We start from the raw sequence: 184682 nt of genomic DNA, 5'->3' as shown, positions 1-184682 counted from the left end.
TCACCAGAATCACCAGCAAACCGAATCACCACCCGGTCCAGCTTGACGGGTGGGACAGCGGTTGGTTCAGCTCCGGCGCTCACCGCCCCAGTCTGGCCGCGGTCGAGCTAGCTCCGGACGAGGACCGCTGGAGTCACCCTGAGGCCCGCCCACCGGTGCCGCCTGCCATCCAGTGATCTCGCGGATGACCCTGACCAGCAGAACACCAGCCACGACGACCAGCACGGTGCTGATCGTCGAGTAGATCGCCTGGGTCTTGATCGAGCCGAGGGTCACCTCGCTGCTCCTGGACTGGATCCGGTGCAGGTACTGCACCGCGTAGTCCACGACGACGGCGAGCCACCAGGCGCGGACGAGCGGGCTCTGCGGCAGGGACTCGGCGGCGTAGTGGTTGGGCGGCACGTCGGGGCGGCTGGCGCGCCAGATGTCGTCCATGATCCGCCGGGGGAACCACAGGTTCACCACCGGGCAGAACCAGGCACCGATGGTCCAGCCCCTGGACAGGCGGTGCTGGACGTTCGACATGGCTTCGGAGTTCACCCGGGCCCGCCACAGCCAGGTCAGAAACACCGCCACCGACGCGACGATGGCGATCAGGTTCACCCAGAGCGCGGCGAGCGCGGTGTCGTCGACGGCGAGCAGCTCGTCCTCGCCGACACCGGGCAGGCCCGCGAGATAGTCCGCGGCGACCGAGTGCGTGTTCCACGCGGCCCACGTGGCGAAGAGGTTCGCGGCGCAGACGACCAGGACGAGCACCGAGGCTGCGGTCGCCAGGGTGCGGACGGGTCTACGCAGGGGGGCGTGCAACAGGGCCTCCGGAACGCGATGGGGACGGACATCCGCCTATCGCGCCCTGTGGATCACCCGTTTCACCACCGCCGCATTTCGTGACCCGTTCGGGACCCGGCCCGCCACCCGCTACGCCTGACCCCGCTTCACCGACTCCAGCAGCATCTGAGAGACGTCCCGCACCTGTACGTCGGTGCCCCTGTCCTCGCTCTGCCGCTGGACCAGACCGTCGGTGATCATCACGCGGCAGAACGGGCACCCGGTGACGACCTCCTTGGCGTTGGTGTCCAGCGCCTCGTCGACCCGCTCCAGGTTGATCCGCTTGCCGATGTGCTCCTCCATCCACATCCGCGCGCCGCCCGCGCCGCAGCACAGGGAGCGGTCGGCGTGGCGGGGCATTTCGGTGAGGGTGGCGCCGGCGGCGCCGACCAGCTCGCGCGGCGGCTCGTACACCTTGTTGTGCCGGCCCAGGTAGCACGGGTCGTGGTAGGTGACCGGGGCGCCGCCGTCGGCGGGCTTGACCGGGGTCAGCTTGCCCTCGCGCACCAGCCGGTTGAGCACCTGCGTGTGGTGCAGCACCTCGTAGTGGCCGTGGGTGCCGCCGAAGGACGGGATCATGCCCTCCAGCTGCGGGTACTCCCGACCGAGCGTGTTCATGCAGTGCGGGCAGGTCGTGATGATCTTGCGGCGGACCGGCTCGCGGCCCTCGAAGACGCTGTTCAGCATCTCGGCGGTCTGCTGGGCCATCATCTGGAACAGGAACTCGTTGCCCGCCCGGCGTGCCGGGTCGCCGGTGCAGCTCTCCTCGTTGCCCAGCACCACGTACTTCACGCCGGCGATGTGCAGCAGCTCGGCCGTGGCCCGCACGGTCTTCTTCGCGTTGTCGTCGAACGAGCCGGCGCAGCCGATCCAGTAGAGGTACTCGACGTCCTCGGCCAGCTCGCCGTCGAACACCGGCACCTCGAAGTCCAGTCCCTTCGCCCAGTCCATCCGCTCGGAGTTGTTCTGGCCCCAGGGGTTGCCCTTGTTCTCCAGGTTGCGGAACAGCGTCCCCAGCTCGCTGGGGAACTCGGACTCGATCATCACCTGGTAGCGGCGCATGTCGACGATGTGGTCGACGTGCTCGATGTCCACCGGGCACTGCTCGACGCAGGCACCGCAGGTCGTGCACGACCAGAGCACGTCCGGGTCGATGACCCCGCCGACCTCGGCCGACCCGACCAGCGGGCGCACCGCCTGCTCCGGCCCGGTACCGGGCACCCGCTCGTAGCCGGACTCCGGCACGTGGTGGCCGTTCTTGCCCGCCAGCTCGAGCACGTCGATGTCGCTGTGGTCCGGAACCGTCTGGCCGCCGATGATGTAGGGCGCCTTCGCGAACAGGTGGTCGCGAAGGTTCATGATCACGAGCTTGGGCGACAGCGGCTTGCCGGTGTTCCACGCCGGGCACTGGCTCTGACAACGCCCGCACTCGGTGCAGGTGGTGAAGTCGAGCATGCCCTTCCAGGTGAAGTCCTCGATCTTGCCCCGGCCGAACACGTCGTCGTCGCCCGGGTCCTCGAAGTCCACCGGCTCTCCGCGCGACTCCATCGGCAGCAGCGGGCCGAGGCCGTCCGGCAGCCGCTTGGTCGAGACGTTGATCGGCGCGACGAAGATGTGCAGGTGCTTGGAGTAGAGCACGATGATCAGGAACGAGAGCATCACGCCGATGTGCGCGAGCAGCCCGATCGACTCGATCCACTCGTTCGCGGTGTGGCCGAACGGCTCGAGCAGCTCCCCCACGCCGAGCGAGACCCAGGCACCGGACTCGTAGGGGAAGTTCCCGACCGCCGCCGAGGCGCCGCGGAACAGGAACATCGTCCAGACCACGTTGAAGATCATGAACAGGATCAGCCAGGCGCCGCCGGTGTGCGAGCCGTAGAAGCGCGAGGCGCGCTGGCGGCGCTCCGGGGCCTGGCGCAGCCGGATGATCGCGAACGCGGCCAGCGAGAGCAGCACCATGACCCCGATGAAGTCCTGGGCGAAGCCCAGTACCGCCCAACGCCCGATGATCGGGATGTGGAAGTCGTAGTCGAACAGGGCGCCGTAGGCCTCGAGGTAGACCGAGGCGAGGATGACGAAGCCCCAGAACGTGAACAGGTGCGCCACGCCGGGGATCGACCACTTCAGCAGCTTGCGCTGGCCGAACACCTCCCGCACCTGCGCCCACAGCCGGCTGCCCAGGTGGTCGAACCGGTCGACCGGCTGCCCGGCCTTGATCAGGTCGAACAGGAACTTGGCGCGCCGGGCGGCCACGGCGAGCACCACCAGGGTGATCAGCACGCCCAGGATCATTCGAACGACCACGAACGCCTCCGCATCCGGCGACCTTGACGGTTGTCAGCCATATGTTACTCGCCAGTATCTCGAACCCCGCCGCACCGCGCGCAACCGGGTTGTGACGCAGCCCGCTAGCGGCCCGGTCTGCTCAGTGCCCGGTCGTCGTCGCGCCGACTGAGCGCATAGGCAAGCAAACCCGCAGGTACGAAGCTCAATATTCCGTAGACGGCCGGTGGTACGGCCATCTCCGGACTGTCGAGCAACGCCGGGCTCAGCGCGATTGTGATGGCCAGGGTGCTGTTGTGCACGCCGATCTCGAAGGAGGAGGCGACGGCCTGGCCGCGCGGCACCGCGAACGCGCGGGGCACCAGGTACCCGACGGCGAGGCTCGCGACGCAGAGCAGGAGCGCGACCAACCCGACCGCGCGGACGTAGTCGAGGACGTTGTCCCGTTCCTGGTACACCGCGACCGCGATCACCGACACGAGCACGACCACCGAGGCGATCTTGACCGGCCGGTTGAGCCGCTCGGCGAGCGCGGGTGCCCGGTTCCGCAGGAGCATGCCGAGCGCGACCGGGACGAGCACGATCGCGAACACCTGGACCAGCTTGTCCGGCTGCAACCCGATCGCGTCGCCGCCGTCGAGGAACCCGTCGATGGCGAGGTTGACCACGACCGGCAGCGTGATGACCGCGAGCACCGAGTTGACGGCGGTCAGCGTGACGTTGAGCGCCACGTCGCCGCCGGCGAGGTGGCTGAACAGGTTGGCCGTGGTCCCGCCGGGCGAGGCCGCGAGCAGCATCATGCCCACGGCCAGGGTTGGCTGGAGGTCGAACAGCAGCACGAGCCCGAGGCAGAGCGCGGGCAGCACGAGGATCTGGCACCCCAGCGCGACGGCGGCGGCCCGCGGGTACCGGAGCACCCTGCCGAAGTCGGCGACCGTGAGCGACAGCCCGAGGCCGAGCATGATCACCCCGAGGGCGATCGGCAGGAACACGGTTGTCGCGGTCGACGAGTTCACCCGCGGACAGTCGCAACAAACGCCGCCGGTGGCAATAGCCCGAATGTCCGATCCGACCAGTTCTCCGCCGGGGTGGGACCGACACCCGGGTCAGCGGCCGGCGCCGATCATGGCCTCGACCCCGTCGAGGAGCCGGGCCAGGCCGAAGCGGAAGCCGTGCTCGGGGTCGTAGGCGGACTGGTAGGTCTCGCCGGCCTTCGCGCCGACGCGGGCGGCGGTCGGGTACTTCTCGGGGTCGAAGACCTTCTCCAGCAGGGGGGCGTAGGCCTCCCACCACTCCTGATCGGACACCCCGGTACTCCGCTCGCTTCCCGCCGCCTCGATCGCGGTGTGCGCCGCGCCCTGGACGTACACGTAGAGCATGGTGACCACCGAGTCCATCTCGAGGTCGGACAGCCCGATGCCCTCGATGGCCCGCAGGTCGTTGTCGTAGTTGGCGATGCCGTTGGGTCCGAGCGGGGGCCGCGAGTTCGCCATCACCGCCAGCAGCCAGGGGTGGCGGCGGTAGTTCTCCAGGTAGGCCCGGGCGATCAGCTCGAGCCGCTCGCGCCAGCCGGGCGCCCACTCCGGCGCCACCTCGCCGCAGACCGTGTCGTACATGACGTCGATCAGCTCGGCCTTGGCCGGCACGTAGGTGTAGAGCGACATCGTCCCGACCCCGAGCCGCTCCGCGACCTTGCGCATGGACAGCGCCGCAAGCCCCTCCGCGTCGGCGATCTCGATGGCCGCGGCGACGATCCGGTCCACGTCGAGGGCCGGGCGCGGGCCACGCCCGCGAGCGGGCGGCTCGGCCTCGCGCCAGAGCAGCGCCATGCTGCGAGCCGGGTCGCCACGGCCGCCGTAGTGCTTGTCCTCAGGTTTTTTCGTCATACGGGTTACATCCTAGGCTCTCCGTACGATGTACGGTATTGTTCGGTGAAACTCCGTACGACGTACGACTGGAGGACCAGGGGTGAGACCCACGATCGTCACCGAGGGGTTGCGCAAGCGCTTCGGTGAACGCACCGCGCTCGACGGGGTGGACCTGTCCGTGGCCGCGGGCTCCGTGCTCGGGCTGCTCGGACCCAACGGCGCGGGCAAGACGACGGCCGTGCGCATCCTGACCACGCTGCTGCGGCCGGACTCGGGGCACGCCGAGGTGGCCGGGTTCGACGTGCTCCGCGAGCCACACCGGGTGCGCGCGGCGATCGGCCTCGTCGGCCAGAACGCCGCTGTGGACGAGGCGCTCTCCGCCCGGCAGAACCTGGAGCTGTTCGGCCGGCTGTACCACCTGTCCCCCGCCGCCGCTCGGGCCAGGGCCGGCGAGCTGCTCGACCGGTTCGACCTGGCCGACACCGGCACCAAGAGCGTCAAGGCGTTCTCCGGCGGCATGCGCAGGCGCCTCGACCTGGCGGCGAGCCTGATCCTGGCGCCGACCGTGCTGTTCCTCGACGAGCCGACGACGGGCCTGGACCCGCGCGGCCGGAACGAGGTCTGGAGCGCGATCCGGGACCTGGTCGCCGGCGGCACCACGGTGCTGCTGACCACCCAGTACCTCGACGAGGCCGACCAGCTCGCCGACCGGATCGCGGTCATCGACAGCGGGCGGCTGATCGCCGAGGGCAGCCCGGAGCGGCTCAAGTCCGAGCTCGGGGGCGACCGGATGGACGTCGTGCTGCGTGACGGGGCCGACCTGACGCGCGCGGCGGCGGTCGTGGAGCGGGTCGCGGCGGGGCCGCCCGAGCTCGACCCGGACGCCCGGCGGGTGAGCGCGGCGGTGAGCGACCGTGTGGTCGCGCTGACCGAGTCGGTCCGTGCGCTGCAGGAGACCGGCATCGAGGTGGAGGACGTCGCCCTGCGTCGCCCGACCCTCGACGAGGTCTTCCTGCACCTGACCGGTCACCACGCGGACGAGGAGGTGATGGCATGACGGGGCGGTTGCGCTGGGCGGTCGCCGACGGGTGGACCGTCACCCGCCGGGACCTGATGCACTGGGCCCGCGAACCGGCCCCGGTTGTCGTCGGCCTGCTGTTCCCGGTGCTGCTCGTGCTGATGTTCGCCTTCCTGTTCGGCGGGGCGATGGTGGTCCCGGGCGGGGCGGACTACACGGAGTTCCTGCTGCCCGGGATGTTCGCCATGACCATGGTCTTCGGCATGGAGGCCACGATGATCGCGGTCAGCACCGACGCCGCGCGGGGCGTCACCGACCGCTTCCGGTCGATGCCGATGGCGCCGTCGGCGGTCGTGGTCGGCCGGTGCGGCGCGGACATGCTCAACTCGGCCGCGGCGCTGGCCGTGATCATCGTCAGCGGGCTCCTCGTGGGCTGGCGTGCCCACGGTTCGCTCGGCGCCACGGCGGGCGCTGTCGGGCTGCTCCTGCTGCTGCGCTTCGCGATGCTGTGGGTCGGGATCTACCTCGGGCTCGTGCTCCGCAACCCGGAGGCGGTCGGCATGGTGCAGATCCTCATCTGGCCGATCGGCTTCCTGGCGAACACGTTCGTCCCGCCGGCGACCATGCCGGGCTGGCTGGGCACGATCGCCGACTGGAACCCGCTGTCGGCCACGGCGGCTGCGGCGCGGGAGCTGTTCGGCAACCCCGGCTGGGGTGGCGAGTCGTGGGTCGCCCAGCATTCGGTCCTGATGGCGCTGATCTGGCCGCTCGTACTGGTGGCGGTCTTCTTCCCGCTCTCGGTGCGCCGGTACCAGCGGATGAGTGTCTGAGGAGGACTGAGCAGGTGCCGCTGACCCCGGCGGACCTGCGGGGGTGGGCCGCGGGCATCGCGCCGGCGGACCCGCCCCGGCAGGGCCATGTCGTGTTCACCGACCGGGACCGGACCATCCGGCTCCCCATCGCCGAGGCGCTGCCGCTGCTGCTGCACGCCCTACCCGGCGACCCGTCCATGGCGGCCTGGTCCGCCGCGGCGCACACCGCGCTGCGGCTGGTGGCCCAGGGCCGCCTGCTGCCCACGGTCACCCCTGCCGGCCACGACGCCTGGCGGGTATGTCCACTTGAGCCGTCCGAACTGGAGCAGCCGTTGCTGGAGCAGCCGTTGCTGGACGCGGTCGCGGACGTACTGACCAGGGTGGACGACGGCCCGGCCTTCGCCGGCGCCGCCGTCCACCAGGTGCCGGAGCTGCGGGCCTGGGCCGAGGCACTGGCCCTGGAGCGGGTGTCGCTGCGCGTCGAGGTACCCGGAGGGGACCTCTCCGCCGGACCGTTCACCGTCGTGGTGCAGGTGCACACCGGCGCCACCCTCGCCGACCTCGTCGAGCGCTGGGGCCACGACCCGGAGGCCGTGCTCGCGCTGCGCCGGGCCGCCGGGGTGTGGCCGCCACTGCACCGGCTGCTCGACCTGGCCGTCCCCGACCGGCTCGTGCTCGACGACGCCGAGGTGCTCGACCTGCTCGGGGCCGGCGGCGCACGGCTCGCCGAGGCGGGCATCGACGTGCACTGGCCGCGTGAGCTGTCCCGGGACCTGGCGGCCCGGGTCGCGGTGCGCGGCGGGGACGACGAGCGCGCCGCCTTCGGCCCTGGCGAGCTGTTCGAGCTCAGCTGGCAGTTGAGCGCCGGCGGCGAGCCGCTGACCGAGCGGGAGCTGGACGAGCTGGCGCGGGCCCACCGGCCGGTGGTGCGGTTGCGGGGCGGCTGGGCGCTGGCCGCCCCGGATTTCGTGCGCAAGGCTCGCGAGCGGGTTCTGCCGCCGCTGCCCGCGATCGACGCGCTCGGCGCGGCGCTCACCGGCGCGGTCCGCATCGACGGCGAGTGGGTGCCGGTCGCGCCGGGCAGACCGTGGGAGCGACTGCGTGAGCGGCTGGCGGAGGAGCCGGTCGACCAGCCGCCGGCGCTCGCCGCGACACTGCGCGACTACCAGCTGCACGGCCTGCGCTGGCTCGCCCGGATGACCGCGCTTGGCCTCGGCGGCTGCCTCGCCGACGACATGGGGCTCGGCAAGACCGTGACGCTGATCGCGCTGCACCTGCACCGCATGGCCGGCCCGACGCTGGTCGTCTCCCCCGCGTCGCTGCTGGGCACCTGGGAACGCGAGATCCGCCGCTTCGCACCGGGCATCCCGGTCACCCGCTTCCACGGGGCGGACCGGGCGCTTCCCCCGGCCGCCGGCACCCCGGGCTTCGTGCTCACCACCTACGGCACGATGCGCACCGACGCCGACCGCCTCGCCACCGGCGGTTGGGACCTCGTCGTCGCCGACGAGGCACAGCACGTGAAGAACCCCGGCTCGGAGACGGCGCGAGCGCTGCGGCGCATCCCCGCCGCGGCGCGGGTCGCGCTGACCGGCACCCCGGTGGAGAACGACCTGACCGAGCTGTGGGCGATCCTGGACTGGACCACGCCCGGCCTGCTCGGCTCCCTCGGCTCGTTCCGCTCCCGGTGGGCCGGGCCGGTGGCCGCGGGCGACGGCCCCGCCGCCGACCGGCTCTCCCGGCTGGTCCGGCCGTTCCTGCTGCGGCGCCGCAAGAGCGACCCGGGCATCGCGCCCGAGCTGCCGCCCAAAACCGAGACCGACCGGCCGGTCCGGCTGACCGCCGAGCAGGCGGGGCTCTACCGGGCCGTGGTGGCGGAGACCATGGCCCAGATCCGGAGCGCGGGCGGGATGCAACGCCGCGGGCTGGTGCTGGCGCTGCTGACCGCGCTCAAACAGATCTGCAACCACCCCGCCCAGTACCTGGGCGAGACGGGCCCGCTGGCCGGGCGTTCCGGCAAGCTCGAGCTGCTCGACGAGCTGGTGGGCACCGTACGGGCGGAGGGCGGGGCCCTGCTCGTGTTCACCCAGTACGTTGCGATGGCGCGGCTGCTCGCAACGCATCTGGGCCGGTGCAACGTGCCGGTCCAGCTGTTGCACGGGGGTACCCCGGTAGCGCAACGCGACGAGTTGGTCCGGCGTTTCCAGGACTCGGCCGACCCCCCGGTGTTCCTGCTCTCGCTCCGGGCCGCCGGGACCGGGCTGACCCTCACCCGCGCGGACCACGTCGTGCACTACGACCGCTGGTGGAACCCCGCCGTCGAGGCCCAGGCCACCGACCGCGCGTACCGGATCGGGCAACAGCGGCCGGTCCAGGTGCACCGCCTGATCGCGGAGGGCACCGTGGAGGACCGGATCGCGGAGCTGCTGGAGGCCAAGAAGGACCTCGCATCGGCCGTGCTGGACCCGGCGGAGACGGACGGCGCGGAGCTGACCGAGCTGTCCGACGCCGAGTTGGCCGCGCTGGTGGAACTGCGGGGTGGGTGGTGAGCGAGGCCGTCGGCTTTCCCGCGTTCCCGGCCGGCCGGCGGCGGCCGGCCCGCACCTGGTGGGGTCGATCCTGGGTCCAGGCCGTGACCGACACCGCGCTGGGCCAGGAGCCGCTGCGGCGCGGACGGCTGCACGCCGGCGCCGGCCGGGTCGGCCCGATCACGGTCAGCCCGGGACGGATCACCGCGCAGGTCTCCGACGTGGACGAGGTCCACGACACGGCCGTCGTGGTCGACCCGCTCGGCGCGGACGAGTGGAGCCGGTTCCTCGACGAGGTCGCCGGTAAGGCCGGGCACCTCGCCGCGCTGCTCGACCGGGACATGCCACGGGACCTCGTCGAGGCGGCTGCCGACGCCGAGGTCCGACTGCTGCCGGGGATTGGTGACCTGCGTGCGGAGTGTGACTGCCCGGACTGGGAGCTCTGCCAGCACGCCGCGGCCATCTGCTTCCAGGTGGCGTGGCTGCTCGACGGCGACCCGTTCGTGCTCCTGCTCCTGCGCGGCCGGGAACGCCGGGAACTGACCGAGCAGCTGCGGATCCGCGCGGCGCGAAGCACAACGGGGGCGGCGCCGCCCGCACCGGAGCCCGCGCCGGCGGTGCCCCTCCTGCGGGTTCCGCCGGCGCCGGGGGTGGACCCGGAGGCGGTGGCTCGCGCCGCCGAACGAGCCGTCCGGCGCGCCCGTGAGCTACTCGACCGGCGTAGGACGGACACGGACGGTGACCGCGAAGAGCGGGTGCCGCCCCCTCACGGCACCCCCGGACGGGGACTGCCCGTGAGCACCCGGCCGCACACCGTAGAAATCGGCAATACCGGGAACACTGGGAAAAACAGTTAATCGCCTTTGCAAACCGGGCGCCCACCTGGTATGGCACCCCAGCCGGTGCCGCCGGGCGGGATCGACCCTGCGCCGTCCGGCTGGTGTGGCACCCGGCGTACTGTCAGGATTTCGAGGTCGGGATCCCCCCGGCGAGGTGCCGGTGGGGCCACGGAGGGCCGTCGTCGCCCACCAGCACTCGGCGATGACGCTGCCACGCAGTGCTCGCCGAACCGCCGGTGAGCCAACCAGAAAGGTTCCGCATGACCTGGGCAAGACACGCCAGCCCGACGATCGAGCAGGGACGCTTCGCCGAAGCACGGGCGAGCGAGAAGATCCACTACGCGGTGCAGAACCGCAAGGCCGCGCAGACCGTCGCGTACCACTCCAGCGACCCGCAGGACTGCGCGAACCTGCTCGCGATGCTCGGGCTCGACCGGCTGGACCGGCCCGTTGGCGAGTCCACTGAGGACTGATCTGGAACTTCCCCTTACCCGATCGAGTACTCGGTCACACCGTCTACTGTGGAAGCCCGGAGTTCGCCGCGTGCCACCAGCAGGTCGAGGTGCGCGGCGGTCTCACCGGCCGCCAGCGTCTGGTTGAACAGGTCGAGGTCGGCGAACCGTCGCTGCCGACGCGTCCAGCCCAGCCGCAGCGCGGCCTCGTAGGCGGTGGCCGCGCCGTTCCGAACGGCGTCCAGGGTGGCGGCGAGGCGCTCCTCGTGGTGGTCGAGCAGCTCGTCGACCCGGGCGTGCACGCTCGGCGCGACCGGCCCGTGCGCGGGCAGCAGCCGCAGGTCGGGGTAGGAGCGCACCAGCTGGAGGCTGTCGAGGTAGTCGCGCAGCGCCAGCGGCTCGACCTCGGGCTCGAAGCCGATCGACGGCGTGATGTGGGGCAGCACGTGGTCCCCGGCGAACAACACCCCCGCCTGCTCGTCGACGAACACGACGTGCCCCTGGGTGTGGCCGGGCGTCGGCAGGGCGACCAGCGTCCGCTCGCCGAGGTCGATCTTGGTGGTGCCGTCCAGCCATTCGTCCGGGTTCTCGTAGACCGACTGGGAGCGCGCCGCGTCGCGGCCGCCGAACTCCTCGGTCCACCTGCGCATGAGCTCACCCGCTCCCCAGCGCACCATCGCCCGGGCCTGCCCGTCCATCCGGCCGGACATGATCCGCTCGAGCGACGGCTGCTCCCCGATCCCCAGGGCCACCTTCGCACCGAACAGCCTGCGCAGGGTGATCGCGAGCGTGTAGTGGTCGCGGTGGGCGTGGGTGACCAGGAACCGGGTGATGTCGGCCAGGTCGTACCCGATCGAGCCAAGCGACTGCTCGAGCTGGGTCCGCGCCACGTCGAGGGCCCAGCCGGAGTCCACGAGGACCAGGCCGCTACCCGTGCGCAGGGCGTACACGTTCACCGCCCGCAGGCCGTCGGTGGGCAACGGCAGCGGGATGCGCCACACCCCCTCGCCGACCTCGAAGGCGCCAGGCTCGGTCCAGGCCTGTGACATGCGGAGACCCCCGTCCTCGTTAGTTCGCTGAACTTAGCAAGAACGCCCGGCCGGTGGGCGGGGACCACCGACGAGGCGGGTTACGGTGCGCCATGCTCATCGCGCGCTCGCTCGTCCTGTTCCTGCTGGCCGCCGTGGCCGAGATCGGCGGCGCCTGGCTGGTCTGGCAGGGGGTACGGGAGCACCGCGGGTTGCTCTGGGTGGCGGCCGGAGTGCTCGCCCTGGGTGCCTACGGCTTCGTCGCCGCCTTCCAGCCGCAGGCCCACTTCGGGCGGATCCTCGCCGCCTACGGGGGCGTCTTCGTCGCTGGCTCGCTCGCCTGGGGCGTTCTGGTGGACGGCTTCCGCCCGGACCGGTTCGACCTGCTCGGCGCCGGCCTGTGCCTGCTCGGGGTGGCGGTCATCATGTACGCGCCCCGTCCGGCCTGAGCCCGAGGCGGAGCAGCTGGTCCAGACCTCTTGACGTTACGTGGTCTAGACCACATAGTGGGAATCGGATCTCCCGCGCTGGCCCCCTGCACCCACGAGGAGAACGATGACCGGGAAAACATGGCGCCTACCGGTGTTGATGACGGCCGTACTGGCCCTCGTCCTCGGCACGGCCGTCAGCCCCGCACAGGGCGCGAGCCCGCAGCCAGACACCCAGGCCACTCCCGCCGCCGCCAGCGGCAAGGCGAGGGCGGCGAAGAAGAACCTCGGCTACTTCGTCCAGTGGGGCGTGTACGGCCGCAACTACCACGTGAAGAACATCCACACGAGCGGGTCGGCGGCGAAGCTGACCCACATCAACTACGCCTTCGGCAATGTGACCAACGGCCAGTGCCAGATCGGCGACGCCTACGCCGACTATGACCGGTTCTACGACGCCGCCTCCAGTGTGGACGGTGTGGCCGACACCTGGGACGCCGGAGCACTGCGCGGCAACTTCAACCAGCTGCGCAAGCTCAAGCGGATGTACCCCGGGCTGAAGGTGCTGTTCTCCTTCGGCGGTTGGTCCTGGTCGGGCGGCTTCGGCGCCGCGGCGCAGAACCCCGCCGCGTTCGCCGAGTCGTGCTACCGGCTGGTGGAGGACCCGCGCTGGGCCGACGTGTTCGACGGGATCGACATCGACTGGGAGTACCCCAACGCGTGCGGTCTCACCTGTGACACCAGCGGGTTCGCCTCGTTCCGCAACCTGATGAGCGCGGTGCGCGCTCGCTTCGGCTCGGACAACCTCGTGACCGCGGCCATCACCGCCGACGGCTCGAACGGTGGCAAGATCGACGCGGCGGACTACGGCGGTGCCGCGCAGTACCTCAACTGGTACAACGTGATGACCTACGACTACTTCGGCGCCTTCGACGCCGACGGTCCCACCGCCCCACACTCGCCGCTGCGGGCCTACCCCGGTATCCCCGCCGACGGGTTCAACTCCGACGCCGCCATCCAGAAGCTGCGCGGCAAGGGTGTCCCGGCGGAGAAGTTGTTGCTGGGGATCGGTTTCTACGGTCGCGGGTGGACCGGTGTCACCCAGAGCGCGCCGGGCGGCTCGGCGACCGGTGCCGCTCCGGGCACCTACGAGGCGGGCATCGAGGACTACAAGGTCCTCAAGACCCGGTGCCCGGCGACCGGAACGGTGGGCGGCACGGCGTACGCGCACTGCGGGAACCAGTGGTGGAGCTACGACACCCCCGCGACGATCAGCGGAAAGATGAGCTACGCGAACCAACAGGGACTCGGCGGAGCGTTCTTCTGGGAGCTGTCCGGTGACACGGCGAACGGCGAGCTGATCACCGCCATGCGCAACGGCCTGAGGCGGTAGGACCGACGACGAGCCTCGTCTCCCGCTCAGCGGGAGGCGAGGCTCTTCACCGCGTCGACGAACGCTGACACGTCCACCGCGAGCACCGGGCCGGTCGGGTTCTTGCTGTCCCGCACCGCGCCGTCGTAGGCGAGCTCGACGCACGACCCGTTGGCCACAGACGTGGAGCTCTTCCGCCATTTGTTCTCGGTGTTCATTCTTTCCCCTGTGTGTGCGATTATTCCTTGAGGGTGGAGATTACACGGGCGATCATGTCCGCGGAGCTTTCGGTATCCAGGGACATTCGCCAGACGCGATCGTATATGCGGTCGGCTCTATCCACCTCCGCATGGTCATCCTGGAGAATGAAGGACATCGGGTTCTCCGTGAAGACGACCTCGGGTTGGGGACCGCCAGGACCGGGCAGGGTGAGCACGCTGAAGTTGCAGCCCACGGCCGAGTGGCCGCCCGCGGTGAACGGCAGGACCCGCACGGCGATGGTGGGCTCGTCGACCAGGTCCAGCACGTGCCGCAGCTGCTCGCGTAACACCGAAACACCACCCACCTGGGTGTACAACGCGCCTTCCACCAGGACAACGCGCAACGCCAGCGGGTCCTCGCCGAGCAACCGCTGCTGGCGGTCCATGCGCAGGGCCAGGTACTTGTCGACCTCGGCCGGAGCGACGATCTCGCCGGCACTGCGGATCAGGGCGCGGGCGTACTCCTCGGTCTGCAGCAGGCCGTGCACGATGTCGCTCTGGAAGCAGGCCAGCTCGACGGCCTCGTTCTCCAGGTCCAGGTACTCGGCGAACGGGCGGGAGACGAAGTCGTGGTACGGCCGGCGCAGCACCCCGCGGCGGCGGCGCTGCTTGGCCGCCTCGATCATCTCCAGGACCAGGTCGGTCGGTGCGCCGTACAGCTCGAGCGCCGCCTTGACGCGCAGCGGTTCGGCGCTCGCGCCCGTCTCCATGCGGGAGATCGTCCCGGCACCGCAGAGCAGCTCGGCGGCGGCTCGCTCGACCGAGTACCCGGACTGCTCGCGCCACCGGCGTAGCGTTCGGGCCAGCCGCCTGCTCTGCACGGGGCTCACCATGCCGTTCAAAATCCACCTCCCGCTGACGGAAGTTCAGTATTCCGGTGAATCTCGGATTGAAGAATTCCACGATCGGGCGATATCGGAATGGAAGCCTTCCAACTATCTTGCTTTCCATGGAGAGCATCAACCCGGTCATCGGGTCATGGGTGGCGGTCACCGCCGGGTGCCCGATGAGCTACCGGATTGACAGCCGGGGCGATGCGTGCATCGCCATGGGAAACGGACCTTACGACTTCGAGTTCGCGCTCGACGCCGGGGCCCTGCGTCAACTGATCGAGGTCAGCTCCGCCGCCCTCGCAGAGATCGAGAGCCGTCGGGTGAGCAGACGCTAGACGCGTGACGCGCCGGAGCACGAGGAGGCGCCGATTGAGTTCGCTGTAGACAGTCAGTACCGCGGTGCGGAGCGCCGCGAAGGATCTGGGACGGCGCGGTCAAGCAGAGGCCGCTGACCGTCCATATGGAACATATCTACGCTGCCGGTTGCGGCGAGTGGTGCCGCCCGGTCGGGATGACCAGCGGGGTGCCGCTCACCGGGTCGCTGGCGATCTGGCACCGAACGTCGAACACCTCGGACACCACCTCGGGCGAGATCACCTCCGCCGGGGCGCCCTGGGTGACGATCCGGCCCGCCTTCATCGCGATCATGTGGTCGGCGTAGCGGCAGGCCTGGTTGAGGTCGTGCAGCACCATCACCACCGTCCGGTCCTCCCGCCGGTTGAGGTCGACGACAAGGTCGAGCACGTCGATCTGGTGGGCGAGGTCGAGGAACGTCGTCGGCTCGTCGAGCAGGAGGATCGGGGTCTCCTGGGCAATCGCCATGGCGATCCAGGCCCGCTGGCGCTGGCCCCCGGAGAGCTCGTCGACGGGCCGGTCGGCCAGCTCGGTGAGACCGGTGGCCCGCAACGCCTCGCCCACGGCGGTCTCGTCGGTGGCCGACCACTGCCGCCACCAGCTCTGGTGCGGGGACCGGCCGCGGGTGACCAAGTCGATCACGGTCAGGCCCTCCGGCGCCACCGGGGACTGCGGGAGGATGCCCAGCTGCCGGGCCACCTGGCGGGTGGGCATCCCGTGCACCGAGCGCCCGTCCAGGAGCACCGCACCCGAGCGCGGGGTCAGCAGCCGCGCCATCGCCCGCAGCAGCGTCGACTTGCCGCAGGCGTTGGGGCCGACGACGACGGTGATCCGGCCCGGCGGGACCAGCACCGACAGGTCGTCCACGACGACCCGGTCCTCGTAGGCCAGGCGCAGGTGCTCGGCGCGCAACTCGCTCACATCACCCTCCGGAGCCGACTCGGTTGGCCCTGGTCAGCAGCCAGAGCAGGAACGGGGCGCCCAGCACGCCGGTGACGACGCCGACCGGCAGCTGGGTCTCGGGCACCAGAGTCCTGGCGACCAGGTCACTGCCGAGCACGACCACCGCGCCGGTGAGCGCCGAGGCGAGCAGCGGCGGGGTGGGCTGGCCGACCAGGCGCCGGGCGATCTGCGGTGCGGCGAGCGCGACGAAGGCCACCGGCCCCGCGGCCGCCGTCCCGAACGTGATGAGGCCGACCCCCAGCAGCAGCAGGACGAGCCTGGCCAGCTGTACCGGCGTGCCGAGGCCGATGGCGACGTCGTCGCCGAGGCTCAGCGTGCGCAGCCAACCGGCGAGCACCAGCGCGGTCGGCACGAGCACCGCCGTCGGCCCGAGCAGCGGCACCGCATGGCTCCAGGTGACGTCGTTGAGGTTGCCGACCAGCCAGCCGGCGGCCGCCTGCGCGTCGTGCAGCTGCGCCCTGGCCAGCAGGTAGCTGGTCGCCGAGGTGCACATCCAGCTGATCCCGATCCCCACGAGCACGATGCGGTACCCGGTCGTGCCGCGCCGCCAGGCGAGCAGGTAGATCAGCAGCGCCGAGCCGAGGCCGCCGACCAGCCCCAGAGTCTGGGTGCCGAGTCCGGCGCCGATGCCGAGCACGATCCCGCCGACCACCGCCACGGTTGCGCCGGCCGAGATGCCGATGACGTCGGGGCTCGCCAGCGGGTTGCGGGTGATGGTCTGGAACAGGGCCCCGGACATGCCGAACGCGACGCCGACCAGCAGGCCCACCAACGCGCGCGGCATGCGCCAGTCGTAGACCACCACCTGGTCGTAGTAGTCGCCCCGGCTCACCAGCGCCGCCGCGACCTCGCCCAGGCTCAGCCGGTAGTCGCCGATCGTCATGCCCAGGCAGAACAGGAGGAACCCGGCGCCGAGCAGCACCAGGCAGACCGCGATCCCGCGCGGTCGCAGCACGCCGGAGACCGGCGGCACGGCCAGTCGGAAGGTGGCTCTTCGCAGGGTGGGCGTGGGCACTAGAGCTCCGCCAGCCGGCGCCGGCGGACCAGCGCGACGAAGAACGGGGCACCGACGAAGGCGACGACGATGCCCACCTCGGTCTCCCCCGGGCGGGCGATGACCCGGCCCACGAGGTCGGCCGCCAGCAGCAGGACCGGCGCGAGCACCATCGCGAACGGCATCAGCCAGCGCTGGTCGGGACCGCTGATCGCCCGGGCCAGGTGCGGCACCACCATCCCCAGGAACACGATCGGCCCGACCACCGCCACCGCGGCGCCGGTGAGCAGGGTGATCGTCACGACGCCCTGCGCCCGGACCAGCCCGATCCGGCGGCCGAGTGCGACGGCCACCTCGTCGCCGAGCGCGATGCTGTTCAGCGCGCCGGCCGAGGCCAGCGCGAGCACCACCCCGACCAGCACGAACGGCAGCACCCGCCAGAACACCCCGGCGTCCTGACCGGCCAGCGACCCGGCCGCCCAGAAGCGGTAGCGGTTGAGCGCCTCGGGGTGGACCAGGGTCAGTCCGGAGGTGAGCGAGGACAGCATCGCCGTGACGGCCACCCCGGCAAGGGCGAGCTTGACCGGCGTGGCACCGCCGCGCCCGGCGCTGCCGAGCGCGTAGACCACGGCACTGGCGACCAGCGCCCCGACGAGCGCGGCACCGAGGTAGCCGTAGAACGAGCTGACCCCCGTTGCGATCACCGCGATCACGATGCCGAACGCCGCTCCCCCGCTGATCCCGAGCAGACCCGGGTCGCCGAGCGGGTTGCGGGTCAGCGCCTGCATGACCGCGCCGGCGAGCCCGAGCGAGACCCCCACCAGCAACGCGACCAGCGTCCTGGGCAGCCGAGCCCCCCAGACCAGCGCCTCGACATCCGGTGCGCCGTCGCCGAACAACGCCGCGAGGATCTCTGCCGGCGGCACGTCGCGGGTACCGATCGCCAGCGACAACACGCACAGCACGAGCAGCACGCCGAGGGAGACCACCAGCAGCAGCCGTCGCCGCAGCGCCGGGGTGCGGCGCGGGCGCGCGGGAGTAGCCGCGGAGGTCTCGACCATGCGGCTCACCCTACTCGGCCAACTTAGGATAGGTATACCTCATAGCCGCCACGTGCGGTAAGGTTCGCCTAACTTAAAGTTCCACCGGTGCGACCGATCGAGGGAGTCATGTCTCTGCTGCGCACGCTCTGTCCGCTCGTCCTGGTGCTGTTACTCGCCGGCTGCGGGGTGGACGAGGCCGCGAAGGACCCGTCGCCGAGCGGCAGTCGGACCGAGGAGGGCGCGGCGTTCCCGGTCTCGATCGAGCACAAGTACGGCAGCACCGAGATCACCGAGGAGCCGGCGAAGGTCGTCACGCTGGGACTGTCCGATCAGGACGCCGTGCTGGCACTGGGGGTCAAGCCGGTCGGTGCCGTGGACTGGTTCAAGGAGCGGCCCTACGGCCTCTGGCCGTGGACCAAGGACCTGTGGGGTGCGAACACCCCGGAGATCGTCGGCGAGCGGGACGACTTCAACCTGGAGAAGATCCTCGGCCTCCAGCCGGACCTGATCCTCGCGCTCTACTCGGGGATGACCCAGGAGCAGTACGACGAGCTGTCCAAGATCGCGCCGGTCGTCGGGCAGCCCAAGGACTTCGCGGACTACGGCGCCCCCTGGCAGGAGATGACCAGGATGACCGGGCGCGCGCTGGGCAAGGCCGACGAGGCCGAGCGGCTGATCGACGAGATCGACGGCAGGTTCGCGGCCGTGCGCGAGGAGCACCCGGACTGGGAGGGCAGGACGGTCGCCGTGGCCGACCCCTACCAGGCGGGCAAGTACGCGATCTTCCAGAAGACCGACCCGAAGGCGGCCTTCATGATTGAGATGGGCTTCGTGGTGCCGGACGCCATCAACGAGGCCGCCGGTGTGAGCAACGCCGCGGACGTCTCCAGCGAACGCGGCGACCTGATCGACACCGACCTGCTGCTGTTCCTGGCCGCCGACCCCACCGCCGAGGCACGGGTCAAGGCCGACCCCGTCTTCCAGGGCCTGGCGGTGGCCAAGGAGAACCGGGCCGTCTTCCTGCCCTACTCGGACCCGCCGATCGGCGCCGCACTGTCGTTCAACACCGTGCTGAGCATCCCCTACGCCATCGACGAGCTCGTGCCGCTGCTCGACCGGTCGTGATGGGGCTGCCGCTCACCGGCGCACAGGCCGGCGTCTGGTACGCACAGCAGATCGAGCCCGACACGACGGCGTTCAACATCGCCGCCTACATCGAGCTCCGGGGGCCGCTCGACCTCCACCGGCTCCGCTCCGCGGTCGAGGCCGCCCTGGCCGAGGCCGAGTGCCTGCACGTGCGGTTCGAGGTGCGCGAGGGCGCACCGGTACAGGTTCCCGTGCCACCGCGGGCGGTCCCGGTCGACGTCCTGGATCTGCGCGAGGAGCCCGACCCGGCCGCCGCGGCGATGGAGTGGATGCTCGCCGACCGAGCGCGGCCGATGGACCTGGCCGCCGGCCCTCTCCACCGGCACGCGCTCCTCCGGCTCGGCCCGGACCGCGTCTGGTGGTACCAGCGCTACCACCACATCGTGATCGACGCCGTCGGTATCGCCCTGCTCACCAAGCGGGTCGCCGCCGTCTGCACCGGCACCGTCCCGTCCGATGTGGACTGGGGGTTGGCGGGGCTGGTCGGGGCCGAGCAGGACTACCGCGCCGGCGAGCCCTACGCCGAGGACCGCGCCTGGTGGCTCGACCGCCTCGCGAACGGGACGGAGCCGGCGCGCCTGCTGGACGCCGCGACCGAGCCGCCCACCCGGATCGAGCGGCGCCGGGTCGTGCTCGACACCACCCGCGCGGCGGGAGTACGGGAGTTCGCGAAGCGCGCGGAGGTGCGGCCCTCCCGGGTGATGGTCGCCGCCGTCGCCGGCTACGTCTCGCGGACGACCGGCGCCGGCGAGGTCGTGCTCGGGCTGCCGATGACCGGGCGCGTCGACGCGGTCAGCCGGGGCGTGCCCGGCATGGCCTCGAACGTGCTGCCGCTGCACGTGCGTGCCTCGGCCAGGGAACCGTTGACCGCGCTGCTCGCCACCGTCGCCGGTGAGGTGCGCGAAGTCCTGCCGCACAGCCGTTTCCGCGCCGAGGAGCTGGCCCGCGAAGGCGGTGTGGGCGACGAGCAGGGACGGCTGGTCGGACCCACGGTGAACGTCGTCGGGTTCGCGGCCGACCTCGACTTCGGGTCCGCGACCGCGACCTACTGCGACGTGTGGCCAGGTCCGGTGACCGACCTCACGGTCAACGTCTTCGACCAGCCGGGCGGGACGACCTACCTCGACCTGATCGCGGACGCGAGCGTGTGCGGGCAGGCCGAGCTGGCCGTGCACGAGCAGGGCCTGCTCGCCGTCCTGGACGCTCTTGTGTCCACACCGGACATCACGCTCGGCGATGTCCAGCTCGTGCCGGCCGCCGAGCTGGCCAGGCTGGCCTCGTTCGGCGAGGACCCGCTCGAGGTCGACGAGGTGACCTGGCCCGAGGCGTTCGCCCGGCAGGTCCGCCGCACGCCGGACGCGGTGGCGCTGGTCTGCGAGTCGACCTCGCTGCGCTACGCGGAGCTGGACGCCGCGGCGAACCGGCTGGCGCACCTGCTGATCGCCAACGGCGTCGGGGCCGAGGACGTCGTGGCCGTCGCGCTGCCCCGGACACCGGACCTGGTCGTCGCGCTGCTCGCCGTGCTCAAGGCCGGTGCGGCGTACCTGCCGCTCGATCCGGACCACCCGGGCGACCGCCTGGCGTACATGGTGTCCGACGCGCGGGCCCGTCTCGTGCTCACCACCTCCGAGCTTGCCGGCGAGGTCCCCGGCCCCGCCCTGCTGCTCGACCGGGTCGACAGCTCCGCCCACCCGTCGTCCGACCCGCGTCGGCAGGTCCCGCTCGACGCGGCGGCGTACGTGATCTACACGTCCGGGTCCACCGGTCGCCCCAAGGGCGTCGTGGTCACCCACGAGGGGGTCGGCAGCCTGATCGCGACGGCGGTGCGACGTCTCGGGGTCTTTGCGTCGAGCCGGGTCGCCCAGTTCGCCTCGGTCGGTTTCGACGTGGCCGTCTGGGACCTGTGCATGTCGCTCGGCACCGGGGCACGGGTCGTGCTCGTGCCGGAGCAGCGCCGGGTCGCCGGTCCGGAGCTCACCGACTACCTGCGCGAGCACGGCGTCACACACATGATCCTGCCGCCGTCGCTGGTGGCCGCGCTGCCGCCGGCCTGCCGACTGCCCGACGGGGCCGTGCTGGTCGTCGGCACCGAGTCGGTACCGGCCGAGCTGGTCGCGCGCTGGACGCCGGCGCTGCGGGTCGTGGTGGCCTACGGGCTGACCGAGGCGACGGTGAACTCCACGCTCTGGCTCGCCGAGCCGGACTGGACCGGCCCGGTGCCGATCGGCGGGCCCGACCCGAACACCCGCCTGTACGTGCTGGACTCCTCGCTGCGCCGGGTGGGGGTGGGCGTGGTCGGCGAGCTGTACGTCGGCGGCCGCGGCCTGGCCAGGGGTTATCGCGGCCGGCACGCTCTGACCGCGCAGCGGTTCGTCGCCGACCCGTTCGGCCCGCCGGGCGCCCGGATGTACCGCACCGGTGACCGGGTGCGGTGGCGCACGGACGGCAACCTCGAGTTCCTCGGCCGCACCGACAGCCAGGTCAAGATCCGCGGCCACCGCGTCGAGCCCGGCGAGGTGGAGAGCGCGCTGCTGCGCCGGCCCGAGGTCGCGCAGGCGGCCGTACTGGCTCGACCAGACCAACGCGGTGGGCTGCGGCTGGTCGCGTACGTGACGGCCACCGACGGCTCCACGGTGGACCCGGCGGCGGTCCGCGCCCGGATCGCCGAGGAGCTGCCGGAGTACCTGGTACCCGCGGCGGTCGTCGCCGTGCCGGACCGGCTCCCGTTGACACCCAACGGAAAGCTCGACACCCGGGCACTACCCGAGCCGGACTGGGCGGCGCTGACCGGGGACGCCGCGCCGACCTCCGAGGCGGAGCGGGTGCTCGCCGAGGTCTTCGCCGAGGTGCTGGGGCTGCCCTCGGTCGGCGTGCTGGACAGCTTCTTCGAACTCGGTGGCGACAGCATTGTCGCGATCCAGCTCGTTGGCCGGGCTCGCGCGGCGGGTCTGGTGGTCACGCCGCGGGACGTGTTCCGCCACCGCACGGTCGCCGCCCTGGCCGCGGTCGCCGGGCGGCGCGACGGCGCACGGCCGGCGACGCACGACCTCGGCGTCGGGAGCGCGCCCCCGACGCCGATCATCCGGTGGCTGCGCGAGCTCGGCTCCCCGGTCGACGCGTTCCACCAGTCGGTCCTGCTGCGGGTACCAGCGGACCTGGACGGCGACCGGCTCGAGTCGGTGCTGCAACGGCTGGTGGACCACCACGACCTCCTCCGTGCCCGACTGGGTCCCGAGTGGACGCTCGAGATCCCCCCGGTGGGAACCGTGCCGGCGGCCGGGTTGGTCGAGCGGGGCGACACCGGCGCGGACCCGCTCGAGCAGACCCGGCTGGCCGCCGCCCGTCTCGCACCGCGCGAGGGACGGATGCTGCGCGCGGTGTGGTTCCCCACCGACCGACGGCTCCTGCTCGTCGCACACCACCTGGTCGTGGACGGCGTCTCGTGGCGGGTGATGCTCGAGGACCTGGCCGCGATCGCTGCCGGCCGGCCGCCCAGGCCCGTCCCGACCTCGTTCCGGACCTGGGCGGAGCGACTGGCCACCGTCGACCGGGCGGCGGAGCTCCCGCTGTGGCGGGAACAGCTCGCCGCCGACGTCCGTCCACTGGGGAACCGGGCGCTGGATCCCCGTACCGACACCGCGGCCACCGCCGCCACGCTCACGGTGACGCTGCCGCCCGAGCTCACCGTGCCGCTGCTGACCACCCGCCCGGCCGCGTACCACGGCTCGGTCAACGACATCCTCCTCGCCGGGCTGGCGACCGCGGTCATCCGGTGGCGCGGCGGCAGCGAGGCCCTGGTCGAGCTGGAGGGCCACGGGCGGGAGGAGCAGGTGGTGCCGGACACCGACCTGTCCCGCACCGTCGGCTGGTTCACCAGCACCTTCCCGGTCCGCCTGCGGCCGGTGGCCGGCGATCCGGACGGCACGGTCAAGGCCGTCAAGGAAGGGCTGCGTGCCCTGCCGGACAACGGGATCGGCTACGGCCTGGTCCGGGGGCGGATCGGCGCGCCGGCACCGGAGCTGCTGTTCAACTACCTCGGCCGGTTCGCCGCCGGGGACGGCGCCGACTGGGCGCCCGACCCCGCGGCTGACGTACTCGGCGCGGCGAAGGACCCGCGCATGCCGTTCGACCACCTGCTCGAGGTCGACGCGCTCGTCCGCGACGGGACCGACGGACCGGTCCTGACCGCGACGATCACCTGGCCCTCCGGGGCAATCGAGGAGGCGCAGGTGCGCCGGTTCGCGTCGCTGTGGCGCGAGTCCCTGCGGGAGCTGGCCACCGTCGAGGGCGGCGGACACACCCCGTCCGACTTCCCGCTGGTGCCGATGGACCAGGCGCAGGTCGACGAGCTCGGCTCGGGGGTCGCCGACGTGCTGCCGGCCGGACCGCTGCAGGAGGGCTTCTTCTTCCACGCCCAGTTCGACGAGCACGACAGCTACGTCGTCCAGCAGACCGTCGAGCTGCGCGGCGAGGTCGACCCGGCAGCGCTGCGCCGGGCCGTCCAGGCCGTCCTCGACCGGCACGCGCCGCTGCGGGCGTCGTTCCGCCAGCTCCCCGACGGCCGTACGGTCCAGGTGGTCGCCGAGCGCGTGGCGCTGCCCTGGCGCGAGGTCGGCGGCGAGGCGGAGCGGGTGGCCGCCGAGGAGCGTGCGGCGGGAGTCGACCTCGCGCGGCCGCCGATGCTGCGGGCCGCGCTGGTGCGCGGTACCGGGCGGAGCTGGCTGGTGCTCACCCTGCACCACATCGCCACCGACGGGTGGTCGGCACCGCTGACCGTGCACGAGGTCCTCGCCCACTACACACCCGGCGGCGAGCTCCCCCAGCTGCCGCCGGTCACCTCCTATCGCGAGTACCACGAGTGGCTCGCCACCCGCGACCACGAGCAGGCGCGCGAGGTATGGCGAGCCGCCTTGTCCGATGTGGAGGAGCCGACGCTGCTACCGGGCACGGCACCCGCCACTCGTCCCCGCCCGGCGCACCTCGAGCTCGTGCTCGCCGAGGACGTCACGGCCCGCCTGGCCACCCGCGCCCGGGAACGCGACCTCACGCTGAGCACCGTCGTCCAGGGCGCATGGGGTCTGCTGCTGGGCCGGCTGACCGGACGCCAGGACGTGGTGTTCGGCACAACGACGTCCGGGCGGTCCTCCGATGTAGACGGTGTGGCAGGCATGATCGGCCTGTTCGCCAACACCCTGCCGGTGCGCATGCGGTGGCGGCCGGACCAGCCGGTGGCCGACGCGCTGGCGGCCCTGCAGGACAGCCAGGCCGAGCTGCTCGCCCACGACACCGTGCGGCTGCCCGAGCTGCACCGGATGGCCGGCCTGCCCGAGCTGTTCGACACGCTCGTGGTGTTCGAGAACTACCCGGTCGACGCCCGCCGCACCGATCCCGCCGGGACGGTCGAGGTGGCCGGGGTGACCGGGTTCGGCACCGCGCACTACCCGCTCTCGCTGATCGTGCTGCCCGGCGCGCGCCTGCGGGTCCACCTCGAGTACGACAGCGCCCGACTGGGCGAGGCCGAGGTCGGGCGGATCCGCGACTGGCTCGAGCACGTGCTCACCGGGCTGGCCAGCGACCCCGACCGGCCGGTGGCCCACCTCGACACCTACCCGGCCGACCCGGTGCTGGCCGGCCCGGTGCTCGAGCCGGCGGGCGAGACGGTCCTCGACCTGTTCGACGCGCAGGTCGCCCGCACCCCGGACGCGGTCGCGGTGATCGGCGCCGAGCGGCTCACCTACCGCGAGCTGCGGGACTGGGCACGGGCCCTCGCCGCGGCGTTGCCGGCCCGTCCGGGCGAGGTCGTCGCGGTCTCGGTGCCGCGCTCGGTCGAGCTGGTCGTGGCACTGCTCGGCGTGCTCGAGGCGGGCGCGGTGTACCTGCCGGTGGATGTGGACTACCCGGCCGCGCGGCGCGAGCTGATGGTGGCCGACGCGGGTGCGGTGACCGTGCTCACCGGGCCCGACGTGCTGGCCGCCCGGGGCGGAACGCCCTCGCCGCGGCGGGCGCGGGTGGACCGGGACGGCGCCGCGTACCTGATCTTCACCTCCGGCTCCACCGGCCGGCCCAAGGGTGTCCCGGTCCCGCACCGGGCACTGGTCAACCTGCTCACCTGGCTGCACGCCGAGTTCGGCCTCGGCCAGCGGGACCGACTGCTGCACCAGGTCTCGGTGAGCTTCGACCCCTCCATGGCCGAGTTGCTCTGGCCGCTGACCGTCGGCGGGGCGGTCGTCGTCGCCCCTCCCGACGCCCACCGCGATCCCGCCGAACTGGTCGCCCTGATTCGGGAGCACGGGGTCACGACGCTGATGACCGTGGCGTCGATGCTGCCCGCACTCCTCGACGCCGGCGTGCACGCCTCGGGCCTGCGCCGCGTGTTCAGCGGCGGCGAGGCCATGACCGGCGCCGTGGCCCGGCGCTGGGCGGCCACGGACGTGGCGCTGTACAACGTCTACGGTCCCACCGAGACTACGGTCCTGGTTTCCTGGTGGGAGTCCGGGCACGACGAGGACCAGGACGGAACCGTCCCGATCGGACACCCGGTAGCCAACACACGCCTCCACGTGCTGGACGGCTACCTGCGGCCGGTGCCGGTGGGACTGCCCGGCGAGCTGTACGTCGCCGGCGCGCAGCTGGCCCACGGCTACCACGGCCGGCCGGACCTGACCGCCGAGCGGTTCGTCGCCGACCCGTTCGGGCCCTCCGGCGAGCGCATGTACCGCACCGGCGACCTGGTGCGGCGGCTGGCGAACGGTGCGCTGGAGTACGTGGGCCGGGTGGACCGCCAGGTCAAGATCCGGGGCAACCGGGTGGAGCTCGGTGAGGTCGAGGCCCGGCTGGCCGCCCAGCCCGGGGTCACCGCCGCCGCCGCGCTCGCCCGTACCGACGGTCCCGGCGCCACCCGGTTGGTCGGCTACGTGACCCCGGCGACCGTGGACGCCGAGGCGGTGCTGGCCGCACTGGCCGCGACCGTGCCGGCCCCGCTGGTTCCCGACGCGCTCGTCCGGCTGGAGGCCATGCCGCTCACCCGCAGCGGGAAGGTCGACCGTGCGGCGCTCCCCGCCCCCGAGACCGGGCGCGCTCCCGTCCGCGACCCGCGTGACGAGCGGGAGCGCCTGCTCTGCGAGATCTTCGCCGAGGTGCTCAAAGTGGAGCGGGTCGGCGCGGACGAGGATTTCTTCACCCTCGGCGGCGACAGCATCCTCTCGATCACGGTCTCCGGACGGGCACGCGCGGCCGGTGTGGACGTCGGCCCCAAGGACGTGTTCACCCATCGGACCCCGGCCGCGCTCGCCGCACTGGCCGCGACGGCGGACCCCACCGCGGTGACGCCGGTCGCCGAGGGCGACCGGGACGGGGTCGGCGACATTCCGCTGCTGCCGATCGTGCACCATCTGCGCGAGCGGGGCGGCCCGATCGACCGGTTCACCCTCCCGATGCTCCTGCGGACCCCCGCGGGGGCCAGCGAGGAACGGCTGACCGCGGTGCTGCGCGCGGTCGTGGAGCGGCACGACGGCCTGCGCCTCAAGCTGACCAGGATCGCGCCGGTGCTCTGGTCGCTGGAGGCCCTGCCCGCGGTGTCCGTCGAACTGCGCCGGGTGGACGTGCGCGGGCTCTCCCCCGACGAGCTGCGCACCACGATCGCCGAAGCCGCCGAGACCGCCGCCGGCGAGCTCGCGCCCGAGGACGGCACGATGCTCCGGTTCGTGTGGTTCGACGCGGGCGAGCACCCGGGCCGGCTGCTGGTCGCGGCCCACCACCTCGTCGTCGACGGGGTGTCCTGGCGCATCCTGTTCACCGACCTCGCGACGGCCTGGGCCGGCGCCGAGCTCGACCCGGTGCCGACCTCGCTGCGCCGCTTCGCCCGCGACGTCGCCGAGCAGGCGCAGGCACCGCACCGGCTCACCGAGCTGGCCCACTGGACCGAGACCCTCGCGCCCGGCGCCGACCTGGTTCCCGGCGCCCGGCCCGGGCTCGTCCGGGACACCCGCCGGCACGTCCTCGAGCTGTCCACAAAAGACACCGAGCCGCTGCTGCGCGGCGGTGAGCCGCAGGAGGTGTTGCTGACGGCACTGCGGCTGGCGGTGACCCGCTGGCGCGGCGAGGGCGACCTGCTCGTCGACGTCGAGCGGCACGGCCGCGAGGGCGAGGCCGACCTGTCCCGCACGGTCGGCTGGTTCACCAGCGTCCAGCCGGTGCGGCTCCGGTCCACAGCGGATCCCTTGGCACAGCTCGACCTCGTGCGCGAGGCGCTGCGGGCCGCGCCCGACAACGGCATCGGCTACGGCATGCTGCGCTACCTCAACGCGCAGGCCGCGCCGCTGCTCGCCCAGCTGCCCCCGGCGCAGGTGCTGTTCAACTACTTCGGCCGCTTCCCGACCGACCGCGAGGAGGACTGGGCGCCGGCGCCGGAGAGCGCCGCGCTCGAGCTCCTGCCCGACCAGGACATGGGGATGTCCCACGTCCTGCAGCTGGACACCGTCTGCGCGGACACCCCGTCCGGGCCGCGGCTGCGGGCGACCTGGACCTGGTCCGACGACCGGCTCGGCGAGCACGACGTGCGGGCGGTCGCCGACCACTGGTCGGCCGCCGTGCGCGAGCTGGCGGAGGCGGCCGGCCGGCTCAGCGCCGCGAAGCTGGCACTGGTCCGGCTCGACCAGGCGGCCGTGGACCGGGTCGTCGAGCTGGCCGGCGGCGCGGTCGAGGACATCTGGCCGCTCTCGCCGCTCCAGGAGGGCCTGTACTTCCACGCCAGCTACGACACCGCCGAGCTGGACGTCTACACCGCGCAGAGCGCGATGGACTTCGACCACCGGCTCGACCTGGCCAGGCTGCGCGCCGCGACCAGCGCGCTGCTGGCCCGCAACCCGAGCCTGCGCGCGGGTTTCCTCAGCGACGGGGTCCCCGCTCCGGTGCAGTACATCGCCGCGACCCCCGAGCTGCCGGTCGACGAGGTCGACCTGCGCGAGCTGCCCGTGGAGCGCGCACTCGAGCGCGCCGAGGAGCTGGCGGAGGCCGACCGGAGCCACCGGTTCGACCTGTCCCGCTCGCCGCTGTGCCGGATGACCGTGGTCCGCCTGCCCGAGGGCGACCGGCTACTGACCACGCACCACATGATCCTGTGGGACGGCTGGTCCGACGGCCGGTTCACCGACCAGCTGTTGTCGCTCTACGAACGCGGCGGCGACGCCACCGGGCTACCCACCCCGGGCAGCTACCGCGACTACCTCGCCTGGCTGTCCGAACAGGACAACGAGGCGGCCAGGACGGCCTGGCGGGAGGCACTGACCGGGTTGGCCGAGCCGACCCTGGTCGGCCGCGCCGACGTGGCCATGCGCCCGGCCATCCCCCGCCGCCACCACGTCGAGCTCGACGCGGCACCGCTGCGGGAGGCCGGCCGCGCGGCCGGGGTCACGCTCAACACGCTGCTCAACGCGGCATGGGCGATGACGTTGGCCGCGTCGACCGGGCGCGACGACGTCGTGTTCGGCACGACTGTCGCGGGGCGCCCGACCGAGGTGCCGAACGTGGAGAGCGCGATCGGCCTGTTCCTCAACACGGTGCCGGTGCGGGTCTCGCTCGACCCGCGGGAGACAGTGGCCGGGCTGCTGCGCCGCATCCAGGACCGGCGGACCGCGCTGATGCCGCACGAGTACCTGGGGCTGGGTGAGCTCCAGCAGCTGGCCGGCCACCCGGTGCTGTTCGACACGCTGTACGTACTGCAGAACTTCGTCGACGCCGAGGGGTTCGCCGCGCTCGGCGAGCGGCACGGCATCACCGCCGCCAGCGGCGCGGACGCCACCCACTACCCGCTCACGCTGGTGGTCACGCCCGGCCCGGCGCTGCGGGTGAAGCTCGAGTACCGGCCGGACGTGTTCGACGACGACACCGCGGCGGCCTACCTCACCCGCTTCACCGCGTTGCTCGACCGCCTCGTTGCCGACCCGGACGCCCCGGTCGGCCGGCTCGACCTGCTGCTGCCCGACGAGCACGCGGCGCTGACCGCCGAGTGGGACGCGATCCGGCACCCGGTGCCGGATCTGACCGTCGCCGACCTGCTGGCCGAACAGGCCGCCCGCTCGCCGGAGGCCACCGCGCTGGTCTTCGGCGAGCGGGCACTGACCTACGCCGAGCTGGACGGCAGGATCAACCGGCTCGCGCGGCTGCTGCTGGCCCGCGGCGCCGCACCGGAGACCGTCGTGGCGCTGGCCCTCCCGCGCTCGGCCGAGATGGTCGTCGCGCTGTTCGCCGTGCTCCGCACCGGTGCCGCGTACCTGCCGCTGGACCTGGACCACCCGGTGGAGCGGCTGCGCCTGATGGTCACCGACACCGCACCGGTATGCCTACTCTCGATGTCCACAGTGGATCCCGCACTGTCCTCGGGCGCCGTCCTGCTGGACGACCCGGCGGTGCTGGCCGAGCTGGACGCGCTGAGCCCGACGGAGGTCACCGACGCCGAACGGCCCGCCTTCGCGCACGGCCTGCCCGACCGGCTCGACCACCCCGCCTACGTGATCTACACGTCCGGGTCCACCGGCCGGCCCAAGGGCGTGGTCACCCCCTACCGGGGGCTGACCAACATGCAGCTCAACCACCGGGCGGAGATCTTCGGTCCCACCGTCGCGGCGGCCGGCCGGCGGCTGCGCATCGCCCACACCGTGTCCTTCGCCTTCGACATGTCCTGGGAGGAGCTGCTCTGGCTGGTCGAGGGCCACGAGGTGCACGTGTGCGACGAGGAGCTGCGCAGGGACGCGAGCGCGCTGGTCGCCTACTGCGCGGCGCACCGGGTCGACGTCGTCAACGTCACGCCGACCTACGCCCAGCTGCTGTTCGAGGAGGGCCTGCTCGACGGACACGTGCCGCCGCTGGTGCTGCTCGGCGGCGAGGCCGTGCCGGACGCCGTCTGGCGGCGGCTGCGCGAGACCGACGGCACCTACGGCTACAACCTGTACGGGCCAACCGAGTACACGATCAACACGCTCGGCGCCTCCACTGTGGACTCCGAGACGCCCACCGTCGGCCGGCCGATCTGGAACACCCGCGGCTACGTGCTGGACACCCGGCTGCGGCCGGTGCCGCCGGGCGCGCCCGGCGAGCTGTACATCGCCGGGATCGGCCTCGCCCGCGGCTATCACGACCGGCCAGGGCTGACCGCCGACCGGTTCGTCGCCGACCCGTACGGCGAGCCCGGCTCACGCATGTACCGCACCGGTGACCTGGTCCGCCGGCGGCGGGACGGGAACCTGGACTTCCTCGGCCGCACCGACGACCAGGTGAAGATCCGCGGGTACCGGGTGGAGCTCGGCGAGATCGAGGCCGTGCTGGCGGGCCACCCCGACCTCACGCAGGCGGCCGTCGTCGCGGTCGACGCCGGTCCGGCCCGGCGACTGGTCGGCTACGTCGTCCCCGGCGGCGCCCCGAGCGCCGAAGGGCTGCGGGAGTACCTGCGGGAGCGGCTGCCCGACTACATGGTGCCGGCGGCGATCGTCCCGGTGGACCACCTGCCGCTCACCGTCAACGGCAAGCTCGACGTCAAGGCACTGCCCCAGCCCGAGCTCACCGCCGCTACGGGGCGAGCGCCGGCCACCGCGACCGAGCGGACCCTGTGCGCGTTGTTCGCCGAGGTGCTCGGCCTGCCCGAGGTGGGCGTCGACGACGGGTTCTTCGACCTGGGCGGGCACTCGCTGCTGGCCACCAGGCTGGCCAGCCGGGCGCGGGCGGCGCTGCGGGTCGACCTCGCGATCCGCGACCTGTTCGAGGCGCCTACGGTGGCCGAGCTGGCCAGACGGGTGGAGGGCGCCGGCGCCGGCGCCCGGCCGCCGCTGGTCGTCGCGCCGCGTCCGGAGCGGGTCCCGCTCTCCCACGCCCAGCAGCGGCTGTGGGTCATCCAGCAGCTGGAGGGCGTCTCGGCGGCGTACAACTTCCCGCTGGTGTTCCGCCTCCGCGGCACGCTGGACGTGGCCGCGTGGCGGGCCGCACTCGACGACGTCGCCGCCAGGCACGAGGCGTTGCGCACGGTCTTCCGCGAGCACGACGGCCGGCCCGAACAGCTGGTGGTGGCGGACGCGGAGGTGCCGGTCGAGTTGGTCGAGGTCGGCGAGGAGGAGGTGCCGGCCGTGGTCGAGGCGGCCGTCGCCCGCCCGTTCGACCTGGCCACCGAGCTGCCGCTGCGGGTGACGCTCGCCCGGGTCGCCGAGGACGACCACGTGGTCGTGGTCCTGCTACACCACATCACCACCGACGAGTGGTCCGACCGCCCGTTCCTGCGTGACCTGGCCACCGCCTACCGCGCCCGGCTCGCCGGCGCGGCGCCGGACTGGGAGCCTCTGCCGGTGCAGTACGCCGACTACACGCTCTGGCAGCGCCGCCTGCTCGGCGACGGGTCCGACCCGGACACCCTCGCCGGCCGCCAGCTCGCGTTCTGGGAGCGCACGCTGGCCGGGTCGCCCGAGGAGCTGGAGCTGCCGACGGACCGGCCCCGCCCGGCCCGGCCGTCCTTCCGCGGCGGCGAGGAGAACCTCGTACTGCCGGACGAGGTCGGCGCGGGCCTGCGTGCGCTGGCGGCGCGGACTGGCGCGAGCACGTTCATGCTCCTGCACGCCGCGGTCGCGGCACTGCTGTACCGCACCGGCGCGGGCGCCGACCTCCCGCTCGGCGCACCGATCGCCGGCCGTGGCGACGCCGCGCTGGACGAGCTGGTCGGGTTCTTCGTGAACACGCTGGTTCTGCGCACCAGCGTGTCGGGCACGACCTCGTTCGCCGAGCTGGTGGGGCAGGTGAAGGAGACCGACCTGGCCGCGTTCTCCAACGCCGACGTGCCGTTCGAGTCGGTCGTGGAGCGGATGAACCCCACTCGCTCCCTGTCCCGCAACCCGCTGTTCCAGGTGATGGTGGGCTACCACAACGTGGCCTGGGACGTCCCGGAGCTCGGCGGGCTCACGCTCGAGCCGGTGACGCTCGCCGGCACGACCGCCAAGTTCGACCTCGTGTTCAGCTTCGCCGAGCACGCGTCGAGCGGGCGGATCGAGTGCCGGCTGGAGTACGCGACCGACCTGTTCGACGCCGACACCGTTGCCGACCTCGGTGGCCGGCTGCAGCGGCTGCTCGCCGCCGTCGTCACCGACCCGGCCGCCCCGCTGTCCGACGTGGACCTGCGCACGGACACCGAGCGCCACCACGTGGTCGAGGGCTTCAACGTCACCGACCGTGCGGTGCCGGCCCTGACAATGCCGGAGCTGTTCGCCGGCGTGGTCGCGGTCAAACCGGACGCGGAGGCCGTCGTGGACGGCCGCACCACGTGGACCTACGCCGAGCTCGACGAGCGGTCCAACCGGATCGCACACCTGCTGCACCGCCACGGCGTCGGAGCCGAGGACGTGGTCGGCCTGGCGATGCCGCGCACGGCGGACATGGTCGCCGCGGTCCTGGCGGTGGTGAAGCTCGGTGCGGCCTACCTGCCGCTGGACCTCAGCCACCCGGCCGACAGGCTCGCCTTCATGCTCGACGACGCCCGCGCCCGCCTGGTCCTGACGACCGAGACGGTGACCGGCAAGGTGCCGGACACCGACGCGGCCAGGGTCCTGCTCGACGCGCCGGACGTGAGCGCCTCCCTCCGGTCCGCGCCGGCGTCACCCCCGGAAAACAGACCGTTTGGTTTGGATTCGGCGGCATACGTCATCTACACGTCCGGATCGACGGGCCGCCCCAAGGGCGTCGTGGTGCCGCACGACGGCATCGCCTCCCTTGCCGCGACGGCCGTGGACCGCATGCGGCTGCGGGAGGACAGCCGGGTCCTGCAGTACGCCTCGGTCGGCTTCGACGTCGCCGTGTTCGAGCTGACGATGGCACTGTGCGTGGGCGGGACGCTGGTTCTGGCCCCGGAGGAGGTCCGCACGGCCGGCCGTGAGCTGACCGATTTCCTCGCCCGCGAGCGGATCACGCACATGATCCTGCCGCCTTCGCTGGTGTCGGCACTCCCCGACGACTGCGTGCTGCCGGCCGACGCGACGGTCCTGGTCGGCACCGAGACCGTCCCACCGGACCTGGTCGGGCGTTGGGCCGGCCGGCTCAACGTGCTCGCCGCGTACGGGCTGACCGAGGCAACGGTCAACTCCACGCTCTGGTCGGCCGACCCGTCGTGGCGGGGCGCCGTCCCGATCGGCGTGCCCGACCCGAACACGCGGGTGTACGTGCTCGACGAGCGGCTGCGGCCGGTGCCGCCGGGAGTCATCGGTGAGCTGTACGTGGCCGGACGCGGCCTCGCCCGCGGCTACCTCGGTCGCCGGGGGCTGACCGCGCAACGGTTCGTCGCCTGCCCCTTCGGGCAGCCCGGGAGCCGGATGTACCGCACCGGCGACCGCGCGCGGTGGCGCCGCGACGGCGTGCTCGACTTCTTCGGCCGGGTGGACGACCAGGTGAAGATCCGCGGCTTCCGGATCGAGCTGGGCGAGATCGAGGCGACGATGGCCCGGCACCCCTCGGTCCGGCAATCGGCCGTGCTCGTCGACCGGTCGACCTTGGTCGCCCGCCTGGTCGGGTATGCGGTGCCGGCCGAGGATGCGGTGGACCCGGTGGAGCTGCGGAGCTACCTCGCGGAGTTCCTGCCCGAGCACATGGTGCCGGCCGCGATCGTGCCGTTGGAGCACACGCTTCCGTTGACCCCCAACGGGAAGCTGGATCGGGCCGCGCTCCCCGAGGTGGACTGGTCCGCCCTGACCGGCGCCGAGCGGCCGACCACGCCGACAGAGCACCGGCTGGCGGCGCTGTTCGCCGAGGTGCTGGAGCTGCCCCAGGTCGGCGTACACGACAACTTCTTCGGCCTCGGCGGTCACTCGATGGCCGCGATGCGCCTGTGCGGCCGGGTCCGCACGGCGTTCGACGTGGACCTGACGATCCGGGACGTCTTCGACGCGCCGACGGTCGCCACGCTCGCCGAACGGCTCGGCGACGCCGAGGCGGCACGTCCCGTGCTGGCCCCGCGAGCGGACGACGGCCCCGTCCGGCTGGCTCCCGTGCAGCGCAACCAGCTGGGGCACACAACGGCCGACCACGCCTTCGCCCTTCGCTGGTCCGATGTGGACGTCGAGGCGCTCGCAGCGGCAGTGCGGGACGTGGTGGAGCGGCACGAGCCGCTGCGCACGACCGTCGGGGAGCAGCTGACCCCGACCGACCCGCCGACGCTCGAGATCCTCGCCTCGGGGGAGGTGGCCGAGCTCGTCGCCGAGCCGATGGACCCGGCGGTGTCACCGCCGCTGCGCGCCCGCTGGCTGGCCGACTCCACCACCCTCCTGCTGACCATGCACTACGCCGGTGTCGACGAGTGGTCGGTGGTGCCGCTGCTGCGGGACCTGACCCAGGCCTACGAGGCCCGCCGGGCCGGCGACGCTCCCGTGTGGACGCCGCTGCCGGTCGGGTACGCCGACTACGCGGCCTGGTCCCGCGAGGTGCTGGCAGCGGTCGCGGACGACCAGGCCAGGTACTGGCGCGAGCGGCTGGCCGACCTGCCCCTGCTGTCGCTGCCCACCGACCGCGACCCGGTCCTCCCCGGCGACGCCGCCGGCACCGTGCCGCTGGTGCTCGACGAACGCCTGCACCACGGGATCGACGCGCTGGCGACGGCGTCGGGCACCAGCATGTTCATGGTGCTGCAGGCGGCGCTGGCCACGCTGCTGACCCGCCACGGCGCCGGTACCGACCTGCCGATCGGGACGCTGGTCGCCGGCCGGGCCGAGGACGCGCTGGCCCCCCTTGTCGGCTGCCTGTTCAACACGGTCGTGCTGCGCACCGACACCTCGGGCGATCCGGACTTCCCCGAGCTGCTGGCCAGGATCCGCGAGACGACCCTGGACGCCCTGGCCCACCAGGACATCCCGCTCGCCGACCTGCTCGACGCCCCGCCGCAGGTGATGCTGGTCCACCACGAGCAGGCGGACCTGCCGGCGTTGGCCGGTGGGAGCGCCGTGCCGACGGGCACGACGCGCTCCGACCTCACCCTGTCGTTCTACGAGCCGGTGGCCGACGGGCCGGTCCACTGCTACCTGCACTACCGAACCGGCCTGTTCACCCCGGCCAGGGCCCAGGCCCTGCTCCGGGAACTGCACGCGATCCTGGTCGACGCCACCACCACGCGGAAGGACCCCACATGACCAATCCGTTCGAGGACCCGGAAGGCACCTTCCACGTCCTGGTCAACGACGAGGAGCAGCACTCCCTGTGGCCTTCGTTCGCCCAGGTGCCCGCCGGTTGGCGCAGCGTCCACGGCCCGGCCGGCCGGGAGTCCTGCCTCGCCTACGTCGAGGAGCACTGGACCGACCTGCGGCCGAGGTCGCTGCGCGAGCGGATGTCCTCCTGACGCTCAGCGTTCCTCGCCCAGGACCGGCTTCACGTCGAGGATCGGGGTGCCGTCGAGGGCTTCCAGGTTCCTGACCAGGGCACGGGTTCCCTCCACCGCGACGAGGTGGACCCGGTGCAGGCCGATGGGGTTGGGCCGGTCGGAGGAGCGGGTGGAGAACACGCCGGTCTCCGGCCGGGAGCTGTCGTCGCGGGGGTGCACGGCCAGCACGTCCCGGCTGGCCCGGTCCAGCCAGGTCAGCACGAGCACCTCCTGGCCCGCGGCCAGCTCGCGCATGGCGCGGGCGTAGCGCTGGTGGAAGACGATCCACGCGTTCGGCGCGCCCTCGTCGCCCTGACGGGGCGCCATGCCCCGGTCGACGAGCGTGGACTCGACCCACCCGACCGGCCGTAGCACGATCTCCTGCACTCGCCCTCCCTCCGACAGGGTTGGGCAGCCTAACAGGCCACCCAACCCCATCACCCCCTGGCGAGAGCTCAGCCGACGACCGTGATCTCCGGGTAGCAGCGCGAGGGCCCGGCCATCAGCGGCTGCGGCCTGCCGCGCAGGTGCAGGTCGAGGAAGGCCCGGACGTAGGCCCGGGTGATGTCCGACGCGCGGTACGGGTCGATGGTCGCCCCGATGTCGACGCCGAAGGGATCGGCGAACATGCCGAGGTCGGTGAACGACGCGTGCGCGGTGCCGGTCGCCATGACCCAGCGCTTCCAGCCGGTCAACCGCTGCCAGTCGCGCTCCCAGTCGTCGTAGGGGCCGGGAGCACCGGGCGTGTAGTGGTCCATGGTGCCCATGAACATGAACGGCCGGGAGAGTCCGGGCTCGACGAGCGGGACGTGGACGCTGCCGTCGATGTTGATCCCTGCCCTGATGCGGGGTTCGGCGACCATGGCCTGACTCGTGCTCGCGCCGCCCGCCGAGTGACCCGCCATGGCGATCCGCGACCGGTCGATCAGCCGCGCGCCACGCCAGGCGGGATGCGCGCCGGTCAGCTCGTCGAGGACGAACGACACGTCGGCCGCCCGACCGGGCACCAGCTTCTGCCAGAACCCGTCGAGGTGGTCGAACTCGCAGGCGGCGCAGGCGGCCACCCGGCCACCGGGGAACTCGGTTGCCCGGTTCTCGTAGGTGTGGTCCACCACCGCGACCACGTACCCGTGGCTCGCCAGGTCCTCGGCCAGCGAGCTGAGCGTGGCGCGGGAGTTGGTGAAGCCCGGCGAGAGCACGACCAACGGCAGGCTGTGCTCCCGAGCCGCCGGCCGGGCATCGACGACCGCGTTCGTCTCGACCGTGCTCAGCGCGTCCAGCGGCACCCCGGGGAACTGCTGCGACTCGAGGTAGATCCGTGACTCCTCCGAGGTCATGTACTGCTTGCGCGGCCCGTTGGACGTGGTCGCCGGGTAGAAGACGGTGACCATCAGCTCCCTGCTGTCCTCGGTGGGCACCCACGGATCGGGTCGGGACGTGTCGTCCAGGTGCAGGGAGGTGGCGCCCACCGGATGCCGTCCGGTGGGCGCGGGCAGGGACAGCGCCGGTGCGGGCGGATCCGGCTCCGCGACCGCCGCTGGTGCGGCGGACAGGGCCAGGACGAGTGCGGTGACGAGTGCGACGCCGCGCATGAGGCTCCTTTCGTCGGGGACCATCGCGGCATACCGCGACCGTCTTAAAGTACTAGACTACTAGTATCTTAAGACACCCGATGAGCAGAAGCAAACATCGAAGCCCAAGGCTCCGACCGCCGGGGCGGCCGGAGGAGCGGAGCTACGCGGTGGGCCGGGAGGTCAGGTACCCGCCCATCGTCCGGAAGTAGTCGTTGGCGGCGAGCTCGGTGCCGTCGTCGAGGCGGACCCGGCGGACCAGCAGCGCGTGGTTGCGCCCGAACCGGGCATCCGCGCCGGCCACGATCGCCACCCCGTCGCCCTCCTTGATGAAGATGCGACCAGGGGTGCCGCCGTAGCGCCCCTGCGACACCGCCGCGGAGACCACCCGCAGGCGGGTGCCCCGGTGGTAGCAGAAGGCGTTCGGGTACGGGTCGGACTGGGCCCGCACCAGGCGCTCGAGGTGCTCGGCAGGCCAGGAGAAGTCCATCCGACTGTCCTCGATGGAGCGCTTGTGGAAGAAGCTCGCCCGGGATGCGTCCTGGGGGACGAAGTCGCGCCGGCCGGAGGCGATCAGCTCCAGGGAGTCGGCCACGATGGGACCGATCAGGTCGACGGTGCGGTGGAAGAGGTCCGTCGCGGTGTCGGTCGGACCGACCGGCACCGAGCGCTGCAGGACGATGTCGCCGGCGTCGAGGGTCTCGTTCATCATGTGCGCCGTCACGCCGACCTCGGACTCACCGTTGATCAGCGCCCAGATGACCGGCGCGAAGCCGGCATAGGCGGGCAGCAGCGAGTCGTGGACGTTCAGCGTCCCGTACCGGGGTAGGTCGAAGATGTCCGGCGGGATCCAGGTGCGCCAGTTGTTGGCCACGATGAGGTCGGGGTCGACCTCCTTCAGCGCCCGCACCACGTCCTCGTCCGGCCGGTTGCGCAGGATCACCGGAACCCCGTTGGCCTCGGCCAGCTCCGCTACCGAGTCGCTCCAGATCGACTCGTACGCGTGATCCGACGCCGGGTGCGTCACCGCCAGGGCCACCTCGTGCCCCGAGGCGAGCAACGCCTCGAGGGTGCGATACCCCCAGGTCTGGTACCCGAACAGGACCACGCGCATGACCACTCCCTCCGTTGCGGACCGCTCTCGGAGAGATGTCACCGAGGCGAAGCAAGCCTACCCTTACCGTAGTGAATTAGGTTAGGCTTACCTCCACGTGATCGAGGGAAGGACAGTAATGCCAGAGGAACCCGCCGACGCGAGACCTGTCCACGACGTACTCGGAGTCGGCTTCGGGCCGTCGAACCTGGCTCTGGCGATCGCGATCGCTGAGCACAACGCCGGTGACCGGGAGGACGAACAGCGCACCGAGCCGGTCAGCGCGCTGTTCCTCGAACGTCAGCCGCGGTTCGGCTGGCACCGGGGCATGCTCATCGACGACGCGACGATGCAGGTCTCCTTCCTCAAGGACCTGGTCACGATGCGGAACCCGACGAGCGAGTTCAGCTTCCTGTCCTATTTGCACAGTGCGGACCGGTTGGTGGACTTCATCAACCAGAAGTCCCTGTTCCCGCTGCGGATCGAGTTCCACGACTACCTGGAGTGGGCGGCGGCCCGGCTCGACGAGGTGGTCCGCTACGGCCGCGAGGTCATCGCCGTCGAGCCGGTGACCGAGGACGGGGTGGTCGTCTGCTTCGACGTCATCGCCAGGCACGGTGCGGACACCACGACCTACCGCGCGCGCAACGTGGTGTTCGGCCTCGGCCTCGAACCGCACCTGCCGGAGGGGGTGCGGTTGACCGAGCGGGTGTGGCACAACCGCGACCTGCTCACCCGGGTGGAACGGCTCGACACCTCGCCGCGCAGGGTCGCGGTCGTCGGCGCCGGCCAGAGCGCGGCCGAGGTCACCAAGTTCCTGCACGACCGGTTCCCCGAGGCGGAGGTGTGCGGGGTCTTCTCCCGCTACGGCTACAGCCCTTCCGACGACTCGCCGTTCGCGAACCGGGTCTTCGACCCGGAGGCGGTGGACCACTTCTACCTCGCCGCGGACCCGGTGAAGGAGATGATCCTCGGGTACCACGGCAACACGAACTACTCGGTCGTCGACATCGACCTCATCGAGGAGCTGTACCGGCGGACATACCAGGAGAAGGTGCTCGGCAGGCCGCGGCTTCGGCTGTTCAACGTCTCCCGCGTGGTGGAGACCGTGGAGGACGGCGAGAACGTGCGGACCACGGTCGAGTCGCTCGCCACCGGCGAGAAGACAGTGCTCGACTGCGACGTGGTCGTCTATGCCACCGGGTACCGGCCGGTCGACCCGCTGCGCCTGCTCGGCGACCTGGCCGCACTGTGCCACCGTGACGAGCGCGGCCGGCCGGTGGTGGCGCGGGACTACCGGGTGGACACCGACGAGGCACTGCGCGGCGGGGTGTACCTCCAGGGCAGCACCGAGCACAGCCACGGCATCTCCTCGTCGCTGCTGTCCACCACCGCCGTGCGGGTCGACCAGATCCTGCGGTCGATCACCGCGCGGCGCACCGCTCCCCTCGCCTTCAGCGGCTGGAGCGCTCCGTGAGCCAGGCCTACTCCCTGTTCCGGGCCGAGGTCGTCGGCGTCCGACAGCTGACCCCACACCTGCGGCGGATCACCCTCGGCGGACCGGCGCTCGCCGGCATCGCCAGCGCGGGGCTCGACCAGCGGATCAAGCTGTTCTTCCCGCTGCCCGGCCAGATCGACCCCGTGGTGCCCGAGGGGCCGGACTGGTACACCGAGTACCGGGCGATGCCCGAACACCGGCGGCCCTTCATGCGCACGTACACGATCCGGGCGTTCCGGCCGGAGCTGCTCGAGCTGGACGTCGACATCGTGCTGCACGGCGACACCGGCCCCGGCTCGACCTGGGCGGGTGCGGCGGCACCCGGCGACCGGGTCGCGATCCTGGCCCCGGACGCACGGCACAGCCCGATCCTCGGCTTCGAGTTCCGGCCGCCGGCCGACACCGAGTGGGTCCTGCTGGCGGGCGACGACACCGCTCTGCCCGCGATCGCCGCGATCATCGAGGCGCAGCCCGCCGGCCGCCTGGTCCTGGCCTTCGTCGAGGTGGGCTCGCCGGCGGAGATGCTGCCGGTCACCTCGGCCGCGGAGGTCCGGATGACCTGGCTCTCCCGTGCTGGACGGCCCCCGGCCGGCGTCGGTCTGCTGCGCGAGGCGATCCGCCGGACCGAGCTGCCGGCCGGCAAGCCCTACGTGTGGCTGGCCGGCGAGTCCAGCGCGATCACCGACCTGCGGCGGCACCTGGTCAACGACCGGGAGATCGACAAGGAACTGGTGTACTTCTCGGGTTACTGGCTGCTGGGCAGTGCTATCGAGTAACGCGGCGATCGAGTAAGCATGGGGTCGTGTACGACTACTCCACCCAGTACTCGAGCCTGCGCTTCGCCGACCTCGGCGACGGGGTCCTCGAGGTAGCCATGTCCGCGCCCGGCCGGCTCAACGCGGTCGGGCACCAGGGCCACCGCGAGCTGGCCGCCGTCTGGCAGACCATCGACCAGGACCCCGACGTGCGGGTGGCGATCATCCGCGGCGAGGACGGCGTCTTCTCCGCCGGCGGCGACCTCGACCTGGTCAGCGACATGGCCGACGACTTCGCCGTCCGCATCCGGGTCCTGCGCGAGGCCCGGGACCTGGTCTACAACGTCATCAACTGCGCCAAGCCGATCGTGTCCGCGATCGAGGGCCCCGCGGTGGGCGCGGGCCTGGTCGCCGGCCTGCTGGCCGACGTCTCGATCGCCGCGCGCGACGCCCGCATCATCGACGGGCACACGAAGCTCGGCGTCGCGGCGGGCGACCACGCCGCGATCGTCTGGCCGCTGCTGTGCGGGATGGCCAAGGCCAAGTACCACCTGCTGACCTGCGAGCCGCTGTCCGGGGAGGAGGCGGAGCGGATCGGCCTGGTGTCGCTGTGCGTCGACCAGTCCGAGCTGCACGACACGGCGCGGAGCGTGGCGCGCCGGCTGGCCAGGGGCTCCCAGTCCGCGCTCCGGTTCACCAAGTACGCGCTGAACAACTGGCTGCGCCAGGCGGGGCCGATCTTCGACGCCTCCCTTGGCCTGGAGTTCCTCGGCTTCGACGGTCCGGACCTGCGTGAGGGCGTCGCCGCGGTTCGGGAGAAGCGGCGCCCCGAGTTCTCCGGGCCCGCGGCCGAATGAGCGCCGGACGGAGCCGCACGGGGCCGGGCCTGGTCGGAGCCGCCATCCTCGGGCTGTTCACCCTGATCTGCCTGGTCATGGCCGTCGGCGCGCTGGTGCCGGCGGTGGGCGAGGTGATGGGCGTGCGGGACCACGGCGTCGGACCGATGTTCGGCTACCTCGCCGGGGCCGCGGTGTGGGGGCTGCTCGCACTGCTGGCGGTGTGGGCGCACCTGTCGTCCAGGCGGGAGCCGGCACCGCCGGAGGCTGCCTCATCCCCGACGGCGGACGAGGCAGCCGGGACAGACCGCGGCGCACGCCCCGCCGGGGGTGGTTTCGCCGCAGGCGCGGCGATGCCGCTGCCGGACGGTCCGGGGCTCGGCCCGCGTCGGCTGCTGGCCACCCCCCTGGCGCTGGTCGCGGCGGTGCTGCCGTGGTTCGGCGTCGCCGGGCTGCGGGCCTGGGAGACCGACTGGTTCGGCTACACCGCGGTCGCCGGCGACGAGGCGGCCCCGAGCTTCACGCAGCGGTGGCTCGAGCAGCTCGTCACCCCGTCACCGCTGATGGCCGTGCCCGCACTGGTGGCCCTCTACGTCCTGTTGCGCCGCGAGGCGGTGACCAGCTGGCCCCCGGCGTGTGCGCTGGGCGCGGGGATCGTGCTCCTGCCCACCGCGCTCCTGGCCGACGTGCCCGATTTCGGCCCCATCTCCGGCAAGGCCGTCTCCTACGCCCTCGCGCTCGCACTGGTCGGGACGAGCCACGTGTTCGCCAGGCTCGCCGTGGCGGCGCTCACCCGTCCCATCGCCGCCGACGTGGCCGACTCCGGGCTGGACGTCACGTTCCGCCTGCCCGGTCAGGGCCTGCTCCCGCCTCGTCCACGTCTGCTGGTGCGCCAGGACCGACTGGTGCTCAGTGGGATCGGAACCGGCCGCGACGACGTCGACGAGCGGGAGATGCCCTGGGCGAACGTGACGGAGGCACGGGTGGAGACCAGGCAGACGGCCGAGGAGTGGACGCCGGTCGCCGGGCAGGTCTGGACCGTCGCCGTGCCGGCCGGACCCGTGTTGCTGATCCGGGGCAGGGGTTCGGACTGGGTGCTGCCGTTCGACGACGAGGGCGAGGCACGCAGCGCGCTGGCCCTCATGACCGCACGAGCAGGACGACAGATGTAATAGGTCCCCCGCATGATGTAGTACATCTGCTATCGTTTGCCCAACAGGTGCGATAGGAGGTGGGGTGTGGACGTACTCCAGGTCCGCGATCTTCGGATGCGGTACGGGACGACCGACGTCCTCAAGGGCGTGAACTTCGTCGCGCGCCCGGGCGAGGTGGTCACGCTGCTGGGGCCGAACGGGGCGGGCAAGACGACGACGATCGAGATCCTCGAGGGGTTCCGGATGCGCTCGGCGGGCGAGGTGAGCGTGCTCGGCGTGGATCCCGCGCGGGGCGACGAGCACTGGCGCGCGCGGCTGGGCGTGGTGCTGCAGTCCTGGCGCGACCACGGTCAGTGGCGGGTCCGCGAGCTGCTCAACCACCTCGGCGAGTACTACCGCCCGTACTCGACCGATCAGCTCGCCCGGCCGTGGCCGGTCGACGAGCTGATCGAGGTCGTCGGGCTCACGCCGCACGCGGACAAGAAGATCCTGAAGCTCTCCGGTGGGCAGCGCCGTCGCCTCGACGTGGCGATCGGCATCGTGGGGCGTCCCGAGCTGCTGTTCCTCGACGAGCCGACCGCGGGGTTCGACCCCGAGGCCCGCCGGGAGTTCCACGACCTGGTCCACCGGCTGAGCGACGAGCGGACCACGATCCTGCTCACCACGCACGACCTGGACGAGGCGGAGAAGCTGGCCGACCGCATCCTGATCCTCGCCGGCGGCACGATCATCGCCGACGGCTCGGCCGACGAGCTGGCGCGGAGGATGTCCACCGAGGCCGAGGTGCGCTGGACCCTCGACGGGCAGCGGTTCGTGCACGCGACCCAGGACGCCACGGAGTTCGTGCGCAAGCTGTTCCGCGAGCACGACGACGCGATCGCCGACCTCGAGGTGCGGCGGGCCAGCCTGGAGGACGTCTACATGGCGATGGTGCGCCAGTTCGAGTCGGGCCAGCACGATGCCGCGGTCCGTGAGTTCGCGGAGGTGACGGGATGACCGAGGGGACGAACAGCTGGCTGCACGCGGCGCGGGTGGGCCTGCGGCGCGGCGGGCTGGAGATCCGGCACACCTTCACCAGCAGCCAGGACCTGTGGAACTACTTCTTCCCGTCGGCGATCCTGCTGGTGGTCATGTTCTTCATGCGCGGGGCGGCGGTGCCGGGAATCGACTTCTCCCTGGGCTCGAGGACACTGCCCGGGGTGCTCGGGATGAACATCGCCTTCGGCGGCATGGTCACGCTGATGATGGCGCTGGCGCTGGAGCGCGAGGACGGCACGCTGCTGCGGGCCAAGGCCGTTCCGAACGGGATGGTGGGGTACCTGATCGGCAAGATCGTGCTGATCATGGGGATGACCCTGACCAGCATGGCGATCGTGCTGGTGCCGAGCCTGTTCATGCTGGAGGGGCTGGCGCTGACCAGCGTCACGGCCTGGCTCACGCTGGCCTGGGTGATGGTGCTCGGGTTGATCGCGACCCTGCCGCTCGGCGCGATCTGCGGGTCGTTGTTCACCAACCCGCGCAACGCCGGCGTGATCATGCTGCCGGTGATGGGGCTCGTCGCGATCTCGGGGATCTTCTACCCGATCTCGTCGTTCCCCGAGTGGCTGCAGGGGGTGGCGCAGATCTTCCCGATCTACTGGCTGGGGCTGGGCATGCGTTCGGCGATGCTGCCCGACCAGCTGGCGGCGGTGGAGATCGGCGAGTCGTGGCGGCACCTGGAGACGGTCGGCGTGCTCTCGGCGTGGGCGGTGGCCGGGCTGGTGCTCGCCCCGTGGGTGCTGCGCAGAATGGCCAGGCGCGAGTCGGGGTCGAGCGTGGCCCAGCGCCGCGAGCGCGCGTTGCAGCGGACAACATGAGCGAGACCATCTACAACCGCATCGCGATGTTGCGGGTGGAGCGCGGGGTGTCTCGGCGAGAGCTCGCCGAGGCACTCGGCGTGCACTACCAGACGATCGGGTACCTGGAGCGGGGCGAGTACAGCCCGAGCCTGCACCTCGCGCTGCGGATCGCGGAGTACTTCGGCGTTCCGGTCGAGGTGGTGTTCTCCACCGCGCCGTTCCCCCGGATCGGTGGTTCGGAGCAGTCCGCCTGAGTCTGGCCGCGGGTGGGGTCGCGGGCTGTCGGGGGTCCCTCCCATACTGCTCGCTATGGCGGACAGCAGCGTGGCCGCGGGCGGCGGGCCGGTGGCGCCCGGCACCGTCGCCTTCGGCAGTGTTCCGACCGAGCTGGGCGACGTGCTCGCGGCGGTGACCGAGGACGGCCTGGCGGCGACGGCGTTCACCGACTCGCCAGCTGTCCGGGCCGCGATCGCGGCCCGGCTGGGCTTGGCGCAGGCACCAGACGCCGCCCCGGCCGCGGGGGTGCTGGCCCAGCTGCGGGAGTACTTCGCCGGGCGGCGCCGCGAGTTCGAGCTGGCGGTGGACTGGCGGCTGACCTCGCGGACGGCCCGCCGCGTGCTCGGGGCGCTCTACGAGACCGTGGGCTACGGCGAGGTCGTGACCTACGGCGAGCTGGCGCGGCGCAGCGGCACCGGGGTTCCGCCGCGCGGTATCGGCGCGATAATGGGGGGCAACCCGATTCCCATCGTGGTTCCCTGCCACCGGGTGGTGGCCGGGGACGGGCTGGGCGGGTTCAGCGGCGGCACCGGCGTGGAGTCCAAGCGCCAGCTGCTCACGCTCGAGGGCTATCTGTCGCCCGGGTTGTGGTGAGGTCCGCAACCTTTGCTCGGCTCGCGCGTTGTCCTTCGCGTGTCAGGCCTTCGATAGCGTGCATCTTGCACAAAGCAAGTCCTGCGTTCCGCAATGTCGCGAGGAAAGTGGGGGAACGTCCATGGGCGTGGTCGGACAGGGTGGCCCCCGTCCGGTGGTCAGCCGGCGCCGGGAGGTCAGCGGGGGCAGCGCCCGCTCGCTGCTGACCACGCTGCTCGGCGAGTACGTACTGCCCGCGGGCGAGCCCGTGTGGACCTCGACGCTCGTCGACGTCCTGGCGATGTTCGACGTCGAGGAGAAGGCGGCCCGGCAGGCACTGGCCAGGACCGCCGCCGAGGGCTGGCTGAGCCCGGACCGCGTTGGCCGGCGGGTGCGCTGGCAGCTGACCCCGCCCGGCCGGCGCCTGCTGGCCGAGGGCGCGGAGCGCATCTACGGCTTCGGCAGCGGCGACCGCCACTGGGACGGCCGGTGGCTGGTGCTGCTGGTGTCGGTGCCGGAGTCGATGCGCGACCTGCGGCACAAGCTCCGGACGAGGCTGAACTGGGCGGGCTTCGGCTCCCCGACGGCGGGGGTGTGGGTCACCCCCCACCCGGGCGCGGAGGCGGACGCCAAACTGATCCTGGACGAGCTGGACCTGTCCACACAGGCGATGTCGTTCCTGGCGAACTACGGTGCGCTGGGTCAGGAACGCGACATGGTCACGAGCGCGTGGAACCTGTCCGAGGTGGCCGACAGGTACGAGTCCTTCATCGACGAGTTCGCCGCGCTCGATCCCCGCACCCCGGACGCCATCCTGCGCGCGCAGACCCTGTTGGTTCACGAATGGCGCCGGTTCCCGTTCCTCGACCCCCAGCTACCCAACGAGCTGCTTCCGCCGAGATGGTCCGGCACCAGAGCGACGGCCGTGTTCAACGACAAGCACCTGCACTGGCGCGAACCGGCCCAACAACGGTGGACCGAGCTGGCGAGTTCGTAGGGCGGGTAGCCGTCCAGCAGACAGGCGGCCATCACCCCACCCGCGGCACCGACAGCGCGGGGTCGCCTGGCGCCTCGGTCACCGCGAGGCTCCCCAGCCACGGCACCGTGGGCCGACGCCCCACCGCGGCGGCTGGCGTCAACGTCGCGCACCGGGCTCAGGCCACGTCGCCCTCGGGGTGGTTCTGGGTGTTGTCATGCGTTCCGTCGGTCGAAGGGGCCTCCTGGGATTCGTCGGCCGCCCGGGCTCTGGCGGCCAGGTGGGCGAGTTTCGCGGCGTGGCGGGACCGCAGGCCGTGGCGGCGGTTGGCCTCGAAGGCGGCGCGGTCGGCAGCGGCGGCTGCCCTGCGTTCGCGCAGCTGCTCGAGGCGACGGCCGTCACCAGGGCTCGGCGGCACCGGCGAGGGCTCGGTCATCGAGCTCCTCCTCGTGCTGGGTCAACCGAGGATGTTGGGTTGGTCGATCGCCCATAACCAGGTGCCGTCCGGTTGGCGGTGGGCCACCTCGACCGTGACCGCGCCGTCGACCAGGCGGGTCGACGTGAGCGCGAGATCTCGGCTGATCATCGCGGCCCGCTGGGTGCCCGGCTCGAACGCCGGGCGCTCGGCCAGCACGGCCTTGTAGACCGTGCGGATCTCGGCGTGGCCGATGGCAGCGCCACCGGCCGGAAGGGCCAGTACGGCCTCGGGTTCGTACAGCGCGACCAGCCCCTCGACGTCACCGGCGTTGGCGCGCTCGACGAAGAACCGCCCCAGGTCGTCGGGGGTTGTCGCGGGCTGGTGTCGGGTCTGGTTCGGCATGGTCCGACATTCCCATGCGGGTCCGACAGAAAGCGGGAGTGCGGAAAACCGGTGGACGCGGCGGGTGAGCCACTGCTTGGGTGGCGGGCAACGCCACGCGTGCGGAAGGAGGTGAGGACATGTTCGCTCTCACGATCATGTGCTCCCGCCCCGCCGCCTCGGCGTTCCGGCGGGTCTGAGGAGCCTCTCGACCCGAGGAAGAACCATGACCGATCTGGTCGTACGCCCGCTCACCGCGGGCGAGGAAGACCTGTTCACCAACCTGGCCGACCCCGCGCTGGTCGGCGTCCAGTCCACCGGCCGCGACTACCGGACCCTGCTCGAGCGCGGCGAGTACCGGCCCGAATGGACCTGGATCGCCCAGCGCGACGGCCGGGTCGTCGCCCGCGCCGCCTGGCACGGCGGCCCCGCCGACCCTGCGCCGCTCACGCTCGACTGGCTGGACTTCGCCGACGGCGAGGACGACGCCGCCGTCGAGATCCTGCGGGCCGCCTCCGTCGACGCGGAGTACTGCCTGGTCCTTCCGGTCGGCTGGCGCGACAACCCGCCCGCCCGGGCGGCCGGCGAGGCCCGGATCGCGGTCGCCGAGCGGGCCGGCATGCGCCGGTTCGTGGAGCGGCTGCGCTACACCTGGACACCGGCCGCGGGCCTGCCCCCACGGCCGGGCCGGCTGCGGTTCGTCCCCGAACCCGACGACGACGCCGTCCGCGCAGTGCTGGGCCAGGTCGTCGAGGGCTCGCTGGACGCACACCACCGCAGGGCCATGGCCGAGGGCGGCCGGGAGGCCGCGGTGCGGGACGAGCTGGAGTTCCTACACTGGATGCCCTCTCCCCGCGAGTGGTGGCGGCTGGCGTACACGGCCGGCGGCGACCTGGTGGGCCTGACCGTGCCGGGCCGCAACTACGGTGGACCGGTGATCGGCATCATCGGCGTCGTACCCGCCCAGCGCGGACACGGGTACGCCTACGACCTCCTGGTCGAGGCGACGCACCTGCTCGTCACGGAGGGCGCGACGGAGATCATCGCGGAGACCGACACGACGAACGTCCCCATGGCGGCGACGTTCGCCCGTGCCGGCTACCCGATCAGCCAGGAAAGGGTCTACCTGAAGTGACGGACACGCTCGCCGCCGCGCGGTACGCGCGCCTGCGGTGGAACACCCCGCTGGCCGAGGAGCACGCCGACCTGCTGCTGGACCGGCTCGATCTCACCGCCGACACCACGCTCGTGGATCTCGGCTGCGGCTGGGGCGAGCTGATGCTGCGGGCCGTCGCGCGGACCTACAACCGGGCGGTCGGGGTCGACTCCGACCCGACGGCGCTGGACCGCGGGCGGCGAGCGGCGCGGGAGCGAGGGCTGGCCGACCGGGTGCAGTTCGTCGAGGAGAAGGCGGAGTCCTGGCGCGGCACGGCGGACCGGGCCATCTGCATCGGGGCCTCGCACGCCCTAGGCGGAACCCAGTCGATGCTGACCGCGCTGGCCGAGGTCGTCCCCTCCGGCCGGGTCCTGATCGGCGACGGCTGCTGGCCGTCGCCGCCGACGCCGGCGGCGTTGGACCTGTTCGGCAACGAGTTCCTCTCGCTCCCCGACCTGGTGACCGCGGCCAACGCGGCGGGCTGGCGGGTCCTCCACCTGAGCACCGCCGACCAGCGCGAATGGGATGACTTCGAGTCACGGCACCGGGCGGGCCAGCAGGAGTGGCTGATGGCCAACCCGGAGGACCCGCGGGTGCCCGAGGTGCGCGACTGGGTGGACAGCCGGGAACGGGTGTACCTGACGTCCTACCGCGGGGTGCTCGGCTTCGCCTACCTGGTGCTCGGCCGCTGAACGTGATCGGGGGCCGGCCTCCGGCCCCCGATCACCAGGGTACGCGCGGGGGCCGACAGTTTCGGGGCGCGCCGGTACGCATCAGCCGCCGAGCAGGGCGAGCACGGACGCACCGACCGGACCCAGCCATCGGCCCAGTCTGGTCAGCGGGTCCACCAACGCGGCGCCGGCCGACGCGAGGGCGCCGGTGTCGCGCAGTACCGCGGTGAAGCGGCGCAGGTGCTCGCCGGCCTTCCCACGGTCCGGGGTGCCGGCGGCGGCGCGGAAGGCCTCGAGTGCGGTGAGTGCCTCCGCCCGTTCGGCCTCGGTCAGGCGGAGGGTGGCCAGCGCGTCGGCCAGGGACTGGGTGTCCGAGGCCGGTGTCAGGACCAGGTCGCGGCCGGCGAACACGCCACCTCGGTTGTCCACCCGGCGGTCGACGTGGTCCCCGCCGACGTTGGTGTTGCCGGAGCCGATGTTGACCTGGCCCCCACCCGTTCTCAGGTCGCGGAACTCCATCAGTACCGCCGCCTCCGGTAGTGCGCGGCGCGGTCGTGGCGGCGCCGCGACGCCCTCGCCATCGCCCCGCCGGCCGAGGCGATGATCCCGCCGACCAGAGCCGCCCCGAAACCCACGAACATCAGCGGGATCTCGAGGACGGTGATCGACGTCGGATCGAACATGTGCTCGTCGGCCGTGAACCCCCGGAAGATCACGTACATGAACCCGCCGAAGCCGGCGAGCGCGATCAGCAACCCGACGACCGTGATCAGCCGGCCGACGCCGCGGCCGCTCGCGATGTCGTCGAACGGGTCGCCCTGGCTGTGCTGGATGTCGTAGTAGTCGCCGTCGCGGTAGTGCAGGTCCCGCTCCGCGTACATGCCGTGGTTGTGCACCTGCCGGTAGTCGCGGCCCGCATAGTGGCCGCCGCGGTTGTCGATCCGGCCGTCGATGTGGTCACGACCCACGTTCGTGTTGCCGTGACCGAAGTTCGCCTGTCCCCGACCGGCGCGATTGTGTCGGTAGTCGCTCATGAGCCGCTCCTTCACGTCGCCCCCGCAGGGGAGATCGCGACCGTGCCGCCCACCGTTAGGGCGCGTCCGCACAAGAATTTCGGCGCCCTAGTCGACCAGGTAGTACAGATCCGCGACCGACTGGTCGAAGTACGGGCTCAGCGAGTAGTCGAAGTCGATCCCCGCCCTTGTGGTCAGCGCGATGACGTAGCCGAGCGAGGCGGTGTAATCGTAGTCGTCCAGCCACGGTCCACCGCTGGCCCCACCGGTCATCGTGCAGTTGACGTAGACCCACGAGTCGGACGCGCTGCCGTCGTAGGTCGTGGCCTGGTCGCAGTAGTACGGGACGTCACCGGGGTAGCCGTCGTTGGCCGGGTAGCCCCAGACCACGACCGTCTGCCCGAAGGCGGAGTTGATCCGCAGCCCGTTCGCCCCGACCACGTCGACGACGTTCTGACCGTCGTCGCGCGGGAACAGGTTCACGAAGCCGTAGTCGTAGTCGTCGTCGGAGCTGTCGGTCCACGCCGACCAGACCGTCCACTGCTGGGCCCAGAAGATGCCGTGCGGCTGGGAGGTCCCGTGCAGCCCCGGCACGAAGAAGGCCTCGGTGAAGTGCCAGTTCCCGCCGGCGCCGCTGTGCAGGCAGTGCGCCGCCGTGTTGATCAGGTTCCGCGCCCCGCTGTTCACGACGGAGGCCGAGCACCACCCGGTGGACGACCCGTCGGCGTTGGCGATGTACATCCGACCGTGGGCGGCCGGCGCCGGAAGGTTCCGCGCGGCGGCTCCGGACGCGGCGGCCGGCTCGGCGATCACCTGCTCCGGCGCGGCCGGCTCCTCGACCTGGGGCGCCTCGGGCGCGTCGACGACCGGAGGCTCGATCGGCTTCGCGGTCCTGATGACCTCCTCGATGCGGGCCTGGGTCCAGCGCTCGTTCCGGGTGGCGACCAGGTCGGCCGAGGCCTTTCCGGTGACCGGGACCAGTTTTCCTTCCGCCGCCTGCCCGCCCGCCTCCGCCGCGGCCGGCAGGGCGAGGGCGACGGTGGACAGCGCGACGGTGGACAGCGCGACGGTGGACAGCGCAACGGTGACAGTGCTGAGCAGGGATCTTCCCCAGTGCACGACATTCCCCCAGGAGTCAGACCGTGTCGATGACGGAGCGCGGAAATTCCCCCGAGAACCCGCTTCCTGACGTCCAAGGCTAGGCGCGGGCCTCGTCGAGCACGTACCGCCGATCGGCGGTATTCCCCATGCGGCGACGGCCGACGATACTATTGGGAGCGCTCCCAAACCGACGGCCCAGGAGAGCGGATGCGGTCAACCGTGCTCGTCGTGACAGCGGTCGTGGCGTTGTTGCTGGCCGGTTGCGGGGGCGACGAACCGAGCGGAACCCAACCGGCCCACCGCAGCGACTCCGGTCACAGCCACCAGCACTCCCCCGAGGACGACCCGAACCTCGCGCCAGCAGGGGACTCCGGCACGCCCGCCCTGGGCCAACCGGTGGAGACGATGGCCGAACTGTCCACATGGGTGCGTGAGGTCACCGGGGAGTGCCACCCGGTGAACGCGGCCAGCCGAGCGGAGCTGGTCGAGTACCTGGGACCGGTTCGGGGCGAGTGGTACGCCCCCTTCGTCGCGCAGTGGGCGACCTGCGGGATCGAGCCGTTCGACGAGCTCGGGCTGGTGCTGTTCGAGCCCGGTCAGCAGCGGGCGCTGCAGGAGTTCTGGCGACGGGGCCTCGCCGAGGGGCGGATCGCGGACAACCCGGACTGGGCCTTCGGCAACGGCTTCGCGATCACTGCGGGCACCCTGGGGACCGAGCGCCTCGGCCTGCGTTACCTGTGGTGCGAGCCGGTCGCGGCCACGAAGGCCCGCACCGTGCCGGCCGACGTCGAGGGGTGCGTCTACGCCACGGCCGGCTGAGCGGCTCAGGCGCCGTACATCGCCTTGAGGCCGCGCACGTCGCCGGCGCCGAGGGTGCGGTGAACGGTGCTGCACGGCGGCATCTTCGGGGCCATGGCCTGCGAGGAGTGCGTCCGCTGGTCGACGTGGCCGAGGCCGGCGGTGTGGCCGCGCTCGTGGACGGCGACGGCCTGGAGGTCGAACTTGTTGCTGCAGCCCGCGGGGAGCTTGGTGAACCAGCTGTGGAGCTTGTTGTCGATCAGCATGTCCGAGGCGATCACGGTCTTGCTCGAGGTGCGGTAGTAGACGCAGGTGTAGGCGAGGGTCGTGGCGGGGAGGCTGCCCCAGCTGGTGACGCTCACGCCGTCGTTGCCGGTGCAGACACCCTTGGCGTTGACCTGGGCGGTCCGGGTCGAGCTGCCGGCGTAGACCTCGGTGGTCCGCAGGGTCGTGGTACCGCCGCAGCGGTAGCCGGCCTTGAACAGGGTGCTGGTTCCGCCGCGCAGCGCGGTGAGCGCCGTGGAGCGGACCGACGCGGGCGCGGCGGCGCCGTTGTAGTACCAGGAGAACTTGGCGGGCAGGCGCCACGCGGCGAGGGCGTAGGCGGCATCCCGGCAACCCGGAGCGGTCGCGGCGGCGGCGGCAGCGGTAGCGGCCTGACCACGGGCGGCCGCCTGCTCGAAACCGGTCGGAGCGAGGATCGCCTCCGCGACGACGGTCACGTCGTCCTCCGCCGGAGCGGAGACCGGGCGGTCGGCCACCCGAGTCGCGAACCCGGCCACCGAGGCGGCCAGGACAAGGGCCGCTGAGAGGAGGGTGGTGGCTTTGCGGGTCATCGTGGGTCCTTCCGGTGGTCTCCGTCTGGTACCTACGATCAGTCACCCCCGTTGCCGTTCGGTTCCCGTAACGAGTGCCGTTCGGGAGTACACGACCAGGCACGCTGTGACAGCTGTGACCGCGCCCACAACGACGTACCGAAGACGTGCCGAGGAAAAGGGCCGCCGCCATGATCGGGAGCGATTCGGCCGGGTTCGGCGTTGGTAGAGGTGTCGGGTCCTCTACCAGGGAGGCACTGCCGTGCCGCTGTTCGTGTTCCTGCTGCTCGTGTTGTTGGCCGAGATCGCGGTGGTGGTGGCGCTCGGGCAGGCCATCGGCGTGCTCACCACCGTCCTGCTGCTGGTCGCCGTGTCGGTCCTCGGTGTCGCGATGCTGCGCCGGCAGGGCAGTCGAACCCTGACCGCGCTCGGCGATGCGATGCGCAACCGGCGCGACCCGTCCCCGGAGATGGTGGACGGGATGCTGGTGGGGGCGGCCGCCGCCCTGGTGCTGTTCCCGGGGTTCGTCACCGACGCGCTCGCCCTGCTGCTGCTGTTCCCCCCGACGCGCGCTGTCGCCCGTCGCCGGGTGCTGCGCCGGGCCGAGCGGCGACGGCACACCCGTCCAGGGGTGTTCGTCGTGGACTCCGAGGTCGTCCATCCCGACCCCACCGCCCCGGGCCCGATCGTCATCGAGTCCTACCGCGAGGACCGGCGCGACTGAGCGGGACCGAGCAGCGCGACGAGCGCGTGGAGGTCCAGCTAGGGACGGTCTGCGACTGGCTGCCGACCGTCTGGCCGGCGCAGAACTTTCAGGCGCTGAACGCCGCCGTGCGTCGACGGCAGGAGTCCGCGTACGCGGCCGGCGTCTGACCGATGGCACGGGTGAAGTCGCGGATGAAGTGTGACTGGTCGAAGTAGCCGAGTTCGGCGGCGACCACGGCCCAGCTGGTCTCCGGCCCCTCGGCGAGGCGTGCGGCCGCCTCGTGCAGCCGGTACCGGCTCAGTACCCACTTCGGACTCACGCCGACATAGCGCTGGAACAGCCGCTGCAACGTCCTCGGCGGAATCCCGAAGCGGGCCGACACCTCCTCCACCCGCGTGATCGTGCGGTCGTGGAGCAGGTCGTGCACGATGCGGCCGATCTGGGCCACTGCCGGGTCCGGCTCCGGCCAGCGTGCCCGCAGGTGCCGTTCGGCCGTTGCCACGAGCGCCGCCAGGTCCGGCGCGGCCGACAGGTCCGCGGCCAGGACGGCGGCGGCCGGCCCCCAGAGACTCGCGAGCGGGCGGGTCTGGTCGGTCAGCTCCGACACGGCGCGCCCCAGGAACGGACGGAACGCCCCCGGCCGGAACTTCACCCCGAACACCCGGCCGGTCCCGCTGAAGGAGTAGGTGAACCGCGCGGTACCCACGCCGGCGACCGCCACCACGCCCCGGTCGTGCACGAGGTTGACGCACGGGTGCGGCAGCAGCGTCGCCGCGGCTCGCCGACCGGCGGGCAGGTCCCAGCTGACGAGCCAGTGTCGCTCCACGAGGTCGGCGAGGTCTGCCGAGGGCGGCACGCGCTCCAGCCGGAAGTCCTCCCCCCGCACGCCCAACACGCCGTACTCGCTGGCAGTGGCCTCGCTCATGGCCCAAGCATGGCGCACCCTCCCGACCGGACGTCCACGACGGTCGGCGGCCGGGCCGAGTCGTCAAGGATCTCCGAGATCCGTTCGCAGAGCGCACACGATTGACGAACCCGGAAGGTATGCAGTATCCCAGTTGGAGGAGGTCGCCATGGCCAACGAAGTCGATGGACGCACCACTGCCCCAACCCCCACCGAGTACCCGCTGGGGGTCAGCCGCCCCCCGCTGGGCGTCGCCGACCTACCTGAGCCGGAGGAGGTTTTCTCCGTCCGGCGCATCGGTGTCGTGCAGATCATCCAGTTCGTCATCGGGCCGAGCCTGATCGCCCTCGGCATCTCGATCGGCAGCGGCGAGTGGCTGCTCGGCCCGGATGCCGTGGGAGAGTTCGGTTTCGTCGGCGTCGGATGGGTCATCACGGTCTCCGCGATCCTCCAGACGTTCTACAACGTCGAGTGCTCCCGCTACGTCATGGCGACCGGCGAGGTGCCGATCGTCGGGTTCGGCCGCGTACCACCGGGCTGGAAGTTCTGGGTTCCGTTCTCCCTGGTCGCGTTCTACTTCGCCTTCATCTTCGGCGGGTGGGCAGCCGGGGCGGGGCAGGGCCTCTTCGCGCTGATCACCGGCAGGTTGCACGAGCCGGACGAGATCGAGTGGGTACGGCTGCTCGCGATCGGCCTGCTGCTCGTGGTCTTCCTGATCACCGCACTGGCCCGCAAGGTCTCCCGGGCGCTCGAGCTGACCAACTGGGTGCTCGTCGGCGTGCTGCTGGCCGTGCTGGTCGTCGTCTGCGTCGCGATCGTCCCGTGGTCGATCTGGTGGGAGGGAGTTCGCGGCCTCGTCACGCCGGCCAGGCCACCCGAGGGGATCACCGCGTCCGTACTCGGCGGGCTGGCCGGGTTCACGGCGCTGGCGTCCGGCCTGAACTGGTACGCGATGAACCACTACCGCGACAAGGGCTACGGCATGGGCTACCGCGTCGGCTTCATCTCCGGGATGCGCGGGGAGAAGCAGGAGCTGTTGCCGGTCGGTATGACCTTCCAGGACACTCCGGACAACCGTAGGCGCTGGCGGCGTTGGTATCGCCTCCTGCGGATTGACCTGTGGCTGGTCTTCTTCGGCGGAGCCATGATCGGCATGTTGCTGCCGACCATCCTCATGGCGCACGTGGTCGAGACCAGCGGCGAGACGCCGACCGAGGCCAACGTCCCGACGTTCACCGCCGAGCAGCTCGGCGCGCAGTACGGCAGCGGCATGTTCTACCTGCTACTGGTCGTCGGCGTCCTTGTGCTGTTCTCCACCCAGCTCGGCATCTTCGAGGCGCTGGTGCGCAACTTCACCGACGCCGCGCACGCGGTGAGCCCGAAGCTCCGGCGGATCCTCGAGGACGACCCGCGGAAGTTCTACTACCCGTACATGCTCGTGCTGATCGTCGTCATCGGGGCCGCGCTGCACCTGGCCCTGCCGACCGAGCTGGTCCGGATCTCGGCGAACATGTCGAACTTCGGCGCGCTGATGTTCCCGTTCGTGCTGATGTACCTGAACTCCAGGCTGCCACGGCCGGCACGGCCCCGGCCGTGGCACTACGTCATCCTCGTCCTCAACGTGCTGTTCTTCGGCTTCTTCTTCGTCAACTTCGCCTACGAGCTGATCGTCGGGGAGGCGCTGGTGAGGTTCTGACCGTCCCGACCGCTCAGCGCAACGGTGTCGGGTAGGCGACCGGACTGCGCCGCCCGGCGCGGTCCACCGCCCGCACCCCGAAGAAGACGTTGTCCTTGGACATGTCCACGGTGGCCTCGGTGACGTCGCCGACGCGGACCACGTCCGTCCACTCGGGAGCGGTCGTCTCCCGCCAGACGACCTCGTAGCCGATCAGATCGGACTCGGTTCCCCGCTCCCACACCAGGGTGGTGTCGTTGGTCAGCGCGTTGGTCCGGACACGGACCCCCTTCGGGGTGCCCGGCGCCGTCGCGAGCGACCAGAGCGTCGCGGCGTTCACCTTGGCCACCCGGTGCATGTAGTCGAAGTCGCAGAACTCGACCAGGTCCCCGTACTGTTTGCCGTCCTCGACCCGCACGTCCTGGTGCTGGTGGGCGTAGTCCTCGTGGGGTTCGGTGAACCGCGCGGCGGGGTAGCCCTGCTCCAGGAAGCCGATGTGGTCGCCGCCGCGCAGGTAGCGGTCCCGGCGGTAGATGACCCGGACGTCCATTCCGGTCGCCCGGTTGTCGGCCACCTGGCGCACGAAACGGGCCAGCTGACGCGCCGGGGAGTCGTTCTCACCGCCGACCGACCGGCGCACGGCCGCCTCCTCCGGCGTCTCCGCGGTCGGCACTCCCTCGGCGAACAGGCGGACCGTGTACGGGTCCCGGGTGCCGTCGTCGGCCCGGCTGCTGCCGACGATGTCGTTGGTGAACATGCCCTGCACGTCCGTACCCGCGGCCTTGAACTGCGCGGCCATGAACCGCGAGCCGTAGAGGTTCTGCTCCTCGCCAGCGACCGCGGCGAACACGATCGTGGCCTCGGGTCTCCGGGTGGCCATGACCCGAGCCAGCTCCATCACGACGGCGACCCCGGACGCGTCATCGTCGGCTCCCGGCGCGTCGGCGGTGAAGTTCATGACGTCGCTGACCCGCGAGTCGTAGTGGCCGGAGACCACGTACACCCGTTCCGGTGAGCTGGAGCCGCGCAGCGTCGCCAGCACGTTGGTGATGCGCGTGGGCACCGGGATGCGGCCGTCCGGCGGCTGGATGTAGGACTGCAGCTCGGCGGTCATCCGCCCACCGGAGCGCGCCGCGTACTCGGTGAGCTGGGCGAGGATCCAGTCGCGCGCGGCGCCGATCCCGCGCACCGGATCGTCCTGAGAGGACAGTGTGTGCCTGGTACCGAAGGACACCAGCTTGCGTACCGAGGCCTCGATGCGCCGCCGGTCCAGCTCGCGCAGGATGGCCAGCAGCTCCCGGCTCGGCTCCTGGGCCAGCGGTGGCCGACCGGAGCCGGGCCCACCGTCGGCGGCGGCGACACCGGGCACCCCGACCAGGGACACGCCGCCGGCGGCCACGGACGCGGAGAGGAAGGTCCGACGTGAGGGGGTCTGTGTCATCCTTCCTGCCTACACCGGCAAACCGGTGCGGTACAGCCTCTGTCAGTACCGAAGCTCGTCGAGGTAGGCGAAGCTGGTCCTGGCCGTCTCCAGCGGGGCCGGCTGGTCGTCGCGTTCCACCAGCCAGTAGCGCACCCCGGCGACCCGTGCCTTCTCGAAGATGCGGGGGAAGTCGACGACGCCCTGGCCGACATCGGTCCACGCGCCGGCGCCGTCGTGGTCCTTCACGTGCAGCACGGGGAACCGGTCCGGGTGGTCCTCGAACAGCCAGCGGCTGTCCGCGCCGGCCCGGTCCGCCCAGCCGATGTCCAGCTCGAAGTCCACGCAGCGCGGGTCGGTCTCGTGCAGGAGGATCTCGTACAGCGACCGACCGCCGATCACCCGGAACTCGGTGTCGTGGTTGTGGTGCAGCACGCCCATGCCAAGCTCCCGGGCTGCCCGGCCGGCCTCGGTGAGCTGGCGGGCGCCCAGCCGCATCCCCTCAACCGTGTACATCTCCCCGGGGAACGAGGAGAGCACGAGCCAGCGCACGCCGATCGTCCGAGCGTCGGCGAGCTTCGCCTCCCAGTTCCCGACCAGGTCGGCGTGACCGACGTGCAGGATCACCGGCTTGAGCCGGGCCTCGCGGCACAGGTCACGGATCTCGGCCGCCGGCCGGGGGAACGCGCTCACGCCGACGCACCGGTACCCGATCTCCCGCAGCGCCGTGAGGGTGCCCAACGGGTCGGCGGCGAGGATGTCGCGGACGGTGTAGAGGTGCATGCCGATGCCGGCGGCGGGGATACTGCCCCCGTGGCCGCCGGCCGTCTCGTGCTGCTCGGCCGTCGCGCCGCCGGGGAGCGCGGCGCCGGCCGTGCCGGCGAACGTCGCACCGCCGAGGAGTTGCAGTAGTCGTCGTCTCGTCTGGCCCATGAGATGTGCTCCTCGGTCGGCACCAGGACTCGATCTCTTCGGAAGTTACCCGAGAAAGCGCTTTCCTACCAGTCCGATGACGGCTTGACTCGTGGCCGGGTCCTGTGGTTCATTAGTGGAGTAATGAACCACAGGACCAGTGGAAGCAGTAGCCGTGTTCGACGACCGCAGTCCGATCTACCGGCAGATCGCCGAGCGGATCGAGGCAGACGTGCTGAACGGGACACTGCGCGCCGACGAGCAGGTCATGTCCACCACCCGGTACGCCGCCTTCCACCGGATCAACCCGGCGACCGTGGCCAAGGCGTTCCAGCAGCTGGTCGACGAGGGCGTGCTGTACAAGCGGCGCGGCATCGGGATGTTCGTCAGCCCGGACGCGCCGGAGACGCTGCGTGAGCGGCGCCGCAAGAGCTTCTTCACCGACGTGGTCGACCCGATGATCGCCCGGGCCAGAACCCTGGGCATCCCCGCGGCCGACCTCGTCGCGCGCATCAACGAGACCTTCGACGGAGAGGGACGATGAGCACGTTCATCGAGGCCGACGGCCTCACCCTGCGATACGACGACGTGACAGCCGTCGACGGGGTGAGTTTCACGTTGACCGGCGGCAAGATCTACGGCCTGCTGGGCCGCAACGGCTCGGGCAAGACCAGCCTGCTGTCGGTGCTCGCCGGCTACCGCAGACCCTCCGCCGGCGCGGTGACCGTCGGCGGGCGGCCGGTGTTCGAGAACGCCGAGGTCACCAGGCAGATCTGTCTGGTCCGCGGCTCCGGGGACGCCGCGGTCACCGGGCTCAAGGTGCGGGACGTCCTGGACTTCGCCGGCATCATGCGGGAGAGCTGGAACGCCGACTACGCGGCCGAGCTCGTCGAGCTGTTCGAGCTCCCGCTGAAGAAGAACGTCGGGGCGCTCTCGCACGGCCGCCGCTCCGCGCTCGGCATCGTCATCGGTCTCGCCTCGCGCACGCCGGTGACCATGTTCGACGAGTCCTACCTGGGGCTGGACGCGCCGTCGCGGTACAAGTTCTACGACGCGCTGCTCGCCGAGGCCATGGCCCACCCGCGCACGATGATCGTCTCCACGCACCTGATCGAGGAGGTCAGCGCGCTGTTCGAGGAGGTGCTCATCCTCGACGAGGGCCGGCTGGTGCTGCACGACGAGGCCGAGGTCCTGCGCGGGGCCGGGTCGGCGGTCACCGGGGACGCCGAGCTGGTGGACCGGTTCGTCGCCGGGATGCGGGTGCTCGGCGAGAAACGCCTGGGGCGGACCAAGTCCGCGATGGTCTACGGCGAGCTGGACGACGAGCGCCGCGCGCAGGCCAGCGCCGCAGGCCTCGACCTCGGCCCGCTGGCACTCCAGGACCTGTTCGTCCACCTCACCGAGCCGACGGGAGACCGCCGATGAGCACGACCGTCACGAGGCGCTGGCCGGTGCTGCGCGTCACGGCCACCTCCCACCTGCCGTTCATCGCCCTGCTGTGGGTGCCTTTCGTCGTCGTGACCCTGGCGGTCGCCGGGTTCATCGCCATGGGCGGCACGGTGTCGCACAGCGCCATCCACGTCGCCGCGACACAACTCCCCCGGTGGCTGATGTTCGGCCTCGGTCTGGACATGGTCTCCAACACCCTGCGGATGCACCTGGCCCACGGCCGTACCCGGCGGGAGTTCGTCGGACAGGGCCTGGTGCACGCCGTCCTCATGTCCGGTTTCGCCGCGGTCCTGATCGCGCTGGCATACCTGGTCGAGCGCGGGGTGTACGCGATGTTCGGCTGGCCGCAGGCGCTGAACCGGGAAGCCATGTTCGCCACCGCGGACGACTACCCGGTCATCCTCGGCACCTACTGGCTGCTGTTCCTCACGTGGACAATCGCCGGCCTGGTGATCGGACTCGGGTTCTTCCACTCGAACGGGCTCGGCCTGCTCACCATCCCGATCGGACTGGCGATCGCGCTGCCGACGGTGCTCTTCACCGGCAACAGCGGCTTCCCGGTGATCGGGGACGAACTGGTCGACCTCGACCTCTCCGAGGGACTGCTGCTGGCACTCAACGGCGGCCTGCTCGTCCTCGCGGTCGGGATCATCTGGGCAATCGCACGCCACGTCCCGATGAAGGCCAAGGCGCCGTAGCCGGTCCTTGTCAGGCCGTGACCTCGTGTGACAGGTTGGGTGACATGCGTATTCGCCCGCGTTCCCTGCTCACGCTGGCAACCGCGACAGCGTTGGCCCTCACCGTCCTCACCGCGCCCGCCCAGGCCGCGCCCGCTCCGCCCGCCGCCGGCAGGCTGTGGCACGAGGTGGACCCGCGGCCCACCAACGAGGAGGTCGCCCGCGAGCTCCGCCGGATCGCCCACCAGGCACGGGGGCGGGTCGACGTGCGCTCGATCGGCGCGACCAACGAGGGGCGGCCGGTGTGGGCGGCGAGGGTCGGCCACGGTCCGGTTCGGATCCAGTACATCACCCAGCAGCACGGCGACGAGCCGCTCGGCACACCGGCGGCCATCGAGTTCCTGCGGACTGTCGGTGTGGGAAACACCCTGTGGCACAAGTGGTTGCGCTCCCGCGTCACCGTCGACCTCGTGGTGCGCGCCAACCCCGACGGACACGTCCGGGACTGGCGGTACAACTACGACCCCACGGCCGATCCGGAGTACGGCGAACGGGGCAAGGGCTACGACATCAACCGGTACCACGACCCGGCCGTGGCGCCGGAGGACAACCCCGCGACCGAGGCCGGCCACATCCAGCGGGCGTACGCGGGGTTCCGGCCGCACATCACGATGGACTACCACATGCAGGGCCGCTACGTGGACGAGGACGGCCGGGAGATCACTGCCTCGCTGCTGTGGCCGACCCATCCCGGGGTGGCGCCGGCCGCGGTGAACGCCGCGAAACAGGTGGCGGTGGTGGCACAGCGGACCATCGACCTCGTCGGCGGCAACGTCAGCCAGTACCCCGGTGGCGACTACGAGGGCATCGCACGCAACGCCTACGGCCTGCGGGGCAGCGCGAGCGTGCTGCTGGAGCTGTCGGCGACGGGGCCGGAGTTCGAGCAGGCGCAGATCCGCTCCGCCTACGCCGCGATGCTCGCCGTCGCCCAGACCGCGGCCGACGGCTCGCTCCGCCGGGTCGACCCGGCCAGGGCCGACGCCATCCCGCCGCGCGGGGAACCGGTGGGCACCGAGATCGCGGCGGACCGGGCCGACTGACCGGTTCCCCTTCCGACACCGATGAGGCCGCGTTGGCTGCCCCATCGGACAGGGCCACCGCGGGACCCGTATCAGGCGCCGGACCCGGTGCTCTACTGAGGTGAACTCGCCACAGTGGAGGTGGGCCCGGTGGCCAAGAAGAAGGGGGCCAGGCACCGCCTGGTCGGACGCCCGAGGCAGGAGCTCTCGTCGACCGAGCCCGCGGCGGGACGGCGGCGCGGTCGCCACCGCGTGGTGCGCCCGGCGGCGGGCGGCATGCTCGCCGTCGGGGCCGCGCTGGTCGCGGCCTCGACAGCGTCGTCATCGGTGCCGACGGCCCTGCCGACCGTACCGGCGGTGGGAGCGAGCGAGCCGGTGGAGGCTCCGGCGTCCTCATCGCTGGGCGTCGGCGGGAACACGCCGCCCAGGGCCGCCTGGCCGATGCGGGTGCGGACCGACGACCGCTTCGTACACGCGGCGCCCGGCGCTCAGGGCACCGTCGGGATTCCCGCCACGGTGCTGGCCGCCTACCAGCGGGCGGCGGAGCGGACGAGCCTCGTCCAGCCCGGATGCCGCCTGCCGCTGGAGCTGCTGGCAGCGATCGGCAAGGTCGAGTCCGGCCACGCGCGGGGCGGCCGGGTGACCGCGGAGGGCCGGACCCTCGACCCGATCCTCGGCCCGGTGCTCGACGGCGCCGGACCGTTCGCGGCCATCGCCGACACCGACGGCGGCGAGCTGGACGGGAACGCGGTGTGGGACCGCGCAATGGGCCCGATGCAGTTCATCCCCGGCACCTGGGCGCGCTGGCAGGCGGACGGGAACGCCGACGGGCAGGCCGACCCGCACAACGTGTTCGACGCGAGCCTCGCGGCGGCCCGGTACCTGTGTGCCGCGAACCGCGATCTCGGCACGCCCGACGGCCTCGACGCGGCGATCCTGTCCTACAACCACTCGGTGAGCTACCTGGCGCTGGTCCGCTCGTGGATGCTCGTCTACCAGAACGGCGCGGTGTCGGTCGCCGACATCACCGGCGGGGACCCGGCCATGCTGGCCCTGGCCGCCGCGGACTGGGACCCGACGGCGCCACCGTCGGCGCCATCGTCCGCGCCACCGTCCGCCGAGGCCCCGGCGGAGCCGCCCGCGACGCGGCCACCGGGCGCGACGCCGCCGCCCCCGGTCGTGAACCCGCCAACCCAGACGCCCCCCGCGGAGACGCCCCCCAGCGAGACGCCGCCGCCGGAGCCCGCGCCCGAGACGCCACCCGGAGAGACTCCACCGCCCGAGACACCACCGGAGGAGCCGCCGGAGACACCGCCCGAGACACCGCCGGAGGAGCCGCCGTCAGCGGAGACACCACCGGAGGAGCCGCCGCAGGAGCCGTCGGGCTCGCTGGTCGGCGGGGTGTGCCAGCTGCTCGGCGGGCTGCTCAACCCGCTGCTGCCGGGTGAGGACCCCGACGAGAGCTGCTGACGTCCTCGAACGGTCTGTCGGTTCGCCTCCGGTCAGTAGCGGAACGTGGACACCAGGGTGCGCAGTTCCTCGGACGCCTTGCTGAGGGCGACCGAGGTTTCCCTGGTCGTCGTGGCGCCGCTGCTGGTGTCCCTGGCCGCATCGGCAACACCGGCGATGTTGGCAGCGATCTCGTTCGCACCGGCCGCCGTCTCGCCGACGTTGCGGGTCATCTCGGCGGTGGTCGCGGTCTGCTCCTCGATCGCGGCGGCGATGGTCGTCTGGGTGCTGTTGATCTGCCCGATGACGTGACCAATCTCCACGATCACCCGGATCGCGTCGTCGCTGCCCCGCCGGATCGCCTCGATGCTTGACGCGATGCGACCGGTCGCGGTGGCCGTCTGCTGGGCCAGGTCCTTGACCTCGCCGGCCACGACGGCGAAACCCTTGCCCATCTCACCCGCGCGTGCTGCCTCGATTGTCGCGTTCAGGGCGAGCAGATTGGTCTGCTCGGCGATCGCCGTGATCATCTTGACGATCGACTCGATCTCACCCGAGGCCTGGCCGAGGCTGCTCACGGTCGCGTTCGCCGACTCCGCCGACCGCACGCCCTCCTGCGCGACCTGTGTCGCCTGGTTCGCGTTCTGTGCGATGTCGCCGATCGCGGCGTTCATCTCCTCGGCGGAGGAGGCCATCGCCGACACGATCGCCGACACCTCCTCCGCGCGAGCGCGGACCACGTCGGCCTGCACGCTGGACTCCTCGGCGCCATCGGCCAGCTGCTCGCTCACCGGGCCGAGCTTGACCGCCGCTGTCGCCACCTGCTCGGCGCTCGCCGCCACGTCGGAGATCAGCCCCTGCAGCCGCGCCACGAACCGGTTGAACGTGGCGCCGACCTGCCCGATCTCGTCACGCCGGTCCTCGTCGACGCGTTGGGTCAGGTCACCGTCGCCGTCGGCGATCTCGTGCAACCGGTCGTTCAGCGCGGCCAGTGGGCGGGTGATCGACCGAGCGAGCGCCCAGCCGACGCCGATGCCCACGAGCACCGCGGCCAAGCCGACGAGGATCATCGTGAGACGGTCCGCGCTCGCCGTCGCGGTCGCCTCGGCCACCGCGCCCGTTGCGTGCTCCTTGACCGAGCTGACCAGCTCGTCGACGTTCGCCGCGATCTGGTTGAAGATGACGATCTCGTCCTCGGCGACCAACTTGTTCGCCCGCGCGACAGCCGCCGGCGAGCCGTCGCGATAGCCGGCGATCACCGCCGTGTCCAGCTCCATGAACTGGTCGAACAGGTCCCTGGTCTCGGCGATCACCGTGCGCTCGGCGTCGGTGACCCCGGCCGCGGCGAGCGCGTCCAGCTCATCGACGAACGACCTGCCCGACGCGAGGAACGCCGACCGGCCGGGCGCGGAGTCCGATGTGGCGTCCTCGAGGCCGCGGACCGCGTCGAAGGCGTACATGGTCTGCCAGCCGTTGAAGTCGGCCGAGCGGAACTTGACCTGCATGGCCAGCTCCGTGCTGGTGCGGTAGTCCGCGACCGTCCGCGTTCCCCGCTCCTGCTCGGTCATACCGGCGACCCCGACGAGCACGACGACGCCGAGCCCGACCAACGTCACCGCGAACCCACCAACCAAACGCGTGCGAAGCCGCACGTCCCCGATCTTGAACCGCATGCCACACTCCTCATCGGACGTCTGGCATAGGGTCGGCTGTCGACGCCACGACCTGAGATACTTTCAACGACTGGCCGGTGCTGGTCGGCGTCGGCTGCTCCCCGTTGGCACCGGCCACCGTCGCATGGGTGTACGGCCGGCGGGCTCCACTACTCGGTGCTCCGCAGGTCCCGCAGCAGTTCCCGGAACTCGACGCCGGCCGCCGCACCGCGCAACTCCTGCTCGAGCTCGGCGGCGACCATCAGGAGCGACAGGCGGCTCCGGCGGCGGCCGCCCAACGCCCGAACGCCCAGGGCCGAAGCCTCGTCGAGATCGCCCTGCCGCGCGGCGACGACGGCCAAGGTCAGCTCCGCCTCCGCCTGCCGCATCGGAGCGACGACCGTGCCGTCGGGGCCGACGCCGCGTCGGATCACCTCTTCGGCATTACGTCTGGCGAGCTCGTCCTCACCGACGATGCGGTAGGTGTCCATCGCGTAGAAGTCCCACTTGTCCGGATCGACCACGAAATGGTTGTCGGGTCTGTCCGGGTAAGGCAGTTCGTCCAACAGCACGCGGCCGTGTTCGAGCGCCTCGTGCACCTTCTCGGTCATCCCCATCCGCGCGTACGCCTTGGCCTGCTGTCCGTAGAGCTGCACGGCCACCGACCGCGATCCCGCGGCGGCGACTCCCGCGTCAGCCGTCGAGACGACCCCGCGAAGGTTGCCCGCGGTGAGTTGGAACCACGCGAGCATTTCCTGGGACCAGCCGACGATGCCGGGGTCACCGGCTTCCTTTCCGATGCTCATCGCCGTCCGGCGGGCCGCCTCGGCCGCGCGGATGGCGCCGAGGTCGTATTCCAGACATCCGACCAGCAGTGCGAGCATTCCTGCGTTGCGCAGGACGTCCCGATGCTGGGCCAGGGTCAGGCGGTTTTCCACCATCTCGGTCGCGCGACCCAGCCATGCCTTTCCGGTCGCGAGCAGCTCTCGGGCATCCGCGTGCGCGTACTCGCAACACAGCTGCTCGACCGTGATGGTGAGCGCCTCGACGGTCGCCGGATCAACCGCCGACGCCCGCAGCCGTCGCACCAACTCGAGCATGTCCATGCCGGCCGCGGCGGGCGGGAGGTCAGGGCTGGGCCGTCCGCCGCGGTCCAGCCGGCTCTGGCCGGGAAGGTCGAACCAGAGAAGGTGCTGCGGCAGGTGCAGAACACGCGCGTAGTTGCGGAGCGTCTGGAGGTTCTGCTCGGGCCTGCCGTTCTCGATCCTGCTCACCTGGGCCTGGGTGAGCCCGAGCCAGCGCCCGAGCAGCTCCTGGGTGAGCGCCGCGCCGAACGAACGCAGATGACGCGGGTGGTTCCGGTACACCCGGAAGACCTTCCCGATGTGCTGACTGGCGAAGGCCTCCCGGAACTCGGGCGTTTCGAAGAACTCATGCCGAAGCTCAGTGGGGGGCGTGCGGAGTTGGTCACGTTGCTCCCGGTGGCACCGGGCGCACAGGCGCGCGGTGTTGTCGGCCGCGAGCGGCATCCCACAACCAGGGCACCGTCGCGCGCCATGCCGCGGCGAACCGGACGCAGTCACGACGATCCTCCGGGTGGGCGGAGCCGGCTACTTTGCCAACCGTACCCGCGGGTCGAGGCCGCCACCATCGGGTGACGGGGGACCACGGGCAACGCCCGGAACTGGTGAACAGTCGCGCAGCGAATACCCATGCCAATCGGGACATGGAAACCCCGACTGCGGAACCCGACGCTGGGGACAGATCGGAACCACCAGGAGGATCGAGTGAACCTTTACGTGAACTCGTCGGTCGTGATCATGGATGGCTGCCCCATGGCGATATCCGTAGGTGGCGCCCACCACGCCCAGATCGTGTGCGGTTGGACCCCTCACCCTGTGCTCGATGTGGTCGTGGAGCGCGAGTCGCTGCGGGCGCTCGTCGAGTTGGGCACCGATGCGTTGGCCAGGATGACCTGTACCGAGGGCGAGTGACGGCGGTGACGCGTGCGGCCTCCGCCGGTACAGGTCAAGGGCCGGCACGTCGCCGGGCGCCGGCCCTTCGCCGTTCAGTTGTCGTTGGGGTTCTTCATCACCGGTGGGCCACCGTTGCCGTCCTGGGGCTTGGGGAGGACGCCGGCTTCGGCGATGGTGACGGCGCTGGCGGTGTCGCCGTCGGTGGTGGCGACGATCATGACCTCGTCGCCCTCGGCTATGTCCCCGGACATCTCAGTGTCCTCGTCGATGACGTAGGTGCGCTCGTAGCCGTCCTCGCTCTTTGCGGTGATGGAGTCGTCGCTGATCGCGGTGACCTCGCCGTTCTGGAACTCGCCGTGGGTGAGGTCGGACCTGGGGCCGGCCATCACCATGTTGCGGCCGGGACCGCCACCGCCGGGACCGGCGGTGGGGTCCTCGGTGGACCCACTCGCGGCGTAGATCGCGACGCCGCCGGCAGCGGCGATGCCGAGCGCGATCGCGATGGCGGCGATCGTTCGGCGGGTGGACCACCGGGGGCGGTGCTCGGGCGGCGGTGGGGGCGCACCCCAGCCGGCCTGGGACGGGGGCGGGGTGGCGGACGAGCCGGCGTCGGCATCGGGGCCGGCAGGGCCGGGGCCGGCAGTACCGGCAGGGCCGGAGTCGGCAGGGCCAGCGGGACCGGGAGTGGCGGAGCCAGCGGGGCCGGGGGTGGCGGTCGGTCCGGGTGGCGGGGACGAGGGCGAGGCGGGGTGGCGTTCGGTGTTCATGGCTTCCACCGTCGGGCAGGAAGCTGTGCGCGGGCTGTGTGCGATGTTGGCCCGCGCTGTGACCTTCTCACCCGTTCGGGTCCTCCACAGGGGATCCACAGGTTTCCCACAGGCGGCCCACACCCGCACCTCCCAGGATGTCCTCATGAAGAGCGAGCTGCGGCGTCCGGACGGACAGCCGGTTCGGGTGCTCGTCGTCGACGACGAGGCCACGCTGGCCGAGCTGGTGTCGATGGCGCTGCGCCTGGAGGGGTGGGACGTCCGCAGCGCGCTCGACGGCACCACCGCCGTCCGCACCGCGCGCGAGTTCCGCCCGGACGCGGTCGTCCTCGACGTCATGCTGCCCGACATCGACGGGCTCGAGGTGCTGCGCCGCATGCGGGCGGACGTACCCGCCCTGCCCGTGCTCTTCCTCACCGCGAAGGACGCGCTCGAGGACCGGATCGCCGGCCTCACCGCCGGCGGCGACGACTACGTCACCAAGCCCTTCAGCCTCGAGGAGGTCGCACTACGACTGCGTGCCCTCATGCGGCGCACGGGAATCACCGAGGCCTCGGCCGGTGCCACGCTCGTCGTGGGTGACCTGACCCTCGACGAGGACAGCCGCGAGGTGCACCGGGGCGGCGAGCCGGTCGACCTGACCGCGACCGAGTTCGAGCTGCTGCGCTACCTCATGCGCAACCCGCGCCGGGTGCTCTCCAAGGCCCAGATTCTCGACCGGGTGTGGAACTACGACTTCGGCGGGCAGGCCAACATCGTCGAGCTCTACATCTCCTACCTCCGCAAGAAGATCGACGCCGGACGAACTCCCATGATCCACACGATGCGGGGCGCTGGCTATGTCCTCAAACCAGCCGGCTGAGCGGCGCGGGCTGGAGGCCTGGCCGCTGCGGCGCCGGCTGATCGCCGAGCAGATCATCCTGCTGGCCATGGTCTGCGTCGTGATCGTGGCCGTCACCCTGCTCGCACTGCAGGCGTTCCTGCTCGACCAGCTCGACGACCGCCTCCGCACGGCCAGCGGGCGGGTGAGCACCGAGCAGCGCGAGCTGCCCAAGCCCGGGGGGACCCCGGTCCCGTTGCCGGACGCCAAGGTTCTCCAGCTGGAGGCCCCGAACACGCTCACCGCCGTGCTCGTCGGCGGGCAGGTGCGCGGAACCGCGCGGCGCGAGGAGGACGGCACCAACATCACCATCCCGTCCAGCACCTACTCCACCTTCGCGGCGCTGCCCGTCGACGGCGATCCCTACACCCGCGACCTCGGGTCGCTCGGCGACTACCGGCTCACCGCCCTGGCCGCCCCCGACGGCCGGGTCGTCATCACCGGCCTCCCCATGTCCGAAGTAGACAACACGTTGCTGTCCGCCGGGCTGATCCTGGGCGGCGTCGCACTGGCCGGACTGCTCGCCGCGGCCGGTGCGGGCGCGCTGATCGTGCGGCGCACGCTGCAACCCCTGCAGGTGGTCGCGATAACCGCGGCCAGGGTGACCGAGCTGCCGCTGGACCGGGGCGAGGTCGCGATCGTCGAGCGGGTACCGGCCAGGCACACCGACCCCCGCACCGAGATCGGCCAGCTGGGGCTCGCGCTGAACCGGATGCTCGGTCACGTCGACAACGCGCTCGCCGCCCGCCACGAGAGCGAGACCCGGGTCCGCCAGTTCGTCGCCGACGCCAGCCACGAGCTGCGCACCCCGCTGGCCGCCGTGCGCGGCTACGCGGAGCTGGTGCGGCGCAGCGGGGAGGCGACCCCGGAGGTGGCACACGCGATCGGCCGGGTCGAGTCGGAGTCGGCGCGGATGACCACCCTCGTCGAGGACCTGCTCCTGCTCGCCCGCCTCGACTCGGGCCGCCCCCTCGAGCACCTCCCGGTCGATCTCTCCCGGCTGGTCGTCGACGCGGTCAGCGACGCCAGGGTCGCCGGGCCGGAACACAGATGGCGCATCGAGCTGCCTGCCGAACCGGTGACCGTCGTCGGCGACGAGGCCCGGCTGCACCAGGTCCTGGCCAACCTGCTGTCGAACGCCCGCACACACACCCCACCGGGCACGACGGTCACTACCGCACTGTCTACCTCGGACTCCGAGGTCGAGCTCACGGTCACCGACGACGGCCCCGGCATCCCGGCCGGCCTGCTCCCGGACGTGTTCGAGCGCTTTGCCCGCGGTGACTCCTCCCGCTCCCGCGCGGCCGGCAGTACCGGTCTCGGCCTCGCCATCGTCGCCGCCGTGGTGCGGGCGCACGACGGCGAGGTCGACGTCGAGAGCGAACCCGGACGCACCGAGTTCGCCGTGTGGCTCCCGCACACAGGTGGCGCACAGCAACGGCCAAGCCGCCACCCAGGGGATCCCGAGACCGTGGAGGCATGACCACCCTCGCCCCTGTCCGGACCCGAACACGTGTCGGGCTCCCGGTCCTACTGCTGGGTACCGCCGTGCTGTACCTGTGGGGGCTCGGCGCCTCCGGTTGGGCCAACGCCTACTACTCCGCGGCCGCCCAGGCGGGTGCGATGGACTGGCAGGCGTTGCTGTTCGGCTCGACCGACCCCGCGAACTCCATCACCATCGACAAGACACCTGCCTCGGTCTGGGTGATGGGCCTGTCCGCGCGCCTGTTCGGGGTGAGCTCCTGGAGCATCCTGGTGCCACAGGCCCTGATGGGTGTCGCGGCCGTCTGGTTGCTGTACGCCGCGGTGCGACGGGTCGCCGGCGAGGCGGCGGGACTGCTGGCCGGCGTCGTCCTGGCGCTCACCCCGGTCGCGGTGCTGATGTTCCGGTTCAACAACCCCGACGCGCTGTTGGTGTTGCTGCTCGTGGCCGGTGCGTACGCGGTGACCAGGGCCACCGAGACGGCGAGCTGGCGCTGGCTCGCCCTGGCCGGCGTGTGCGTCGGCTTCGCCTTCCTCACCAAGATGCTGCAGGCGTTCCTGGTCCTGCCGGCGTTCGGCGCCGCGTACCTGCTGGCCGCACCGACCGCGCTGCGCTCCCGCCTCGCGCACCTGGCCGCGGCCGCCGGAGCGGTGGTCGTCTCCGGCGGCTGGTGGATCCTGCTGGTGGAGCTGTGGCCGGGTGAGCGCCCCTACATCGGTGGCTCCCAACAGGACAGTGTGCTCGAGCTTACCGTGGGCTACAACGGGCTTGGCCGCCTGACCGGCGAGGAGGTCGGAAGTGTCGGCCCCGGCAGCTGGGGCCGGACCGGCTGGTGGCGACTGCTCGGCGACGAGATGGGCGGTCAGGTCGCCTGGCTGCTGCCGGCCGCCGTGGTGCTCGGCACCGCGGCCGTGTGGCTGACCCGCGGGCAGCCGCGGACCGACCCCACCCGGGCCGCGCTGGTGCTGTGGGGAGGCTGGCTCCTGGTGACAGCGCTGGTGTTCAGCTACATGAACGGGATCATCCACGCCTACTACACCGTCGCGCTCGTGCCGGCGATCGGCGCCCTGGTCGGAGTGGGCGCGATGTCGTTGTGGCGCAGCAGGTTCGACCCGCTCGCCGGCGCCGTGCTGGCCGGTGCCGTCGCGATCTCCTCGATCCTGGCGTACGTCCTGCTGACCGACACCGCACTGCGCATCCTCGTGCTCGTCGGTGGCCTCGCGGCGGCGGCGCTGCTGTTGCCGACCGACCTTCCCGACCGGGCACGGAAGGGGGTTGCCGGGCTCGCCGCGGTCATGGTGCTGCTCGGTCCGGCCTCGTGGTCGGTGGCCACCGCCGCGACCCCGCACACCGGCGCCATCCCCGCGGCCGGGCCGGCCACGGCCGGCCCGGGCTCAGGTGGTCCGGGCGGCACCGCCGGACCGGGCGGCGGCATGGGCGGCCTGCTCGACGCGCCGACACCGGGCGCGGAGTTGGTCGCGCTGTTGCGGGACGACGACGGGTACACCTGGGCCGCCGCCACCGTCGGCTCCAACAACGCGGCCGGCTACCAGCTCGCCGGCGGTGCCGCGGTGATGGCCGTCGGCGGGTTCAACGGCACCGATCCCTCCCCCACGCTCACCGAGTTCCAGGCCCTCGTCCACTCCGGACGCATCCACTACTTCATCGGGGACGCCGGCATGTCCTCGACCTCCAGTGGCGGCAGCGACGCCGGCGCCCAGATCGCGGACTGGGTCGCGCAGACCTACCCGGCGGCCACGGTCGACGGCGTCACCGTCTACGACCTGGGCGCCTGATGCGCACAGCCTGCGCACAGCCGCCACACACGACCGGCCAAGCAGCGGGACCGATCGTGGAGCCCATGACGCTCACGCTGCCCAGCACCGGCCGAGGGCCGGTCGTGCCCGACGGCGACATTCCCGTCCTCGACGTCGTCGTCCCGGTGTACAACGAGGAGAACGACCTCGACCGCTGCGTGCGCCGGCTGCACGACGCGCTGTCTTCCTGGTTCCCGCACCGGTTCCGGATCACCGTCGCGGACAATGCGAGCACCGACGCCACCCTCGCGATCGCGCGTGGCCTCGCCGACGAGCTGCCCGAGGTGGCGGTGGTGCACCTGACCGAGAAGGGACGCGGCCGAGCGCTGCGGGCCGCGTGGTCCGCTTCGAACTCCCCAGTACTGGCCTATATGGACGTCGACCTGTCCACCGACCTCGCCGCGCTGCCGCCGCTCGTCGCGCCGCTGCTGTCCGGGCACTCCGACGTCGCCATCGGCAGCCGCCTGGCCCGCGGCGCGCGGGTCGTGCGGGGCCCCAAGCGAGAGCTGATCTCCCGGGGTTACAACCTCCTGCTCCGCGGGACGCTCGCCACCCGCTTCTCCGACGCGCAGTGCGGCTTCAAGGCGATCCGCGCCGACGTCGCCGAACGGCTGCTGCCGCACGTCGCCGACACCAGCTGGTTCTTCGACACCGAGCTGCTCGTGCTGGCCGAGCGGGCGGGGTTGCGCATCCACGAGGTGCCGGTCGACTGGGTGGACGACCCGGACAGCCGGGTCGACATCGTGGCCACCGCCCTCGCCGACCTGCGCGGCATCGCCCGCCTGGCCAGGACACTGACCACCGGCCGTGTCCCCATCGGAGCACTCCGCTCGCAGCTGGGCCGGGAGGCAGGCGTGCCGACGAGCCTGGTGCGTCAGCTCGCGAGCTTCGCCGTGGTCGGCGTGGTGAGCACGCTCGCCTACCTCGTGCTGTTCACGCTGCTGCGCACGGGAATGGGCGCACAGGGCGCGAACTTCCTCGCGCTGGGGGCGACAGCCGTGGCCAACACGGCGGCCAACCGCCGGTTCACCTTCGGCGTGCGCGGGCGCGAACGGGTGGCCCGCCACCAGTTCGAGGGCCTGCTGGTGTTCGCCCTCGGGCTGGCGCTGACCAGCGGCTCGCTCGCCGCGCTGCACAGCCTGACCGCGCCGGGGCGCGGGCTCGAGCTGGCGGTGCTGGTGGCCGCCAACCTCGCCGCCACCGTGCTGCGCTTCCTGCTGCTGCGGGGCTGGGTCTTCCACCCCGGGCGCCAGCGGGGAGCGCGGAGGTGACCTCGACCACGCCCGCCCACCGACCCCCGCGAACCCACCGGATCGAGGACCCCGTGACCGCCACGCTGAACCCCGCGACCCCCCATACCCACAGCCCTGACCGCGACGAGCCGGCCGCCGCCGGCCGTGCTCGACACCGGCCGCTGGTGTGGCTGATGCTCGCCGGGACCGCCGTGCTCTACCTGTGGAACCTCACCTCCTCCGGCTGGGCCAACAGCTACTACGCGGCCGCCACCCAGGCCGCCACCCAGAGCTGGCAGGCCTGGCTGTTCGGGTCGCTCGACGCCGGCAACGCCATCACCGTCGACAAGCCACCCGCCTCGCTGTGGCTCTCCGGGCTCTCCGGGAGGATCTTCGGCTTCTCCAGCTGGAGCGTCCTTGCGCCGCAGGCCCTCGCCGGCGTGGCCGCGGTGGGTGTGCTGTACCTCGCGGTGAAGCGGGTCGCGGGTCCGGGAGCCGGCCTGCTCGCCGGGACCGCGCTCGCCCTGACCCCCGTCGCGGCGCTGATGTTCCGCTACAACCTGCCCGACGCCCTGCTCACCCTGCTGCTCGTCGCCGGGGGGTACGCGGTGACCCGCGCCCTGGAGCGAGCGAGCTGGCGCTGGCTCGCGCTGGCGGGGGTGTTCGTCGGGTTCGCCTTCCTCACCAAGATGCTGCAGGCGTTCCTCGTGCTGCCCGGGTTCGCGCTCGCCTACCTCGTCGCCGCGCCGGCGACGCTGGGGAGGCGGTTCGCCCACCTTGGCGCGGCCGCGGTGTCGACAGTGGTCTCGGCCGGCTGGTACGTCGCGCTGGTCGACCTGTGGCCCGCGTCGAGCCGGCCGTACATCGCCGGGTCCACCAACGACAGCCTGCTCGAGCTGGCCCTGGGCTACAACGGACTCGGCCGGATCTTCGGCGAGGACGGCAACCCCGGTGGGGGCGGCGGGCGCGGCACCGCCTTCGGCGGCGCGACGGGGTTGGGCCGGATGTTCGGCGCGGCCTTCGGCGGTGAGGTGTCCTGGCTGCTGCCGGCGGCGCTCGTCGCGCTGGGCGCGGGCCTCTGGTTCACCCGGTACGCCCCCCGCACCGACCGCACCCGTGCGGCGCTGCTGCTGTGGGGTGGCTGGACGGCCGTGACAGCGTTGGTGTTCAGCCTGATGAGCGGGATCGTCCATCCCTACTACGCGGTCGCGCTCGCCCCCGCTGTGGTGGCCCTCGCCGCCATCGGCGCGGTGCAGCTGTGGCGGGGGCGCACCCACCGCCCGGCGGCGGTCACCCTCGCCGCGATGGTCGCGGTCACCGCGGTCTGGTCGTTCATCCTGCTCGATCGCACCCCGGGCTGGCTGCCGTGGCTGCGCTGGGTCCTCCTGGCCGGCGGTGTCGTGGTCGCGACGGTGCTCGCGGTCGGCACCCGGCCGGGTCGCTGGCTCGCCGTGGCCGCGGTCGTCGTCGCGCTGACCGGTAGCGGCGCCTACACGGTGGCGACCGCGGCGCAGGGCCACACCGGCTCGATCCCGATGTCCGGTCCGGCTGCCGAGCAACGGGACGGGAGGATGATGGACGGGCCAGACTCGGCCGGCGAGGAGCTCGGCGTGCTGCTCGCCGACACCGACACGACCTGGGCGGCAGCCACGGTCGGCGCCACCGCGGCGGCCGACCTGTCGCTGGCCAGCGGTCGTCCGGTGATCGCGATCGGCGGGTGGGACGGCGGCGACCCCGCACCCACGCTGGCCGAGTTCCAGCAGTACGTCGAGGAGGGACGGATCGCCTACCTCGTGACGACTGGCGACGCGAGTGGACCGGCCGGCGCGAACGAGATCGGACAGTGGGTCGCGGACAACTTCACGTCCACGACGGTCGGCGGGAGGACGGTGTACGACCTCCGATCGTGACCGGGCCGGTGTGGAGTGTGCGGGGTTTGGCACAGTAGCCCCGTGACGAGCACCGTGCTGCGGGACGACACGGAGTCCCCTACGCCCCCGGACGACACCTCCGAGCCCGCGCGGCGACCGGCCTGGCTGGTTGCCGCGCGCCGGTTCGCCGGCAGCCCGTGGCCGCCGCGGCTCGTCGCGCTGCTCGCGGCGCTCCCGGTCATCGCCACGCTGGTGGAGGTGAGCCGGGCCGGGCGCCTGCAGCACCTGGACTACCTGTACCAGATCACCCGGATCACCAACCGGGACGGCTCGATCAAGCCGTTCGATCTGCAGAACTACCTGTCCAACGAACACATCCTCGGTCTGCCGTCGCTGTTCTACTGGCTCAACATCCAGCTGTTCGCCGGTGACAACCGCACGCTCGGCGTGTTCGTCGTGGTCGTGGCGGCACTGACCGTGCTCGTGCTGGGGCGGGCCCTCCCGACGGGGCTGTCCCCGATGACGCGCGCCGGTCTGCTGGCCGCGGGCTCGGCGCTGGTGTTCAGCCTGCACGGACTGTGGAACTTCACCAGGGCGATGAGCGGTACGGCCTGGCTGACCGCGAACCTGCTCGTCGTGCTGTCCCTGCTGCTCGCCGTCCGGGGTCGGTGGTGGCCGGCCTGGTCCCTCGCCCTGCTTGGCAGTTTCACCTACGGCACCGTGTTCGCGCTCTGGCCGGTGCTCGCGCTGGTCGCGGTGCTGCGCCGGGAGGCCCTCTGGCGGCGGCTGCTGCCGCTGGCGGTCGGCGGGCTCATCGTCGGCGTCTGGCTGACCTACCGCCCCTCGGCTCCGCTGGCCGGTGAGCCGACCACCGACATCGGCAGCCTCGTCTACTTCTTCCTCGCCATGGTCGGCAAGATCTGGTCCTCCGACAGCGGTGCCCTCGCCGTCGTCGCCGGCGCCGTCCTGCTCGCGCTGTACGCGGCCCTGGCCTGCTCCCCGGTCGCCCGGGCGCGGCGGCTGTGGTTCTGGTGGGCGCTCGGCCTGCACGGCGTCCTCTGCGCCGGCATGATCGCGCTGGCGCGGGTCGACTACGGCGGCGAGATCGGCATGCACACCGCCCGCTACACCTCGATCTCGGTCCTGGTGTCGTTGCCGGCGCTCGTGCTGCTGGCCGCGGTGGTGCACGACCGGATCCGGGAGCGAGCCGGCGAGCCGGAGCGCGGACGGGTCGACCGGCAGGGCTACCGGATCGCCGCTGTGGCGCTCGTCGTCGGGCTGCTCGGCTACGCCCTCGGTGCCCCGGGCGCCGTCGTGGAGCGGACGGCGAACAAGATCCACCACGTCGAGGCGGTCGCCGTTCGGGGCGGGTTCAGCGACGCCTACCGGGTTTATCCACTGGCCAGCGAGCTCGCGCCGCGGCTGCGGGCGATGGGGCACTACCCGTTCACCGACGACTTCACCCTCGGCTGTGGCGGCCCGGAACTGGGCTCGCGGCTGGACCTGGCCGAGATGACCCCGCTGCTCCCGGCCAGGGGCAACAAGCGGCCACCGCACGCCGCCGGCAGGGTGGAACGGCTCGAGCCGCCCGACCCGGCGCCGTTCTTCGACGGCAAGCGGGTGCCGATCTTCCATGGCTGGGCGGCCGACGCCAAGGACCCGGTGCGCTGCGTCGTCGTCGTGGACGGATCCGGCACCATCGTCGGCGGCGGCGTGAGCGGGATCGTGCGCCCCGACGTGGCCCATCTCTACGCCGGCATCACGCCGAACGCGGGCTTCGTCGTCATCGGGCCGGTCGACACCGACAGCCGGATCGTCGTCCTCCACGAGAGCGGAACAACGCACTGGTTGCCGGCCGAGGTCACCCCCGGCCTCGACGGCGACTCCGCCGCTGGTCAGGGTGGCTGAGGAGCGGTCACGGCGGCAACGCACTCGATCGTTTCTTGAGCCGACTTGGAGACGGCCGGGCGAATCTCGGTTCAACGCCTAGCCCCAAGGAGGGTCGCCGTGACCGCTGCCGCCAACGCAGCCGTGACCGCAACCTCAGCCGATCCGGTCGAATGGGTGAGCTGCCGCCAGTGCCGCTCCCTGGTCTATGACAAGCGGTTGAGCCGCAGCCTCCGGGTCTGCCCGGACTGCGGGTACCACGGCCGGGTCGACGCCCGCCGGCGGGTCGAGCAGCTGCTGGACCCCGGGACCGTCCGGGTCCTGGACCTGCCGGTGCACTCGGCCGACCCGCTCGAGTTCACCGACTCCAAGCCCTACCCGCGCCGCCTCGCCGGTGCCCGCGCCAAGACCGGTCTGGACGAGGCCGTGGTGTGTGCGAGCGGCAGCATCGAGGGCCACCCGCTGATCGTCGCCGTGATGGACTTCGACTTCATGGGCGGCAGCCTCGGCGGCGCGGTCGGCGAGCTGATCACGCTGGCCGGGGAGATCGCGCTGGAGCGGCGGGTGCCGCTGCTCATCGTCACCGCGTCCGGCGGAGCCCGGATGCAGGAGGGCGCCGTCGCCCTCATGCAGATGGCCAAGACCAGCGCGATGCTCGGTCGGCTCGACGAGGCCGGGATCCTCACGATCACGCTGGTCACCGATCCGACGTTCGGCGGCGTCGCTGCCTCGTTCGCGACGCTGTCCGACGTGATCATCGCCGAGCCCGGCGCCCGGCTGGGGTTCGCCGGCCGGCGGGTGATCGAGCAGACCATCAAGCAGACCCTGCCACCGGACTTCCAGACCGCGGAGTTCCTGCTGGCCAACGGCCTGATCGACATGATCCGCGCGCGTCAGGAGCTGCGGCCGACGCTGGCCAGGCTACTTGCCATCGGGTCTCCGGGCCGGGTCACCCGCCTCGACGAGCCGGCCGCCGAAGTGCCGGTGCCGGCCGAGCCGGCCGCCACCGAGCGGGCCGGCGCCGACCGGCCCGACCCGTGGCAGGTCGTGCAGCGTGCCAGGGACCTGAACCGGCCGACCACGGCGGACTACGTCGGCCTGCTGCTCGACGACTTCGAGGAGCTGCGCGGGGACCGCCTCGGCGCCGACTGCCCCGCGATCATCGGCGGGCTGGGCCGGCTGGCCGGCCTGCCGGTGGTGGTGTTGGGCCACCAGAAGGGCCACACCGCCGTCGAGCTCGGCGCCCGCAACTTCGGCATGCCGACCCCGGCCGGCTACCGCAAGTCCGCGCGGCTGATGCGCCTGGCCGCCAAGCTCGGGCTGCCGATCATCTCGCTGATCGACACCCCCGGCGCCTACCCCGGCCGGGAGGCCGAGCAGCACGGCCAGGCCATCGCGATCGCGGAGAACATCCGGCTGATGGCGGGGCTGCCGGTGCCGGTCGTCAGCGTGGTCACCGGCGAGGGCGGCAGCGGCGGCGCGCTCGCCCTGGGGGTCGGCAACCACGTGCTGATCTGCGCCAACGCCGTGTACTCGGTGATCAGCCCGGAGGGCTGCGCGGCGATCCTGTGGAACGACCCGGCCGCCGCCCCACGCGCGGCCGAGGCACTCCGGATGACCTCCGCCGAGCTGCTCGAGCTCGGCATCGTCGACCGGGTGGTGCCCGAACCGGCCGGCGGTACCCAGGCGGACCACGTCACCGCCGGGCAGCACCTGCGCACCGCGCTCCTGGAGAGCCTGCGTGCGCTGCTGCCGCTCGACCAGACCCAGCTGATCGCCCAGCGCCGGGCCAGGTTCCGCGCGTTCGGATCCGGCAGCTGACCAGCCAGAGAACGGGAAAGGCAGGACGATGACCCACCGACTCCCCCGCGCCGTGCCCACCACCAACGGCGGCACGCCGGGATTCGACGAGCACGCGGAGGACCAGACCGTGGAGGACGTGCTGGCGGCGGTCCGCAACACCGCGGCCGAGCTGATCAGCCGGTCGGTCCAACCGCCGACCTCACTGAACGTGCGCGTCGGCGAGGTGGCCGTGGAGATGGCCTGGCAGCCAGCCGCCGTCACCGCCGCACCGGTCACGGTGGACGGGGCAGTGGTACCGATGCCGGTGGTCGCACCGGCGGTGGCACCGGCGCCCATCCCGGCCGGGCCGACGCTCAACGCGGCCACCGTCGGCACCTTCTACCGCGCGCCGGCCCCGGGCACCCCGCCGTTCGTCAGCGAGGGCGACCAGGTCTCACCCGGACAGCAGATCGCGATCATCGAGGCGATGAAGCTGATGCTGCCGGTGGAGGCCGAGCGCGGCGGCCGCATCGCCGAGGTGCTCGTCGGCGACGGCGAGGCCGTCGAGTACGGGCAGCCGCTGTTCCGCCTCGCCACCGACGACTCCGAGCTCGCGGCCTGAAGGGTGCACGATGTTCGACAAGATCCTGATCGCCAACCGCGGTGAGATCGCGGTGCGGGTCCTTCGGGCCTGCCGCGAGCTCGGCGTCCGCACGGTCGCCGTGTACTCGACCGAGGACGCCGACTCGGCGGTCGTGCGGATGGCCGACGAGTCCGTGCGCATCGGGCCGGCGCCGCCGAAGCAGAGCTATCTCAACGCGGCCGCGGTGATCGAGGCCGCCCGGCTCAGCGGCGCGGACGCCATCCACCCCGGCTACGGCTTCCTGTCCGAGGACTCCGACTTCGCCGAGGTGTGCCAGGCGGAGGGGATCACGTTCATCGGTCCGCCGCCGTCGGTCATGGCCCAGCTCGGCGACAAGACGTCGGCCCGAGCGGCCATGACCGCTGCCGGGCTGCCACTGCTGCCCGGCAGCGTCGAGCCGCTGACCGACCCCGAGTCGGCCCGGCGCCTCGCCGACGAGATCGGCTTCCCGGTGATCATCAAGGCCGCGGCCGGTGGGGGCGGGCGCGGTATGTCCATCGTGGACATCCCGGCGGAGTTCGCCAGGACCTACCAGACAACCAAGGCCACCGCGCTCCAGCTGTTCGGCGACGGCCGGGTCTACGTCGAGCGCTACCTTCCCTCGGCCCGGCACGTGGAGATCCAGGTGCTGGCCGACACCCACGGCAACGCCATCCATCTGGGTGAACGGGACTGCTCGGTCCAGCGGCGGCACCAGAAGCTCGTCGAGGAGACCCCGGCACCGGGCCTGCCGGCCGAGCTCACCGAGCGCATGGGCGCGGCCGCCGTGCGCGGGGCGCTCTTCACCGGATACGTCGGCGCCGGCACCTTCGAGTTCCTCGTGGACACGGAGAACCACTTCTACTTCATGGAGGTGAACTGCCGGATCCAGGTCGAGCACCCGGTTACCGAGGTCGTGACGGGCGTCGACCTGATCGCCGAGCAGCTGCACGTCGCGGCCGGCGAGCCGCTGCGGCTGCGGCAGGAGGACGTGGTGACCCGGGGTGCGGCGATCGAGTGCCGGGTCAACGTCGAGGACCCGAAGCGGAACTTCGCGCCAGCTCCGGGACTGCTCACGGAATTCACCCCTCCGGGTGGCCCCTTCGTCCGTGTCGATACCCACGGTTACACCGGCTACAAGGTTCCGGCGAACTACGACTCCCTGCTGGCCAAGGTGATCGCCTGGGCACCGGACCGCGAGCAGGCGATCGCCAGGATGAGGCGTGCTTTGGCCGAGTTCGCGATCGACGGACCGGGTGTTCACACGACCAGGGAATTCCTCGACCAGGTCCTGCGTGATCCCGAGTTCGTCGACGGCAAGCACGACACCTCGTTGGTCGCCAGACTGCTCGACGGCAGCTGACCTTCGTTGTCCCTCCGGTCGACCAGCCACTACATTGGGCCGGTACCGATTGGGGGTAGCGAGGATGGCGGGAACCGGCGCCGTCGCGCGACGCACGTACGGCGGCCGCTCCGCGGCCGACCGTCGGGCCGAGCGCAGAGAACGGCTGCTCGACGCAGGGTTGGACCTGTTCGGCACCTCGGGCTACGCGGCAGCGTCGATCGAGAAGCTGTGCACCCATGCCGGAGTGTCCACCCGGAACTTCTACGAGGAGTTCGCCAGCCGCGAGGACCTGCTGATGGCCCTGCACGACAGGATCGTCGAGCAGGCGTTCCAGGCGGTCGTCTCGGCGCTGTCGGAGGGGGCGGACGCCCCGCTGGCACGCCGTTTCGAGCTCGCCGTGCGGGCGTTCGTCACCACGACGGCGAGCGACCCGCGGTGGGCCCGGCTGGCCTACGTGGAGATCATCGGCGTCAGCAACACGGTCGAGAAACACCGGATCGCCTGGCGCGACCGGTGGGCGGAGTTCCTGGTGGCCGAGGCCAAGCGGGCGGTCAAGCGAGGCGAGGCCCCGCAGCGGGACTTCTGCCTCGGCGCGGTCGCGCTGATCGGCGCGGTGAACGAGCTCGTCCACCACTGGTCGGTCAGCGGCGGCCAGGGCTCGCTGGACGCCGTGATCGCCGAGATCGTGCGGATCGCCACGGCGGCGGTGACGGCGCCATGACACCCTCCGCGGAGACGAGCGCGTCGGAGCTGTTACGCCTGCTCGGCGTGGTGGCCTCGTCGTCCCGAGTGGCGGTGGCCGCCGCGGCCGAGCTGTTCGCCACCTGCGTGCGGGCGGACGGCGTGATCCAGGCCTTCGGCACCGGGCACTCCCAGGCGACGGCGCTGGAGCTCGCCGGCCGGGCCGGCGGGCTGATCCCGACCAACCGGATCGCGCTGAGCGACCTCGTGCAGTTCGGTGGCGAGGACCCGTCGGTGCTCGCCGACCCCATGCTGGAGCGGCGGGCCGACGTCGCCCGCCGGCTCTACGAGCTGGCGGCGCCGCGCCCGCAGGACCTGTTCGTGATCGCGTCCAGCTCCGGGGTGAACCCGTCGGTCGTGGAGATGGCGCACGTGGTCAAGGAGGGCGGGCACGCCCTGGTGGCGATCACCTCCGTGCAGCACAGCACGCGGGTGCCGGCCAAGCACAGCTCGGGCAAGCGCCTGGCCGACCTCGCCGACGTCACCCTGGACAACGGCGCCCCGTTCGGCGACACGCTCCTCGAGCTGCCGGACGGCACGTCGGCCGGCGCGGTCTCGTCGCTCTCGGCCGGCCTGCTGGTGCAGATGGTCGTCGCGGAGACCGTGCGGCTGCTGCTGGACAGCGGCACCACGCCGCCGGTCTACGTGTCCAACAACGTCCCCGGCGGGCTCGAGCGCAACCTGGAGCTGGAGGCCAAGTACCAGGGCCGCATCCGCCGCACGGCGAGTTGACTACCTGGTGATCACTCAACCATGTACTGGTCGTGTTTGGCGAAGAACTCCGCGCGCTCCTCGGGCGACAGCTCACGTCCGGAGTCGACCAGCTCGGCGAGCTCGATGAAGTACCGCTCGCGGGGCGGGGCCGGGGCGAACAGGATCAGCATCGAGGCCGCCTCGTCGGAGGTGTTGCCGAAGGCGTGCACGCCGCCCTTCGGCACGTAGAGGAAGTCGCCCTTGGTCGCGTCCACCCAGTTCGCGCCGTCGAACAGGCGCACGGTGCCGTCGAGGATGAAGAACGACTCCGAGAACGTGCGGTGGAAGTGCGGGGCCGGACCGCCGGCTTGGGGCGCCATGTCGTACTGGAACAGCCCGAACTCGCCGTTCGTCACGTCCCCGGTCGCCACGAACGCGTTTCGGACCTTCGGCCGCACCAGCACCTGGACCTCGTCGGTGGAGCGGTAGGTGGCGCTGCCGACCTCACCGCTGTCCCCGAGATACGACACGCCGCCTCCACCGCCCGTGGGATCATGGGCCTGCCATGACAACACGCCCGTATGTCCTGCTCAGCGCCGCCATGTCGATCGACGGCTACCTCGACGACGCTACCGATCAACGGCTCGTCCTGTCGAACGACCTCGACTGGGACCGGGTCGACGAGGTACGCGCCGGCTGCGACGCGATCCTGGTCGGCGCGAACACCGTGCGTCGGGACAACCCGCGGTTGGTGATCCGCTCGGCGGCCCGGCGGGAGCGACGGGTCGCCAGCGGACTGCCCGCCGACCCGATCAAGGTCGTGCTCAGCCGCAGCGGCGACCTCGACCCGGCGGCCGCGTTCTTCACCACCGGCGAGGGCGAGAAGCTCGTGCACGCCGACATCGACACGATGCTCGCCGACCTCGCCGCGCGTGGCGTGCGCCGACTGATGGTCGAGGGCGGAACGGGGACGCACACCTCGTTCCTCACCCGAGGGCTCGCCGACGAGCTACACCTCGTCGTCGCACCGTTCTTCGTCGGTGACGCCGCGGCGCCCCGGTTCGTCCACGACGGACGGTTCCCCTGGGACCGGGACCGCCGGGCCACCCTGGCCGAGGTGCGGAAGATCGGAAACGTGGTACTGCACCGGTACCTGCTGAGCGAGCGCGAGGTGGACCGGTACTGGCTCGAGCAGGCCGTCGAGCTGTCGCGGCGGTGCCCGCCCTCGGACACGGCCTTCGCGGTCGGCGCGGTCGTCGTCGACGCGCACGGGGAGGAGATCGCCCGCGGGTACTCCCGGGAGACCGACGACCGGGTGCACGCCGAGGAGGCGGCCCTGGCCCGGCTCGACCCCGCCGATCCCCGGCTCGCCACAGCGACCATCTACAGCTCGCTGGAGCCCTGCAGCCGGCGCCGGTCCCGGCCACGCACCTGTACCCGGCTGATCCTCGACGCCGGTCTCCCCCGGGTGGTGTTCGCCCTGCGCGAGCCGCCGACCTTCGTCGACGGCGAGGGCGCCGAGCTGCTGGCCGCCGCGGGCCGCGAGGTCGTCGAGCGGCCCGACCTCGCCGCCGGGGTGCGGGAGGTCAACCGGTCGTTGCTGCCAGCGTGAGGACGGTGTCGGTCAGCACGGGCGCGTCGTCCCGCTCGACGGCGGTGGCGGTGGCGACCAGCCGGTCGGCGTCCTCCCAGACGCGGACGCGGAGCGTCTCACCCGGGAAGACCACGCCGGCGAACCTCGTCGAGACGCCCTGGACACGCCTCACCTCGGCGTCCAGGTACGAGTCCACAACGGCTTTGCAGGCCATCCCGTAGGTGCACAGCCCGTGCAGGATCGGGCGGGCGAACCCGGCGAGCGCGGCGAACTCGGGATCGGCGTGCAGGGGGTTGCGGTCGCCGCACAGCCGGTACAGCAACGCCTGTTGCGGCAGGATCGGAACCTCGAGGACCCGGTCCGGCTCACGCTCGGGCACCACGGGCTGGGTGGCCGGCCCCCGATGCCCGCCGAAGCCTCCCTCACCCCGCACGAAGATGCTGGACCTTGCTGTCCATAGTGGAGACTCGTCCGCGCTGACCTCGGTCTCCTGCACGATCACCGCCGCCTTGCCCTTGTCCAGCACGTCGGCGATGCGGGAGCGGGCGATCGCCTGGCCTTCGCGCGGGATCGGTGCGTGCAGGGTTATCGACTGCATCCCGTGCAGTACCTTGCGCAGGTCGACGTCGATGCCCGGGAAGCGCACCGCGGGTGGTTCGAACGTGCGGAAACCCGGGGCCACCACGCCGAAGGTCGGCAGGACCTGGAGCCGGTCCTCGAGCACGTAGCGCAGCTCGCGCGGGTCGGTCGGCTCGGCGCCCGCGCCGAGCCCGAGGTGGTAGAGCAGGACGTCCGAGCTGGTCCAGGCGAACTCGGTGGTGCCGATGTCGGCACCGATCGCGACTGTCGGGTCGATGGGCACGGCGGAACCCCCTACTCGTAGCTGACCTCGACGGTCTCGGTCACCGGAACGGACTGGCAGGCGAGGATCACGCCGTCGGCGAGGTCCTCCTCCTCGAGCACGTCGTTGTTGAGCATTCGCACCTCCCCGGACAGCAGCCGGCACGCACAGGCACTGCACGCCCCCTCCCGGCACGAGTAGGGCGCGTCGAGGTCATTGTCCAGCAACAGGTCCAGCAGCTTGGTGCCGGCCGGCCAGTCCAGTCGGTGGACGACACCGTCCAGCGAGACCGACACGGTCGACGCCTTCCGCGGCTCGCCCGCCACCACCGGTTCGGCCCGCTCGAACGGGTTGGCACCGAGCGACTGGAAGCGTTCCAGGTGGACCCGCGTCCTCGGCACCTCCAAGGTGGACAGCGCGGAGCGCACCCCCGCCATGAACGGCTTGGGCCCGCACACGAACGCCTCCCGCCCGCGGTAGGGACGCGCCAGAGCGGCCAGCGCGGCCGGGGTGGGCAGACCCTGGAGGGACTCCAGCCAGTGCACGAGGACGAACCGCTCCGGATGCCGCGCCGCCAGCTCGGCGAGCACACCGGCGAAGATCACCGAGCCCTCGTCGCGGTTGGCGTACACCAGCGCCACCCGCCCTCTTCCCGCGGCCAGGGCGGACTTCGCGATCGAGACGACCGGGGTGATCCCGCTGCCCGCGGCGAACAGCAGCAGGTCCTCGTCGAGGGAGGCGGGGGTGAAGACGCCGGCCGGCGGCAGGCACTCCAGCTCGGCTCCGGCTCGGACCTCGTCGCAGATCCAGTTCGAGCCGTACCCGTCGGCGGTGCGCTTGACGGTGACCTGGAGGCGGTCGTCGGTGTGCGGGGAGCTGGACAGCGAGTAGCACCTGGCGACCGAGCCACAGCGGTCGCTGGGGATGCGCAGCGTGAGGAACTGGCCCGGCCGGTAGGCGAACCGGTCGACCAACCCGGAGTCCACCTCGAACACCAGCGAGACCGCGTCCGCGGTCTCCTCGACCACCTCGGCGACCCTGAGCCGGTACGAGAGCTGGCTAGGCACCCGGAACCACCACGGCGCCGGAGGCCACCGCATGCTCGATGGCTGTCCGCAGCATCGGGCAGGTGTCGATCCTGGCGCCCGGCTCGCCGGCGGCCACCCTCGCGGCAAAGGCCGGGCAGGTCGCCGCCGGGTCGGAGCGCCACTGCACGCTGGTCTGCACAGCGCTCGCCTTGCGGACGAGGACCTCGCTGGCACAGCCCCCGCAGTGGACCGGGGTGAGCCCGGACTCCAGGAAATCGCGCGCCTCGGCGGCGCTGCCCTCGGGGTCGCGGTAATCAGGCGCCTTCGCCCACAGGGAGCGCGCCGGCCCGCCGTCACCCGGTCGGCTCACGGCACCTCGGCCTTTCGGCGGGCGAGGTTGTCGGCCACCTCCTGCTCCCAGGCCTCGTTGGCCCTGGTCGTGTCCACCTCGAACTCGAACCGGTTGGTCATCTCCTCGGTGACGTCCTCCGCGTCCACGTAGAACTGCTCGTACCAGCGCCGCAGCTGGTACACCGGCCCGTCCTCCTCGCACAGCAGCGGGTTGTCGATGCGCGTCTTGTTGCGCCAGATCTCCACGTCCTGCAGGAAGCCGACGCCGAAGCTCTTGGCCAGCTTTCCGGCGACCTTGTCCGCCTTCTCCTTCGGCAGCCCCGGTAGCTTCTTCACGCTCACCCCCCACTGCAGGACGAACGAGTCCGCGGTGACCGGGTAGTGGCAGTTGATCAGCACGGTCTCGATGGTCGTGCCGCGGAAGTCCTGCCACAGGTCGTTGATCATGTATGAGGGCCCGTAGTAGGACGCCTCGGACCGCAGAGTGACGCCCTCGGCCGAGTAGCTCGAGCCGACCTCGACATCCGGCCGGGCTCGCGAGTGCAGGTACTGGGTGGCGACATGGCCCTCGAACACGTTCTTGAAGTAGGTCGGGAACGCGAAGTGGATGTAGAAGAAGTGGGCCATGTCGACCATGTTGTCGATGATCTCCCGGCAGTTGGATCCCTCGATCCGGACGGTGTCCCACGTCCAGTCGCTCCACTCCGGACCGGAGGCCCCCCGGGTCTCCGGGATCACCACGTGCTCCGGTGGTGGCTTGCCCTCCGGGTCGTTCCAGACGAACAGCTGGCGGTTGCGCTCGAGGGTGAGCCAGGACCTGGTCCTGGCCCGCATGGGGATCCGCTTGGCGTAGGGGATGCCGACGCACCTGCCGTTGCCGGCCCAGCGCCAGTCGTGGAAGGGGCAGGCGATCGCCTCGCCCTTGACGGTCCCCTGGGACAGGTCGCCACCCATGTGCCGGCAGTAGGCGTCCAGGACGTTCAGCGTGCCGTCCTCGGTGGCGAACACCACGAGCTTGGTGCCAAACGCCTCCACCGCGTGTGGCCGCCCGTCCCGGAAGGTGTCCGCGAGACCGAGGCAGTGCCAGCCGCGGGCGAACCTCGTCCGCGGTGTGCCGACGTCGATCGTGCGCACGCTACTGGTCATCGTCGCGCTCCAGAATGTGCTGTACCGCAAGGTATCCGAAGGTCATGGCCGGGCCGAGCGTCGCGCCGGGGCCGGCGTAGGTCCGGCCCATCACCGGCGCGCTCGCGTTGCCGGCGGCGTACAGGCCGGGGATCACCGACCCGTCCTCCCGCAGCACCCGCGCCACCGGGTCGGTGCGCAACCCGCCCTTGGTGCCGAGGTCGCCGGGCACGACGCGCACGGCGTAGTAGGGCGGCCGCGCGAGCGGCGCGAGGCAGGGGTTGGGTCTGTTGCGCGGGTCCCCGTAGTACCGGTCGTAGGCGCTCTCGCCCCGGCCGAAGTCCTTGTCCACACCAGAGGCCGCGAAGCCGTTGAAGCGGTCCACCGTCCGGCGCAGTGCCTCGACCGGAACCTCGATCCGCTCGGCCAGCCCCTCGACCGTGCTCGACCTGCGCACTGTGCCGAACTCGTACCAGTGGCGCGGGAACGGTTGCCTCGGGCCGAGCCCGGCGAACACGTAACGGTTGCGGTAGCGCTGGTCGGCGACCAGCCAGGCCGGGATGTGTGGCACCTCGTCGGTGTGGTTGTCGTACATCGCGTGCACGGCGTCCACGTAGGGCGCCGCCTCGTTGACGAACCGTTCCCCACCCTGGTTGACCAGGATGCACCCGGGCAGCGTCCGCTCGGCCAGGAAGAAGTACGGCCCGCGTGGCAGTTGGATCGTCGGCCCCCACCAGGAGTCGTCCATCACCGCCACGGCGGCGCCCAGACGCAGCCCAGCCTCGATCCCGTCGCCGGTGTTCTCCGCGGCGCCGACCGTCCACTCGGTACCAATCGGCGCGCGTTGGTACTCCTTGCGCATCCGCTCGTTGTGCTCGAAGCCTCCGGTGGTGAGGATGACGCCCCGGCGCGCGGTGACCGGGCCGTCCGGGGTGTCCACGCCGACAACCCGGCCGCGTTCCACCCTGAAACCGGTCAGCGGGGTGTTCAGCCGGACCGGGACGCCCGCCCGGCGCAGCCCGGCCCGCAACCCTCCCGCGAGCGCCTGGCCCATCGTCAGCAACCGGCGCCGGGTGAGCAGCGAGACCACCCGCCGGCCGGCGACCCGGCCGGTGCGCAGCAGACCGCGCGGGTGGCGGGCCATGAGGTTCATCCACCGGTAGTCGGCCTGGGTGACCGCCATCCCGGTCGGCGCGCGCAGGTACGGCGGAGCCAGCGTGGCGAGGTCCGCGCCGACGAGGCGGGCGTCCATCGGACTCGGCTCGATCGACCGGCCCTGTGGCAGGCCGCCCGGCGCCTCGGGGTAGTAGTCGGCGTAGCCCGGCACCCACCGCATCCGCAGCGGGGTGTTGGCGAGGACGAACGCGAGCATCGCCGGTCCGTTGTCCAGGAACGCGCGGCGCAGGTCCTCGTCGACCTCGCCGTCGGTGATGTGGGCGAGGTAGGCGTGCGCGGCGGCGGGGGTGTCGGGCACCCCGGCCGCCAGGATCACCTGGTTGTTGGGAACCCAGAGACCACCGCCGGAGCGCGCCGTCGACCCGCCGTAATGGGCGCCCTTCTCCACGAGCAGCGTGTCGAGGCCGTTGTGGGCGGCGGCGAGCGCGGCCGTCATGCCGGCCGCGCCGGCACCGACAACAACCACGTCGACAGTCCGCTCGCCCGTGCTCATGGAGCTCATACTAGAACAGGTTATAGTTTTTCTCATGGGTGCGCCCCCGGACTGGGACGAGCAGGCGGACGTCGTGGTCGTCGGGCTCGGGGCCGCCGGCGCGTGTGCCGCGGTCGAGGCGGCCCGGGCCGGCGCGGACGTCCTGGTCCTGGACAGGTTCACCGGCGGTGGCGCGACGGCGCTCTCCGGCGGTGTGGTGTACGCCGGCGGTGGCACGGCGGTGCAACGCGCGGCCGGCGTCACCGACACGGTCGAGGCGATGTACGACTACCTGCTCCAGGAGGTCGGGGACGCGGTGTCGCCGGCGACGCTGCACCGGTTCTGCGCCTCGAGCCCGGAGATGATCGACTGGCTGGCCGGCCTCGGCGTGCCCTTCGACCCCAGCCCGTGCCCGTTCAAGACGTCCTATCCGCCGAACGCGTTCTACCTGTACCACTCCGGCAGCGAGAACGCCTGGCCCTACCGGTCCACGGCCACACCGGCCCCGCGCGGCCACCGCGTGCACGCCCCGGGGACCTCCGGGCACGCGCTGTTCCAGGCCCTCGCCAAGGCCGTTGCCGACACCTGCCGGGTCCGCCAGCGCACCTCGGCCGTCCGGCTGGTGGTCGAGGCCGGCCGGGTGGCGGGGGTGGAGTGCCGCACGCTCGCCGAGGCGCCGGCTCGCGTGCGGCGCCGGTTCGACCGCCTGCACCGAGTGGCGGACAAGCCCGGCCTCTACGTCCCGGCGCTGGCCCGTCGCCTGGCCCGGCAGGTCAGCGCCATCGAGGCCCGCTGGTCGCGCCCGTACCGGGTAGCCGCCCGGCACGGCGTCGTGCTGGCCACCGGCGGCTTCGTCAACAACCGGGAGATGATGCGCGCCCACGCGCCGGCGTATCGGGGCGGCCTCCCGCTGGGCACCCAGGGCGACGACGGGAGCGGGATCCGCCTCGGTGTGGCCGCCGGCGGGCGGGCCGAGCGGCTTGGCGCGGTCTCCGCCTGGCGCTTCCTCACGCCGCCGAGCGCACTGCTGGGCGGGGTGCTGGTCGGCCAGGACGGACGGCGGTTCGTGGACGAGTCGAGCTACGGCGCCGCCATCGGCGCTCGGCTGGTGGCCGGTGGCGGTCGCGCCTGGCTGCTCGTCGACGAGCGGATCCGCACCGCCGCACTGGGCCAACTGCCCCGGGAGACGCTGTTGTTCCAGCGGCTCCAGGGTGAGTACCTGCTCCGCCGGCCCCGGCTGCGCGGCGCGACGATCGAGCAGGTGGCCCGCCGGGCGGGGATCGACCCCGGCGGCCTCGCCGAGACCGTGCGCGCCTACGGCGAGGATCCCGACGCGTTCGGCAAGCACTCGGACCTGGTGACCCCGCTGACCCGGCCGCCGTTCACGGCGATCGACGTCTCCTATGGGCCGCGCCTGGGCTACCCCTGCCCGGTGCTCACGCTGGGTGGCCTGGCCGTCGACGAGTGCACCGGCCAGGTACTCGGCCTCGACGGCGACCCGATCGCCGGTCTGTACGCGGCCGGGCGCGCGGCGGTGGGCATCTGCTCGAACTCCTACGTCAGCGGCCTGTCGCTCGCCGACTGCGTGTTCTCCGGCCGGCGGGCCGGCCGTGCCGCCGCGGTCGACATAAACGAGAACGTGTTCTAGTCTGGCCCGGTGACCGAGCAGGTGCTTGACAGCGTCCGGGAACTGCTCCCCGTCCTCCGCGAGCGTGCCCAGGCCACCGAGGACGCGAGGCGGGTGTCGGAGGAGTCGATCAAGACGCTGCGCCAGACCGGCTTCTTCCGGCTGTTGCAGCCGGTGCGCTACGGCGGCCTGGAGACCCACCCGAACCGCTTCTACCGCGCGGTCCGCCTCGTCTCCAGCGCCTGCGGCTCCACCGGCTGGGTGGCCTCGGTCCTGGGCTGCCACCCCTGGCAGCTGGCGCTGTTCGACGACCGCGCCCAGCGGGAGGTGTGGGGCGAGGACGAGGACATGCTGGTCTCCTCCTCCTACGCACCGATGGGTCGCGCCACGCCGGTCGACGGTGGGTTCGAGTTCTCCGGGCGCTGGTCGTTCTCCTCGGGCTGCGACCACGCCGGGTGGGTGTTCCTCGGGGGCCTCGTCCTCGGCGAGAACGGCGACCCGGTCGACTTCCGCACGTTCCTGCTGCCCCGCGCCGACTACGAGATCGAGGACGTCTGGGACACGATCGGGCTGCGCGGCACCGGGAGCAACGACGTCATCGTCGAGCGGGCCTTCGTGCCCGAGTACCGCACGCTGAGCTTCATGGACACCGGCCGCTGCCAGGGACCGGGCCAGGCGGTCAACACCGGCCCGCTCTACCGGCTGCCGTTCGCGTCGGTGTTCTCCTGCTCGATCGCGGTCCCGGTGGTGGGCATGGCCGAGGGCGCCTACGACGCCTACGTCACCCACACCCGCGAGCGCGTGCGTGCCTCGACCGGCGGCCGGGCCGCCGAGGACGCGTTCAACCAGCTGCGCATCGCCGAGGCGGCGAGCAAGCTCGACGCGGCAGTGCTCCAGGTGGAGCGGAACATCGACGAGGAGATGCGGTTGGCCTCCGCCGGCGAGAAGATCCCGTTCCCGCTTCGCGTCCGGACCCGACGCGACCAGGTCAACGCGACCAGCTCGGCGATCGCCGCGGTGGACCGGCTCTTCGAGAGCGCGGGCGGCCGGGCGCTGCGGGTGGGCACGCCGATCCAACGGTTCTGGCGCGACGCGCACGCCGGCCGGGTACACGCCATCAACGACCCGGAGAAGGCGCTCGCGATGTACGGCCAGGCACAACTCGGGTTGAAGGTGCAGGACGCGTGGATCTGACCGAGGGGCACGCCGACGTCGGCGGATTTCGGCTGCACTACTACGAACAGGGCGACGGCGAGTCCGTCGTCATGCTGCACGGCGGCGGCCCCGGCGCCTCGGCGTGGAGCAACTTCGGGCCCAACCTCCCGGTGTTCGCCAAGCGGTTCCGCACCCTGCTGGTCGACCAGCCGGGCTTCGGCGGCTCGGACCGGCCCCGGATCACCTCGCAGTTCTTCCGGTTCTCCGCCGACGCGCTGGCGCGCCTGCTCGACGACCGCGGCATCGAGCGCGCCCATGTCGTGGGCAACTCGCTCGGTGGCGGCACCGCCGTCCGCTTCGCGCTCGACCACCCCGACCGCGCGGGGCGGCTGGTGCTGATGGCGCCCGGCGGGCTCAACCTGTCGGTCTTCGCGCCGGACCCCACCGAGGGGATCAAGCGGCTCTACCAGTTCGCCGCGCCCCCGGGACCGAGTAAACAGAAGCTCGCCGCGTTCCTCCGCACGCTCGTCCACGACCAGGACATGGTCACCGACGAGCTCGTCGACGAGCGGTACGCCGCCGCGAGCGACCCGGACGCGGTGCGGGCCATGGCGGACATGGGCGCCTCCTTCGCCGCGGACCCGGAGGGCGGCATGCTCTGGCGCGAGGCCCACCGGCTGCGCCAGCGGGTGCTGCTGGTCTGGGGGCGGGAGGACAGGGTCAACCCGCTCGACGGCGCCCTCGTCGCCCTCAAGGTGATCCCGCGGGCCCAGCTGCACGTGTTCGGCCGGTGTGGACACTGGGCGCAGCTGGAGAAGTTCGCCGAGTTCAACCGCCTCACCATGGACTTCCTCGGAGGTGAGTGATGGGTATCCGATCCCTCGGCTACCTGCGTGTCGAGGCCACCGACGTGGCCGCCTGGCGCGTGTTCGGGCTCAAGGTCCTCGGCATGGTCGAGGGCAAGGGCACGAACCCCGACGCGCTCTACCTGAGAATGGACGACTTCCCGGCCCGGCTGGTGGTCCTGCCGGGAGAGAGCGACCGACTGGCCGCATCCGGCTGGGAGGTGGCGAACGTGGGCGAGCTGGGCGAGGTGTGCGGGCGACTCGAGGCGGCCGGCGTGCCGTACAAGGAGGGCACACCGGAGCAGCACCGGGACCGCCGGGTCGACCAGCTGATCACCTTCGAGGACCCGTCCGGCAACACGCTCGAGGTCTTCCACGGCGCGGCGCTCGAACACCGGCGCGTGGTCTCCCCGTACGGGCACCGGTTCGTCACCGGCGAGCAGGGCCTCGGCCATGTCGTCCTGTCCACACAGGACGACGCGGAGGCACTGCACTTCTACCGGGACGTGCTCGGCTTCCGGCTGCGCGACTCGATGCGCCTTCCGCCACAGCTGGTCGGCCGGCCGGCGGACGGCGAACCCGCCTGGCTGCGGTTCTTCGGCTGCAACCCGCGCCACCACAGCCTGGCCTTCCTGCCGATGCCCACACCGAGCGGGATCGTGCACCTCATGGTCGAGGTGGAGAACACCGACGACGTGGGCCTCTGCCACGACCGGGCGCTGCGCCGCGGGGTCCCGATGTCGGCCACTCTCGGCCGGCACGTCAACGACCTGATGCTGTCGTTCTACATGAAGACACCCGGCGGCTTCGACGTGGAGTTCGGCTGCGAGGGCCGCCAGGTCGAGGACGAGAGCTGGATCGCCCGGGAGAGCACCGCGGTCTCCCTGTGGGGACACGACTTCTCCATCGGCGCCCAGCCGTGACGGTCGGCTCGGTGGTCGACCCGGCGGCGTTCCGCGCGGCGCTCGGCCACTTCTGCACCGGCGTCACCGTGGTGACCTCCGTGGACAGTGGGGAACCGGTCGGCTTCGCCTGCCAGTCGTTCGCCGCGCTGTCGCTGGAGCCGCCGCTGGTGCTGTTCTGCCCGTCCCGGACGTCGCGGACCTGGCCGCTGATCGAGCAGCACGGCCGCTTCTGCGTCAACGTGCTCGGTCACGACCAGGCCGACCTCAGCCGACGGTTCGGCACCGCGGGCGCGGACAAGTTCGCCGGCGTGCCGTGGTCGCCGGCGCCGTCGGGGTCCCCGGTGCTCGAGGGCGTGCTCACCTGGATCGACTGCACCGTCGAGCAGGTCCACGACGGCGGGGACCACCACGTGGTGCTCGGCCGGGTCACCACGCTCGGCCCCCACCGGCCACACCGGCCGCTGCTGTTCTACCGCGGCGCCTATGCCGCGACCGAGCGCACGGAGCCGGCTCCGGGCATTCTCGACAACCTCATCACCTGGTCGCGTCACGACGACTGGATCTGAGACGCTGCACGGCGTGCACTTCGACGAGATCGTCATCGAGACCGACCGGCTCGACTTCCCCGCGCTCACCGCCGGCGAGGGACCGGTCGTCGTGTGCTGGCACGGGTTCCCGGACCACCCGGCGACCTTCGGTCCGCTCGCGGAGCACCTGGTCGCGGCCGGGCGGCGGGTCGTGGCGCCGTTCCTGCGCGGTCACCACCCCGCGACCGCCGACGCCATGCGCTTCGCCGACGGGCTGACGCTGGCCGCCGACGCCGCCGCCGTCGCCTCCGCGCTGGGCGGGCCGGTTGACGTCTTCGGCCACGACATCGGGGCGGGCATGGTGTACCGCCTGACCGCGCTCCGGCCGGAGTTGGTGCGACGCGCGGTGACCGCCGCGGTGCCGGCTCCGGCACGCATGCCGGCGCTGCTGACCGATCCCGCGCAGCAGCAGCGCTTGTTCTACCTGTGGTTGTTCCAGCTGCCCGGGCTGCCGGAGCAGCTGCTCGCCGGCGACCGCCGGCTGGTCGACTACCTGTGGTCGACCTGGTCCCCCGGCCTCGCCGACCTCGGCGCGCACCGCGAGCGGGTGCACGCGCTGTACGGCGACACGGCGCTGCTGGGCAACGCGCTGCGGATCTACCGCGGCAACTTCGACGCGGCCTTGCGGGATCCGGAGCTGCTGGCCCTGGCCGCCCGCAGCGAGCTGCCGGCCGAGAAGCCGATACTGCTGCTGGCCGGCGCGGACGACGGCTGCGTTGACGCGCGCTGGTTCACCGAGGAAGGGCTCGCTCCCGGCTCGCGGGTGGAGATCCTCCCCGACGCGGGTCACTTCCTGCATCTGGAGCGCCCCGTCGAGGTCGCCCGGCTCGCCCTGGACTGGTACGGCCAGCCGGTCAGTACGTGAAGACCCGAGCGAACCGGAACAGGTCCTCCACGCTCAGCGGAGGCGGGGTGTCGGGCTCGGTGGACTGGACCGTGACGTTGACGAACGTGCCGTCCGGGCGAAGCGAGCTCATCGTGTGTACCACCGCGCGGGACGCGGGGTCGGTGAAGACCACCACGTCGGCGCGCGTGCGGTCCGGGAACTGGCGGAAGGTGCAGTCCAGCTCGATCTCCGGGCAGGGGGTGTACCGGGTCATGTCCTCGTGGGACCGCCATCGCACGTCGATCGCGATCACCGCCGAACCCACCCCGAGATCGACGGTCGCGGACGCGAGGTACCCCTTGTCCAGTCCGCTGTACTCGTCGAGGTGGAACTCCAGCGGGAGGGGGAAGTCGCCGGCGCCCGGCGGGCGGTCGCCGGCGCCCGGCGGGCGGGGGACGGGGTGCAGGACCGTCGCGCCGGGCAGCACCCTGTCGAGCGCGGCGCGGAGCTGCCGGGTCAACTTGCGCGCCTGGTCGTCCACGATGATCGGCGGCAGCTCGACGTTCGGCGGCTGGTGCGGTCGACCCAGCGTGGGCGTCGCCGACACCACCACCAGTCCCTCGGGTTCGGCCTCCCCGCTCGACCCGGTCCGCAGGGTCACGGCCACCGCACCCGCGCCCACCAGCACCACGCCGGCGAGCACCGCCGCCAGCCAACGCCGCCGGGACCGCACCACGGGCCGGGTCGCGGCAAGGATCTCGGCCGTCCCGACGCCGAGCGGCGGGGCGGCCTCCGCGAGGACCCGCAGCCCGTCGGCGAGTACCGCCTCCGCGGCGCGCTCGCCCTCGACACCGTCCCCCGCGGTGAGCTGGGACGCGGCGGTGAGCTGGGCCGCGGCCGCGGTAACTCCGGCGAGGCCCTGCCCGGTCTCGGTGGCCACCACCCGCTCCGGGCCGTCCAGCACGGTCGCGACCTCCGCCACGGGAAGCCCCGCCCAGTACCGCAGCACAACCGCGGCCCGCTGACGGGGCGGCAGGGCCGCGAGCGCCAACCGCAGGTCCTCCAGGTCCGCCGCCAGCTCCTCGACGAAGCCGGGTTCGGCGGGGTTCGCCAGGAACCGCCGGACGAGGACCGTGGTCGCGTCCGTCCCCGGCCAACGCCGGCGCACCTCCGCCAGGCAGTCCAGAACCAGGCATTCGGGGTCTCCGGAGAGCAGATAGCCCAGCCGGGTGAGGTGGTCGACCGATCGCGCGGTGAACTCCTCGAACGTCTCCTCGTCCCCGCCCCCGCCTGGCACCATGACCCCATGGTGACCGAGGACGACGTACGACGGGTAGCCCTCTCGTTGCCGCACACGAGCGAGCGGCACTCGTACGGCACCCCGGGCTTCCGGGTCAAGGACAAGCTCTTCGCCCGGATTCGGGAGGAGGGCGACGTCCTCGCGCTGTTCGTGGCCGACGAGTCGGAGAAGCAGGGGCTCATCTCCGCCGATCCCGAGAAGTTCTTCACGACCCCGCACTACGACGGCTACCCGATGGTCCTCGTCCGGTTCGCCGCGGTCGACGTCGACGAGCTGACCGAGCTGGTCACCGAGGCCTGGCGGCTGCGGGCGCCCAAACGCGTCCTCGCCGAGCTAGAAACCCGCTAGCCGCGCCATCCGGTCGACGTGGGTGGCCGGCGCACCGAACAGGTGGGCCCCGGCGTGCGCCCGTTTGAGATACCGGTGCGCGTCGTGCTCCCAGGTGATCGCGATCCCGCCGTGCAGCTGGATCATCTCCCCCGCGACCTCGCTGGCCGCCTCGGCGCAGTGCGCCTTGGCCACCGCGGCCAGCAGTGGCAGCTCCGACGGCTCGGCCAGCGCCGCCGCCAGCGCGGCCGACTCGGCCGTCTCGACCAGCACGTGCATGTCGGCCATCCGGTGCTTCAGCGCCTGGAACGAGCCGATCGGCCGGCCGAACTGGGTGCGCCGCCCCGTGTACTCGACGGTCAGCTCGAGGCATCTGGCCGCCGTGCCGGCCAGCTCCGCGGCCAGGGCCACGCAGGCCACGTCGCGGACACGAGCCAGGTCGACCGGGCAGAGCGGCTCGGCCGGCGTGCCGGCGAAAGTGGCCGAGGCCAGGCCGCGGGTCTGGTCCATCGCCGGTGTCGGGGTGGTCCGCACCACCGCCGGGTCGACCAGGAACAGCGCGGGGCCGTCATCGGTTCGGGCGACCACCAGGAGGGTGGCCGCCGTGGCGCCGTCCAGCACATAGGCGGCCTCGCCGTCGAGGCACCACCCGTCGCCGTCGCGGCGCGCGGTGCCGCAGCCGTCCCACCGGCCGTCCGGGCCGGACCAGGCCAGGGCGACTGTCTCGCCGGCCACCACGGCGGGGAGCAGCCGCCGGCAGGCCGCGTCGTCACCGGTGGCCAGCAGCGCCGCCGAGGCCAGAACCGAGGACAGCGCCGGCACCGCCACCAGCGCCCGCCCGAGCTCCCGGTGCACGACGTGGACCTCGGCCAGCCCGGCGCCGAGGCCGCCGTACTCCTCGGGCACGGACAGCGCGGGGACGCCCACGCCGACCAGCTGTTCCCAGAGCTCGCCCCGGGCGTCCGCCAGCATTCGACGCACGGTGTCACGCAATGCCAGTTGGTCATCGGTCAAGCGCATACCGTAATCGAACCAAACGATTGCTTGGTCTGCCTAGTGCCCGCCCTAACGGGTGAGTTCGATATCCTCCCTACCGGGTCGGGCCGAAGCGAACGCACACGAGGAGTACCTGGTCATCGAGAAGGGTGCACTGATCGCCGGTCGCTACCGCCTGCAGGAGCAGGTCGGTAACGGCGCCATGGGCGTTGTCTGGAAGGCCAAGGACGAGCGGCTCGGCCGCGTCGTCGCCGTCAAACGCCTGCTGGTGCGGTACGCGCTGTCCGACTCCACGGCCGAGGAGACCCGGCGCCGGGCGATGCGGGAGGCGCGGATCGCCGCGCGCCTGCAACACCGCAACGCGATCGCCATGTTCGACGTCGCCGAGCACGACGGGGACCCGTGCCTGATCATGGAGTTCCTCCCGTCGCGGAGCCTGTCCGCGGTGCTCGCCGAGCGGGGCGCGCTCCCGCCCGAGGAGGTCGCCAAGATCGGGGCGCAGGCCGCAGCCGCGCTCGCCGCCGCCCACGCGGTCGGGATCGTCCACCGGGACATCAAGCCGGGCAACATCCTGCTCGCCGACAACGGCACGGTGAAGATCACCGACTTCGGCATCTCCCGGGCACTGGACGACAGCACGGTGACCACCCAGACCGGGATCGCCGGCACCCCCGCCTACCTCGCCCCGGAGATCGCCCGCGGTGAGGACCCCACCCGCGCCTCCGACGTGTTCTCCCTCGGCTCGACGCTCTACCACGCGGTCGAGGGCCGCCCGCCGTTCGGCACCAACTCCAACCCGCTGGCGCTGCTGCACGCGGTCGCCTCGGGCAACGTGCCGCCGCCGCGCAACGCGGGGCCGCTGGGCGGCACGCTCACCGCGCTCATGCGGACCGACCCGTCGACCCGGCCCACCATGCAGGAGGCGGTCACCGCGCTGGCCGCAGCGCCGGACACCGCCCCCCTGCCCGCGCCGACCGGACCGGTGACGCCGCCGCAGCCGGTGGCGGCGCTCTCCCAGCCGACCGCGCCGACGGCGGCCCTGCCGGCCACCCCGGCCGCACCCACCACCCCCGTCCGCGGCGCGGCACCCGCTCCGGTCCCGGTCAGGCCCGCGGACCCCCGGCGCAAACTCGTGCTGGTCGCGCTGGCCGCGGTGCTCGTGCTGTCCGGCGTGGTGACCACGATCCTGCTCCAGAACTCCCCCGGCGACGGCGGCGAGGGCACCAAGCAGGCAGGTTCGCAGCCGACCCTCACCAACCCGCCCGCGGAGAGCGAGACCGCACCGCCGTCCTCGACGTCCTCGTCCTCCTCGTCGGTGCAACCGATCGACCCGGGTGGCCCCATCGACTGGAGCGACGGCGGCGAGAAGGTGATCGACTACTTCGGCACCTTCGAGAACCCGACCGCCCGCTGGAACATGCTCTCCAGCAACGCGCAGGCGCAGTTCGGTGGCCAGGCGGCGTTCAACGAGTACTGGTCCAAGTTCACCGGGCTCAGCTCGCGGCAGGCGCAGATGGCGCGGGATAACGGCGACGGCTCGCTGACCTTCAGCGTGATCGTGACCTACACCAGAGGTGACGGCACCGAGGAGCATCAACGCGAGGTCCGGGTCACTCGGGAGAACGGCCAGATCGTCATCGACTCGCTGGCGCGGTGATCTGACTCGCTGGCGCGGTGATCTCCTCCAGCACCCGTGCCCGGTGCCAGGACTGGGTGCCCCAGGCCGAGCGCAACGCACGCACCTTGGTCAGCCACAGCCCCAGGTCGTGCTCGCGGGTGTAGCCGACGGCGCCGTGCACCTGCAACGCAACCCTCGCCGCCCGGTCGGCCGCCTCCGCCGCGGCCACGCGCGCCGCCGACACGTCCGCCGGCGTGCCGGTGACCGCCGCGCCGTGCACCAGCGGTCTGGCCAGCTCCAGCGCCACCAGCACGTCGGCCAGCTCGTGCTTGACCGCCTGGAAGGCTCCGACCGGCCGGCCGAACTGCCGGCGCGCGGTCGCGTGTACACAGGCCAGGTCGAGCAGGCCGCGGCCGAGCCCCAGCAGCTGGGCCGCCGCGCAGAGCACCCCGAGGTCGAACGCGGCATCCGCGTCGCCGAGCCGCTCGCCCGGCTCCGCCTCGAACAGCCGGCGGGCCGGGTCGACGGAGTCGTGGCGCCTGCCCGCGGTCGCGAGGTGGACGCCCCCGTCGACGACGGCGAACACGGTCGCCACGTCGGCGTCCAGGGCGAACGGTGTGTGCGGCGGCAGGGCCACCGTCGCCGGCTCACCCCCGGCCAGCCCGGGCAGCCACCGCTCCCCGGCCGGCAGCCCGGCGAGCAGCGCCGGCACGACCGCCACCGACTCCACCAGTGGACCCGGTACGGGATGGTGGCCGAGCTCGTCGAAGGCCACCACGAGCTCGACCGGGCCGGCACCCAGACCACCGAACCGCTCGGGAACGGCGAGCCCGGCCACGCCGACCTCGGCCAGCCTCGCGTACAGCGTCAGTCCCGGCTCCGGCTCACCGCCGGCCCAGGCCCGCGCCACCGAGGGCACGTCCGCCGAGGAGAGCAGGTCGTGCAGGGTCCTCGCGAGCTGACGGTGCTCGTCGCCCAGCGCGAACCTCACCGGTCCCCCCTCGGCAGGCCGAGCAGCCGCTCGGCGATCACGTCGCGCTGGATCTCGTTGGTACCGGCGTAGATCGGGCCGGCGAGGGAGAACAGGTAGCCGCCCAGCCAGTCCCCGGCCAACTCTCCCTCGGTGCCCAGCAGTTCGATAGCGGTCTCGTGCACGGCGATGTCCAGTTCGGACCAGAACACCTTGTTCACACTGGACTCCACGCCGAGCGAACCGCCTTCGGCGAGCCGACTGACCGTGCCAAGGGTGTACAGGTGGTAGGCCCTGGCGCCGATCCACGCGTCCACGACCCGGTCCCGGAGGGCCGGATCCGGCCGCTCTCGCCACAGCCCGACCAGGCGCCGCGCGGCGGCGAGGAACCGGCCGGGGCTGCGTAGGGTCAGCCCGCGCTCGTTGCTCGCGGTGCTCATCGCCACCCGCCAGCCATCCCCCGGCTCGCCGATCACGTCCTCGTCGGGCACGAACACGTCGTCGAGGAAGATCTCGGCGAAGCCCGGAACGCCGTCCAGCTGGGGTATGGGCCGTACCGTCACGCCCTCGGCACGCAGGTCGACCATCAGGTAGGTCAGCCCCCGGTGGCGGCGGGCCTCGGGATCGTTCCGGAACAGGCCGAACGCGCGGTCGGCGACCGCGGCCCGCGAGCTCCACGTCTTCTGTCCGTTGAGGACCCAGCCGCCGTCGACCCGGGACGCGCGGCTGCGCACGGCGGCGAGGTCGCTGCCGGCCTCCGGCTCGGACCAGGCCTGGGCCCAGATGTCGTCGGCCCGGGCCATCCTGGGCAGCACCCGCTCCTTCTGCTCCGCGGTGCCGTGGGCGAGCAGGGTCGAGCCCAGCAGGGCGATGCCGTTCGCGCTCACCCGGGCCGGCGCACCGGCCGCGTGGTACTCCTCCTCGAAGACCACCCACTCGAGCAGCGAGGCCTCGCGCCCGCCGTACTCACGCGGCCAGGTCACCGCCGAGAGCCGGGCGCCCGCGAGCACGCGTTCCCAGGCGCGGTGTTGTTCGGCGCCCTCCGGGGTGTCCATCGGCGGCAGCGGCTCGGCCGGCACCCGCTCGGCGAGCCAGGACCGCACCTCGTCCCGGAAGGCGAGCGCGTCCTCGTCCAGATCAAGATCCACTGGCGTCTCGCATCGACCGCGCGTCCATGCCGCCGAGCGAGTCGGTGGAGGTCTCGGCGTTGTGCGCGTGCGCGAAGTGGTGCAGGCCGAACACCGAGTCCATGCCGGTGCGCAGGCCCATCTGGTCCTCGGCCTGGTTGACCGCCCGCTTGGCGAGCGCCAGCCCGAACCTGGGCATCCTGGCGATCCGCTCGGCCATCGCCCGGGTCTCGCCCACCAGGTCGGAGCGGGGCACGACCCGGTTGACCATCCCCAGCTCGTAGGCCCGGCGGGCGTCGAACCGGTCGCCGGTGAACAGGACCTCCTTGGCCGCGCGGGGACCCAGCATCCAGGGGTGGGCGAAGTACTCCACGCCGGGAATGCCCATCCGCACGACGGGATCGGCGAAGAACGCGTCCTCGGCGGCCACGATCAGGTCGCACACCCAGGCCAGCATGAGCCCGCCGGCGATGCAGGCCCCGTGCACCATCGCGATCGTCGGCTTGGGGATCTCCCGCCAGCGCCGGCACATCCCGAGGTAGACCTCCATCTCCCGGGCGTAGCGCTGGTCGCCGCCCGGCTTGCCGACGTGGTCCCACCAGAGCACGGCCCGGCGCTGGAAGGTCGTGTCGACGTCGCGGCCCGGCGTGCCGATGTCGTGCCCGGCTGAGAAGTGGTCACCGGCGCCGGCGAGCACGATGACCTTGACCTCGTCGTCGTCCACGGCCCTGGCGAAGGCCGTGTCGAGCGCATAGGTCATGGCCGAGTTCTGCGCGTTGCGGTACTCGGGGCGGTTCATGGTCACCGTGGCGACCGGCCCCTCCCGCTCGTACCGGACAACCCCGTCGCTCACGACGAACACCTCCAAAGCAATTGCTTGGTAGGGTACACCGCATGGGCCTCCCGGAGTTCCGCGCGACGGTGCGCGAATGGCTGGCCGACGCCCTCTCCGGCGAGTTCGCGCCGCTGCGCGGCCTGGGGGGACCGGGTCGCGAGCACGAGGCGTTCGAGGAGCGGCTGGCCTGGGACCGGCACCTGGCGGCCGCCGGGTGGACCTGCCTCGGCTGGCCGGTCGAGCACGGCGGGCGCGGGCTGGACCTGGCCCACCGGGTGGTCTTCCACGAGGAGTACGCGCGGGCCGGCGCCCCGGCGCGGGTGAGCCACGTCGGCGAGGAGCTGCTGGGCCCGACGCTGATCGCGCTGGGCACCCCCGCCCAGTGCCAGCGCTTCCTGCCGCGGATCCGGGCCGTCGAGGAGCTCTGGTGTCAGGGCTACTCCGAGCCGGGCGCGGGGTCCGACCTGGCCGCCGTCGCCACCAGGGCGGTGCTCGACGGCGACCGGTGGGTGATCGACGGGCAGAAGGTCTGGACCTCGCTCGCGCACGTGGCCCACTGGTGCTTCCTGCTGGCCCGCACCACCCCGGGCTCGACCCGGCACGCGGGGTTGTCCTACCTGCTGGTGCCGATGGACCAGCCCGGCGTGACGGTCCGGCCCATCGAGCAGCTCACCGGCGGCTCGGAGTTCAACGAGGTCTTCCTGGACTGCGCGCACACCGCGGCCGACCTCGTCGTCGGCGCGCCGGGCGATGGCTGGTCGGTCGCCATGCGCACCTTGGGCTTCGAGCGGGGCGTGTCCACCCTGGGCCTGCAGGTCGGCTTCCGCCGGGAGCTGGACGCGCTGGTCGAGCTCGCCCGCGACAGCGGCGCGCTCGAGGACCCGCTGCTGCGCGAGCGGCTGGCCCGGGCGCGGATGGGCCTCGAGGTCATGCGCTCGCATGCCCTGCGCACGATCGGCGACGCCGGGTACGGAGCCTCGGTCACCAAGCTGGTCTGGGCCACCTGGCACCAGGGCCTCGGTGAGCTGGCGATGGCCGTGCTGGGCGCGGCCGGCATGGTGGCGCCCGAGGGTGAGCTCACCGAGTGGCAGCGGCTGTTCCTGTTCAGCCGCGCCGACACGATCTACGGCGGCTCCAACGAGATCCAGCGCAACGTCATCGCCGAGCGGGTGCTCGGTTTGCCCCGGGAGCCCCGCCCGTGATCCCCGCCGGTCCGCCCGGGCGCGACCTGCTCGCCGGGAAGGTCGTGGTCGTCACGGCCGCCGCCGGTACCGGCATCGGCTCCGCCGCCGCCCGGCGCTGCCTGGCCGAGGGGGCCAGGGTCGTGCTCAGCGACCGGCACGAGCGGCGCCTCGCCGAGACCGCCGCCGCGTTCGCCGGGGAGCACGGCGACGCCGTCCACGCGCTGCCCTGCGACGTGACCGACGAGGACCAGGTACAGGCCTTGGTGGACGGTGCGGTCGCACACTTCGGACGGCTCGACGTGATGGTCAACAACGCGGGTCTCGGCGGAACCGCCTCGGTGCTCGAGATGACCGACGCCGACTGGGCACGCGTGCTGGACGTGACGCTGACCGGCACCATGCGCTGCACCCGCGCCGCCCTGCGGCGGCTGGTCGAGCAGGGCGGGGGCGGCGCGGTGGTCAACAACGCGTCGGTGCTCGGCTGGCGCGCCCAGCCGGCCCAGGCGCACTACGCGGCGGCCAAGGCGGGCGTGATGGCGCTGACCCGCTGCGCCGCGATGGACGTCGCCCAGCACGGCATCCGGGTCAACGCGGTCGCGCCGAGCATCGCCGCACACCCGTTCCTGGCCAAGGTGACCGGCGAGGACCTGCTGGAGTCGCTCGCCGCCCGCGAGGCGTTCGGCCGCGCCGCCGACCCCTGGGAGGTGGCGACCGTCATCGCCTTCCTCGCCAGCGACTACGCCTCCTACCTCACCGGCGAGGTGATCTCGGTAAGCAGCCAGCATCCGTGACACTGTGGAGGCCAGGGCGCGTCCGCACAGTTCCGGTCGATGGGCTTGGTGATCCAGGTCGTCGCTGGCAAGGCGGAGGGCGGGCCTCGTACCGGGTTGTACTCGGCCTGTCCCGACAACGCCGCCAGCGGCGGGCTGGGCGCGAAGACCGCGACCGCGGGCTGTGCGGACGTGCCCTAGGCTGGCCGGGGAGGTGCGCCGATGGCGGTCATGCCGGTGACGGACTCGATGTTCCTGCTCGCCGAGGCACGCGAGCACCCGATGCACGTGGGCGGGCTGCAGCTGTTCGAGCTTCCCGAGGGCGCGGGTCCCGAGTACGTCGGCGAGTTCCACCGCCGGCTGCTCGACCTGGTCGACGTCCGGCCGCTGTTCCGGCGCCGCCCGCGGGGGCCGGTCAACGTGCTCGGCAACTTCGCCTGGAGCAACGACGACCAGCTGGACCTGGAGTACCACGTCCGCCTCTCCGGCCTGCCCCGCCCCGGGCGGGTCCGGGAGCTGCTCGAGCTGACCTCCCGCCTGCACGGCTCGCTGCTCGACCGGCACCGGCCGCTGTGGGAGTTCACGGTGATCGAAGGGCTGGAGGGCAACCGGTTCGCCACCTACAGCAAGATCCACCACGCGCTGCTCGACGGGGTTTCGGCACTGCGCCTGCTGCAGAGCTCGCTGTCCGAGGACCCGAACGACATGAACGTCCGGCCGCCCTGGTCTCCCCGGGTGCGGACCGACGTCTTCGGCAGGACCCGATCCACTGAGGACGAGAGCGTCGACCCGTTCCGAGCCCTGTCGGCGCTCGCCAAGGACGTGGTCGGGCTGGGCTCGGCCGCGGCGCGCGTGGTGAACGAGGCGTTCCGCGAGCAGTCGGCGACGTTGGCGTTCCAGGCACCGAAGACGATGTTCAACGCGCCGATCACCGGCGCCCGCCGGTTCGCCGCCCAGGGCTGGCCGCTCGAGCGGCTGCGGGCGGTCGGCCGGGCCGCCGGCGGGACGATGAACGACGTCATGCTGGCCATGTGCGCCGGTGCGCTGCGCCAGTACCTGCTCGACCTCGGCGCCCTGCCGGACAAGCCGCTGGTGGCCGCGGTCCCGATGTCGCTGCGCACGCGGCAGCCGAGGGCGCTGACCGAGACCTCGCTCGGCGGCAACGCGCTCGGCCTGATCCTGTGCGACCTGGCCACCGACGACCCTGACCCGGCCGGGCGACTGGCCACGATCCACGACTCGATGCTCCGCGGCAAGCAGGTCTACCAGGGCATGAGCCGGCTGCAGATCACCGCGCTGAGCGCGATCCCGCTGATCCCGCTGGCCATCGGCACGATCCCGGGCATGACCAGGGTGACCCCGCCCGCGTTCAACGTGCTGATCTCCAACGTGCCGGGGCCGCGCAAGCAGCTGTACTGGAACGGCGCCCGGATGCAGGGCGTGTACCCACTGTCCATTCCGTACGAGGGCCAGGCCCTCAACATCACCGTCACCAGCTACGGCGACAGCCTCGAGTTCGGCCTGACCGGCTGCCGCCGTACCGTGCCCAGCCTGCAGCGCCTCCTCGGCCTGCTCGAGGAGTCGCTGACCGACCTGGAGAAGGCGCTCACCTAGGGGCACGTCCTCAAAGCCCTCGACCGGGACCTTGAGGACGCGCCCCAGGCAACCTGGCGATGGCCTCCTCGGCCTCGGCGACGACCCGCTCGACCAGTTCGGCGCAGGTGGGCAGGTCGCGCAGGGCACCAACGACCTGCCCGGCGGCCAGCACACCGGTGTCGGTGCGACCCTGCACCAGGCCGGCACGCAGGAGCATCGGGGTGTTCGCGGCCATCACGACCTGGGCCAGGGTCAGCCCGCGGGCACGGCGCATGGCAAGCCCGTCGCGCACCAGCGTGGGCCAGGACAGGCCGGTCAGGCGGCGGAAGCGGACGGCGTTGGCCAGCGCGCGGGCCAGCGAGCCCACCCGCCCGGAGCGCTCGAGGGCCGCCACCAGGTCGGTACGCAGCACGCGGTGCGGAACGCCGTCCACCCGGGTGGTCACCACGGTGCCGGTCAGGTCGTGGGACAGGTAGGCCTCCTTCACCGCCCGCGGCACCGTGCTCTCCTCGGTCAGCAGGAACCGGGTGCCCATCGCCACCCCGGCCGCCCCGTAGGCGAGCGCCGCCGCGAGGCCGCGCCCGTCGTAGAAGCCGCCGGCGGCGACGACCGGGATGTCCACGGCGTCCACCACGGCCGGCAGCAGCAGCGTCGTCGCGACCTGGCCCGTGTGCCCGCCGCCCTCGCCGCCCTGCACCACCACCGCGTCCGCCCCCCAGGCGACGACCTTCTCCGCGTGGCGCACCGCGCCGACCGAGGGCACCACCAGCACGCCGCCCTCCTTCAACCGCGCGACCAGCGACTCCTTGGGCGCCAGGGCGAACGAGGCGACCCGGACGCCCTCGTCGAGGAGCAGCGCGACGCGGTCGGCGGCGTCGGCGGCGTCGGCACGCAGGTTCACCCCGAACGGCTCACCGGTGCGGGCCCTTGTCTCCCGGATGGCCGCACGCAGCTCCTCGAAGCTCATCGTGGCCGAGGCGAGGATGCCGAGCCCGCCGGCGGCGGCCACCGCCGAGACCAGGCGCGGGCCGGCGACCCAGCCCATGCCGGTCTGCACCACCGGGTACCGGATCCCCACCAGCCGGGTCAGCGCCGTCTCCACTACGAACGCACCTCGCGCTCCCGGAGCCCTCGCGGATCCAGCTCCTCGCGCAGCAGCGCCAGCTCGGCCTCGTTGGGCAGGCGGGTCTGCGCGACGTCGCCCTGCGCCAGCTCGAAGCCGGTCTGCTCGACCACCTCGGCCTCGGTGACGCCGGGGTGCACCGACACCAGCCGCATGGTGTGCCCGGGACCGCCGAAGTCCAGCACGGCCAGGTTCGTGACCACCCGGTGCACGTCGTGGAACCGCCCGCCGTCGCGGTCGTAGCCGACCCCGGACACGACGTCCACGGCGGGCACGAACACTCGCCGGGAGTGGCGGGGCACCCAGTAGCTGGTCCTGTGGTTGACCGTGTTCCCCGGCGCGCCGCGGAACCCGAGCAGCTGGCGGTCCGGCCGCTCGTGCCGGCCGATGCAGGAGATGTTCTGGTTCCCGTGGCGGTCCAGCTGGTTCGCCCCCATCACCACGTGCCGGCGCCCGTGCGCGAGCACGTCGAACACCGCGCGGTAGGGCAACCACCCCTCGGCGACGCCCGAGGCCGTCAGCAGGGTCGCCTCGCCGTCGGAGAGCAGCAGGTCCGGCTCGGCGGTGAGCCGGGCGAGCCGGGCACCCAGCGACGGGACCAGGCCCATGGGGCTCGCCAGGATCTCCCCGTCCCCGGCGAACAGGTCCGCGCAGGCCGCGACGCAGACCTCCGCCCTGGTCGGCTGTCTCATCCGGCACGCACCGCCCGCTGGTAGTCGGCCTCGCCGCCGGACAGGTAGTGGTCGACGAAGGCGGCCCAGGCGTCCTCGTCCGCACTGGCGGCCTCGGCGTAGGCCCGCTGGAACGGCTCGTCCCGGCCGTAGTCGGGTACGCAGCTGGTGAAGTGTGCGCCGCCGGGCGCCTCCACCACCCCGTCCACCATCATCCGGTTCAACAGCAACGCCTGCGGCGGGCCGAGCGCGGCGAGCTCCTCGGTGTCCGCAACGGACTCACAGGAGACGAACCGCCGGGTCGCGGCGAGGCAGAACAGGTCGTCGAAGTAGGGGTCGGGCCCCAGGTACCTGGCGTTGCCGTGCCGGTCGGCCCGGTTCAGGTGCACCAGCGCGACGTCCAGCGCGATCGGCGGCATCGCGACCAGTTCCTCGTCGCCGTAGGGCGAGCGGACCGTGCGCAGCGAGGGGTCCAGCGCGAGCACGTCCGAACCGAGCCCCGCGCGGATCGGCAGGAACGGCAGGCGGTGTGCGGCCGCCCGGAGCCCGCACTGGAGCATGCCCTCGTCCAGCTCCCGGGCGAGGACCGAGCCGGACTCACGTGCCCGGCGGAACCACGGGTCGTAGGCGATCGAGTCCAGGGAGACGAACCCGTAGACCACCTCGCGCACCTTGCCCGCCGCGCAGAGCAGCCCCACGTCCGGTCCCCCGTAGGACACCACGGTGAGCTCGCGCAGCGGCGAGCGCAGGATGGCCCGCACCAGCGCCATGGGTTTGCGCCGGGACCCCCAGCCGCCGATCCCGACCGTCATTCCGTCCGACAGCGTGGCGACCACCTCGTCGGCGGTCATCCGCTTGTCCCTCACCGCTCCTCCAGGAAACGCCGCCGTGCCGCGTCCGCGGCGCCGACGAGGTTCAGCTCGAAGGTGAACCCCTGCTCGAAGCGGTAGCCGCGGTGCACGTCCTGCGGGTCGATGCCGTTGATCGCCGACTTCGCCGCGCGGACCACCCGGGTGTCCTTGGCCGCGATCACCTCGGCCAGCTCCAGCGCGGCCCGGTCCAGCTCGACCCCCGGCACCACCCGGTACACCGAGCCGTGGTGGTGCAGCTGCGCGGCGGTGACCGTGGCGGCGGTGTAGTACATGGCCCGCATCAGGTGCTGGGGCACCAGCCGGGCGAGGTGCGTCGCCGCCCCGAGGGCGCCGCGGTCCACCTCGGGCAGTCCGAACGTGGCGTCCTCGGCCGCGACCACCACGTCCGCGTTGCCGACCAGGCCGATCCCACCGCCCAGGCAGAACCCCCGCACCGCGGCGATCACCGGCACCGCGCAGTCGTACACGGCGCCGAACGCCGCGTGGCAGCCGTGGTTCGCGCCGACCAGCGCCTCGTACCCGGTGTCGCGCTGGATCTCCTTGATGTCCACGCCCGCACAGAAGCCGCGCCCCTCCGCCCGCAGCACGACGACGTGGGTCGCGGGGTCGCGCCCGGCTGCGGCGACGGCATCGGCGAGCTCGAACCACCCGGCCACCGGCACCGCGTTGACCGGCGGGAAGTCGATCGTGACCACGGCGATCGCACCGGCCGGCCTGCTCGCCACCACACCCATGGACTCAACCTAGCAGTTGCTTGGTCTCGTCAGCACCTCTCCAGGATCGTTCCGGTGGCCAGCGCGCCGCCCGCGCACATGGAGACCAGGGCCGTGGAGGCGTCCCGCCGCTCCAGCTCGTGCAGCGCCGTGGTGAGCAGGCGGGCGCCGGTGCCGCCGACCGGGTGGCCGAGCGCGATCGCCCCGCCGTTCACGTTGACCAGCGCGGGGTCGGGCTCGTGCACGGACATCCAGGACAGCACGACCGACGCGAACGCCTCGTTCACCTCGAACAGGTCGAGGTCGCCGATCTTCATCCCGGTCCTGGCCAGCAGCCGCTCGGTGGCCGCGACCGGGCCGTCCAGGAGGAAGTACGGCTCGGCGCCGACCAGGCACTGCGCGAGGATCCGCGCCCGCGGGGTCAACCCGAGCTCCCGCGCCCGGTCCTCGTCGACCACGAGCACGGCCGAAGCGCCGTCGGAGATCTGCGAGGACGTGCCGGCGGTGTGCAGGCCGCCCTCGACGACCGGCGCCAACCCGGCCAGGGCTGCCAGGCTCGTCTCGCGGAGCCCCTGGTCCCGCTCGACACCCGCCACCGGGACCACCTCGCGGTCGAAGTGCCCGGCCTCCCATGCCGCCCCGGCAAGCCGCTGCGAGCGCTCGCCGAACCGGTCGAGGTCCTCCCGGGACAGTCCACGACGGACCGCGATCCGCTCGGCGGCGAGGAACTGGTCCGGCTGGTCGATCGACCAGGACTCCGGGCGCGGCCTGCCAACGTCCACGCCGAGGTTGGCGCGCAGCGGCACCCGGCTCATCGCCTCCACCCCGCAGGCCACCCCGACGTCGATCGCCCCGACAGCGACCAGCCCGGCGACCAGGTGGGTGGCCTGCTGCGCGGAACCGCACTGGGCGTCCACCGTCGTGCACCCGGTCTCGGGCGGCAACCCGGCGTGCACCCAGGCGACCCGGGTGACGTTGTTCGACTGCTCCCCGGCCTGGGTGACGCACCCGCCGACCACCTGCTCGACGAGAACAGGTTCCACCCCTATTCGGGCGATCAGTGCGCGCTGCGCCGCGCCCAGCAGCTCGGCGGCGTGCACCCCGGCCAGGGCACCCCCGCGCTTGCCGATCGGAGTTCGCACCGCGTCCACGATCACCGGATTTCCCATGCCGTCAAAATAGAACGTGTTCTCGCAGCCAGCAAGGCACGCTTCACTTCCCGGTGGAGCCTGTGTTTCAATCGATAGAACGTGTTCCACCACTTCCGGAGGCACCACGTGTCCGCTCCGCGCATCCCAGACGGTTTCGACTTCACCGATCCCGACGTCTACGCAGAGCGCATCCCGGTCGAGCTGTTCGCCGAGCTGCGCCGCACCGCCCCGGTCTGGTGGAACGCACAGCCCCACGGCCTGGCGGGGTTCGGCGACGACGGCTACTGGGTGGTGAGCCGGCACGCGGACGTCAAGGAGGTCTCGCGGCACAGCGACGTCTTCTCCAGCGCCGAGAACACCGCGATCATCCGCTTCAACCCGGACATGACCCGGGAGAAGATCGAGGCCCAGCGGCTGATCATGCTCAACATCGATCCGCCGCACCATTCCAAGGTGCGTGGGATCGTGTCCCGGGGCTTCACCCCCAAGTCCATCGACCGGCTGCGGGACAAGCTGGCCGACCGGGCCGAGCGGATCGTCACCACCGCCAGGGCCAAGGGCGGCGGCGACTTCGTCACCCAGGTGGCGTGTGAGCTGCCGCTGCAGGCGATCGCCGAGCTGCTCGGCATCCCGCAGGACGACCGGCACAAGGTCTTCGACTGGTCCAACCAGATGGTGGCCTACGACGACCCGGAGTACTCGATCAACCCGGAGGCCGCCTCCGCCGAGCTGCTCGGCTACGCCTGGCACATGGCCGAGGAGCGCAAGAAGTGCCCGATGGACGACATCGTCACGACGCTGGTCAACGCGGACATCGACGGCGACGCGCTCGGCTCGGACGAGTTCGGCTTCTTCGTGCTGCTGCTCGCCGTGGCCGGCAACGAGACGACCCGCAACGCCATCTCGCACGGGATGCACGCGTTCCTGACCCACCCCGAGCAGTGGGAGCTGTTCAAGGAGCAGCGGCCGGCGACCGCGGCCGACGAGATCGTCCGCTTCTCCACCCCGGTGATGTCCTTCCAGCGCACGGCCACGCGCGACACCGAGCTGGGCGGGGTGTCGATCAGGAAGGGCGACCGGGTCGGCATGTTCTACAGCTCGGCGAACTTCGACACCGACGTCTTCGACGAGCCGGAGAAGTTCGACATCACCCGCGACCCGAACCCGCACCTGGGTTTCGGCGGCACCGGCGCCCACTACTGCGTGGGGGCCAACCTCGCCAAGGTGGAGATCGACCTGATCTTCAACGCCGTCGCCGACCACATGCCCGCCATCCGGTCCGCCGGCACGCCGCGCCGCCTGCGCTCCGGTTGGCTCAACGGCATCAAGGAGCTGCAGGTCGTCTACTCGTGACCCACCCGGCGGTTGCCCGATCGGGCAGCCGCGACGGCCCGGGCGCCCGCGCCCGCGGACACCTCAGCGCCGGCCGGGCCGACAAGGCTGTGCGGCATGGGTTCCCGGTGGTGTCTGGTACCGGTCACGGCGCTACTGGTCGCGGCCGGGTGCGCGTCCTCGGGTCCGGCCAGCGAGTTCTGCACCGGCTACGACGACACGATGCACGAGCTGGTCCTGGCCGCCCGCGACTACTCCGTCGCGCCGGAGGAGTTCCGCAGCCGGCTCGCCACGGCGAAGTCCACGGTGGCCCGGATGCGCGCGGAGGCGCCGGACGACCGGCTGCGGTCGGCGCTCGAGACCGCCTCGTTCACCTTCACCGTGTTCGGCTCCGACGAGCACCTGGCCGACTTCCTCACCAGGGCGGACTTCTCGGACAACGCAATGGTGCTGGCCTGTGCGGAGTACGGCGTGGAGATCAGGCCTGGCGCAGGGTAGCCATCGCCCGCTCGGTCTCCCAGAACGCCCGCATCGACACGATCAGGCCGGCCGCGTCCACCCGGTAGACGAACACCCCCTCGGTGTCCACCCGGGAACCGCCCGGCAGGAACGCGGTGATCGTGCCGACGTTGGCGACCTCGTCCCCCGCGGCGAACGAGTCGCGTATGTCGAACTGGAACCGCTCCACGCCGGCGATCGCCTTGTCCCAGAACGCGGCGATGGCCGCCCGGCCTCGGTGCCCGTCGCCGGTCGGGTCGAACATCGACACCCCGATGGGGTCCTCGACCACACCGTCCTCGGCGAACAGCGCCAGCCACTCCTCCTTGGCGCCCCGGGAGACCGCGTCCATCGAGCGGCGCGACGCCGCGCGCGCCGGGTGGGTGGTCTCCGGGCCGTGCCACGTCACCGCTGTCACAGCTTCCCCATGATCTCGTCTGCGAACCGCTTCATCCCGTCCTTCTTGTCCTGCAGCGAGCCGTCCAGCCCGACCCCGTAGAAGACCCACGGCACGACGATCGCGTCGGTCACGCCGATCTCGGCCTGGGCGCGGTAGCCGTCCAGGCCGAACCGGTCCACGCAGACCGCCTGGATCTCGAACGGCACGTCGGTACGGCCGTACTCGGTCCGCAGCTCGCCAACGCGGGCGATGACCGAGCGCAGGTCGTCGAACGAGATCATGGCCGAGGTCCAGCCGTCGCCGGTGCGCGCGGCGCGGCGCAGTGCCGGCTCGCTGTGCCCGCCGACGTAGAACGGCACCGGCTCGCTCGGCGCCGGGCTCATCCGCAACCGGCCGAAGTCGTAGAACCTGCCGTGGTACTCGACCATCCCGCCACGCAGGATCAGCCGCAGGACTTCCACCGCCTCGTCCGCGCGTGCTCCCCGGTGGTCGAACTCGGCCCCGCACCAGCGAGTCTCCTCCGGAGACCAACCCAGGCCGATGCCGAGGCCGAACCGGTTCCCGGTGAGGACGGCCACCGAGCCGACCTGGCGGGCCAGCAGGACCGGGTTGCGCGGGTTGAGCTTGAGCACCTGGGTGTAGAAGCGGATCCGGGAAGTGACCGCGGCCATCGACGCGGCCGCGACGAACGGGTCGACCCACGGCGTCTCCTCGGTCCAGAACCGGATGCCGTCCGGGGTGTACGGGTAGGACGCCGAGACCTCCTCGGAGTAGAACAGCGAGTCGGGCAGCGCGACCGAGGCGTACCCGCACTCCTCGGCGGTCCGCGCCAGCTCCCCGAGCTGCTCGAGTGGGCTCATCGCGACCGCGACGGTGAACTTCATGGCTTCTCCGCTCCCACCAGCCACATCGAGAAGTACTGCGAGCCGCCCCCGTAGGCGTGGCCGACCGCCCGGCGGGCACCGTCCACCTGGTGCTCACCCGCACGGCCCATCACCTGCATCGCCGCCTCGGCGAAGCGGAGCAGTCCGGAGGCGCCGATCGGGTTCGAGGACAGCACCCCACCCGACGGGTTGACCGGCAACCGGCCGCCGATCTCGGTCTCGCCCGCCTCGGTGAGCTTCCAGCCCTGGCCCTCGGCGGTGAACCCGAGGTTCTCCAACCACATCGGCTCGAACCAGGAGAACGGCACGTAGATCTCGGCGACGTCCACCTCGGACAGCGGGTCGGTGATGCCGGCCGCCCGCCACAGCGCCGCCGCCGCCTCCCGCCCCGCTCGGGGGTTGACCTGGTCACGCCCGGCGAACGTAGTCGGCTCGGTGCGCATCGCGGTGGCGTGGATCCAGGCCGCGTCCCGGCCGCGGGCGGCCCGCTCGTCGCCGAGCACGACCGCACACGCGCCGTCGGAGGACGGGCAGGTCTCGTCGTAGCGGATGGGGTCCCACAACATGGCCGAGGCCCGCACGGACTCCAGCGTGATGTCCGGCTGGCGCAGGTGCGCGTAGGGGTTTCGCGCGCCGTTGCGCCGGTCCTTCACCGCCACGATCGCGCCGACGTGCTCGGGGGCGCCGGAGCGGCGGATGTAGGAGCGCACGTGCGGGGCGAAGTACCCGCCCGCGCCGGCCCCGACCGGCATGTGGAACGGCGGCGAGATCGACAGCGCCCACATCGCGTTGGACTCGGACTGCTTCTCGAACGCGACAGCCAGCACCCTGGCGTGCTCGCCCCCGTGCACCAGGCTCGCCGCGACGTTCCCGGTCGACCCGCCGACCGAGCCAGCGGTGTGCACCCGCAGCAGCGGCTTGCCGGCCGCGCCGACGGCGTCGGCCAGCGCCAACTCGGGCATCATCACGCCCTCGAACAGGTCCGGCGCCTTGCCGAGCACCACCGCGTCGATGTCGGCCAGGTCCAGCCCGGCGTCGGCGAGCGCGCGGTCGACGGCCTCCCGGCAGAGGCCGCCCATCGACACGTCGGTGCGCCGCGCTCGGTGGTGGGTCTGCCCGACCCCGAGCACGGCGGCGCGTTCCCGGCCCATCTACTCGCCCTCCAGTACGCACACCAGGTTCTGCTGCAGCAGCGGGCCGCTGGTCGCGTGGGCGATCGCGCGCTCGCCGGGCGGCACCCGGGTGGCCGCCTCACCGATCCGGGCGAGCCCCGCGGCGAACATGGGGTTGCCGCAGAGCGGACCCCCGGAGGGGTTGACCGTCACCTCGTCGCCGAGGCGCAGCGCGCGGCGCAGCAGGATCTCCTGGTGGGTGAACGGCGCGTGCAGCTCCGCGAGCGTCGCGCCGTCGGTTCCGACGGCGGCCGCCGCGGCGGCCGTCGACGGGGACGCGGTGAGCTCGCGGGCGCCGAGCTGGGCGGACTCGACCCGGTGGGCCATGCCGATGATCCGCGCCGGGTTCGGGGTGAGCTCCCTGGCCCGCTCGGCGGTGGCCAGTACGACCACCGCCGCCCCGTCGGTGACCGGCGGGCAGTCGTGGCGGCGCAGGGGGTCGGCCAGGTAGGGCCGGTCCAGCAGTTCCTCGGCGGTGACCCGCTCGTGCACCTGGGCGTTCGGGTTCGCACCCCGGCTCCGTGCCGCGACCTCGGCCATGTCCTGCTCGGTCCACAGCCCCTGGTCGAGCCCCAGCCTGGCCTGCAGCCCGGCCACGCTCACCGCGTCCGGCCACAGTGGAGCGACGCTGTACGGGTCCAGCTGCATGGCCAGCACCCGGCGCAGCACACCCGCCGAGGACTTGCCGAACCCGTACACCAGTGCGGTGTCGACCTCGCCGGTGCGGATCTTCACCCAGGCCTCGTACAGCGCCCAGGCGGCGTCGGCCTCCACGTGAGACTCGTGGATGGGCGGGAAGGCGCCGATCGCGTCGACCGCGGCGATGAAGGAGAACGCCCGGCCGGCGAGGTAGTCCGAGGATCCCGAGCACCAGAACCCGATGTCCTGCTTGGCGAGCCCGGCGCCGTCGAGCGCCTCGCGGAGGATCGGCACGAGCATCTCGACACCGTTGGTGGTGCCGTGGGTCGCCCGCACGTTGGGCGCCTGGGCGAAGGAGACGATCGAGACGTCGGTCATAGGTGCCGCGCGTAGGTCTCGTAGGGAGCGTCCGGCTCCCCGGTCGGCCGAAAGTGGTCGATGTTCTCCAGTGTCGTCCCCCACTGCTCGCGCGGGCGCCAGGCTGCCTCGACCCGCATGCCCATCCGGACCTGATCGGGCGGACAGCCGAGCACCAGGTGCAGGAAGGCGATGTCGGCGCCGTCGAGGAGGATGTAGGCCGCCACGTACGGCGGCGGGATCCGCTGGCCGAGGAAGGGCACGTTGACCACGCAGAACGTGGTGACGATGCCGCGGTCGGGGAGCTCCACCTCCGTCTCCGTTGGCACGCCGTCGGTCGGGCAGGCGCCGCGCGGGGGGATGTACACCTTCTCGCACGCCGGGCACCGCTGCCCGAGCAGCCGGCCCTCCGCGAGCCCACGCAGGTACCGGCTCTCCTCGGGCGAGGCGGTGTGCATGTAGCTCAGGTGCACCGGCGTCGTGATCATCGCGACCTCGTCCGCCTCAGCGGCGGCACCGTCCTGGGCGGCCGGCTCCTCCTCGCCCGGTTCGAAGCAGGCGATGTCCCGGATGCCGTTGCCGCGCTCGACGGCCCAGCGGATCCGTACCCGCGCGCCCGTGCGCAGCACCGGGGCGTCAACCGCGTGCAGCAGTGGTGTGTCGGCCCCGTCGAGCAGCACGAAGGCCCAGCAGAACGGGTGCTCGAGCGGTTGCCCGGCGAGGGGTTCCGGCTGGGCGCACCAGGAGGTCACGGTCCCGGACGAGGCCACCTCGACCAGTTCGGTGAGCGCCTTCCCGGTGACCGGGTCGTACTCGGGCGGCGGCACGTGCACCCGGCCGTCACCACCTCGGGCACCGAGGACGCGCCGGCCGGCCAGGGCCGTGGCGAACCGGGTCAGCGTCGGGCCGAGCGAGCGGGTGTAGTCGAAACCGATGTCGAGAGGAGCGGACAGCGGCACCTGATCGACGGTCACGTCCCGAGTGAAACACGTTCTACTTTGTCGGGCAAGACCCGCTCCGGCCACCGCCGAACGATCTACGATGCGAACCATGAGGCTTGGACTGCAGCTCGGGTACTGGGGCGCGGGGATGCCGGAGAACGCCGCGGAGATGGTCACCGCGGCGGACGAGGCCGGGTTCGACGCGGTGTTCACCGCGGAGTCCTGGGGGTCGGACGTGTTCACCCCGCTCGCCTGGTGGGGAGCGGCGACAAGGCGGGTGCGGCTGGGCACGGCCGTCGCCCAGCTCTCGGCCAGGGCACCCACGGCCGCCGCCATGGCCGCGCTCACGCTCGACCACCTCTCCGGGGGGCGCGCGATCCTCGGGCTCGGCGTCTCCGGCCCTCAGGTCGTCGAGGGCTGGTACGGGGCTCCGTTCGGCAGGCCGCTGGCCCGCACCCGGGAGTACGTCTCGGTCGTGCGGCAGGTACTCGCCCGCGAGGCTCCGGTCACCAACGCCGGACCGCACTACCCACTGCCCTACACCGGCCCTGGTGCCGACGGCCTGGGCAAGCCGCTGCGCCCGATCACCCATCCGCTGCGGGCTGACCTGCCGATCTGGCTCGGCGCCGAGGGGCCGAAGAACGTGGCGCTGACCGCCGAGATCGCCGACGGGTGGCTCGCGGTCTACTTCAGCGCGACGCTCGCCGACCAGTACAACGCCTGGCTCGACGAGGGGTTCGCCCGACCGGGTGCCCGCCGGTCCCGGGCCGACTTCGAGGTCGCCGCGAACGCCTCGGTCACCGTCACCGACGACCCCGCCGCCGAGTACGACAGGCATCGGCCGGTCATCGCGCTCTACGCCGGCGGGATGGGTGCGGCGGAGAAGAACTTCCACGCGGACCTGTTCCGCCGCATGGGCTACGGCGAGGTCGTCGACGAGATCGGCGCCCGGTTCCGCGAGGGACGCCGCGCCGAGGCGGCCGCGGCGGTGCCCGACGAGCTCGTGGCCGAGACCGCGATCATCGGCGATGCCGACGAGGTCCGCCGCCGGGTCCGCGAGTGGGCCGACCGCGGGGTGACGATGCTGCTGGTCGGCTGCACCGACGCCGAGCAGGTGCGCCAGGTCGCGGAGGTCCTTGCCGAAGACTGAAACACGTTCTAAATTGGGGCGATGGCCTCGATCGGACTGTGGAACATCGCACGCGAGCGGCCGGACCACGTCGCCGTGGTCGACCCGGACGGCCGACGGCTGACCTACGGCGAGCTGGCCGACGCGGCCGACCGGTACGGGCGGGGCCTCCAGGCCATCGGCCTGCGACCGGGCGACTGCGTGGTGGTCATGCTGCCCAACGGCTTCGACCTCACGTCCGTCTACTTCGGAGCCTTTCAGACCGGCCTGTACGTGGTCATGGTCAACTGGCACCTGGTCGGCGCCGAGGTGGCGTACCTGATCGAGGACAGCGGGGCCAGGGCGTTTGTCGCCCACGAGCGGTTCGCCGAGGTGGCCGCGGAGGCCGCCGCCCGGGCCGGACTGCCAGCCGGCGCACGGTTCGCCGTCGGCGACGTCCCCGGCTTCACCCCGCTGCACCGGCTCGGCGAGGGGGAGAGCGGCCGGCCCGACGTCCGCACCGCTGGCTCGCCGATGCTCTACACCTCCGGCACCACCGGCCGGCCCAAGGGCGTCCGGCGCGCGCTGACCGGTGCCGACCCGGACGAGGTGCCCCCGGCGGCGCTGTGGTTCTTCGGCATCTTCGACCTGCGGCCGTTCGACGACCACGTGCACCTCTGCGGCTCGCCCATGTACCACACAGCGGTGCTGAACTTCGTCGCCAACTCCGTCCAACTGGGACATACGGCCGTCCTGATGGACCGCTGGCGGCCGGAGGAGATGCTCGCGCTGATCGAGCGGCACCGCGTCACCCACACCCACATGGTGCCCACCCAGTTCCACCGCCTCCTCGAGCTCCCCGAGGAGACCAGGAAGTCCTACGACGTCTCCTCGCTCCGGATGGTCATCCACGGCGCGGCACCCTGTCCGCAGGAGGTCAAGCGCAGGATGCTGGACTGGTGGGGGCCGGTGGTGACCGAGTACTACGCGGCAACCGAGGGCGGTGGCACCGCGATCAGCGCGACCGAGTGGCTGGCGAAGCCGGGCTCGGTCGGCAGGCCGTGGCCGGGCTCGGTCGTCCGGGTGCTGGACGAGGACGGCAACGAGCTCCCGCCCGGCGAGCCGGGGCTGGTCTACATGCGGATGGGGAAATCCACGTTCTCCTACCACAAGGACGAGGCGAAGACCCGGGCCGCGCGCGTGGGTGAGCTGTTCACCCTCGGCGACATCGGCCACCTCGACGAGGACGGCTACCTCTTCCTGCGCGACCGCAAGAACGACATGATCATCTCGGGCGGGGTGAACGTCTACCCCGCGGAGATCGAGAACGAGCTCGCCTGCCATCCCAAGGTGGCCGACGTCGCCGTGTTCGGCGTCCCGCACGCGGACTGGGGCGAGGAGATCAAGGCCGTGGTGCAGCCGGCACCCGGCACGAGCCCGGGGCCCGCGCTGACCGAGGAGCTGCTCGCCTTCGCCGCCGGACGGCTGGCCAAGTTCAAGATCCCCCGGTCCATCGACTACCTCGACCAGCTACCCCGCGACCCGAACGGCAAGCTGTACAAGCGAAAGCTGCGCGACCCCTACTGGGCGGGCCGCGAGCGGGCCATCTGACCGTCCTCGCCCGTGGCCCGACCCCGCGCGGCGGTGATCTCCCCGTGGTGGGCGACGGCCCAGTCGGCGAGTCCCGACAGCGGCGGGAGCAGGCTGCGCCCGAGCGGGGTCAGTCCGTACTCGACGGACGGTGGCACCGTCGGGTGCACCTCCCGCTCGACGAGCCCGTCCTGTTCGAGCGTCCGCAGTGTCCTGGTCAGCATCCGCTGGCTGATGCCGTCGACCGACCGGTGCAGCTCGTTGAACCGGTGCCGGCGCCGGCCGAGCAGGACGACGACGAGCACTGTCCACTTGTCGCCGATGCGGCGCAGGACGTCGGTGACCGGGCATGCCCCGTACTCGTCGGCCGGAACCGGGTGCGGCAGCGGCGCGCTCACCAGGGAGGGCACCTCCGTGTGCGTACCGGACATGGAACTGCCTTCTTCCCTCGCGCGGTCGCCCCGCCGATAGTGGGGCCGGAACCCGAGGCTACTGGAGGAACGATGGCCGCTCAGCCACGCAGGACCGTGGTGATCAGCGGGGCGACGAGCGGCATGGGCCGAGCCACCGCGCTCGCCCGGCTCGACCGCGGCGACACCGTGATCGCGATCGGCAGCAGTGCCGCCAGGGGACGCTCCCTGGTGGAGCAGGCGGCGGCCGGCGACCGCCTGTGCTTCGTCCACGCGGACCTGAGCTCGGTTGCCGAGAACGAGCGGGTGGTCGCGGAGATCGGCCGGGACAACCCCGTGGTGGACGCGCTGGTGCTGTTCGCGAACCGGCCGAGCCCGCGTCGGGTGGAGACGGCCGAGGGACTCGAGCACACCTTCGCCCTCTACTACCTGAGCCGGTACCTGCTGGCCCGCGGGCTGACCCCGGCCCTGGACGCCGCGGCCGACCCGGTGGTCGTCAGCGTCGCCGGCGTCGGCACCACCGCCGGCTCGATCCACTGGGACGACCTCCAGCTGACCCGCCGGTACGGCACGGTGCGCGCCCAGCTCCAGGCCGGCCGCGCCAACGACCTGCTCGGCGTGGCCTTCGCCGAGCAGCATGCGGGGCGAGCCCGGTTCGTGTTGTACCACCCCGGTTTCACCCGCAGCGGCGACCTGTCCCCGCTCAACCCGCTCGCCCGGGCGGTGATCAGGTCGCTCGCCCGGGTCGCCGCCCGGCCGGTGGCCGAGGCGATCGAGCCCATCCACGGCTTCCTGGACCACCCCCCGCGGGAGGCACTCACCGCGGTCGACCGCGGCACGCTGGTCGACCCCTCGCTGCCGACGCTGAACCGGAAGGACGCGCTCCGGCTCGCCCGGGTCACCGAGGACCTGCTCCGGACCCTGCGCGCCGGTTGATCAACGGCCGCGGAACTCCGGGCGCCGCTTCTCCGCGAACGCCTTGGGCCCCTCGCGCGCGTCCTCGCTGGCGAACACCTCCATGCCGAGCCGGGCGTCCACCCGGAACGCCTCGTTCTCCGGCATGCCCTCGGTCTCGCGCATGGTGCGCAGGATCGCTCGCACCGCGAGCGGACCGTTGGCGGCGATGGTCCCGGCGACCTCCATGGCCCGTTCCAGCGCCGTGCCGTCCGGGACGACCTGACCCACCAGCCCGATCGACAACGCCTCCGTCGCCGTGAGGTGGCGGCCGGTCAGCAGCAGGTCCGCGGCCAGCGTGTAGGGGACCTGCCGGGGCAGGCGCACCGCCGACCCCCCGAGCGGGAACAGCCCCCACCTCGCCTCCGACACCCCGAACCGCGCGCTGCGGCCGGCGATCCGGATGTCGGTCGCCTGGAGGATCTCTGTGCCGCCCGCGATCGCCGGGCCCTCCACGGCGGCGACCAGCGGCTTGGTCAGCCGCCGGCCCTTGAGCAGCGGCTCGATCACCGACAGGTCCCACTCCCCGGAGGAGAAGCTGTCGCCGGGGTGGGTACTGGTCATCGCCTTGAGGTCGGCGCCGGCGCAGAACGCGCCGCCTGCACCGGTCAGCACGCAGACCCGGATGTCCTCGTCGCGGTCGACGCGGTCCCAGGCCTCCCGCATGATCGCCATCATCTCCGCGGACAACGCGTTGCGCGCCCGCGGGCGGTTCATCGTGACGATCAGTACGTGACCGTCCTGGTCGACGAGGCAGTCCGGCATGCGCGGCTCCCGGGTGACGAGGGATTGCCAGGAACGATAACACGTTCTAGTTTGGTCTCGTGGCACTGAATATCGCGGACCTTTTCGAGCATGCCGCCGACGCTTTTCCGGAGCGGGTCGCGATCGCCTGCGGGGAGCGGAGCGCGACCTACGCCGACCTCGAACGGCGGGCCAACCGGCTCGCGCACCACCTCGCCGGTCAGGGCTTCGGCCCGGGTGACCACATCGGGCTGTACAGCAGGAACTCGATCGAGGCGATCGAGACGATCCTCGCCGCCTACAAGCTGCGTGCCGTCGTCATCAACGTCAACTACCGCTACGTCGAGAACGAGTTGCGATACCTGTTCGACGACGCCGACCTCGCCGCCGTCGTGCACGAGCGCCGGTTCGCCCCGCTCGTCGACGCGGTCGTGCCGCACACGCCGACGGTGCGGCACCGGCTCGTCGTGGCGGACGGCACCGACACCGCGTTCGACGGCACCGCCTACGAGGAGGCGCTGGCCGGGGGGTCCGATGCCCGCGACTTCCCCGAGCGCAGCGGTGACGACCTCTACATCCTGTTCACCGGCGGGACGACCGGAAAGCCCAAGGGCGTGATGTGGCGGCACGAGGACGTGTGGCGCGTGCTCGGCGGGGGCATCGACTTCGTCACCGGCGAGGCGTTGCCCGACGAGTGGGAGCAGTCGCGGCGGGGCGCGGACTCCCCGGGCATGACCCGGCTCGCGTGCGCACCGCTGATCCACGGCGCCGCGCAGTGGGCGGCGCTCGCCGCGCTCTTCGGCGGCGACACGGTCGTGCTGATGCCGCAGTTCGACCCGCACGAAGTGTGGCGGGCGGTGGCCCGCCACCAGGTGCGGGTGCTGACGATCGTCGGCGACGCCATGGCCCGGCCGCTGATCGAGGCGTACGAGCGGGGCGGGTACGACGCCTCCAGCCTGGTCGCGATCTCCAGCCACGCGGCGCTGTTCTCCCGGTCGGTCAAGGACCAGTATCTGGCCGCGCTGCCGAATGTCGTGCTCACCGACGCGATCGGCTCCTCGGAGTCCGGGTTCAACGGCCTGGCGATGGTGGTCAAGGGCGCACCGCAGAGCGGCGGCGGACCGACCGTCCGCGGGGGCCCGGACACGGTGGTGATCGGCGAGGACGACCGGCCGGTGGCACCCGGTCAGGTCGGCCGGCTCGCCCGGGGCGGTCACGTCCCGCTCGGCTACTACAAGGACCCGGAGAAGAGCGCGACGATCTTCGTGGAGATCGACGGAGCTCGCCACGTGGTGCCGGGCGACTACGCCCGGCTCGAGGAGGACGGCTCGATCACGTTGCTGGGCCGGGGGAACGTCAGCATCAACACCGCCGGGGAGAAGGTGTTTCCCGAGGAGGTCGAGGCGGCGCTGAAGTCCCACCCGGACGTGTTCGACGCGCTCGTCGTCGGGGTGCCCGACGAGCGGCTCGGCCAGCGGGTGGCCGCGCTCGTCCAGCCGAGGAGCGGTACGACGATCGACTTCGCCGCACTGGACGCGCACGTGCGGACCCAGGTGGCCGGGTACAAGACCCCGCGCAGCCTCTGGGTCGTGGACCAGGTCGGCCGGGCGCCGAGCGCGAAACCGGACTACCGCTGGGCGAAGGAGTACACCTCGACGCACGTGCCGACCTGGCAGGCCACCGCTGGAGGCACGCATGCGCAGCTCTCTGTGTGAGACCTTCGGCGTCGAGCACCCGATCTTCGGGTTCACCCCGTCCGAGCACGTCGCGGCCGCGATCAGTCGAGCCGGCGGGCTCGGCGTGCTCGGCTGCGTGCGGTACAACGACCCGGCCGAGCTCGACGCCGCACTGTCCTGGATGGACGAGAACACCGACGGTCGGCCCTACGGGGTGGACATCGTCATGCCGGCGAAGGTTCCGACCGAGGGCACGCCGACCGACCTGTCCGCGCTGATCCCGCCGGGGCACCGGGCGTTCGTGGAACAGACGCTGGTGAAGCTGGGCGTGCCTCCGTTGGGCGAGGCCGCGAACCAGGCCGGGGTGCTCGGCTGGTTGCACTCGGTCGCTCGCTCCCATGTGGACGTCTCGCTGGAGCACCGCCCGGCCCTGATCGCGAACGCGCTCGGCTCGCCCCCGGCGGACGTGATCGAGCGGGCACACGCCGCGGGGGTACCGGTGGCGGCGCTGGCCGGCAAGGCCGAGCACGCGGTGCGGCACGTGGAGAACGGCGTCGACCTCGTCGTGGCCCAGGGCTACGAGGCGGGCGGGCACACCGGGGAGATCGCGTCGATGGTGCTCGTGCCCGAGGTGGTAGACGCGGTCGGTGACCGGGTCCCGGTGCTCGCCGCCGGCGGCATCGGCAGCGGCCGGCAGGTGCTCGCCGCACTGGCGCTCGGCGCCACCGGGGTGTGGATGGGCTCCTACTGGCTGACCACCGCCGAGTACCGACTCGGCGGCGACCAGAACGCGTTGCAGCGCGCCCTGGTCAGGGCGGGCTCGGCCGACACCGTCCGCTCCCGGATCTACACCGGCAAGCCCGCGCGGTTGCTACGCAACCGCTGGACCGAGGCCTGGTCGGAGCCGGACGCGCCGGAGCCGCTGCCCATGCCGCTGCAGAACCTCCTGGTCGGCGAGGCCCACCAGCGCATGATGCGGGCCGGCGACCCGGACGTGGTCGCGATGCCGGTCGGCCAGATCGTCGGCAGGATGAACGAGGTGCGCCCGGTCGCGGAGGTGATGGCCGCGCTGCTGGCCGAGCTGGAGGAGGCCCGGTCCCGGTTGGACAAGGTCGTCTAGCGTCCGGGCAGACTGGACGGTGTGAGCGACCAGCCTGCCATCAGGACCCTGTCCACCCGCGTGGTCTACCAGAACCCGTGGCTGACCCTGCGCGAGGACGAGATCGAGCGCCAGGACGGCTCGCGCGGGATCTACTCGGTCATCGACAAGCCGGACTTCGCCGTCGTCATCCCGATGGCCGACGGCGGGTTCCACCTCGTCGAGCAGTACCGCTACCCGCTACGGGGCCGCTACTGGGAGTTCCCGCAGGGCGCGTTCCCGCAGGGCAGGAGTGGCACCCCCGAGGAACTGGCCGCCGCCGAGCTCGCCGAGGAGACCGGTTTCACCGCCAGGAACCTGGACCGTCTCGGCTACCTGAACAGCGCCCACGGCTACAGCGGCCAGGGCTTCCACGTGTTCCTGGCCACCGACCTCACCCCAGGTCCACCACAAAGGGAGGTCGAGGAGCAGGACATGCGCCAACAGTGGTTCCCCCGCGACGAGGTAGAACGCATGCTCCGCGACGGCATCATCACCGACGACTCCTCCCTGGCCGCCTACCTCCTACTGACCATGCGAGAGCGAGACCGCACCTGAGGACGAGGAAGAAGGAAGCTCCCTACACTCCCCCCGGCTCCCTCATACTGGCCATCCCGTAGCTCCGGGTGATCGGAGTCAAGGGTCGAGCGAAGCGAGATCGCGCCAGCGACGCCGAAGGCGCCCTTTACTTCGAGCACCCGGAGTACGACGATCACGGCCGAGGGAGCAGCCCCGTGGCCTCGGGAACAGACTTACCCCGACTTACGACGGAAAGTACTCCGCTTGGCCGAGGCAGGCCCGTGAGCGTCGTGCACCTTGGACCGCGCGTCCGCGTGCTCCTCACCGCTACGCGTTTTGGCCTGCTTGCGCTCCAGCGCCTCGCGGAAACGCTGTTTCACGTCGGGCTGCGACTCGTCCTGCTCGTCGGCGGCGGCGGGCTCGGGTGTGTCGGACATGCGGTCAGCCTCGCACGGAACGGGCTCCCCAGTCGAGCCGAATTGGGTCGCTGGATGGGGTCAAGGGGGTGAACCGCAGCTCCGCGCCCTCGCGCCACCAGACCGGGTCAGGGGTCCGCCAGCGCTGGGCGCTCAGCGTCCGCTTGAGCACCTTGTAGGTCGCCGTCCTCGGCAGCCGGCCGGTGAGGCGGAGGAACCGGGGCACCTGCTTGGGCCCGAGGTCACCCTGTCCGGCCAGGAACGCGGCGAACGCGTCGGGGTCGAACACGGCGCCGGGACGCAGCACGAGCGCGGCCATCACCTGGTCGCCGACCTTGGGGTCGGGCACCGCGTAGACCGCGGCCTCGGCGACGTCGGGGTGGCGCAGCAGGACCCGCTCGATCGGGGCGGCACCCAGGTTCTCCCCGTCCACCCGCAGCCACTCCGAGGTCCGCCCAACGAAGTAGCAGTAGCCGTCCTCGTCCCGGTAGACCAGGTCACCGCTCCAGAACATCCCACCGCGCAGCCGCTCGGCGTCGGCGTCGGGGTCGTTGTAGTAGCCGGCGAACATCCCCGCTCCGGCCTCGTTGACCAGCTCGCCCACCGCGTCGGCAGCGTTGGTCATCCGGCCCATGTCGTCGAACTCGGCGGGCGGGCACGGGCGACCGGTCCCCGGGTGGAGCACGGTCACCCCGCCCTCGAGCCGGCCGAGCGCCTCCCGCGGCATCTCCGGCGGACGGGGCAGCACGATGCCCCCCTCCGTCGAGCCGTAGGCGTCGACCACCTGGCAGCCGAACCGCTCGGCGAAGGCCGCCACGTCGCGCGGGGTGCCCTCGTTGCCGAACATCATCCGCAGCGGGTTGTCCGCGTCGTCCTCCCGCGACGGGGTGCTCAGCACGTAGGACAGCGGTTTGCCCACGTAGTTGGCGTAGGTCACCCCGTACCGGCGCACGTCGTCGAGGAAGCCGGAGGCGGAGAACCGGCGGCGCAGGACGATCGTCGCCCCCGCGGCGAGGCCGACCGACCAGCCGGCCATCACCGCGTTGGAGTGGAACATCGGCATCGACACGTAGACCGCGTCCGCCTGCCCGAGCCCGTGGCGCTCGGCGAGCAGCCGCCCGGGCCCGGCGATCTTGCCATGGGTACAGCGGACCGCCTTGGGCTCGCCGCTGGTGCCGGAGGTGAAGACCAGCATCAGCAGGTCGTCCGGGGAGGCCGGGACGGGCTCGAGTGGGCTGTGGGTGTGCCGGAAGGCGCTGACGTGCCAGGCGGCGGAGTCGATGTCGAGCACGCGTGCGCCGACCTCGAGGCCCTGCAGCAGCTCGACGTACCGGCTGTCGGTCAGGACCACCTGGCAGTGCGCCTGTCGAATGTCGCGGACCAGCGCCTCCCCGCGCCGGCTGGTGTTCAGGCCGACGAGCACGGCGCCGGCCAGGGCGGCGCCGCCGAGCAGGAACGAGTACTCGGGCACGTTGTCCAGCAGCACGCCAACGTGGAAGGGACCGGGGCGGCGCAACGCGCGCAGCAGCGCGGCGCGGTTGGCGCACTCCTGGACGTGGTCGGCCCACGTCCAGGTGATGTCCTCGAACACCAGGCCGGGGTTGGCATCCTCCGCGCGCGCGAGCAGCAGCTCGGTCACGGTGGGGAGCGTCTCCCCTGGCGCGGCCATCCGAACCTCCTGGTGTCAGGTTTCCCCCGCGGCGAGTGCGGCTCCGACACGGCGTAGTGCAGTTGTCGCTCCGCCAAGGCCGAACTCGTTGCGTTTCGCGGCAACAAAATATCGGTGGAGCGGGTAGTCCACGTCAATACCCATTCCGCCGTGGATGTGTACTGCCGCATGCGCGACCCGGTGTCCTCCTTCCGCCGCCCAGTAGGCAGCGGCGTGGATCTCATTGTGGGAAGCCAGGTTTTTTGACAGGCGCCAAGCCGCCTGCCAGAGCGTCAGCCTGATCGCCTCCACATCGGTGTAACAGTCGGCCAGTCGCTGTCCCACAGCCTGAAATGTCCCAATTGGACGCTCAAACTGCACCCTGCTGCCGGCATACGAGGCGGTCATCAGCAGTGCGGCCTCACACACGCCGAGTTGATGGGCGCAGGATCCGACGGTCGCCCGGGCGGCGAGCCACCGCGGGACCCCGTCGCCGGCGTCCGGCCCGCCGAGCACCCGGTCCGCGCCAAGCTCGACCCCGTCGAGCTCCAGCAACGCGGCGGCGTCGCCGTCGACGACCTCCTGGCGGCGCGACCTCACCCCGGGATCACCTGGAGTGACGAGGAACACAGTTGTTCCGGCGGGGGTGCGCGCCGGCACGAGGACGAGGTTCGCGACGGTCCCCGCCGGAACCGAGACGGCCGTTCCGGACAGTCGCCACTGCCCGTTCACCGGCTCGGCCACTGTGTCCGGTCCACCGTCCCAGCTCTCACCCGCGAGCGCCGCCGTGGCGATCACCTCACCCGCGGCGACCGGCGCACCCCACCGAGCCCGCTGTTCGGGCGTGCCGTGCTCCGCGAGTGCCGCACCGGCGACGACGACCGACGGCAGGTAGGGCACCGGTGCGAGGGTCCGGCCGATCTCGACCAGCACGAGGCACTGGGCAAGCAGGCCGAGGCCGCTTCCGCCGACGCTCTCCGGCAGCCCGGCGGCAAGGACCCCTGCCCGGGCCAACTCTGTCCACAGTGTTCGGTCGAGGCGCTCGCCCGTCGCCTCGATCTCGGTGAGGCGAGATGGATCCGTGTGGTCGGCGAGGACCGTCGCGGCCAGCTTCGCGAGCTCCCGGTCGTCGTCGGCGTGCTCGAAGTCCATGCTCCAGCTCCTATCGCTTGGCGACCGGCAGGCCGAGACCGAGGGCGGCGACGATGTCGCGCTGCACCTCGTTCGTGCCGCCCCCGAACGTGAGGATCAGCGCGGAACGGTGCATCCGCTCGATCCGCCCGCGCAGCAGGGCACCCGGCGACCCGGCGCGGACGCAGGCCCGGGGGCCGAGCACCTCCATCAGCAACCGGTAGGCCTCGGTCGCGAACTCGGTGCCGAACACCTTCGTGGCCGAGGCGTCGGCCGGGTTCAGGCCGCGCCCCGCGCTCCAGGCGATCTTCCAGTTGACCAGCTTGAGGAACTCGGCCTTCGCGTGCACCCGGGCGAGGTGCACCTGGACCCACTCCTGGTCGATCACCCGCCGCCCGTCCGGCAGCTCGGTCTCCCGCGCCCACTCGGTGACCTCGCGCAGTGCCTCCCGCACCGGCGCGGACGAGGTGAGCGCGACCCGCTCGTGGTTGAGCTGGTTGGTGATCAGCGGCCACCCCCGTTCCGGCTCGCCGACCAGGTTCGTCACCGGCACCCGCACGTCCTCGTAGTAGGTGGCGCTCGTGCTCACCCCGGCAACCGTGTGTACGGGCGTCCAGGAGAAGCCCGGGGATTCCGTCGGCACGATCAGGATCGACAGGCCCTTGTGCTTGGGCGCGTCCGGGTCGGTCCGGCAGGCGAGCCAGACGTAGTCGGCGTGGGCGATCAGGCTGGTCCACATCTTCTGCCCGTTCACCACGTAGTCCTCCCCGTCGCGGACCGCGCGGGTGCGCAGCGAGGCGAGGTCGGTCCCGGCCTCCGGCTCGGAGTAGCCGATGGCGAAGTGGGTCTCCCCCGCGGCGATCCTCGGCAGGTAGAACGCCTTCTGGTCCGCGGTGCCGAAGCGCATGATCGTCGGGCCGACCGTGTTGATCGTCAGGAACGGCACGGGGGCCCCGGCGACGGCCGCCTCGTCGGTGAAGATGAGCTGGTCGACCATCGACCCGCCCCGACCGCCGTACTCCTCCGGCCAGCTCAGCGCGAGCCAGCCGTCGGCGCCCATCTGCCGTACGACCGCCTTGTACGCCTCGCCGTCGCCGTACTCGCCACCGGCGCCGAGCGCCTCGCGGCGCTGCGGGGTCATCAGGTCGGCGAAGTACTCCCGCAGCTCCTGGCGCAGCTTCTCCTGCTCGGGTGTGTAGGTGATACGCATCCGCCCTCCTGACTAGAACACGTTCTAGGAATGTACTAGAGTCCGAGCAGGACGAGGAGGTCAGCCGATGAGGGCCGCCGTACTGAACCAGGTCGGGGACACCAAGCTGGAACTGCGCGACGACGTTCGCACGGTCGACGTCGGCGAGCGGGAGATCCGCATCCGGGTACGCGCCACCGGGGTCTGCCACAGCGACCTGTCGGCGATGGACGGGACGCTGCCGGCCCTGGCGCCGGGAGTCCTCGGCCACGAGGGTGCCGGCGAGGTCCTCGAGGTGGGGCCGAGGGTGGATCACCTCGCCGTCGGCGACCACGTCGCGCTGACGTTCGTACCACCCTGCGGCACCTGCGTGAACTGCCGGAGCAGGCGGCCGCACCTGTGCGCTGTGCACTCGATCGCCGCGTTCACCAGCCCACGGTTCCTCGTCGGCGACACCCCCGCCTTCGGCTACGCGGGAACCGGGACCTTCGCCGAGGAGCTCGTGGTTCCGGCCGACGGCGCGGTGAAGATCGACGAGGACGTGCCGTTCGAGATCGCCGCGCTCGTCGCCTGCGGGGTGATGACCGGTGTCGGCGCGGTGGTCAACACGGCGAAGGTCGAACCGGGAGCGTCGGTTCTGGTGATCGGCTGCGGCGGGGTCGGCATCTCGGTCATCCAGGGCGCCCGGCTCGCCGGTGCCGCCACGATCGTCGCGGTGGACCCGGTGGCCGACAAGCACGGGACCGCGATCCGGTTCGGGGCGACCCATGCCGTCAGCCCGGAGCGCCTGGCCGACACGCACGCCTCGCTCACCGGCAGCCAGGGCTTCGACCACGCCTTCGACGTGGTCGGCGCACCCGCGACGATCCGCTCCGCGTGGGACAACGCCCGCCGCGGCGGGACGGTCGTCGTGGTCGGGGCCGGTCGGGGCGACGCCACCGTCCAGTTCTCGGCCCAGGAGCTGTTCCTGCACGACAAGCGGCTGCTCGGCTCGTTCTACGGCGGCGCCGACGTGCACCGGGACTATCCGCGGCTGCTGGCGCTCTGGCGTTCCGGGCGCCTGGACCTGGACGGGATGATCAGCAGGCGGATCAGGCTCGAGGAGATCAACGAGGGGTTGCAGGCCCTGCGGGCCGGCGGCACGCTCATCCGGCAGCTCGTCACGTTCGGCTGATGAACGACCAGGGCGGGGCGGCCGACGCGCCCGCGGATTGGTTGGGGCTCGCCGGCAAGGTCGCGGTCGTGACCGGCGCCGGCGCGGGGCTCGGTCGGAGCGAGGCGCTGGCGCTGGCCCGGGCCGGGGCGGACGTGGTGGTCAACGACCTTCCCGGCGGCAGCGGCGACGCGGTCGTCGAGGAGATCGAGTCGCTCGGCGCGAAGGCGGTCCTGGTCGAGGGCGACGTCGGCGAGTCGGCCACGGCCGCCGAGCTCGTCAACGCCGCCACCGAGCACCTGGGCGGCCTGCACGTCGTGGTGAACAACGCCGGCGTGCTCCGCGACCGCATGCTGTTCAACATGTCCGACGAGGAGTGGGACGCCGTGCTGCGGGTCCACCTCCGCGGCCACTTCCTGCTCTCCCGGCAGGCGTGCGCGTACTGGCGTGCGCTGGCCAAGGCGGGCGGCGGGACCACCTACGGCCGGGTCGTGAACACCGCGTCCGAGGCGTTCCTGCTCGGTTCGGAGGGCCAGCCCAACTACGCCGCGGCCAAGGCCGGTATCGCGGCGCTCACCCTGTCCACGGCGCGGGCGATGGCCCGGTACGGCGTGCGTGCCAACGCGATCTGCCCCCGGGCCCGTACGGCGATGACCGCCGGGGTGTTCGGCGAGGCGCCCTCCGGCGACGATCCGCTCTCCCCCGAGCACGTCGCACCGCTGGTCGCCTACCTCGCCGCACCGGGAGCCGACGCCGTGAGCGGGCAGGTCTTCGTCGTCTACGGCGGAATGGTGGCTTTGCTCGCAGCTCCCACCGTCGAGCGTCGGTTCGACAGGACAAGGTGGACGGTCGAGGAGCTCGATGCGGTTGTCGGCGACTATTTCGCCGCACGTGATCCACAGCGGACTTTCGCCGCGACCGACCTGATGTCGCTCTAGGAGGAAGCAATGACGCTGACCCTGCGCCCGCGCCGCGACCAGGTCGGCCTGTCCGACGGACAGCTGCTGGTCGACGGGAAGTGGCGGCCCGCGGCCGACGGCAGGACCTGGACCCACCGCCATCCGGCGACCGGGGAGGAGATCGGAACGTTCGCCGTCGCGTCGACCTCCGATGTGGACGACGCGGTACGGGCCGCCCGGCGCGCCTTCGACGAGGGGGACTGGCCGAACTCCCGGGCCACGACCAGGATCCAGCTGCTGCACCGGTTCGCGAACCTGCTGCGCGAGCACGCCGAGGAGCTGCGCGGCCTACAGGCGTTGGACAACGGCGTGCCGCTGTCGTTCAGCGCCGGGGTGTACGCGACCTCCGTCGGCGCGGCGGCGGACGTCGTGGACCACCACGCCGGCTGGGTGGACAAGGTGGGCGGGCAGACCTTGCCGCCGTACCAGGGCGGCGACCACCTCGCGATGACCTTCCGCGAGCCGATCGGCGTGGTGGCCGCGATCCTGCCCTGGAACGCGCCATTCCTGCTGTTCGCCCAGAAGCTCGGGCCGGCGCTCGCCGCCGGTTGCACGGTCGTCGTCAAACCCTCGGAGTTCGCCTCGTTCACCGTGCTGCGCATGGTCGAGCTGCTCGGCGAGGCGGGCCTGCCCGACGGGGTGGTCAACCTGGTCACCGGCCCCGGCGACCCGACCGGCGAGGCCCTGATCACCCACCCGCTGGTCGACAAGGTCAGCTTCACCGGCAGCCGCGCGGTGGGCAGGCGGATCGTCGAGGCCTCTGCCGGCACCCTCAAGCGGGTCTCGCTCGAGCTTGGCGGGAAGAGCCCGACGCTGGTCTTCCCCGACGCGCCGGACGTCGGCATGGCGGCGATGACCACGATGGGCACGGTCACGATGGGCCTGTCCGGACAGGCCTGCGTGGCACACACCCGCGCGCTCGTGCACCGCGACGTCTACGACCAGTTTCTCGGCGCCGCCGAGCTGCTGGCCGGCATGGTCACCTACGGGGACCCGTTCGAGCCGACCACGACGGCCAGCCCGCTGATCAACACCCGTCAGCTGGAGCGGGTGCTCGGCTTCATCGAGCGCGGCCGCGACGGCGGCGCCCGGCTGGTGTGCGGCGGCGAGCGGGTGGCCGGCGACCTGGCCGAGGGCAACTTCGTCCGACCGACGATCTTCGCCGACGTGGACAACGGGATGGAGATCGCGCGCGAGGAGATCTTCGGGCCCGTGCTCGCGGTCGTGCCGTTCACCGACGAGGACGAGGCGGTCCGCCTGGCCAACGACACCGAGTACGGGCTCGGCGCCGGCGTCTACACCACCGACGTCAAGCGTGCCTTCCGCGTGGCGAGGCGGCTGCGCGCCGGCACGGTCGGCATCAACGGGTTCCAGATCGAGCCGCACCTGCCCTTCGGCGGCTTCCGGCAGTCCGGGCTCGGCCGCGAGGGCGGGCAGAGCGCGTTCGAGGCCTACACCGAGCTCAAGACCGTGCTGATGCCGCTGACCGACGAGATGATGTAAGGGGCGGCATGGGACGGCTGACCGGGAAGGTCGCACTGGTCACCGGTGCGGCCGGTGGGCAGGGCGCCGCCGCGGCGACGCGCTTCGCGGCCGAGGGCGCGGAGGTGGTCATCGCCGACGTGGCCGACGCGCCGGGCAAGGAGCTCGCCGAGGAGCTGGGTGCGCGCTACCACCACCTCGACGTGTCCGATGAGGACCAGTGGGCCGAGGCCGTCGCGACGACCACCCAGGCGTGCGGCCCGATAACCGTACTGGTCAACAACGCGGGCATCCTGCACATGGCCGCGCTCACCGAAACGTCGCTCGCCGACTACGAACGGGTCGTCCGGGTCAACCAGATCGGCACGTTCCTCGGGATGCGGGCCGTCGCACCGGGCATGGTCGAGGCGGGTGGCGGCTCGATCATCAATCTGTCCTCTATAGAGGGTCTGCGGGCAAGCCCCATGCTGACCGCGTACACGGCGAGCAAGTTCGCCATCCGCGGTATGACGAAGGTCGCCGCCCTCGAGCTCGCCGGCAGCGGGGTACGGGTCAACTCCGTGCATCCCGGCGTCGTCGAGACCGGGCTCCTGCCGACCGCGCTCGGCGGGGTCGAGGTCGACCTGTCCTACGTCGCCAAGCGGGTCCCGCTGCGCCGGGTGGCCGGCCCGGCCGAGATCGCCGAGCTCGTGCTGTTCCTGGCCAGCGACGAGAGCTCCTACTGCACTGGCGGGGAGTTCATCGCGGACGGAGGGGTGACGGCGGGCCACTCCCTGTCGAGTTTCGGGTAACCGAGCGGCCGCTTGGTCGTTGAACCAGGCAAGCGACGGCACCTTCGACGATGTCATGACACCTCTTTCTGTCACCTCCACAAACCGTCACCTCAGGGGAACGTGACGCAACCCAGCCACTAGTACGTGACCAGGCCAAAAGCTTCCTACCCAAGCCCACCAACCGGAAGAATCCCGGGGAGGCGGACGTGCGCGATGAGGCACAGGCTCGGACCGCGCCCGTGCGCGCCCTCGCCCAGGTGGGGCGGATGGCCACGCTGGCCTGGGACGTCGCGCGCCTCCTGCCGCGCCGGCCGTTCCAGTTCCGTGAGCTGGTACAGCAGTGCTGGTTCTTCGCGAGCGTCACGATCCTGCCGACGGCACTGGTCTCGATCCCGTTCGGCGCGGTGATCGCCCTGCAGCTCGGTTCGCTGACCCAGCAGATCGGCGCGCAGTCGTTCACCGGCGCGGCCAGCGCGCTGGCCATCGTGCAGCAGGCCAGCCCACTGATCACCGCCCTGCTGGTGGCCGGCGCCGGCGGTTCGGCCATGTGCGCCGACATCGGCTCGCGCACGATCCGCGAGGAGATCGACGCGCTCGAGGTGCTCGGCGTGTCCCCGATCCAGCGGCTGATCGTGCCCCGCGTGCTCGCCATGACCGTCGTCGCCGTGCTGCTCAACGGTCTGGTCAGCGTCGTCGGGGTGGCCGGGGGCTACTACTTCAACGTCGTCATGCAGGGCGGCACGCCCGGCGCCTACCTGGCCTCGTTCAACGCCCTCGCTCAGCTGCCCGACCTGTGGGTGAGCGAGCTCAAGGCCGTCGTCTACGGTTTCGTCGCCGGGATCGTCGCGGCCTACCGGGGCCTGCACCCCGGGCGCGGCCCCAAGGGCGTCGGCGAGGCCGTCAACCAGACCGTCGTGATCACCTTCCTGCTGCTGTTCCTGATCAATGTCGTGATCACCGGCATCTACCTGCAGATCGTTCCCCCGAAGGGAATGTGACGCATGGCCATTGTGGACACCCACCAGGAGCCGCCAGGACCGACGCCGGCCGCTCGGGCCGTCGCGGTCGCCAACCGCCCGCTCGACGGGCTCGCCACGCTCGGCCAGCAGCTCGCGTTCTACGGGCGGGTGTTCGCCTCGATCCCGCGCACGCTCGTACGCTACCCACGGGAGACCCTGCGGCTGCTCTCCGACGTGTTCTTCGGCTCGGGCGCGCTCGCGGTCATCGGCGGCACGCTCGGCGTGATGATCGGGATGACCGTGTTCACCGGGCTGATCGTCGGCCTGCAGGGCTACTCCGCGCTCAACCAGCTCGGCACCTCCGCGCTGACCGGGTTCATCGCGGCGTACTTCGACACCCGCGAGGTGGCACCGCTCGCGGCCGGGCTGGCGCTTTCGGCGACCGTCGGCTGCGGCTTCACCGCCCAGCTCGGCGCGATGCGCATCTCCGAGGAGATCGACGCGCTCGAGGTCATGGCCGTGCCAAGCCTGCCCTACCTGGTGACGACCCGGGTACTGGCCGCGGTGGCCGCCGTGGTCCCGCTGTACCTCGTCGGCCTGCTCTGCTCCTACCTCGCCTCCCGGCAGATCACCGTGTGGTTCTACGGGCAGTCGTCCGGCACCTATGACCACTACTTCCATCTGTTCCTGCCGCCGGAGGACGTGCTCTGGTCCTTCCTCAAGGTGATCGTGTTCAGCGTTGTGGTGATCATGGTCCACTGCTACTACGGCTTCACCGCGACCGGCGGCCCCGCCGGCGTCGGCGTCGCGGTCGGGCGGGCGGTACGGGCGGCGATCGTCCTCCAGATGCTGCTGGACTTCTTCCTCAGCCTCGCGATCTGGGGCGCGACGACGACGGTGAGGATCGCCGGATGAGCCCGCGGGTGCGCCACCAGCTCCTCGGCGCGGTGTTCCTCGTGATCGCCGCGCTGTTCGTGCTGCTGTCGGTCGCGTTCTACCGCAAGGCGTTCGTCGAGGTGGTGCCGGTCCGGCTGGAGACCGACCGAGCCGGCAACCAGCTGCGGGTCGGGGCGGACGTGAAGCTGCGCGGGCTCGTCGTCGGCGAGGTCCGCGAGATCCGCTCCGTCGGGGACACGGCTGTGCTCGACCTCGCGCTCGACCCGGACCACGTCGCGCGAGTCCCGGCGAGCGTGTCCGCCCGGTTGCTGCCCAAGACCCTGTTCGGCGAGCGGTACGTCGCGCTCGTCGCGCCTCCGGGCAGGAGCGAGCCGATCGCGGCCAACGCGGTGATCGGCCAGGACCGCAGCGCCGCGGCGATCGAGATCGAGCAGGTGCTCGACCACCTCATGCCGGTCCTCCAGGCCGTACAGCCGGACGAGCTGGCCAGCACGCTCAACGCGATGGCCACGGCGCTGGACGGGCGGGGCGCCCAGCTCGGTGACACGCTCGTGCGGCTCGGCGCCTACCTCGGCGAGCTGCGCCCGTCGCTGCCCGACCTGCGCGCGGACATCCAGCGGCTGGCCGAGGTCGCCGACACCTACACCGAGGCCGCGCCCGACCTCCTCGCCGCCATGCGCGACCTGACCACGACCACGCGCACCGTCGTCGAGCAGCGGGCGAACCTGCGCGAGCTGTACGGCACGTTGACCACGGCGACGGTGGAGCTGCACGACTTCCTCGCTGCCAACCGGGACAACCTCATCGCCCTCGTCAGCACCTCGCGGTCCACACTCGAGGTCCTGGCCGAGTACGCGCCCGAGTACCCCTGCCTGCTCGAGCAGCTGGTCGACGCGATCCCGTCGGCCGACCGCGCGTTCGGCAAGGGCAGCGCCCACCCGGACGTCACGCGGGTGACGATCGAGATCACCTCCAGCCGTGGCAAGTACCTCCCGGGCGTGGACACCCCCCGCTACGAGGACGACCGCGGTCCACGCTGCTACCCGGTGGCCAGGCCACCCGCCCGGTTCCCCCAGTACCCGCCGGGCGGTCCGCTGCGCGACGGCTCCACCAAGCCGCCCCCGCCGCGCTCGGACCGCCCCGAGGACTTCCAGCCGACGGTGCCCGAGTCGGCGGACGCGCCGGCGCTGGCCAACTCGCCGGCCGAGCGCGAGCTGCTCGGGGCGTTGCTCGGACCGCGGCTCGGAGTGGCACCAACGGACGTCCCGGCCTGGAGCTCGCTGCTGGTCGGGCCGCTGTACCGGGGAGCGGAGGTGACGCTCCGGTGAGAGGGCTCGTCGCGCCGCTGGTGAAGATGCTCCTGTTCGCCGTGGTGACGGTGACGCTGACCGCCGTGCTCGGCCTCACGATCGCCAACACCACGCTCGGCCCCACCACCGGCTACGCCGCCAGGTTCACCGATGCCACCGGCCTGAACGTCGGCGACGACATCCGGATGTCCGGTGTCCGGGTGGGACAGGTCAGCTCGATCGAGGTGGTCGACGACCGCCTGGCCGAGGTGCGGTTCGACGTCGAGGCGGGCCGCGAACTGCCGGCGTCGGTCACCGCGACGATCAAGTACCGCAACCTGATCGGCCAGCGGTACGTCGCGCTCGGGGTCGGCACGGGCGGTGACCCCAACGACGTCCTCGCGCCGGACGGCGTGATCCCGCCCGAACGCACCCGACCGGCGCTCAACCTGACCGTTCTGTTCAACGGGTTCCGGCCGCTGTTCGAGGCGCTCGACCCGGCTGAGGTGAACACGCTGGCCGCGGAGCTGGTCCAGGTGCTGCAGGGCGAGGGCGGCACCATCGACAGCGTGCTCGCGCACACCGCGTCGCTCACCACCACCGTGGCCGGCAAGGACCAGGTGATCGGGCGGGTGATCGACAACCTGAACACCGTCCTGGACACGGTGAACAACCGCACGGGCGAGGTCTCCGAGCTGATCGACCAGCTGCAGGAGCTGGCGACTGGTCTTGCCGCTCAGCGGGAGCCGATCGGGGACGCGATCAGCGCGTTGGGCGAGCTGACCGAGTCGACGGCCGGCCTGCTCGGCGAGGCGCGGCCGGCGGTCACGCAGGACGTGGCGGCGCTGGGCGCGCTGGCCGGCAACCTCGCCGACCACGGCGACACCGTGGACCGCTTCCTCGCGGGCCTGCCGCACAAGCTCCAGACGATCAACCGGGTGTCCAGCTACGGCGGCTGGTTCAACTACTACCTGTGCGGCATGTCGGGCCGGGTCGGGGTGTCCGACCTCGGGGTCACGGTGGACCTACCCGTGCTGCCGCTGGCCGGCACGCCGATGGCGGAGAGGTGTGGACCGTGAAGTCGTTGCGGGAGCGGGACCAGGCAGGCGTCGGCGCGGTGACGCTCGTCCTGCTCGCGCTGTCGCTGCTCGTCGCGTTCAACGCCGACGACCTGCCCCTGATCGGCGGCGGGACCACCTACACCGCGGAGTTCACCGAGTCGGCCGGGCTGCGGCCGGGCAACGAGGTACGCCTGGCCGGGGTCAAGGTCGGCGACGTGCGTGCCGTGGAGCTGGTGCGGGACAAGGTCGTCGTGGACTTCCGGGTTCGCGACGTGGGCCTGCGGGACCGGAGCACGGTGAGCATCGAGATCAAGACCCTGCTCGGCGACAAGTACCTCGCCGTGACGACCGACGGTGACCGGCCGCAGCCACCGAACGACACCATCCCGGTAGCCAGGACCAGGACTCCGTTCGACATCGTGCCCGCGGTCGGCAGGCTGTCCGAGACCGTCGAGGAGATCGACACCGAACGCCTCGCACAAAGCTTCGAGGTCATCTCGGACACCTTCGCCGGCAGCCCTCGGCACCTGCGCGACGCGCTGGGCGGGCTGACCGCGCTGTCCCGCACGCTGTCCACACGGGAGGACCAGCTGCACGACCTGCTGGCGAACACCGCCGGGCTCTCCAGAACCCTGGCCGACCGGGACGCCCAGCTGCGGAAGCTGTTCGCCGACGCCGCGCTGTTGCTCGACGAGCTGACGCTGCGCCGCGACGCCGTGCACACGCTGCTCACCGGGACCACCAGACTGGCCGGGGAGCTGTCCGGGCTCGTCGCGGACAACCGGGCGCGGCTGCGACCGGCGCTCGACGAGCTGGACACGGTGACCACGATCCTGTCCCGCAACCAGGACAACCTGAACGAGGCGCTTGGCTCGCTCGCCCCGTACGTGCGGATGTTCAACAACGTCGTGGGCAACGGACGCTGGTTCGAGGGCTACATCTGCGGGCTGCTGCCGCCGCCGACAAGGGTCGGCGTCATCGACATCAACCCCGAGGGGTGCTCGACGCCGCTGGCCTACCAGGGAGGCGGGCGATGACGTTCGCGACGCGGGCCCAGCACCGCACCTACCTGGCCGGCGTGCTCGCGTGTGTACTGGCGCTCCTGGTCAGCGGCGCGCTCTGGTGGGTGAACACGACCGGCACCGGCACGAGGATCACCGCCTACTTCGACCGGGCGGTCGGTGTCTACACCGGATCGGAGGTGAAGGTGCTCGGCATCGGCGTCGGGCGGATCACGGTCGTCGAGCCGCTCGGGGACCGCGTCCGAGTGGCCATGCGGGTCGCCGAGGAGGTCGACATCCCGGCCGAGGCGCATGCGGTCGTCGTCGCCCCGAGCCTGGTGAGCGACCGGTACGTCCAGCTCACCCCGCCCTACCGGGACGGGCCGGTGATGCGCGACGGGACCGAGATCCCGCTGTCCCGCACCGACACCCCGGTGGAGCTGGACGACCTGACCGCGAGCGTGAACGAGCTGGCGGTGGCCCTGGGGCCGGGTGGTGCCAACGCCGACGGCGCGCTGTCCGAGGTGCTGGACACGGCCGCGGCGAACCTGTCGGGCAACGGCGAGCTGCTCAACCGGACGGTCCGCGAGCTGAGCGCGGCGACCGAGGCACTGGCCGGTTCCCGCGGCGACCTGTTCGACACCGTGGACAACCTCCAGCGGTTCACCAGGGCGCTGGCCGAGAGCGACTCCCAGGTCCGCGCGTTCAACACGAGGCTGGCCGACGTCAGCGCCTACCTGGCCGACGACCGCGACGAGCTGGGCCTGGCACTGTCCTCACTGGGCACGGCGCTGACCGACGTCCACGGGTTCGTCGAGCAGAACCAGGGCGCTCTCAGCTCCAATGTGGACAAGCTGGCCGACGTCACCCGTGCCCTGGTGGACCAGCGCGCGGCCGTCGCCGAGATCCTCGACGTCGCCCCGCTGGCCATGTCCAACTTCCTGTCCACCTACGACGCCGCCTCGGCCTCGTTCGCCATCCGCGGCAACCTCAACGAGCTCACCTACCCGCCGGTGCTGATGCTCTGCCGAACGATCGAGGCTGGCACGCCGACCCAGCTGCCCACCACCGTCTCCGATCTGTGCAAGAGCCTCGCCCCCTACCTCGACGGCACCCTGCGGCTCCCGTCGGCGGCCGAGGTGCTCGGCGCCCTCAGCCGGGGTGAGCTGCCACCCCTGCCGCTCCCGCTGGTGAACCTGCCCGCGGCGCTCGAGGGCGCCCGATGAGCCGCCGCCCGCCGGTACTGGCCGCCCTCCTGACCACCGCGGCCCTCGCGGGCTGCTCCACCGGCGGCTTCTCCGGCATGTACGAGGTCCCCCTGCCCGGCGGCGCCGACCTGGGCGAGCACCCCTACCGGGTCGTCGCGCACTTCGGCGACGTGCTCGACCTGGTGCCGCAGGCCGGCGTGAAGGTCAACGACGTGGCCGTCGGCCGCGTGGAGCGCATCGAGCTCGCCCGGGACAACACGACAGCGGTGGTCACGATGCTCGTCAACGGGGACCTGCGCCTCCCCGGGAACACCGGGGCCGAGCTGCGCCAGTCCAGCCTCCTCGGCGAGAAGTTCGTCGAGCTCCACCCCGCCTCGCCCCCGTCGGGAACCCTGGCCGACGGTGCCGTCATCCCCCTGTCCCGCACCGGCCGCAACCCGGAGATCGAGGAGGTGCTCGGCGCTCTCTCGCTGTTGCTCAACGGCGGCGGCATCGAGCAGCTGCGCACGATCGTCCACGAGGTCAACACGGCCCTGGAGGGGAACGAACCCGAGCTCCGCGAAGCCTTGGCGAACATCGACACGGTGGTCACGGTCCTCGACGAGGAGAAGCGGAACATCACCCGCGCGATCGACGCCATCGACCGCCTGTCCACGACACTGGCCAGGCAGACCGACGACATCGCCGTGGCGCTGGAACACCTGGCGCCGGGCCTACGCGTGGTCAACGAGCAACGCAACTCGCTGGTGACCATGCTGAACGCGCTCCATCGTCTGTCCACTGTGGCCGTCGACACGGTCACCCGGAGCCGGGACGACCTGGTGGCGGACCTCAAGGCGCTGGCCCCCACGCTCACCAAGCTCGCCGAGGCCGGCTCCGATCTTCCGAACTCGCTGCAGTTCCTGGTCACCTACCCCTTCACCGACTACTTCCTCAACGCCGTCAAGGGCGACTACGTGAACGTGGACGTGACGTTCGACCTGGACCTGAGCGTCCTGCTGGAGAACATCGAGAACGCCAGCACACCCCTGCTGCCCCTGCCCACCCCACAACCGCCGCCCGCCCCGGACGGACCGGCCGAGCCCGGGGGTTCGGCGGCACCCCCGCTCCCCCTACCTGTGCTGCCAACGCCCGCAACTCCACCAAGCGGCGGGCTGACCGGCCTGCTCGGCTCCCTCCTGGGAGGCCCCTGATGCTCCTGCGTGCCACCAAGGTCCGCCTACTCCTGTTCGCGGTCATCGCCGTCGTGGGGGTGGCCTACGTCGGCGGCACCTACGCCGGTCTGGACCGCCTGTTCGGTCCCCGCGGCTACCAGGTGACGGTGCGCTTCCCCGACTCCGGCGGCATCTTCGACAACGCCGAGGTCACCTACCGGGGCGTCACCGTGGGCCGCGTGTCCCACCTCTCCCTCGCCGACGACGGCGTGGACGTGGTCCTGGACATCGAGGACGACGCACCCCGCATTCCCGCGAGCACCTCCGCTGTCGTGGCGAACCGCTCCGCGGTCGGAGAACAGTACGTCGACCTGGTGCCCGCGAGCGCCGACGGTCCGTTCCTGGAGGACGGCTCCGTGGTCCCGCGGTCGAGGACCTCCCTCCCCTCCAGCCCCGAGACCCTGCTGTCCAACCTGGACAACCTGGTGACCAGCGTCCCCCAGGACTCCCTGCGCACCACGGTCGCCGAACTGGGCAAGGCCTTCCGCGACACCGGCCCCGCGCTACGCCTGCTGCTGGACAACGCGGGTGCCCTGACCGACACGGCCACCGAGCACCTCACGCAGACGACCTCGCTCCTCGCCGACGCCCGAGTGGTCCTGGACACCCAGGCGGACCAGGCGCCCCAGATCCGTGACTACGCCAGCAACCTCCGGCTGCTGGCCGCCCAGCTGAAGAAGTCCGACCCGGACCTGCGCCGTCTGGTCACCACCACCCCCCAGGTGGCCGTGCAGGTCAACACCTTCCTCCGCGACTCGGGCACCGACCTGTCCCTGTTGGTGGCCAACCTCCTCACCACCACGCAGATCACCGCCACCCGCACCGATGCGCTGGAGCACCTCCTGGTCGCCTTCCCCGTGGTCACCGCCACGGCGCCCGGCGCCAACCCCGACGGCACCGGCCACCTGGGCCTGGTCCTGACCTTCAACGACCCCTTCTCCTGCACGAGGGGCTACGAAGGCACCCGGCAGCGCCCCGCGAACGACACCCGCGACGTCCCCCCGAACCAGGCCGCGTACTGCGCCGAACCCCCCGGCAGCCCGATCGGCGTCCGCGGATCGCAGAACGCCCCCTTCAACGGCAGACCGGTGGAGGTGCCCCCGCCGGCTCCGGAGCCGGCCGCCCCGGGCGGCCGGGACCCGACGGGGCTGCCGGTCCTGCCCGGGGTGCTCTCCGACCCGGGTGTCGCCCTCGCCTCCCTACCCGCGCTGCTGGGCCTGCCCGGCTGAGCTACCGCACCCGCGGGAACGTGACGGTGACGACCAGACCGCCGCCCGGTCTGGGCAGGGCGTGTACCCGGGCGTCATGAGCCGTCGCGACGGCCCGCACGATCGACAGGCCGAGACCGAGCCCCTGTCCGGTCCTGGTCCCGCCGAGCCGCTGGAACGGCTCGAACAGCCGCCGGACCGCGTCGCCCGGAACCACCGGACCGGTGTTGGTCACCGTCAGGACCCCGGCTCCGCAGGACACCTCGACCCACCCGTCCGGCTCGTTGTGCTGGATCGCGTTGTCCACCAGGTTCACCACCAGCCGCTCGGCGAGCGGGCGGTGCCCGGACACCGGGCAGGGCCGGATCGAGGAACGCAACGTCACCTCCGGCGCCCGGCGCACCTCGACGACCTCGCTGACCACCTCCGCGAGGTCGAAGGGATGCCGCACGTCGATACCCACCTGGCCCCGGGTAAGGGTCAGCATGGCCTCGATGAGCCGTTCCTGCTGGGCACCCGCGGCCAGGATCCGCTCGTGGGCCGAACGCAGCGAGGCGACGGTCGCGTCCGGGTCGTCGAGCGCCACCTGTCCGATCGCGCGCTGCCTGGCCAGCGGTGTGCGCAGCTCGTGCGAGGCGTTGGCCACGAACTGGCGCTGTGCCTGGAACGACGATTCGAGCCGGCCCAGCAGCTCGTCGAACGTGTCACCGAGCTCCTTCAGCTCGTCGTCCGGGCCGGCCAGCGCGAGACGCCGGTGCAGGTTCGTCGCCGAGATGTCCCGCGCGGCAGCGGTGATCGTGCGCAGCCTGCGGAGGATCCGGCCGGCGAGCCACCAACCGAGCGCGAGCGCGAGCACCAGCAGCACGGCGAGCGCGGTCCAGGACTGGGCCAGCAACTCGTCCAGCAGGTCCTCCCGCTGCGCGATCAGTGCCTGCTCGGCCTCCCCGACGATCTCCTTCGCCTCGTCCCTCGCCTCGCCACCGAACGGCGGCAGTGGCTCGTCCGGTGGTCTCGGGCGCTTCCGCGGGAGGGGGTAGTCGAACAGCGGCGTGCCGGGCACCGGCGCCACCGCGCCACGCACCAGGAGGTAGGTGAGCGGCAGCAGCGCGGCGCCGCAGAGCAGGAACAGCCCGCCGCACAGCAGCGTCAGCCGGAGCCGCACCGTGCGGCGTGGCAGGTGCCGGGCGGCGAACGTGCCGAGCGGGCCCATCAGATCCGGTACCCGCTCCTGGCCACGGTCTCGATGACCGGCGGGTCGCCGAGCTTGGTGCGCAGCCGGCTGACCGTGATCTTGACGGCGTTGGTGAACGGGTCCGCGGCCTCGTCCCACACTCGTTCCAGCAGCTCCTCGGCCGACACCGCCCGGCCGCGCGCGGCGAGCAGCAGCTCGAGGACACCGAACTCCTTCGGTGCGAGCTCGAGCTGGCGCTCGCCCCGGCTCGCCCGCCGTCGGCCGGTGTCGACGACCAGATCGCCGTGCCGCAGCACCGGGGGCGCCGCGGGATGCGCCCGCCGGGCGAGCGCGCCAACCCGGGCGACGAGCGCCCGGAAGTCGAACGGCTTGGGCAGGTAGTCGTCCGCGCCGAGGCCGAGCCCGTCCACCAGGTCCTCGGTCGTCGCCGCCGCGGTGAGCATCAGGATCCGGCCGCGGCACCCGGCCGCGACCAGCTCCGCGCACACGTCGTCCCCGTGCGTGCCGGGCAGGTCCCGGTCCAGCACGATCACGTCGTAGTCGGTGCACAGCGCGCGCATCAGCCCGTCGGCGCCGTCGAGCGCCACGTCGACAGCCAGGTGCGCACGCCGCAGCCCGGTCGCCACCGTGTGCGCCAGCTCCTCGTCGTCCTCGACCACCAGTACCCGCACGCGCGCCAGTATCGCCGCCCGCCGGTTTCGGCGGGGTCTCATCGGCATCGAAACCCTGCCGAAACCGCACCGTGCGTAGAACTCGCCCTGTCCAACACCAGCGACAGCAAGGGGATCCACTGTGAGAAGGAGATGGCGTTCGTTCGCCGGCGCGGCCATGGTGCTCGCCGTGGCGACGACCCTGGTCGGTGCCGGGGTCAGCACGGCCGGCGCCGCCGGGACGGGCAACCGCGGCGCGGCGACCTGCACGAAGCCCGACCCGGGGGTGCCGCCGCCGCCCACGCCCTCGCCGCCGACCGCGACGACGGTCGAGCAGGTGTACCACTGCATCTTCGACAACTACTACAGCGGACCGGTGCTCGACAGCCGGACGCTGTTGGTGCCGGCGTTCGCGGCGCTCACCCAGGAGCTGCAACGCGGACAGCTCGACCAGCCCGGCGCGACGCTGCCCGCGTTGACCGGCCGCAAGGACGCGGACTGGACCGCGTTCAAGGCCGTCTACCAGCGGATCGCCCGGGCGTTGCCGGACGACGAGGCGCGGGCGGCCATCGCGACGGCCGCGATCGAGGGCATGGTCGAGGCACTCGACGACAACCACGCCCGGTGGATCTACAAGCGCGTCCCGAACCTGTACGGCCTGGGCCTGTCGGTGATCGTCGGCCCCGGCGACATCGACCCGGTGGCCGACGAACCGGCCTACATCGACCGGATCATCGCGGACAGCCCGGTCGCGAAGGCCGGCCTGCGCCTGGGTGACGAGCTCCTGGCGGTCAACGACGTCCCGCTGTTCGTCAACGGGGTGTTCAACGAGGGCGTGCTGAGCTACCTCACCACCGGCGACCCCGGCACGACGGCAACGTTCACCGTGCGCCGCCCGGTGACCGGCGCGACGTTCACCGTCACCGCGACCGTGGACCGCTACCAGAACACGCGGCGGGTGGTGGAGTCCCGCCTGGTGGACGGGAACGTCGCCTACGTCAGCCTGCCCGGGTTCGAGCCGCAGCTCGCCGACCAGGTGCTCGCTGCGATCGCCGACCTGCGCGAGCAGACCAACCTGCGCGGCGTGGTCCTGGACCTGCGCGGCAACGGCGGCGGCAGCCCGGCGGCGGTCGCGACACTGACCGGCGCGCTGGCCCACGGCAAGATCACCAGCTACTGGTGCGACGTTCGGGAAAGGTGCCGGCCCAACCGGACCGACGACTCGGTCGAGCTGCTGAACCTGCCGTTCGTCGCGCTCACCGACCGCCGCTGCGCGTCGGCCTGCGACTCGTTCTCCAGCGCGGTGAAGGACCTGAAGCTGGGCACGCTGGTCGGCACTCGCACCGCCGGCGCGGTGTCCGGTCCGGGCGCGGCGTACCTGCTGGACAACGGAAGCGGACTGATGCTGCCGGAGCGCCACGAGATCGCCGCCAACAAGGAGATCGTGAACACGATCGGCGTCGCCCCCGACCACTACGCGCCAATGACCGCGGCCGACCTGTCCGCCGGCCGGGACCCGGGCCTGGCCAAGGCGGTGTCGCTGCTGTAGCGAGGGGTGGAGGTGGGTGGCCGGGTGCCAGGGGGCCCGGCCACCCCTTCGCGCTCGGCGCGGTTCCGGTTGGATTGGCACATGAGTGATCAACGCGACCGCATGCTGCGCGGTGAGTGGTACAAGGACAGCGACCCGGTGCTCGTCGCCGAGCGCCGGCGCTGTCAGTCGCTCCTCGACACCTTCAACGCCACTCCGGCGACCGCGGAGCAGGAGCGCCGGGAGATCCTGCGCGCGCTCCTGGGCGACATCGGCGACGGCTCCTGGGTCATGCCCCGCTTCCAGTGCGACTACGGCTACCTGGTCCGCCTCGGGTCGAACAGCTTCCTCAACTACGACGCGATCCTCATGGACTGCGCCCCCATCACGATCGGGGACGACGTGTCGATCGGCCCGAGGGCCCAGCTGCTGACCGCGCTACATCCGCTCGAGGACCACGAGATGCGCCGCGAACGGTGGGAACGAGCCGAGCCCATCGTCGTCGGCGACAACGTGTGGTTCGGTGGTGGCGTGATCGTCTGCGCCGGCGTGACGGTCGGCGACAGCACCGTGGTCGGCGCCGGGAGCGTGGTGACCCGGGACCTCCCGCCCGGGGTCCTGGCCGCGGGGAACCCGGCCCGCGTCATCCGCTCCCTGCGCCGCTGACGGCGTCAGGGTGGGGTCAGCACCAGCCCGCTGGTCGGCACGCCGGTCCCCGCGGTCACGAGCACGTTCTCCACCCCGCCGACCTGGTTGACCGCCGTCCCGCGGACCTGCCGGACCGCCTCGGCGATCCCGTTCATGCCGTGGATGTACGCCTCACCCAACTGCCCGCCATGCGGGTTCAGCGGCAGCGCGCCGTCCAGCTCCAACACCCCGTCGGCGACGAGGTGCCGCGCCTCCCCACGCCCACAGAACCCCAGCTCCTCCAACTGCACCAGGACGAACGGCGTGAAGTGGTCGTAGAGCACCGCCACCGACACGTCCTCCGGCCCGATCCCCGACTGCGCCCACAGCTGCCGCGCCACCAACCCCATCTCCGGCAGCCCCACCAGGTCCTCCCGGTAGTAGCTGTTCATCGTGTACTGGTCGGTCCCGCTGCCCTGTGCCGCCGCCGAGACCACCGCGGGCCGCTGCCGTAGGTCCCGCGCCCGCTCGGTCGAGGTCACCAGCAGCGCGACCGCCCCGTCGCTCTCCTGGCAACAGTCCAACAACCGCAACGGCTCCGCGATCCAGCGGGAGGCCTGGTGGTCGGCGAGGCTGATCGGCCGGCCGTGGAACCACGCCGCCGGGTTGGTCGCCGCAGCGCGCCGGTCGACCACCGCGACCCGTCCGAAGTCCTCACTGGTCGCCCCGAACTCGTGCATGTACCGCCGGGCGAACATCGCAACGGTGGCCGCCGGCGTGACCAACCCCATCGGGTAGTGCCAGCTGTTGTCCACCCCACCGGACGTCGGCTGGCCGGCGGCGGCCGCCTGCACCCGCCCGAACCTGTTACCGGACCGCTCGTTGAACGCCCGATAGCACAGCACGACCGACGCCGTCCCCGTCGCCACGGCCAACACCGCCTGCTGCACCACGGCACAGGCCGCCCCGCCGCCGTAGGGGATGCGGCTGAAGAACCGCAACGACGGCACACCGAGCTCACGCGCCACCGCGATCTCCGCGTTGGCGTCCATCGTGAACGTCACCATTCCATCCACATCGGACGCTGTCAGCCCGGCGTCGTCGAGCGCCGCCCGGCACGCCTCGGCGGCCAACCGAAGCTCGCTTCGCCCCGAGTCCTTCGAGAACTCCGTCGCCCCGATCCCGGCGATCGACGCCGCCCCCGAGACGGTCATACGACCACCGTGACCGAGCCGCTGAGGTGGTCGCCGAGGCTGTTCCGCCCAACCACCTCGACCACCAGGGACACCCCGTCGGACACCTCGGTCCGCGAGACGACCTGTCCACTGAAGGTCAGCGTGTCGTTGGCATAGCACGGAACACCGAGGCGGATCGCGATCCGCCGGACGGTTGCGTCCGGCCCCGTCCAGTCGGTCACGAAACGCTGCACCAGCCCGGTGTCGGTCAGGATGTTGAGGAAGATGTCCTTCGACCCCCGCGCCCGCGCCAGCTCCGGGTCGTGGTGTACGTCCTGGAAGTCACGCGTGGCGATGGCCGTGCTCACCACGAACGTCGGCGTCGCCGTGATCACCAGCTCCGGCAGTCGAGTGCCCACCTCCGTTCCGCTCACCGGACCCGCCACACCGGCATCGCCAGCTCGTCGTCCACCCGGTGGAACCCGACCACCACCGGCAGCCCGACCCGCACCGCCTCCGGCGACAGGTCCACCAGCTCCGCGAGCATCCGCACCCCCTCCTCCAGTTCCACGAGCGCGACGACGAACGGCAGCGTGCGGCCGGGAACCGGCGGGTGGTGGTGCACCACGAAGCTGTACACCTCGCCGAGGCCCGACGCGACGACGTACTCCTGCTCGGTCCCGCCACACCCGGGGCACATCGGCCCCGGCGGGTGCCGCAGTCGACCGCAGGTGCCGCACCGCTGGATGCGCAGCTCGCCCAGCGCGGTGCCGGCCCAGAAGAAGGCCGTATCCCGTCCGACCTGCGGCCGGATCGTCGGCGTCGCCGCGGGTGCCGCTGGTTTGGGCCGGAACTTGAGGACACGGAAGGACATCTCCACGACCGGCTCGTCGCCGACGTACCAGGTGCTGCGGGTGGTGACGAACCAGCCCTCACCCAGCGCCGTCCGCTTCGGACCGATCACGCTCTCCAGCCGCGAAGCCACCTCGACCGTCTCACCAGGACGGAGATAGCGATGGTAGGTCTGGTCGCAGTCGGTGGCCACGACCGAGGTGTAGCCCGCATCGTCGAGCACACCCACCATGGCGCCAAGCGGATCGTCGCTCGGACGGGTTCCGTGCAGCCCGTACATCGTCCACACCTGCGCCATCGCCGGCGGCGCGACGATTCCGCCGTGTACGGAGGGGAACGACGCGTCGGTGTAGACCGGGTTCCGGTCGCCGATCGCCTCGACCCAGTTGTGGATCATGGGCAGGTTCACCGGGTCCCGGCCCCGGCGCCGCGCGGACTCCCCCCGGGCGGTCACCTCCCTCGCCGCCTGTTCGATATCGGTCATCGCGGCACCCTGGGCAGGCCGAGCCCGGCCGTCGCGATCAGCTCGCGCTGGATCTCGTTCACCCCTCCGCCGAAGGTGAGCACCAGGTTCCGCTTCGCCTGCACGTCCAGCCAGCGCCGCAGCGCGTCGGTCTCCGGGTCGGCCGGGTCGCCGTGGGCGTCGACGACCTCCTCGAGCACGCGGCCGATCCACTGCAACCGCTCGGAGGAGAACACCTTCGTCGCCGACGCGTCGGCGACCGACACCGTCCCACCGGCCGAGGCGACCTGCCAGTTCAGCAGCTCGTTGACCCGCAGCACGGCGAACGTCCTGGCCAGCGCGCGACGCACGTCGGGCCGGTCCAGCAGGTCCCGCGCCCGCGCCCAGGTCAGGACCCGCTGGTACAGCGCGGCTGTCCGGCCGGCCGGGCCGAGCATGACCCGCTCGTGGTTGAGCTGGGTGGTGATCAGCCGCCAGCCCCCGTTCTCCTCACCCACCAGCATGTCCGCCGGCACCCGGACCTCGGAGTAGTAGGTGGCGTTCACGTGGTGCGCGCCGTCGCAGGTGATGATCGGCGTCCAGCTGAACCCCGGGTCCCGGGTGTCGACGACGAGGATCGAGATCCCCTTGTGCCGCGGCGCGTCCGGGTCGGTGCGGCAGGCCAGCCACACGTAGTCCGCGTCGTGCGCGCCGGTGGTGAAGATCTTCTGCCCGTTGACCACGTACCCGTCGCCGGTGCGGGTGGCCGTCGTGCGCAGCGAGGCCAGGTCGGTTCCGGCCTCGGGCTCGGTGTACCCGATCGCGAAGTGGATCTCCCCGGCGAGGATCCGCGGCAGGAACAGCTCCTTCTGGGCCGGCGTCCCGTAGGCCTGCAGGGTGGGCCCGACGGTCTGCAGCGTCACATAGGGCAGCGGCACGTCCGCCCGGGCTGCCTCGTTGACGAAGATCTGCTGCTCGACCGGGCCGAACCCGAGCCCGCCGTACTCGCGGGGCCAGCCGACCCCCAGCCGGCCGTCGCGCCCCATCCGGCGCACCAGCGCGCGGTAGGTCCCCCCATGCCGTTCGGTCAGCATCGCCTCGCGCTCGGCGGGCGAGAGCAACCCGGCGAAGTACTCGCGCAGCTCCTCGGCGAGGGCATGCTGGTCGGCGGTGAGTTCGAGGTTCATCCCGCCTCCGCGATCCTGGCGCCGAGCCCGGCCAGCCGGTGCTCGGCGCCGCCGACGAACCGGACGAGGTCCCTGACCGCCGAGTAGTAGCGGTGCAGCGGGTAGGCCGCGTCCACGCCGAGGCCGCCGTGCAGGTGGTGACACGTGTGCAGGGCCGCCGGCGCCTCCTCGGTGAGCCAGTACCCGGCCACCTCGAGGTCCTCCTCGCCGGCCTGGGAGCAGGCCGACCACGCCGCGAGGTGCAGTGTCCGCGCCGCGACGTAGACGTCGGCGATCTGCTGGGCCACCGCCTGGAACGTGGCCAGCGGCCGGCCGAACTGCTCGCGGGTGCGCACGTGCGCCGCGGTCAGCTCCAGCGCGCCGGAGACCAGACCGGACCCGAGCACGCACGCGCCCGCCAGGGCGAACCGGTGCAGGTGGGCGGCCGCTCCCGCCTCCCCGAGGGGCTCGGCGGCCACCTCCGTCAGCCCGACTGTCCACTCGGGAGCGCCGGCGGAGGAGTAGGTCGGGACGAGCCGTACCCCGTCGGCCGACGGGTCCACCAGGAACAGCAGGTCCGCCACCGGGACCAGGATCCGGTGTGCGCGCGCGGCGTGTCGGACCCCGGCCGCCCGACCGGAGAGCGTCCCCCGGCCGGTCACCGTCACCGCGGCGCGGGGTGCGCCGGTGAGCACCCGGTTGCCGTCGGCGATCTCGGCCAGCACCTGCTCGTGTTGGGTCCCCGTGCCCAGGGCGAGGACGGGCAGCACGCCGAGGGCGAACGTCTCGAGCACCGGTACCGGCGAGGCGACCCGTCCCACCTCGGCCAGCAGCACCGCGACCTCGGCCATGCCGAGCCCGTCGCCACCCAGCCGTTCCGGAACCGCCAGCGACAACAGGCCGGCCTGGGCCAGTGCCTTCCACGCGGCGTCCTGGTCGGACTCCCGGCGCAGGGTGGTCCTGGCCAACGTGGCGATCTCCCGCTGGGTCTCGTCGAACGCGAAGTCCATCACTTCTCCCTCGGCAGGCCGAGAATCCGCTCGGCGACGAGGTTGAGCAGCACCTGGGTGGTGCCGCCGGCAATGGACAGGCACCGGGTCAGCAGGAGCTCGTGCAGGTAGGTCTCGGCGCCGTCGTCCAGGGCCGCGCCGGCCGGACCGAGCAGCTCGACCTCGGCCTCGGCCACGTCCTGCCGCTGCCGCACGCCGACCAGCTTGCGAACGCTCGACCCGGGTCCAGGGTCGCGTCCGCCGAGCCGGCGCAGCGTCTCCCGCAGGTCCACGAGGGACACCGACAGGCCCTGTGCCACCAGCGTCCCGAGCCGCTCCCGGTCCCCCTCGGTGAGCTCGCGCGCCGCCGCCAGCTCGAGCAGCCGCTCGACACCGTCACCCAGCGAGGAGCCGGCGCCCAGCGCGACCCGCTCGTCGGCGAGCGTGGCCCTGGCGAGCCGCCACCCGCCGTTCACCCGTCCGACCACGCAGTCCTCCGGCACGAACACGCCGTCCAGGAACACCTCGTTGAACCGGGACTCGCCGGTGATCTCGCGCAGTGGTCGCAGGGTGATCCCGGGACTGCGCATGTCCACCAGGAAGTAGGTGATGCCGGCGTGCTTCGGGGCGCTCGGATCGGTCCGGGCGAGGCAGATCCCCCAGTCGGCCCGGGTGGCCTCGGAGGTCCACACCTTCTGCCCGTCCAGCCGCCAGCCACCGTCGACCGGGGTGGCCCTGGTGCGCAGCGCGGCGAGGTCCGAGCCCGCCTCCGGCTCGCTGAACAGCTGGCACCAGCGCAGGTCTCCACGCAGCGTCGGCAGGACGAACCGCTCCCGCTGCTCGAGCGTGCCGTGCCGCAGGATCGTCGGCACGGCCCACGCCCCGATCACCAGGTCGGGCCGGCGCACTCCCGCCCGGGACAGCTCCTCGTCGATCACCAGCTGAGCCCTCGGCGACGCGTCGAGGCCGTAGGGCATCGGCCAGTGCGGCATGAGGTAACCCGAGTCGGCCAGCCGCACCCGTCGCTCCGGTTCGGACAGCCCGCGCAGGCCGCTCGCGAACACGCGGGCGTCCCGGCGCACCGCCTCCTCCTCGGGGTCGGCCTGCCCGGGCACGCCGTCGCCCCAGATCCGGCGTCGCTCGCCGGCCAGCGCGAGCTCGGCCACCCGGCGCCGCCACCGCGCCGAGCCGCCGGCGAGCTGCCGGGCGGCGAGCGCGCGGCGCAGGTACAGGTGGGCGTCGTGCTCCCAGGTGAAGCCGATGCCGCCGAGGACCTGCACGCAGTCCTTCGCGTTGGCCACCGCGGCGTCCAGGGCCAGCGCGAGTGCGGCCGGCGCGGACAGCGAGCCGGGGGCCCGTGCCGCGTCCCAGGCGAGTGCGCCGGCCTGTTCGGCGCGGCACAGCATCTCCGCGCACAGGTGCTTCACCGCCTGGAACGAGCCGATCGGCCGGCCGAACTGCTGGCGCACCTTCGCGTACTCGACGGCCGTGCGCAGGCACCACCGGGCGACCCCGGCCGCCTCGGCGGCGAGGAGGGCGGCGGCGAGTCCGCCGACGTCCCTGCCCGGCAGCGGTCTCGCCGGCGCACCGTCCACCCGGACCCGCGCGAGCGGGCGGGAGAAGTCGAGCGGGCGCAGCGGTTCCACGGTGGCCTCGCCCGGGTGGAGCAGGACCCACACGATCTCCTCGGTCCCCGTGCGGGCCGGCAGGAGCAGGTGGGCGTCGCCGTGGGCGCCGAGCACGACCTCCGCGGTGCCGGCGACGGTGTCCCCGGCCGTCCACACGGTGCCGGGATCCAGTGCCACGCCGGCGGTCGCCCGCCCGTCGCCGAGCAGCGGTACGAGGTCCTCGGCCGCGGTGTCGACCAGGGCCAGTGCGGTGAGCGCGGTCGGCAGCACGGGCCCGGGTACGAGGCCCTCCGCGGACTGCTCCAGCGCGGCCGCCTGGTCGACGAGTGTCCCGCCGGCGCCCCCGAGCCGCTCGGGGAGGGCGATCGCGAACAGGCCGAGCGCGGCGAGCTCGGCCCAGTGTCCCCGCCAGTCGCCACCCGCCCCCGGCTCGAGCGCGCGCACCGTGGCCAGCATGTCCGCGCGCGCCGAGACGTCCCGCACGGAGTCCTGAATGGCCAGCTGCTCCCCGGTGATCGCGATCGACATCGCGTCAGTATAGAACGTGTTCCAGTTTTTGCGCTGCAACGCGACGTCACCGAGCCGTCACACGTCAGGCACACGACTCCGGAGGCCGTTAGGTAAGCTAGCGACCCGACGCTGGAACACGTTCCGACAGGGGATACGCACCAATGGCACGACCGCGCAGCTCGGGGGCTAACGCGCTGAACGTCCTGACCGACGAGGAGCTGGGCTCGGCGGCCCAACGCGACCGCCGCAAGCGCATCCTGGACGCCACGATCGCGCTGGCGGCGAAGGGCGGTTTCGAGGCGGTGCAGATGCGGGCGGTCGCGGAGAAGGCCGACGTGGCGCTGGGCACGCTGTACCGGTACTTCCCGTCCAAGATCCACCTCCTGGTGTCCGGGCTGGCCCGCGAGCTGGAGCGCGGCCGTGAGCGCACCGAACGGGCACCGATTCCCGGCGACACCGCCTACGACCGCCTGCTGTTCGTACTCGGCCGGATCACCCGGGCGATGCAGCGCGACCCGAACCTGACCGAGGCGATGACCCGGGCGTTCATGTTCGCCGACGCCTCGGCGTCCTCGGAGGTGGACGCCGTGGCCTCGCTGATCGAGCGAATGTTCACCCATGCGCTGCACGAGGGTGAGCCGACCGACGAGGACCGCGCGATCGCCAGGGTGATCGGCGACGTCTGGCTGTCCAACCTGGTCGCCTGGGTCACCCGGCGGGCGTCGGCGAGCGACGTCGCCCAGCGGCTGGAGCTGACCGTGCGCCTGCTGCTCCAGCAGCGAGGTGCCACGACGGGGTGACCGGAACACCCGGTCGGCGGGTGGACGCTCGGTGCACCCGGAGGCACGATGGCCGGATGGGAAGCGAAGGGACCCCTGCCTTCGACCTGATCGGCCGACGCTACGACGATTCGTTCCTCGAGCGGGACGCCCAGATCGCCGAGGGGGCCTGGCTGATCGAGCGGAAGCCACGCCGGGTCCTCGACCTCGGCTGCGGCAGCGGCGTGCCGACGGCGAAGCAGCTGCTGGCCGCGGGCATCGACGTGGTGGGGGTGGACGAGTCGTCGGTCATGCTCGACCTCGCCGAGGAGCAGGCTCCTGGCGGGCGGTACCTGCACCGTGACCTGCGCCGGATCGACGACCTCGGCGAGTTCGACGCCGCCGTCGCGTTCTTTTCCCTGCTGATGCTCCCCAGGGCGGACATCCCGCCGCTACTGCGCGCGCTGCATACGCAGCTGCGCGGCCCCCGGCTGCTGTTGGTCTCGATGGTCCTCGGCGACTTCGACGAGTTCCCGATCAGCTTCCTCGGCGTGCCCACCAAGGTCTGCGCCTATCCACCTGAGGAGCTGCGCAGGGTCCTCGCCGACACGGGCTTCGAGACCACCGAGCTCCGCGAGGTCGCCGCGGAGGCCGAGCCGAACCGCATCGAGGTGCAGATCTATCTCCGCGCCCGAGCGAGCTGAGAGATCACGGGTTTGTTGGGTCAGACCCACTCGGTGGGCTGCAGGGCGGCGCGGAGCTTGGCCAGCGCGCGGTGCTGGGTGACCCGGACGGCGGTCGGGGTGAGGCCGACGGCGGCCGCGGTCTCCTGCGCGGAGAGGCCGACGATCAAGCGTAACCGCAGGATCTCGCGCTGGCGCGGCGGCAGCGTCTCGAGCAGGTTGGCGAGCCGCTCCCGCAGGTCCGAGGCCATGATCTGCTGCTCAGGGCTGGCGCTGATGTCGACACCGTCCGGCACGTCGGCGGCCGGGTCGGACCGGTCGCGGCCGGCCCGGCGGTAGTGGTCGGCGACCTTGTGCGCCGCGATCCCGTAAACGAACGGGAGGAAGGACTCCGGCTCGTCCTTGTACCGGCTCAGCGCGCCGAGCACGGCCACACAGATCTCCTGCGCCACGTCGTCAGCGGAGGAGTAGGCGGATCCGCTGCGACCGATCCGTGACCGGCAGTAACGGACGATCGCGGGCCGGATCCACGCGAAGAGGGTCGCGATGGCGTCCCGCTCGCCGGCCATGGACGAGGCAACGAGTTCGTGGAACGCCGCGCTCTTCAGCCTCGCGAAGATTTCGGTGGCGTCGGACGAGATGACCTGCATGTGAGTGATACTCGTAAATCTGCCCCGTCCGGACCAGGGTCCAAAGGCCCTGTCGCGATGACGCAGTTGCACCCGCAAGTACCGAAAAAGGCCGCTACGCTGCGAGAATTCGGGGCGGCCTCCGTCCAGCTCAACCGAAATGAAACACGGTGATCCACTACGGGGTACCCCACGCGGGGGAATGTGTCACAGCGTACGCGAGCGCTTACAGTATTCCAATTTCGGCCGCTGTCACCTGCGCCCGCGCGCGTCGCGAGAGCGGGTATGCGCGGCGGCTGGGGGTCCGCGCGCGGCTCTCGCCCACGCCACCGATCCGATTGCGGAGCGTGTCACGTAGCCTCCCGCGCTCACCGGCGAGCACCAGGCAGAGGGAATGCTGTCCGGCCAACCGGGTGTCGATGCGGACGAGTCGTTGGTCCCTTTGCGTGCACGCGTGTTCGCGGAGGGTAAACCTCTTTCGGAAATCGCCCGCGAAGTCGGGGCTCATTGGCTGAAAACTTCGCCGCAATCCCCGTGGTCGTCACGCAGCCCGCCATAACTGGCAGTGGCGGTCGTACTCTTGTCCAGTGAGCAGCACGGCGGCGGAAGAGCTGGCTGAAACGTTCGTCGAGCTCGCCGACACCCTGGTCGACGAGGTCGATCCGGATGACTTCCTCGACCTGCTCGCCGGCCGGTGCGTGCGCCTGCTCCAGCTGGCAGCGGCCGGTCTGCTGCTGGTGGACAGGAGCGGCCGACCGCACGCCACCGGCGCCTCGGACGAGCGGGCGGCGAGGCTGTCCCGGCTGGACGAGGGGCCCGCCCACGACTGCTGCCGTGCCGGTGTTCCGGTGCGCGCGTTGCACCTGTCCTCCACCGGCGGTCCCTGGCCGCGGTTCGGTGCCACGGCGGCGGCCGTCGGCTTCGCCTCGGCCCACGCGGTGCCCCTGCGGGCCCGGGGAGAGGTGCTGGGCGCGCTCGCCCTCTACCGCACTGCTCCCGGCGAGCTTGACGATGTGCGGGCGCGGGTCGCCCAGGCGCTGGCCGACCTGGCCGCGATCGGCCTTGCCCAGGCCAGGTCGGTCCGCCGGCAGGCGGAGCTCGCCGCGCAGCTCCAGAACGCGCTGACCAGCCGGGTGGTGATCGAGCAGGCGAAGGGCATCGTCGCCGAGCGGTTCCAGGTGCCCGTGGACACCGCGTTCAACGCCCTGCGCCGGCACGCGCGCGCGACGAACACCCGGATCGCCGAACTCTGCGGCGCCGTCGTCACCGGACAGTTCGACACGGCCCGCCTGCCGCTGCCCTGATCGACTTCGTGCGCCTGTCGGCGGTCGCTGGTAGCACTGGTGGTGGACGGTTCACGTTTTCCTGGGCGGACCGGCGGTGCGGCGGGTCCGGGGAGGAGCACGATGACGGGCACGCTGGAGCTGTCGGCGACCGAGCTGCTGGTGGAGTACCGAGCCGGGCGCCTGTCGCCGGTCGAGGTGACCCGGGAGGCGCTGGACCGCGTCGAGGCGGTGAACGCGACCCTCAACGCCTACTGCCTCGTCGACCGGGAGCGCGCGCTGGCCGACGCCGCCGAGTCCGAGACGCGCCACCGGCGCGGCGAGCCACGCGGTCTGCTCGACGGGGTGCCGGTCTCGGTCAAGGACGTCCTACTCAGCCGGGGCTGGCCGACGCTGCGCGGCTCTCGCACGATCAGTCGCGAGCAGCCGTGGGACATGGACTCCCCGGCCGTGGCGCGCCTGCGTGAGCACAACGCCGTGCTCATCGGCAAGACGACGACACCCGAGTTCGGTTGGAAGGGCGTGACCGACAGCCCGCTGACCGGGGTCACGCGCAACCCCTGGGACCCGCGGCGGACCTCGGGTGGGTCCAGCGGGGGCGCGGCGGCGGCGGTGGCCACGGCCACCACGCCGATCTCGATCGGCACCGACGGTGGGGGTTCGATCCGGATCCCGGCCTCGTTCTGCGGGGTGTTCGGCATCAAGCCGACCTACGGCCTGGTGCCGGCGTTCCCGCCGAGCCCGTACGGCACGCTCGCCCACGTCGGTCCGTTGTCCTGGACCGTCGAGGACAGCGCTGTCGCACTCGACGTCCTGTCCGGAGTAGACAATCGGGACTGGAGCAGCGGCCCGCGTCCTGAACGGACGGTGATGTCCACATTGGAGGTCGGAGTAGCCGGGATGCGCATCGCGTTCAGCCCGTCGCTCGGCTTCGCGACGGTCGACCCGGAGGTGGCCTCGATCGTCGCCGCGGCGGCGAAGTCGTTCACCGACCTCGGAGCGCGGGTGGAGGTTGTCGACCCCGGCATCGCCGACCCGCTCGAGTCGTTCCAGGTGCTGTGGTTAGCCGGCGCGGCCGCGGCTGTCGCGGGGCTGTCCGAGGAACGGCGCGCGGGGCTCGACCCCGGCCTGCGGGAGGCCGCCGCCGAGGGCGCCCGGCTGTCGGCCGCGGAGTACGTGGCGGCGAGCGCGGTCCGGGCTGAGCTGGGGCAGGTGATGGGCGAGTTCCACGAGCACTTCGACCTGCTGCTCACCCCGACCATGCCGATCACGGCGTTCGAGGCGGGCGTCGAGATGCCGCCTGGCTCCGCGGCGTCGAGGTGGACGGGATGGACGCCGTTCACCTATCCGTTCAACATGACCCAGCAGCCGGCGGCCAGCCTGCCCTGCGGCTTCACCTCGGCGGGGCTGCCGGTCGGGCTGCAGGTCGTCGGCCCGCGACACGCGGACGCGCGGGTGCTCACCGCTTGCCGGGCGTTCGAGCAAGCCCGGCCCTGGCGGCAGCGGCGGCCGCCGGTGGGTGAGCGCGACCACACCTGACAGGCGCCGACCGCTACCCTACTCTAGAGTAGGTAGATCTTAACTCGCGAGTAGGTTGGGGTGGTTCGAGATGTCGGGCCGAGGTCTCGGCGCGGGTCCACACCGGCGCAACGCCATGGGCGCCCTTATGACGGTGTTGAACCGGGTCGCCGGCTCGCCGCTGGTGAGCAGGCTCGGCGTGAAGGCACCGGTGGACCGCGCGCTGTTCCACGCGACCAGGGTGGGCTTCACCGCCGCCAACCGCACCTTCGCCGCGACCAGGAAGCTGACCCGGCCCCGTCGGCTGCCCTCGGCACCTCAGCGCACGGTGTTCGACCTGACGCCGACCGAGGAACAGCAGCTGATCGTGGAGACGGTCCGCGAGTTCGCCGCCGAGCAGCTGCGGCCGGCCGCGGCGGGCGCCGACGACAAGTGCGCCGCACCGCCGGAGCTGCTGTCCACCGCCGCGTCGCTGGGTGTCACGCTGGTCGGCGTTCCCGAGGACCTGGGTGGCGTGGCCACCGAGCGGTCGACGGTGACCAACGTGCTGGTGGCCGAGGCGCTCGCGCACGGCGACATGGGTCTCGCGGTTGCCTGCCTGGCACCGGCCGCGGTCTCCAACGCGCTGGTCCTGTGGGGCGACGAGGACCAGCAGGCGACGTACCTGCCGGCGTTCACGGACGATGACGTGCCGCCCGCGGCGCTCGCGGTGCAGGAACCCCGGCCGCTGTTCGACCCCTTCTCGTTACGTACCAAGGCATACCGAACCTCCGGCGGCTTCGTGCTGTCCGGTGAGAAGTCGCTCGTTCCGCTGGCGTCGGCGGCCGAGCTGTTCGTGGTGGCGGCCGAGCTGGACGGGCGCGGGCCGGCGCTGTTCATCGTGGAGTCGTCCACCGCCGGGCTCTCGGTCGAGCCGGAGCCGGCGATGGGCCTGCGCGCGGCGGGAACCGGGCGGCTGGTGCTCTCGCAGGTGGCGGTGCCGGAGTCGGCGCTGCTCGGCGGGGCGGCGTCGTCGGTGTACGCGGACTGCGTGCGGCTGTCGCGGCTCGGCTGGTGTGCGCTGGCCGTGGGAACCGGTGCGGCCGTGCTGTCCTATGTGACGGACTATGTGAACGACCGGGTGGCGTTCGGGGAGCCGGTGTCGCACCGCCAGGGTGTGGCGTTCCGGGTGGCCGACATCGGCACCGAGCTGGACGGGATGCGCCTGCTGACCTACCGGGCGGCGGCCAGGGCCGAGCAGGGGATGCCGTTCGCGCGCGAGGTGGCGCTGGCGAGGACGTTGTGCGCCACCAAGGGAATGGCGATCGGGAGCGACGGGGTGCAGTTGCTCGGTGGGCACGGTTTCGTGAAGGAGCACCCGGTGGAGCGGTGGTACCGGGACCTGCGGGCGGTCGGTCTGATGGAAGGCGCGGTGCTGGTGTGATCAACCTGGAGATCTCCCCGAAGCTGACGACGCTGGTCGACCAGGCCAGGCAGGCGGCGATGGCGTTCCTGCGGCCGAACTCGCGCAAGTACGACCAGGCCGAGCACACCTACCCGCAGGAGCTGGACACCCTGGCCGCTCTCCTGGACGGCCTGAGCGCCTCCGGCGGGGGCGCCGGCGCCGGCGGCGTCCGCCGCGCGGCCCGGTCGTCGAAGGAGGTGACCAACGGCGCGAACATGTCCGTGGCACTGGGCACCATGGAGATGTGCTGGGGTGACGCGGGTCTGCTCCTCGCGATGCCGCGCCAGGGCCTCGGCAACGCGGCCATAGCGTCGGTAGGCAACGACGAGCAGGTGGCCCGCTACAAGGGCAAGTGGGCCGCGATGGCCATCACCGAACCCGACGCCGGCTCCGACTCGGGGGCGATCCGCACAACCGCCGTCCGCGACGGCGACGACTACGTCCTCAACGGCGAGAAGATCTTCGTGACGTCCGGCGAGCGGGCGGACTGCGTCGTCGTCTGGGCGACCCTCGACCGCAGCAAGGGAAAAGCGGCGATCAAGTCGTTCGTCGTCGACCGCGGCACGCCCGGCTTCGAGTTGGTACGCCTGGAGCACAAGCTCGGAATCCGAGCGTCCGACACGGCGCACTTCCGCCTGGACAACGTCCGCGTGCCGGCCGCCAACCTGCTGGGCAGCCCGGAGATCAAGCCGGACCAGGGTTTCACCGGCGTCATGCAGACCTTTGACAACACCAGACCCCTGGTCGCGGCGATGGCCGTCGGCATCGCCCGAGCGGCGCTCGAGGAAACCCGCCGCCTCCTCACCGATGCCGGCGTCCCGATCGACTACGACCGTCCCCCCGCCACCCAGCCCGCGGCCGCGGCCACGTTCATCGACCTCGAGTCCGACTACGAGGCGGCGTACCTGTTGACGCTGCAAGCGGCATGGATGGCGGACAACGGGAAGCCGAACTCCCTCCAGGCGTCGTACGCGAAGGCCAAGGCCGGGCGGAGCGTCACGGACATCACGCTGCGATGTGTGCAGCTGTGCGGGAGCGTCGGGTACGGGGAGCAGGAGCTCCTCGAGAAGTGGGCCCGGGACGCGAAGATTATGGACATCTTCGAAGGCACCCAACAGATCCAACAGCTCATCATCGCCCGTAGGTTGCTCGGGAAGACCAGCGCGCAACTCAGGTGACCTGCGGAAACGTGCCCGGCCGTCACAGTCCATGATGGACTCGACGGCCGGGACAACGACCCTCCTAACGATCTTTATCGGCGCCGTTTTCAAGATCATGCCGTCTCCAGGCCGTCATCTGGCGCAGGCCGTCCGAACACCCCGTCGACGGCGACCCGCGCCCGCTCGTGGCTCGACGGGACGAGGTGGGTGTAGGTCCGGAGCGTGAACCCGGGGTCGGCGTGGCCGAGGTAGTCGGCCAGCTCCTTGATCGAGACGCCCTGGGAGAGCAGCACCGAGGCGTAGAAGTGGCGAAGCGCGTGCATCCCGTCTTCCCGCTTCCGGTACTCGACGCCGGCCACTCGGAACGCGCCGTGCCAGACGACCTTGTGGAACAGGTCGCCCGAGTAGAGCTGCCGCCCATCGCCCGTGACCAGCAACCGCACCGTGACCGGTTCCCCGCCCGGCTCCTTCCACGGCAGCGTGACGGCGACGGACGGAAACCGCCGCTCGTGGTCCTCAACCTCGGCCAGCACCGACGTCGACACCGGCACGGTGCGCGTCTTCCCGCCCTTCGGGGGAGCGAACACCAAGGTTCGGTCGATGATCCGGATCTGACGGGTCAGGTTGAGCACCATCTCGTCACCGTCGAAGTCGTCGAGTGAGACGCCCAGGATTTCGCCCTGCCGCATCCCCAAGCCCGCCCCGAGCGGGACGACGACCGAGAACCGCTCCGGAAGGCCCTTCCGGACTGTCCGCACGCGCTCCTCGGGCCACACCGTCACCTGCGGACTTGAAGCAACCGGACGGCGGATAGTCTTTGCCTTGCAGGGGTTATCGCGAGTCAGTTTGTCCTCAATGGCCGATTCGAGCACACCCGAGACTGCGTTGAACAACGCGACCTTGTAGTTCTGGCTGAACTTCTTCTCGTCGAGGTAGCCGAGCCAGTCACGCACGGTCGACGGCTTGATCGACCCCACCGGAAGGTTTCCGAAATGCGGGTAGATCTGGCTTTCCAGCCGACTCCGCAGCGCGTTGCGGGTGGCCGCGTCGGGCGACTGGCCCTTGATCCAGTTCTCGGCGACCTGCCGGAACTTCTTACGCCCCGCCTCCGGGTCGACGTACTTGCCTTCCCGCTTGTCCGATTCGACCTCGATCAGGAAGTCCTCGGCGCGCTTCTTCTGCTTGTCCGGAAAGGACTTGGACCTCTCCTCGTTGTCGGGGTCGAGGTACCGGACGCGGTACCGCAGGCCGAGACCGTAGTTCTCGGTCTTCTCCATGATCGGCTTGCCCCGAGCGTTCAGCAGGATCTGATCCGTCTCCGGGTCCTTCTTGGGCCGGTACCACCGGTCCTGGATGTGCCCCATGGCTACGCGGCCTCCGTCGCCCAGGCCCGCACCGCACGCGGGTCATAGCGGAGGTGTCGGCCGATTTTGCGGACCGGTGGCCCCTCGCCGCGCCACTTCCACTGGTAGAGCGTCTTGACCGGCACGCCGAGGTAGGCGGCTACGTCATCGACAGTCCATAACCGGTCCGGGCCGCCGATGTTGGCCATGTTCTCCCCCATGTCAGGCCGCCTCCTGCCGAGTTGCCGAAAGATCGGGCGGTGGTTCGCCGGCCGCGAGGAGCGCTCTGTCGTACTCGGCTTTCCACTTGATCCGTTCGGCTATGGCGTGCATGAGCAGGTGGTCCCTCGGCGGCTGGTTGGGGTCGCCGGGTTGGACCTTCTGCCACACCAGCCGCGACCGGTCCTCCTCCGGCTTGCTGATCCCGACCTCAGCGAGCGCGGCCAGGACGAACGCCTTGCGGTCGGCCCGGTGGTCAGCGAGCGTCTTGCCGGACCACTTCCGCGACACGAGCACCCGCCGGCCGGGGAGCCCGAGCGTGGTGCGCCGGTGTGCTCGAGACTTGCACTGGCCAGGGTGGGTGCGTGCGTTCGCGCCGAGGGGTTGGACGCCGTAGAGCAGCCAGACCGCGCACCGGGGCGAGCACGGCGTGATCCGCAGCTCGTCGTGCAGCCGGTCGTGGTGGGCGCGTTGCCGGTCGGTGTCGGCGGTGATCACTTCGCCTGTGGACTTGGTGAGGTATTTGGTCAGGTAGCCGATGTGGCGCCCGGCCTCGTCGGAGCCGCCGAGGATGCCCTTGGAGTGCACCTGTCGGCCGAACCGCACCACGTGGGCGGGCTCGTCGACCTGGTCCAGCGCTTCAGCCCACCCGGTGAGGGGTTGCCGGGTGTCGGGGTGGACGAAGGCGCCGTTCTCCCAGACCGGCAGCTGGTCCCCGGTGTAGACCAGCTCGTCGTGCGCCGGCCACCACACTTGGTGGTAGGTCGCCGCCGTTACCAGGCGCAGCACCTCATGCGGCACCGATCCCCGGATCGCGGCGTGCAGGTGGGGTGCGCAGCGCTTCTGCGGTTCGACGGTGGCGAAGTACTGCACATCCCAGCCGACGACGCGGCGGAGGTTCTGCCACCACCGATCCACCAACGCCGCGAAGTGCACGGCGTCCCGAGCCGCCCGCCGGTAGTCGTACGTGCCCGGGTTGACCGGCGTGCCGTCCTCCCGCACCGGCCCATAGCTGTCACAAGTGAGCGTGACGAACATGGACGGCCGGAACCGCCCCGCGAACTCCCGCCCCACGGTCCGGTTCTCCACCCGCCGCCGAGGCAGCTCCGGGGCGTCCTGGCGCCGCTTGGTAGACCTCTTCACCGGCCGCTTGTCCGGCCCCTCGGGCGAGGGCAGCCGGCCGCGCATGCCGAGTTGCCGAAGTTCCTCGTCGACCGACCGGATCTCCTCCAGCAGCTCGTCCGCTTCGCCGCCCTCGGCCTTTTGGTAGGCGGATACCAGGTCGACGCGCAGCTCCATCAACGCCGTCTGCTCCGGCGAGGGTTGGTCGGGGGTGAAGTTGGGTTCGTCGCTGAGGTGCCAGCCCTCGCGGCACTGGACCATCCGCAGCGCTCGTGCCTTCCGGGCGCAGGGTCCGCACTGGGATTCGATGGTGGATCCGCAGGGGACGGGGACGTAGCGCAGCTCCCCGGTGTCGAGGTCGCCGACCTCCATGGTGAACGGCCGGACACACACGCCGTGGGCCTCGGCGGTGGCGGCGATGACGTCGGAGGCGAGCGGTTGCCGCATGCGTTCGGCCCGGGTCTGGTGACCGTTCATCAGGCAGCCTCCCGCTCGCGGATCAGGTTGAGCAGGGCGTACAGCTCGTCGAGCGACACGCCCTCTCGCTCACCGGGTCGGAGCTGGACCAGGCCGAGGCAGTCGGCGAACGGACCGCCGCCGTAGGCGAGGAAGCGGACACCGCTGGCAGAGCGGCCACGCACGGTGACCAACAGCCGGGCCTCCCGCGCGTGGGTCCATTCCGCGGTGACTTCGGCGAGGGTGGTCGTCCAGAGCAGCACGTCGGCCAGGACGTGGGGCAGGTCGGGTGCGCCGCCGAGCTGGACCTCGACCTGGGCCTCGTTGGGGTGGAAGGCCACCAGGACCGGGGTGGGCAGGGTGCGTCGGTGCACGTGGGCGCGGTAGGCGCCCATGAGCAGGTCGAGGGTCGAGGGCACGGCCGAGTGGTTGATGATCATCATGAAAATCCTTTGCGAAGAAGGTCAGGCCACGCCGCCGGGCGCGTTGTCGCGCCGCGTGGTGCGGGGGCCGGGGAAGGTGTGCACGGTGCCCGCACGATCGGTCGCAGGGCTTCCGGTGACGAAGGTTTCGAGTTCCTTGATCGTCTCGTCGGGCACCCAACCGCCCCGGACGCGCAGCGGTTCGCGGATGCCCTCGCCGAACAGGTAGCCGACCCCAGGCTCGGTCTCACCGATCCGGTTGGCCCACGCGCCCCGGTCGTAGGCCTGGTCCCCGAGGACCATGGCGACGTGGGACTTGGTGGCCACGCGCAGGCAGATGCGGCGGGGAAACAGCTCCCGCACCGGAACGGTGTCCTTGGTGGGCTCCTGGACATAGCCGCGCACCGTGTAGCCCAGGGCTCGGCCCTGGGTGGTCAGCAGCGCCACCCGCTCGGTGATCGCTTCCCGGAGTTTGCGGTCCCCGATGTAGCGGATCAGGGCGCCGATCTCGTCGAACTCCACGATCTCCAACGGGTACTCCCGCGAGATCGGCACGGACCGCAGCCGGCCGGCGAACGCCTTCTTGCGCTGTTCCGCCCCCTCGATCAGGTCGTCGAGCAGCCCGAGTGCGTCTTTGCCGGTGACCGCGTAGCGGGCGAAGATGCGCCGCCCGTAGGCCAGCTCCATCCCCTTTGGGTCGATCCCCGACAGCCGCACGAAGCCGTCCCGGATGGCCGGCGCGATCGATACCAGCGGGCACCACATCTGCGCGCCCTTGCCCGCGCCGGTGACCCCGGCGTGGAGGGTGTGCGAGCCCTGCAACGACTGGTGCCAGTCGGTGCCGTAGTCGGTCCGGCCGCTCCACACCCGCCTGAGGTCGATCTCGCCGCCGGCTACGTCGACCAGGCCGGCGAGGTCGAGGCAGGACACCGTCTCGGCGAGCAGGTTCCGTCGCTGGAAGTCGATCGACACGACCTGGGGCTGTAGCTCCCGCACCTGACAGCGGGCGACCCCACGAGCGACGGCCAACGCTCGGGCCGACTCGTCGAAGTCCTCCGGCTTCTGCCCGGGCACCAGCCGAACCCGCACCTCGTCCCACGAGGTCCCCGACCGGACACCCAGCACCCTGGGCACCTGGTCGGCACGCGGCTTGACCTGCCGCTGCACCTTGCTCCGACCGAGCGGGTTCACCGCCACCACGACCGGCCGCTCACCGTCCCGGACGGTCAGCCCGCACGCGCGCAGCCACCCGGGGAGCCGCCGGGCGTAGACCGTCCAGCGCAACCACCACGACCGCAGCCACCGGCCAGGCCGAGCCTCGAACGACGTGCGATGCCGCCACCGCCACAAGGCCAGCACCCCAACCACGGCCACGGCGGTGACGAGGACCGGCAGCCAGCCCCACCACCACGTCCAGGCCGTAAGGAACGCGGCGCAGAGCGAGGTCCGCCAGTGCGCCACCACGAGCCGGACGGCTCGGTAGCTGGTCTTCACCATCAACCACAGCGCCACGAGCACCATGGCCACGGTCGCCAGCGCCTCCAGCACCGACGCCAACGCCTTACCGATCTTGTTCAGAACCCACACGACAACGGCGACGACACCACCGGCCGCGAGCAGTTGCAACAGTGTCTGGGAGTTCATCGGCGCTCACCGGGCCGAGGAATGAACTCCAACGCGAGGAAACCGTTGCAGCGGTCGCAAAGGGACTCTCCTGGCCACATTCGCGCGAACCGCTTACACCGAGAACACCGACGACGATCTTGGGTGGTCGGCCCCTCTGGCGGGTTAGCCGAGGGAGGGTCTAACCTGTTCACTGTCTACCTCCGGGTGGACAGCGCAGGAGCGGAAAGGTTGGGAAGCCTCGAATTCCGCTTCTGCGCCTACGGGATCAGCACGGCGACACCAAGGCGTGCGCCATCGCCACATGACCCTGCATGCGGAGTGTCTACTGTGGACTTTCTACTTCCGGCGCTTGCGCAAGCTCTCCTCGATCTCGTGGGCCTTGCGCTCTTCCCGGGATGCCCAGTACAGGGCCTCGTGGTGGTGCCCCCGGTCGGTCTCCGCGACCTCCTTGTACACCGTGGCGCTGCGCCGGTAATAGGACAGCCACACGTGAGAGGACGCCCCTGACGAGGGCCGCTCACGCGTCAGCAGCTCGTGTGCCTCCATTAGCAACACGGGCTTGGAACGCTTGCTGGTCACCCCGCCACCGACCCCCATTGATCGCCGCCGGCCGCCGTGTCGGGTGGGATCACCTGCGGGTGCGGTAGCCGCGACGGCACCGCCTCGTGCTTCGCGCGCGCCGCCCAGTCCCGGGCCTGGAACTCGAACGCCTGCGCCGCAGTGCCCAAGGCGGCTACCGCCCACCACGCCATCCCCGGCTGGGCCGCCATCTCCCGCCACGCCGCCGCCACATCCGCCGACGCCCGCGCCATCCGCCGCGCCACGGCCCTGTCCCCGGGCTCGGTGGTCGCGACCGACTTCGAGGCCACGCCGTACGCCCCGTACAGGGCCTCCCAGCGCTTGACCAGCTCCTCCGACACCATCACCACACCTCAGCCTTTCCGCCGAGGCGGGACCGAGAGCCGGCCGGGCGGCTGTGTTGCCGCACCGGTCAGCCCCTCGGGTCAGCCGCGCCCCAGCACGCATCTCGTGCCTCACGCGGCCTTGTTGGTCGACTCGGGCGCCTTGCCAGCCGCACGGCTCCCACCAGCCGCGCCGACCGCCTTGAAGCCGGTCGCCCGGAACACGAACGACTGGTACTTGAACTCCCCGTTGCCGGACACGCGCGGCTCAGCCGTCATGCCCTCCAACTCGATTGGCCGGACCCCCGGCAGCACCTCGGCCGTGGTCGGCACCGGCTGAACGTCGGCCAAGAACGTGATCTCGAACGAGGCCCGCTTGGCGTTGCGCTCGTCCGGGTCGGTGACCGTCGCCCTCCACTGCCGCTTGCCGGTGGCCTCGTCGACCCGCTGCCGCACCGGCCGGCCCGCAGCCATGTCCTCCCGCGACTGGTACTCGGTGTCTGGCGCGATCTCGCCCACCAGAACAAGCCCCTGCGGAAAAGCATCCGCGAACTCGATCGGAAATCGGAATCCTCTGGGAATTGCCATCTCAGATGTAAACCCTTCTGTGCACTCACCGGCCCTTGTCCTGGCCGCTGGATACACAGTCGGCGATCCTGAGTCCCGTCGAGACCCCGCATCCGTCCCGTCTCGTCCGAGGTCGCCCCATCCGGTCTCGTCTTGTCTCCTCTTCGTGCTACTGTCGTCTCGTGACCAGCAGCAACGGGGACACCGCGACAGGAGACGCCATCCTGCTCAAGGTGCTACTCAAACAGCGGCACCTACACGTCTACAGCGCATTCAGCCGCGAATACAACAAAGTAGCCGCGAAACTGGAACGCGAACTGGTCGGCACCGGCCCGAGCAAGGCACAGTTCTACCGATGGATCTCCGGCGAGCTGGCAACCCTGCCCTACTCCCACCACTGCCGAGTCCTCGAAGGCATGTTCCCCGACTGGGGCGTCGAGCAGCTGTTCCAGCCCTACAGCGGCAGCATCGACTTCATCCCCAAGCCCGGCATCGAACGCATCCCGCTCCCCGTCGGCCCGCCGGCACCCCCACCCCGACCCACCAGCACAAAGGACGTGACCGCCGTCTACACCAGCCGGTCCGAGTTCGTCCACGAGCTGCCCCCACACCAGCTGTTCGACAGCGCCAAGCGCATCCGGGTCGCCGGCCTTTCCCTCAACCTCCTGTGCCAGAACTACCCCGACCGCTCCCTCCGCGAGCTGCTGGAGACCGGCACCACCGTCGAAGCCCTCTTCCTGGACCCCGCCGGCGACTACATCAAGCAGCGCGACCAGGAAGAAGGCCACGACGCCGGCCTCCTGTCCACCCTCACCGACATCAACATCCAGGCCCTACGCCGTGCCAGGGGCAAGCTCACCGCGGACGCCCGAGACAACCTCCGCATCCGCGCCTACGACGAGACCGTCCGGTTCAACATCACGATCATCGACGAGCGGGTGTGTGTCGTGCAGCCCTACCTGCCCGATGCTCGGGGTGTCGAGTCGCCGACCATCGTCACCGAGAAGCAAGATGGTCCAGGCCTGTACGACACCTTCGAACAGGTCTTCAGCTCCATGTGGGACCGCGCGAAGGACATCACCGAGTGACCGACGACCTGCCAGACCTCCTCAGAATCGCCGAACAAGCCGTCGGCCTCGGCTACGACATCATCAAGAACACCACACCATCCGAGATCCGCCTCAAAAGCGACCGCGACACCGTCACAGACGTCGACCTCAAGATCGAAAACGAAGTCCGCGAGTTTCTTCGGCGGATGACTCCTGCCGCAGGGTTCCTAGGAGAGGAGGAAGCCTCCACGGCCTCGCTCGACGGGGATCAAGATGTATGGACGCTTGACCCGGTCGACGGTACATCGAACTTTGCCCATGGCCTACCGCTATGCGCAGTCTCCCTAGCCCTGGTGCGTGGCGGCGCACCCGTAGTGGCCGCCATGGTCGCTCCCTTTTTGAACTTGCGTTATCTCGCAGCAAAAGGTCACGGCGCGTTCGGGAATGGTGTCCGGATACGAGTCAGTGCGACAACCGAGCTTTCCCAGTCGATCGTTTCTATCGGCGACTACGCAGTAGGCGACGAAGCGGCGGCCAAGAACGAACGGCGAATCCGCCTCACAACTCTACTCGCCGAGCGAGTGGAACGAATTCGCATGTTTGGCTCAGCAGCACTCGACCTGGCATGGGTAGCCGAAGGGCGGACGGATGCCGCGGTTATCATGGCCAATAAACCGTGGGACACCGCAGCAGGGGTGCTTTTAGCACGCGAAGCCGGCGCAAATGTAGTCGATGCTACGGGAGCCGCTCATAGTTTCACCTCGAGCGAGACTATCGCCGTAAATCCTCATATTCAACGGTCGCTGCTGTCGCTCACTAGCAAGATCCCAAAGGGTCACAGCTGACAAGTCGAGTATGGCAGAGCGGGACACGGGATGAACATCAACTGGGACAATGTGCTGAAGTTTGTCGGTATCCCTGGCGCAATCTCGGCATGTCTCACACTGCTAATTATTGTCGCAGGTCGGACTGCGGGCGTCGGACGATGGTTGAGAAGAAAAGCGATACATCGAGAACAATTACTGCAGCTCAGCTGCGGCATATCTTTTTCTCGATTCGACGATATATTAGGGGTACCCTACATAAAATCCACCCAGAACTCCCTTCCTGGCAGCGAGTTGCCCGATCGGTACATCCAGGTGTACTGCTCCCCGTACGCCTACATACTCGCCGCAGGATCTAATAAAGATGAGAGCGTCCACGCTTTCGCTATAACGATACGCACCAAGAAATTCAGACTTCCTATCATTAAACTGACCGCGAGCCAAATCGAAGGCGTTATCCCCTCGCTCAGAATCTCAAAGATCGAGTCCGCGCTGCGAACTGGAAATCGGCTTGTAATTGGCGCTAATCGCTTCGGTTATGCAGAATCTTATTACTTTGGAAACCCGGGATTTTATCAAACATACGTCTTAGCGTACAACGATGCTGGGGTTGGCGTGATGCCCATTAGCGAGGAGTTCCACGACTTCTCTTCGGGACCATTCGCTACCCTGGAAGAAGGCTCCAGTCATGCAAGTGAGCCCTCCGGCATCTGGTTCAATGCCTTGTATCGAGAGCTACGCCCGAACACCATTGCCGTGATTGGACCCCAAATCGATTTGTCAATAATCGCCAACTATCTAAGCGTAGGCGTCGACCGCTCGATGATTCGACATGTTCCACATTAACACTTGCGACCTAACTCCTCTTTTTATTGTCTACGCACCCGACTCCGGTGGTTCGTGTCCGGGCGCGAGAGGAAGGGCCATATTCCGTTCCTGCCTCCACGCGTAGTAGCGACTACGAACAATATCCTCAGCTTCACTCCAGTTGTTGGCGCGGAGCAACGGCGGGGGATTCATTCGTCTATTTGTTGAGTTCGTATACGCGATAACAGTCTTGTTTGCTGCCTCCAAGCTTTGGATATTTGATTCCGTGTCCTCAATGTATATGTCGGCGTCGACAAGCGATTTGTCACGCATGAAGCATAGGTCCCAATACGGGACCGCATGCTGATCCAGCCACTTAACGGTCTGTGCGACGGCGGTCTGGTGAAAGTGTCTAATAAACAATCGGTGAGTGATAATTCTTATGCGAACGCCTTCGGTGCCGAGCCTTCTTATTGATTGAGCGGAGCCGACTATAGGCGTCATACTTAGAAACAGGTCTCGCTGAGTAACCGCGAAACGATGCACGCGATCGTATTCACCAGGCAATGTTCCCCATTCGGGAAGACCGTATGTCACTTCCGCGGAAAGTTCACCTATATCTACTCCGCGCCAATCGGCGAATACTTCTCGCATCTTGGCGTAGAAATCGGCGCATACCCCGTCCAAATCAACGCCCAGGACGAACTCATCGCTTTCGTGCATTTTGACTATCCTATTCCCGCTGTTAACGTACGGTTGTGGCGTTGCGCTAGCCATCCGCATCGGGTAGGGCCGCTATACCATCCACCGGTGCACCCTGCGTCCAAGCCGGAGCATACGAGGAACGTCATCTTTCGGCGAGTTCAAGTGTTCAGAAGACCCGAATGGGTTCAGCGCGGCCATTGCGCTGCCGAATATGCCTCTATGGGATCAAGGCGCGCCGCCGGTGGCGGCGCAGTCGGCCCGTCGCGTTGACAACGTGGGCCGCATCCGACGCGGCACGGCCGGCTCCCGCTCCGCTCACGCCGGCCGGCCAGCGCGGCGCAGCCCACGAGCCCGCGACGGCAGCGCCACCACCGGCGGCGCGACATGTCCAAGAACCCACACGGCAGGCTCCCTCGGCCCCAAGCATCGAACACCGGCCCGCCGGCCTCAAGGGCGCCCTCCCGGGCGTCGCTGACGCGATGGCTGCGCCACCCTTGACCCCAGCGAACCGGCGCTACGAGACGGCCTCTACGAGGGAGCGGGAGAGGTGCAGGCAGCACAAGATCATGCCGTCTCCAGGCCGTGAGAGAGCGGGGACGGCCGAGAATCGGCGAGAACTGTTGGCAGGCGTTGAGCCAGGTCAGAGACCCTTTTCAGCGCACATCAGCAGGCCAGACAGGAGACGCCGAGAGACTATGGACATCTTCGAAGGCACCCAGCAGATCCAGCAGCTCATCATCGCCCGCCGACTGCTCGGAAAAACCTCCGCACAACTCAGGTGACCCCCGACCACCCGGCGGTCATCACGTGGGAGTCAGGTACCTGAGGCCAGCCAGGCCAGGACGGTTTCCGCGGCCTCGTTCGCGTCGGAGGTGGTCAGTACCTGATGCGTACCGTCGCCCTCGACCAAGAACGGCGGCTGCCCGTGGGGATAGCACTCGAGCTGGACGTCTTCGGGTCGGTCGGGGACGCTGATGAACCACAGGTCGTCGCTGTCGGCAGGATGGGTGACTGTGAGGCGTTCGATCTGGATCTCGGGGCGTGAGGTCTGCAGGGCGGCGAACACCGCGTTGACCGGACCGTCCGTGGAGTAGTGCGACATGGTGGTTTCTTTCGCCTGCGTGCGGGCTCTGGTGGTGGGGGCGCCCACCCATCTGTTGTGGCTTCGCCCTTCACCTTCCTCCTCCGCTCAGCTTAGGTGAGCCGCGAGGAGGACCGTGCTGACGCTGCCGAGTATGGCGCCGCTCGCCACCAGCGATCGCTGGCATGAAATCAGGAGTCTGCCTCGCGCGGGTTGCTGGTGAGGACGAGGGCGAAGTCCTTGCGCCAGGTCGCTCCCTGGTCTTCCGACGCCTCCCAGCGGCCGGAGATGCGACCCGGCTCGATCTCGGCGGTGAACCGCTGGAACATGTCCGGGTCCTCGCGGTTCAGCGTCCACCGGCTCCCGTCGAACGTCATGGCGAAGCGGCGGCACACGCCTCGTTCGTCGTGGTAGAGGGCCGCGTAGGTGTCGGTCGAGTCGTTGTGGCCCAGAACCAGGGTCATCTCGCCGGCCTCCGTGGTCCAGCGGAAGAGCACGAACGCCTCGCCCAGCCACTCGAACGTGGCGGAGCCGGGGAACTCCTGGCCAGCCGGTTCCAGGAACCACGCGTCGCCCATTGTTGCCTGCCAGGTGCCGATCAGCGGGTTCAGCTGCTCCACGGCCTTGTTACGCATGGAGGGCATTGTGCCGTGGCGGAACCAGCTCCGCTGGCGGGGCGTTGTCCGCGCATGGGATGGGTATGGGCCATGTCGATCCCGGGCATCGTCTGCCTGCTGGTCGTGTTGGCGGCGCTGGAGCGGTTCGGGTTGTGGGCCGGGAAGCGAAGCTGGCTGCCGGGGCGCGGCGACCGGACGTCGACCTCCATCTCGGGGGCGGGAGTGGAGGAGTTCGGGGCCTTCTTCTACGCCGGCAAGCGCGACGAGCTCGAACACCGGAAGTCCGAGCTGGTCCTCCCCGAATCGGAGACCAGCGGCGACCCGCCGACCTTCATCCTCGATCTTGGACCTGACAAGCGTTAGGTAACGAGCTAAGCTACCTAACGTATGTCAGGTAAGCGGCGACGCCTGCCTCCCGCCGACCGGCGGGAGGTCATCCTCGCGGCCGCGGCGACGGTGTTCGCCGAGGTCGGGTACGACCGTGCGGCGATGCGTGCGGTCGCGACGGCGGCGGGGGTCACCACCCCCGTGCTGTACGACCACTTCGCCTCCAAGGCCGACCTCTACGCGGCGCTGGTGTCGGCGCAGGCCGACGACCTGATCACGCGGTGGGAGGAGGTAGGCACACAGGTCGCCGGCGGGGGCGGGTCGACGGAGGACGTGTTCCGGAGCACCGTCGACGCCATCTTCGCCTGGATCGAGGCCAACCCGACCGGTTGGCGGATGGTCTTCCTGGACGCCCCCAGCGACCCGGCGGTCGCGCAGGCGCACCGGGCCCGGCAGGAGCGGGCCACCGCCGTCCTCGCCGAGCAGTTCGGGCGGGTGGCGGAGCTGCGGATCTCCGTGCCGCTCGAGCGGCGCCGGGCGGACCTCCTTCTCGCCGAAGCTGCCAAGTGGACGGTCAACGCGATCGCCGCGTGGTGGTGGGACAACCGGGACCTCTCCCGGGCACAGATCGTCGAGCTGACCGCCGACCTGCTCTGGCGCGGGCTGGCGCACATCACCGAGGAGTAGCCATGTCTGTCGAGGACTTCCGCGAAGCCGGACGAACCAAGAACATCGAGTTGGCCCTGTCCGCCTGCTCCGACGACGTCGTGGTGCACTCACCGCTCACCGACACCACCTCCTTCCGCGGGCAGGCCGAGGTGCGGCAACTGTTCGACGCCGTCTACGAGCGGTTCGAACGGATCGACTACCACGACGTCATCGGCGGCGGCGACGACTGGGTCCTGTTCGGCACCACCTCCGTCGGCGGGCAGCAGGTCGACGAGACGCTGCGGGTCCGGCTCGACGAGCACGGCAAGATCGCCGAGTTGACCCTCTACATGCGACCGCTACCGGCCCTCGCCGCGGTGATGTCGGCTCTCGGGCCGGCGCTGGCCAGGCGCAACGGGCGGTCCGTGCTCACCGTCGCCGCGCTCCGGCTGATGGCCGCTCCGCTCGTCGCCGGCACGCGCTTCGGCGACCGAACGGGTGTCCGGATGGCGTTGCCGCGCTCGCGGGACTGACCTACCAGTCCGGACGCAGCGGCATCCGCGCGTCGGCCCCGTCCAGTCGCACGCCCAGGATCTGGTGCAGCTGCACGTTGTTGCGCTCGAAGCCGAGCCGGGAGCCGGCCATGTAGAGCCGCCACACCCGGGCCCGGTCCAGGCCCACCTCGCGAACGGCCTCCGGCCAGTGCGCGTCCAGGTTGGCGCACCACTCGGTCAACGTCCTCGAATAGTGCTCGCGCAGGTTCTCCTCGTGGCGCACCTCCAGACCGTTGTCGTGCATGGCCGAGACGAGGTGGCCGGGGCTCTCCAGCTCACCGTCCGGGAACACGTACCGGTTGAGGAAGCCGCCGACCTTCGCGGGCTGGGCATTGTCCGAGCGGGTGATGCAGTGGTTCAGCAGCCGCCCGCCCGGCCGCAGCTTGTCGTGCAGGAAGCGGAAGTACTCCCCGAGACGAGCCTTGCCGATGTGCTCGGTCAGCCCGATCGAGCTGACCGCGTCGAACCCGGACTCCCGCACGTCGCGGTAGTCGAGGTGACGGATCTCGGCGAGCTCGCTCAACCCGGCCTCGGCGATCGCCTTCTGACCCCACTCGGCCTGCTTGCGCGAGAGCGTCACGCCGAGGGCGCGCACGCCGTAGTGCCGGGCCGCGTGGATGACCATGCCACCCCACCCGCAGCCGACGTCGAGCAGTCGCATCTCCGGCCTCAGCCCGAGCTTGCGGGCCACCAGGTCGTGCTTGGTCCACTGCGCCTCCTCGAGCGAGGAGTCGGCCTCCGGGTACACCGCACACGTGTAGGCCATCGAGGGCCCGAGGATCCACGAGTAGAACCGGTTCGACACGTCGTAGTGGTAGGTGATGGCTTCCTGGTCCCGGGCCTTGGAGTGGCGACGCCCGCGCAGCCGCGACTCCGCGGCGGGTCGCCGGGTGGGCCACCACAGGCGGTAGGCGCCGAGCCGGGCGGCGATCTCCAGCCGCACCTTCGCCGGGACGCCCTCCAGCGTCGCCGAGGACATGCTCGCCAGCGCGGCGTACATGTCGCCGTCGATGTCCAGCGAGCCGCTCACGTACGCCCTGGCCAACCCGAGCTCGCCCGGCGCCGACGCGAGGTGCGACATCGCCAGCGGCGAGCGCACGACGATCCGGGCGGGGGCGCCGGGATCCCCAGCGGTGCTGCCGTCGAACGCGCGGAACTCCAGTGGGGCGTCGCGTCCGATCGCGCGCGCGAAGACCTCGGCCAGCTTCATCGTCGCTCCTTCCCGTCCTACCGGTTGCCCACGCACTTCGCGTACAGGTCGGGAAGTCGCCCGCGCGGGTCGTAGGTCTCCTTGAGCTCGCGGTAGGTCTCCCCGTCGTACCGAAGCCAGAACTCATCCTCGGTGAAGTACGAGTCGGAGTACAGCGACTTGTGGCCGCCCAGCTCCGTGACCCTGCTCTCGATCAGCCGGTTGTGGTGACCTTCCGGTTGACCGGGTCGCAAAGGGACGGTGGCCCAGAAGCCGACGTTCACGAACATCCGCCCGGGCGGCATGGGGTACAGCGGCCACCCGCGCGGCTCGCGCAGGGTCACCGGGCACAGCCAGACCGGCCGGATGCCGATCTCGGTGTCGAAGAACTCCAGGAACTCGGCGAGCCGCTCCACCGGTACCTCGATGTCCTGGATCACCGGTTCACGCGCCGGGTTCCCCAGCAGCCGGTCGACCCGTGCGGAGAGGCCGAACCGGCGGTCCAGCGCCACGATCCTGCGGTACACGTCGGACCGCAGGTAGCGGCGCGGCCACAGCCTGCGCACGAGCGGGTGCTGCGCGCCGAGCGCCTGGGAGCACCAGAACCAGTCGGTGTCCCACCGCCATAGGTAGTCGCGGGCGGTCAGGTGGTCCTCGACGCGTTCGCGGACCGACCGGTAGTAGATGTGGCGCCCCGTGTAGTCGGACAGGCGCGGTGCGGAGTCGGTGAACCGGCCGACGGTCAGGTACAGCTCCTCGCCGCTGAACGCGGTGCCGTCCAGGAAGTCGACACCCGGGTCCGCGGCGAGCTCGGTGATGGCCGCGGCACAGCTCGCCGCGTCCGGATAGCGGAGGTGGCGCAGCGCCACGAAGGGCCGCGTCGGCGTGAGCGAGATCCGCAGCCGCAGCGCGTAGCCGAGCGTGCCGTAGGAGTTGGGGAAGCCGTAGAACAGGGCGCTGTGCTCGTTGTCCGGTCTGGCGAGCACGACCTCGCCGTCGGGGGTGAGGATCTCCAGCTCCAGCACGGCCTCGTGCGGCATGCCGGCACGGAACGAGGTGGACTCGATGCCGAGCCCGGCCACCGCTCCGCCGATCGTGATGGTCTTCAGCTGCGGCACCACCGTCGGCATCAGGCCGTGCGGCAGCGTGGCGTCGACCAGGTCCTCGTAGGTCGTCATGCCGCCGACCTCGGCCACCCGCTCCCGCGGGTCCACGTGCAGGACGCCGGTGAAGGCGCTGACGTCCAACGCGTTCGCCGGTGGGGGTTCCCGGAACCGGAACAGGTTCGAGGTCGGCTTGGCGAGGCGGATCGGGCTACCGTCCGGCTGCGCCACGAGCTGGGCCCGCAGTGTCCGCAGCGCCTGGTCGTGGGCGATCAGCGCAGGTGGACGAGTCACCCTTCGATGCTAACCCGATCACGAGCTACTTTCGTGTCATGGCGCGGTCGCTCCCGTCACCCTGCCCCGTCACACGCCTTCGCCGACGTAGGGAAGCCACCGGTATCCCGGCGCGAAGGCGCCGAACACCGGTGGCTTCCCGACCGCGGTCCAGATGTCGTCGCTGATCACGAGGCCGGGGAACACGGTCACGTCCTCGTCCTGCGCGGTCAGTTCGTCATAGTGGCGGAACTCGTCCGTCTCGACCCCGACGAGTGCGTAGCGGTACACCGGCGGTGCGCTCCGCAGCCGCTCGTAGAGTTGGATCCCCGCCGAGGTCATGGCCGCCGCGTCCGCGGCAGAGCGCACTCCCGACCGGCTCAGCCCCGCGGGAACCACGCCGCACCACCAGTCCTCCGCGATCAGGACGACGTCGGAAGACCAGTCGTGGAAGTGGCGCGCCAGCGCACGGGCGTCGCCCTCGGCGCGCCCGCACTCGGCGTTGAGCGCGAAGATCCAGCCCATCGAGGAGTTCCTACGGCCGTTGGTACTCCTCGAACAACTCGGTCACGTAGGCGAGGAACAGACCGGCCGCACCGAACACGCCGGCGATCGGGTGCAGCTGGGCGAAGCCGTAAGCCATCTCACAGCCCTTCACCGAGGGAGCGGACTCGCTCACGTCGGTGAACCAGTCGTAGAAGGGCACCCGTCCCCTGGCGAGGTCGGGATGAATCAGCCAGCCGTAGACGGCGAGCAGGTCCAACGCGACCGGACGATTGCGCAGCGCCCACCGGTAGGTCTCGGAGAACTGGTAGAACCGCTCCTCGACGGCCGTCGCGTACTGCCCGTGGCTCTCCGCGAGCTCCACCCCGTACTCGGTGGAGGCCTGCTCGGCCTCGCTCCACGCCCGGTCGTGTGCCGAACGGGTGGGGTACGAGCCGTTCGCGACCCCGGTGACGTACCTTGCCCACAGCCGCGACCCGGGGTTGCCGAAGTCGTCGGCGGAGCGGCCGAGCGCGATGGCGAGCCCGCGCTCGATCCCCTCCAGGATGCCCGCGTCTACATAGGACACCCAGCTGCCCGGGGCGCCGAGGCCGTGGTCCCGGAAGAACGTGATGACGCCCTCGATGTTGCGCCACCGGTCGTGGACCCGCAGCGACGCGCCGGGCCCGGCCTGCATCCCCCGCACGAACTCCAGGCGCTCGGCCATCGACATCAGGTCGATCTCCTCCGCCGAGCAGTCCAGTGCGGCAACGCACTCGGTCGGCGTGCGCCGGGTGTCGGCGACGGCCGGCGGGGCGAGCTGGACCAGCACGAGCACCAGGACCAGCGCCAGGACGCGGCGTATCACCGCAGCCCGCCGACGAGCGGGAGCGAGAGCGTGCTGCGTGCCGGGTTCACGGTGAGCTCGGTGCCGGGCAGCGGGCGCAGCGTGAAGTCGTGGTCGGTGGAGACGACGACGAGGCCGATCCGGTGCCCGGCGGGGAACACGTAGTCGTCCGGCTCGAGGTCCCAGGTGAACGTGTACTCGGCGCCCTGCTGGATCGGCGTGCTGCGGGAGATCGACCGCCGGTTCTGCACGTCGGTCCAGCCGCGCGTCACCATCACCGGTGCCGCGGTGGAGCCGACCGGGCCGTAGTCGACCACGACCGCGGTCAGGTTCGCGGCGTACCGGTTGTTCACCGAGGCCCGCAGGGACACCGACGGCGTGCCGCTGAGGTGCGCGGGCCGCGCCAGCGGGGCGGAGGTGTAGACGAGCCGGTTCGGGTTGGCGTCGTCCGGGTTCGGCAGCAGGGCGACGTCGGTGTCCAGCTCGCGGCCGGCGTCCACGAACGACTGGCGCGGGCGCGGGCCGGAGGGCAGCCCGACCGACAGCGTGCCGGGCTCGGTCGCGCTGGTCGCGCCGAGGCGCAGCGTGGTCTTACGGGCGCCGGGTACCGGCCAGTCGGCGTACTTGTGGTAGGTCCCGTCCGGCCGCTGCACGTCGGCCCTGGGCTCGGTCATGATGCCGTTGTCGACACCGAACAGCCAGTGGTCCATCCAGCGGTTGAGCGTGCGCTGGTAGTCGGTCGTGCCGCGGGGGCCGCCGTGGCCGTCCTTGTGCAGCCAGATCTTGCGCGGCACGTCGTAGCGCTCGAGCTGCGACCACCAGGTCGCGAATGCCCGCGGCATCACGTTGTAGTCCTCGAGGCCGTGGACGACGAAGACGCTCGCCGTGACGTTCCGCGCGCGGTGCAGGTAGTCGCGCTCGTGCCAGTAGTCGTTGTAGTCGCCGGTGATGCGGTCGCCGTACTGCAGCATCGCGTCGGTGAGGAACCGGCAGTGCTCCAGCCGTGGACCCTCCACGTAGAAGGCCAGCACGTCGAGGTCCTCGCCCTGGAAGCCGTTGTCCCCGACGGCGGAGGCGTTCGAGTGCGGCGCGCGGACGAGCCCGTTGGCCCGGTAGTAGTCGTACCAGCTGGAGATCGCGGAGACCGGGACGATCGTGCGCAGGCCCTCGACGCCGGTCGTGGCGACCTGGTTGGGCAGGGTGCCGTTGTAGGACACGCCGGTCATGCCCACGTCACCGGTGGTCCAGTCGGCGGCCACCGGCTCGCCGGCCTCGTCCCAGGCCCGGGCGCGACCGCCCAGCCAGTCGATCACCGCGCGGGTACCCAGGGTCTCCTTCATGTCGCCGATCGTCGGGCAGCCGTCGGAGAAGCCGGTGCCGATGCTCTCGCCGAGCACCACCGCGTAGCCCCTCGGCACCCAGTAGTTGTCCAGCGAGCCGGGCAGGTCCGGGACCGGGGCCTTGGCCTGGCCGCCCCCGGCGAGCGCGGCCCGAGGCTGGATGTGCTCCTGGGGCAGGACGGAGAAGTCGACGTTGTGGTTCTCGGCGTCGCCCGGGTTGTAGCGGTAGGGGCTGTGCTCGAAGATCACCGGGACCTTGATGCCCTGCGTCTCGGTCTCCCCCGGCCGGGACAGCCGCACCCGGACCCGGTCGCGCCGCCCGTCGAGGTCGCTGTCGACACTCGTCTCGACGAACAGCGTCTCCTCGACGGCGTTCGCCAGGTCGAACTGGGGCTGGCTGACGCCGTTCTCCAGCTTCAGCCAGGACGGCGGGGTGGGCCGCTGCTCCCGGTGGGCCACGGCGCCGGCCGGGGCGCCGACGAGCGTGGTCACCAGCGGAACGACCGCCGCCGTGAGCAGGACCAACCGACGCGACAGGCGCATGAGGGCCTCCGAGAGCGCTGAGCAGGGCAACTCATCCTATGGCGCCGCGGGCGGCCGCGGGACAGTGATTTTCCGGCCACCGCCCGTCCACGCCACGCCGGCTGGCATCCTGGTCACCGACCGGCTCGGGTGGGCACCCGCGCCCCGTTCGGCCAGGGAGTCAGGTGAACATCACCGTCGGGATCTTCGATCTCTTCGCCTACTCCGTTCCCGGCGCGCTCTACCTCGCCCTGCTCGCCTACCTCGGCTTCCGGCTGGACCTGGTCGAGCCCGCCGCCGTGGCCGGCGTCCCCGGCGTCCTGCTGGTGGTCGCGGTCGTCGTGTTGAGCTATCTGCTCGGCTACCTCGCCTATCCGGTGGGCGCGCTGGCGAACCGGCTGCTGCCGCGGCGGCGCCGGCGCGACCCCCGCGCCGAGTTCCGCCGCCGCAACCCGGCCGCCCAGGACCGCGACTACGTCGGCGCGGACCCGTTCCTGTTGCTGTCCGGCCTCCAGCTGCACGACGCGGACGTGGCCGCGGAGGTGGTCCGGCTGCGGGCGTCCGGCCTGATGCTGCGCAACTCCGCACCACCACTGCTGTTCGCCGCGGTCGCCGCGGTCGTCGAGACGTTCGCCGGGCCGCGCCCGGTGGTCGCCGCGGTGTCCGCGGCCCTGTTCGCGGCGGTGTCGGTCGTGCTGCTCGCCCAGGGCCGCAAGATCGGCCACTGGGCCAGCATCAAGACCCTCGAGCTGTGCTTCTGGCTGCCCGACGTGGACGAGCGGGTGCGCCGGTCAGCGTAGGCCGAGCTCGCGGGCGATGAGCATGCGCTGGACCTCGCTGGTGCCCTCGCCGATCTCCAGGATCTTGGCGTCCCGGTAGAACCGGCCGACCGGGTACTCGTTCATGAAGCCGTAGCCGCCGAAGATCTGGGTCGCGTCGCGGGCGTTGTCCATGGCCGCGTTGGACGCGACCAGCTTCGCGATCGCGGCCTCCTTCTTGAACGGCTCGCCGCGTTCCATCTTCGCCAGCGCCGCGTAGTAGGCCAGCCGGGCGGTGTGCGCGCGGGCCTCCATGTCGGCGATCTTGAACTGGATCGCCTGGTACTCCCCGATCTTGTGGCCGAACGCCTCCCGCTCGTCCACGTAGCGCAGGCTCTCGTCGACACACCCCTGTGCGAGGCCGACCGAGACCGCGGCGATCGCGATCCGCCCCTCGTCCAGGATGGACAGGAACTGGGCGTAGCCGCGGCCGCGTTCGCCGAGCAGGTTCGCCGCCGGGACCCGGCAGTCGGTGAACGCGAGCTCCCGGGTGTCCGAGGCGTTCCAGCCGACCTTGGAGTACTTCTTGGACACCCTGAACCCCGGGGTGCCGGCCGGGACGATGATCGCCGAGATCTCCTTGCGGCCGTCCGGCTTGCGGCCGGTCACCGCGGTCACCGTGATCAGTCCGGTGATGTCGGTGCCGGAGTTGGTGATGAACGACTTCGTCCCGTTGATCACCCACTCGTCGCCGTCCAGCCTGGCGGTGGTCAGCGTGGCACCGGCGTCGGAGCCGCCGCCCGGCTCGGTCAGGCCGAAGCCGCCGAGCATCTCGCCCGTGCACAGCCTGGGCAGCCAGTGCCGCTTCTGCTCCTCGCTGCCGAAGCGGAACACCGGCATCGCGCCGAGGGAGACCCCGGCCTCGAGCGTGATCGCCACCGACGAGTCGACCCTGGCCAGCTCCTCGAGCGTGACGCACAGCGCGGTGAAGTCGCCGCCCATGCCGCCGTAGGTCTCCGGGAACGGCAGGCCGAACAGGCCCATCCGGCCCATCGCGGCCACCAGCTCGTAGGGGAACTCCTCCCGCTCGTAGAACTCGCCGATCACCGGGGCCACCTCGTCGCGGGCGAACTCCTGGACCGTCTTGCGAAGGGTCTCGTGCTCCTCGTCCAACCGGAAGTCGATCATCGCTGCTCCTCCTGTGGGGTCACCACCGCCAGCGGCTGGTCCAGCGCGACCTGTTGGCCGGCTCGGACATGCAGTTCGGTGAGCACCCCGTCGACCGGTGCGGGGACGGTGTGCTCCATCTTCATGGCCTCGACGACCACGAGTGGGGCGCCGGCGACGACCTGGTCGCCGACGGCGGCCTTGACCACCAGCACGGTGCCGGGCATGGGGCTGGTCACCGGGCCGCCGGCGGCGGCCGACGCGGTCTCGCCCTCGAGCAGCGAGTGCTCCTCTACGGCCCAGGTGCGGCCCTGGGCCGCGAGCCACAGCGTGTCCCCGGCCCTGGCCCGGTGGAAGGCCGTGGTGCGCCCGGCCAGGGTCACCTCGAGCCGGCCGCCGGCGAACCGGGCGGCGGCGGGCACCGGGCCCGCCTCGTCGACCTCCACCGACGCGTCGGCCGGGGTACCGGCGACCCGGACGGTGGCCTGCCGGTCCCCGCAGGTCAGCCGCAGCGGTGTCCCGGCGGCACCGCACAGGCGCCAGCCGTTGGGAACGTCCCAGGGATCGACGACCTCGCCGACCGGTTGCCGGGCGAGGAGCTCCTCCAGCGCGGCGGCGACCAGCACCACGTCCGGCACCTCGGTGCGCACGAGACCGGACAGCTCCCGCTCGACCAGCCCGGTGTCCAGGCGGCCAGCGCGGACGTCCTCGTGGGCCAGTAGTGCCCGCAGGAACGCGATGTTCGTCCCCACCCCGAGCACCGCCGTCCCGGCGAGGCCGGCCGACAACCGGCGCAGCGCCGTGGCGCGGTCGGGTCCCCAGGCGATCACCTTGGCCAGCATGGGGTCGTAGCTCGAGCCGACGACTGTCCCCTCCTCCAGCGCGGAGTCGACCCGCAGCCCGGTCCCGGTCGGCTCGACCAGGCCGAGCACGGTGCCGCCGGTCGGCAGGAACTCGCGCGCGGGGTCCTCGGCGTACACCCGCGCCTCGACCGCGTGCCCGCGCCACTCCACCTCGGCCTGGCCGAACCCGAGCGGCTCGCCCGCGGCGACCAGCAGCTGCTGCTCGACCAGGTCGACGCCGGTCACCAGCTCGGTGACCGGGTGCTCGACCTGCAGCCTGGTGTTCATCTCCATGAAGAAGAACTCGTCGGGCCGCTCGGTGGAGACGATGAACTCGACGGTTCCCGCGCCGGTGTAGCCCACCGAGCGGGCGGCCTCCACGGCCGCGGCGCCCATCCGCTCCCGCGCCGCGGGCGACAGCAGCGGCGACGGAGCCTCCTCGATGATCTTCTGGTGGCGCCGCTGCAGACTGCACTCGCGCTCGCCGAGGTGCACGACGGTGCCGTGGGTGTCGGCGAGAACCTGGATCTCGATGTGCCGCGGCGCCGACACGAACCGCTCGACCAGCAGCGTGTCGTCGCCGAAGGCGCCGCGTGCCTCGCGCCTGGCCGACTCGAGGGCCGCGCGCAGCCCACCGGGCTCGGCCACCCGGCGCATGCCCTTGCCACCGCCGCCGGCCGACGGCTTGACCAGCACCGGGTAGCCGATCTCGGCCGCCGCCGAGACCAGGTCGTCGTCGGACATGCCGGGCTCCGCGCGCCCCGGCACCACCGGCACGCCAGCCGCCCCCACGGTCTGCTTGGCGCGGACCTTGTCCCCCATGGCCTCGATCGCCTCCGGCGGCGGGCCGACGAACACCAGACCCGCACTCGCACACGCCCTGGCGAAGGCGGCGTTCTCGGCCAGGAAGCCGTAGCCGGGATGCACGGCCTCGGCGCCGGCCGCCACCGCGGCGGCGACGACGTCGTCGACGGACAGGTAGCTGCCGATCCGCACGGCCTCCGCCGCCACGCGGACGTGCCGGGCACCCGCGTCCGCGTCGGTGTACACCGCGACCGAGCGGATGCCGAGCTCGGCCAGCGTGCGGCACACCCGCACCGCGATCTCGCCCCGGTTGGCGACCAGCACCGTGGAGAACATGCTCACATCCTGAAAACGCCGTAGCGGACCGGTTCCAGGGGCGCGTTGGCAGCCACCGAGAGCGCGAGCCCGAGCACCTGCCGGGTGTCCGCCGGGTCGATCACGCCGTCGTCCCAGAGCCGTGCGGTGGAGTAGTACGGGTTGCCCTGCTCCTCGTACTGCGCGCGGATCGGAGCCTTGAAGGCCTCCTCCTCCGCGCCGGGCCACTCCTCGCCCGCGGCCTCGACCTGGTCGCGCCGGACCGTGGCGAGCACCGAGGCCGCCTGCTCGCCGCCCATCACCGAGATCCTCGCGTTGGGCCACATCCACAGGAACCGCGGTGAGTACGCCCGGCCGCACATCGAGTAGTTGCCCGCGCCGAACGAGCCGCCGATGATCACGGTGAGCTTGGGCACCCGCGCGCAGGCGACGGCGGTGACCATCTTCGCGCCGTGCTTGGCGATGCCGCTCACCTCGTAGTCGCGGCCGACCATGAAACCGGTGATGTTCTGCAGGAACACCAGCGGGATCGAACGCTGGTCGCAGAGCTCGATGAAGTGTGCGCCCTTGAGAGCGGACTCGCCGAACAGCACGCCGTTGTTGGCCACGATGCCGACCGGGTGTCCGTGGATCCGGGCGAACCCGGTGACCAGGGTGGGGCCGTACTCCTTCTTGAACTCGCGGAAGCGGCTGCCGTCGACGACGCGGGCGATCACCTCGCGCACGTCGTAGGGCGTGCGGGGGTCGGTCGGCACGACGCCGTAGAGCTCACCGGGGTCGACCGCGGGCTCCTCGGTCGGCTCGGTCTCCCAGGGGCGGGGGGCGCGGGGGCCGAGCGTGCTGACGATCGAGCGGACGATCCGCAGCGCGTGCGCGTCGTCCTCGGCCAGGTGGTCGGTGACCCCGGAGCGGCGCGCGTGCACCTCGCCCCCGCCGAGGTCCTCCGCGCTGACCACCTCGCCGGTCGCGGCCTTCACCAGCGGCGGGCCGCCGAGGAAGATCGTGCCCTGGTCCCGGACGATGACCGCCTCGTCGCTCATCGCCGGCACGTACGCCCCGCCCGCGGTGCACGAGCCGAGCACGGCGGCGATCTGCGGGATACCGCGCGCGGACATCGTCGCCTGGTTGAAGAAGATCCGGCCGAAGTGCTCGCGGTCGGGGAACACCTCGTCCTGGCGAGGCAGGAAGGCCCCGCCCGAGTCGACGAGGTAGACGCACGGCAGGTTGTTGTGCAGCGCCACCTCCTGGGCGCGCAGGTGCTTCTTGACCGTCATCGGGTAGTAGGTGCCACCCTTGACCGTCGCGTCGTTGGCGACCACCACGCACTCCCGGCCGGACACCCGGCCCACGCCGGTGATGATGCCGGCCGCGGGTGCCTCGTCGTCGTACATCCCGGTGGCCGCCAGCGGGGACAGCTCGAGGAACGGCGAGCCAGGGTCGACCAGCGACTCCACCCGGTCGCGCGGCAGCAGCTTCCCGCGGTCGACGTGCCGCCGCCGGGCCTTCTCGCCACCTCCGCGTGCGGCCGCGGCCGAGCGGGCGCGCAGGTCGTCGACCAGCGCCGCGTGCTCCTTCGCGTACCGCTGGAACGCGGGGTCGCTCGGGTCGGCGCCGCTACGCAGGACGGGGGCGTCCATCTCGCTCCAGAGGTTAGTGACCGTTAACCTATAGTGCGAGATGGTAGTTCGGGTCCCCTACCACCGTCCAGCCGGAGCCCGGGACACGTCCATCCACGTTCGAGTGTCGCGGTGGGTCAGCAGGACGACGTCGACGAGCCCGGACACGATCCGGTAGCCGATGTACCAGGCCAACGTGGCGTAGACCGGCTCGGGCACCGAGACCGACATGCCCTCCAGCGAGAGCACGACCGCGGCCAGGATCACGCCGACGAACAGGTCGACCGCGGCCATGCCGAGCAGCTTGCCGCGCACCCGGGGGTCGCCGTGGCGCAGGCCGCCCGCCCGCCGGACGGCCCGGGGCACCGCCACCAGGCCGACCAGCCCGGCCAGGACCAGCGGGACCAGCCAGAGCACGGCCTCGGGCAGCGGCGGGACGGCGAACCCGAACCCGTACCGGTTCTCCACGACCACCGCGAACAACGCGAACAGCAGCCCGACGACGACGAGCGAGTCGACCACCACCCAGGCCGAGGCGATGCGTACCGGGGTCGGTGGAGCCGCCGGCGGCGGCCAGGCGCCCGGTCCGGCGTGCGGCGACCGGGGAGTCGACGGCGGGGGCGAGTGGGGAGCCGGCGGGGGAAAGGCCCGGTACCGCTCGCGGTTGGCTCGGTACTGGAGATAGGAGATGACCACGCCGAGCACCGCGGCGATCGAACCCAGCATGGCGAGGATCTGGCCGATGAACTCCATCGAACGCCCCGATCGGAGGTGGGGAGAGTGAGATGTGTCTCCATTCTTTCCAGGGCACCAGAACAAGAGAAG

General features: G+C 71.6%; 171 protein-coding genes. 90 read left to right on the top strand and 81 right to left on the bottom strand.

What is annotated here, in order from left to right:
- Window positions 1-66: 66 nt before the first annotated feature.
- The 4 genes from BU204_RS04180 to BU204_RS04165 form a co-directional block, all read right to left on the bottom strand.
- Window positions 67-807: a DUF4328 domain-containing protein gene (locus BU204_RS04180; protein ID WP_158073394.1), complete on the bottom strand. Its 741-nt coding sequence runs from the start codon at window positions 805-807 to the stop codon at window positions 67-69.
- Between the two features lie 111 nt (window positions 808-918).
- The gene (locus BU204_RS04175) at window positions 919-3132 is read right to left on the bottom strand and encodes a (Fe-S)-binding protein (protein WP_075124174.1); all 2214 of its coding nucleotides are present in this window, start codon (window positions 3130-3132) and stop codon (window positions 919-921) included.
- 104 nt (window positions 3133-3236) lie between these two features.
- Window positions 3237-4127, bottom strand: a complete 891-nt coding sequence (locus BU204_RS04170) for a bile acid:sodium symporter family protein (RefSeq protein ID WP_075124173.1) — start codon at window positions 4125-4127, stop codon at window positions 3237-3239.
- A 90-nt stretch (window positions 4128-4217) separates the two neighbouring features.
- Entirely contained in the window at window positions 4218-4997 is a 780-nt protein-coding gene (locus BU204_RS04165) for a TetR/AcrR family transcriptional regulator (protein ID WP_075124172.1), read from the bottom strand.
- A gap of 82 nt (window positions 4998-5079) precedes the next feature.
- Between BU204_RS04165 and BU204_RS04160 the strand changes: the two genes are divergently transcribed.
- The 5 genes from BU204_RS04160 to BU204_RS04140 all read left to right on the top strand — a co-directional run bounded on the left by BU204_RS04160 (window position 5080) and on the right by BU204_RS04140 (window position 10649).
- Window positions 5080-6036 (top strand): ATP-binding cassette domain-containing protein, encoded by a 957-nt coding sequence (locus tag BU204_RS04160; protein ID WP_075124171.1) that lies wholly within the window; start codon window positions 5080-5082, stop codon window positions 6034-6036.
- Window positions 6033-6827, top strand: a complete 795-nt coding sequence (locus BU204_RS04155) for an ABC transporter permease (protein ID WP_075124170.1) — start codon at window positions 6033-6035, stop codon at window positions 6825-6827. The genes BU204_RS04160 and BU204_RS04155 overlap by 4 nt, the downstream gene beginning before the upstream one ends.
- A 179-nt stretch (window positions 6828-7006) precedes the next feature.
- Window positions 7007-9358, top strand: a complete 2352-nt coding sequence (locus BU204_RS04150; RefSeq protein ID WP_083660984.1) for a DEAD/DEAH box helicase — start codon at window positions 7007-7009, stop codon at window positions 9356-9358.
- Complete coding sequence (locus BU204_RS04145) at window positions 9355-10194, top strand: SWIM zinc finger family protein (RefSeq protein ID WP_143229293.1); 840 nt, start codon at window positions 9355-9357, stop codon at window positions 10192-10194. The genes BU204_RS04150 and BU204_RS04145 overlap by 4 nt, the downstream gene beginning before the upstream one ends.
- A gap of 242 nt (window positions 10195-10436) precedes the next feature.
- A complete protein-coding gene (locus BU204_RS04140) occupies window positions 10437-10649 on the top strand; it encodes a hypothetical protein (protein WP_075124168.1) in 213 nt (70 codons plus the stop codon).
- Between the two features lie 14 nt (window positions 10650-10663).
- On the opposite strand, the gene BU204_RS04135 is transcribed toward BU204_RS04140, so the two are convergent.
- Window positions 10664-11677, bottom strand: coding sequence for an MBL fold metallo-hydrolase (locus BU204_RS04135; protein ID WP_075124167.1), 1014 nt, complete (start codon window positions 11675-11677; stop codon window positions 10664-10666).
- Between the two features lie 92 nt (window positions 11678-11769).
- On the opposite strand from BU204_RS04135, the gene BU204_RS04130 reads away from it, so the two are divergent.
- Both BU204_RS04130 and BU204_RS04125 read left to right on the top strand, forming a co-directional pair.
- On the top strand, window positions 11770-12105 hold the full coding sequence (locus BU204_RS04130; RefSeq protein WP_075124166.1) for a YnfA family protein: 336 nt from the start codon (window positions 11770-11772) through the stop codon (window positions 12103-12105).
- A 106-nt stretch (window positions 12106-12211) separates the two neighbouring features.
- Window positions 12212-13477, top strand: coding sequence for a glycoside hydrolase family 18 protein (locus tag BU204_RS04125; RefSeq protein WP_075124165.1), 1266 nt, complete (start codon window positions 12212-12214; stop codon window positions 13475-13477).
- 26 nt (window positions 13478-13503) lie between these two features.
- Here BU204_RS04125 and BU204_RS04120 read toward each other — a convergent pair whose 3' ends face one another.
- Window positions 13504-13674 carry a DUF397 domain-containing protein gene (locus BU204_RS04120; protein WP_075124164.1) on the bottom strand — a complete coding sequence of 57 codons (171 nt, stop codon included), beginning with the start codon at window positions 13672-13674 and terminating at the stop codon, window positions 13504-13506.
- A gap of 20 nt (window positions 13675-13694) precedes the next feature.
- Window positions 13695-14549 carry a helix-turn-helix domain-containing protein gene (locus BU204_RS04115; RefSeq protein WP_075124163.1) on the bottom strand — a complete coding sequence of 285 codons (855 nt, stop codon included), beginning with the start codon at window positions 14547-14549 and terminating at the stop codon, window positions 13695-13697.
- Window positions 14550-14665: 116 nt separating this feature from the next.
- On the opposite strand from BU204_RS04115, the gene BU204_RS04110 reads away from it, so the two are divergent.
- Window positions 14666-14884, top strand: a complete 219-nt coding sequence (locus BU204_RS04110) for a hypothetical protein (protein ID WP_075124162.1) — start codon at window positions 14666-14668, stop codon at window positions 14882-14884.
- A 136-nt stretch (window positions 14885-15020) separates the two neighbouring features.
- On the opposite strand, the gene BU204_RS04105 is transcribed toward BU204_RS04110, so the two are convergent.
- The 3 genes from BU204_RS04105 to BU204_RS04095 are packed head-to-tail and all read right to left on the bottom strand — an operon-like array spanning window position 15021 to window position 17921.
- Window positions 15021-15824, bottom strand: a complete 804-nt coding sequence (locus BU204_RS04105; protein ID WP_075124161.1) for an ABC transporter ATP-binding protein — start codon at window positions 15822-15824, stop codon at window positions 15021-15023.
- Between the two features lies 1 nt (window position 15825).
- Complete coding sequence (locus BU204_RS04100; protein ID WP_075124160.1) at window positions 15826-16881, bottom strand: FecCD family ABC transporter permease; 1056 nt, start codon at window positions 16879-16881, stop codon at window positions 15826-15828.
- On the bottom strand, window positions 16881-17921 hold the full coding sequence (locus tag BU204_RS04095; protein WP_083660977.1) for a FecCD family ABC transporter permease: 1041 nt from the start codon (window positions 17919-17921) through the stop codon (window positions 16881-16883). The genes BU204_RS04100 and BU204_RS04095 overlap by 1 nt, the downstream gene beginning before the upstream one ends.
- Before the next feature lie 108 nt (window positions 17922-18029).
- Between BU204_RS04095 and BU204_RS04090 the strand changes: the two genes are divergently transcribed.
- The 3 genes from BU204_RS04090 to BU204_RS04080 are packed head-to-tail and all read left to right on the top strand — an operon-like array spanning window position 18030 to window position 35397.
- Complete coding sequence (locus BU204_RS04090; RefSeq protein ID WP_075124159.1) at window positions 18030-19028, top strand: iron-siderophore ABC transporter substrate-binding protein; 999 nt, start codon at window positions 18030-18032, stop codon at window positions 19026-19028.
- The gene (locus BU204_RS04085) at window positions 19028-35191 is read left to right on the top strand and encodes a non-ribosomal peptide synthetase (RefSeq protein ID WP_075124158.1); all 16164 of its coding nucleotides are present in this window, start codon (window positions 19028-19030) and stop codon (window positions 35189-35191) included. The genes BU204_RS04090 and BU204_RS04085 overlap by 1 nt, the downstream gene beginning before the upstream one ends.
- Window positions 35188-35397, top strand: coding sequence for an MbtH family protein (locus BU204_RS04080; RefSeq protein ID WP_075124157.1), 210 nt, complete (start codon window positions 35188-35190; stop codon window positions 35395-35397). The genes BU204_RS04085 and BU204_RS04080 overlap by 4 nt, the downstream gene beginning before the upstream one ends.
- A 3-nt stretch (window positions 35398-35400) precedes the next feature.
- On the opposite strand, the gene tsaA is transcribed toward BU204_RS04080, so the two are convergent.
- The 3 genes from tsaA to BU204_RS04065 form a co-directional block, all read right to left on the bottom strand.
- Window positions 35401-35805 carry a tRNA (N6-threonylcarbamoyladenosine(37)-N6)-methyltransferase TrmO gene (tsaA, locus tag BU204_RS04075; protein ID WP_075124156.1) on the bottom strand — a complete coding sequence of 135 codons (405 nt, stop codon included), beginning with the start codon at window positions 35803-35805 and terminating at the stop codon, window positions 35401-35403.
- A 68-nt stretch (window positions 35806-35873) separates the two neighbouring features.
- Complete coding sequence (locus tag BU204_RS04070; protein WP_075124155.1) at window positions 35874-37010, bottom strand: alpha/beta hydrolase family protein; 1137 nt, start codon at window positions 37008-37010, stop codon at window positions 35874-35876.
- A gap of 142 nt (window positions 37011-37152) precedes the next feature.
- Window positions 37153-38103, bottom strand: a complete 951-nt coding sequence (locus BU204_RS04065) for a methionyl-tRNA formyltransferase (protein ID WP_075124200.1) — start codon at window positions 38101-38103, stop codon at window positions 37153-37155.
- Window positions 38104-38221: 118 nt separating this feature from the next.
- Between BU204_RS04065 and BU204_RS04060 the strand changes: the two genes are divergently transcribed.
- The 9 genes from BU204_RS04060 (at window position 38222) to BU204_RS04020 (ending at window position 46009) form a co-directional block, all read left to right on the top strand.
- Entirely contained in the window at window positions 38222-39559 is a 1338-nt protein-coding gene (locus BU204_RS04060) for a lysine N(6)-hydroxylase/L-ornithine N(5)-oxygenase family protein (RefSeq protein ID WP_075124154.1), read from the top strand.
- Complete coding sequence (locus BU204_RS04055) at window positions 39556-40356, top strand: siderophore-interacting protein (protein WP_233159222.1); 801 nt, start codon at window positions 39556-39558, stop codon at window positions 40354-40356. Before BU204_RS04060 ends, BU204_RS04055 begins: the two co-directional genes overlap by 4 nt.
- 26 nt (window positions 40357-40382) lie before the next feature.
- Complete coding sequence (locus tag BU204_RS04050; protein ID WP_075124152.1) at window positions 40383-41192, top strand: enoyl-CoA hydratase/isomerase family protein; 810 nt, start codon at window positions 40383-40385, stop codon at window positions 41190-41192.
- The gene (locus BU204_RS04045; RefSeq protein ID WP_075124151.1) at window positions 41189-42343 is read left to right on the top strand and encodes a hypothetical protein; all 1155 of its coding nucleotides are present in this window, start codon (window positions 41189-41191) and stop codon (window positions 42341-42343) included. The genes BU204_RS04050 and BU204_RS04045 overlap by 4 nt, the downstream gene beginning before the upstream one ends.
- A 96-nt stretch (window positions 42344-42439) precedes the next feature.
- Window positions 42440-43321: an ABC transporter ATP-binding protein gene (locus tag BU204_RS04040; protein ID WP_075124150.1), complete on the top strand. Its 882-nt coding sequence runs from the start codon at window positions 42440-42442 to the stop codon at window positions 43319-43321.
- Window positions 43318-44181: an ABC transporter permease gene (locus tag BU204_RS04035; protein WP_075124149.1), complete on the top strand. Its 864-nt coding sequence runs from the start codon at window positions 43318-43320 to the stop codon at window positions 44179-44181. The genes BU204_RS04040 and BU204_RS04035 overlap by 4 nt, the downstream gene beginning before the upstream one ends.
- Window positions 44178-44417, top strand: coding sequence for a helix-turn-helix transcriptional regulator (locus BU204_RS04030; RefSeq protein WP_075124148.1), 240 nt, complete (start codon window positions 44178-44180; stop codon window positions 44415-44417). The genes BU204_RS04035 and BU204_RS04030 overlap by 4 nt, the downstream gene beginning before the upstream one ends.
- A 55-nt stretch (window positions 44418-44472) precedes the next feature.
- Window positions 44473-45033, top strand: a complete 561-nt coding sequence (locus tag BU204_RS04025; protein ID WP_083660975.1) for a methylated-DNA--[protein]-cysteine S-methyltransferase — start codon at window positions 44473-44475, stop codon at window positions 45031-45033.
- A 121-nt stretch (window positions 45034-45154) separates the two neighbouring features.
- On the top strand, window positions 45155-46009 hold the full coding sequence (locus tag BU204_RS04020) for a PaaX family transcriptional regulator (protein ID WP_083660974.1): 855 nt from the start codon (window positions 45155-45157) through the stop codon (window positions 46007-46009).
- Window positions 46010-46166: 157 nt separating this feature from the next.
- Here the strand turns inward: BU204_RS04020 and BU204_RS04015 are convergent, their stop codons facing one another.
- Window positions 46167-46424 carry a hypothetical protein gene (locus BU204_RS04015; protein WP_075124147.1) on the bottom strand — a complete coding sequence of 86 codons (258 nt, stop codon included), beginning with the start codon at window positions 46422-46424 and terminating at the stop codon, window positions 46167-46169.
- Window positions 46425-46445: 21 nt separating this feature from the next.
- Window positions 46446-46808: a YybH family protein gene (locus BU204_RS04010; protein ID WP_075124146.1), complete on the bottom strand. Its 363-nt coding sequence runs from the start codon at window positions 46806-46808 to the stop codon at window positions 46446-46448.
- A 205-nt stretch (window positions 46809-47013) separates the two neighbouring features.
- Between BU204_RS04010 and BU204_RS04005 the strand changes: the two genes are divergently transcribed.
- Both BU204_RS04005 and BU204_RS04000 read left to right on the top strand, forming a co-directional pair.
- Window positions 47014-47922: a GNAT family N-acetyltransferase gene (locus tag BU204_RS04005; protein ID WP_075124145.1), complete on the top strand. Its 909-nt coding sequence runs from the start codon at window positions 47014-47016 to the stop codon at window positions 47920-47922.
- Complete coding sequence (locus tag BU204_RS04000) at window positions 47919-48635, top strand: SAM-dependent methyltransferase (protein WP_075124144.1); 717 nt, start codon at window positions 47919-47921, stop codon at window positions 48633-48635. The genes BU204_RS04005 and BU204_RS04000 overlap by 4 nt, the downstream gene beginning before the upstream one ends.
- An 81-nt stretch (window positions 48636-48716) precedes the next feature.
- On the opposite strand, the gene BU204_RS03995 is transcribed toward BU204_RS04000, so the two are convergent.
- The 3 genes from BU204_RS03995 to BU204_RS03985 all read right to left on the bottom strand — a co-directional run bounded on the left by BU204_RS03995 (window position 48717) and on the right by BU204_RS03985 (window position 50746).
- Window positions 48717-49133 carry a hypothetical protein gene (locus tag BU204_RS03995; protein ID WP_075124143.1) on the bottom strand — a complete coding sequence of 139 codons (417 nt, stop codon included), beginning with the start codon at window positions 49131-49133 and terminating at the stop codon, window positions 48717-48719.
- Entirely contained in the window at window positions 49133-49648 is a 516-nt protein-coding gene (locus tag BU204_RS03990; protein ID WP_075124142.1) for a hypothetical protein, read from the bottom strand. Before BU204_RS03990 ends, BU204_RS03995 begins: the two co-directional genes overlap by 1 nt.
- 87 nt (window positions 49649-49735) lie before the next feature.
- Complete coding sequence (locus BU204_RS03985; RefSeq protein WP_075124141.1) at window positions 49736-50746, bottom strand: trypsin-like serine peptidase; 1011 nt, start codon at window positions 50744-50746, stop codon at window positions 49736-49738.
- A gap of 189 nt (window positions 50747-50935) precedes the next feature.
- On the opposite strand from BU204_RS03985, the gene BU204_RS03980 reads away from it, so the two are divergent.
- On the top strand, window positions 50936-51547 hold the full coding sequence (locus tag BU204_RS03980; RefSeq protein ID WP_075124140.1) for a hypothetical protein: 612 nt from the start codon (window positions 50936-50938) through the stop codon (window positions 51545-51547).
- Between the two features lie 5 nt (window positions 51548-51552).
- On the opposite strand, the gene BU204_RS03975 is transcribed toward BU204_RS03980, so the two are convergent.
- Complete coding sequence (locus BU204_RS03975; protein ID WP_075124139.1) at window positions 51553-52362, bottom strand: matrixin family metalloprotease; 810 nt, start codon at window positions 52360-52362, stop codon at window positions 51553-51555.
- Between the two features lie 241 nt (window positions 52363-52603).
- Here BU204_RS03975 and BU204_RS03970 point away from each other — a divergent pair, with 241 nt between their 5' ends.
- Window positions 52604-53065: an FxsA family protein gene (locus tag BU204_RS03970; protein WP_233159221.1), complete on the top strand. Its 462-nt coding sequence runs from the start codon at window positions 52604-52606 to the stop codon at window positions 53063-53065.
- An 88-nt stretch (window positions 53066-53153) separates the two neighbouring features.
- Here the strand turns inward: BU204_RS03970 and BU204_RS03965 are convergent, their stop codons facing one another.
- Window positions 53154-53972 (bottom strand): helix-turn-helix domain-containing protein, encoded by an 819-nt coding sequence (locus tag BU204_RS03965; protein WP_075124138.1) that lies wholly within the window; start codon window positions 53970-53972, stop codon window positions 53154-53156.
- 148 nt (window positions 53973-54120) lie between these two features.
- On the opposite strand from BU204_RS03965, the gene BU204_RS03960 reads away from it, so the two are divergent.
- Entirely contained in the window at window positions 54121-55647 is a 1527-nt protein-coding gene (locus tag BU204_RS03960; RefSeq protein ID WP_075124196.1) for an Nramp family divalent metal transporter, read from the top strand.
- A 13-nt stretch (window positions 55648-55660) separates the two neighbouring features.
- Here the strand turns inward: BU204_RS03960 and BU204_RS03955 are convergent, their stop codons facing one another.
- Both BU204_RS03955 and BU204_RS03950 read right to left on the bottom strand, forming a co-directional pair.
- Window positions 55661-57067 (bottom strand): M20/M25/M40 family metallo-hydrolase, encoded by a 1407-nt coding sequence (locus BU204_RS03955; RefSeq protein ID WP_075124137.1) that lies wholly within the window; start codon window positions 57065-57067, stop codon window positions 55661-55663.
- 42 nt (window positions 57068-57109) lie between these two features.
- Window positions 57110-57979: a sugar phosphate isomerase/epimerase family protein gene (locus BU204_RS03950; protein WP_075124136.1), complete on the bottom strand. Its 870-nt coding sequence runs from the start codon at window positions 57977-57979 to the stop codon at window positions 57110-57112.
- Between the two features lie 154 nt (window positions 57980-58133).
- Here BU204_RS03950 and BU204_RS03945 point away from each other — a divergent pair, with 154 nt between their 5' ends.
- The 5 genes from BU204_RS03945 to BU204_RS40575 all read left to right on the top strand — a co-directional run bounded on the left by BU204_RS03945 (window position 58134) and on the right by BU204_RS40575 (window position 62633).
- Window positions 58134-58502, top strand: coding sequence for a GntR family transcriptional regulator (locus BU204_RS03945; protein WP_075124135.1), 369 nt, complete (start codon window positions 58134-58136; stop codon window positions 58500-58502).
- Window positions 58499-59383: an ATP-binding cassette domain-containing protein gene (locus tag BU204_RS03940; protein WP_075124134.1), complete on the top strand. Its 885-nt coding sequence runs from the start codon at window positions 58499-58501 to the stop codon at window positions 59381-59383. The genes BU204_RS03945 and BU204_RS03940 overlap by 4 nt, the downstream gene beginning before the upstream one ends.
- Window positions 59380-60105 (top strand): hypothetical protein, encoded by a 726-nt coding sequence (locus BU204_RS03935; protein ID WP_075124133.1) that lies wholly within the window; start codon window positions 59380-59382, stop codon window positions 60103-60105. The genes BU204_RS03940 and BU204_RS03935 overlap by 4 nt, the downstream gene beginning before the upstream one ends.
- 44 nt (window positions 60106-60149) lie before the next feature.
- Window positions 60150-61184 carry a M14 family zinc carboxypeptidase gene (locus tag BU204_RS03930; protein ID WP_075124132.1) on the top strand — a complete coding sequence of 345 codons (1035 nt, stop codon included), beginning with the start codon at window positions 60150-60152 and terminating at the stop codon, window positions 61182-61184.
- Window positions 61185-61313: 129 nt separating this feature from the next.
- Window positions 61314-62633, top strand: coding sequence for a lytic transglycosylase domain-containing protein (locus BU204_RS40575; RefSeq protein ID WP_198942757.1), 1320 nt, complete (start codon window positions 61314-61316; stop codon window positions 62631-62633).
- Between the two features lie 32 nt (window positions 62634-62665).
- Here BU204_RS40575 and BU204_RS03920 read toward each other — a convergent pair whose 3' ends face one another.
- Entirely contained in the window at window positions 62666-64285 is a 1620-nt protein-coding gene (locus tag BU204_RS03920; RefSeq protein ID WP_075124130.1) for a methyl-accepting chemotaxis protein, read from the bottom strand.
- Window positions 64286-64434: 149 nt separating this feature from the next.
- A complete protein-coding gene (locus BU204_RS03915) occupies window positions 64435-65631 on the bottom strand; it encodes a helix-turn-helix transcriptional regulator (RefSeq protein ID WP_158073393.1) in 1197 nt (398 codons plus the stop codon).
- A gap of 468 nt (window positions 65632-66099) precedes the next feature.
- On the opposite strand from BU204_RS03915, the gene BU204_RS39875 reads away from it, so the two are divergent.
- A complete protein-coding gene (locus BU204_RS39875) occupies window positions 66100-66258 on the top strand; it encodes a hypothetical protein (RefSeq protein WP_158073392.1) in 159 nt (52 codons plus the stop codon).
- A gap of 74 nt (window positions 66259-66332) precedes the next feature.
- Here the strand turns inward: BU204_RS39875 and BU204_RS03900 are convergent, their stop codons facing one another.
- Window positions 66333-67007 carry a hypothetical protein gene (locus BU204_RS03900; RefSeq protein ID WP_143229292.1) on the bottom strand — a complete coding sequence of 225 codons (675 nt, stop codon included), beginning with the start codon at window positions 67005-67007 and terminating at the stop codon, window positions 66333-66335.
- 145 nt (window positions 67008-67152) lie between these two features.
- Between BU204_RS03900 and BU204_RS03895 the strand changes: the two genes are divergently transcribed.
- From BU204_RS03895 to BU204_RS03845, 11 genes are all read left to right on the top strand, one after another.
- On the top strand, window positions 67153-67869 hold the full coding sequence (locus tag BU204_RS03895; protein ID WP_075124128.1) for a response regulator transcription factor: 717 nt from the start codon (window positions 67153-67155) through the stop codon (window positions 67867-67869).
- On the top strand, window positions 67847-69370 hold the full coding sequence (locus tag BU204_RS03890) for a sensor histidine kinase (RefSeq protein WP_075124127.1): 1524 nt from the start codon (window positions 67847-67849) through the stop codon (window positions 69368-69370). Before BU204_RS03895 ends, BU204_RS03890 begins: the two co-directional genes overlap by 23 nt.
- The gene (locus tag BU204_RS03885; protein WP_075124126.1) at window positions 69367-71166 is read left to right on the top strand and encodes a glycosyltransferase family 39 protein; all 1800 of its coding nucleotides are present in this window, start codon (window positions 69367-69369) and stop codon (window positions 71164-71166) included. The genes BU204_RS03890 and BU204_RS03885 overlap by 4 nt, the downstream gene beginning before the upstream one ends.
- A gap of 65 nt (window positions 71167-71231) precedes the next feature.
- Window positions 71232-72458, top strand: coding sequence for a glycosyltransferase (locus BU204_RS03880; RefSeq protein ID WP_075124125.1), 1227 nt, complete (start codon window positions 71232-71234; stop codon window positions 72456-72458).
- A 53-nt stretch (window positions 72459-72511) separates the two neighbouring features.
- A complete protein-coding gene (locus BU204_RS03875) occupies window positions 72512-74329 on the top strand; it encodes an ArnT family glycosyltransferase (RefSeq protein ID WP_075124194.1) in 1818 nt (605 codons plus the stop codon).
- A gap of 42 nt (window positions 74330-74371) precedes the next feature.
- Entirely contained in the window at window positions 74372-76198 is a 1827-nt protein-coding gene (locus BU204_RS03870) for a hypothetical protein (protein WP_075124124.1), read from the top strand.
- Window positions 76199-76297: 99 nt separating this feature from the next.
- Window positions 76298-77998, top strand: coding sequence for an acetyl-CoA carboxylase, carboxyltransferase subunit beta (gene accD, locus BU204_RS03865; protein WP_143229291.1), 1701 nt, complete (start codon window positions 76298-76300; stop codon window positions 77996-77998).
- Between the two features lie 28 nt (window positions 77999-78026).
- Window positions 78027-78581, top strand: a complete 555-nt coding sequence (locus tag BU204_RS41075) for an acetyl-CoA carboxylase biotin carboxyl carrier protein (RefSeq protein WP_143229290.1) — start codon at window positions 78027-78029, stop codon at window positions 78579-78581.
- A gap of 10 nt (window positions 78582-78591) precedes the next feature.
- On the top strand, window positions 78592-79944 hold the full coding sequence (accC, locus tag BU204_RS03855) for an acetyl-CoA carboxylase biotin carboxylase subunit (RefSeq protein WP_075124123.1): 1353 nt from the start codon (window positions 78592-78594) through the stop codon (window positions 79942-79944).
- A gap of 64 nt (window positions 79945-80008) precedes the next feature.
- Complete coding sequence (locus BU204_RS03850) at window positions 80009-80647, top strand: TetR/AcrR family transcriptional regulator (protein ID WP_075124122.1); 639 nt, start codon at window positions 80009-80011, stop codon at window positions 80645-80647.
- On the top strand, window positions 80644-81399 hold the full coding sequence (locus BU204_RS03845) for a sugar isomerase domain-containing protein (RefSeq protein WP_075124121.1): 756 nt from the start codon (window positions 80644-80646) through the stop codon (window positions 81397-81399). The genes BU204_RS03850 and BU204_RS03845 overlap by 4 nt, the downstream gene beginning before the upstream one ends.
- An 11-nt stretch (window positions 81400-81410) precedes the next feature.
- On the opposite strand, the gene BU204_RS03840 is transcribed toward BU204_RS03845, so the two are convergent.
- On the bottom strand, window positions 81411-81890 hold the full coding sequence (locus BU204_RS03840; RefSeq protein WP_075124120.1) for a cupin domain-containing protein: 480 nt from the start codon (window positions 81888-81890) through the stop codon (window positions 81411-81413).
- Window positions 81891-81925: 35 nt separating this feature from the next.
- On the opposite strand from BU204_RS03840, the gene BU204_RS03835 reads away from it, so the two are divergent.
- Window positions 81926-82972 carry a dihydrofolate reductase family protein gene (locus tag BU204_RS03835; protein ID WP_075124119.1) on the top strand — a complete coding sequence of 349 codons (1047 nt, stop codon included), beginning with the start codon at window positions 81926-81928 and terminating at the stop codon, window positions 82970-82972.
- Here BU204_RS03835 and BU204_RS03830 read toward each other — a convergent pair.
- The 5 genes from BU204_RS03830 to kstD are packed head-to-tail and all read right to left on the bottom strand — an operon-like array spanning window position 82947 to window position 87968.
- Window positions 82947-83816, bottom strand: a complete 870-nt coding sequence (locus tag BU204_RS03830; protein WP_075124118.1) for a MaoC/PaaZ C-terminal domain-containing protein — start codon at window positions 83814-83816, stop codon at window positions 82947-82949. The genes BU204_RS03835 and BU204_RS03830 overlap by 26 nt on opposite strands.
- A gap of 11 nt (window positions 83817-83827) precedes the next feature.
- Window positions 83828-84895, bottom strand: coding sequence for a ferredoxin--NADP reductase (locus BU204_RS03825; RefSeq protein WP_075124117.1), 1068 nt, complete (start codon window positions 84893-84895; stop codon window positions 83828-83830).
- Window positions 84855-85193, bottom strand: a complete 339-nt coding sequence (locus tag BU204_RS03820; protein ID WP_075124116.1) for a hypothetical protein — start codon at window positions 85191-85193, stop codon at window positions 84855-84857. Before BU204_RS03820 ends, BU204_RS03825 begins: the two co-directional genes overlap by 41 nt.
- The gene (locus BU204_RS03815) at window positions 85190-86320 is read right to left on the bottom strand and encodes a Rieske 2Fe-2S domain-containing protein (RefSeq protein WP_075124115.1); all 1131 of its coding nucleotides are present in this window, start codon (window positions 86318-86320) and stop codon (window positions 85190-85192) included. The genes BU204_RS03820 and BU204_RS03815 overlap by 4 nt, the downstream gene beginning before the upstream one ends.
- The gene (kstD, locus tag BU204_RS03810) at window positions 86310-87968 is read right to left on the bottom strand and encodes a 3-oxosteroid 1-dehydrogenase (protein ID WP_075124114.1); all 1659 of its coding nucleotides are present in this window, start codon (window positions 87966-87968) and stop codon (window positions 86310-86312) included. Before kstD ends, BU204_RS03815 begins: the two co-directional genes overlap by 11 nt.
- Before the next feature lie 34 nt (window positions 87969-88002).
- Between kstD and BU204_RS03805 the strand changes: the two genes are divergently transcribed.
- From BU204_RS03805 to BU204_RS03780, 6 genes are read left to right on the top strand one after another with little or no spacing between them, the layout of a single operon-like run.
- A complete protein-coding gene (locus BU204_RS03805) occupies window positions 88003-89595 on the top strand; it encodes an FAD-binding protein (protein ID WP_075124113.1) in 1593 nt (530 codons plus the stop codon).
- 9 nt (window positions 89596-89604) lie between these two features.
- Window positions 89605-90768 (top strand): 3-hydroxy-9,10-secoandrosta-1,3,5(10)-triene-9,17-dione monooxygenase oxygenase subunit, encoded by a 1164-nt coding sequence (gene hsaA / locus BU204_RS03800; RefSeq protein WP_075124112.1) that lies wholly within the window; start codon window positions 89605-89607, stop codon window positions 90766-90768.
- Window positions 90765-91595 (top strand): 4,5:9,10-diseco-3-hydroxy-5,9,17-trioxoandrosta-1(10),2-diene-4-oate hydrolase, encoded by an 831-nt coding sequence (hsaD, locus tag BU204_RS03795; protein ID WP_075124191.1) that lies wholly within the window; start codon window positions 90765-90767, stop codon window positions 91593-91595. The genes hsaA and hsaD overlap by 4 nt, the downstream gene beginning before the upstream one ends.
- Window positions 91595-92497, top strand: a complete 903-nt coding sequence (gene hsaC, locus BU204_RS03790) for an iron-dependent extradiol dioxygenase HsaC (RefSeq protein ID WP_075124111.1) — start codon at window positions 91595-91597, stop codon at window positions 92495-92497. Before hsaD ends, hsaC begins: the two co-directional genes overlap by 1 nt.
- Window positions 92494-93045, top strand: a complete 552-nt coding sequence (gene hsaB, locus BU204_RS03785) for a 3-hydroxy-9,10-secoandrosta-1,3,5(10)-triene-9,17-dione monooxygenase reductase subunit (protein WP_075124110.1) — start codon at window positions 92494-92496, stop codon at window positions 93043-93045. Before hsaC ends, hsaB begins: the two co-directional genes overlap by 4 nt.
- A gap of 13 nt (window positions 93046-93058) precedes the next feature.
- Window positions 93059-93931, top strand: coding sequence for an alpha/beta fold hydrolase (locus tag BU204_RS03780; RefSeq protein ID WP_158073391.1), 873 nt, complete (start codon window positions 93059-93061; stop codon window positions 93929-93931).
- On the opposite strand, the gene BU204_RS41070 is transcribed toward BU204_RS03780, so the two are convergent.
- On the bottom strand, window positions 93921-95192 hold the full coding sequence (locus BU204_RS41070; RefSeq protein ID WP_075124109.1) for a sigma factor-like helix-turn-helix DNA-binding protein: 1272 nt from the start codon (window positions 95190-95192) through the stop codon (window positions 93921-93923). The genes BU204_RS03780 and BU204_RS41070 overlap by 11 nt on opposite strands.
- 6 nt (window positions 95193-95198) lie before the next feature.
- On the opposite strand from BU204_RS41070, the gene BU204_RS03770 reads away from it, so the two are divergent.
- Window positions 95199-95540: an MmcQ/YjbR family DNA-binding protein gene (locus tag BU204_RS03770; protein WP_075124108.1), complete on the top strand. Its 342-nt coding sequence runs from the start codon at window positions 95199-95201 to the stop codon at window positions 95538-95540.
- Here BU204_RS03770 and BU204_RS03765 read toward each other — a convergent pair.
- Entirely contained in the window at window positions 95526-96539 is a 1014-nt protein-coding gene (locus tag BU204_RS03765; RefSeq protein ID WP_075124107.1) for an acyl-CoA dehydrogenase family protein, read from the bottom strand. The genes BU204_RS03770 and BU204_RS03765 overlap by 15 nt on opposite strands.
- 52 nt (window positions 96540-96591) lie before the next feature.
- Between BU204_RS03765 and BU204_RS03760 the strand changes: the two genes are divergently transcribed.
- The gene (locus BU204_RS03760; protein WP_233159208.1) at window positions 96592-98172 is read left to right on the top strand and encodes a serine/threonine-protein kinase; all 1581 of its coding nucleotides are present in this window, start codon (window positions 96592-96594) and stop codon (window positions 98170-98172) included.
- On the opposite strand, the gene BU204_RS03755 is transcribed toward BU204_RS03760, so the two are convergent.
- Genes BU204_RS03755 through BU204_RS03745 form a run of 3 tightly spaced genes read right to left on the bottom strand, consistent with a single transcriptional unit; the run spans window position 98150 to window position 101083 of the window.
- Window positions 98150-99124 (bottom strand): acyl-CoA dehydrogenase family protein, encoded by a 975-nt coding sequence (locus BU204_RS03755; protein ID WP_075124106.1) that lies wholly within the window; start codon window positions 99122-99124, stop codon window positions 98150-98152. The genes BU204_RS03760 and BU204_RS03755 overlap by 23 nt on opposite strands.
- Entirely contained in the window at window positions 99121-100251 is a 1131-nt protein-coding gene (locus tag BU204_RS03750) for an acyl-CoA dehydrogenase family protein (RefSeq protein WP_075124105.1), read from the bottom strand. Before BU204_RS03750 ends, BU204_RS03755 begins: the two co-directional genes overlap by 4 nt.
- Window positions 100241-101083, bottom strand: coding sequence for an enoyl-CoA hydratase (locus tag BU204_RS03745; RefSeq protein ID WP_075124188.1), 843 nt, complete (start codon window positions 101081-101083; stop codon window positions 100241-100243). Before BU204_RS03745 ends, BU204_RS03750 begins: the two co-directional genes overlap by 11 nt.
- A 41-nt stretch (window positions 101084-101124) precedes the next feature.
- Between BU204_RS03745 and BU204_RS03740 the strand changes: the two genes are divergently transcribed.
- Genes BU204_RS03740 through BU204_RS03730 form a run of 4 tightly spaced genes read left to right on the top strand, consistent with a single transcriptional unit; the run spans window position 101125 to window position 104633 of the window.
- On the top strand, window positions 101125-102267 hold the full coding sequence (locus tag BU204_RS03740) for an acyl-CoA dehydrogenase family protein (RefSeq protein WP_075124104.1): 1143 nt from the start codon (window positions 101125-101127) through the stop codon (window positions 102265-102267).
- On the top strand, window positions 102264-103040 hold the full coding sequence (locus BU204_RS03735; protein WP_075124103.1) for an SDR family oxidoreductase: 777 nt from the start codon (window positions 102264-102266) through the stop codon (window positions 103038-103040). The genes BU204_RS03740 and BU204_RS03735 overlap by 4 nt, the downstream gene beginning before the upstream one ends.
- A 39-nt stretch (window positions 103041-103079) precedes the next feature.
- The gene (locus BU204_RS39870; protein ID WP_158073390.1) at window positions 103080-103220 is read left to right on the top strand and encodes a hypothetical protein; all 141 of its coding nucleotides are present in this window, start codon (window positions 103080-103082) and stop codon (window positions 103218-103220) included.
- A 21-nt stretch (window positions 103221-103241) separates the two neighbouring features.
- Entirely contained in the window at window positions 103242-104633 is a 1392-nt protein-coding gene (locus BU204_RS03730) for a WS/DGAT/MGAT family O-acyltransferase (protein ID WP_075124102.1), read from the top strand.
- A 10-nt stretch (window positions 104634-104643) separates the two neighbouring features.
- On the opposite strand, the gene BU204_RS03725 is transcribed toward BU204_RS03730, so the two are convergent.
- The 5 genes from BU204_RS03725 to BU204_RS03705 are packed head-to-tail and all read right to left on the bottom strand — an operon-like array spanning window position 104644 to window position 109163.
- Complete coding sequence (locus BU204_RS03725; protein ID WP_075124101.1) at window positions 104644-105717, bottom strand: NAD(P)H-dependent flavin oxidoreductase; 1074 nt, start codon at window positions 105715-105717, stop codon at window positions 104644-104646.
- Window positions 105717-106430 (bottom strand): CoA-transferase subunit beta, encoded by a 714-nt coding sequence (locus BU204_RS03720; protein ID WP_075124100.1) that lies wholly within the window; start codon window positions 106428-106430, stop codon window positions 105717-105719. The genes BU204_RS03725 and BU204_RS03720 overlap by 1 nt, the downstream gene beginning before the upstream one ends.
- Window positions 106427-107275, bottom strand: a complete 849-nt coding sequence (locus BU204_RS03715; RefSeq protein WP_075124099.1) for a CoA transferase subunit A — start codon at window positions 107273-107275, stop codon at window positions 106427-106429. The genes BU204_RS03720 and BU204_RS03715 overlap by 4 nt, the downstream gene beginning before the upstream one ends.
- Window positions 107272-108015, bottom strand: a complete 744-nt coding sequence (locus BU204_RS03710) for an enoyl-CoA hydratase family protein (RefSeq protein ID WP_075124098.1) — start codon at window positions 108013-108015, stop codon at window positions 107272-107274. The genes BU204_RS03715 and BU204_RS03710 overlap by 4 nt, the downstream gene beginning before the upstream one ends.
- Window positions 108016-108044: 29 nt before the next feature.
- Entirely contained in the window at window positions 108045-109163 is a 1119-nt protein-coding gene (locus BU204_RS03705) for a steroid 3-ketoacyl-CoA thiolase (protein ID WP_075124097.1), read from the bottom strand.
- Between the two features lie 108 nt (window positions 109164-109271).
- On the opposite strand from BU204_RS03705, the gene BU204_RS03700 reads away from it, so the two are divergent.
- Together BU204_RS03700 and BU204_RS03695 are read left to right on the top strand one after the other, a co-directional pair.
- Window positions 109272-110498 carry a cytochrome P450 gene (locus BU204_RS03700; RefSeq protein ID WP_075124187.1) on the top strand — a complete coding sequence of 409 codons (1227 nt, stop codon included), beginning with the start codon at window positions 109272-109274 and terminating at the stop codon, window positions 110496-110498.
- Window positions 110499-110594: 96 nt separating this feature from the next.
- Complete coding sequence (locus tag BU204_RS03695; RefSeq protein WP_075124096.1) at window positions 110595-110975, top strand: hypothetical protein; 381 nt, start codon at window positions 110595-110597, stop codon at window positions 110973-110975.
- Here the strand turns inward: BU204_RS03695 and BU204_RS03690 are convergent.
- The 5 genes from BU204_RS03690 to BU204_RS03670 are packed head-to-tail and all read right to left on the bottom strand — an operon-like array spanning window position 110956 to window position 115401.
- A complete protein-coding gene (locus BU204_RS03690) occupies window positions 110956-111393 on the bottom strand; it encodes a nuclear transport factor 2 family protein (protein ID WP_075124095.1) in 438 nt (145 codons plus the stop codon). The genes BU204_RS03695 and BU204_RS03690 overlap by 20 nt on opposite strands.
- A complete protein-coding gene (locus BU204_RS03685) occupies window positions 111390-112259 on the bottom strand; it encodes a TIGR03619 family F420-dependent LLM class oxidoreductase (protein WP_075124094.1) in 870 nt (289 codons plus the stop codon). Before BU204_RS03685 ends, BU204_RS03690 begins: the two co-directional genes overlap by 4 nt.
- Window positions 112256-113410: a thiolase domain-containing protein gene (locus tag BU204_RS03680; RefSeq protein WP_075124093.1), complete on the bottom strand. Its 1155-nt coding sequence runs from the start codon at window positions 113408-113410 to the stop codon at window positions 112256-112258. Before BU204_RS03680 ends, BU204_RS03685 begins: the two co-directional genes overlap by 4 nt.
- The gene (locus BU204_RS03675; RefSeq protein ID WP_075124092.1) at window positions 113411-114448 is read right to left on the bottom strand and encodes a thiolase domain-containing protein; all 1038 of its coding nucleotides are present in this window, start codon (window positions 114446-114448) and stop codon (window positions 113411-113413) included. It lies immediately after the preceding gene.
- On the bottom strand, window positions 114445-115401 hold the full coding sequence (locus BU204_RS03670; protein ID WP_075124091.1) for a Zn-ribbon domain-containing OB-fold protein: 957 nt from the start codon (window positions 115399-115401) through the stop codon (window positions 114445-114447). Before BU204_RS03670 ends, BU204_RS03675 begins: the two co-directional genes overlap by 4 nt.
- Before the next feature lie 76 nt (window positions 115402-115477).
- On the opposite strand from BU204_RS03670, the gene BU204_RS03665 reads away from it, so the two are divergent.
- Window positions 115478-116518: an LLM class F420-dependent oxidoreductase gene (locus BU204_RS03665; RefSeq protein WP_075124186.1), complete on the top strand. Its 1041-nt coding sequence runs from the start codon at window positions 115478-115480 to the stop codon at window positions 116516-116518.
- A gap of 21 nt (window positions 116519-116539) precedes the next feature.
- A complete protein-coding gene (locus tag BU204_RS03660; RefSeq protein ID WP_075124090.1) occupies window positions 116540-118087 on the top strand; it encodes an acyl-CoA synthetase in 1548 nt (515 codons plus the stop codon).
- On the opposite strand, the gene BU204_RS03655 is transcribed toward BU204_RS03660, so the two are convergent.
- Complete coding sequence (locus BU204_RS03655; protein ID WP_075124089.1) at window positions 118057-118497, bottom strand: winged helix-turn-helix transcriptional regulator; 441 nt, start codon at window positions 118495-118497, stop codon at window positions 118057-118059. The two genes, BU204_RS03660 and BU204_RS03655, sit on opposite strands and share 31 nt — an antisense overlap.
- 72 nt (window positions 118498-118569) lie before the next feature.
- Here BU204_RS03655 and BU204_RS03650 point away from each other — a divergent pair, with 72 nt between their 5' ends.
- A complete protein-coding gene (locus BU204_RS03650) occupies window positions 118570-119412 on the top strand; it encodes an SDR family NAD(P)-dependent oxidoreductase (RefSeq protein WP_075124088.1) in 843 nt (280 codons plus the stop codon).
- Here the strand turns inward: BU204_RS03650 and BU204_RS03645 are convergent, their stop codons facing one another.
- A complete protein-coding gene (locus tag BU204_RS03645; protein WP_075124087.1) occupies window positions 119413-120195 on the bottom strand; it encodes a crotonase/enoyl-CoA hydratase family protein in 783 nt (260 codons plus the stop codon).
- A gap of 59 nt (window positions 120196-120254) precedes the next feature.
- Here BU204_RS03645 and BU204_RS03640 point away from each other — a divergent pair, with 59 nt between their 5' ends.
- Genes BU204_RS03640 through BU204_RS03630 form a run of 3 tightly spaced genes read left to right on the top strand, consistent with a single transcriptional unit; the run spans window position 120255 to window position 123546 of the window.
- Window positions 120255-121889, top strand: a complete 1635-nt coding sequence (locus BU204_RS03640) for an acyl-CoA synthetase (RefSeq protein WP_075124086.1) — start codon at window positions 120255-120257, stop codon at window positions 121887-121889.
- Window positions 121870-122970 (top strand): NAD(P)H-dependent flavin oxidoreductase, encoded by a 1101-nt coding sequence (locus BU204_RS03635; protein ID WP_075124085.1) that lies wholly within the window; start codon window positions 121870-121872, stop codon window positions 122968-122970. The genes BU204_RS03640 and BU204_RS03635 overlap by 20 nt, the downstream gene beginning before the upstream one ends.
- Window positions 122971-122991: 21 nt before the next feature.
- Window positions 122992-123546 (top strand): NUDIX domain-containing protein, encoded by a 555-nt coding sequence (locus BU204_RS03630; RefSeq protein ID WP_233159186.1) that lies wholly within the window; start codon window positions 122992-122994, stop codon window positions 123544-123546.
- Between the two features lie 194 nt (window positions 123547-123740).
- On the opposite strand, the gene BU204_RS03625 is transcribed toward BU204_RS03630, so the two are convergent.
- Genes BU204_RS03625 through BU204_RS03610 form a run of 4 tightly spaced genes read right to left on the bottom strand, consistent with a single transcriptional unit; the run spans window position 123741 to window position 127912 of the window.
- Window positions 123741-123944, bottom strand: a complete 204-nt coding sequence (locus tag BU204_RS03625; RefSeq protein WP_075124083.1) for a DUF5302 domain-containing protein — start codon at window positions 123942-123944, stop codon at window positions 123741-123743.
- 4 nt (window positions 123945-123948) lie between these two features.
- Window positions 123949-125592 carry a long-chain-fatty-acid--CoA ligase gene (locus BU204_RS03620; protein WP_075124082.1) on the bottom strand — a complete coding sequence of 548 codons (1644 nt, stop codon included), beginning with the start codon at window positions 125590-125592 and terminating at the stop codon, window positions 123949-123951.
- 15 nt (window positions 125593-125607) lie between these two features.
- Entirely contained in the window at window positions 125608-126723 is a 1116-nt protein-coding gene (locus BU204_RS03615; protein ID WP_075124081.1) for an acyl-CoA dehydrogenase family protein, read from the bottom strand.
- A gap of 10 nt (window positions 126724-126733) precedes the next feature.
- Window positions 126734-127912, bottom strand: coding sequence for an acyl-CoA dehydrogenase family protein (locus tag BU204_RS03610; RefSeq protein ID WP_075124080.1), 1179 nt, complete (start codon window positions 127910-127912; stop codon window positions 126734-126736).
- A 67-nt stretch (window positions 127913-127979) separates the two neighbouring features.
- On the opposite strand from BU204_RS03610, the gene BU204_RS03605 reads away from it, so the two are divergent.
- From BU204_RS03605 to BU204_RS03550, 12 genes are all read left to right on the top strand, one after another.
- A complete protein-coding gene (locus tag BU204_RS03605; RefSeq protein WP_075124079.1) occupies window positions 127980-129065 on the top strand; it encodes a Zn-dependent alcohol dehydrogenase in 1086 nt (361 codons plus the stop codon).
- A gap of 41 nt (window positions 129066-129106) precedes the next feature.
- Window positions 129107-129982, top strand: a complete 876-nt coding sequence (locus tag BU204_RS03600; RefSeq protein ID WP_075124185.1) for a 3-oxoacyl-ACP reductase — start codon at window positions 129107-129109, stop codon at window positions 129980-129982.
- A 9-nt stretch (window positions 129983-129991) separates the two neighbouring features.
- Window positions 129992-131506, top strand: coding sequence for an aldehyde dehydrogenase family protein (locus BU204_RS03595; RefSeq protein WP_075124078.1), 1515 nt, complete (start codon window positions 129992-129994; stop codon window positions 131504-131506).
- A gap of 8 nt (window positions 131507-131514) precedes the next feature.
- Window positions 131515-132276 (top strand): glucose 1-dehydrogenase, encoded by a 762-nt coding sequence (locus BU204_RS03590; RefSeq protein ID WP_075124077.1) that lies wholly within the window; start codon window positions 131515-131517, stop codon window positions 132274-132276.
- A gap of 248 nt (window positions 132277-132524) precedes the next feature.
- Entirely contained in the window at window positions 132525-133256 is a 732-nt protein-coding gene (locus tag BU204_RS03585; RefSeq protein WP_075124184.1) for an MlaE family ABC transporter permease, read from the top strand.
- Between the two features lie 3 nt (window positions 133257-133259).
- Entirely contained in the window at window positions 133260-134132 is an 873-nt protein-coding gene (locus BU204_RS03580) for an MlaE family ABC transporter permease (RefSeq protein WP_075124076.1), read from the top strand.
- Window positions 134129-135442: an MCE family protein gene (locus BU204_RS03575; RefSeq protein ID WP_075124075.1), complete on the top strand. Its 1314-nt coding sequence runs from the start codon at window positions 134129-134131 to the stop codon at window positions 135440-135442. The genes BU204_RS03580 and BU204_RS03575 overlap by 4 nt, the downstream gene beginning before the upstream one ends.
- Window positions 135439-136482, top strand: a complete 1044-nt coding sequence (locus BU204_RS03570; protein ID WP_075124074.1) for an MCE family protein — start codon at window positions 135439-135441, stop codon at window positions 136480-136482. The genes BU204_RS03575 and BU204_RS03570 overlap by 4 nt, the downstream gene beginning before the upstream one ends.
- The gene (locus BU204_RS03565) at window positions 136479-137501 is read left to right on the top strand and encodes an MCE family protein (RefSeq protein WP_075124073.1); all 1023 of its coding nucleotides are present in this window, start codon (window positions 136479-136481) and stop codon (window positions 137499-137501) included. Before BU204_RS03570 ends, BU204_RS03565 begins: the two co-directional genes overlap by 4 nt.
- Entirely contained in the window at window positions 137498-138691 is a 1194-nt protein-coding gene (locus BU204_RS03560) for an MCE family protein (RefSeq protein ID WP_075124072.1), read from the top strand. The genes BU204_RS03565 and BU204_RS03560 overlap by 4 nt, the downstream gene beginning before the upstream one ends.
- Window positions 138688-139866, top strand: coding sequence for an MCE family protein (locus tag BU204_RS03555; RefSeq protein ID WP_075124071.1), 1179 nt, complete (start codon window positions 138688-138690; stop codon window positions 139864-139866). The genes BU204_RS03560 and BU204_RS03555 overlap by 4 nt, the downstream gene beginning before the upstream one ends.
- Complete coding sequence (locus tag BU204_RS03550; RefSeq protein WP_075124070.1) at window positions 139866-141116, top strand: MCE family protein; 1251 nt, start codon at window positions 139866-139868, stop codon at window positions 141114-141116. Before BU204_RS03555 ends, BU204_RS03550 begins: the two co-directional genes overlap by 1 nt.
- Before the next feature lies 1 nt (window position 141117).
- On the opposite strand, the gene BU204_RS03545 is transcribed toward BU204_RS03550, so the two are convergent.
- Both BU204_RS03545 and BU204_RS03540 read right to left on the bottom strand, forming a co-directional pair.
- Entirely contained in the window at window positions 141118-142305 is a 1188-nt protein-coding gene (locus BU204_RS03545) for a sensor histidine kinase (protein ID WP_075124069.1), read from the bottom strand.
- Window positions 142305-142958, bottom strand: coding sequence for a response regulator transcription factor (locus BU204_RS03540; RefSeq protein ID WP_075124068.1), 654 nt, complete (start codon window positions 142956-142958; stop codon window positions 142305-142307). Before BU204_RS03540 ends, BU204_RS03545 begins: the two co-directional genes overlap by 1 nt.
- A 121-nt stretch (window positions 142959-143079) precedes the next feature.
- Here BU204_RS03540 and BU204_RS03535 point away from each other — a divergent pair, with 121 nt between their 5' ends.
- Complete coding sequence (locus BU204_RS03535; RefSeq protein WP_143229289.1) at window positions 143080-144486, top strand: S41 family peptidase; 1407 nt, start codon at window positions 143080-143082, stop codon at window positions 144484-144486.
- Window positions 144487-144567: 81 nt separating this feature from the next.
- Window positions 144568-145131 carry a sugar O-acetyltransferase gene (locus BU204_RS03530; protein ID WP_075124066.1) on the top strand — a complete coding sequence of 188 codons (564 nt, stop codon included), beginning with the start codon at window positions 144568-144570 and terminating at the stop codon, window positions 145129-145131.
- Between the two features lie 5 nt (window positions 145132-145136).
- Here the strand turns inward: BU204_RS03530 and BU204_RS03525 are convergent, their stop codons facing one another.
- From BU204_RS03525 to BU204_RS03500, 6 genes are read right to left on the bottom strand one after another with little or no spacing between them, the layout of a single operon-like run.
- Window positions 145137-146306 carry a lipid-transfer protein gene (locus BU204_RS03525; protein ID WP_075124065.1) on the bottom strand — a complete coding sequence of 390 codons (1170 nt, stop codon included), beginning with the start codon at window positions 146304-146306 and terminating at the stop codon, window positions 145137-145139.
- On the bottom strand, window positions 146303-146701 hold the full coding sequence (locus tag BU204_RS03520; protein ID WP_408607980.1) for a MaoC family dehydratase: 399 nt from the start codon (window positions 146699-146701) through the stop codon (window positions 146303-146305). The genes BU204_RS03525 and BU204_RS03520 overlap by 4 nt, the downstream gene beginning before the upstream one ends.
- Window positions 146698-147603: a bifunctional MaoC family dehydratase N-terminal/OB-fold nucleic acid binding domain-containing protein gene (locus BU204_RS03515; protein WP_075124063.1), complete on the bottom strand. Its 906-nt coding sequence runs from the start codon at window positions 147601-147603 to the stop codon at window positions 146698-146700. Before BU204_RS03515 ends, BU204_RS03520 begins: the two co-directional genes overlap by 4 nt.
- The gene (locus BU204_RS03510; protein ID WP_075124062.1) at window positions 147600-148748 is read right to left on the bottom strand and encodes an acyl-CoA dehydrogenase family protein; all 1149 of its coding nucleotides are present in this window, start codon (window positions 148746-148748) and stop codon (window positions 147600-147602) included. Before BU204_RS03510 ends, BU204_RS03515 begins: the two co-directional genes overlap by 4 nt.
- Entirely contained in the window at window positions 148745-149737 is a 993-nt protein-coding gene (locus BU204_RS03505) for an acyl-CoA dehydrogenase family protein (protein ID WP_075124061.1), read from the bottom strand. Before BU204_RS03505 ends, BU204_RS03510 begins: the two co-directional genes overlap by 4 nt.
- A complete protein-coding gene (locus tag BU204_RS03500) occupies window positions 149737-151872 on the bottom strand; it encodes an acyl-CoA dehydrogenase (protein ID WP_075124060.1) in 2136 nt (711 codons plus the stop codon). The genes BU204_RS03505 and BU204_RS03500 overlap by 1 nt, the downstream gene beginning before the upstream one ends.
- 143 nt (window positions 151873-152015) lie before the next feature.
- Between BU204_RS03500 and kstR the strand changes: the two genes are divergently transcribed.
- Window positions 152016-152654: a cholesterol catabolism transcriptional regulator KstR gene (gene kstR, locus BU204_RS03495; RefSeq protein WP_075124059.1), complete on the top strand. Its 639-nt coding sequence runs from the start codon at window positions 152016-152018 to the stop codon at window positions 152652-152654.
- A 56-nt stretch (window positions 152655-152710) separates the two neighbouring features.
- Window positions 152711-153316 (top strand): class I SAM-dependent DNA methyltransferase, encoded by a 606-nt coding sequence (locus tag BU204_RS03490; protein ID WP_075124058.1) that lies wholly within the window; start codon window positions 152711-152713, stop codon window positions 153314-153316.
- 20 nt (window positions 153317-153336) lie between these two features.
- Here the strand turns inward: BU204_RS03490 and shbA are convergent, their stop codons facing one another.
- Window positions 153337-153945: an RNA polymerase sigma factor ShbA gene (shbA, locus tag BU204_RS03485; protein WP_075124057.1), complete on the bottom strand. Its 609-nt coding sequence runs from the start codon at window positions 153943-153945 to the stop codon at window positions 153337-153339.
- A 566-nt stretch (window positions 153946-154511) separates the two neighbouring features.
- On the opposite strand from shbA, the gene BU204_RS03475 reads away from it, so the two are divergent.
- The 4 genes from BU204_RS03475 to BU204_RS03460 all read left to right on the top strand — a co-directional run bounded on the left by BU204_RS03475 (window position 154512) and on the right by BU204_RS03460 (window position 159347).
- Complete coding sequence (locus tag BU204_RS03475) at window positions 154512-155228, top strand: GAF and ANTAR domain-containing protein (protein ID WP_075124055.1); 717 nt, start codon at window positions 154512-154514, stop codon at window positions 155226-155228.
- Window positions 155229-155330: 102 nt separating this feature from the next.
- The gene (locus BU204_RS03470; protein ID WP_075124054.1) at window positions 155331-156746 is read left to right on the top strand and encodes an amidase; all 1416 of its coding nucleotides are present in this window, start codon (window positions 155331-155333) and stop codon (window positions 156744-156746) included.
- Window positions 156747-156861: 115 nt separating this feature from the next.
- Window positions 156862-158148, top strand: a complete 1287-nt coding sequence (locus BU204_RS03465) for an acyl-CoA dehydrogenase family protein (RefSeq protein WP_075124053.1) — start codon at window positions 156862-156864, stop codon at window positions 158146-158148.
- Window positions 158145-159347, top strand: a complete 1203-nt coding sequence (locus BU204_RS03460) for an acyl-CoA dehydrogenase family protein (protein ID WP_075124052.1) — start codon at window positions 158145-158147, stop codon at window positions 159345-159347. Before BU204_RS03465 ends, BU204_RS03460 begins: the two co-directional genes overlap by 4 nt.
- A 95-nt stretch (window positions 159348-159442) precedes the next feature.
- Here the strand turns inward: BU204_RS03460 and BU204_RS03455 are convergent, their stop codons facing one another.
- From BU204_RS03455 to BU204_RS03420, 8 genes are all read right to left on the bottom strand, one after another.
- Window positions 159443-160693 carry a tyrosine-type recombinase/integrase gene (locus BU204_RS03455; protein ID WP_075124051.1) on the bottom strand — a complete coding sequence of 417 codons (1251 nt, stop codon included), beginning with the start codon at window positions 160691-160693 and terminating at the stop codon, window positions 159443-159445.
- Between the two features lie 2 nt (window positions 160694-160695).
- A complete protein-coding gene (locus BU204_RS03450; protein WP_233159184.1) occupies window positions 160696-160893 on the bottom strand; it encodes a helix-turn-helix domain-containing protein in 198 nt (65 codons plus the stop codon).
- Between the two features lies 1 nt (window position 160894).
- Entirely contained in the window at window positions 160895-162490 is a 1596-nt protein-coding gene (locus BU204_RS03445) for a replication initiator (RefSeq protein ID WP_075124050.1), read from the bottom strand.
- Window positions 162490-162912: a hypothetical protein gene (locus BU204_RS03440; RefSeq protein WP_083660970.1), complete on the bottom strand. Its 423-nt coding sequence runs from the start codon at window positions 162910-162912 to the stop codon at window positions 162490-162492. The genes BU204_RS03445 and BU204_RS03440 overlap by 1 nt, the downstream gene beginning before the upstream one ends.
- 21 nt (window positions 162913-162933) lie before the next feature.
- Window positions 162934-164535, bottom strand: coding sequence for an FtsK/SpoIIIE domain-containing protein (locus BU204_RS03435; protein ID WP_075124049.1), 1602 nt, complete (start codon window positions 164533-164535; stop codon window positions 162934-162936).
- Window positions 164536-164853: 318 nt separating this feature from the next.
- Window positions 164854-165096, bottom strand: a complete 243-nt coding sequence (locus BU204_RS03430) for an AMED_5909 family protein (protein ID WP_233159182.1) — start codon at window positions 165094-165096, stop codon at window positions 164854-164856.
- A complete protein-coding gene (locus BU204_RS03425; protein WP_075124047.1) occupies window positions 165093-165440 on the bottom strand; it encodes a hypothetical protein in 348 nt (115 codons plus the stop codon). Before BU204_RS03425 ends, BU204_RS03430 begins: the two co-directional genes overlap by 4 nt.
- Window positions 165441-165551: 111 nt before the next feature.
- Window positions 165552-166007, bottom strand: coding sequence for a hypothetical protein (locus tag BU204_RS03420; RefSeq protein WP_075124046.1), 456 nt, complete (start codon window positions 166005-166007; stop codon window positions 165552-165554).
- A gap of 161 nt (window positions 166008-166168) precedes the next feature.
- Between BU204_RS03420 and BU204_RS03415 the strand changes: the two genes are divergently transcribed.
- From BU204_RS03415 to BU204_RS38845, 3 genes are read left to right on the top strand one after another with little or no spacing between them, the layout of a single operon-like run.
- Entirely contained in the window at window positions 166169-167074 is a 906-nt protein-coding gene (locus BU204_RS03415) for a DUF5919 domain-containing protein (RefSeq protein ID WP_075124045.1), read from the top strand.
- Window positions 167071-167880 carry an inositol monophosphatase family protein gene (locus tag BU204_RS03410; RefSeq protein WP_075124044.1) on the top strand — a complete coding sequence of 270 codons (810 nt, stop codon included), beginning with the start codon at window positions 167071-167073 and terminating at the stop codon, window positions 167878-167880. Before BU204_RS03415 ends, BU204_RS03410 begins: the two co-directional genes overlap by 4 nt.
- Window positions 167881-167910: 30 nt before the next feature.
- Complete coding sequence (locus BU204_RS38845; protein WP_143229288.1) at window positions 167911-168705, top strand: ETEC_3214 domain-containing protein; 795 nt, start codon at window positions 167911-167913, stop codon at window positions 168703-168705.
- A 30-nt stretch (window positions 168706-168735) separates the two neighbouring features.
- Here BU204_RS38845 and BU204_RS03405 read toward each other — a convergent pair whose 3' ends face one another.
- From BU204_RS03405 to BU204_RS03395, 3 genes are all read right to left on the bottom strand, one after another.
- The gene (locus BU204_RS03405; protein WP_075124043.1) at window positions 168736-169389 is read right to left on the bottom strand and encodes a 5' nucleotidase, NT5C type; all 654 of its coding nucleotides are present in this window, start codon (window positions 169387-169389) and stop codon (window positions 168736-168738) included.
- Between the two features lie 796 nt (window positions 169390-170185).
- The gene (locus tag BU204_RS03400) at window positions 170186-170521 is read right to left on the bottom strand and encodes a hypothetical protein (protein WP_143229286.1); all 336 of its coding nucleotides are present in this window, start codon (window positions 170519-170521) and stop codon (window positions 170186-170188) included.
- A gap of 122 nt (window positions 170522-170643) precedes the next feature.
- Window positions 170644-171087 carry a hypothetical protein gene (locus tag BU204_RS03395; RefSeq protein WP_075124041.1) on the bottom strand — a complete coding sequence of 148 codons (444 nt, stop codon included), beginning with the start codon at window positions 171085-171087 and terminating at the stop codon, window positions 170644-170646.
- A gap of 72 nt (window positions 171088-171159) precedes the next feature.
- Between BU204_RS03395 and BU204_RS03390 the strand changes: the two genes are divergently transcribed.
- From BU204_RS03390 to BU204_RS03380, 3 genes are read left to right on the top strand one after another with little or no spacing between them, the layout of a single operon-like run.
- On the top strand, window positions 171160-171432 hold the full coding sequence (locus tag BU204_RS03390; RefSeq protein ID WP_075124040.1) for a DUF6191 domain-containing protein: 273 nt from the start codon (window positions 171160-171162) through the stop codon (window positions 171430-171432).
- 24 nt (window positions 171433-171456) lie between these two features.
- Entirely contained in the window at window positions 171457-172083 is a 627-nt protein-coding gene (locus BU204_RS03385; protein WP_075124039.1) for a TetR/AcrR family transcriptional regulator, read from the top strand.
- Between the two features lie 2 nt (window positions 172084-172085).
- Window positions 172086-172577: a nuclear transport factor 2 family protein gene (locus BU204_RS03380; RefSeq protein ID WP_075124038.1), complete on the top strand. Its 492-nt coding sequence runs from the start codon at window positions 172086-172088 to the stop codon at window positions 172575-172577.
- A gap of 1 nt (window position 172578) precedes the next feature.
- On the opposite strand, the gene BU204_RS03375 is transcribed toward BU204_RS03380, so the two are convergent.
- The 5 genes from BU204_RS03375 to BU204_RS03355 all read right to left on the bottom strand — a co-directional run bounded on the left by BU204_RS03375 (window position 172579) and on the right by BU204_RS03355 (window position 178376).
- Window positions 172579-173808, bottom strand: coding sequence for a class I SAM-dependent methyltransferase (locus BU204_RS03375; RefSeq protein ID WP_075124037.1), 1230 nt, complete (start codon window positions 173806-173808; stop codon window positions 172579-172581).
- Between the two features lie 17 nt (window positions 173809-173825).
- A complete protein-coding gene (locus BU204_RS03370; RefSeq protein ID WP_143229285.1) occupies window positions 173826-175184 on the bottom strand; it encodes an FAD-binding oxidoreductase in 1359 nt (452 codons plus the stop codon).
- A 69-nt stretch (window positions 175185-175253) separates the two neighbouring features.
- A complete protein-coding gene (locus BU204_RS03365) occupies window positions 175254-175688 on the bottom strand; it encodes a hypothetical protein (RefSeq protein ID WP_075124036.1) in 435 nt (144 codons plus the stop codon).
- 10 nt (window positions 175689-175698) lie between these two features.
- Entirely contained in the window at window positions 175699-176514 is an 816-nt protein-coding gene (locus tag BU204_RS03360) for a hypothetical protein (RefSeq protein ID WP_075124035.1), read from the bottom strand.
- The gene (locus BU204_RS03355; protein ID WP_143229284.1) at window positions 176511-178376 is read right to left on the bottom strand and encodes a Xaa-Pro dipeptidyl-peptidase; all 1866 of its coding nucleotides are present in this window, start codon (window positions 178374-178376) and stop codon (window positions 176511-176513) included. Before BU204_RS03355 ends, BU204_RS03360 begins: the two co-directional genes overlap by 4 nt.
- Before the next feature lie 164 nt (window positions 178377-178540).
- Here BU204_RS03355 and BU204_RS03350 point away from each other — a divergent pair, with 164 nt between their 5' ends.
- On the top strand, window positions 178541-179155 hold the full coding sequence (locus BU204_RS03350) for a hypothetical protein (RefSeq protein ID WP_075124034.1): 615 nt from the start codon (window positions 178541-178543) through the stop codon (window positions 179153-179155).
- Here the strand turns inward: BU204_RS03350 and BU204_RS03345 are convergent.
- From BU204_RS03345 to BU204_RS03330, 4 genes are read right to left on the bottom strand one after another with little or no spacing between them, the layout of a single operon-like run.
- Window positions 179147-180301 carry an acyl-CoA dehydrogenase family protein gene (locus BU204_RS03345; RefSeq protein WP_075124033.1) on the bottom strand — a complete coding sequence of 385 codons (1155 nt, stop codon included), beginning with the start codon at window positions 180299-180301 and terminating at the stop codon, window positions 179147-179149. The genes BU204_RS03350 and BU204_RS03345 overlap by 9 nt on opposite strands.
- The gene (locus BU204_RS03340) at window positions 180298-182262 is read right to left on the bottom strand and encodes an ATP-binding protein (RefSeq protein WP_075124032.1); all 1965 of its coding nucleotides are present in this window, start codon (window positions 182260-182262) and stop codon (window positions 180298-180300) included. The genes BU204_RS03345 and BU204_RS03340 overlap by 4 nt, the downstream gene beginning before the upstream one ends.
- A gap of 2 nt (window positions 182263-182264) precedes the next feature.
- Complete coding sequence (locus tag BU204_RS03335; protein ID WP_075124031.1) at window positions 182265-183878, bottom strand: carboxyl transferase domain-containing protein; 1614 nt, start codon at window positions 183876-183878, stop codon at window positions 182265-182267.
- 57 nt (window positions 183879-183935) lie between these two features.
- Window positions 183936-184610 carry a hypothetical protein gene (locus tag BU204_RS03330; protein WP_075124030.1) on the bottom strand — a complete coding sequence of 225 codons (675 nt, stop codon included), beginning with the start codon at window positions 184608-184610 and terminating at the stop codon, window positions 183936-183938.
- Window positions 184611-184682: the final 72 nt, after the last annotated feature.

Source organism: Actinophytocola xanthii, assembly GCF_001921205.1.
In the GTDB taxonomy this organism is placed as follows: domain Bacteria; phylum Actinomycetota; class Actinomycetes; order Mycobacteriales; family Pseudonocardiaceae; genus Actinophytocola; species Actinophytocola xanthii.
Note: the sequence above shows the minus strand (reverse complement) of the source record. Positions and strands in the feature narration are given on the sequence as shown.

Bases quoted from the DNA above. Each gene is read 5' to 3' on its own strand.
- BU204_RS04165 (WP_075124172.1), bottom strand. From the start codon at position 4,997: ATGACGAAAAAACCTGAGGACAAGCACTACGGCGGCCGTGGCGACCCG.
- BU204_RS04155 (WP_075124170.1), top strand. From the start codon at position 6,033: ATGACGGGGCGGTTGCGCTGGGCGGTCGCCGACGGGTGGACCGTCACC.
- BU204_RS04150 (WP_083660984.1), top strand. From the start codon at position 7,007: ATGGCGGCCTGGTCCGCCGCGGCGCACACCGCGCTGCGGCTGGTGGCC.
- BU204_RS04140 (WP_075124168.1), top strand. From the start codon at position 10,437: ATGACCTGGGCAAGACACGCCAGCCCGACGATCGAGCAGGGACGCTTC.
- BU204_RS04135 (WP_075124167.1), bottom strand. From the start codon at position 11,677: ATGTCACAGGCCTGGACCGAGCCTGGCGCCTTCGAGGTCGGCGAGGGG.
- BU204_RS04130 (WP_075124166.1), top strand. From the start codon at position 11,770: ATGCTCATCGCGCGCTCGCTCGTCCTGTTCCTGCTGGCCGCCGTGGCC.
- BU204_RS04125 (WP_075124165.1), top strand. From the start codon at position 12,212: ATGACCGGGAAAACATGGCGCCTACCGGTGTTGATGACGGCCGTACTG.
- BU204_RS04120 (WP_075124164.1), bottom strand. From the start codon at position 13,674: ATGAACACCGAGAACAAATGGCGGAAGAGCTCCACGTCTGTGGCCAAC.
- BU204_RS04115 (WP_075124163.1), bottom strand. From the start codon at position 14,549: ATGGTGAGCCCCGTGCAGAGCAGGCGGCTGGCCCGAACGCTACGCCGG.
- BU204_RS04110 (WP_075124162.1), top strand. From the start codon at position 14,666: ATGGAGAGCATCAACCCGGTCATCGGGTCATGGGTGGCGGTCACCGCC.
- BU204_RS04095 (WP_083660977.1), bottom strand. From the start codon at position 17,921: ATGGTCGAGACCTCCGCGGCTACTCCCGCGCGCCCGCGCCGCACCCCG.
- BU204_RS04090 (WP_075124159.1), top strand. From the start codon at position 18,030: ATGTCTCTGCTGCGCACGCTCTGTCCGCTCGTCCTGGTGCTGTTACTC.
- BU204_RS04085 (WP_075124158.1), top strand. From the start codon at position 19,028: ATGGGGCTGCCGCTCACCGGCGCACAGGCCGGCGTCTGGTACGCACAG.
- BU204_RS04080 (WP_075124157.1), top strand. From the start codon at position 35,188: ATGACCAATCCGTTCGAGGACCCGGAAGGCACCTTCCACGTCCTGGTC.
- BU204_RS04070 (WP_075124155.1), bottom strand. From the start codon at position 37,010: ATGCGCGGCGTCGCACTCGTCACCGCACTCGTCCTGGCCCTGTCCGCC.
- BU204_RS04065 (WP_075124200.1), bottom strand. From the start codon at position 38,103: ATGCGCGTGGTCCTGTTCGGGTACCAGACCTGGGGGTATCGCACCCTC.
- BU204_RS04060 (WP_075124154.1), top strand. From the start codon at position 38,222: ATGCCAGAGGAACCCGCCGACGCGAGACCTGTCCACGACGTACTCGGA.
- BU204_RS04045 (WP_075124151.1), top strand. From the start codon at position 41,189: ATGAGCGCCGGACGGAGCCGCACGGGGCCGGGCCTGGTCGGAGCCGCC.
- BU204_RS04040 (WP_075124150.1), top strand. From the start codon at position 42,440: ATGCGGTACGGGACGACCGACGTCCTCAAGGGCGTGAACTTCGTCGCG.
- BU204_RS04035 (WP_075124149.1), top strand. From the start codon at position 43,318: ATGACCGAGGGGACGAACAGCTGGCTGCACGCGGCGCGGGTGGGCCTG.
- BU204_RS04030 (WP_075124148.1), top strand. From the start codon at position 44,178: ATGAGCGAGACCATCTACAACCGCATCGCGATGTTGCGGGTGGAGCGC.
- BU204_RS04025 (WP_083660975.1), top strand. From the start codon at position 44,473: ATGGCGGACAGCAGCGTGGCCGCGGGCGGCGGGCCGGTGGCGCCCGGC.
- BU204_RS04020 (WP_083660974.1), top strand. From the start codon at position 45,155: ATGGGCGTGGTCGGACAGGGTGGCCCCCGTCCGGTGGTCAGCCGGCGC.
- BU204_RS04015 (WP_075124147.1), bottom strand. From the start codon at position 46,424: ATGACCGAGCCCTCGCCGGTGCCGCCGAGCCCTGGTGACGGCCGTCGC.
- BU204_RS04010 (WP_075124146.1), bottom strand. From the start codon at position 46,808: ATGCCGAACCAGACCCGACACCAGCCCGCGACAACCCCCGACGACCTG.
- BU204_RS04005 (WP_075124145.1), top strand. From the start codon at position 47,014: ATGACCGATCTGGTCGTACGCCCGCTCACCGCGGGCGAGGAAGACCTG.
- BU204_RS03995 (WP_075124143.1), bottom strand. From the start codon at position 49,133: ATGGAGTTCCGCGACCTGAGAACGGGTGGGGGCCAGGTCAACATCGGC.
- BU204_RS03990 (WP_075124142.1), bottom strand. From the start codon at position 49,648: ATGAGCGACTACCGACACAATCGCGCCGGTCGGGGACAGGCGAACTTC.
- BU204_RS03980 (WP_075124140.1), top strand. From the start codon at position 50,936: ATGCGGTCAACCGTGCTCGTCGTGACAGCGGTCGTGGCGTTGTTGCTG.
- BU204_RS03975 (WP_075124139.1), bottom strand. From the start codon at position 52,362: ATGACCCGCAAAGCCACCACCCTCCTCTCAGCGGCCCTTGTCCTGGCC.
- BU204_RS03965 (WP_075124138.1), bottom strand. From the start codon at position 53,972: ATGAGCGAGGCCACTGCCAGCGAGTACGGCGTGTTGGGCGTGCGGGGG.
- BU204_RS03960 (WP_075124196.1), top strand. From the start codon at position 54,121: ATGGCCAACGAAGTCGATGGACGCACCACTGCCCCAACCCCCACCGAG.
- BU204_RS03955 (WP_075124137.1), bottom strand. From the start codon at position 57,067: ATGACACAGACCCCCTCACGTCGGACCTTCCTCTCCGCGTCCGTGGCC.
- BU204_RS03950 (WP_075124136.1), bottom strand. From the start codon at position 57,979: ATGGGCCAGACGAGACGACGACTACTGCAACTCCTCGGCGGTGCGACG.
- BU204_RS03940 (WP_075124134.1), top strand. From the start codon at position 58,499: ATGAGCACGTTCATCGAGGCCGACGGCCTCACCCTGCGATACGACGAC.
- BU204_RS03935 (WP_075124133.1), top strand. From the start codon at position 59,380: ATGAGCACGACCGTCACGAGGCGCTGGCCGGTGCTGCGCGTCACGGCC.
- BU204_RS03930 (WP_075124132.1), top strand. From the start codon at position 60,150: ATGCGTATTCGCCCGCGTTCCCTGCTCACGCTGGCAACCGCGACAGCG.
- BU204_RS03920 (WP_075124130.1), bottom strand. From the start codon at position 64,285: ATGCGGTTCAAGATCGGGGACGTGCGGCTTCGCACGCGTTTGGTTGGT.
- BU204_RS39875 (WP_158073392.1), top strand. From the start codon at position 66,100: ATGGCGATATCCGTAGGTGGCGCCCACCACGCCCAGATCGTGTGCGGT.
- BU204_RS03900 (WP_143229292.1), bottom strand. From the start codon at position 67,007: ATGAACACCGAACGCCACCCCGCCTCGCCCTCGTCCCCGCCACCCGGA.
- BU204_RS03895 (WP_075124128.1), top strand. From the start codon at position 67,153: ATGAAGAGCGAGCTGCGGCGTCCGGACGGACAGCCGGTTCGGGTGCTC.
- BU204_RS03890 (WP_075124127.1), top strand. From the start codon at position 67,847: ATGTCCTCAAACCAGCCGGCTGAGCGGCGCGGGCTGGAGGCCTGGCCG.
- BU204_RS03885 (WP_075124126.1), top strand. From the start codon at position 69,367: ATGACCACCCTCGCCCCTGTCCGGACCCGAACACGTGTCGGGCTCCCG.
- BU204_RS03880 (WP_075124125.1), top strand. From the start codon at position 71,232: ATGACGCTCACGCTGCCCAGCACCGGCCGAGGGCCGGTCGTGCCCGAC.
- BU204_RS41075 (WP_143229290.1), top strand. From the start codon at position 78,027: ATGACCCACCGACTCCCCCGCGCCGTGCCCACCACCAACGGCGGCACG.
- accC (WP_075124123.1), top strand. From the start codon at position 78,592: ATGTTCGACAAGATCCTGATCGCCAACCGCGGTGAGATCGCGGTGCGG.
- BU204_RS03850 (WP_075124122.1), top strand. From the start codon at position 80,009: ATGGCGGGAACCGGCGCCGTCGCGCGACGCACGTACGGCGGCCGCTCC.
- BU204_RS03845 (WP_075124121.1), top strand. From the start codon at position 80,644: ATGACACCCTCCGCGGAGACGAGCGCGTCGGAGCTGTTACGCCTGCTC.
- BU204_RS03835 (WP_075124119.1), top strand. From the start codon at position 81,926: ATGACAACACGCCCGTATGTCCTGCTCAGCGCCGCCATGTCGATCGAC.
- BU204_RS03825 (WP_075124117.1), bottom strand. From the start codon at position 84,895: ATGCGGTGGCCTCCGGCGCCGTGGTGGTTCCGGGTGCCTAGCCAGCTC.
- BU204_RS03815 (WP_075124115.1), bottom strand. From the start codon at position 86,320: ATGACCAGTAGCGTGCGCACGATCGACGTCGGCACACCGCGGACGAGG.
- kstD (WP_075124114.1), bottom strand. From the start codon at position 87,968: ATGAGCACGGGCGAGCGGACTGTCGACGTGGTTGTTGTCGGTGCCGGC.
- BU204_RS03805 (WP_075124113.1), top strand. From the start codon at position 88,003: ATGGGTGCGCCCCCGGACTGGGACGAGCAGGCGGACGTCGTGGTCGTC.
- hsaC (WP_075124111.1), top strand. From the start codon at position 91,595: ATGGGTATCCGATCCCTCGGCTACCTGCGTGTCGAGGCCACCGACGTG.
- BU204_RS41070 (WP_075124109.1), bottom strand. From the start codon at position 95,192: ATGGTGCCAGGCGGGGGCGGGGACGAGGAGACGTTCGAGGAGTTCACC.
- BU204_RS03770 (WP_075124108.1), top strand. From the start codon at position 95,199: ATGGTGACCGAGGACGACGTACGACGGGTAGCCCTCTCGTTGCCGCAC.
- BU204_RS03765 (WP_075124107.1), bottom strand. From the start codon at position 96,539: ATGCGCTTGACCGATGACCAACTGGCATTGCGTGACACCGTGCGTCGA.
- BU204_RS03740 (WP_075124104.1), top strand. From the start codon at position 101,125: ATGGGCCTCCCGGAGTTCCGCGCGACGGTGCGCGAATGGCTGGCCGAC.
- BU204_RS39870 (WP_158073390.1), top strand. From the start codon at position 103,080: ATGGGCTTGGTGATCCAGGTCGTCGCTGGCAAGGCGGAGGGCGGGCCT.
- BU204_RS03730 (WP_075124102.1), top strand. From the start codon at position 103,242: ATGGCGGTCATGCCGGTGACGGACTCGATGTTCCTGCTCGCCGAGGCA.
- BU204_RS03720 (WP_075124100.1), bottom strand. From the start codon at position 106,430: ATGAGACAGCCGACCAGGGCGGAGGTCTGCGTCGCGGCCTGCGCGGAC.
- BU204_RS03710 (WP_075124098.1), bottom strand. From the start codon at position 108,015: ATGGGTGTGGTGGCGAGCAGGCCGGCCGGTGCGATCGCCGTGGTCACG.
- BU204_RS03705 (WP_075124097.1), bottom strand. From the start codon at position 109,163: ATGGGAAATCCGGTGATCGTGGACGCGGTGCGAACTCCGATCGGCAAG.
- BU204_RS03695 (WP_075124096.1), top strand. From the start codon at position 110,595: ATGGGTTCCCGGTGGTGTCTGGTACCGGTCACGGCGCTACTGGTCGCG.
- BU204_RS03685 (WP_075124094.1), bottom strand. From the start codon at position 112,259: ATGAAGTTCACCGTCGCGGTCGCGATGAGCCCACTCGAGCAGCTCGGG.
- BU204_RS03680 (WP_075124093.1), bottom strand. From the start codon at position 113,410: ATGGGCCGGGAACGCGCCGCCGTGCTCGGGGTCGGGCAGACCCACCAC.
- BU204_RS03675 (WP_075124092.1), bottom strand. From the start codon at position 114,448: ATGACCGACGTCTCGATCGTCTCCTTCGCCCAGGCGCCCAACGTGCGG.
- BU204_RS03665 (WP_075124186.1), top strand. From the start codon at position 115,478: ATGAGGCTTGGACTGCAGCTCGGGTACTGGGGCGCGGGGATGCCGGAG.
- BU204_RS03660 (WP_075124090.1), top strand. From the start codon at position 116,540: ATGGCCTCGATCGGACTGTGGAACATCGCACGCGAGCGGCCGGACCAC.
- BU204_RS03655 (WP_075124089.1), bottom strand. From the start codon at position 118,497: ATGTCCGGTACGCACACGGAGGTGCCCTCCCTGGTGAGCGCGCCGCTG.
- BU204_RS03650 (WP_075124088.1), top strand. From the start codon at position 118,570: ATGGCCGCTCAGCCACGCAGGACCGTGGTGATCAGCGGGGCGACGAGC.
- BU204_RS03645 (WP_075124087.1), bottom strand. From the start codon at position 120,195: ATGCCGGACTGCCTCGTCGACCAGGACGGTCACGTACTGATCGTCACG.
- BU204_RS03635 (WP_075124085.1), top strand. From the start codon at position 121,870: ATGCGCAGCTCTCTGTGTGAGACCTTCGGCGTCGAGCACCCGATCTTC.
- BU204_RS03625 (WP_075124083.1), bottom strand. From the start codon at position 123,944: ATGTCCGACACACCCGAGCCCGCCGCCGCCGACGAGCAGGACGAGTCG.
- BU204_RS03620 (WP_075124082.1), bottom strand. From the start codon at position 125,592: ATGGCCGCGCCAGGGGAGACGCTCCCCACCGTGACCGAGCTGCTGCTC.
- BU204_RS03615 (WP_075124081.1), bottom strand. From the start codon at position 126,723: ATGGACTTCGAGCACGCCGACGACGACCGGGAGCTCGCGAAGCTGGCC.
- BU204_RS03610 (WP_075124080.1), bottom strand. From the start codon at position 127,912: ATGCGTATCACCTACACACCCGAGCAGGAGAAGCTGCGCCAGGAGCTG.
- BU204_RS03605 (WP_075124079.1), top strand. From the start codon at position 127,980: ATGAGGGCCGCCGTACTGAACCAGGTCGGGGACACCAAGCTGGAACTG.
- BU204_RS03595 (WP_075124078.1), top strand. From the start codon at position 129,992: ATGACGCTGACCCTGCGCCCGCGCCGCGACCAGGTCGGCCTGTCCGAC.
- BU204_RS03590 (WP_075124077.1), top strand. From the start codon at position 131,515: ATGGGACGGCTGACCGGGAAGGTCGCACTGGTCACCGGTGCGGCCGGT.
- BU204_RS03585 (WP_075124184.1), top strand. From the start codon at position 132,525: ATGGCCACGCTGGCCTGGGACGTCGCGCGCCTCCTGCCGCGCCGGCCG.
- BU204_RS03580 (WP_075124076.1), top strand. From the start codon at position 133,260: ATGGCCATTGTGGACACCCACCAGGAGCCGCCAGGACCGACGCCGGCC.
- BU204_RS03575 (WP_075124075.1), top strand. From the start codon at position 134,129: ATGAGCCCGCGGGTGCGCCACCAGCTCCTCGGCGCGGTGTTCCTCGTG.
- BU204_RS03560 (WP_075124072.1), top strand. From the start codon at position 137,498: ATGACGTTCGCGACGCGGGCCCAGCACCGCACCTACCTGGCCGGCGTG.
- BU204_RS03555 (WP_075124071.1), top strand. From the start codon at position 138,688: ATGAGCCGCCGCCCGCCGGTACTGGCCGCCCTCCTGACCACCGCGGCC.
- BU204_RS03550 (WP_075124070.1), top strand. From the start codon at position 139,866: ATGCTCCTGCGTGCCACCAAGGTCCGCCTACTCCTGTTCGCGGTCATC.
- BU204_RS03545 (WP_075124069.1), bottom strand. From the start codon at position 142,305: ATGGGCCCGCTCGGCACGTTCGCCGCCCGGCACCTGCCACGCCGCACG.
- BU204_RS03530 (WP_075124066.1), top strand. From the start codon at position 144,568: ATGAGTGATCAACGCGACCGCATGCTGCGCGGTGAGTGGTACAAGGAC.
- BU204_RS03525 (WP_075124065.1), bottom strand. From the start codon at position 146,306: ATGACCGTCTCGGGGGCGGCGTCGATCGCCGGGATCGGGGCGACGGAG.
- BU204_RS03515 (WP_075124063.1), bottom strand. From the start codon at position 147,603: ATGACCGATATCGAACAGGCGGCGAGGGAGGTGACCGCCCGGGGGGAG.
- BU204_RS03510 (WP_075124062.1), bottom strand. From the start codon at position 148,748: ATGAACCTCGAACTCACCGCCGACCAGCATGCCCTCGCCGAGGAGCTG.
- BU204_RS03505 (WP_075124061.1), bottom strand. From the start codon at position 149,737: ATGGACTTCGCGTTCGACGAGACCCAGCGGGAGATCGCCACGTTGGCC.
- BU204_RS03500 (WP_075124060.1), bottom strand. From the start codon at position 151,872: ATGTCGATCGCGATCACCGGGGAGCAGCTGGCCATTCAGGACTCCGTG.
- kstR (WP_075124059.1), top strand. From the start codon at position 152,016: ATGGCACGACCGCGCAGCTCGGGGGCTAACGCGCTGAACGTCCTGACC.
- BU204_RS03490 (WP_075124058.1), top strand. From the start codon at position 152,711: ATGGGAAGCGAAGGGACCCCTGCCTTCGACCTGATCGGCCGACGCTAC.
- shbA (WP_075124057.1), bottom strand. From the start codon at position 153,945: ATGCAGGTCATCTCGTCCGACGCCACCGAAATCTTCGCGAGGCTGAAG.
- BU204_RS03470 (WP_075124054.1), top strand. From the start codon at position 155,331: ATGACGGGCACGCTGGAGCTGTCGGCGACCGAGCTGCTGGTGGAGTAC.
- BU204_RS03465 (WP_075124053.1), top strand. From the start codon at position 156,862: ATGGGCGCCCTTATGACGGTGTTGAACCGGGTCGCCGGCTCGCCGCTG.
- BU204_RS03455 (WP_075124051.1), bottom strand. From the start codon at position 160,693: ATGGGGCACATCCAGGACCGGTGGTACCGGCCCAAGAAGGACCCGGAG.
- BU204_RS03450 (WP_233159184.1), bottom strand. From the start codon at position 160,893: ATGGGGGAGAACATGGCCAACATCGGCGGCCCGGACCGGTTATGGACT.
- BU204_RS03445 (WP_075124050.1), bottom strand. From the start codon at position 162,490: ATGAACGGTCACCAGACCCGGGCCGAACGCATGCGGCAACCGCTCGCC.
- BU204_RS03440 (WP_083660970.1), bottom strand. From the start codon at position 162,912: ATGATGATCATCAACCACTCGGCCGTGCCCTCGACCCTCGACCTGCTC.
- BU204_RS03435 (WP_075124049.1), bottom strand. From the start codon at position 164,535: ATGAACTCCCAGACACTGTTGCAACTGCTCGCGGCCGGTGGTGTCGTC.
- BU204_RS03425 (WP_075124047.1), bottom strand. From the start codon at position 165,440: ATGGTGTCGGAGGAGCTGGTCAAGCGCTGGGAGGCCCTGTACGGGGCG.
- BU204_RS03420 (WP_075124046.1), bottom strand. From the start codon at position 166,007: ATGGCAATTCCCAGAGGATTCCGATTTCCGATCGAGTTCGCGGATGCT.
- BU204_RS38845 (WP_143229288.1), top strand. From the start codon at position 167,911: ATGAACATCAACTGGGACAATGTGCTGAAGTTTGTCGGTATCCCTGGC.
- BU204_RS03405 (WP_075124043.1), bottom strand. From the start codon at position 169,389: ATGCACGAAAGCGATGAGTTCGTCCTGGGCGTTGATTTGGACGGGGTA.
- BU204_RS03395 (WP_075124041.1), bottom strand. From the start codon at position 171,087: ATGCGTAACAAGGCCGTGGAGCAGCTGAACCCGCTGATCGGCACCTGG.
- BU204_RS03390 (WP_075124040.1), top strand. From the start codon at position 171,160: ATGTCGATCCCGGGCATCGTCTGCCTGCTGGTCGTGTTGGCGGCGCTG.
- BU204_RS03385 (WP_075124039.1), top strand. From the start codon at position 171,457: ATGTCAGGTAAGCGGCGACGCCTGCCTCCCGCCGACCGGCGGGAGGTC.
- BU204_RS03380 (WP_075124038.1), top strand. From the start codon at position 172,086: ATGTCTGTCGAGGACTTCCGCGAAGCCGGACGAACCAAGAACATCGAG.
- BU204_RS03375 (WP_075124037.1), bottom strand. From the start codon at position 173,808: ATGAAGCTGGCCGAGGTCTTCGCGCGCGCGATCGGACGCGACGCCCCA.
- BU204_RS03365 (WP_075124036.1), bottom strand. From the start codon at position 175,688: ATGGGCTGGATCTTCGCGCTCAACGCCGAGTGCGGGCGCGCCGAGGGC.
- BU204_RS03355 (WP_143229284.1), bottom strand. From the start codon at position 178,376: ATGCGCCTGTCGCGTCGGTTGGTCCTGCTCACGGCGGCGGTCGTTCCG.
- BU204_RS03345 (WP_075124033.1), bottom strand. From the start codon at position 180,301: ATGATCGACTTCCGGTTGGACGAGGAGCACGAGACCCTTCGCAAGACG.
- BU204_RS03340 (WP_075124032.1), bottom strand. From the start codon at position 182,262: ATGTTCTCCACGGTGCTGGTCGCCAACCGGGGCGAGATCGCGGTGCGG.
- BU204_RS03335 (WP_075124031.1), bottom strand. From the start codon at position 183,878: ATGGACGCCCCCGTCCTGCGTAGCGGCGCCGACCCGAGCGACCCCGCG.
- BU204_RS03330 (WP_075124030.1), bottom strand. From the start codon at position 184,610: ATGGAGTTCATCGGCCAGATCCTCGCCATGCTGGGTTCGATCGCCGCG.